At 72.5% G+C, this 229,406-nt stretch carries 191 protein-coding genes, 1 tRNA gene and 6 pseudogenes; 79 read left to right on the forward strand and 119 right to left on the reverse strand.

The features are described from left to right. The 5 genes and pseudogenes from IO36_RS44640 to IO36_RS18555 all read left to right on the forward strand — a co-directional run. A pseudogene (locus tag IO36_RS44640) lies at positions 1–178 on the forward strand (glucose-6-phosphate isomerase); the annotation flags it as partial. A gap of 10 nt (positions 179–188) precedes the next feature. After that, positions 189–1,067, forward strand: a complete 879-nt coding sequence (gnd, locus tag IO36_RS18545) for a phosphogluconate dehydrogenase (NAD(+)-dependent, decarboxylating) (RefSeq protein WP_037621256.1) — start codon at positions 189–191, stop codon at positions 1,065–1,067. A gap of 9 nt (positions 1,068–1,076) precedes the next feature. Beyond that, positions 1,077–1,688, forward strand: coding sequence for a histidine phosphatase family protein (locus IO36_RS18550; protein WP_037621259.1), 612 nt, complete (start codon positions 1,077–1,079; stop codon positions 1,686–1,688). Between the two features lie 84 nt (positions 1,689–1,772). Continuing rightward, positions 1,773–1,904 (forward strand): annotated as a pseudogene (locus tag IO36_RS46880) (Tellurite resistance TerB); the annotation flags it as partial. Positions 1,905–2,192: 288 nt separating this feature from the next. Continuing rightward, a complete protein-coding gene (locus IO36_RS18555; RefSeq protein ID WP_037621261.1) occupies positions 2,193–2,858 on the forward strand; it encodes a TetR/AcrR family transcriptional regulator in 666 nt (221 codons plus the stop codon). A 90-nt stretch (positions 2,859–2,948) separates the two neighbouring features. Here the strand turns inward: IO36_RS18555 and IO36_RS18560 are convergent, their stop codons facing one another. Next, a complete protein-coding gene (locus IO36_RS18560) occupies positions 2,949–3,398 on the reverse strand; it encodes a PPOX class F420-dependent oxidoreductase (protein ID WP_037621263.1) in 450 nt (149 codons plus the stop codon). A gap of 93 nt (positions 3,399–3,491) precedes the next feature. Between IO36_RS18560 and IO36_RS18565 the strand changes: the two genes are divergently transcribed. The 3 genes from IO36_RS18565 to IO36_RS18575 are packed head-to-tail and all read left to right on the forward strand — an operon-like array spanning position 3,492 to position 6,808. Beyond that, on the forward strand, positions 3,492–4,073 hold the full coding sequence (locus IO36_RS18565) for a TetR/AcrR family transcriptional regulator (RefSeq protein ID WP_037621264.1): 582 nt from the start codon (positions 3,492–3,494) through the stop codon (positions 4,071–4,073). Continuing rightward, positions 4,070–5,551 (forward strand): MFS transporter, encoded by a 1,482-nt coding sequence (locus IO36_RS18570; RefSeq protein ID WP_078943288.1) that lies wholly within the window; start codon positions 4,070–4,072, stop codon positions 5,549–5,551. The genes IO36_RS18565 and IO36_RS18570 overlap by 4 nt, the downstream gene beginning before the upstream one ends. 30 nt (positions 5,552–5,581) lie before the next feature. Continuing rightward, positions 5,582–6,808: a serine hydrolase domain-containing protein gene (locus IO36_RS18575; RefSeq protein ID WP_037621265.1), complete on the forward strand. Its 1,227-nt coding sequence runs from the start codon at positions 5,582–5,584 to the stop codon at positions 6,806–6,808. Here the strand turns inward: IO36_RS18575 and IO36_RS18580 are convergent, their stop codons facing one another. Further along, positions 6,809–8,047, reverse strand: coding sequence for an MFS transporter (locus IO36_RS18580; RefSeq protein ID WP_051900629.1), 1,239 nt, complete (start codon positions 8,045–8,047; stop codon positions 6,809–6,811). It abuts the gene before it with no gap. 179 nt (positions 8,048–8,226) lie between these two features. Next, complete coding sequence (gene ribA / locus IO36_RS18585) at positions 8,227–8,934, reverse strand: GTP cyclohydrolase II (RefSeq protein ID WP_078943289.1); 708 nt, start codon at positions 8,932–8,934, stop codon at positions 8,227–8,229. A 38-nt stretch (positions 8,935–8,972) separates the two neighbouring features. Here ribA and IO36_RS18590 point away from each other — a divergent pair, with 38 nt between their 5' ends. Further along, positions 8,973–9,737, forward strand: coding sequence for a creatininase family protein (locus IO36_RS18590; RefSeq protein WP_051900630.1), 765 nt, complete (start codon positions 8,973–8,975; stop codon positions 9,735–9,737). 137 nt (positions 9,738–9,874) lie between these two features. On the opposite strand, the pseudogene IO36_RS49190 reads toward IO36_RS18590, so the two are convergent. From IO36_RS49190 to IO36_RS18610, 5 genes and pseudogenes are all read right to left on the reverse strand, one after another. Further along, positions 9,875–10,690 (reverse strand): annotated as a pseudogene (locus IO36_RS49190) (lysylphosphatidylglycerol synthase transmembrane domain-containing protein); the annotation flags it as partial. A 188-nt stretch (positions 10,691–10,878) separates the two neighbouring features. Then, positions 10,879–11,880, reverse strand: coding sequence for a class I SAM-dependent methyltransferase (locus tag IO36_RS18595; protein ID WP_051900723.1), 1,002 nt, complete (start codon positions 11,878–11,880; stop codon positions 10,879–10,881). After that, complete coding sequence (locus IO36_RS18600) at positions 11,808–13,031, reverse strand: glycosyltransferase family 4 protein (protein ID WP_037621268.1); 1,224 nt, start codon at positions 13,029–13,031, stop codon at positions 11,808–11,810. Before IO36_RS18600 ends, IO36_RS18595 begins: the two co-directional genes overlap by 73 nt. Continuing rightward, complete coding sequence (locus IO36_RS18605) at positions 13,028–13,426, reverse strand: 6-pyruvoyl trahydropterin synthase family protein (RefSeq protein WP_037621270.1); 399 nt, start codon at positions 13,424–13,426, stop codon at positions 13,028–13,030. The genes IO36_RS18600 and IO36_RS18605 overlap by 4 nt, the downstream gene beginning before the upstream one ends. A 137-nt stretch (positions 13,427–13,563) precedes the next feature. After that, positions 13,564–14,544, reverse strand: coding sequence for a zinc-dependent alcohol dehydrogenase (locus IO36_RS18610; RefSeq protein ID WP_037621272.1), 981 nt, complete (start codon positions 14,542–14,544; stop codon positions 13,564–13,566). Positions 14,545–14,652: 108 nt separating this feature from the next. Between IO36_RS18610 and IO36_RS18615 the strand changes: the two genes are divergently transcribed. The 5 genes from IO36_RS18615 (at position 14,653) to IO36_RS18635 (ending at position 19,101) form a co-directional block, all read left to right on the forward strand. Beyond that, positions 14,653–15,459, forward strand: coding sequence for a CDP-alcohol phosphatidyltransferase family protein (locus IO36_RS18615; RefSeq protein ID WP_037621274.1), 807 nt, complete (start codon positions 14,653–14,655; stop codon positions 15,457–15,459). 103 nt (positions 15,460–15,562) lie between these two features. Beyond that, positions 15,563–16,453 (forward strand): DNA-3-methyladenine glycosylase family protein, encoded by an 891-nt coding sequence (locus IO36_RS18620; protein ID WP_051900631.1) that lies wholly within the window; start codon positions 15,563–15,565, stop codon positions 16,451–16,453. Between the two features lie 127 nt (positions 16,454–16,580). After that, positions 16,581–17,720: an ABC transporter ATP-binding protein gene (locus IO36_RS18625; protein WP_037621278.1), complete on the forward strand. Its 1,140-nt coding sequence runs from the start codon at positions 16,581–16,583 to the stop codon at positions 17,718–17,720. Then, on the forward strand, positions 17,717–18,430 hold the full coding sequence (locus IO36_RS18630) for an ABC transporter permease (protein WP_051900632.1): 714 nt from the start codon (positions 17,717–17,719) through the stop codon (positions 18,428–18,430). Before IO36_RS18625 ends, IO36_RS18630 begins: the two co-directional genes overlap by 4 nt. Further along, positions 18,427–19,101: an ABC transporter permease gene (locus IO36_RS18635; RefSeq protein ID WP_037621280.1), complete on the forward strand. Its 675-nt coding sequence runs from the start codon at positions 18,427–18,429 to the stop codon at positions 19,099–19,101. Before IO36_RS18630 ends, IO36_RS18635 begins: the two co-directional genes overlap by 4 nt. 61 nt (positions 19,102–19,162) lie before the next feature. Here the strand turns inward: IO36_RS18635 and IO36_RS18640 are convergent, their stop codons facing one another. From IO36_RS18640 to IO36_RS48215, 4 genes are read right to left on the reverse strand one after another with little or no spacing between them, the layout of a single operon-like run. Further along, the gene (locus IO36_RS18640) at positions 19,163–19,774 is read right to left on the reverse strand and encodes a GTP-binding protein (RefSeq protein ID WP_078943291.1); all 612 of its coding nucleotides are present in this window, start codon (positions 19,772–19,774) and stop codon (positions 19,163–19,165) included. Next, positions 19,725–20,156, reverse strand: a complete 432-nt coding sequence (locus IO36_RS18645; protein WP_037621884.1) for a DUF742 domain-containing protein — start codon at positions 20,154–20,156, stop codon at positions 19,725–19,727. The genes IO36_RS18640 and IO36_RS18645 overlap by 50 nt, the downstream gene beginning before the upstream one ends. Before the next feature lie 58 nt (positions 20,157–20,214). After that, complete coding sequence (locus tag IO36_RS18650; RefSeq protein ID WP_037621286.1) at positions 20,215–20,688, reverse strand: roadblock/LC7 domain-containing protein; 474 nt, start codon at positions 20,686–20,688, stop codon at positions 20,215–20,217. 2 nt (positions 20,689–20,690) lie between these two features. Continuing rightward, a complete protein-coding gene (locus tag IO36_RS48215; protein ID WP_051900633.1) occupies positions 20,691–23,960 on the reverse strand; it encodes an ATP-binding protein in 3,270 nt (1,089 codons plus the stop codon). 344 nt (positions 23,961–24,304) lie between these two features. On the opposite strand from IO36_RS48215, the gene IO36_RS18660 reads away from it, so the two are divergent. The 3 genes from IO36_RS18660 (at position 24,305) to IO36_RS48945 (ending at position 29,150) form a co-directional block, all read left to right on the forward strand. Next, positions 24,305–25,264: an ABC transporter substrate-binding protein gene (locus IO36_RS18660; protein ID WP_037621287.1), complete on the forward strand. Its 960-nt coding sequence runs from the start codon at positions 24,305–24,307 to the stop codon at positions 25,262–25,264. 268 nt (positions 25,265–25,532) lie between these two features. After that, the gene (locus IO36_RS18665) at positions 25,533–27,320 is read left to right on the forward strand and encodes an aromatic amino acid lyase (RefSeq protein WP_037621289.1); all 1,788 of its coding nucleotides are present in this window, start codon (positions 25,533–25,535) and stop codon (positions 27,318–27,320) included. An 87-nt stretch (positions 27,321–27,407) separates the two neighbouring features. Next, positions 27,408–29,150 (forward strand): serine/threonine-protein kinase, encoded by a 1,743-nt coding sequence (locus IO36_RS48945; RefSeq protein WP_107065744.1) that lies wholly within the window; start codon positions 27,408–27,410, stop codon positions 29,148–29,150. Between the two features lie 28 nt (positions 29,151–29,178). Here IO36_RS48945 and IO36_RS18675 read toward each other — a convergent pair whose 3' ends face one another. The 6 genes from IO36_RS18675 to IO36_RS18700 all read right to left on the reverse strand — a co-directional run bounded on the left by IO36_RS18675 (position 29,179) and on the right by IO36_RS18700 (position 36,710). After that, positions 29,179–29,565, reverse strand: coding sequence for a hypothetical protein (locus IO36_RS18675; protein WP_107065761.1), 387 nt, complete (start codon positions 29,563–29,565; stop codon positions 29,179–29,181). A gap of 67 nt (positions 29,566–29,632) precedes the next feature. Beyond that, positions 29,633–31,384 carry an oxalyl-CoA decarboxylase gene (gene oxc / locus IO36_RS18680; RefSeq protein ID WP_037621294.1) on the reverse strand — a complete coding sequence of 584 codons (1,752 nt, stop codon included), beginning with the start codon at positions 31,382–31,384 and terminating at the stop codon, positions 29,633–29,635. Next, on the reverse strand, positions 31,381–31,677 hold the full coding sequence (locus IO36_RS18685) for a formate dehydrogenase subunit delta (RefSeq protein WP_245173338.1): 297 nt from the start codon (positions 31,675–31,677) through the stop codon (positions 31,381–31,383). The genes oxc and IO36_RS18685 overlap by 4 nt, the downstream gene beginning before the upstream one ends. 1 nt (position 31,678) lies before the next feature. Further along, the gene (gene fdhF, locus IO36_RS18690; protein WP_245173339.1) at positions 31,679–34,618 is read right to left on the reverse strand and encodes a formate dehydrogenase subunit alpha; all 2,940 of its coding nucleotides are present in this window, start codon (positions 34,616–34,618) and stop codon (positions 31,679–31,681) included. Beyond that, entirely contained in the window at positions 34,615–36,234 is a 1,620-nt protein-coding gene (locus IO36_RS18695; protein WP_051900635.1) for a formate dehydrogenase beta subunit, read from the reverse strand. Before IO36_RS18695 ends, fdhF begins: the two co-directional genes overlap by 4 nt. Next, positions 36,231–36,710, reverse strand: a complete 480-nt coding sequence (locus IO36_RS18700; RefSeq protein WP_037621297.1) for an NAD(P)H-dependent oxidoreductase subunit E — start codon at positions 36,708–36,710, stop codon at positions 36,231–36,233. Before IO36_RS18700 ends, IO36_RS18695 begins: the two co-directional genes overlap by 4 nt. Positions 36,711–37,024: 314 nt before the next feature. On the opposite strand from IO36_RS18700, the gene IO36_RS18705 reads away from it, so the two are divergent. Then, the gene (locus IO36_RS18705) at positions 37,025–37,714 is read left to right on the forward strand and encodes a GntR family transcriptional regulator (RefSeq protein ID WP_037621300.1); all 690 of its coding nucleotides are present in this window, start codon (positions 37,025–37,027) and stop codon (positions 37,712–37,714) included. Between the two features lie 62 nt (positions 37,715–37,776). Here IO36_RS18705 and IO36_RS18710 read toward each other — a convergent pair whose 3' ends face one another. Together IO36_RS18710 and IO36_RS18715 are read right to left on the reverse strand one after the other, a co-directional pair. Beyond that, the gene (locus IO36_RS18710; RefSeq protein ID WP_063764881.1) at positions 37,777–38,571 is read right to left on the reverse strand and encodes an acyl-CoA dehydrogenase family protein; all 795 of its coding nucleotides are present in this window, start codon (positions 38,569–38,571) and stop codon (positions 37,777–37,779) included. Positions 38,572–38,789: 218 nt separating this feature from the next. Beyond that, positions 38,790–39,341 (reverse strand): beta-class carbonic anhydrase, encoded by a 552-nt coding sequence (locus tag IO36_RS18715; RefSeq protein ID WP_037621302.1) that lies wholly within the window; start codon positions 39,339–39,341, stop codon positions 38,790–38,792. A 527-nt stretch (positions 39,342–39,868) separates the two neighbouring features. Between IO36_RS18715 and IO36_RS18725 the strand changes: the two genes are divergently transcribed. Further along, positions 39,869–40,753 (forward strand): ABC transporter substrate-binding protein, encoded by an 885-nt coding sequence (locus tag IO36_RS18725; protein ID WP_037621308.1) that lies wholly within the window; start codon positions 39,869–39,871, stop codon positions 40,751–40,753. Between the two features lie 45 nt (positions 40,754–40,798). Here the strand turns inward: IO36_RS18725 and IO36_RS18730 are convergent, their stop codons facing one another. Together IO36_RS18730 and IO36_RS18735 are read right to left on the reverse strand one after the other, a co-directional pair. Continuing rightward, entirely contained in the window at positions 40,799–43,579 is a 2,781-nt protein-coding gene (locus IO36_RS18730) for a SpoIIE family protein phosphatase (RefSeq protein WP_078943293.1), read from the reverse strand. A gap of 132 nt (positions 43,580–43,711) precedes the next feature. After that, positions 43,712–44,458: an SGNH/GDSL hydrolase family protein gene (locus IO36_RS18735; protein WP_107065745.1), complete on the reverse strand. Its 747-nt coding sequence runs from the start codon at positions 44,456–44,458 to the stop codon at positions 43,712–43,714. A 450-nt stretch (positions 44,459–44,908) separates the two neighbouring features. On the opposite strand from IO36_RS18735, the gene IO36_RS18740 reads away from it, so the two are divergent. Beyond that, on the forward strand, positions 44,909–46,147 hold the full coding sequence (locus IO36_RS18740; RefSeq protein ID WP_209441228.1) for a L,D-transpeptidase: 1,239 nt from the start codon (positions 44,909–44,911) through the stop codon (positions 46,145–46,147). Positions 46,148–46,351: 204 nt separating this feature from the next. Here IO36_RS18740 and IO36_RS18745 read toward each other — a convergent pair whose 3' ends face one another. Together IO36_RS18745 and IO36_RS18750 are read right to left on the reverse strand one after the other, a co-directional pair. Beyond that, positions 46,352–46,888 (reverse strand): SMI1/KNR4 family protein, encoded by a 537-nt coding sequence (locus IO36_RS18745; protein WP_037621316.1) that lies wholly within the window; start codon positions 46,886–46,888, stop codon positions 46,352–46,354. A gap of 95 nt (positions 46,889–46,983) precedes the next feature. Next, a tRNA-Leu gene (locus IO36_RS18750) sits at positions 46,984–47,068 on the reverse strand. 79 nt (positions 47,069–47,147) lie between these two features. Between IO36_RS18750 and IO36_RS18755 the strand changes: the two genes are divergently transcribed. Further along, entirely contained in the window at positions 47,148–48,479 is a 1,332-nt protein-coding gene (locus IO36_RS18755; protein ID WP_107065746.1) for a DUF2254 domain-containing protein, read from the forward strand. A 195-nt stretch (positions 48,480–48,674) separates the two neighbouring features. Here IO36_RS18755 and IO36_RS18760 read toward each other — a convergent pair whose 3' ends face one another. The 3 genes from IO36_RS18760 to sucC form a co-directional block, all read right to left on the reverse strand. Beyond that, on the reverse strand, positions 48,675–50,258 hold the full coding sequence (locus IO36_RS18760) for an aldehyde dehydrogenase family protein (RefSeq protein ID WP_051900638.1): 1,584 nt from the start codon (positions 50,256–50,258) through the stop codon (positions 48,675–48,677). 356 nt (positions 50,259–50,614) lie between these two features. Next, positions 50,615–51,553 (reverse strand): succinate--CoA ligase subunit alpha, encoded by a 939-nt coding sequence (gene sucD / locus IO36_RS18765; RefSeq protein ID WP_037621319.1) that lies wholly within the window; start codon positions 51,551–51,553, stop codon positions 50,615–50,617. A gap of 11 nt (positions 51,554–51,564) precedes the next feature. Further along, on the reverse strand, positions 51,565–52,695 hold the full coding sequence (gene sucC / locus IO36_RS18770) for an ADP-forming succinate--CoA ligase subunit beta (protein WP_037621323.1): 1,131 nt from the start codon (positions 52,693–52,695) through the stop codon (positions 51,565–51,567). 166 nt (positions 52,696–52,861) lie between these two features. Here sucC and frc point away from each other — a divergent pair, with 166 nt between their 5' ends. From frc to IO36_RS18790, 4 genes are all read left to right on the forward strand, one after another. Continuing rightward, positions 52,862–54,094 carry a formyl-CoA transferase gene (gene frc / locus IO36_RS18775; RefSeq protein ID WP_037621325.1) on the forward strand — a complete coding sequence of 411 codons (1,233 nt, stop codon included), beginning with the start codon at positions 52,862–52,864 and terminating at the stop codon, positions 54,092–54,094. A gap of 1 nt (position 54,095) precedes the next feature. Next, a complete protein-coding gene (locus tag IO36_RS18780) occupies positions 54,096–56,243 on the forward strand; it encodes an acetate--CoA ligase family protein (RefSeq protein WP_037621328.1) in 2,148 nt (715 codons plus the stop codon). Between the two features lie 122 nt (positions 56,244–56,365). Further along, positions 56,366–57,757, forward strand: coding sequence for an OFA family MFS transporter (locus tag IO36_RS18785; RefSeq protein ID WP_037621330.1), 1,392 nt, complete (start codon positions 56,366–56,368; stop codon positions 57,755–57,757). Beyond that, positions 57,754–59,163 (forward strand): OFA family MFS transporter, encoded by a 1,410-nt coding sequence (locus tag IO36_RS18790; RefSeq protein ID WP_051900639.1) that lies wholly within the window; start codon positions 57,754–57,756, stop codon positions 59,161–59,163. The genes IO36_RS18785 and IO36_RS18790 overlap by 4 nt, the downstream gene beginning before the upstream one ends. A gap of 62 nt (positions 59,164–59,225) precedes the next feature. On the opposite strand, the gene IO36_RS18795 is transcribed toward IO36_RS18790, so the two are convergent. The 7 genes from IO36_RS18795 to IO36_RS18825 form a co-directional block, all read right to left on the reverse strand. Then, on the reverse strand, positions 59,226–59,972 hold the full coding sequence (locus IO36_RS18795; RefSeq protein WP_037621333.1) for a hypothetical protein: 747 nt from the start codon (positions 59,970–59,972) through the stop codon (positions 59,226–59,228). 127 nt (positions 59,973–60,099) lie between these two features. Next, positions 60,100–61,119, reverse strand: coding sequence for a sugar phosphate isomerase/epimerase family protein (locus IO36_RS18800; protein ID WP_037621336.1), 1,020 nt, complete (start codon positions 61,117–61,119; stop codon positions 60,100–60,102). 10 nt (positions 61,120–61,129) lie between these two features. Further along, positions 61,130–62,341: a Gfo/Idh/MocA family protein gene (locus IO36_RS18805; RefSeq protein ID WP_037621338.1), complete on the reverse strand. Its 1,212-nt coding sequence runs from the start codon at positions 62,339–62,341 to the stop codon at positions 61,130–61,132. 80 nt (positions 62,342–62,421) lie between these two features. After that, complete coding sequence (locus IO36_RS18810) at positions 62,422–63,468, reverse strand: substrate-binding domain-containing protein (RefSeq protein ID WP_037621340.1); 1,047 nt, start codon at positions 63,466–63,468, stop codon at positions 62,422–62,424. 21 nt (positions 63,469–63,489) lie between these two features. After that, the gene (locus tag IO36_RS18815; protein ID WP_037621344.1) at positions 63,490–64,509 is read right to left on the reverse strand and encodes an ABC transporter permease; all 1,020 of its coding nucleotides are present in this window, start codon (positions 64,507–64,509) and stop codon (positions 63,490–63,492) included. Beyond that, positions 64,506–66,044, reverse strand: coding sequence for a sugar ABC transporter ATP-binding protein (locus IO36_RS18820; RefSeq protein ID WP_037621346.1), 1,539 nt, complete (start codon positions 66,042–66,044; stop codon positions 64,506–64,508). The genes IO36_RS18815 and IO36_RS18820 overlap by 4 nt, the downstream gene beginning before the upstream one ends. Positions 66,045–66,466: 422 nt before the next feature. Continuing rightward, the gene (locus tag IO36_RS18825; protein WP_037621349.1) at positions 66,467–67,648 is read right to left on the reverse strand and encodes an ROK family transcriptional regulator; all 1,182 of its coding nucleotides are present in this window, start codon (positions 67,646–67,648) and stop codon (positions 66,467–66,469) included. A 241-nt stretch (positions 67,649–67,889) separates the two neighbouring features. On the opposite strand from IO36_RS18825, the gene IO36_RS18830 reads away from it, so the two are divergent. Further along, positions 67,890–69,236 (forward strand): low temperature requirement protein A, encoded by a 1,347-nt coding sequence (locus IO36_RS18830; RefSeq protein ID WP_107065748.1) that lies wholly within the window; start codon positions 67,890–67,892, stop codon positions 69,234–69,236. 17 nt (positions 69,237–69,253) lie between these two features. On the opposite strand, the gene IO36_RS18835 is transcribed toward IO36_RS18830, so the two are convergent. The 4 genes from IO36_RS18835 to IO36_RS18845 form a co-directional block, all read right to left on the reverse strand. Further along, the gene (locus IO36_RS18835) at positions 69,254–69,928 is read right to left on the reverse strand and encodes a GntR family transcriptional regulator (RefSeq protein WP_037621351.1); all 675 of its coding nucleotides are present in this window, start codon (positions 69,926–69,928) and stop codon (positions 69,254–69,256) included. 229 nt (positions 69,929–70,157) lie between these two features. Further along, positions 70,158–71,105, reverse strand: a complete 948-nt coding sequence (locus tag IO36_RS18840; RefSeq protein ID WP_037621354.1) for a beta-ketoacyl-ACP synthase III — start codon at positions 71,103–71,105, stop codon at positions 70,158–70,160. A 135-nt stretch (positions 71,106–71,240) separates the two neighbouring features. Beyond that, entirely contained in the window at positions 71,241–71,375 is a 135-nt protein-coding gene (locus tag IO36_RS48950) for an MFS transporter small subunit (protein ID WP_280923734.1), read from the reverse strand. Continuing rightward, positions 71,344–72,675 (reverse strand): OFA family MFS transporter, encoded by a 1,332-nt coding sequence (locus tag IO36_RS18845; RefSeq protein WP_037621361.1) that lies wholly within the window; start codon positions 72,673–72,675, stop codon positions 71,344–71,346. Before IO36_RS18845 ends, IO36_RS48950 begins: the two co-directional genes overlap by 32 nt. A 216-nt stretch (positions 72,676–72,891) precedes the next feature. Between IO36_RS18845 and IO36_RS18850 the strand changes: the two genes are divergently transcribed. Together IO36_RS18850 and fdhD are read left to right on the forward strand one after the other, a co-directional pair. After that, positions 72,892–73,863 carry a 2-dehydropantoate 2-reductase gene (locus tag IO36_RS18850; RefSeq protein WP_037621364.1) on the forward strand — a complete coding sequence of 324 codons (972 nt, stop codon included), beginning with the start codon at positions 72,892–72,894 and terminating at the stop codon, positions 73,861–73,863. Positions 73,864–74,076: 213 nt separating this feature from the next. Then, positions 74,077–74,940, forward strand: coding sequence for a formate dehydrogenase accessory sulfurtransferase FdhD (fdhD, locus tag IO36_RS18855; protein WP_037621366.1), 864 nt, complete (start codon positions 74,077–74,079; stop codon positions 74,938–74,940). Between the two features lie 221 nt (positions 74,941–75,161). On the opposite strand, the gene IO36_RS18860 is transcribed toward fdhD, so the two are convergent. After that, positions 75,162–75,704 (reverse strand): isochorismatase family protein, encoded by a 543-nt coding sequence (locus tag IO36_RS18860; RefSeq protein WP_037621369.1) that lies wholly within the window; start codon positions 75,702–75,704, stop codon positions 75,162–75,164. A gap of 234 nt (positions 75,705–75,938) precedes the next feature. Between IO36_RS18860 and IO36_RS18865 the strand changes: the two genes are divergently transcribed. Continuing rightward, entirely contained in the window at positions 75,939–77,810 is a 1,872-nt protein-coding gene (locus tag IO36_RS18865; protein ID WP_037621372.1) for a sialidase family protein, read from the forward strand. A gap of 73 nt (positions 77,811–77,883) precedes the next feature. Here IO36_RS18865 and IO36_RS18870 read toward each other — a convergent pair whose 3' ends face one another. Continuing rightward, entirely contained in the window at positions 77,884–79,026 is a 1,143-nt protein-coding gene (locus tag IO36_RS18870; protein ID WP_078943294.1) for a bile acid:sodium symporter family protein, read from the reverse strand. A 155-nt stretch (positions 79,027–79,181) separates the two neighbouring features. Here IO36_RS18870 and IO36_RS18875 point away from each other — a divergent pair, with 155 nt between their 5' ends. The 4 genes from IO36_RS18875 (at position 79,182) to IO36_RS18890 (ending at position 84,273) form a co-directional block, all read left to right on the forward strand. Then, positions 79,182–80,054, forward strand: coding sequence for a LysR substrate-binding domain-containing protein (locus IO36_RS18875; RefSeq protein ID WP_037621374.1), 873 nt, complete (start codon positions 79,182–79,184; stop codon positions 80,052–80,054). A 437-nt stretch (positions 80,055–80,491) separates the two neighbouring features. Beyond that, positions 80,492–82,318: an AMP-dependent synthetase/ligase gene (locus tag IO36_RS18880; RefSeq protein ID WP_037621377.1), complete on the forward strand. Its 1,827-nt coding sequence runs from the start codon at positions 80,492–80,494 to the stop codon at positions 82,316–82,318. A gap of 223 nt (positions 82,319–82,541) precedes the next feature. Further along, entirely contained in the window at positions 82,542–83,333 is a 792-nt protein-coding gene (locus IO36_RS18885; protein WP_051900727.1) for an aldo/keto reductase, read from the forward strand. A 247-nt stretch (positions 83,334–83,580) separates the two neighbouring features. Next, the gene (locus IO36_RS18890) at positions 83,581–84,273 is read left to right on the forward strand and encodes a glycoside hydrolase family 75 protein (RefSeq protein ID WP_037621381.1); all 693 of its coding nucleotides are present in this window, start codon (positions 83,581–83,583) and stop codon (positions 84,271–84,273) included. A 99-nt stretch (positions 84,274–84,372) separates the two neighbouring features. On the opposite strand, the gene IO36_RS18895 is transcribed toward IO36_RS18890, so the two are convergent. From IO36_RS18895 to IO36_RS18905, 3 genes are all read right to left on the reverse strand, one after another. Continuing rightward, on the reverse strand, positions 84,373–85,074 hold the full coding sequence (locus tag IO36_RS18895) for an SDR family oxidoreductase (RefSeq protein ID WP_037621907.1): 702 nt from the start codon (positions 85,072–85,074) through the stop codon (positions 84,373–84,375). A 129-nt stretch (positions 85,075–85,203) separates the two neighbouring features. Then, positions 85,204–86,181, reverse strand: coding sequence for a class I SAM-dependent methyltransferase (locus IO36_RS18900; RefSeq protein WP_063764882.1), 978 nt, complete (start codon positions 86,179–86,181; stop codon positions 85,204–85,206). Between the two features lie 286 nt (positions 86,182–86,467). Beyond that, a complete protein-coding gene (locus IO36_RS18905; protein WP_078943295.1) occupies positions 86,468–87,946 on the reverse strand; it encodes a cellulase family glycosylhydrolase in 1,479 nt (492 codons plus the stop codon). 255 nt (positions 87,947–88,201) lie between these two features. Here IO36_RS18905 and IO36_RS18910 point away from each other — a divergent pair, with 255 nt between their 5' ends. From IO36_RS18910 to IO36_RS18920, 3 genes are all read left to right on the forward strand, one after another. Continuing rightward, the gene (locus IO36_RS18910; protein ID WP_037621384.1) at positions 88,202–91,126 is read left to right on the forward strand and encodes a glycoside hydrolase family 48 protein; all 2,925 of its coding nucleotides are present in this window, start codon (positions 88,202–88,204) and stop codon (positions 91,124–91,126) included. Positions 91,127–91,302: 176 nt separating this feature from the next. Beyond that, positions 91,303–93,963: a cellulose binding domain-containing protein gene (locus IO36_RS18915; RefSeq protein WP_037621387.1), complete on the forward strand. Its 2,661-nt coding sequence runs from the start codon at positions 91,303–91,305 to the stop codon at positions 93,961–93,963. Between the two features lie 182 nt (positions 93,964–94,145). Then, positions 94,146–94,676: a hypothetical protein gene (locus tag IO36_RS18920; protein ID WP_037621389.1), complete on the forward strand. Its 531-nt coding sequence runs from the start codon at positions 94,146–94,148 to the stop codon at positions 94,674–94,676. A gap of 182 nt (positions 94,677–94,858) precedes the next feature. On the opposite strand, the gene IO36_RS18925 is transcribed toward IO36_RS18920, so the two are convergent. Both IO36_RS18925 and IO36_RS18930 read right to left on the reverse strand, forming a co-directional pair. Beyond that, positions 94,859–95,203 (reverse strand): hypothetical protein, encoded by a 345-nt coding sequence (locus IO36_RS18925; RefSeq protein WP_037621391.1) that lies wholly within the window; start codon positions 95,201–95,203, stop codon positions 94,859–94,861. A gap of 125 nt (positions 95,204–95,328) precedes the next feature. After that, entirely contained in the window at positions 95,329–96,273 is a 945-nt protein-coding gene (locus IO36_RS18930; RefSeq protein ID WP_037621394.1) for a helix-turn-helix transcriptional regulator, read from the reverse strand. 39 nt (positions 96,274–96,312) lie between these two features. Here IO36_RS18930 and IO36_RS18935 point away from each other — a divergent pair, with 39 nt between their 5' ends. Beyond that, complete coding sequence (locus IO36_RS18935; RefSeq protein ID WP_245173340.1) at positions 96,313–96,876, forward strand: hypothetical protein; 564 nt, start codon at positions 96,313–96,315, stop codon at positions 96,874–96,876. Further along, positions 96,873–97,376 (forward strand): hypothetical protein, encoded by a 504-nt coding sequence (locus IO36_RS18940; RefSeq protein ID WP_037621398.1) that lies wholly within the window; start codon positions 96,873–96,875, stop codon positions 97,374–97,376. Before IO36_RS18935 ends, IO36_RS18940 begins: the two co-directional genes overlap by 4 nt. Here IO36_RS18940 and IO36_RS18945 read toward each other — a convergent pair. Both IO36_RS18945 and IO36_RS18950 read right to left on the reverse strand, forming a co-directional pair. After that, positions 97,342–98,064, reverse strand: a complete 723-nt coding sequence (locus IO36_RS18945; protein ID WP_037621400.1) for a class I SAM-dependent methyltransferase — start codon at positions 98,062–98,064, stop codon at positions 97,342–97,344. The two genes, IO36_RS18940 and IO36_RS18945, sit on opposite strands and share 35 nt — an antisense overlap. A 5-nt stretch (positions 98,065–98,069) precedes the next feature. After that, positions 98,070–98,375, reverse strand: a complete 306-nt coding sequence (locus tag IO36_RS18950; protein WP_037621402.1) for a 4a-hydroxytetrahydrobiopterin dehydratase — start codon at positions 98,373–98,375, stop codon at positions 98,070–98,072. Between the two features lie 712 nt (positions 98,376–99,087). On the opposite strand from IO36_RS18950, the gene IO36_RS18960 reads away from it, so the two are divergent. Together IO36_RS18960 and IO36_RS18965 are read left to right on the forward strand one after the other, a co-directional pair. After that, positions 99,088–99,933, forward strand: coding sequence for a helix-turn-helix domain-containing protein (locus tag IO36_RS18960; RefSeq protein ID WP_037621407.1), 846 nt, complete (start codon positions 99,088–99,090; stop codon positions 99,931–99,933). A 171-nt stretch (positions 99,934–100,104) separates the two neighbouring features. Continuing rightward, positions 100,105–100,968, forward strand: a complete 864-nt coding sequence (locus IO36_RS18965) for a helix-turn-helix domain-containing protein (RefSeq protein ID WP_037621409.1) — start codon at positions 100,105–100,107, stop codon at positions 100,966–100,968. Here the strand turns inward: IO36_RS18965 and dnaK are convergent. The 6 genes from dnaK to IO36_RS18995 all read right to left on the reverse strand — a co-directional run bounded on the left by dnaK (position 100,962) and on the right by IO36_RS18995 (position 109,465). After that, the gene (gene dnaK / locus IO36_RS18970) at positions 100,962–102,863 is read right to left on the reverse strand and encodes a molecular chaperone DnaK (RefSeq protein WP_037621410.1); all 1,902 of its coding nucleotides are present in this window, start codon (positions 102,861–102,863) and stop codon (positions 100,962–100,964) included. The genes IO36_RS18965 and dnaK overlap by 7 nt on opposite strands. A 143-nt stretch (positions 102,864–103,006) precedes the next feature. Continuing rightward, on the reverse strand, positions 103,007–103,432 hold the full coding sequence (locus tag IO36_RS18975; RefSeq protein WP_037621412.1) for an OsmC family protein: 426 nt from the start codon (positions 103,430–103,432) through the stop codon (positions 103,007–103,009). 162 nt (positions 103,433–103,594) lie between these two features. Next, positions 103,595–105,331, reverse strand: coding sequence for a vWA domain-containing protein (locus IO36_RS18980; RefSeq protein WP_107065762.1), 1,737 nt, complete (start codon positions 105,329–105,331; stop codon positions 103,595–103,597). 71 nt (positions 105,332–105,402) lie between these two features. After that, positions 105,403–106,464, reverse strand: a complete 1,062-nt coding sequence (locus IO36_RS18985; protein WP_037621417.1) for an ATP-binding protein — start codon at positions 106,462–106,464, stop codon at positions 105,403–105,405. A gap of 189 nt (positions 106,465–106,653) precedes the next feature. Beyond that, a complete protein-coding gene (locus IO36_RS18990) occupies positions 106,654–108,672 on the reverse strand; it encodes an alkaline phosphatase family protein (protein ID WP_245173372.1) in 2,019 nt (672 codons plus the stop codon). Between the two features lie 313 nt (positions 108,673–108,985). Then, on the reverse strand, positions 108,986–109,465 hold the full coding sequence (locus IO36_RS18995; protein WP_245173341.1) for a recombinase family protein: 480 nt from the start codon (positions 109,463–109,465) through the stop codon (positions 108,986–108,988). 84 nt (positions 109,466–109,549) lie between these two features. On the opposite strand from IO36_RS18995, the gene IO36_RS19000 reads away from it, so the two are divergent. Continuing rightward, on the forward strand, positions 109,550–110,323 hold the full coding sequence (locus IO36_RS19000) for an MBL fold metallo-hydrolase (RefSeq protein WP_037621419.1): 774 nt from the start codon (positions 109,550–109,552) through the stop codon (positions 110,321–110,323). Beyond that, complete coding sequence (locus IO36_RS19005; RefSeq protein WP_078943296.1) at positions 110,323–111,063, forward strand: DedA family protein; 741 nt, start codon at positions 110,323–110,325, stop codon at positions 111,061–111,063. Before IO36_RS19000 ends, IO36_RS19005 begins: the two co-directional genes overlap by 1 nt. A 237-nt stretch (positions 111,064–111,300) precedes the next feature. Here IO36_RS19005 and IO36_RS19010 read toward each other — a convergent pair whose 3' ends face one another. The 7 genes from IO36_RS19010 to IO36_RS19045 form a co-directional block, all read right to left on the reverse strand. Then, positions 111,301–112,581, reverse strand: coding sequence for an MBL fold metallo-hydrolase (locus IO36_RS19010; protein WP_245173342.1), 1,281 nt, complete (start codon positions 112,579–112,581; stop codon positions 111,301–111,303). Beyond that, positions 112,578–113,825 (reverse strand): aminotransferase class I/II-fold pyridoxal phosphate-dependent enzyme, encoded by a 1,248-nt coding sequence (locus IO36_RS19015; RefSeq protein WP_037621421.1) that lies wholly within the window; start codon positions 113,823–113,825, stop codon positions 112,578–112,580. Before IO36_RS19015 ends, IO36_RS19010 begins: the two co-directional genes overlap by 4 nt. Before the next feature lie 227 nt (positions 113,826–114,052). Then, positions 114,053–115,123 carry a hypothetical protein gene (locus IO36_RS43170; protein WP_051900645.1) on the reverse strand — a complete coding sequence of 357 codons (1,071 nt, stop codon included), beginning with the start codon at positions 115,121–115,123 and terminating at the stop codon, positions 114,053–114,055. Between the two features lie 271 nt (positions 115,124–115,394). Then, on the reverse strand, positions 115,395–116,189 hold the full coding sequence (locus IO36_RS19030; protein WP_037621424.1) for an RNA polymerase sigma factor SigF: 795 nt from the start codon (positions 116,187–116,189) through the stop codon (positions 115,395–115,397). A gap of 309 nt (positions 116,190–116,498) precedes the next feature. Next, on the reverse strand, positions 116,499–117,077 hold the full coding sequence (locus tag IO36_RS19035) for a TIGR03086 family metal-binding protein (protein ID WP_037621426.1): 579 nt from the start codon (positions 117,075–117,077) through the stop codon (positions 116,499–116,501). Further along, positions 117,074–117,316, reverse strand: a complete 243-nt coding sequence (locus IO36_RS19040) for a DUF6158 family protein (RefSeq protein ID WP_037621429.1) — start codon at positions 117,314–117,316, stop codon at positions 117,074–117,076. The genes IO36_RS19035 and IO36_RS19040 overlap by 4 nt, the downstream gene beginning before the upstream one ends. 202 nt (positions 117,317–117,518) lie before the next feature. Beyond that, the gene (locus tag IO36_RS19045; RefSeq protein ID WP_037621431.1) at positions 117,519–119,138 is read right to left on the reverse strand and encodes an ABC-F family ATP-binding cassette domain-containing protein; all 1,620 of its coding nucleotides are present in this window, start codon (positions 119,136–119,138) and stop codon (positions 117,519–117,521) included. Between the two features lie 103 nt (positions 119,139–119,241). On the opposite strand from IO36_RS19045, the gene IO36_RS19050 reads away from it, so the two are divergent. From IO36_RS19050 to IO36_RS19060, 3 genes are all read left to right on the forward strand, one after another. Continuing rightward, positions 119,242–120,741, forward strand: a complete 1,500-nt coding sequence (locus tag IO36_RS19050; protein ID WP_037621432.1) for a bifunctional phosphatase PAP2/diacylglycerol kinase family protein — start codon at positions 119,242–119,244, stop codon at positions 120,739–120,741. 159 nt (positions 120,742–120,900) lie between these two features. Continuing rightward, the gene (locus IO36_RS19055; RefSeq protein WP_037621433.1) at positions 120,901–121,728 is read left to right on the forward strand and encodes a class I SAM-dependent methyltransferase; all 828 of its coding nucleotides are present in this window, start codon (positions 120,901–120,903) and stop codon (positions 121,726–121,728) included. Positions 121,729–121,771: 43 nt separating this feature from the next. Then, complete coding sequence (locus tag IO36_RS19060) at positions 121,772–121,942, forward strand: hypothetical protein (protein WP_037621435.1); 171 nt, start codon at positions 121,772–121,774, stop codon at positions 121,940–121,942. 72 nt (positions 121,943–122,014) lie between these two features. On the opposite strand, the gene IO36_RS19065 is transcribed toward IO36_RS19060, so the two are convergent. The 3 genes from IO36_RS19065 to IO36_RS19075 all read right to left on the reverse strand — a co-directional run bounded on the left by IO36_RS19065 (position 122,015) and on the right by IO36_RS19075 (position 125,522). Then, the gene (locus IO36_RS19065) at positions 122,015–122,827 is read right to left on the reverse strand and encodes a GvpL/GvpF family gas vesicle protein (RefSeq protein WP_051900647.1); all 813 of its coding nucleotides are present in this window, start codon (positions 122,825–122,827) and stop codon (positions 122,015–122,017) included. Between the two features lie 67 nt (positions 122,828–122,894). Next, positions 122,895–124,742: a transketolase gene (locus IO36_RS19070; protein WP_037621436.1), complete on the reverse strand. Its 1,848-nt coding sequence runs from the start codon at positions 124,740–124,742 to the stop codon at positions 122,895–122,897. Positions 124,743–125,021: 279 nt separating this feature from the next. After that, the gene (locus IO36_RS19075) at positions 125,022–125,522 is read right to left on the reverse strand and encodes a phage holin family protein (RefSeq protein WP_425535541.1); all 501 of its coding nucleotides are present in this window, start codon (positions 125,520–125,522) and stop codon (positions 125,022–125,024) included. 110 nt (positions 125,523–125,632) lie between these two features. On the opposite strand from IO36_RS19075, the gene IO36_RS19080 reads away from it, so the two are divergent. Next, positions 125,633–125,980 (forward strand): VOC family protein, encoded by a 348-nt coding sequence (locus IO36_RS19080; RefSeq protein WP_037621439.1) that lies wholly within the window; start codon positions 125,633–125,635, stop codon positions 125,978–125,980. 87 nt (positions 125,981–126,067) lie between these two features. Here IO36_RS19080 and IO36_RS19085 read toward each other — a convergent pair whose 3' ends face one another. The 10 genes from IO36_RS19085 to IO36_RS19130 form a co-directional block, all read right to left on the reverse strand. Further along, on the reverse strand, positions 126,068–128,044 hold the full coding sequence (locus tag IO36_RS19085) for a DUF5107 domain-containing protein (protein WP_037621441.1): 1,977 nt from the start codon (positions 128,042–128,044) through the stop codon (positions 126,068–126,070). A 165-nt stretch (positions 128,045–128,209) separates the two neighbouring features. After that, the gene (locus IO36_RS19090) at positions 128,210–128,758 is read right to left on the reverse strand and encodes a GNAT family N-acetyltransferase (RefSeq protein ID WP_037621442.1); all 549 of its coding nucleotides are present in this window, start codon (positions 128,756–128,758) and stop codon (positions 128,210–128,212) included. A 48-nt stretch (positions 128,759–128,806) separates the two neighbouring features. Continuing rightward, complete coding sequence (locus tag IO36_RS19095) at positions 128,807–129,733, reverse strand: S66 peptidase family protein (protein WP_037621935.1); 927 nt, start codon at positions 129,731–129,733, stop codon at positions 128,807–128,809. Between the two features lie 130 nt (positions 129,734–129,863). After that, the gene (locus IO36_RS19100) at positions 129,864–131,837 is read right to left on the reverse strand and encodes an LpqB family beta-propeller domain-containing protein (RefSeq protein ID WP_037621444.1); all 1,974 of its coding nucleotides are present in this window, start codon (positions 131,835–131,837) and stop codon (positions 129,864–129,866) included. A gap of 10 nt (positions 131,838–131,847) precedes the next feature. Continuing rightward, positions 131,848–133,152: a M20/M25/M40 family metallo-hydrolase gene (locus IO36_RS19105; RefSeq protein ID WP_037621445.1), complete on the reverse strand. Its 1,305-nt coding sequence runs from the start codon at positions 133,150–133,152 to the stop codon at positions 131,848–131,850. Then, a complete protein-coding gene (locus IO36_RS19110) occupies positions 133,145–133,978 on the reverse strand; it encodes a M55 family metallopeptidase (protein WP_037621447.1) in 834 nt (277 codons plus the stop codon). The genes IO36_RS19105 and IO36_RS19110 overlap by 8 nt, the downstream gene beginning before the upstream one ends. A gap of 74 nt (positions 133,979–134,052) precedes the next feature. Beyond that, positions 134,053–134,778 carry a class I SAM-dependent methyltransferase gene (locus IO36_RS19115; RefSeq protein ID WP_037621449.1) on the reverse strand — a complete coding sequence of 242 codons (726 nt, stop codon included), beginning with the start codon at positions 134,776–134,778 and terminating at the stop codon, positions 134,053–134,055. A gap of 170 nt (positions 134,779–134,948) precedes the next feature. Continuing rightward, entirely contained in the window at positions 134,949–137,405 is a 2,457-nt protein-coding gene (locus IO36_RS19120; RefSeq protein ID WP_037621451.1) for an ATP-binding SpoIIE family protein phosphatase, read from the reverse strand. Between the two features lie 194 nt (positions 137,406–137,599). Next, positions 137,600–139,990 carry an MFS transporter gene (locus IO36_RS19125; RefSeq protein ID WP_037621452.1) on the reverse strand — a complete coding sequence of 797 codons (2,391 nt, stop codon included), beginning with the start codon at positions 139,988–139,990 and terminating at the stop codon, positions 137,600–137,602. A 227-nt stretch (positions 139,991–140,217) separates the two neighbouring features. Next, complete coding sequence (locus tag IO36_RS19130; RefSeq protein ID WP_037621454.1) at positions 140,218–140,661, reverse strand: SRPBCC family protein; 444 nt, start codon at positions 140,659–140,661, stop codon at positions 140,218–140,220. A 279-nt stretch (positions 140,662–140,940) separates the two neighbouring features. Between IO36_RS19130 and IO36_RS19135 the strand changes: the two genes are divergently transcribed. The 3 genes from IO36_RS19135 to IO36_RS19145 all read left to right on the forward strand — a co-directional run bounded on the left by IO36_RS19135 (position 140,941) and on the right by IO36_RS19145 (position 144,462). Next, positions 140,941–141,981, forward strand: a complete 1,041-nt coding sequence (locus IO36_RS19135) for an Rv2578c family radical SAM protein (protein ID WP_037621456.1) — start codon at positions 140,941–140,943, stop codon at positions 141,979–141,981. Positions 141,982–142,257: 276 nt separating this feature from the next. Further along, complete coding sequence (locus IO36_RS19140) at positions 142,258–143,838, forward strand: alpha/beta hydrolase (protein ID WP_037621458.1); 1,581 nt, start codon at positions 142,258–142,260, stop codon at positions 143,836–143,838. A gap of 111 nt (positions 143,839–143,949) precedes the next feature. Further along, the gene (locus IO36_RS19145) at positions 143,950–144,462 is read left to right on the forward strand and encodes a GNAT family N-acetyltransferase (RefSeq protein ID WP_037621459.1); all 513 of its coding nucleotides are present in this window, start codon (positions 143,950–143,952) and stop codon (positions 144,460–144,462) included. A 10-nt stretch (positions 144,463–144,472) separates the two neighbouring features. Here the strand turns inward: IO36_RS19145 and IO36_RS19150 are convergent, their stop codons facing one another. Further along, positions 144,473–145,054 (reverse strand): adenylosuccinate lyase, encoded by a 582-nt coding sequence (locus tag IO36_RS19150; RefSeq protein WP_037621461.1) that lies wholly within the window; start codon positions 145,052–145,054, stop codon positions 144,473–144,475. A 534-nt stretch (positions 145,055–145,588) separates the two neighbouring features. Between IO36_RS19150 and IO36_RS19155 the strand changes: the two genes are divergently transcribed. The 9 genes from IO36_RS19155 (at position 145,589) to pssA (ending at position 156,503) form a co-directional block, all read left to right on the forward strand. Then, positions 145,589–147,394, forward strand: a complete 1,806-nt coding sequence (locus tag IO36_RS19155; protein ID WP_037621463.1) for a 3-hydroxyacyl-CoA dehydrogenase family protein — start codon at positions 145,589–145,591, stop codon at positions 147,392–147,394. A gap of 136 nt (positions 147,395–147,530) precedes the next feature. Then, positions 147,531–148,343, forward strand: a complete 813-nt coding sequence (locus IO36_RS19160; protein ID WP_037621937.1) for a TetR family transcriptional regulator — start codon at positions 147,531–147,533, stop codon at positions 148,341–148,343. 423 nt (positions 148,344–148,766) lie between these two features. After that, a complete protein-coding gene (gene ccrA / locus IO36_RS19165) occupies positions 148,767–150,104 on the forward strand; it encodes a crotonyl-CoA carboxylase/reductase (protein ID WP_037621465.1) in 1,338 nt (445 codons plus the stop codon). Between the two features lie 9 nt (positions 150,105–150,113). Further along, a complete protein-coding gene (locus IO36_RS19170; RefSeq protein ID WP_037621467.1) occupies positions 150,114–152,141 on the forward strand; it encodes a protein meaA in 2,028 nt (675 codons plus the stop codon). Beyond that, positions 152,138–153,103, forward strand: a complete 966-nt coding sequence (locus IO36_RS19175; protein ID WP_037621468.1) for an HpcH/HpaI aldolase/citrate lyase family protein — start codon at positions 152,138–152,140, stop codon at positions 153,101–153,103. The genes IO36_RS19170 and IO36_RS19175 overlap by 4 nt, the downstream gene beginning before the upstream one ends. 5 nt (positions 153,104–153,108) lie before the next feature. Further along, a complete protein-coding gene (locus IO36_RS19180; protein ID WP_037621470.1) occupies positions 153,109–153,636 on the forward strand; it encodes a MaoC family dehydratase in 528 nt (175 codons plus the stop codon). Between the two features lie 2 nt (positions 153,637–153,638). After that, positions 153,639–154,844 (forward strand): acyl-CoA dehydrogenase family protein, encoded by a 1,206-nt coding sequence (locus IO36_RS19185; protein WP_037621472.1) that lies wholly within the window; start codon positions 153,639–153,641, stop codon positions 154,842–154,844. 170 nt (positions 154,845–155,014) lie between these two features. Then, entirely contained in the window at positions 155,015–155,662 is a 648-nt protein-coding gene (locus IO36_RS19190) for a phosphatidylserine decarboxylase (protein WP_078943298.1), read from the forward strand. Between the two features lie 22 nt (positions 155,663–155,684). After that, positions 155,685–156,503 carry a CDP-diacylglycerol--serine O-phosphatidyltransferase gene (gene pssA, locus IO36_RS19195; RefSeq protein ID WP_037621939.1) on the forward strand — a complete coding sequence of 273 codons (819 nt, stop codon included), beginning with the start codon at positions 155,685–155,687 and terminating at the stop codon, positions 156,501–156,503. A gap of 132 nt (positions 156,504–156,635) precedes the next feature. On the opposite strand, the gene IO36_RS19200 is transcribed toward pssA, so the two are convergent. The 5 genes from IO36_RS19200 to IO36_RS19220 all read right to left on the reverse strand — a co-directional run bounded on the left by IO36_RS19200 (position 156,636) and on the right by IO36_RS19220 (position 161,775). Continuing rightward, positions 156,636–157,898: an ABC transporter substrate-binding protein gene (locus IO36_RS19200; protein ID WP_051900649.1), complete on the reverse strand. Its 1,263-nt coding sequence runs from the start codon at positions 157,896–157,898 to the stop codon at positions 156,636–156,638. Further along, positions 157,895–159,052, reverse strand: a complete 1,158-nt coding sequence (locus IO36_RS19205; RefSeq protein WP_051900652.1) for a branched-chain amino acid ABC transporter permease — start codon at positions 159,050–159,052, stop codon at positions 157,895–157,897. The genes IO36_RS19200 and IO36_RS19205 overlap by 4 nt, the downstream gene beginning before the upstream one ends. Further along, positions 159,045–159,935 carry a branched-chain amino acid ABC transporter permease gene (locus IO36_RS19210; protein WP_037621476.1) on the reverse strand — a complete coding sequence of 297 codons (891 nt, stop codon included), beginning with the start codon at positions 159,933–159,935 and terminating at the stop codon, positions 159,045–159,047. The genes IO36_RS19205 and IO36_RS19210 overlap by 8 nt, the downstream gene beginning before the upstream one ends. Next, on the reverse strand, positions 159,932–160,693 hold the full coding sequence (locus IO36_RS19215; RefSeq protein WP_037621948.1) for an ABC transporter ATP-binding protein: 762 nt from the start codon (positions 160,691–160,693) through the stop codon (positions 159,932–159,934). The genes IO36_RS19210 and IO36_RS19215 overlap by 4 nt, the downstream gene beginning before the upstream one ends. A 275-nt stretch (positions 160,694–160,968) precedes the next feature. Continuing rightward, entirely contained in the window at positions 160,969–161,775 is an 807-nt protein-coding gene (locus tag IO36_RS19220; protein ID WP_037621477.1) for an ABC transporter ATP-binding protein, read from the reverse strand. A 180-nt stretch (positions 161,776–161,955) separates the two neighbouring features. Between IO36_RS19220 and IO36_RS19225 the strand changes: the two genes are divergently transcribed. Continuing rightward, entirely contained in the window at positions 161,956–163,173 is a 1,218-nt protein-coding gene (locus tag IO36_RS19225) for a PucR family transcriptional regulator (RefSeq protein WP_037621479.1), read from the forward strand. Positions 163,174–163,260: 87 nt separating this feature from the next. Here the strand turns inward: IO36_RS19225 and IO36_RS19230 are convergent, their stop codons facing one another. Continuing rightward, on the reverse strand, positions 163,261–164,412 hold the full coding sequence (locus IO36_RS19230; RefSeq protein WP_245173343.1) for a glycerate kinase: 1,152 nt from the start codon (positions 164,410–164,412) through the stop codon (positions 163,261–163,263). Between the two features lie 233 nt (positions 164,413–164,645). Here IO36_RS19230 and IO36_RS19235 point away from each other — a divergent pair, with 233 nt between their 5' ends. Together IO36_RS19235 and IO36_RS19240 are read left to right on the forward strand one after the other, a co-directional pair. Next, positions 164,646–165,719, forward strand: a complete 1,074-nt coding sequence (locus IO36_RS19235; protein ID WP_037621483.1) for an ADP-ribosylglycohydrolase family protein — start codon at positions 164,646–164,648, stop codon at positions 165,717–165,719. A gap of 111 nt (positions 165,720–165,830) precedes the next feature. Next, a complete protein-coding gene (locus IO36_RS19240) occupies positions 165,831–166,322 on the forward strand; it encodes an NUDIX domain-containing protein (RefSeq protein ID WP_037621484.1) in 492 nt (163 codons plus the stop codon). A 243-nt stretch (positions 166,323–166,565) separates the two neighbouring features. On the opposite strand, the gene IO36_RS19245 is transcribed toward IO36_RS19240, so the two are convergent. Then, a complete protein-coding gene (locus IO36_RS19245; RefSeq protein WP_037621486.1) occupies positions 166,566–166,856 on the reverse strand; it encodes an SHOCT domain-containing protein in 291 nt (96 codons plus the stop codon). A gap of 252 nt (positions 166,857–167,108) precedes the next feature. On the opposite strand from IO36_RS19245, the gene IO36_RS19250 reads away from it, so the two are divergent. Continuing rightward, the gene (locus tag IO36_RS19250; protein WP_037621487.1) at positions 167,109–167,540 is read left to right on the forward strand and encodes a DUF7144 family membrane protein; all 432 of its coding nucleotides are present in this window, start codon (positions 167,109–167,111) and stop codon (positions 167,538–167,540) included. Positions 167,541–167,790: 250 nt separating this feature from the next. On the opposite strand, the gene IO36_RS19255 is transcribed toward IO36_RS19250, so the two are convergent. Both IO36_RS19255 and IO36_RS19260 read right to left on the reverse strand, forming a co-directional pair. Further along, complete coding sequence (locus IO36_RS19255; RefSeq protein WP_037621950.1) at positions 167,791–168,210, reverse strand: DUF6325 family protein; 420 nt, start codon at positions 168,208–168,210, stop codon at positions 167,791–167,793. A gap of 162 nt (positions 168,211–168,372) precedes the next feature. Further along, positions 168,373–169,017, reverse strand: coding sequence for a GAP family protein (locus IO36_RS19260; protein ID WP_037621488.1), 645 nt, complete (start codon positions 169,015–169,017; stop codon positions 168,373–168,375). A 385-nt stretch (positions 169,018–169,402) separates the two neighbouring features. Here IO36_RS19260 and IO36_RS19265 point away from each other — a divergent pair, with 385 nt between their 5' ends. Then, positions 169,403–170,821 carry a DUF2252 domain-containing protein gene (locus IO36_RS19265; RefSeq protein ID WP_037621490.1) on the forward strand — a complete coding sequence of 473 codons (1,419 nt, stop codon included), beginning with the start codon at positions 169,403–169,405 and terminating at the stop codon, positions 170,819–170,821. Between the two features lie 153 nt (positions 170,822–170,974). Then, positions 170,975–172,792 (forward strand): glycoside hydrolase family 15 protein, encoded by a 1,818-nt coding sequence (locus IO36_RS19270; RefSeq protein ID WP_037621491.1) that lies wholly within the window; start codon positions 170,975–170,977, stop codon positions 172,790–172,792. On the opposite strand, the gene IO36_RS19275 is transcribed toward IO36_RS19270, so the two are convergent. Further along, positions 172,743–174,047: a chloride channel protein gene (locus IO36_RS19275; protein WP_037621493.1), complete on the reverse strand. Its 1,305-nt coding sequence runs from the start codon at positions 174,045–174,047 to the stop codon at positions 172,743–172,745. The genes IO36_RS19270 and IO36_RS19275 overlap by 50 nt on opposite strands. 524 nt (positions 174,048–174,571) lie before the next feature. Here IO36_RS19275 and IO36_RS19280 point away from each other — a divergent pair. Next, positions 174,572–175,714, forward strand: a complete 1,143-nt coding sequence (locus IO36_RS19280; protein ID WP_037621495.1) for an MFS transporter — start codon at positions 174,572–174,574, stop codon at positions 175,712–175,714. A gap of 1 nt (position 175,715) precedes the next feature. On the opposite strand, the gene IO36_RS19285 is transcribed toward IO36_RS19280, so the two are convergent. Next, positions 175,716–176,396, reverse strand: coding sequence for a DUF4389 domain-containing protein (locus IO36_RS19285; protein ID WP_037621496.1), 681 nt, complete (start codon positions 176,394–176,396; stop codon positions 175,716–175,718). Positions 176,397–176,570: 174 nt separating this feature from the next. Further along, a complete protein-coding gene (locus IO36_RS19290) occupies positions 176,571–177,218 on the reverse strand; it encodes a hypothetical protein (protein WP_158997406.1) in 648 nt (215 codons plus the stop codon). A gap of 150 nt (positions 177,219–177,368) precedes the next feature. On the opposite strand from IO36_RS19290, the gene IO36_RS19295 reads away from it, so the two are divergent. Further along, positions 177,369–178,103, forward strand: a complete 735-nt coding sequence (locus tag IO36_RS19295) for an SIR2 family NAD-dependent protein deacylase (RefSeq protein WP_037621952.1) — start codon at positions 177,369–177,371, stop codon at positions 178,101–178,103. An 84-nt stretch (positions 178,104–178,187) separates the two neighbouring features. Further along, positions 178,188–179,615, forward strand: a complete 1,428-nt coding sequence (locus IO36_RS19300; RefSeq protein ID WP_037621500.1) for an alpha/beta hydrolase family protein — start codon at positions 178,188–178,190, stop codon at positions 179,613–179,615. A gap of 49 nt (positions 179,616–179,664) precedes the next feature. Here IO36_RS19300 and IO36_RS19305 read toward each other — a convergent pair whose 3' ends face one another. The 10 genes and pseudogenes from IO36_RS19305 to IO36_RS19350 form a co-directional block, all read right to left on the reverse strand. Continuing rightward, the gene (locus IO36_RS19305) at positions 179,665–180,903 is read right to left on the reverse strand and encodes a cytochrome P450 (protein WP_037621501.1); all 1,239 of its coding nucleotides are present in this window, start codon (positions 180,901–180,903) and stop codon (positions 179,665–179,667) included. Positions 180,904–180,934: 31 nt separating this feature from the next. Beyond that, entirely contained in the window at positions 180,935–182,326 is a 1,392-nt protein-coding gene (locus IO36_RS19310; RefSeq protein WP_037621503.1) for an NAD(P)/FAD-dependent oxidoreductase, read from the reverse strand. After that, positions 182,316–182,573: a ferredoxin gene (locus IO36_RS19315; RefSeq protein WP_037621504.1), complete on the reverse strand. Its 258-nt coding sequence runs from the start codon at positions 182,571–182,573 to the stop codon at positions 182,316–182,318. Before IO36_RS19315 ends, IO36_RS19310 begins: the two co-directional genes overlap by 11 nt. Positions 182,574–182,682: 109 nt before the next feature. After that, positions 182,683–183,315, reverse strand: a complete 633-nt coding sequence (locus IO36_RS19320) for a hypothetical protein (RefSeq protein WP_037621506.1) — start codon at positions 183,313–183,315, stop codon at positions 182,683–182,685. Positions 183,316–183,419: 104 nt separating this feature from the next. Beyond that, on the reverse strand, positions 183,420–184,418 hold the full coding sequence (locus IO36_RS19325) for a hypothetical protein (protein WP_342455122.1): 999 nt from the start codon (positions 184,416–184,418) through the stop codon (positions 183,420–183,422). Then, complete coding sequence (locus IO36_RS19330) at positions 184,415–185,677, reverse strand: glycosyltransferase family 4 protein (protein ID WP_037621507.1); 1,263 nt, start codon at positions 185,675–185,677, stop codon at positions 184,415–184,417. Before IO36_RS19330 ends, IO36_RS19325 begins: the two co-directional genes overlap by 4 nt. Positions 185,678–185,737: 60 nt before the next feature. Beyond that, positions 185,738–186,223, reverse strand: coding sequence for a methylated-DNA--[protein]-cysteine S-methyltransferase (locus IO36_RS19335; RefSeq protein ID WP_037621509.1), 486 nt, complete (start codon positions 186,221–186,223; stop codon positions 185,738–185,740). Between the two features lie 149 nt (positions 186,224–186,372). Next, a pseudogene (locus IO36_RS19340) lies at positions 186,373–187,863 on the reverse strand (DNA-3-methyladenine glycosylase 2 family protein); the annotation flags it as partial. 169 nt (positions 187,864–188,032) lie between these two features. Continuing rightward, positions 188,033–188,962: a M48 family metalloprotease gene (locus IO36_RS19345; RefSeq protein WP_037621510.1), complete on the reverse strand. Its 930-nt coding sequence runs from the start codon at positions 188,960–188,962 to the stop codon at positions 188,033–188,035. After that, complete coding sequence (locus IO36_RS19350; RefSeq protein WP_037621511.1) at positions 188,959–189,354, reverse strand: BlaI/MecI/CopY family transcriptional regulator; 396 nt, start codon at positions 189,352–189,354, stop codon at positions 188,959–188,961. The genes IO36_RS19345 and IO36_RS19350 overlap by 4 nt, the downstream gene beginning before the upstream one ends. Positions 189,355–189,468: 114 nt before the next feature. Here IO36_RS19350 and IO36_RS19355 point away from each other — a divergent pair, with 114 nt between their 5' ends. The 4 genes from IO36_RS19355 to IO36_RS19370 all read left to right on the forward strand — a co-directional run bounded on the left by IO36_RS19355 (position 189,469) and on the right by IO36_RS19370 (position 192,910). Beyond that, positions 189,469–190,143: a DedA family protein gene (locus IO36_RS19355; RefSeq protein WP_037621512.1), complete on the forward strand. Its 675-nt coding sequence runs from the start codon at positions 189,469–189,471 to the stop codon at positions 190,141–190,143. Then, positions 190,140–190,763 (forward strand): phosphatase PAP2 family protein, encoded by a 624-nt coding sequence (locus tag IO36_RS19360; RefSeq protein ID WP_037621514.1) that lies wholly within the window; start codon positions 190,140–190,142, stop codon positions 190,761–190,763. The genes IO36_RS19355 and IO36_RS19360 overlap by 4 nt, the downstream gene beginning before the upstream one ends. Positions 190,764–190,772: 9 nt before the next feature. Next, positions 190,773–191,435: a response regulator transcription factor gene (locus tag IO36_RS19365; protein ID WP_037621515.1), complete on the forward strand. Its 663-nt coding sequence runs from the start codon at positions 190,773–190,775 to the stop codon at positions 191,433–191,435. A 104-nt stretch (positions 191,436–191,539) separates the two neighbouring features. Further along, entirely contained in the window at positions 191,540–192,910 is a 1,371-nt protein-coding gene (locus IO36_RS19370; protein WP_037621516.1) for a sensor histidine kinase, read from the forward strand. 27 nt (positions 192,911–192,937) lie between these two features. Here the strand turns inward: IO36_RS19370 and IO36_RS48225 are convergent. The 3 genes and pseudogenes from IO36_RS48225 to IO36_RS19385 form a co-directional block, all read right to left on the reverse strand. After that, a pseudogene (locus IO36_RS48225) lies at positions 192,938–193,227 on the reverse strand (hypothetical protein); the annotation flags it as partial. A 161-nt stretch (positions 193,228–193,388) separates the two neighbouring features. Continuing rightward, a complete protein-coding gene (locus IO36_RS19380) occupies positions 193,389–194,294 on the reverse strand; it encodes a lysylphosphatidylglycerol synthase transmembrane domain-containing protein (protein ID WP_051900654.1) in 906 nt (301 codons plus the stop codon). A gap of 302 nt (positions 194,295–194,596) precedes the next feature. Beyond that, entirely contained in the window at positions 194,597–196,102 is a 1,506-nt protein-coding gene (locus tag IO36_RS19385; RefSeq protein ID WP_037621519.1) for a hypothetical protein, read from the reverse strand. 253 nt (positions 196,103–196,355) lie between these two features. On the opposite strand from IO36_RS19385, the gene IO36_RS19390 reads away from it, so the two are divergent. From IO36_RS19390 to IO36_RS19400, 3 genes are all read left to right on the forward strand, one after another. Then, entirely contained in the window at positions 196,356–196,739 is a 384-nt protein-coding gene (locus IO36_RS19390; RefSeq protein WP_037621521.1) for a BlaI/MecI/CopY family transcriptional regulator, read from the forward strand. Then, entirely contained in the window at positions 196,736–197,635 is a 900-nt protein-coding gene (locus tag IO36_RS19395; RefSeq protein ID WP_037621522.1) for a M56 family metallopeptidase, read from the forward strand. Before IO36_RS19390 ends, IO36_RS19395 begins: the two co-directional genes overlap by 4 nt. Before the next feature lie 213 nt (positions 197,636–197,848). Next, complete coding sequence (locus IO36_RS19400) at positions 197,849–198,811, forward strand: endonuclease/exonuclease/phosphatase family protein (RefSeq protein ID WP_051900657.1); 963 nt, start codon at positions 197,849–197,851, stop codon at positions 198,809–198,811. A 248-nt stretch (positions 198,812–199,059) separates the two neighbouring features. Here the strand turns inward: IO36_RS19400 and IO36_RS19405 are convergent, their stop codons facing one another. The 5 genes from IO36_RS19405 to IO36_RS46885 form a co-directional block, all read right to left on the reverse strand. Then, positions 199,060–199,569, reverse strand: a complete 510-nt coding sequence (locus tag IO36_RS19405; protein WP_037621526.1) for an O-acetyl-ADP-ribose deacetylase — start codon at positions 199,567–199,569, stop codon at positions 199,060–199,062. After that, complete coding sequence (locus tag IO36_RS19410; RefSeq protein WP_037621956.1) at positions 199,566–200,975, reverse strand: phytoene desaturase family protein; 1,410 nt, start codon at positions 200,973–200,975, stop codon at positions 199,566–199,568. The genes IO36_RS19405 and IO36_RS19410 overlap by 4 nt, the downstream gene beginning before the upstream one ends. A 255-nt stretch (positions 200,976–201,230) precedes the next feature. Next, positions 201,231–202,097 carry an inositol monophosphatase family protein gene (locus tag IO36_RS19415; protein WP_037621528.1) on the reverse strand — a complete coding sequence of 289 codons (867 nt, stop codon included), beginning with the start codon at positions 202,095–202,097 and terminating at the stop codon, positions 201,231–201,233. Positions 202,098–202,332: 235 nt separating this feature from the next. Then, positions 202,333–204,153: a gamma-glutamyltransferase family protein gene (locus tag IO36_RS19420; RefSeq protein ID WP_037621529.1), complete on the reverse strand. Its 1,821-nt coding sequence runs from the start codon at positions 204,151–204,153 to the stop codon at positions 202,333–202,335. Between the two features lie 211 nt (positions 204,154–204,364). After that, positions 204,365–205,102 carry a DUF4232 domain-containing protein gene (locus IO36_RS46885; protein WP_051900659.1) on the reverse strand — a complete coding sequence of 246 codons (738 nt, stop codon included), beginning with the start codon at positions 205,100–205,102 and terminating at the stop codon, positions 204,365–204,367. A gap of 394 nt (positions 205,103–205,496) precedes the next feature. Between IO36_RS46885 and IO36_RS19430 the strand changes: the two genes are divergently transcribed. Further along, complete coding sequence (locus IO36_RS19430; RefSeq protein WP_037621531.1) at positions 205,497–206,165, forward strand: hypothetical protein; 669 nt, start codon at positions 205,497–205,499, stop codon at positions 206,163–206,165. Between the two features lie 45 nt (positions 206,166–206,210). Here IO36_RS19430 and IO36_RS49195 read toward each other — a convergent pair whose 3' ends face one another. The 4 genes and pseudogenes from IO36_RS49195 to IO36_RS44660 form a co-directional block, all read right to left on the reverse strand. Continuing rightward, positions 206,211–206,756 carry a DUF389 domain-containing protein gene (locus IO36_RS49195; protein ID WP_342455123.1) on the reverse strand — a complete coding sequence of 182 codons (546 nt, stop codon included), beginning with the start codon at positions 206,754–206,756 and terminating at the stop codon, positions 206,211–206,213. Positions 206,757–206,852: 96 nt separating this feature from the next. Next, entirely contained in the window at positions 206,853–207,161 is a 309-nt protein-coding gene (locus tag IO36_RS49200; RefSeq protein WP_342455124.1) for a hypothetical protein, read from the reverse strand. A gap of 42 nt (positions 207,162–207,203) precedes the next feature. After that, a complete protein-coding gene (locus tag IO36_RS19440; RefSeq protein ID WP_037621532.1) occupies positions 207,204–208,784 on the reverse strand; it encodes a GMC oxidoreductase in 1,581 nt (526 codons plus the stop codon). Between the two features lie 205 nt (positions 208,785–208,989). Further along, positions 208,990–209,148: pseudogene (locus tag IO36_RS44660) on the reverse strand (cyclase family protein); the annotation flags it as partial. 271 nt (positions 209,149–209,419) lie between these two features. Here IO36_RS44660 and IO36_RS19445 point away from each other — a divergent pair. Next, entirely contained in the window at positions 209,420–210,322 is a 903-nt protein-coding gene (locus IO36_RS19445; RefSeq protein WP_037621534.1) for an aldose 1-epimerase family protein, read from the forward strand. A 46-nt stretch (positions 210,323–210,368) separates the two neighbouring features. Here IO36_RS19445 and IO36_RS19450 read toward each other — a convergent pair whose 3' ends face one another. From IO36_RS19450 to IO36_RS19495, 10 genes are all read right to left on the reverse strand, one after another. Further along, positions 210,369–211,892, reverse strand: a complete 1,524-nt coding sequence (locus tag IO36_RS19450; protein WP_037621536.1) for an NCS1 family nucleobase:cation symporter-1 — start codon at positions 211,890–211,892, stop codon at positions 210,369–210,371. 100 nt (positions 211,893–211,992) lie between these two features. Beyond that, entirely contained in the window at positions 211,993–213,015 is a 1,023-nt protein-coding gene (locus IO36_RS19455; protein WP_037621537.1) for a TIGR03842 family LLM class F420-dependent oxidoreductase, read from the reverse strand. An 18-nt stretch (positions 213,016–213,033) separates the two neighbouring features. Then, a complete protein-coding gene (gene hydA / locus IO36_RS19460; RefSeq protein WP_037621538.1) occupies positions 213,034–214,434 on the reverse strand; it encodes a dihydropyrimidinase in 1,401 nt (466 codons plus the stop codon). A 163-nt stretch (positions 214,435–214,597) separates the two neighbouring features. Then, positions 214,598–215,440 (reverse strand): nitrilase-related carbon-nitrogen hydrolase, encoded by an 843-nt coding sequence (locus tag IO36_RS19465; RefSeq protein ID WP_037621540.1) that lies wholly within the window; start codon positions 215,438–215,440, stop codon positions 214,598–214,600. A 192-nt stretch (positions 215,441–215,632) separates the two neighbouring features. Next, complete coding sequence (locus tag IO36_RS19470) at positions 215,633–217,222, reverse strand: PucR family transcriptional regulator (RefSeq protein WP_037621541.1); 1,590 nt, start codon at positions 217,220–217,222, stop codon at positions 215,633–215,635. Between the two features lie 149 nt (positions 217,223–217,371). After that, positions 217,372–218,655 (reverse strand): aspartate aminotransferase family protein, encoded by a 1,284-nt coding sequence (locus tag IO36_RS19475; protein ID WP_037621543.1) that lies wholly within the window; start codon positions 218,653–218,655, stop codon positions 217,372–217,374. Next, positions 218,652–219,494: a nitrilase-related carbon-nitrogen hydrolase gene (locus tag IO36_RS19480; RefSeq protein WP_037621544.1), complete on the reverse strand. Its 843-nt coding sequence runs from the start codon at positions 219,492–219,494 to the stop codon at positions 218,652–218,654. Before IO36_RS19480 ends, IO36_RS19475 begins: the two co-directional genes overlap by 4 nt. Positions 219,495–219,813: 319 nt before the next feature. Further along, positions 219,814–221,934 carry a hypothetical protein gene (locus IO36_RS19485; RefSeq protein ID WP_037621546.1) on the reverse strand — a complete coding sequence of 707 codons (2,121 nt, stop codon included), beginning with the start codon at positions 221,932–221,934 and terminating at the stop codon, positions 219,814–219,816. Positions 221,935–222,217: 283 nt separating this feature from the next. After that, positions 222,218–223,153, reverse strand: coding sequence for an HAD family hydrolase (locus tag IO36_RS19490; RefSeq protein WP_078943300.1), 936 nt, complete (start codon positions 223,151–223,153; stop codon positions 222,218–222,220). 428 nt (positions 223,154–223,581) lie between these two features. Continuing rightward, positions 223,582–223,836 (reverse strand): helix-turn-helix domain-containing protein, encoded by a 255-nt coding sequence (locus IO36_RS19495; protein ID WP_037621548.1) that lies wholly within the window; start codon positions 223,834–223,836, stop codon positions 223,582–223,584. A 32-nt stretch (positions 223,837–223,868) separates the two neighbouring features. Between IO36_RS19495 and map the strand changes: the two genes are divergently transcribed. Next, the gene (map, locus tag IO36_RS19500; protein WP_037621549.1) at positions 223,869–224,636 is read left to right on the forward strand and encodes a type I methionyl aminopeptidase; all 768 of its coding nucleotides are present in this window, start codon (positions 223,869–223,871) and stop codon (positions 224,634–224,636) included. Positions 224,637–224,732: 96 nt separating this feature from the next. On the opposite strand, the gene ggt is transcribed toward map, so the two are convergent. After that, complete coding sequence (gene ggt / locus IO36_RS19505; RefSeq protein ID WP_078943301.1) at positions 224,733–226,550, reverse strand: gamma-glutamyltransferase; 1,818 nt, start codon at positions 226,548–226,550, stop codon at positions 224,733–224,735. A gap of 103 nt (positions 226,551–226,653) precedes the next feature. Between ggt and IO36_RS19510 the strand changes: the two genes are divergently transcribed. Both IO36_RS19510 and IO36_RS19515 read left to right on the forward strand, forming a co-directional pair. After that, positions 226,654–227,478, forward strand: coding sequence for a hypothetical protein (locus tag IO36_RS19510; RefSeq protein WP_245173345.1), 825 nt, complete (start codon positions 226,654–226,656; stop codon positions 227,476–227,478). Between the two features lie 251 nt (positions 227,479–227,729). Next, entirely contained in the window at positions 227,730–229,295 is a 1,566-nt protein-coding gene (locus IO36_RS19515) for an alpha/beta fold hydrolase (RefSeq protein ID WP_037621550.1), read from the forward strand. Positions 229,296–229,406: the final 111 nt, after the last annotated feature.

Consider the following 229,406-nt stretch of genomic DNA (forward strand, 5'->3'; position numbering starts at 1 on the left):
CAAGGTGTTCGTCCAGGGCGCGGTCTGGAACATCGACTCCTTCGACCAGTGGGGCGTCGAACTCGGCAAGGTCCTCGCCAAGCGCGTCGAACCCGCCCTGACCGAAGGCGCCGACGTCCCCGGTCTCGATCCCTCCACGGCCGCGCTCGTGGCCGTTTACCGCACTCTCCGAAAGTAGTGAACTGACAATGCAGCTCGGACTCATCGGTCTCGGCAAGATGGGCGGCAACATGCGCGAGCGCATACGCCGCGCCGGCCACACCGTCGTCGGCTACGACCGTAATCCGGACCTGGCCGACGTGCACAGCCTCGCCGAACTCGTGGGCGCGCTCGAAGGCCCGCGCGTGGTCTGGGTGATGGTGCCGGCCGGCGCTCCCACCCAGACCGTCATCGACGAACTCGGTGACCTGCTGGAGGCCGGCGACACGGTCGTGGACGGCGGCAACTCCCGCTGGACGGACGACGAGAAGCACGCCGAGGAGCTGGCGGCCAAGGGCATCGGCTTCGTCGACGCCGGCGTCTCGGGCGGTGTGTGGGGCCTGGAGAACGGCTACGCGCTGATGGTCGGCGGCGACGCCGAGAACATCGAGAAGGTACGGCCGGTCTTCGACGCGCTCAAGCCCGAGGGCGACTTCGGCTTCGTGCACGCCGGCAAGGTGGGCGCGGGCCACTTCTCCAAGATGGTCCACAACGGCATCGAGTACGCCATGATGCAGGCGTACGCCGAGGGCTGGGAGCTCCTGGAGAAGGTCGACTCCGTCACCGACGTGCGCGAGGTGTTCCGCTCCTGGCAGGAGGGCACGGTCATCCGTTCCTGGCTGCTCGACCTCGCGGTCAACGCCCTGGACGACGACGAGCACCTGGACAAGCTGCGCGGCTACGCGGAGGACTCCGGCGAGGGCCGCTGGACCGTCGAGGCGGCCATCGACAACGCCGTGCCGCTGCCCGCCATCACGGCGTCCCTCTTCGCCCGGTTCGCCTCGCGGCAGGACGACTCGCCGCAGATGAAGATGATCGCCGCCCTGCGCAACCAGTTCGGCGGCCACGCCGTCGAGTCGGCGAAGTAGGGAAGGACCATGGGCGATCTCATCCTGGTCCGCCACGGGGAGACCGAGTGGACGCTGACGGGACAGCACACCAGCTGGACCGACCTTCCGCTCACCGGGCACGGCGAGGAACAGGCCAAGTCCCTCGCGCCGTTCTTCGCCGGGCGCTCCTTCGCCCAGGTCCTCACCAGTCCCCTCGGCCGCGCGGTCCGGACCGCCGAACTCGCGGGCCTCACCGGCCCGCGGATCGACCCGGATCTGCACGAGTGGGACTACGGCGGCTACGAGGGGGTCACCACGCGGGCCATCCACCGGGCCCGGCCCGGCTGGGTGCTGTGGAACGACGGGGTGCCGCCCGGCCCGGACGGCCACCCCGGCGAGTCCCCGCGCGAGGTGGGCGTTCGCGCCGACCGGGTGCTCTCCCGCGTGGACGCCGCTCTCTGCGATCACCCCGGTGACGTGGTGCTGGTGGCGCACGCGCACTTCCTGCGCGTGCTCACCGCCCGCAGGCTGGGGCTGCCGCCGGAGTCGGGGCGGCTGTTCCAGCTCTCGACGGGAACGGTCAGCCGGCTCTCCACCGAACACGGCGATCCCGTGATCGCCGCGTGGAATCAACCGGGAACTTCCGTCACGGTCCGCTAGTTTCCACACTGCTGCCGTAAACACCGAGGAGCACCGGTCCGCCCGCTCGGGCGGACCGGACTCCTTTCGACACATGGAGTTCTCATGGCCCTGTGGGACCGCATCAAGGAGTCCGCGTCGACGATGCAGACCCAGCTCGTGGCGAAGAAGAACGATCTCAAGAGCGGTGCCTTCCGCGACGCGAGCATGGCGATGTGCGCGCTCGTGGCCGCCGCGGCGTGCTTCACGCTCGACCTGCCCCCGCACGAGTTCGACCTGTAGGACGCCGAAGGACGGGTCCCGTCCGCGGACCGTGACGTCCTGGCGCTCCGGTCCGCCCGCGGTGCGGAGGCCGCGGGCGGCCGGTCCGGGCGGGTGCGGTGGAGCGGGCCGGTGTGGCGGCACGGGAATGCCTCGTGGAACCGGCGCCGGGACCGGGGCACGGAGGGACCTCCTCGCGATCTCCACCGGTCGGGTCCTGCTTCTACAATCGCGGACACCCGCCGTCTCGTCCGAAGGAAGCCGATGACCAGCGTCGAAGAACCGGCACGGTCCGGGGGGCGCGTCCGCGACGCCGCCCGCACCAGGACCGAGATCCTCGACGTGGCGACCCGCGAGTTCTCCCGTGCCGGTTTCGCGGGCGCCCGGGTAGACGAGATCGCCGCCCGCACCAGCACGACCAAGCGGATGATCTACTACTACTTCGGCGGCAAGGAGCAGCTCTTCACGGCGGTCCTGGAACGCGCCTACACGGCGATCCGGCAGGCCGAACAGGAACTGGACGTCGAGCACCTGGACCCGGTCGCGGCCATCCGCCGGCTCGCCGAGCTGACGTTCGACCATCACGAGGCGCACCCCGACTTCATCCGTCTGGTGAGCATCGAGAACATCCACGAGGCCGAGCACATCGCCGACTCCGAGGCGCTGGGCCGGATCGGCTCGCCCGCACTCGAGGTGATCGGCCGGATCCTGGCGACCGGAAGGGAGTCGGGGTTGTTCACCGCGGACGTCGACGCCGTGGACGTGCACGCGATGATCAGCGCCTTCTGCTTCTTCCGGGTCTCCAACCGTCACACGTTCGGCGCCCTGTTCGGCCGCGATCTGACCGCCCCCGGCCGGCGGGAGCACTATCGTGCGATGCTCGGCGACATGGTCATCGCCTATCTGACGGCGGACCGCGCCGCGGGCTGAGCCCGGGGCCACCAGGGCCGACCGCCCGCTCGGGGCCCGGGCCCGCCCGGACCCGCCTCACGCCTCCCGTCCCCGAGGGGACGGCCCGGCTCAGCGCGGAGGGATCCCGTACGCCCGCTCGACGCGCAGCCGCAGCACCAGCCGGCCGTCCCTGACCATGGCCGCGCGGTAGTCGTCCCAGTCGGGGTGTTCGCCGAGGGCGTCCCGGTAGAGCCGGACGAGTTCGTCCACGGTCGCGTCGTGCGGGTCCCCGGCGACGGGCGTCAGGTCGGCCGTGCCCTCGACAACCGTGTAGGCCCACCGGTCCGCGCTGGTCACGTGGTACGAGGCCCGGGGGTCCCGGCGCAGATTGCGAGTCTTGGCGCGGTCGTCGGTGAGCGAGACCCGGATGATCCCCTCGTCGGGGTAGTACACGTGGTTGACGTTCGAGAGCTGGGGCCGCCCGTCCTTCTTGAGGGTCACGAGCACTCCGCCCTTGTACTCGGAGAGCAGCCGGAGCAGTGCGTCCTGCGTCGCGTCGTGGGTCGCTTCGTCAGTCATACGAGTGTCAACGCTCCCCCTCGGCCACGTCATCCCGTCTCCCCGGATCCCCGTGTGTAGACAGTGTCTACGCGCACCTGGTAGACACTGTCCATGGACGAACCGGAAACCACCGGCCTGAAGGCCCGCCTGGTCGACGTCGGGGTCGATCTCGTGGCCGCGGAGGGCGCGCAGGCACTGACCCTGCGGGAGATCGCCCGCAGGGCGGGGGTCTCGCACGGCGCCCCCCGCCGCTATTTCCCCACCCATCTGGAGCTGCTGTCCGCCATCGCGCGCCGCGGCTTCGAGGATCTGGGGGCGCGCGTGGCGGGCGCGGCCGGCGACGAGCGCAGCGACCCCCGCGCCCGGATCGCCGCCCTGGCCCGGGTCCATCTGGACTTCGCGCTCTCCCGGCGCGGCATGTACGAGCTGATGTTCCGTCACGACCTGCTGGAAAGCGGCAGGTTGGGGCTCCGCGAGACCAGCCTGCCGCTGTTCGCGGTCCTGGTGGACCTCGTCGCCCGGGTACGCCCGGAGGCCGACGCCCGGATCGTCGCCGGCGCCCTCTGGGCGAACCTGCACGGCATCGCCCAGCTGTGGGGCTGGGGCAGCCTGGGGCTCGCCACGGGCACCGACGACCACGCCCCGCTGCTGGACGCGGCGCTGGACGCGCACCTCGGACCGGTGCAGCGATGAGCGTCCCCGGCTCCGGCGGCCCCGCGCCCGCTCCCGTCACGAAGGCCCGCCGCCCCCTGGCCGCGGGCACGGCGCACCGCGGGATCACCCTGGCGAGCAGCGTCGTCGGGGCCGTGATCGTCGCCCTCGACGGCACGGTCCTCACCGTCGCCCAGCCCACGCTGAAGTCCGACCTGGGCGCCTCGTTCGCGCAGGTCCAGTGGACCAGCACCGGCTATCTGATCGCGGTCGCGGGTCTGCTGGTGTTCGCGGGGCGCCTCGGGGACCGTCACGGGCACCGCCGTGTCTTCGCGCTCGGCATCCTCGGTTTCGGGGCGGCCTCCGCCGCGATCGGTCTCGCTCCCGGCATCGGCTGGGTGATCGCGCTGCGGGTCGCCCAGGGGGTCTTCGGCGCCCTGTTGCAGCCGGCCACGCTCGGCATGCTGCGCGCCGCGTACCCGCCGGACCGGCTCGCGACGCCCATCGCGCTGCGCGCGAGTGCCATCGGGATCGCCGCGGCCGCGGGCCCGCTGCTCGGCGGGGCTCTGGTCGACCACTTCGGCTGGCGCTCGGTGTTCTTCCTCAACGTGCCGCCTGCGCTGGCGATGGGCGTCGCGGCGCTCTGCGTGCGCCCGCCCGCCGAACGGGAGCATCGCGGGGCGGAACCGTCGGCGAGGGCCGGCCTCGACGTGCCGGGCGCCCTGTTGCTCACGGTCGCGCTGGTCGCCCTGGTGCACACGCTGGTCGCCGTGCCCGAGTCCGGCTGGACGGCGGCGAGCGGCGCCGGGACGGCCGTGGTGGCCGCCGCCGGCGTGGCGTTCGTCCACCGGCAGCGCCGGGCGGCGAGCCCCCTGGTGCCGCCCGAGATCTTCGGCTCGGCGGCCATCGGCGCGGCCCTCGGCATCCTCGTCGCCGTGTCCGCCGCCCTGCTCGGCACCCTGTTCGCCGCGAGCTGGTTCCTCCAGCGGACCCTGGGGCTCGACCCGCAGGAGACCGGCCTGTGGGCGCTGCCGGCGGGCGTGACGATGGTGCTCGGCGCTCCCCTGGCCGCCGTCCTCATGCGCCGGTTCGGTCCGCGCCGCACCGTCGTGGCGGGGGCGCTCGTCCTCACGTCCGGCATCCTTCAACTGGCCCGGCTCCAGCCGTCGTCCACCGCCCTGCCCGTCTCCTTCGGCTTCCTGCTGCTGGGCGCCGGATTCGTCACCGTGATGGTGACCACCACGGCGGTCGCGGTACGGCACGCCCCCGCCGCGGCGGCCGGTGTGGCGGGCGGGCTCCAGCAGACGGCGATGAACATCGGGCCCACGCTGGGGATCGCGGTCGCGGCCACCCTGATGGCGTCGGCTCACGGCTCCGGCGTCGCCGTCCCGCTCGGCGCGCTCGCGGTGTTCTCCGCGACGGCGGCCCTGCTGGCCCTCGGACTTCCGGGGCACAAGGACCCTGTGGGCGCCGCCGCACCGGGGTCGGCCGACGCCTCACCAGCCCGTTTGGGACGATGAGGAACACGAGCCGCAGTCCGAAGGAGAGCCATGGGACCTCTGCGACAGGAAGTCGAGCCGGGATCCGTCGGTCTGGACGCCGGGGCACTGGACCGGCTCGACCGCCACTTCGCCGCTCTGGTCGACGACGGCCGGCTCCCCGGCTTTCTCGTCGCCGTCGCCCGGCACGGGCGGGTCGCCCACCTCACGACGTACGGGACGCGCGACCGTGCGGCCGGACTCCCGGTGGAGCGCGACACGCTGTGGCGGATCTACTCCATGACCAAGCCGGTGACCTCGGTCGCGGCCCTGATGCTGATGGAGGAGGGCCGCCTCGGACTCGACGACCGGGTGGCCGACCACCTCCCGGCCTTCGCCGAACCGCGGGTGTACGTCGGCGGATCGGGGTCCGGCACGACCACCAGGCCGGCCGAACAGCCCATCCTGGTACGGCATCTGCTGACCCACACCGCGGGCCTGACCTTCGGCTTCTACCACCGGCATCCGGTCGACGCGCTCTACCGCGACGCGGGCGTGGAGTCCTCGGTGGCACCGGGCGCGGACCTGGCCGGGACCTGCGAGGTGTACGCCCGGCTGCCGCTCCAGTTCGAGCCCGGCACCCAGTGGAACTACTCCGTGGCCACCAACGTCCTCGGCCGGATCGTCGAGGTGGTCTCCGGACAGGACCTCGACGACTTCCTCCACCGGCGCGTCCTCGGACCGCTCGGGATGACGGACACCGGCTTCCAGGTCACGGACGAACAGGCCGCCCGACTGGCCGAGTTGTACGGCGAGGACGACGAGGGACGGCTCGTCCCGATCGCCGGTCTCCCGCTGCGCGGCCGGCCCCGCTTCCTGTCCGGCAGCGGCGGCCTGGTCTCCACCGCCCACGACTACCACCGCTTCATGGAGATGCTCCGGCGCCGCGGCGAACTCGAGGGAACCCGGCTGCTGCGCCCCGGGACCGTGGACCTGATGGCCGCCAACCAGCTGCCGGGCAACGCCGACCGGCGCTCCTTCGGCAGCCCGGCCCACCGCGAGGACGGCAACGCGGGCCTCGGCTTCGGTCTGGGCGTCTCCGTCGTGGTGGACCAGGAGGCCACCCGGTCCCCGTCCAGCGAGGGCGCGTTCGGCTGGAGCGGCGTGGCCACCACGACCTTCTGGGTCGACCCCCGGCGCGATCTGACCGTGCAGTTCCTGAGCCAACTGCGGCCGAAGGGCTCGCACTCGGTGTTCCCGGACCTCAAGCGCCTGCTGCACGAGGCGGTACGGAGCTGATCACTGCCGGGGCGCCCGGTTGACCCGGTGCACGTCCCGCACGCACAGGTTGAGCGCGGAGGCGGCCACGATCACGACCGCGCAGACCAGCAGCACCTGCCGCTCCGACCAGATGCCCGCGGCCAGTGCGGCGAGCAGATAGCCGAGCGGGATCGCACAGCGCTCCCCGACACTGTTGAACGCAGCCGCCCGGCCCAGTTCGCCCTCGGGGACGTGCAGTTGGAAGGCGGTGGTCCAGGTGACGATCGCGATGTCGAGCCCGACGCCCGCGATCAGCGACGCGGTCAGGACGACGGGCAGCGGCAGCGCGAGTCCCAGCGCCGTCAGGGGCAGGAAGAGCAGGGAACTGGTGGCCACGGCGACCGCGAGCAGCCGGTACGGCTTCCAGCGCAGACACACCAGCCCGCCCGCCAGCAGTCCGAGGGCGAACGCCCCCTGCACCAGGCCCCAGGAGCTCGCCCCGGAGTACTGCCGTGCCGCGAGGACGGGCCCGAGCATCTGGTAGCCGGCCAGCCAGGCGGCGACCACGACCGTCCCGGTGAGCGTGTAGGTCCACAGCCAGGTGCGGGAGCGGAACGCGGACCAGCCCGACCGCAGATCGCCGAGGACGCCGCCCGCGACGACGGGAGCGTCCAGGCGCAGCCCGTGCAGCAGCAGGGCGGCGGCGAGGAAGGTGAGCGCGTCGAAGGCCAGCGCCCAAGCCGGTCCGCAGAGAGCGACGACCAGCCCGCCGACCACGGGACCGAGCACCCGTACGGCGTTCGTCGGCAGTCTGACCAGCGTGTTGGCGAGCTGAAGCTGTCCGGGCTCCACCAATTGGTTCACCACGCCCTGACCGGCGGGCACGGTGAACGCCACGGCGACTCCCGACAGGAATCCACAGGCGGCGATGGAGCCGGTCGAGGCGGTGCCGGTGAGGACGACGACGGCGAGCGCTCCCTGGGCCGCCGCGGCGCCCAGATTGCCCAGCAGCAGGATCCGGCTGCGGGACATCCGGTCCGCGAGCACTCCGCCGACCAGCAGGAAGGCGATGGTCGGCACGGTGTTCACGGCGAGCACCAGGCCGAGCGAGCCGGCTCCGCCGCCCTCCCCGATCACCGCGTAGGCGAGCGCGAGCGGCGCCATCGCCGATCCGGTCGCCGAGATCAGTCCGGCCAGCGCGAACCGCCGGAAGCGGGCGCTTCGCCAGGGTGGCGCGGGGGTCTTCGGCACCGGCGCCGCCTGCTCGGCGGTCCTCATGGTCCCTCCTCCGGCACCGGGACGCGGGCCGGACCGGTCCCGTCGGGTGTCCCCGGGCGCCCGGCGATCGTACGGGCCCGGTCCGGGGCCGTCACGCTCGTCGCCCCGGGACCGGTCGCCCCGCTCCCCCGACTCCGGTAACCCCTCTTCCGCGGGGCCGGTGTCGTGATCCTCTTCCGTCATTCCTCGGTGACGACCGTCTTCGCCGACCCGGCGAAGATCGCCTTCGCCCACTCCTCGCCGTCGAGGTGGGGCAGGTAGTGGTCGAGGCGCTCCCGCTTGGTCAGCAGGTAGGTGAGGTTGTCCTCGCACGGGGGTATCAGGAGCGGCACCTGCTCGGCGACCTTGATGCCGTTGCGCAGCAGCGACTCGCGCTTTCGCGGGTTGTTCGACAGCAGCCGCACGGACCGTACGCCGAGGTCCTGGAGCATCCGGGCCGCCACCAGGTAGTCGCGGGCGTCCACCGGCAGTCCGAGGGCGACGTTCGCCTCGACGGTGTCGAGCCCCTCCGCCTGGAGCTTCATCGCCTTGAGCTTGGCGAGCAGACCGATGCCCCGGCCCTCGTGGCCCCGCAGATAGACGAGGACGCCACGGCCCTCGGCCGCGATCGCCTGGAGCGAGGCGGTGAGCTGGGGGCCGCACTCGCAGTGCTGCGAGCCGAAGGAATCACCGGTCAGGCATTCCGAGTGCAGCCGGGTCAGGACGTCGCCCTTTCCGAGGGTGTCCAAGTCGCCGTACACGAGGACGACTTGTTCCTCGCCGAGGTCGTGGTCCATATAACCGACCGCGTGGAAATCGCCGTACACGGTGGGCAGCGGGGCAATCACGACGCGTTCGACACCTGTGAGGGGGGCATTCCCGCCGAGTTCGCCAAAGTTATCTGTCATGATCTGGTTCCTAAGCAGAGTCGAAAGGGCCGTGAAAGATGAGTAGTTCGGGAACACGTGTGATGGTGTCGGGTGGTCTGCTGTCACTGGACACCACGGAGGATGTCCGCGAGCGGGGGTCCGGTGTCGCCCGCCAGGTCGCCGTCCTTCCCGTCGGGAGCCTCGAACAGCACGGCGCGTACCTTCCGCTGACGACCGACACCCTGGTGGCGTGCGCCATCGCGCGGGAGATCGCGGCCGCCTATCCGGTGCACCTGCTCCCTCCGGTGACGATCTCCTGCTCGCACGAGCACGCCGCCTGGCCGGGCACCGTCAGCATTTCCGCCGTCACGCTGTACGCCGTCGTCCGGGACATCGCCGCTTCGTTGCGGCGGTCGGGCGTCGACACTCTGGTCGTGGTCAACGGGCACGGCGGGAATTACGTGTTGGGCAATGTGGTCCAGGAATCCGCGGGCACCGGAACGCGTATGGCGCTTTTCCCGGCCGCGGAGGACTGGGAAGGCGCGTGCGAACGGGCCGGTGTGCAGACGTCGTTGCTCACCGACATGCACGCGGGAGAAATCGAGACGTCCATTCTCCTGCATGCCCATCCGGAATGCGTCGAAGACGGTTATGAGACCTCCGATTTCGTCGCCGACGACCGCCGGCATCTGCTCACCCTCGGCATGTCGGCCTACACCGAGTCCGGGGTCATCGGACGTCCCTCGAGGGCCGACGCCGAGAAGGGGAAGGAACTCCTCGCCGGGCTGACCGAGGCCTTCGGAGCGTATTTCTCGCTGCTGACGTCCGAGACGGTGCACTGATCGGGTCCTCCCGCGCTCTCCTCCCGGGGGCGCCGGAGCGCGGCACCCCACCGGACGACCAGGACCACGGCGCCCGGCAGGGCCGCCGCGAAGCTCAGCACGCCGTAGATCACCGCGACGGTCAGGCCCATGCCGGCGCCGAGCCCGGCGGCCCCGAACGCCCAGGCGGTGGCGCCCTCGCGGGGGCCCCATCCGCCGACGTTCAGCGGCAGCCCCATGGCCAGCAGGGCGAGCAGGGCCAGCGGCGTCAGGACCGCGACGGACGCGCCGGATCCGGCGGCCCGGGCGGCGAGCACGAACATCGCCAGATGCCCGGCGAGCACCAGGACCGAGGAGAGCAGCACGCCGGGCCAGCTGCGCCGGGCCAGCAGGGCGCCCCTGGCCTCCACGAGCGCGCCGCGCAGGGCCCCGAAGCGTCCGGAGCGGGAAGTGCCCCGCCGTCTGCGGACGACGACGAGCGCCACCGCCGCGGCCGTCACGACGACCGCGAGGACCAGGGCGGCCTCGCGGGCCTGCGCCAGCACCGGTGACGGCTGGGTGAGCAGCACCACCGCGCCGACGGCCAGCAGCGCGGCCTGTCCCGCGGTGCGTTCGAGCACCACCGAGCGCACGCCCCGGCCGAGGTCGCCGGCGCTCTGCCCGTGCCGCACGGCCCGGTGCACATCGCCCAGGACCCCGCCGGGCAGTGCCGCGTTGAGGAACAGCGCGCGGTAGTAGTCCGCGACGGCCGCGCCCAGCGGGAGTTCGATGCGCAGCTCCCGCGCGACCAGGCACCAGCGCCAGGCGCTGAACACCGTGGTGAGCAGCCCGATCGCGATCGCCACCGTCAGCGTGGTCCCGTCGATGCGGCGCAGCCCGTCCACGAAGACCCCGGTACCCAGGCGCCACAGCAGTACGCCCAGGATGAGGACGCCGGCGGCGGTGCCGACGTGCCTGCGGACGGCGCCGGACATCCGACGGGTCCGGGGGGTGCCGTCGGCCTCGCGGCTCTCGGTGTCACCGGCCGGGGCGGACCCCGGTCCGGCACCCGCGGGGTCCGGGACCCGCCCGACGGGCGCGCCGGACTCCGCGGGGTCCTTCAGGTGCGGGCCGTCGAGGTCCGGGGCCGGAGCGGCCGGGCCCAGTGTCTCCAGGCCCGCGCTCACGCCGCACCTCCGACGGGGTGGGGCAGCGCCAGCACGTCGCTGTGGTGGACGACGACGCGCAGCTCGCCCGCGGCGCACGTCTCCAGCCGGGACTTCAGATACGCCTCGGCGCGTTCCGCCAGCTCGGGGCGCTGTTCCACCGCCGCGCCGACCCAGCCGCGCAGCCACTCGGCGGTGAGCTCGGCCTCGTCGGGGCCGAGCCGCCAGGGGCTCGGGTGCACCCGGACGGTCGCGTCGTGGCGGGCGAACGCCTCGCAGGCGGCGGTGACGGCGTCCGGGCCGAGCAGGTCGCCGCGCCGCTGGTGGGCGTTGAACGCCTCGGTGATCTCGGCGTCCATCGGGTGGGCCGGGGTGAACTCCACCCGGCCGGCGACGGACAGCGTGAGCAGGGCGGGCACACCGGCGCCGGCGCAGGCCGCCGCGAGCCGGTCGATCTCCTCGGCCGTGAGCACGTCGAGCAGCGCCGAGGCGGTCACCAGCGAGGCACCGGCCAGGGCGTCCGCGGTCAGCCGCCCGATGTCACCGCGCTGGGTGGTGACGTCGATGTGGCTGCCGTCGGCCGCCGCCTTGGGTGCGCCGACGACGGCGAAGTGCAGCAGATAGGGGTCGCGGTCGTGCAGGATCCAGTGCTGGGCGCCGTCGAGCCGGGGTGCCAGCCACCGGCCCATGGAGCCGGTGCCGCACCCGAGGTCGTGGATGGCGAGTCCGCCGCGCGCGGGCCGGTTGGCCAGCCGGATGCGCAGCGGGTCGAGGAGGTCGGCCGCCCGGGCGGCGGCGTCGGCGGGCTCGCGCAGCTGGAGCCACTGGGGTGCGTAGCGGACCTCTTCGGTGTCAGGGTCCCCGACTCGCTGACCGGGCACGCCCGTCCTCACCTTCTCCTCGGGGAAGCCGGAGTCCGGCCCGCTCGCCGGTGTCGTCGCGGTGCTCACGCGGCCCTCCGGGGTTCCTGGGGCAGCCGGCCGAGCACTCCGGCCAGGCTCCGCGCGGTGGTCGCCCAGCCGTCGAGGGCGGCACGGCGTCCGCGGGCCGCGGCCTTGAGCCGGCGGCGCACGTCGGCCTCGCCGAACCAGCCGCGCAGCTCGCTCGCGAGCGCCGCCGGGTCCTCCGGGCGGACGAGGATGCCGGGGACTCCGCCGTCGGGGGCGCGTCCGACGGCCTCGGGCACTCCGCCGACGTCCGTGGCGAGCACGGGGATGCCGCGGGCCAGGGCCTCGGTGACCGCCATGCCGTAGGTCTCGGCGTAGGAGGTGAGGACCATCAGGTCGGCGGCGGCGTAGGTGGCGTCGAGTTCGGCACCGGCCTGGGGGCCGGCGAGGTGCAGCCGGTCGCCGAGGCCGTACTTGGCGATCAGGCCGCGCAGATGCTCGACGTAGGCCGGGTCCTGGTTGAGCCCGCCGACGCAGACGCAGCTCCAGGGCAGGTCGGTGACGGTGGCGAGGGCCTCGATGAGCCGGTGCTGGCCCTTGCGCGGCGTGACCGAGGCGACGCACAGCAGCCGGGAGACACCGTCGGTGCCGGAGGCGAGCGGGGCGATGTCGGCGCCGGGCGCGGCGGCGTGGACCCGGTCGGGAGCCAGGCCGTGGTGGGCGACGAGCCGGCGGACGGCCCATTCGCTGGTGGCGACGACGGCGGACACGGCCCGCAGGGTCGTACGTTCCAGGGCGTCCAGCTCGGCGGCCACGGCGGGCTCCAGGCCCGTCTCGTCGCCGAGCGGCAGGTGGACGAGGACCACGAGGCGCAGCCGGTCGGCCTCGGGGGCGACGATCTCGGGGACTCCGCAGGCGACGATCCCGTCGAGGAGGACGACGGTGCCGTCGGGCAGGTCGGCCAGGGTCCGGGCGAGTTCGGTGCGGGCGTTCGCGCCGGGGCGCGGCCATTCACCGTCGAGGACGTGGCGCTCGACCTGCCATCCGAAGCCGGGCAGGTCGAGGCAGAGCCGGCGGTCGTAGGCGTTGCCGCCGCTCGGCGTGGCCGGGTCGTCGACGCCGCCCGGCATGACGAAGTGCACGGTGCGCAGGGACATGGGGATGATCTCGGCGTTCTTGAGAGCCGCGTTCTGCACGGGCACGTAGTTCAGGGCACCGGGGCCGGCGGCCTGTGCGGCACGGCCGGACAGCGGGGACGCCTTGTCGAGGGTCACGTCGGTCACAGGTCACGCTCGTAACTCGCCCAGGCGATGTGCGACTCGTGCAGGGTGACGGTGATGCCCGCGAGGCCGTGGGCGCCCGCGCCGAGGGCTCCGGCGTGCACACGGTCGGCGAGCCGGTCGGCGATGACCTTCGCCAGGAACTCGGTCGAGGTGTTGGTGTCCTTGAAGTCCGGCTCGCTGTCGAGGTTGCGGTAGTTCAACTCGCTCACGACGGCGCCGAGCTCCTGCGTGGCCAGTCCGATGTCGACGACGATGTTGTCGTCGTCCAGCTCGGGGCGCCGGAAGGTGGCGTCCACCAGGAACGTCGCCCCGTGAAGGCGCTGCGCGGGTCCGAAGACCTCGCCACGGAAGCTGTGGGCGATCATCAGGTGATCGCGGACGGTGATGCTGAACAACGGACGACCCTCCAGGTGCGGTGCGTCTGATCCTCTGCCGGGATCACGTCGTGTAGTACGGCTGTCCGGTTCACCTTGTTCAGCCGCGTGTTGCCCTTTCTTCGGAGTCCGCAGAGGTCAGGCCGGTTCTCGTCGGCTCAAACCTCTTCGTAGGCGACCCGGTGACACAGGGCGGGTATCGATCCGGAGGCCAGTTTCCCCATCACGCCGGGGAGTTCGCCGAAGGAGCACTCGCCGGTGACCAGGGCGTCGAAGGCCGGGTCGGCGAGAAGGTCGAGGGCGAGCGCGAGACGGTCCGCGTACGTGCGTCCGGCCCGGGCGGAGGGGGAGACGGACCCCACCTGGCTGCTGCGCAGGGTCAGCCGGCGGGAATGGAACGCTTCCCCGAGCGGCAGGGCGACCCGGCGGTCCCCGTACCAGCTCAGCTCGATGACGGTGCCCTCGTGGGCGAGCAGGCCGAGCGCGAGGTTCAGTCCGGCCTCGGTGGCGCTCGCGTGCACGACCAGGTCCCGTTCGCCCCCGGCGTCCTCGGGGAGCGCGAAGTCGACGCCGAGCGCGCGGGCTGTCTCTGCGCGCGCCGGGTCGGCGTCGACGAGCTGGACCCGCACGCCGGGGAAACGGGCGAGCAGCGCCGCGACCGAGCAGCCGACCATGCCGCCGCCGACCACGGCGATCCGGTCGCCGACCAGCGGGGCCGCGTCCCACAGGGCGTTCACCGCGGTCTCGACCGTGCCGGCGAGGATCGCGCGGGAGGCGGGCACCGACTCGGGCACGAGGGTGACGGCGCTCGCCGGGACGACGTAGCGGGTCTGGTGCGGGTAGAGGCAGAAGACCGTCCGTCCGACGAGGTGCGCGGGTCCTTCCTCCACCTGGCCGACACTCAGATAGCCGTACTTCACCGGAGCGGGGAAGTCGCCCTCCTGGAACGGGGCGCGCATCGAGGCGTACTGGTTCTCCGGCACTCCCCCGCGGAACACGAGCGTCTCGGTGCCACGGCTGACCCCGGAGTAGAGCGCCCGGACCAGCACCTCGCCCTCCGCGGGCGCGTCGAGGGTGATGTCACGGATCTCGCCACGGCCCGGCGCGGCGAGCCAGAAGGCGCGAGCTGTGAGTTCCATGAGCGTCCCCCTGAACGATTCCGCAGATCTTCACGTACGGAGCAGTGACAAGTCGCGCACACGGTACGCGGCGATGATCGAATCTGTCATTCGGCCGGAGGATCTGCGGTGGCCCTGAACAACATGTACGGCGCAAGGCTCCCCCAGCAGGAGACCATGGTGGGAGCCGGCGTGCAGCTCCTGGTCCTGGCCCTGCTGGGGACGGCGATCGGGATGGGGCCCGCGGGCTGGCTGACCGGCCTGGTGTTCGCCTTCGCCACGTGGGCGGTGCTCACCCGTGCACTGCGGCGCACCCGGCCCCGCTCCTTCGGACCCGCCAACCGGGTCACGCTCGGCCGCGCCATCCTGGTCGGCGGTGTCACCGCGCTGGTCGCGGACTCCTTCGAGAGTTCGCCCCCGGTGAGCCTGCTGGTCGGTCTGACGGCGGTGGCCCTGATCCTGGACGGCGTCGACGGCAAGGTCGCCCGGCGCACCGGCACCTCCTCGGCGCTCGGCGCCCGCTTCGACATGGAGGTGGACGCGTTCCTGATCCTCGTGCTGAGCGTGTACGTCGGCATGTCGCTGGGTCCGTGGGTGCTGCTGATCGGCACCATGCGCTACGTCTTCGTCGCCGCCGCCCGGGTGCTCCCGTGGCTGAACGGCGAGCTGCCGCCGAGCATGGCGCGCAAGACGGTGGCGGCCCTCCAGGGCGTGATCCTGCTGGTCGCGGGCTCCGGACTGCTGCCGTACGACGTGGAGATGGCGGCCGTGCTGACGGCGCTCGGGCTGCTGGTGTGGTCGTTCGGCCGCGACATCCTGTGGCTGTGGCGGCAGGGCGGGCAGGAGCTCGCGCAGGCGGCCCCCGAGAGCCGTGAGCGTCACGAGCGCGTGCCGTCGCGGGAACTGGTCAGCGCGGTTTCCGCCGGCCGCTCGTAGATCTTCCGACGGCCGCCCGTAATAGCTGACAGAGACTGTCAGGTATCGCCTCCACAGTAGGGCTCGTCGACACGGAGAACGTGTCCCGAGCGGGAGGTCCGGTATGGCGCGGCACACGGCCGAGTTCGAGGTGACAGGTCCCTGGTCCCTGGAGAACAGCAGGGAGTTCTGGGAGGAGATGGCGCCCGTACCGCCCGCCGGGCCCCGGGACGGCGCGGGGGCGGCGCTGCGGACCGTCTTCCCCGCCGACACCGACTGGCGGCAGGTCACGGCCGAGGTGACCCAGCAGGGGTCCACCGCCCGCATCACGGTCACGGGTGACGGGGATCTGGACGCCGCCGCCGAGCAGGTGCGCCGCTTCCTCGCCCTGGACGTCGACGCCCGCGGCTGGCCCGGGGTCGGCGACCGCGACCCGGTGATCGGCCGGATCCAGGCACGCCGGCCGGGACTGCGGCCGTGCGGTTTCCACTCTCCGTACGAAGCCGCCTGCTGGGCGGTGCTGACCCAGCGCACCGGGATGCCCGCGGCCCGCCGCATGCGGGAGGACCTCATCTGCGAGTACGGCACCGGCGGCGCGTTCCCGGCACCCGCGGCCCTGCTCCGCCTGGACGCCGAACTGCCCTGGCGCAAGACCGAGTACCTGCACTCCGTGGCGCGGGCCGCGCTCGACGGCGTGCTCGACGGCGCCCGACTGCGCTCCCTGGAACCGCGGGAGGCGATGCACCAGGTCCGACAGGCCAAGGGGCTGGGCGCCTTCGCCGCCGAACTCGTCGTCGTCCGGGGCGCGAACCACCCGGACGTCCTGCCGACGCAGGAACCGAGGCTCGCCGCGGAGATCGCCGAACAGTACGGAACCGAGCGCGAGTTGACCGAGATCTCACAGGCGTGGCGACCGCTGCGCACCTGGGCCGCGCTCCATCTGCGGGTCCTGCGCGGCGACCGGCTCGCCACCGGAGGGGCCTCCGGGACCGGTCCTCGGCGCGCCCTGAAATAGCGGACGTACGCACGACATTCACGATCTGTCATGGCCGGGAACGAACAAGGACTGACTAGACTACGCACTTCTCGTGCACGTGATCGCGCCACGCGCGGGCAAGGCCGTTCCCGAAGGGTTTCGACGCTTGATAGCCATCGAAGATGTCAGCAAGCGATACGCCGACGGCACGGTGGCCGTCGATCGCCTGTCCCTCCAGATACCGGACCACTCCATCACCGTTCTCGTCGGACCTTCGGGCTGCGGCAAGACCACCACGCTCCGCATGATCAACCGTATGATCGAGCCGAGCGGCGGCACGATCCGCGTCGACGGCCAGGACATCCGCGACCGGCCGGTCAACACCCTGCGCCGTTCCATGGGTTACGTCATCCAGAACGCCGGTCTCTTCCAGCACCGGACGATCCTGGACAACATCGCCACCGTTCCCCGGCTGCTCGGCTGGTCCAAGCAGCGCGCCCGCGAGCGGGCCGCGGACCTCATGGAGCGGGTCGGCCTCGACCCGGCCATGGCCCGCCGCTATCCGTACCAGCTCTCCGGCGGTCAGCAGCAACGGGTCGGCGTCGCCCGGGCGTTGGCGGCGGACCCGCCGATCCTCCTCATGGACGAGCCGTTCTCCGCGGTCGACCCCGTGGTGCGCCGGGGCCTTCAGGAGGAACTGCTGCGCATCCAGAGCGAACTGGGCAAGGCGATCGTGTTCGTCACCCACGACATGGACGAGGCGATCACCATCGGCGACCGGATCGCCGTGCTGCGCACCGGCGGCAGGCTCGCACAGTTCGCTGCCCCCGACGAGATCCTTTCGGCCCCGGCCGATCCGTTCGTCGAGGAGTTCCTCGGCTCGGACCGGGGCATCCGCGGTCTGTCGTTCCTGTCCACCCGTGACCTGGAACTCGACAGCTCGCTCCTCCTCCCCCTCGGCTCCGACCGGCGGGAGACCGCCGAACGCCTGCCCGAGGGGACGTCCGTGCTGGTCACGGACACGGACGGCAAGCCGCTCGGCTGGACCGAACCCGACGACTGGGACGGGGACACGAAGACCCTCGAACCGGCCGGCCCGAGCTTCGAGGTGGGCCGCGACTCGCTGCGGGTCGCCCTGGACCGGGCCGTGCTGTCACCGACCGGACTCGCCGTCGGCGTGGACTCCTCCGGGAAGGTCCTCGGGGTCGTGGGGCAGGAACGGATCGCCGCGGCGATCCGGGCGGCCCGGCGCGGCCGGAAGGCGGACGCGCCGCAGGACGCGGCGGCGGTGAAGGCCGGGCGATGAACGGGTTCTTCCACATACCGAGCGCCATCCAGAACAGCTACGGAAGCCTGATCGTCCTTCATCTGGAGGAGGCACTCCTGCCCGTGCTGGCCGGGCTGCTGCTGGCCCTGCCGATCGGGCTGCTGTGCGTCCACTACGACTGGCTGTACGCGCCGGTGCTGTGGACCTCGACGGTGCTCTACGCGATCCCCTCGATCGCCTTCTTCGTGGTCCTCATCGACTACACCGGGCTGAGCCGGCTGACGGTGATGATCCCGCTGTGCCTGTACAGCCTCGTGGTGCTCGTCCCGGCGGTGGTCGACGGGGTCCGCTCGGTCCCCGAGGAGACGAACGCCGCCGCCTCGGCGATGGGCATCGGCCTCGTGCGCCGCTACTTCCAGGTCCAACTGCCCATCGCCGTACCGGCGATCCTGGCCGGGCTGCGGGTGGCCGTCGCCTCCAGCATCAGCCTGGTGAGCGTCGGCGCGCTGATCGGCAACCAGGGCGCGTTCGGCAACCTGCTGACCTACGCGCAGTTGTACCGGCTGCCGCGGCTCGCGGTGACGTCGGTGGTCACCACCGCCGTCCTCGCGATCGTGATCGACGCCCTGCTGGTCCTGCTCCGGCGGGTCCTCACCCCCTGGCAGCCGCCCTCCGGCCGCGCGGCCGCCGGGCGCTCCGGGGCCACGTCCGGCGACTCCCCCGCGCGCACCGCGGAGGGCGCCTCGTGAACGTACTGAACTTCATGCAGTCCTTCTTCAACGACGGATCCCACTGGCACGGCTACGACGGCATCCCGCAGCGCGTGTGGGAACACCTCCAGTACACGGCCGGGGCCCTCGGGATCGCAGCGGCCATCGGGCTGCCGGTCGGTCTGGTCACCGGGCACACCGGGCGGGGCGGCGACGTGCTCGCCTTCCTGTCCGCCGGGGCGCGCGCGCTGCCGACCTTCGGACTCCTGGTCCTGATGTTCGTCTGGCTGGGTCTGGGCATCGTGCCGGTGATGATCCCGCTCGTGGTGCTGGCGATCCCGCCCATTCTCATCACCACGTACGAGGCGATCCGTACCGTGGACCCCTCCCCCGTCGACGCCGCCCGGGGCATGGGCATGCCGGAGGCGCGGATCCTCTTCCAGGTGGAGGTCCCGGCCGCGCTCCCCCTGATCCTCAGCGGGCTGCGCTCGGCCACGATCCAGATCGTCTCGACGGCCACGATCGCGGCGTACGTGTCCCTGGGCGGGGTCGGCCGGTACATCCTGGACGGCCTCTACCAGCACAACTACGAGAAGGTGGCCGGCGGGGCCGCGCTCACGGCCCTGCTGGCGCTGCTGGTGCTGGTGCTGTTCTGGGCGGTGGGCCGGGTGGCGGTGTCCCCGGGCGTGCGCAGGCGCCGGGCGGCGTAGGGACCCGAGACTCGGGACTCGGGCGGGGACGGGGACGGCTTCCGGCCGTCCCCGTCCGCGCTCAGCCCTCGGCCCTGGCCAGGGCGTGTTCGAGGACGACGAGCAGGGCGTCCCGTACGGAACCCCGGTCGCGGGCGTCGAACACGGTGAGCGGCACGTGGTCGGCGACGTCCAGGGCCCATCGCACGTCGTCCAGATCGTGTTCGATCTTGCCGTCGAAGGCGTTGACGGCGACCGCGAAGGGGATCTCGCGGTGCTCGAAGTAGTCGACGGCCGCGTAGCAGTCGTCCAGGCGCCGGGTGTCGACGATGACGAGTCCGCCGAGCGCGCCCTCGACGAGGTCGTCCCACATGAACCCGAAGCGCTCCTGCCCGGGGGTGCCGAACAGATAGAGCTTCAGGGTCGGGTCGAGCGTGACGCAGCCGAAGTCCATGGCGACCGTCGTCGTCACCTTCTCCGGGGTGTGCGTGAGGTCGTCGACACCGGCGGCGACCGAGGTGATCGACGCCTCGGTGGTGAGCGGTTCGATCTCTGAGATGGCCCCCACCGTCGTGGTCTTGCCCACGCCGAAGCCGCCCGCGATCACCATCTTCACCGGCAGCGGCGGCTGGGGACGCCCGTCGTCATCCCTCACGGATCGCGCCCCGGGAGTCGGGGACAGCTCGGAGACCATCGATCACCCTTTTCAGAACGGAGACATCACGGTGGGAGCGGGCCTGCGGCGCGTACAGGGCCAGTTGACCGTCGGCGCGGAGATCGTCGGCGAGGACCCGGACCACGTTCAAGTGCATCCTCAGTCTCGCGGCGATCTCCGCGAGCGACTGCGGCTCGCGGCAGACCGTGATGATGTCGCGGTGCTGATCGAAGACGAAGCGGTCCAGTGTCGCCAGCCCCGCATCGGTGGCCACCACCTGCGTCTCGATCGGTATCGGCGGGACGAGGCTGTCCCCGCCGGCGATCCGTCCCGCTGTCAGCAGGAACGGCCGGACGACCGAGGCAGGGCGCTCCGTGCTCCACGCGCCCTCACCTCCGCCCCTTGCCTCGCCGGACGTCATCACGTCCTCCCCCTTCAGGTCGCGGCGCGTCACCGGTCATGTGACGCGCCGTCGGACATCAGCCGGCCGGGGCGATCCCCACGGTCCTCTTCAGCTCCATCACCAACTGCGGGCTGAGCACCGCGCCGGCCCGGTTGGCGAACAGGGTCATCTCGTAGGCGATGTTGCCGAGCTTCGCCTCCTTCGAGGCGACGACTCCGAGGACCGCTCCGGCGCCGAGCGAGGACACCAGGACGTGCCCTTCCTCCAGGTCGATGATGACCTTGTTGAGGCCCCCGAGGCCGTAGTTGCCGGAGGCCCCCATGGCGAGGCTGGTGATGCCGGAGACGATCGCCGCGAGCCGCTCGGAGTCGGCCTGGCCGCGCAGTTGGGAGACCGCGATGAGCAGTCCGTCGGAGGACACGCCGATCACGTCGACGACTCCGGCCGTCTCTGTGGCGAACCGGTTGAGCAGCCAGTTGAAGTCGGCAGCGGCGGTCCTCACGTCCGCCGTGGATTCCGCTGTGGGGGACTCGGGCCCGCCTGTCCACATGGTCACGTGCTCATGCCTTCCGGGGAAGAGGGTCTTCTGTTCTGGGGATCGGGACCGGCCGGGGCGCCGGGTCTGCCGCCCGGCCGGGTCACCGCGGTCGTGTGGTCCTCGGCCGCGCTCTCGCGTTCGGCCCGCAGGACGGCGGCCTCGAACTCGTCGATCTCGGAGCGGGCCGCCTCGGCGTCCGTGGGCTGCCAGGACGGGGGTCTGCGATGGGGCGGTGGTGCGGCGGGGCGGGGCAGCCGGCTCGACGCGGTGGCCGACTGCAGCGTCGCGCCGCGCACCCTGCGCCGCAACGGACCGGCCTCCCCGGGCCGCTCGGGGCCGGCGGGCGGCGTGGCCCCGTACCCGGCTCCGGTCCGGGACCCGCCGAACGGGGCGGCCTCCGGTCCTGCACCGGGGCGGGAGCCGGTGGGCACCGTGGTCCCGGGGCCGACACCGGGGCGGCGGCTCGTCAACGGCGCGCCTTCGGGGCCGGCGCCAGGGCGGGGGCCGGTGAACCGTGCGCCGCCCTCGGGTCCGGCGCCGGGACGGGCGTCGGGGAACCGCGCGGCCTCGGGACCGGCGCCGGGACGGGTGCCTGGGAAACGTGCACCCTCGCCACCGGCACCGGGGCGGGAGCCGGTGAACGGCGCGCCCTCCGCACCCGCGCCGGGCCGGGAACCGGTGAACGGATCGGCCTCGGCGCCGACAGCGGGCCGGGGGCCGGCGAAGGGATCAGCCTCAGGTCCGGAGCCGGGACGGGAGCCGGTGAACGAATCGGCGCCGACGCCGGACTGTGAGCCGGTGAACGGATCCTCTCCGGGGCCGACACCCGGGCGGGAGCCGGTGGGTACCGCGGTCCCGGGACCGGCGCCGGGACGGGAGCCGCTGAACGGATCGGCCTCGGCTCCGGAGCCGGGAAGGGGGCCGCTGAACGGCGCGGCCTCGGGACCGGCAGCAGGACCGGACCCGGCGAACGGCGCGCCCTCGGGTCCGGCGCCGGGGCGGGGACCGGTGGGCGCCGTGGTGCCAGGTGCGGCGCCGGGGCGAGGGCCGGTGGGTGCTGTGGACCCGGGTGCGGCGCCGGGGCGGAGGCCGCCGTGTGTCGTCGCCCGCTCCGCACCGCTGTCCGCCGTCTCCGAACGGCGGGCGTGGCCCGGGGACTCCCCGGTCCTGGACCAGGCGGGCACCCGGCGGGGCAGGCCCGCGGGTCCGGGCGGGGCCTCGACCTGCGCCCTGCGCGGCTCGGCCGGGCCGGAGCGGCGCGCGGGCGGCTCGATCCGCGGGGCCCGCACGGCGGCGGAGCCCGGGTCACCGGACACGAGATGGGTCGCGGGCACCGCGACGGTGGCGGTGACACCCCCGCCCGGGGTACGGGACAGCGCCACCTCGATGCCCCAGCGCCGGGACAGACCGCCGACCACGAACAGACCGAGGACCTCCGTCGGCGCCAGGTCGAGGCGTTCGCGCCGGATCAGCCGGGCGTTCTCCTGCTCCAGCCGCTCGGGGCTCATCCCGAGTCCGTGGTCGATGATCTCGACGAGGGCTCCGCCCCCTTGGTGGCGGGGCCGCAGGACGACCTCGACTCCGCTGGTCGCCGGGGAGAACATCACGGCGTTCTCCAGGAGTTCGGCGAGCATCAGCGTCAGATCGCCGACGATGTCGGGGACGACGGTGACATCGCCCTCGGCGTGCGGGGTGACGCGCTGGTAGCCCTCGATCTGGCCGAGCGAGGCGCGGACGATGTTGCTGAGCCGCATCGGCTCGGTGTTGAGACCGGTCTCGCTGATCCCGGCGAGCAGCATGAGGCTGTCGGCGTTGCGCTGGAGACGGACGGCGATGTGGTCGATGCGGTAGAGCCGGTCGAGCACCTCGGGGTCGGTCTCGCCACGCTCCACCGAGTCGATCAGGGCGAGTTGACGTGCGGTCAGATTGCTGACGCGGCGTCCGACGTTGCCGAACATCTCGGCGATGTTGCGCCGGCTGACGACCTGGCGTGCCAGCAGCGCGCCGGCGGTGACCTGGACCTGGTTGAACGCCTCGGCCAGTTCGCCGATCTCGTCGCGCACCGGGACCGGGACGGCCTCCAGTCGCGGCGGGCTCGCGTCGTCGGCGTCGTCGTCCGCGACGCGGGCCAGTTCGGTCTTGGCCGCGCCGGCCACGTGCTGGGCCGCGGCCGTGAGGGTGCGTACGGTCCGGACGACGGAGCGCCGGGTGAGTACGGAGAACATCAGCCAGGCGGCGAAGGCGGCCAGGCTGCCGGCGATCAGCCACAGGACCCGCCACCAGGCGGCGTTCGACGCGTCCTGGGCGCTCCCGGCGATCTCGCCGATCAGCGACTGGACGATCTTCAGCCGGTTCTCGGCCTGCCGCTCGTACGTGGGACCCGCGCGCAGTGCCTCGCCGAGCGCGGCCCGCAACTGGGTCGCGTTCTCGGCGACCAGCGCTCCGGGGTCGACCTGGAGCGCGGCCCAGTGCTGGGCGATGACGCTCTGGTAGGGGCTGTGCTCGATCTGGGCGAGATCGGTGCCCTGTTCCGGGCCGGCGAACCGGGTGAACCGGTCGGCCTGGTAGGTGTACTGCTCGTAGTCGCCGACGGCGGCGGTGAACTCGATCAGCGCGTTGGCATCGCGGGTGCGGGCGGCGAACACGCTGGTCTCGAAGGAGGCGTGGGCGGTGTCCGCGCGCAGCAGCGCGTCGAGCAGACCGCCCGCCGAGGAGGAGGACTCGCTGCCCGACCGGCCGAGACCGAGGCCGTCGATGAGCCCCTCGATCACCGATCCGTACGCCGGGTCGATGTTGTCGGCGGGGATCGGACCCTGCTCGACGGTCTGGCGGAGGCTGTCCAGGCCTTCGAGTTCCTTCAGTGCCTGCGCCTCGCCGTCCGGCAACCGGTCGCCGTAGACGGAGCGGACGGCGGCGATGCGGACGCTGACCTTGTCCTGCGCCGCCAGATAGGCGGCCGTGTCCGGCGCGCTCTTGCCCGAGCCGGCCGCCTCGTAGCGCAGGGAGACCAGCAGGGCCTGCCGGTGCTCGGTCTGCACGGCGTCGATGAGCTTCGTCACCTGCACACTGTCGCGCACCAGCCGGGCGGTGTCGGCGGCGGACCGGGCCCGCCCCATCTCGCCGGAGACGACGTAGGCGAGCATCACGGAGATGACGGCGAGCGGCACGATCACCAGGACGTTGAGCTTCCGGCGGAAGGGCCAGCGGTCCAGCAGGGACGGTGTCCGGCCGGTCCCGAGAGCCGTTGCCGGCGGCCCCGAGGCGGCTTTTCTGTGCGCGGGCACCCAACCTCCTTGACTTCATTCCCCGTTGGAAGCCCGAGAGCAGGGCCTGCGTGGATCAGTGGTCACGAGCGAACGCGATCGGGCCGACAAGTGGAAGGGGGCCCTCGACGCGGCCAACACTAGCGGCTGCCGTCAGAGTACGGCCATGATCAACCTAAAAGTGGCCCGTCAGGACGCCTGATTCGCTCCCGTATCGGTCACGTTGCGCCTACAGGCTGAAGCTGTACGGTCCCCATCAGTGATCTATTCGTGTCTTGACGGTAGTTGAGGCGGCTCGATTGGATCGTCAGGACCGTCACCCGCGCCCGACCAGCTTCCTCCGCCCCACCGATTGCCAAGTCTGGATGACCAACGTGACCATCGCCAGAAGCACTCGAACCACTGCAACTTCCGCTGTTTCCCTGCTGGTTGTGGCCGCCGCCGCGCTGACGGGCTGCGGCTCCTCCAACGACTCGGACGCCAAAGACCCGTTGAAGGGCGACACCGCCAAGGCCGGTACGGTCGTGGTCGGTTCCAACAACTTCCCCGAGAGCATCCTGCTCGCCGACATCTACGGCGAGGCGCTCAAGTCCAAGGGAATCAAGGTCAGTTACAAACTGAACATCGGCAGCCGCGAGACCACGTACGGCCTGATCAAGAACGGTACGATCACGGTCCTTCCCGAGTACAACGGCGCACTGCTCGCCTATCTCGACGCCAAGGCCGCGCCGAAGTCCGTCGACGAGACGAACCAGGCCATCTCCGCGAAGCTCGACCCGAAGCTCTCGCTGCTGGTCCCGTCCGAGGCACAGGACAAGGACGCCATCGCGGTGAACGAGGAGACGGCCAAGAAGTACAACCTCACGGCCAAGTCGAGCATCAGCGACCTCGCCGACGTGGCGAAGGACATGGTCGTCGGCGGCTCTCCCGAGTTCCAGACGCGGCAGCAGGGCCTGAAGGGCCTGAAGTCCCTCTACGGGCTGGACTTCAAGAGCTTCAAGGCGCTGGATGCGGGCGGCCCGCTCACGGTGACGGCCCTCCAGAAGAACAACATCCAGGCCGCCGACGTCTTCACCACCGACCCGGGCATCGGCAAGAACAAGTTCGTCGTGCTGCAGGACCCGAAGAACCTCTTCGGGTTCGAGAACGTGACGCCGCTGACCTTCCGGAGCGGTCTGCCGGCGGCGGGTGTCTCGGTCCTCAACGACGTCTCGTCGAAGCTCGACACCGACACCCTGGTCAAGCTCAACGGTGACGTGCAGAACGGCAACAAGGACCCGCTGGACGTGGCCAAGAACTGGCTGGCCTCGGCGGGCCTGAGCTGACGCCGGGACCCGCGGGGGGCTGACGGGTGGCCCCGGGCCGGGAGACCGAACTCCCGGCCGGGCCGCCCGCACCGCCACCCCGGACAGGCATCCCGGACAGGCATCCCGGACTGCCGTCCCCGTGAAGAGGACAGGCCCCCCGGTCCGGCCTCCCGGCAAGACGGCGCCGAACACAGCGCGCGGCGCACAGCACATGGCGCACAGCGCATGGCGTACAGCGCATGGCGTACAGCACATGGCACATGGCTCAGGAGAAAGAACGTCCGGCATGCTCGAGCGCACGGCCGACGCCGCCACCGGCGGCCCGGTCACCGAACACCCGGTCACGGAGAGCGCGCCGCCCGGCACTCCGATCGACGGCCGGGGACTCGACGCCGCCACGGTGGCCCGGGTCGCCGACGGAGCGGAGCCGCCCGCCCTGTCCCCGGTGGCGCTCGCGGCCATGGAACACACCCGGCGGGCGGCCGAACGGCTCGCGGCGGAGGGGGCCCGCGTCTACGGGCGCAGCACCGGTGTGGGGGCGCACCGGGGACTGCCGGTCGAGGAGCACGACGGCGCCGGCCACGACCTGCGGCTGCTGCTGAGCCACGCGGGCGGTGCGGGGGCCGCCCTGCCGGCCCGGCAGGTCCGCGCGATGATGGTGGTGCGCGCCAATCAACTCCTCGCGGCGGGCTCGGGGTTGGGCCCCGAGATACCCACGGCGCTCGCGGACGCCCTGCGGGCGGGAGTACATCCCCGGGTGCCCGAGTACGGGTCCGTGGGCACCGGTGACCTGACGGCGCTGGCCCGGCTCGGGCTCGCGATGTTCGGCCATGACACCTGGACGCGGGACCGCGCGGACTCCGCGGGCCGCTTCGTGGACGGCCTGTCGCCCGAGCGGCCCGTCCCCGAGAGCCTTCCGCTCCGACGGGGCGACGCGCTGGCGCTGTTGAGCAGCAACGCCCTCACCCTCGGGCAGGCCGCGCTCGCCTGGCACGACCTCGGCGTCCCCCTGCGCGCCGCCCACATCGTGGCGGCGCTCTCCCTGTGCGCGGTGGACGGCTCCCTGGAACCGTACGCACCCGAGGTCCACGCGGCCCACCCGCACCCGTCGACCGCCCGCGCGGCGGCCCGCGTCCGAGACGCGCTCGGCGCATCGACCGGAGGCGGAACGGCGCTGCTCGGCGGGATGCCCCAGCCCGAAGCGGCGTTGCTCGGCGGGACGACCGAACCTGGAACAGCCCTGCTCGGCGGGACGGTCCCGCCGGGTCGCGCGGGCCGGAGGCAGGACCGTGTGCCGGCCCCGGTGGAGAACCGCCTGCCGGCCGGGGTCGAGAACCGGGTGCAGGACCGGGTGGAGAAGACTCTGCCCGCCCGGGTGCAGGACCCCTTCGGATTCCGGTGCTTCCCGCAGGCCCACGGCCCCGCGATGGAGGCGTGGTCCGGCCTGGAGCGGGTGCTGTCGATCGACCTCAACTCCGCCACCGAGAACCCGCTCATCGGCTGGGACGACCGCACGGGCGCTCCCGTCGCCCTGCACCACGGCGGCTTCTTCACCGCACCGCTCACCCTCGCGCTCGACCAATTGGGCCTCGCCGTGCTCGGGACGGCCCGCCTCTCGGCGGCCCGGCTGTCCGCGCTCGGCCGCCCCGGACTGACGGGCCTGCGCTCCTACCTCGCCGACTCCTCCTCGGCCGGGTCCGGGATGATGATCCTGGAGTACAGCGCCGCCTCGGCCCTCGCCGAGATCCAGGCGTGCGCCACCCCGGCCGCGCTCGGACACGCGGTGCTGTCCCAGGGCATGGAGGAGGCGGCGACCTTCTCGACCCAGGCGGCCCGCAAGTCGCTGCGGGCAGCGGAGCCGTACCGGCTGGTCCTTGCCTGCGAACTCGTGGCCGCCGTCAGGGCGTTGCGACTGCGCGGCACGGCGCCCGCGCCCGGAACCACGGCGGGCCGCGCCTACCTCCGCGCGGCGGCGGCACTGGACCCGGACATGCGGGACCGCCCCCTCACCGACGACGTGACGACGGCCGCGGCCCTGCTCGACGGGTTCGCCGAACTCGACGGCGACGCGTGAGCGCGCGGGCGCCTGGGCTAGAGTCTGCGCGGTCCCCGGCCGGACGGTATGCCGTGGGCGGGCTGTGCGTTGGGGGATGACGGCACCATGCGGTACGAACACGTGGAACTGACCGGATACGAGATCCGGGAGGTCCTCGGCCGGGGCGGCTTCGCCACGGTCTACCGGGCACACCAGTTGGCGGTGGGCCGGGAGGTGGCGCTCAAGGTCGACAGCAGGACGCTGGTCTCGGACCGCGACCGGCAGCGTTTCCTGCGCGAGGTCACGGCGGCGGGCCGGCTGTCCGGGCACCCGCACGTGGTCCCGGTCCACGACGCGGGCGTCCTCGCCGACGGCCGCCCGTACATGGTGATGGAGCTCTGCCCCGGCGGCTCGCTCGGCGACCGGCTGCTCCGCCGTGGACCGCTCGCCGTCGAGGAGGCCCGGAACATCGGGCTCGGCATCGCCGACGCGCTGGCCGCGGCGCACTCCGCCGGGGTGCTGCACCGTGACATCAAGCCGGGCAACATCATGGTCAACCGGTACGGAGCCGCCGCCCTCACCGACTTCGGCCTGGCCGCCATGCCGAGGCCGGGCCAGGACCTGTCGGTGACCCGCGAGGCGCTGACCCCGGCCTACGCCCCGCCCGAGGCCTTCCACCTGGCGGAGCCCACCACGACGGGCGACGTCTACTCGCTCGCCGCGACGCTCTACGCCCTCCTGCGCGGCCGTCCGCCGCACCACCCCGACGACGGCACCCAGCTCAGCCTCGCGGAACTCATCGTGCGGCACACCTGGCCCTACGCCGACCTGCCCGGGGTGCCGAGCGCCCTCAACGACGTGCTCAGGCACGCCCTGGATACAGACCCCTCCTCCCGGCTGCCGGACGCGACGGCACTGCGGGACGCCCTGGCCGCCGTCGACCTCGACGGCGCGGTCCGGGGAGCGTTCGGACCGGCGTCCCGTACGGCTGCCACCGTCCCCGCCCACCGGGACACACCCCCCACGTCCTACACCCTCCCCCCACCGCCCACGGACCCCCGAATCCCGGGCCCGGACCCGGACCCGGACCCGGCAGGCGGAACGACAGGACCGCCCCCCGACGACGACCGAACCGAAAACGACCACGACCACGACCACGACCGGACGTCGGGCGGCGGTGTCCGAACCGAGGACACCCGCGACCGCACCTCGGGCGCCGGCGGCGGCACGACCACCGTCGCGGAGCCCGCGGGCCGCCGGTCCCGCCGATGGGGTCCGGGCCTGATCGGCGTGCTGGCGGCGGTGGTCACGGTGAGCGTCTCGGTCACCTGGGTGGTCCAGGAGTACGGGCCCGGGAACCACCCCGGCTCCTCCTCCACGCGTTCCCCGGCACCCGGCGCCTCGGGCAAGGTCACGCCGGACCCCGCCGCGGCCTTCGGCGGCACCCGGACCACCCGGCGGGGCTGTGCGGCCTCGGACGTCGAGGGTGTGGGCGGCCGCTGCGTCACGACCCCCGAGTGCTGGAGCGGCATCACCGACATCTCGGGGACGATCACGGTGAGCCGCGCCGACTGCCACGCGGCACACGTGTGGGAGACCTTCGCGATCGCCCCGCTGCCGAAGGACGGGATGACGTACAACGCACGGGATCTCGTCCGGCATCCCGACGTGAAGGCGCTCTGCTCCCAGCAGGTCCTGCGCAACTCCCTGACGTCCGCGAGCCGTTCGGACGGCACCCGCTGGGACGTGGACGTCCTCCCGCCGACCGCCCCGCAATGGGCGGAGGGACTGAGGGTGTTCCGCTGTGTCGCCGCGGCGTTCACGGACGACGGCGAGACCACGGGCAGCCACTTCGGCGTGAGCGGCTGAAGAGGACCGGCCCCGGCGCCCCGAAACGTCAGACCACGTTGCCCCACAGCCACCGCCAACGCCGCCGCTCCGTCACACAGGTGGCGGCGGCCAGCACGGTGACGGGGACCGCCGCCCAGGCGGGCCAGGCGAGCCACGAGAACACCACCGCCGAGACGAGCTGAAGCAGCACCAGCAGTACGGTCACCCAACCCGGCACCGGGACAAGGACGTTGGCCTTGTCCCCCGGGGTGGCGAAGACGGTCGGGGCACCGATGAGCAGCACGACGGAAGCCACGGCCAGCAACCACGAACGGTCGGACAAGGCCCAGGGGGTCGCCACCCAGGCCACGATCTCCGTCGTGAAGCGCAGGACGGACGGTATGCGGTCGTCGGGCCGCCCCGACGCGGTCGTTCCGGCGGCGATATCGGTCACCGCGAAACGATCCCACGCCGGGTTCCCGATCACCAGACCTGCGCGCCCCCGGGCGGGCGGTCCGCCCTCACCTCCCGCCCGACCCGATGTTCCCGCCAGTGATCCCCTTCGGGTTCAGATGGGCGATGTGGCCGCTCTCGGTGCCGGCCGAGGGGTCGATGGCGCAGTCGATGAGGGCCGGGCCGCCGGAGGCCAGGGCTTCGGTGAGGGCCGCGGTGACCTCGGCGGGTGTCGTCGAGCGGTAGCCCTTGCCGCCGAACGCCTCGATCATGCGGTCGTGGCGGGCCGTGAGCATGAGGGTGGTCGGGGAGGGCGCGTCGCCGAGCGGGTTGACGTCGTCCCCGCGGTAGACACCGCCGTTGTTCAGGACGACGGTGACGACGGGCAGCCCGTACCGGCAGATCGTCTCCAGTTCCATGCCGCTGAACCCGAAGGCGCTGTCGCCCTCCACGGCGACGACGGGGGCGCCGCTCTCGACGGCGGCGGCGATCGCGTAGCCCATGCCGATGCCCATGACGCCCCAGGTGCCGCTGTCGAGACGGTGCCTCGGTACGTGCATGTCGATGACGTTGCGCGCGATGTCCAGGGCGTTGGCGCCCTCGTTGACGATGTACGTCTCCGGGTGTTCGCGCACCACGTCGCGTACGGCCTTCAGGGCGCCCATGAACTGCATGGGGTGCGGGTCGGCCCTCAGCCGCTCCGCCATCTTCGCCACGTTCTGCGCCGACCGCGCGCCCAGTTCCGCGCGCCAGGCGGCGGGGGCCGAGATACGGCCGGGCTTGGCGCGCTCGGCGATCGCCTCCAGCACCGACTCGATGTCCCCGACGAGCGGGGCCGCGATGGGCTGGTTGCTGTCCATCTCCCGGGCCTCGATGTCGACGTGGACGAACGTGGCGTCCGGGTTCCACTGCGGTGCCTCGCCGTGGTTCAGCAGCCAGTTGAGGCGTGCGCCGACGAGCATGACGACATCGGCCCGCTTCAGGGCGAGCGAGCGGGCGGTGGCCGCCGACTGCGGATGGTCGTCGGGCAGCAGGCCCTTGGCCATCGACATCGGCACGAACGGGATGCCGGTGGACTCCACGAACTCGCGGACGCGGTCGTCGGCCCGCGCGTACGCGGCGCCCTTGCCGAGCACCAGCAGCGGCCGTTCGGCGCCCGCGAGCAGCTCGATCGCGCGGTCCACCGCCTCGGGCCCGGGGAACTGGCGCGGCGCCGGGTCGACGAGACGGCTCAGGGTCCGCGTGCCGGCCTCCGCGTCCATGACCGAGCCGAGCACCGCGGCGGGGATGTCCAGGTACACCCCGCCGGGGCGTCCGGAGACGGCGGTGCGCAGCGCGCGGGCGATGCCCCGGCCGATGTCCTCGACACGGCTCACCCGGTAGGCGGCCTTGCAGAACGGCTGCGCGGCGGCGAGCTGGTCCATCTCCTCGTAGTCGCCCTGTCGGAGGTCGACCAGATGGCGCTCGCTGGAGCCGGAGATCTGCACCATGGGGAAGCAGTTGGTGGTGGCGTTGGCCAGGGCGACCAGGCCGTTGAGGAACCCGGGCGCCGACACGGTCAGACAGATGCCCGGCTTCTTGGTGAGGAACCCGGCGGCCGCCGCCGCGTGGCCCGCGTTGCTCTCGTGCCGGAAGCCGATGTAGCGGATCCCGCGCGCCTGCGCGAGCCGGGCCAGGTCGGTGATCGGGATGCCGACCACCCCGTAGATCGTGTCGACGTCGTTCATCCTCAGCGCGTCGACGACCAGGTGGTAGCCGTCGGTGAGCTCGGTCCGGGTGTCGGCGTTCGCCGCGGTCTCCTGGGTCGAGGGGGCGGTCATGTCCGGGATCCTCCTTGGGCGGATGCTGTCGTCACGGTTGTTCCTCCGGCCGTCCGCGGCCCGTTCTCCCTCGTCCGGGAGGCCCTCAGGAGCCGTACGGCGGCGATCACCAGCGGGTGCAGCCCCTCGGGGTTCTCCTCGGCGTGGGCCAGGAGCCGGGAGCGCATGCGGGGGTCCCAGAAGCGGCCGATGTGTCCCGCCACGGCCTCGGCGGCCGACTCCCCGGGCAGATGACCGAGGTTCACGGCGATGTCGTTGGCCATCCGGCGCTCGGGCGGCCCGGTCGTCGTCATCTCAGTCCACCGCCGTGAGGACGTCGCCGGCGGCGGGCTCGGGCGGGCCGGCTGCGGGCTCAGCTGCGCCGACTGCCGGCCCCGACGCGCCGCCGGCCGGCTCCCGTGTCCCGTCCCCGGCCCGTTCCGCCGCGCCGTCCCCGGCCCGTCCCCCCATGCCGTCCCCGTCCCCGTGTCCGAGCGGACGCGCGAGGCCGACCTGGACGGCGGTCACCTTGTACTCGGGGCAGTTGGTCGCCCAGTCCGAGTTCTCGGTGGTCACCACGTTTGCGCCGGTCACGGGATGGTGGAACGTGGTGTAGACGACGCCGGCCGGCATCCGGTCGGAGATCTCCGCCCGCAGCGTCGTCCGCCCGACCCGGCTGGCCAGGGTCACCAGCGACCCGTCGGTGATGCCGCGGACCTCGGCGTCGTGCGGATGCAGTTCCAGGACGTCCTCGGGATGCCAGGCGACGTTGCCGGTGCGCCGGGTCTGCGCGCCGACGTTGTACTGGCTGAGGATGCGCCCGGTGGTGAGCACCAGCGGGAAGCGCCGGGTGCTGCGCTCGTTGGTCGGCACATAGGCGGTGACGACGAACCGGCCCTTGCCGCGCACGAATTCGTCGACGTGCATGACCGGGGTCCCCTCGGGGGCGGTGGCGTTGCACGGCCACTGCACGCTGCCCAGTTTGTCGAGCAGGCCGAAGGACACCCCGGTGAACGTCGGGGTCACCGCGGCGATCTCGTCCATGATCGCGGACGGGTGGTCGTACGCCATCGGGTAGCCCATGGCGGTGGCGATGTCGCAGACGATCTGCCACTCGTGGCGGCCCGTCCTCGGCTTCATCACCGCGCGCACCCGGTTGATCCGGCGTTCGGCGTTGGTGAAGGTGCCGTCCTTCTCCAGGAAGGAGGCGCCGGGCAGGAAGACGTGCGCGAACCTGGCGGTCTCGTTGAGGAACAGGTCCTGTACGACGACGAGTTCCATGGCTTCGAGCGCGGCGGTGACGTGCTGGAGGTTGGGGTCGGACTGCGCGATGTCCTCGCCGTGCACGAACAGGCCCCGGAACGTCCCGTCGATCGCGGCGTCGAACATGTTGGGGATGCGCAGACCGGGTTCGGCGAGCAGCGTGCCGCCCCACAGCCGCTCGAACACCTCGCGGACGGCGTCGTCGGACACGTGCCGGTAGCCGGGCAGTTCGTGCGGGAAGGAGCCCATGTCGCAGGAGCCCTGGACGTTGTTCTGCCCGCGCAGGGGGTTGACCCCGACGCCGTCGCGGCCGATGTTGCCGCAGGCCATCGCGAGGTTGGCCATGCCCATCACCATGGTCGAGCCCTGGCTGTGCTCGGTGACGCCGAGGCCGTAGTAGATGGCGCCGTTGGGCGCGGTCGCGTACAGCCGTGCGGCGGCCCGGAGTTCGGCGGCGGGGACCCCGCTGATCGGCTCGGTGGCCTCCGGGCTGTTCTCGGGCCGGGCGACGAACTCCGCCCAGTCGTCGAACCCTTCGCACCGGCCGTCCACGAAGGCCCGGTCGACCAGCCCCTCGCTGACGACCACATGGGCCATGGCGTTGACGACGGCGACATTGGTGCTGGGCCGCAGCTGGAGATGGTGCGCGGCCTCGATGTGCGGGGAGCGCACCAGGTCGATGCGGCGCGGGTCGACGACGATGAGCCTCGCGCCCTCGCGCAGCCGCCGCTTCATCCGGGAGGCGAACACCGGGTGCCCGTCGGTGGGGTTGGCGCCGATCACCATGATGACGTCGGCCTCGGCCACAGAGCGGAAGTCCTGGGTTCCGGCCGACTCGCCGAAGGTCTGCTTGAGTCCGTATCCCGTCGGCGAGTGGCAGACCCGGGCGCAGGTGTCCACGTTGTTGTTGCCGAACGCGGCGCGGACCATCTTCTGGACGACGTACACCTCTTCGTTGGTGCACCGCGACGAGGAGATCGCGCCGATCGCGTCCGGCCCGTGCCGGCGCTGGATGTCCCGCAGACGGCGGGCGACCGTGCCGATGGCCTCGTCCCAGCCGACCTCGCGCCAGGGGTCGGTGATCGCGTCGCGGACCATCGGCTTCAGCACCCGGTCGGGGTGGGAGGCGTAGCCGAAGGCGAAGCGGCCCTTCACGCACGAGTGGCCCTCGTTGGCGCCGCCGTCCTTGTACGGCACCATGCGGACGAGTTCGTCGCCGCGCAGCTCGGCCTTGAACGAGCAGCCGACCCCGCAGTAGGCGCAGGTGGTGACCACGGACCGGGTCGGCATGCCGAGTTGGACCACCGACTTCTCCTGGAGGGTGGAGGTCGGGCAGGCCTGGACGCAGGCCCCGCAGGAGACGCACTCGGAGTCCATGAACGTCTCCGCGGCGCCGGGCGAGACCTTGGAGTCGAAGCCGCGGCCCTCGATGGTGAGGGCGAAGGTGCCCTGGACCTCGCCGCAGGCGCGCACGCAGCGGGAGCAGGCGATGCACTTGGCGGGGTCGAAGTCGAAGTACGGGTTGGACGTGTCCTTCTCCGCGTCCAGGTGGTTCTCGCCCTCGTAGCCGTAGCGCACCTGGCGCAGGCCCACCACGCCGGCCATGTCCTGGAGTTCGCAGTCGCCGTTGGCGGGGCAGGTGAGGCAGTCGAGCGGGTGGTCGGAGATGTACAGCTCCATGACGCCCTGGCGGAGCTTCTCCACCTTCGGGGTCTGGGTCCGCACGGACATCCCGTCCGCCACCGGGGTGGTGCAGGAGGCCGGGGTGCCCCGCCGTCCGTCGATCTCCACGACGCACAGCCGGCAGGAGCCGAACGGCTCCAGGCTGTCGGTGGCGCACAGCTTGGGGATGTCGACGCCGGCGAGCGCGGCGGCGCGCATCACCGAGGTGCCCTCGGGGACGGTCACCGCCAGCCCGTCGACCTCCACCGAGACCGTGGCCTCGCCGGGGCGTTCCGGGGTTCCGAAGTCGGGTTCCTTGAGCAGTGTCATGCGGTGCCCTCCCCCCTCGCGCCGCCGGTCCGAAGGGCGTTCGCCCCGGTGTCGGAGCCGCGGTCGAGGAAGTCGTCAGGGAAGTGGGTGAGGGCGCTGCGCACGGGCATCGGGGTCAGCCCGCCCATCGCGCACAGCGAACCGTCGGTCATCAGGTCGCACAGGTCTTCCAGCAGCGCGAGGTTCTCGTCCCGGTCCCGGCCGGCCACGATCCTGTCGATGACCTCGACGCCGCGCACCGAACCGACCCTGCACGGCGTGCACTTGCCGCAGGACTCGGCCGCGCAGAACTCCATCGCGAAGCGGGCCTGGGCGGCCATGTCGACGGTCTCGTCGAAGACGACGACGCCTCCGTGGCCGACCATCGCTCCGGCCTCGGCGAAGGCCTCGTAGTCCATCGGCAGGTCGAACATGGACGGCGGGAGATAGGCGCCGAGCGGTCCGCCGACCTGTGCGGTGCGCACCGGGCGGCCGGAGAGCGTGCCGCCGCCGTAGTCCTCGACCAGTTCGCGCAGGGTCACCCCGAACGCGGTCTCGACGATGCCGCCGCGGGCGATGTTGCCGCCGAGCTGGAAGACCTGGGTGCCGCGCGAGCGACCCACCCCGAGGTCGGCGTACGCCTGCGCGCCGGACGCCAGCACGTAGGGGACCGTGGCGAGGGTGAGCACGTTGTTGACCACGGTGGGTCTGCCGAACAGGCCCTCGACGGCGGGGATCGGGGGTTTGGCGCGGACCGTGCCGCGCTTGCCCTCCAGGCTCTCCAGCATGGAGGTCTCCTCGCCGCAGATGTACGCGCCGCCGCCGACCCGGACGTGCAGGTCGAAGTCGAGCGAGGAGCCGAGGACGCCGTCGCCGAGCCAGCCGCGCTCGCGGGCGGCGGCGATCGCGGCCCTCATGGTGGCGACCGCGTCCGGGTACTCCGAGCGGATGTAGAGGTAGCCCTCGCTCGCGCCGACCGCGTGCGCGGCGATGGTCATGCCCTCGATGAGCAGGAACGGGTCGCCCTCCATGACCATGCGGTCGGCGAAGGTGCCGCTGTCGCCCTCGTCGGCGTTGCAGCAGACGAACTTCGGGCCGTCCGCGCAGTCCAGGACGGTCTTCCATTTGACGCCGGCCGGGAATCCGGCGCCGCCCCGGCCGCGCAGCCCGGACGCGGTGACCTCGGCGACGACGTCCGCGGGCGGCCGCTCCAGCGCGGCGCGCAGCCCGGCGAGTCCGCCGTGCGCCACGTAGTCGTCCGGGGACAGCGGGTCGGTGACGCCGACCCGGGCGAAGGTGACCCGGTTCTGCCGGGCGAGCCAGGGGATCCGGTCCACCACGCCGAGCCGCAGCGGATGGCCGGCGCCGTCGAGCATGCCGGAGGCGAGCAGGTCCTCGACGTCGGAGGGGGCCACGGGCCCGTATCCGACGCGTCCGTGCGGGGTCACCACCTCGACGAGGGGCTCGAGCCAGAGCAGGCCGCGCGATCCGTTGCGTACGACGTCGAGGCGGAAGTCCCCCTGTACGGCGGCCCGTCGCAGGGCGTCCGCGACCTCGTCCGCGCCGACGGACCGGGCCGCCGAGTCGCGGGGGACGTAGACGGTGACGGCGGGGGGTGCCGCGTCCTTGCCGCTCATGATGAGGTCCTCCCGTCGATGAGCGCGCCGAGCCGGGCCGGGTCGACGCGTCCGTACAGCCGTCCGCCCGCCTCCACCGAGGGGCCCAGGGCGCAGTTGCCGAGGCAGAAGACCTGCTCGACGGTGACGGCGCCGTCCGCGCGGGTCTCCCCGGGGGCCAGTCCGGCCTCGCGGGCACAGGCCACCAGCCGCTCGGCGCCGAGCGCCTGGCAGGCCTCGGCTCTGCAGATGCGAACGAGGGTGCGGCCCGCGGGCTCCCGGCGGAAGTCGTGGTAGAAGGTCACCACTCCATGGACGTCGGCCCGGGAGAGGTTGAACTCGTCGGCGAGCACGGCGATCGCCTCCTGCGGCACACAGCCCAACTCCGCCTGCACGCAGTGGAGTACGGGCAGAAGCGCACCGCGCTGATCCCGGTGGGCGGCCGCCGCCCGGCGCACCACGCCCTCGACACTCCCGTCGTCCACGCCGACCGTCATGATCGCTCCGCCTTCCCTGACGCGGGTCCCCGGCGTTGCTCGTAGAGACCGAGACTACCCCATACAGGCTTCTGTATACAGAACTCAATCCGAATCAACTCCCCTCGCCCGGAAGGGAATCGACCTCGGGTGCCCACCCCCGACAACCTGCGAGGGGGCGGCACACCCCGGCAGACCCCGGGATCACCTCCCGGCGGCCCGGTGTCCTGCATACGAAAACCTGTATCCTGACGCGGCCGTCGGCGACGCTCTCGGCGGTCACCTCTTGGCAGAGCCGCCGGCCCCGCGGGGACCGGTGGCGGAACGGGGCTCCCATGCGCGAGGCACTCACGGCCGCCGCGACCCGGCGCGTCACCCGCCCGGCGCCGCTGCGGCAGGCGGTGTACGACGCCCTGACCGAGCTGATCGTCAGCGGCACCCTCAAGCCCGGCCAGCACCTCGTCGAGGCCGAGCTCGCCGAGCACCTCGGGGTCAGCCGGCAGCCGGTGCGCGAGGCACTGCAACGGCTCCAGACCGACGGCTGGGTCGATCTGCGCCCCGCCCAGGGGGCCTTCGTCCACTCCCCCACCGAGGAGGAGGCCGGCCAACTCCTGGGCGTCCGCGCGGTCCTGGAGACCTACTCGGCCCAGCTCGCCGCGAAGAACGCGAAGCCCGAGGACGTCGAGAGGCTCTGGGAGCTGCACCAGGAGGGCGTCGACGCCCTCGCGGCGAGCGACAACGAGCGACTGGTCGCGGCGAACACCGCGCTGCACACCTTCATCACCTCCGTCGCCGCCAACGCCGTACTGGCCGAACTGATCGCGGGCGTCGGCCAGAAGGTGCGCTGGTACTACACGCCGATCGCGCGGCCCCGCGGCAAGGAGGCGTGGAACGAACACGCCCAGCTGATCAGGGCCATCGCCAAGGGCGACCCGGACCGCGCCGGCGAGGTCATGCGCAAGCACACCGAGCGCACCACCGGCTTCTACGCCAGGCAGCTCGCCTCCGGTGCGAACCAGGCCTGACCGAAGCACGGCCGGCCGGGAGGCTTCCCGCGGGGGACGGTTCCCGCGCGGGGTCAGCCCGGTCACGCGGCGGGGGCGGATCGCAGGAGACCGTCCCCCGGCCGGGGACCCTCGGCGCCGGGTCCGGGGGGTGCGCCACGCGCAGCCGTCCCCAGTTCCCGCAGCCAGGGGCGCACGAGGGCCGCCAGCAGGTCGCGCCCTCCGCCGTCCCGCCCGAGCATCACGTCGGCGGGAACGAGCACGGGATCCGCGCACAGGGTGGAGGTTCCGCTGCCTCTCGGCCCGCCCCCGGCCGCCCGGGCCGGGACCAGGAGTTCCGAGGCCTGCGCCGGCACGACCCACAGGGTGAGACCCTCCGCCCCGGCGAGCGTTCGCGAGGACCAGAGATAGCTGTCCGCCTCCCCCGCGGCGACCACCCGCCGCTTGCGGCCCCGCAGGGCGACCACGTCGGCGAAGCGGGTCGCGACCGAGCGTGACCTCTCGTACGCGTCCTCCTCCGCGCGCCCGGCGGGCACCTCCTCGTGGAGGGCGAGGCCGACGAGATGCCGTCCGGCGGCGATCTCCTCGCGCACCCAGGAACCACCGCAGGACTCGATGGCGGCGACCGCGGCGAAGTGGGACGTGAGCACGGCGGCGGTGGCCGGGCAGACGCGCGCGGTCCGCGCGACCACATCGGCGGCCTCGGGCAGTCCGAACCCGGCACCGCCGGCCTCGCGGGCGACGGTGAGCCCGAGCACGCCCGCGCGACCCAGTGCCGAAACGGACTCCCGGGGGAACCTGCCCTCCGCGGCGGCCCGTCGGGCGGCGGGCGCGACGGTCTCGGCCAGGACGGTGGAGAGAGCGGTGCGACAGGACACGGGGTGCCCCCCTCTTCGCGAACGGCTTTCCTGAAGACTGCATACAGTATGCAGCTCGCTCACGCAGTGCACCAGAGAGATGCCGAAACCGTTCCACGGAGACCGAGTTGACGGCACCGGCCCCCGCGGACCGCCTTCGCACCGTCGGCCCGCGGAGACCACCTTCGTGCCGCCGGGCAGGGGCTCGACCCGGCGGCGCGGGAACGGGACGGGACGCCTCAGGTCAGCGGGTCGATCTCCCGCAGCAGCCCGGTCGTGACGTCGAAGACGAAGCCGCGGACGTCGTCGGTGTGCGGCAGGAACGGGGAGGTACGCACCCGCTGCATCGACTGCCGCACGTCCTGGTCGACGTCACGGAACGCCTCGACCGCCCAGGCCGGCCGCTGCCCCACCTCCATCTCCAGCTCGTGCCGGAACTCCTCGGTGATGCTCTGCAGACCGCAGCCGGTGTGATGGATGAGTATGACGCTGCGCGTCCCCAGAGCGCGCTGACTGATCGTCAGGGAGCGGATGGTGTCGTCGGTGACGACACCGCCCGCGTTGCGCACGGTGTGACAGTCGCCCAACCGGAGCCCGAGCGCGGCATGGAGGTCGATCCGGGCGTCCATACAGGCGACGACGGCGACCCGCTGGACCGGCCGGGCGTCCCTACCGGTGTCCACGAACCCCGCCGCGTACGCGCGATTGGCCTCCACGAGCCGGTCTATGACGCTTCCCTCACCGGGAAGACGGTCGGCGGACGGGGCGGATCGGGGTGCTGACGTCGACATGGCGGGCTACCTCACTCCGGTCGGTATCGGAAGAACCGGTCAACAGGGTCACGGACGCGCGGGCGGGGCCACGGGAGCGACACCGCGGCCCCGGCCGCACCGATGAGCATGCCCGGACGGCGCCCCATCAGGCACGTCCCGCGGATCAGGGCGGACGCCCACGGCGCCGCGCCTCCGGACGGGGATGCATGAGCGCGCTAGTGCATACGGTATGGAGTCGTCGGTATTCTCGGGCCGGGGCCGCCGGCTGTCCAGGGCCCCGGCCCGGCGGTCGCGGTCGCAGCCGCACCGGACACCACTCAGCCGGCGACGCCGACAGCGGACGCCGACCGGGCGCGAGGGTGACCGGCACACGGCCGGGCGGGACGCACGCCCCGGCCGATCCTCGTACACCCGGAAGACCGGCACCGGCCCGGACCACGCACCCATCCGCCCAGATCACGGCGCTCCGCGCCCGTGGCTCCGGCAGTCGTACGGCTCGGGGTGTTTTATGGTGACTCAAGGAGTTTGCCCCTACCGGAGGTGCAATGATGCGCGCCGCGGCAGCGATGGCCTCTCTGGCTGCCTGCGTGGCGCTCATCGTCACGGCATCGGCTTGCGACCAGGGCGGGTCGAAGTCCCCGAAGGCCAACTACGGCGAGTGCCCGATCTCGGGACACCGCGGGGAGTTCCACCTGTCGCCCCTGACGGCGGGCGCCCTCACGGTCAAGACGACCCTGCCCGCACCCGGCTGGTGGAACGGCGGGGACACCCCCGCGTCCATCAAGAGCGGCTACGAGTACTGCATGGCCGCGAACATCGCGTACCGGTCGGGGCTCGACCGGGTGAAGGTGGAGAACGCACCCTTCCCGGAGGTGGTGTCCGGGAAGACCAAGGACTTCGACCTGGCCCTCGCGCAGATCACGATCACCCCGGAACGGAGCAAGGTCGCCGAGTTCTCCCCTCCGTACCTCTCCTCGACCCTCGGGGTGCTGATCAGGGACGGCGAGAAGATCGACGGAAGCAACATCCGCGACGTCCGGATCGGCGTGGCCGAGGGCACCACGGGCGAGGAGTTCGTGAAGAACCGCCTCAAACCGAACAAGCCCGTCACCTCCTACCCCAACGACCCGGATATGGTCACGGCCCTGGAGAAGGGCCGGATCGACGCCGTCGTCCACGACACGACGATCCTGCTGGCGTACCCCCAGAAGCGCGAGGGCAGGGTCCGCCTCGTGGGCCAGTACAGGACCGACCAGGGGTACGGCGCCCTGTACCCGAAGGGGTCGGCCAACAGGAAGGAGCTGGACCGGGTCATCAAGCAGCTGATCGACGACGGGACGCTCACCAAGCTGTCGGCGGTCTACCTCGGGGCCGCCTTCGGCCAGGATCCGGCCAAGATCCCGTACTTCACGGTCGAGCAGGGCTCCTGAGTCCGAGCGGGGCGCATACGTCCACCGGCGGCGGGCCGTCCCGCCTCACAGGTCAGCCATCAGCAGGGCGCCCAGGTCCCCGGCGGCCGAGCCGTCGAGCGCCTGCTCGGCCCAGATGATCTTGCCCCGGTCGGTGTACCGGGTCCCCCAGCGGCGGGACATCTGCGCCACGAGGAAGAGACCGCGGCCCCCCTCGTCGGTGAGGGTCGCGCGGCGCAGGTGCGGGGAGGTGCTGGTGCCGTCGGCGACCTCGCAGATCAGGCTGTCGCGGTCGCGCAGCAGCCGCAGACTGATGGGAGTCCCGCCGTACCGGATGGCGTTCGTGACCAGCTCGCTGAGGATCAGCTCGGTGGTGAAGGCGGTCTCGCCGAGCCCCCAGGCCTCCAGCCTGCGGGTGGCCTCGGCACGGATCCGGGGGACGGCCGCGGGGTCGTCGGGCACGTCCCACTCCGCGACCTGCTCCGGGTCGAGCAGCCGGGTACGGGCGACGAGCAGGGCGACGTCGTCGCTGGACCGGGTGCGCAGCATCGCGTCGAGCACCGTCCGGCAGGTGTCCTCCGGCGTGGCGCCCTCCGTGTGGGCGAGCGCGTCCTTCAGCATGCCGAGCCCGACGTCGATGTCCCGGCCGCGGGCCTCGACCAGGCCGTCGGTGTAGAGGACCAGCCGGCTGTCGGCGGGCAGCCGCAGTGAGACCGTCTCGACCGGCAGGCCGCCTCCCACGCCGAGCGGCGGGGCGACCGGGATGTCGGGGAAGGTCACGGAGCCGTCGGGCAGGACCAGTGCCGGTCCGGGATGACCGGCCCGGGCGAAGACGCACCACCCGGAGACCGGGTCGTAGACGGCGTACAGGCAGGTGGCGCCGGTGATGGCCTCGGTGTCGCCCTCGGCCGCCGCGTCCTGGTCGATCCGGGCGATCAGGTCGTCCAGGTGTGCGAGGAGCTCGTCCGGGGGCAGGTCGAGCGCGGCGAAGTTGTGCACCGCGGTCCTGAGGCGGCCCATCGTCGCGGCGGCGTGCAGACCGTGTCCGACGACGTCGCCGACCACCAGCGCCACCCGGGCACCGGGCAGCGGGATGACGTCGTACCAGTCGCCGCCCACCCCCGCCTGGGCGGGCAGATAGCGGTGGCCGACCTCCAGGGCCGACAGCTCGGGGAGCACGCCGGGCAGCAGGCTGCGCTGGAGGGTGACGGCGGTGGTGTGCTCGCGGGTGTAGCGGCGCGCGTTGTCGATGCACACGGCCGCCCGGGCCGCGAGCTCCTCGGCCGGGGACAGGTCGTCCGACTCGAAGGGGTCCTGGTCCGAACGCCAGAACTCCACGACCCCCAGCAGCTGTCCCCGGGCCTGGAGCGGCACCGAGATCATGGAGTGGATGCCGAACTCGATGACTTCCCGGGCCCGCTCCGGGTCCTGGGCCCGCCAGCCGTCCGCGTCGGCGAGGTGCTCCACCAGGACCGGCCGGCCGGTGGTCATGCCGATGGTCACGGGGTTGCCGGGCACGTAGCTCACCAGGGTCCCCGCGGGGTGGAGGGGCACGTCGTCCCGGATGCCCGCGGCGGCGATGCGGCGCATGTCCGTGGTGGCCCCGGTCGGTTCACCGCCGTGCAGGACGTGTTCCACCAGCTCGACGGTGGCGTAGTCGGCGAAGCGCGGGACGGCCACCTCGGTCAGCTCCTCGGCGGTGCGCTTCACGTCGAGGGTGGTGCCGATCCGGGTGCTGGCGTCGTAGAGCAGTCGCAGGCGCCCGCCGGCCACGTCCGCCCGGCCCGCGAGGGCGCGCAGCTCCGTGGTGTCGCGCAGGGTGGCGACGCTGCCCTCCTTCGGCCCGACCGGCCGCACGTTGACCGCGAGCAGGATGTCCCCGGCGAGGAACACCTGGTCCGTGGCCGCGCGGCCCGACACCAGCAGCGCGGCCAGGTCCGGGTTCAGCCCGAGTGCGGCGACCGGGCGGCCCTCGGCCTCCGGCGGCAGGGCGAGCAGCCGCCGTGCCTCGTCGTTGACCAGCAGCAGCCGTCCGTCGCCGTCCAGGATGAGCACGCCTTCGCGGACCGCGTGCAGCACCGCGTCGTGGTGCTCGTACATGCGGGTCATCTCTACGGGCCCGAGACCCCGGGTCTGGCGCCGTAGACGCCCGCTGACCAGGGCCGATCCCCCAGCGGCCAGGAGCAGCGCGGATCCGCCGGCGGCGAAGAGGACCGGCAGCTGGTGCTGCACCACGTTCGACACCTTGTCCACGGTGACCCCGACGGTGACGAGGCCGACGGCGTTCCCCTTGCTGTCGAAGACGGCCACCGTCGAGTCGACGGCCTTGCCCAGGCTGCTGTCGAAGGTGGTCTGGTGGGGTTCGCCGCCGAGCGCCTGGCCGTAGGAGTTGGAGACGTGCTTCCCGATCTGGTCCGGGTCGGGGTGGGTCCAGCGGAAGCCGTACGGGCTCAGAGCGACGACGTAGTCGACGTCGGTCTTCTTGCGCACCACCTCGGCGTGGGGCTGGAGGGCGGCCGTGGGGTCCTTGCTCTTCATCGCCGCCGCGGTGCCCGGGGCGTTCGCGAACGTCTCGGCCACCGTCAGCGACCGGTCGCCGGCCTCGTGGATGGCGCGGTTGCGGTCCTGGAACACGAGGACCACCAGAGCCGTGGCGATGAGTACGAGGATGACGACGAGCTGCAGCAGGAAGACCTGCCCGGCGACGCTGCGCGGCTTGAACGACGACAGCGCGCGCCGCACGGCCGAACGATGGCGTTCCTCCGGGCCGGCTCCCGGCGGCCCGGCCTTCGGCGGCACGCGGTCGCCCCGTCGGCTCACTGGGACGTTTCGTCCGAGTCTGCCCATTTTCTCAGTATCAGTGACCGGCCCGGAGGGCGCGGCTCAGAGCGGGCAGGTCCCGGGTCCCGGGTGACGTCGTCACCGTCCGGGCCCGGGGCCGGTCAGGGGGCGAGCCGGGTCGGCCCGCCCCGGCGGCGGTCAGCTGTTGGCGTTCAGGACGGGGTAGTAGCCACTGGAGTGGCCGGTGGCGGTGGGGTGGTAGGACTCCCAGCTCGGCGAGACCACCAGGGAGTGCAGCCAGCCGTCGCTGGAGCACAGCTCGTGTCCGCCGAACGCGCTGCGGACGTCACCGAAGACGAAGCCGTGGGCGGCGGCCCGTGCGGCGATGACACCATCGATGACGTCGGAGGCCTCGTCGATCTTGCTGTGCTTGGTGGCGCTCAGACCGACACAGAAGACGTTGAGCGTATACATGTGCGGGTAGCCGAGGACGACCACCTTGGCGTTGGGCGCCTTGGCGCGGATGGCGTCGTAGGTGGCGTCGAGGCGGGCGGGGAGCGTGTCGCGGGCGTAGGCCTCGGCCGTGTTCACGCGGTTGACGCAGGTGGTGTCCGAGCCGGTCACGCACGTCGTCATGACATCCGAGAAGCCGGCGTCGTTGCCGCCGATGGTGAGGGAGACGAGTCCGGTGGAGGAGTTCAGGGGGGCGAGCTGAGTGTTCGTCACGTCGGTGGTGACCGCGCCCGAGCAGGAGGTATCGGCGAACGAGGACGGTGCGTGGGCGTTCTTCCACAGATAGGGGTAGGCACTGAGGCTGCGGTGGCAGTCTCCGCTCGAACTGTCGTAGTTCCCGGCGCCATTACCGGCCGAGTACGAGTCTCCCAGTGCGACGTAGGCCGGGCCGGCGGCGCGCGCCGGGCCGGTCAGCACCAGGCCGGACATCATCGCGAGTCCGAAGGCGAGGAGGACGGATCTCCATCTGACGTGTCTCACAGGACCTCCCTGAGCGGGAAAGCTGGTCCTCATTTGGTACAACCGGCAATCACTTTACGGAAGTGTTCATGTCAACATTGTTTCCGTATTCAACATCACGTTTGACGTCGCGGAAACGTACTCGGGCATATGCGCACACGCTCGCCGGCACCCTCGCCGATGCCTACGCGCGCACGGGGGACGGCCGGTTCGATCACGGCGCCGCCGCCGTGGAGCGGAGCCCCGGCGGCACGGACGCATCACGTGAAACGCGCCACAACCCCCTCCATAAAATCGGACTAATGCGCAAAAATGCTTCCTTGTGGCTGATTGCCGCCCCTTTCGGCGATCAGTTCGGCGATGCACCGACCAGCGGTATGGGAGAAGCGTTTGATCACGGCACGCAAGCGACGCACTGGACTGATGGCGACGGCCGGCGCACTGGCGCTGACGGCGCTCGGCGGCACCAGCTACGCGGCGACCAACGACACCGCGACTCCTTCGGCGACGCAGACGCAGACCCCGGCACCGGCGCAGACGCAGACGCAGTCGGGTCAGGCCGCCACCCCGGAGGCGTCGGCCACCCCCGCGGCCTCCCAGGCCCGAATATCCTTCACGCCGGGGCAGGTGGTCCACGGCGTCGGGGTGAACGACCCCGTGGGTGTCACCGTCAGCGACGGCCGGCTCACCAAGGTGACCATGACCGCCGTCGCGACCGGCACCGAGATCCCGGGCACCCTGTCCGCGGACGGCACGTCCTGGCAGCCGAACGGTCCGCTCCAGCGCGCCACCAGGTACCAGATGACCGCGGAGGCCGAGGATGCGAAGGGCCGCGCGGCCACGGAGAACGCCACGATCTCCACAGTGTCCCCGGCCAACGACTTCCTCGGACACCTCGCCCCCGAGAACGGCTCGACCGTCGGCGTGGGCATGCCGGTGAGCTTCACCTTCGGCAGGACGGTCGCCGACAAGGCCGCGGTGGCGTCGAAGATCCAGGTCAGCTCCAGCAGCGGCCAGCAGGTCGTCGGCCACTGGCTCAACGGCAGCCGTCTGGACTTCCGGCCCGAGCACTACTGGAAGCCCGGCTCCACGGTCACCGTCAAGATGACCGTCGACGGCGTCCAGAAGACGGTCTCGTTCAAGATCGGCCGGAGCCAGATCAGCACCGTCGACGCCAAGACGAAGCAGATGACGGTCGTCCGGGACGGCAAGAAGATCAAGACCATCCCGATCTCGTCCGGCAGTGCCGAGCACCCGACGTACAACGGCCGGATGGTCATCTCCGAGAAGTTCCGGCACGTCCACATGAACGGCGCGACGGTCGGCCTCACGGAGAAGGACGGCAAGCCCTCGTACGACCTCAAGGCCGTGCCGCACGCGATGCGCCTGACCGACTCGGGCACGTTCATCCACGGCAACTACTGGGGCGCCGACTCGGTCTTCGGCAAGGTCAACACGAGTCACGGCTGCGTCGGCCTGAAGGACGTCCGGAACGCCGGCGACCCCACGCAGCCCGCAGCGTGGTTCTTCAACAACTCCATGATCGGCGACGTCGTGGTCGTCAAGAACTCGGCGGACAAGGCCACGGTGGCCGCGGACAACGGCCTGAGCGACTGGAACATGCCGTGGAGCAAGTGGGTCGCGAGCGGCACGTCCCACTGAGGCGGCGCCCCTCCTACCCGTGAGCGCGCATTCCCCCCGCCGGGCGGCGGCCGGTAGACCACCGGCCGCCGCCCGCGGCGCGAGAGGGGCGCCGACGGCCGGCACGCCCAAGGCACCCTTCGGCCGCGAACAGCCGCACCGAACAAAGAGGACCACGGCCGTCAGGCCGAGGTCCTCTTTGTGCATGTACGTGGCCTGAGCTCGTCACATCTCCCGAGCAGGGCGGAATTCATGCGCGGGCAGCGGAAGCCGGTCCCACAGAATCTCCGATCGGACCTCACCGGTGAGCACCGCGGTGAGGAACCGGGTCACGGTCATGTCGTAGCGCTCCCAGTCCTCTCCCGACTCACTGTTGATCAAGGTGGGCCGGGAGTCGGGGTTGTCGCCCGGCTGGACGAGCCAGTACAGGTACTCGCCGTTGTCGGTGGTCGCCCAGCAGATCAGGCGGTTGCCCCCGGATTCCATTTCCGTCGGCCTGTCCTCGAACTGCCACAGCGAGTCGTTCGCCTCTTCGCGTTCGGCGCTGATCTTGACCAGGTCGTAGACGTCATGGGGACAGCCTGGCTCCAGCAGGAGCAGGTACTCGTCCAGGAGTCCGCCGCCGAAGGCTTCGACGAGCTCCCGGTAGTCCGTCGGGAGCGTCGTGCCCAGCTCGGCTTCGACGGCCTCCCAGTCCCAGGAGCGCTCCAGCGCCGCGGGCCCGCACAGGAGCCCGGCGAGCCGACTCAGTTCCGGACTCATTCGGCTTCCCCTCCTCGGTCACGAAGACGCAGATGAGGGCCGCGACCATGTGGTCGCGGCCCTCATCTGCGGCTCGCTACAGCGAGTGTTTCGAGTGTCCGAGGGGGGACTTGAACCCCCACGCCCGATAAAGGGCACTAGCACCTCAAGCTAGCGCGTCTGCCATTCCGCCACCCGGACAAGGTGTCTGTCGACCTGCATATCCGGGCCCTCGGAGCGGGTCCGCGGAGCCTGGTGGGGGTGCGCCTACAGTCTCACCATGGGTGACTGGATGACTACCAGTGGTCTGCGGGAAGGGCGGCGGCCCCGGGCGCTGTCGCCGTGGCGGGAGCACCTGCGGGACACGTTCTGGTTCGCGCCCACCGCGGCCATGGTGCTGGTCTTCGTGGTGTGGGCGGTGGCGACAGGGATCGACACCGCGATCGTCGAGGCGCTGCACGACGCGCGCGACTTCGACACCCTCGACGACATGCTCCGGCTGGCCGACGACGCGAAGGCCGTCGTGACCGTCGTCAGCTCGGCGATGATGACCTTCATCGGCGTCGTCTTCAGCATCTCGCTGGTCGCCGTCCAGATGGCGAGCGGGCAGTTCAGTCCGCGCGTGGTGCGGATCTTCGTACGGAGCCGGATCACCAAGGCCACCTTCGCCGTCTTCCTCGCCACGTTCCTGCTGTCGCTGCTGGTCCTGACCTCGTACGAGGGACAGGCCGAGGCGCGGTACGTCACCTCGATCCCGCTGATCCAATCGGTCCTGACGCTCACGATGCTCGGGCTGAGCCTCCTTCTCTTCGTGCTGTACGTGAACCAGACCCTGCGGCTCATGCGCATCAGCCACGTCATCGACCGGATCACCCGGGAGGCGTTCAAGGTGATCGCGCGTATGCCCGTGGGCCGCTCGACCGGCGAGGAGGAGGCGCTCGGACCCGAGACCGCCCGGGTCGCCCACCACGGGCGGGCCGGTGTCCTGCGGGACGTGAACATCTCCCGGCTGGTGCGGGCGGCACGGCAGGAGGGCGTGGTGCTGCGGCTGATCCCTCGTATCGGGGACTTCGTCGTCCCGGGCACACCGCTGTTCGCCGTACACGGAGGCCCCGCACCGGCGGGGCGGTCGCTCAGCTACACCGTGTCCGTCGGGGTGGAGCGCACCTTCCACCAGGACTTCGCGTTCGGGCTGCGGCAGCTGGCCGACATCGGGCTGCGGGCGCTGTCGGCCGCGGTGAACGACCCGACCACGGCCGTGCAGGCGATCGACCGGATCGTGCAGTTCCTGGCCGCCGTCGCCGGCCGGCCCCTCGACACGGCGCTCCACCGCGACCGGAGCGGGACCGTACGGCTGGTGCAGCCCGTACCGGGGTGGACGGAGCTGGTGGACCTCGGGTTCGCCGAGATCCGCGGCTGCGCGGTGGGCACGCCACAGGTCACCCGGCGGCTCGTCGCGGGGCTCGACGACCTCGCCGAGATCGCGCCCGCCGACCGGCGCGAGCCGTTGCTCCGGCACCGGGCGCTGCTGGTCGAGGCGGTGGAACGCTCGGTACCCGAGCCCTCGGACCGCGCCTTCGCCCTCCGCCCGGACCGGCAGGGCATCGGCTGAAACGTGACCGGTGGACGCCATCGGGCGGCCGGTTCACCGCCTCGGGCCGGTTCACCGCCTCGGGCCGACGCTCGGCCTCGGCTCGGTTCACCGCCTCGGGCCGACCCAGGGCATCGGGACGGCGCACCGGCCAAGGCCGACCCACCACCATGGGCGACCCACGGCCCAGGACCCGGTTCACCGCCTCGCCCCACCTCACGGCATCAAGTGGTACTCCGGGAAGTTCCCCGGCAGCCGCTCCCCCGCCGGGCCCCGCGTCACCGCGCGCACCAGGAGCTCGCCGCCCACGAACGCCCCGCGCCACGAGGCTCCGAAGCCGCCGAAGAGTTCGTCGCGGTCACCCCGCGAGCGGGGCCTGCCGTGGCCGGTCTTGAACGCCCGGATCTGCGGGGCCAGCCGGGCGTACGTCTCCTCGTCGTCCGTGGAAAGCGTGGCGACCAGCGCGCCGTTCGAGGCGTTCATCGCGGCGAGCAGTTCGGCCTCGGTGTCGACCAGGACGACGGTGTCGACCGGTCCGAAGGGTTCGGCGTGGTGCAGCGGGGACGAGGGCGGCGGGTTGAGGAGGGTCACGGGCTGGACGTACGCCGTCGTGTCCTGGCCGGGCAGGAAGCGCGCGTCGGACGCCCTGCCGCGGTACAGCGGGACCGCGCCCCGGTCGACGGCCTCGGCCACCTGGTCGCGCAGGTCCTTGGCCTTGGCCGCGTTGATGACCGGCCCGAAGTCCAGCGACGGATAGGGGTCGCCGGGCCGCTCGACGGCGAGCGGATGCCCCGTGCGCAGGGTGCGGACGGACGGCAGGTACGCGGCGAGGAACTCGTCGAACAGGGCGCGCTGGACGACGAAGCGCGGGTAGGCGGTGCAGCGCTGCTTGCCGTAGTCGAACAGCTTGGGGACGACCGCCGTCAGCGCGTTCCAGTCCGTGAAGTTCCAGATCCCCCAGGTGTTGAGCCCCTCCTGTTCGAGGACATGGCGTTTGCCGAGGTCGGCGACCGCGGTGGCCACGGCGGCCCCGGTGTCCCGGCCGCCGACGAAGGAGACGCAGCCGATCTCGGGCGCGCGCACGAGCGCCTCCGAAAGCTCGCGCCCGCTGCCGCTGAGCAGGGTGAACGGGACGCCCTCGCGTACGGCGAGCGCGCAGGCCAGGGTGAGACAGGCGACCCCGCCGTCGGTCGGGGTCTTGGCGACGACCGCGTTGCCCGCGAGCGCCTGGACCAGCATCGCGTGGACGAGGACGCTCATCGGGTAGTTCCAGCTGGCGATGTCGGAGACCGGCCCGTCGAGCGGGGTCCGGCCGTCCAGCATGGGTTCGATGCCGTCGACGTACCAGCGCACGCCGTCGATCGCGCGGTCCACGTCGGCCAGGGCCGACCGCCACGGCTTGCCAATCTCCCAGACAAGGAGGAGGGCGAGCAGCTCCCGGTGTTCGGTCAGGGCGTCGAGGGTCGCGGCTACGCGGGCCCGGCGCTCGGGCAGGGGCACGTGACGCCAGGCCCGGTGCCGGTCGAGCGCGGCGCGGACGGCCGCCTTCGCGGTGGCGCCGTCGAGCCGTGGCGGTCCGGCGATCGGACGGCCGTCGACGGGGCTGGTCGCGGGCAGGACCCGGCCGTCCGCCCGCCAGCCGGAGTCCCAGAGGTTGAGCACCCGGTCGTCGCGGAACGCCTCGGGGGCGACGGCGAGGCAGCGCCGCCAGGCGTCGGTCCACGACGTGCCGGACTTGAGGACCAGGGGGCCCTGGCGAGACGAGGGAGCGCCAGGAGTGGGATCGGGGATCGTCGTCATGCGTGTCTCCGCTCTCGGTGCACGGTCGGGGGCGGGGAGCCCGGATCCTGCCGGGCGGCAGGCCGCTCGGTCCGGCGCGAACAGTCGTCACATGGACAAGCCGTCACGTCTACAAAGCGTCATGTGCAGTCGTGTGCCGTCATGCGCCGTCACGAGCGCACGGAACATCGGGGTACGCGCGGAGCATCGGTGTGCGTACAGAACATCGGCGTGCGCACACGGCGTTGAGGCACGTACAGACCATCGGCGTGCGCACACGGCGTTGAGGCACGTACAGACCATCGGCGTACACCAGGCGCATCGGCGTACGCCACCAGCATCGAAGGTACGACGGCGCCCTCCGGGAGCCACCCCTGTCACCGGCGGACGCCGTTCCGCGGGACCGTCCGTTCCGCCAGCCGTTCCAGGACCAGGCGCGCCGTCTCCGTCGGGGTCTCGCCAACCCGTACTCCCGCCTCCTCCAGGGCCTTCTTCTTGGCCCGGGCGGTGCCCGAGGAGCCGGAGACGATGGCTCCGGCGTGGCCCATCGTCCGGCCCTCGGGGGCGGTGAATCCCGCGACGTAGCCGACGACCGGCTTGGTGACGTGGTCGCGTACGTACGCCGCCGCCCGTTCCTCGGCGTCGCCGCCGATCTCCCCGATGAGGACGATCAGTTCGGTGTCGGGGTCCTGCTCGAAGGCGGCCAGGCAGTCGATGTGCGAGGTGCCGGCGACGGGGTCCCCGCCGATGCCCACGCAGGTCGAGAAGCCGATGTCCCGCAGTTCGTGCATGAGTTGATAGGTGAGGGTGCCGGACTTGGAGACCAGGCCGATGGGTCCGGGCCCGGTGATGTCGGCGGGGATGATGCCCGCGTTCGCCTGTCCCGGGGTGATGAGGCCGGGGCAGTTGGGGCCGATGACACGGGTACCGGTGGCGGCGGCGTGGGCGTTGAAGGCGACGGAGTCGTGGACGGGGATGCCCTCGGTGATGACGACGACGAGCGCGATCCCGGCGTCGGCGGCCTCCAGCACGGCCGCGCGGGCGAAGGCGGGCGGCACGAACACGACGCTGACGTCGGCGCCGGTCGCCTCGATCCCCTCGCGCACCGAACCGAAGACGGGGACGGTCCTCGGGATGCCGACCCGGCCCTCGGCACCGGGGACGTCGAACGCGACGGTCAGCCCAGCCTTGCGCGGATTGACGCCGCCGACGACGTCCGTGCCCGCGGCGAGCATGCGCCGGGTGTGCCGCATGCCCTCGGCTCCGGTCATGCCCTGGACGAGGACCTTGGACTGCTTGGTGAGAAAGACGGCCATGTCCCGCTCCTTCAGCTGAGGTGGGCCAGTCGGGCGGCGAGGCGGGCGGCCTCGTCCATGGTGGCGGCCTGGTGCACCAGGGGGTGCGCCCGCTCGCCGAGGACGGCGCGGCCCCGGGCCGCGTTGTTGCCGTCGAGGCGGACCACGATCGGCTTGGTCGGCCGTACGGCGTCCAGGGCGGCCACGATGCCGTCGGCGACCGCGTCGCAGGCGGTGATGCCGCCGAAGACGTTGACGAGGACGGAGGTGACGCCGGGGTCGGACAGGACGACGGACAGTCCGTCGGACATGACCCGGGCGGAGGCCCCACCGCCGATGTCGAGGAAGTTGGCGGGGCGGGCGCCACTGCCGGCGACCACGTCGAGCGTCGACATCACGAGGCCGGCGCCGTTGCCGATGACCCCGACCTCGCCGTCCAGCTTCACGTAGGTGAGGCCCTTGGCGGCGGCAGCGGCCTCCAGCGGGTCGTCGGGGGCGGTCTCCCGCTCCGCCCGACGCGCCTGGCGGAAGCGGGCGTTGTCGTCCAGCGTGACCTTGCCGTCCAGGGCGAGGATCTGTCCCTGGGCGGTGCGGACGAGGGGGTTCACCTCGACGAGGAGGGCGTCCTCGCGGGTGAGCACCTCCCAGAGCCGTACGAGGACGTCGGCGGTCCGCGGCGGCAGTCCGGCGGCCCGGACGATCTCGGTCGCCTTGCGGGGCGTGACGCCCTCCGCGGGATCGACGGGGACGCGTGTCACCGCCTCCGGCCGGGCCGCGGCCACCTCCTCGATCTCGGTGCCGCCCTCGGCGGAGGCGATCGCGAGGAAGCGGCCGGCCGCGCGGTCGAGGACGTAGGAGACGTAGAACTCGGCCTCGATGTCGACGGGTCGGGCGAGCATGACGGAGCGGACCGGGTGGCCCTTGATGGTCATGGCGAGCATCTCGCGGGCCGCCCGTTCGGCGGCGGCGGGGTTCTCGGCGAGCCGTACTCCGCCCGCCTTGCCGCGGCCGCCGGTCTTGACCTGGGCCTTGACGACGGCCCGGCCGCCGAGTTCGCGGGCGATCCCGCGGGCCCGGCCGGGAGAGTCGGTGACCGCGGCGCGCGGCACCAAGATGCCGTGTTCTTCGAAGAGTTGCCGTGCCTGGTGTTCGTACAGGTCCACGATTCGGCTCCTGTCCTGAAAGTGGTGCACGACCCCTGGACATCACCCAACGGATGCGGGATAACAATCTTCATACAGTATTCGTCGACTGTATGCAATGTGCCGAACCTGGCCCACCGCCGGCTCCACCGGGGCGGCTCAAGGCAACGGACAAGTGAGGTGACCTGTGACGACCAAGGCTCTCGAAGGCATCCGGGTCCTGGACATGACGCACGTTCAGTCCGGTCCCTCGGCGACCCAGTTGATGGCATGGCTCGGCGCCGACGTGGTCAAACTCGAGGCGCCGACCGGCGACATCACCCGCACCCAGCTGCGGGACATCCCGGACGCCGATTCGCTCTACTTCACGATGCTCAACAGCAACAAGCGCAGCATCACCCTCAACACCAAGACCGAGCGCGGGAAACAGCTCCTGACCGAACTGATCCGCCGCTCCGACGTCATGGTGGAGAACTTCGGCCCCGGCGCTGTCGACCGCATGGGCTTCACCTGGGACCGCATCCGCGAGATCAACCCGCGGATCGTGTACGCCTCCATCAAGGGATTCGGGGACGGCCCCTACACCGACTTCAAGGCGTACGAGGTGGTCGCCCAGGCCATGGGCGGCTCCATGGCCACCACCGGATTCGAGGAGGGGCCGCCGCTGGCCACCGGCGCGCAGATCGGCGACTCGGGCACCGGTGTCCACACCGTCGCCGCCGTCCTCGCGGCGCTGCTCCAGCGCACCCGCACCGGGCGCGGCCAGCGCGTCAACGTGGCCATGCAGCACGCCGTCCTGAACCTGTGCCGGGTCAAACTGCGCGACCAGCAGCGACTGGCCCACGGTCCGCTCGCCGAGTACCCCAACGAGGACTTCGGCGACGAGGTCCCGCGCTCCGGCAACGCCTCGGGCGGCGGCCAGCCCGGCTGGGCCGTCAAGTGCGCGCCCGGCGGCCCCAACGACTACGTCTACGTCATCGTCCAGCCCGCCGGCTGGAAGCCGCTCACCCGGCTGATCGGCCGGCCCGAACTGGCCGACGACCCCGGCTGGTCCACACCGGGGGCCCGGCTGCCGAGGCTCGCCAAGATGTTCCAGCTCATCGAGGAATGGACCAGCGGTCTGCCCAAGTGGCAGGTGCTGGAGCAGCTCAACGCGGAGAACATCCCCTGCGGGCCGATCCTGTCCACCAAGGAGATCATCGAGGACGCCTCACTCGTGGCCAACGAGATGGTCGTCGAGGTCGCCCACCCCGAACGCGGCTCCTACGTCACCGTGGGCAGCCCGCTCAAACTCTCCGACTCCCCCGTGGACATCACCGCCTCCCCACTGCTCGGCGAGCACAACGAGGAGATCTACATCGGTGAACTCGGCCTCGGGGACGAGGAATTGCAGCTTCTCAAGCAGGGCGGGGTGATCTGAGGTGGCGGCACAGGACCGGGTGGCCCGGGTGAGGGCACTGCTGGACGGCGTCCGGCGCCAGGGACGCTCCGCGCTGACAGCGCCGGAGGGCAAGGAGATCGCCGACGCCTACGGGATCGCCGTACCCGGCGAGGAACTGGCCCGTGACGAGGACGAGGCGGTGGCCCACGCGGAACGCTTCGGCAAGCCCGTGGTGATGAAGATCGTCTCCCCCGACATCCTCCACAAGACCGACGCGGGCGGGGTGCTGGTCGGCGTCGAGGGGGAGGCGGACGTCCGGGCGGCCTTCCGGACGATCGTGGGCAACGCCCGCGCCTACGACGCGCGGGCCCGGATCGAGGGCGTCCAGGTGCAGGAGCTGGTCCCGCCGGGACAGGAGGTGATCGTCGGCGCGGTGACGGACCCGACCTTCGGGAAGGTCGTCGCGTTCGGACTCGGCGGTGTGCTGGTCGAGGTGCTCAAGGACGTCACCTTCCGGCTGGCGCCGGTCGGCGCGGACGAGGCGGAGTCGATGCTCGACTCGATCCGCGCCGCGCAGGTCCTGCGCGGGGTGCGCGGCGCTCCCCCGGTGGACCGGGCGGCCGTGGCCGAACAGATCCGCCGGGTCTCCGAACTGGTCACGGACTTCCCCGAGATCGCCGAGGTGGACCTCAACCCGGTGATCGCGGGCCCGCGGGGCGCGATCGCGGCGGACATCCGCGTGATCCTCGGAGCGCCCCCGGCGGCCGGGCGGCGCCGGTACACCCGGGACGAGATCCTCGCCTCCATGGACCGGCTCATGCGGCCGCGGTCGATCGCCGTGATCGGCGCCTCCGACGTCCCGGGGAAGATCGGGCACGCGGTGCTGCGCAACCTGCTCGACGGGGGCTTCGCGGGCGAGATCCATCCGGTCAACCCCCGGGCGGACGACATCCAGGGCCGCAAGGCGTACGCACGCCTCGCCGACATCCCCGGCGAGGTGGACGTCGCGGTGTTCGCCGTCCCCGCCCGGGCGGTGCCGGGGGTCCTGGAGGAGGCCGGCCGCAAGAACATCCCGAACGCCGTGCTGATCCCGTCCGGCTTCGCCGAGACCGGGGAGCAGGAGCTCCAGGACGAGATCACGGCCATCGGCGAGCGGTACGGCATCCGGCTGCTCGGCCCGAACATCTACGGCTACTACTCGACCTGGCAGGACGTGTGCGCCACGTTCTGCACCCCCTACGACGTGAAGGGCGGGGTCGCGCTGTCCTCGCAGTCCGGCGGGATCGGCATGGCCGTCCTGGGGTTCGCGCGGACCACGAACACGGGGGTGTCGGCGATCGTCGGGCTCGGCAACAAGGCCGACCTGGACGAGGACGACCTGCTGACCTGGTTCGGCGAGGACCCGCACACCCGGTGCGTCGCGATGCACCTGGAGGACCTGAAGGACGGCCGTGCCTTCGTGGAGGCGGCGCGCGCCACCGTCCCGAAGAAGCCCGTCGTCGTCCTGAAGGCCGGCCGGACCGCCGCCGGAGCACGGGCCGCTGGCTCGCACACCGGGGCCCTCGCGGGCGACGACGCCGTGTACGACGACATCCTCCGGCAGGCCGGTGTCATCCGGGCCCCCGGGCTGAACGACATGCTGGAGTACGCGCGTGCCCTGCCGGTGCTGCCCGCTCCCCGGGGCGACAACGTCGTGATCATCACCGGCGCGGGCGGCAGCGGTGTGCTGCTGTCCGACGCGGTGACCGACAACGGGCTGTCCCTGATGGAGATCCCGCCGGACCTCGACGCCTCCTTCCGGGAGTTCATCCCGCCGTTCGGGGCCGCGGGCAACCCGGTCGACATCACCGGCGGGGAGCCGCCGTCGACGTACGAGGCGACGATCCGGCTCGGTCTCGAGGACCCGCGCGTCCACGCGCTCGTCCTCGGCTACTGGCACACGATCGTCACTCCTCCGATGGTCTTCGCCGAGCTCACCGCGCGCGTGGTGGCCGAGTTCCGGGAACGGGGCATCGAGAAGCCCGTGGTGGCCTCGCTCGCGGGCGACGTCGAGGTCGAGGAGGCCTGCCGCCACCTGTACGAGCGGGGGGTCGTGGCCTACCCGTACACCACCGAGCTGCCGGTCGCCGTCCTCGGCGCGAAGTACCGCTGGGCGCGCGCGGCCGGACTGTTGGGAGGCCGTCCATGACCTGAGGACGCGCGGGGCCGGCCGACGGTGCGCGTCGGCCGGCCCGGGATTCACGGACGCACGAAAGGCATGTGGCAGGGGGCGCTGACTCGTTCTTTCGACGCAAGGGGATCTCGATCGACATGACAACCACCGGATACTCGACACCGGTGCCCCATCGCGAGGTGAGGGACCGGCACGGACGCGTGTACCGCGTCGGTGAGACCGACATCGACATCATGGGCCGCGGACGCGCCTGGATGGTCGTCCTGCCCTGGGCGGGCATGCTGGGCATCAGCTCCGCCGAGTACGCGTTCACCTCGGCGGAGGACACGCTCCACGAGGCCCATCTGTGGAGCAGCGGGCACATCTTCTGGCTGATGGGCGTCTGGGTGTTCTTCCAGGCGGCCGTGGCCTTCCCGGCCGGGCAGCTGCGCGAGAGCGGCAGGCTCCCGGCGCGTACGGCGATGCTGCTGGGCGCGCTCGGCACCCTGCTCGGCTATGTGGCCCTGGCGTTCGCGCCGCACGTGACGGTCGCCTATCTCGGCTTCGGCATGTGCAGCGGCATCGGCGCCGGACGCGTCTACGCGACCTGCGTGAACATGGTCGGCAAGTGGTACCCGGAGCGCAAGGGCGGCAAGACGGGCTTCGTCAACGGCGGTTTCGCCTACGGGTCCGTGCCCTTCGTCTTCCTGTTCACCTCGTACATGGACCTGGGCAACTACCGGGGCGTCCTGGTGGGCGTCGGCCTGTTCTGCTGCGCGCTGGTCGCGGCGGCCGGCTGGTTCTTCAAGGACCCGCCCAAGGGCTGGTGGCCGCCGGACGTGGACCCGCTGAAGGTGCCGGACGACCCGAAGGTCCGGCGGGCGCTGGAGAAGAACCCGCCGGCGGTCAAGCAGTACACCCCCAGGGAGGCCGCGCGTACCCCCGTTCTGTGGATGATGTGGTTCTGTCTGCTGTGCACGGCCGGCATCAACATCTTCGGCATCGCCTTCCAGGTCCCGTTCGGCAAGGACATGGGCTTCGCGGGCGGGATCGTGGCGACGGCGATGTCGCTGAAGGCGATCGTCAACGGCACCGGGCGCGGGGTGATCGGCTGGATCTCCGACCGTGTCGGCCGGCGCCACACGCTGATCATCGTGTGTCTGGTGCTGGGTTCGGCCCAGTTCGGCGTGCTGGTCTCGGGCCAGATGGGCAGCATGCCGTTCTTCCTGTTCTGCTCCATGGTCTCCGGGTTCGGCGGCGGCGCGATCTTCCCGCTGTTCGCGGCCATGACGGCGGACTACTTCGGTGAGAACAACAACGCGTCCAACTACGGGCTGGTCTACAGCTCGAAGCTGATCTCGGGCCTCGTGGGCTCGGGCATGGGCGCGGTCGTCGTGGGCGCGTGGGACTACCACGGTGCCTTCGTCCTCGCCGGGTCCGTCGGTCTGGCCTCCGCCGTGCTGGCCCTGTTCCTCAAGGCCCCGGGGCGGCCCAGGGCCCGCGGCATCGTTCCCAACCCCCACCCGCTCGGCGAGGAGATGGCGTCATGACGGCGGAACCCATCGCGGCGAAGGACTCGCCGGACGAAGGCCAGGGCGCCTCCGGGCGCGCCTACCGGGAGATCACGGACGCCCGGGGACGGGTCTACCGGGTCGGGGAGACGGACCGGGACATCCTCGGCCACTCGCGCAACCTCATGGTGTACCTGCCCTGGGTCGCCATGATGGCGATCAGCGTCTTCGAGTACGCGTACGGCTCGGCCGAGGACACCCTGTCGCACGCCCACGGCTGGACGCAGAGCAACACCTTCTGGATCCTGAGCATCTGGGTGTTCTTCCAGGCCGGTATCGCCTTCCCGGCGGGCTGGCTGCGCGAGCGCGGGCTCCTGACGGCCCGGGGGGCCATGCTCACCGGGTCGGTCATGTGCGCGGCCGGTTTCCTCGCGCTGTCGCACCTGAGCAATGTGGCGCTGGCGATCCTGGGGTTCGGTGTCGTCGGCGGTCTCGGGTCCGGTCTGGTGTACGCGACCTGTATCAACATGGTCGGCAAGTGGTTCCCAGAACGCCGGGGCGCGCGGACGGGGTTCGTCAACGGCGGCTTCGCCTACGGCTCCCTGCCGTTCATCTTCATCTTCAACTACGCCTTCGACACGGCGAACTACCACCGGGTGCTGGACCTCATCGGCGCCTATGTGATGGTCGTGGTGCTGACCGCCGCGTTCTTCTTCAAGGACCCGCCGAAGAACTGGTGGCCCGCGGACGTCGACCCGCTGACCCACGCGGGGTCCGGCAAGGGGGCCGCGGGCCTGTCGAAGAACCCTCCGGCCGTGAAGCAGTACACGCCCAAGGAGGCCATCAGGACCGGTGTGCTCCCGCTGATGTGGGTCGCGCTGGTGATGACCGCCGGTGTGTCGATCTTCGGTATCTCCTTCCAGGTCGACTTCGCCAAGGACGTGGGCTTCGGACCGCTGGTGGCGGCCTCGTCGATGGGTGTGATGGCCGTCATCAACGGGGTGGGCCGGGGCGTGGTGGGCTGGCTGTCCGACACCTGGGGACGCAAGCAGACCCTGGTGTTCGTCATCGTGGTCCTCGGACTCGCGCAGTTCGGCGTGATCTGGGCCGGTGACATCCACAGCGAGGCGCTGTTCCTGTTCTTCGCCTTCCTCTCCGGGTTCGGCGGCGGGGCCTTCTACCCGATGTTCGCCGCCCTGACCCCGGACTACTTCGGCGAGAACTACAACGCCACCAACTACGGCCTGGTGTACAGCGGAAAGCTGATCAGCGGCCTGTTCGGCGGCGGCCTCGGCTCGATGGTGGTCGCCGCCTGGGGCTACGACGGCGCGTACGCCCTGGCCGGCGGAATCTCCATGGTGGCGGCCGCGATCGCCCTGCTGCTGCGCCAGCCGGGACGCAGCACGGCGACGACGTCGGCCCCGGCACCCCCGCCGGTCGGCTGACCGCCGACGGGCCGCGGGCCGCCCCTTCCGGGTGCGGCCCGCGGCCCGTGCGCGGGTGAAAGCTACTTCACGACGACGGCATCGGCGGCGGAGGTGGCCGCGCCGGTGGTGTTGGTGCCGGCGAAGACCCAGCGCCAGGAACCCGAGGCGAGCGCGGGGACGGTGGCCTTCAGGGCGCCGTCCGTGCCGGAGGTGACCGTCTTGACGGTCGTGTAGGCACCGGCGTTGCTGTCACGGAACTGGAGCTGGACCTGCTGGTTGATGTTGCCCTGGTACTGGCCGGTCTCCCAGTTGGCACGGGTCAGCCGGCCGGTGACCGTGATGGTACCGCCGTACTTCGCCGGCTCGGGCGAGGCGTCGGTGGTCAGCTTGGCGGCGCGGACGACGTTGAAGGCGAACGGCAGGACCTTCTCCGCGTTCGCGTTGCCCACCGCGGAGGCGTACACACCCCAAGTGCCCGCGTCCGCGTTCTTCTTGACGGTCTTCAGGGCGGTGAAGGTGAAGTTCATCGTGCAGGTGTAGTCGCCGGTACGGCCCGCGCACTCCTTGGCGGGGTTCACATACGCGTCGGTGGCCTCGGGCCAACCACCGTGGTACAGCGTCGCGCCGGCGCCATGGGTGGCGACGGACACCGCCATGGAGACGGGCACGGACACCGAACCGCTGACGCCGAGCGCGACCGGCTTGCCGCCGTTGACGACGATGTTCTTGACGTCGGTGTACTTGGTCACCGCGTCGGCCCCCGGAACCCCGAGCGCGGCCAGAGCCAGCACCCCCGAGAGCACGCCTACGACAGCGCGAGTTCGCATGTGTATGACTTCCCAACAGTCGATCCCGCCCGAGCTCGCGGGCGGGTCCCCAACAGTGAAATGATCATAGACATGTGGTGGAGAAACTGTGAAGACGATGATCGAGGCGACGCGCGTCGAGGCGGGTTCAGTTCGTTCCGGCCTGGTCGTTGCCGGTGAAGGCTGCGTCGAAGGAGGCTGACGGGGGATCGAAGTCGTAGGTCTTGAGGTGGGTCAGGGCCTCGGGTGCGCCCTGGAGGCGGTCCATGCCGGCGTCCTCCCACTCGACCGAGATCGGTCCGGTGTAGCCGATGGAGCGGAGCATGCGGAAGACGTCCTCCCAGGGGACGTCGCCGTGGCCGGCGGAGACGAAGTCCCAGCCGCGGCGCGGGTCTCCCCAGGGCAGGTGGGAGCCGAGCCGTCCGTTACGGCCGTCGAGGCGTTTGCGGGCCTCCTTGCAGTCGACGTGGTAGATGCGGTCGCGGAAGTCGTGGAGGAACCCGACCGGGTCGAGGTCCTGCCAGACGAAATGGGAGGGGTCGAAGTTGAGGCCGAAGGCCGGACGCCGGCCGATCGCCTCCAGGGCCCTGTGGGTGGTCCAGTAGTCGTAGGCGATCTCGCTCGGGTGGACCTCGTGCGCGAACCGGACGCCCTCCGCGTCGAAGACGTCCAGGACGGGGTTCCAGCGGGCGGCGAAGTCCTCGTAGCCGCGCTCGATCATCGCCTCGGGGACGGGCGGGAACATGGCGACCAGGTGCCAGATCGCCGAGCCGGTGAAGCCGACCACGGTGTCGACGCCGAGGGCCGCCGCCGCGCGCGCCGTGTCGGCCATCTCCGCCGCCGCCCGCCGGCGCACCCCCTCCGCCTCTCCGTCGCCCCAGATACGGGCGGGCAGGATCGCGCGGTGGCGTTCGTCGATGATGGCGTCGCAGACGGCCTGGCCGACCAGGTGGTTGGAGACGGCCCGGCACATGAGGCCGTACTTGTCGAGGAGCGCGCGCCGGGACTCCACGTAGGAGGGGTCGGCGAGTGCCTTGTCGACCTCGAAGTGGTCGCCCCAGCAGGCGAGTTCGAGTCCGTCGAAGCCGAAGTCGCGGGCCAGCCGGCAGACCTCCTCGAGGGGCAGGTCGGCCCACTGGCCGGTGAAGAGTGTGAAGTCGCGTGGCATTCCGTCCTCCTCAGACCGCGACGGGGGTGTACGTGGAGTTCTTCGCGGCGCTCTCCTCGACGGCGGCGAGGACGCGCTGGACCTGGAGTCCGTCGGCGAACGAGGGCTCCGGGGGCCGGCCGCCCGCGACGGCGAGCACCAGGTCGCGGGCCTGGTGCACGAAGGTGTGCTCGTAGCCGAGTCCGTGTCCCGGCGGCCACCAGGCGTCGAGGTAGGGGTGGTCGGGTTCGGTGACCTGGATGCGCCGGAAGCCGGCGTGGGCGGCGGGTTCGGTGTGGTCGTGGAACGCGAGTTCGTTGAGCCGCTCCAGGTCGAAGGCCAGCGAACCGCGCTCGCCGTTGAGTTCGATGCGCAGGGAGTTCTTGCGTCCGGCGGCGAAGCGGGAGGCCTCGAAGGAGGCGAGTGCGCCGGAGGCGAAGCGGGCGGTGAACAGGGCCGCGTCGTCCACGGTCACCGCGCCCGAACGGGAGTTGGCCGCGGGCCCGGTCGCGGACAGCCCGCCGGACTCCCTCCCGGGCAGGGGCCGTCGGCGCACGAACGTCTCGGTGAGCGCGGAGACCCCGTCGAGCGGCTCCCCCGCCAGGTACTGGGCGAGGTCGACGATATGGGCGCCCAGGTCGCCGAGCGCGCCCGAGCCGGCCCGCTCCCTGCGGAGCCGCCAGGTCAGCGGGAACCGCGGGTCGGTCAGCCAGTCCTGGAGGTACGTCACCCGGACGTGCCGCAGCCGGCCGAGGCGGCCCTCGGCGACCAGGGAACGGGCGAGGGCCGTCGCGGGCAACCGGCGGTAGTTGAAGCCCACCATGGACATCCGGCCTCGCCCGGCGGCCTCGGCCGCGGCCGCCGTCATCGCCTCGGCCTCCGCCACGGTGTTCGCCAGCGGCTTCTCGCACAGCACATGCTTGCCCGCGGCCAGCGCGGCGACGGCGATCTCGGCGTGGCTGTCGCCCGGTGTGCAGATGTCGACGAGGTCGACGTCGTCCCGGGCGATCAGCGCACGCCAGTCGGTCTCGGCGGCTCCCCAGCCGTGCCGGTCGGCCATCGCCCGCACGGCGCCGGCGTCCCGGCCGCACACCGCGGCGAGAACCGGCCGCAGGGGCAGGTCGAAGACCCGGCCCACGGTGCGCCAGCCCTGCGAGTGGGCGGCGCCCATGAACGCGTAGCCGACCATGCCCACGCCCAGGGGCGGAGTCGTCGCCTCGTCGCCCTGGTCCGGCTGTCCCATGCGGGGTCCTTCCTCGTCGTCGTGGCTCGGTGGGGTGGGCCCCGCCGTGCGGGGGCGGGGCCCGGTCGCGGCGGCGCCCGTCACTTGAAACCGGTGGCCATGTACTGCTGGACGTTGTCCTTGTCGACGACGGCCGAGTAGAGGGTGAGCGAGGCGGGGATCTCGAACTCGGCGAGGCCGCCGACGCCCTTGCCCTGGCCGAGCGCGCGGGCGAGGTCGATCGCGGACGCGGCCATGGTCGGCGGATACAGGACGGTGGCCTTCAGGACGCTGTCGCCGGCGTCGATGGCCTGGAAGGCGGAGAGCGCCCCGGCCCCGCCGACCATGAGGAAGTCGTCGCGGCCGGCCTGCTTGATGGCCCGCAGCGCGCCCACGCCCTGGTCGTCGTCGTGGTTCCACAGCGCGTCGAAGCCCGGCTGGGCCTGGAGGAGCTGGGACATCTTGGCCTGGCCGGACTCGACGGTGAACTCGGCAGCCTGGCGGGCCACCTTCGTGATGTTCGGGTAGTTCTTCAGGGCCGCGTCGAAGCCCTCGGTGCGCTGCTTGGTGAGTTCCAGGTTGTCGAGCCCCGCGAGCTCGACGACCTTGGCGTTCTTCCTGCCCTTGAGCTTCTCGCCGATGTAGTGACCGGCGCTGAGCCCCATGCCGTAGTTGTCGCCGCCGATCCAGCACCGGTACGCCTGGGGCGAGTTGAAGATGCGGTCGAGGTTGACGACCGGGATGCCGGCGCGCATGGCCTTGAGGCCGACCTGGGTCAGGGCCTTGCCGTCGGCCGGCAGCACGACCAGGACGTCGACCTTCTTGTTGATCAGGGTCTCGATCTGGCCGATCTGCGCCGCCGTGTCGTTGGAGCCCTCGGTGATCTCCAGACTCACGTCCTTGTACGTGCCCGCCCTGCTCTTGGCGTTGTCGTTGATGGCGTTGAGCCAGCCGTGGTCCGCCTGGGGGCCGGCGAAGCCGATCGTGACGTGCTTGCCGGGCTTGCCGTCGGCGGCGGGCCCGGAGTTCGCGGCGGGGCCGTCCTTGGTGTCGTTGCTGGTGCAGCCGGTGAGGAGGGCGCCCGCCGAGACGGCGGCGGTCCCGAGGAGCAGTCCTCTGCGGCTGGTCGGGCTCATGGGTGCTGGCATGGCGGTGGACCCTTCCGTGTGTCAGGCCGTGCTTGCGGTGCGCCGCTGGACCAGGACCGCGGCGACGATGATCGCGCCCTTGGCGATCTGCTGGACGTCGCTCTGGAGGTTGTTCAGCGCGAAGATGTCGGTGATCGTCGTGAAGATCAGTACGCCGAGCACCGAGCCGGTGATGGTGCCGCGGCCCCCGCTGAGCAGGGTGCCGCCGATGATCGCCGCCGCGATGGCGTCGAGTTCGTAGAGGTTGCCGTTGGTGTTCTGGCCGGACCCGGACAGGACGACCAGGAGGAAGGCGGCGATGCCGCAGCACAGCCCGGAGAGCAGATAGAGGTACAGCCGCTGCCGCCGTACGTCGATGCCGGCCAGCCGTGCCGCCTCCGCGTTGCCGCCGACGGCGACCGTGCGCCGGCCGAAGGTGGTGCGGTTCAGCAGCAGCCAGCCGATGACGGTGACGACGGCGAAGACCAGGACGAGCGGCGGCACCCCGAGCACGTAGGAGTCGCGTTCGCCCAGTTTCAGGACGCCGTCCACGGTGACGATCTGGGTCCGGCCCCCGGTGATCTGCAGGGCGAGACCGCGGGCCGAGGCGAGCATGGCGAGGGTCGCGATGAACGGGACCATCCGGCCGTACGCGACGAGGACTCCGTTGACCAGTCCGCAGCCGAGCCCGACGAGCACCGCGGTGAAGAGGATGCCGGAGAACCCGTACTCCTGGGTGGCGACCGTGGTGGCCCAGACCGAGGCGAGCGCGACGATCGCGCCGACCGACAGATCGATGCCGCCCGAGGTGATGACGAAGGTCATGCCGACGGTGACGACGCCGATCACCGAGGCCTGGGTGAGGACGAGTTGGAGGTTGCGGGTGTCGAGGAACTCCTCGGGCCTGGTGACGCCGCCGATGACGACCAGTGCGGCGAGGACCCCGAGGAGCGAGAGGGTGCGGACGTCGGCTCGGGCCAACGCCGTCCGCCACGCGGGAGGTTCACCGGTGGAGAGCGTCTTCCCGGTTCCGTCGCGGGGCGCGGACACGTGCTGCGTCATGATGTCGGGCTCCCTTCGGCGGCCACGGGGCCTCCTTCCAGCACGAGGTCGAGTACACGGTGTTCGTCGAGGTCACGGGCCGGCGCCGTGTGCACGACCCGTCCCTCCCGCAGTACCAGGACCCGGTCGGCGAGCCCGAGCACCTCGGGGATCTCGCTGGAGACCAGCAGCACGGCGAGCCCCTCGTCGGCGAGACGGCGGATCACGGCGTACAGCTCGGCGCGCGCTCCGACGTCGACACCGCGGGTGGGTTCGTCGAGGAGCAGGACGCGGCAGCCGCGCAGCAGCCAGCGTGCGAGGACGGCCTTCTGCTGGTTGCCGCCGGACAGGGTGCCGACGGGGACCGCCGGATCGTCGGGACGCAGGGACAGCTCGCGGGTGGCCGCCCGCGCCGCCGCGCGCTCGGCCCGCCGGTCGATCCAACCCCCGTACGCGTAGCGGGACATGGAGGAGACGGAGACGTTGCGGGTGACCGACTCCAGCATCAGCAGGGCCTGGGCCTTGCGTTCCTCGGGGGCGAGACCGAGCCCGGCCCGCACGGCGGCGCGGACGCTGCCCGTGCGCAGGGGCCTCCCGTCCACGGTGATCCGGCCGGTCGCCGGTCGGCGCGCCCCGTAGACCGTCTCCAGGATCTCGGAGCGGCCGGAGCCGACGAGACCGGCCAGTCCGACGATCTCGCCGGGGCGCACGTCGAGGTCGAACGGGGCGAACTCCCCCTGCCGGGAGAGGTCACGGACGGTGAGGACGGGCTCGCCCGGGGGCCGGGACCGGGGCCGGTCCGGGAACACGTACTCGACGGTGCGGCCCGTCATCAGCGCCACGATCTCGCGCGTCGGGGTCGATCTGGCGGGCAGGCCGCCCGCCACCGCGCGCCCGTCCTTCAGGACGGTGACCCGGTCGCCGATGCGGCGGATCTCCTCCAGTCGGTGCGAGATGTAGACGACGGCGACGCCCGTCGCGGTCAGGCCGGCGACGATCCGGAACAGGTTGCCGACCTCGTCGGGGTCGAGGGCGGCGGACGGCTCGTCCATGACGATGAGCCGTACCTCGTGCGAGAGCGCCCGGGCCATGGAGACGATCTGCCGCTGGGCGGCGGAGAGTTCGGCGACGAGCCGGGCCGGGTCGATCTCCGGGTGCCCGAGCCGTTCGAGCAGCCGGGCGGTCGCCGTCCTGGCCTCCCGGCCCCGCACTACGCAGCCCGCGGTGGTGGGTTCACGGCCGAGATGGACGTTCTCGGCGACCGACAGGCCGTCCACCAGGTCGAGTTCCTGGTAGATGGTGGCGATGCCGAGGCGCATGGCGGCGATCGGGGACTTGAGGGTGACGGGCGCGCCGCGCCAGGCGATGGTGCCGTCGTCGGGCTGGTGGGCGCCGGACAGGACCTTGATGAGCGTGGACTTCCCGGCCCCGTTCTGGCCGAGCAGGCAGTGCACCTCGCCGGCCTGGACGTCGAGGTCGACGCCGTCGAGGGCCCGGACTCCGGGGAACGACTTGGTGATGCCGGACATGGTGAGCAGGGGTGGTTCCGGTGCCATGGCGGTTCCCTCGGGCAGGCGTACGGGCCGGGTGCCGGGCTGTGCCCGGACGGTGCTCGGGCATTGCTCGGACGTTGCCCGGGCGCGCCCGGGCGGGAGGAAGCGGCGTGCGCGAATGGGGACGTGGCTCGCGGGGGGGGCGAGGACAGGTGGCTTGCGCGGGCGGGACGGTGTGGCTTGCGCGGGTCGGGACGTGGCTCGCGGAGGCGAGGGCAGGCGGCTTGCGCGGGTGCGGAGGTGGCTCGCAGGAGGCGAGGACACGTGGCTTGCGCGGTGGTGGGACGCGGCTCGCAGAGGCGAGGACAGGTGGCTTGCGCGGGTCGGGACGTGACCCGCAGGGGGCGAGGACAGGTGGTTGCGCGGGTGAGGACGTGGCTCGCGGAGGGCGAGGACAGGCGGCTTGCGCGGTGGGACGACGTGCCTTACGCGGGTGAGAACAGGTGGTCGCTGATCAGCCGGGCCCCGCCGATGACTCCGGCGGCCGGGCCCAGTTCCCCGAGGACGATGGGCAGGTTGCCGGTCGCGAGCGGGAGCGACTGGCGGTAGACCTGGGTGCGGATCGCGGCGAGCAGGGTGTGGCCGAGCCCGGTCACCCCGCCGCCGATCACCACCAGGGCGGGATTGAAGAAGCTGACGAGCGCCGCGATGACCTGTCCGGTGCGGTCGCCGCCCTCCCGGATCAGATCGAGCGCGGTCGCGTCGCCCGCGGCCGCCGCGGCGGCGACGTCGACGGCGGTCAGCCCGCCGTTCGCCGCGAGCCGTGAGGCGAGTTCGGCCGACTGCCCCTGCCGGGCCGCCTCCACCGCGTCCCGCGCGAGCGCGGCACCGCTGAAGTGGGCCTCCAGGCAGCCCCGGTTGCCGCAGGCGCACGGCCGTCCGTCGGGCACGGCCTGGATGTGCCCGATGTCGCCGGCGCTGCCCGTCGCACCGCGGTGGACCTCTCCGCCGACGACGATGCCGCAGCCGATACCGGTGCCGATCTTGACGCAGAGGAAGTCGCCCACGGAGCGTGCCACGCCCGCGTGCTGCTCCCCCATGGCCATGAGGTTCACGTCGTTGTCGACCATGACCGGGCAGCCGAGTTCCTGGCCGAGTGCCTCGCGCACCGGGAAGCCGTCCCAGCCGGGCATGATCGGCGGGGCGACCGGGACCCCCTCGGGGAAGCGGACGGGGCCGGGGACGCCGATCCCCGCTCCGTCGAACCCCTCGGCGACTCCCGACGACCTCAACTTGGCCGCCATGGCGAGCACTTGCTCGGACACCGCGACCGGGCCCTCGCGTACGTCCATGGGCTGGGTGATGTGCCCGAGGACCTCAAGCTCGGCGTTGGTGACCGCCACGTCGACCGAGGTGGCGCCGATGTCCACGCCGAGGAAGCGCAGGTTCGGCGCGAGCCGGATGTTGTGGGAGCGGCGGCCGCCGCGCGAGGCGGCGAGTCCGTCGGCCACCACGAGGCCGGTGTCCAGCAGCCGGTCCACCTCGACGGCCAGTTTCGACCGCGAGAGGTCGACGCGATCACCCAGCTGAGCACGGGAGTTGGGACCGCCGTCGCGCAACAGCCGCAGCAGTCGGGCCTGATGGGCGTTCGCAGGTCGCGCCGTCATGCGTCTCACGAACCCCTCCCGCCTCGGCCGGCACCCGCGCGGGGCGGGTTCCGGCCACCGTCACCGGTGGTGCTTCGAAGGGGAACGTAGCAGCGGATTCCGGGAGTTGGAAGAAGTCGTGCAGTGATTGCAGCAGACTTTCCCCACTCCGAGGACAAAGTCGCGTCGGCGGCCGAACGGACGTACGCGCGGTACGAGGTCCGCATACGATCTCCGGGGACCATCTGTCACGGGGGGACGCATGAGCGGGGCCGGGGACGAGCCGGGGCACACGTCGGTGGACGAACCGCCACGGCAGGCGGGGCACGGGACACCGGCTCCGGCGGCGGACGGGGCCGGGCGGCACACCGGACCGGGGGACGGTGGCCCGGAGGTGCCGCCGGACGGTGAGGGACCCGGGCGGCGCGTCAGCACGCTGGAGCTGTTCTTCGACCTGGTCTTCGTCTTCACCCTCACACAGCTCACCGTGCTGTTCGCCTCCGACCTGTCGCTCGCGACGGCCGCCCGCGTCGCGCTCATCTTCGCGGTCCTGTTCTGGATGTACGGCGCGTACGCGTACCTCACCAACCAGGTGCCGCCCGACCGGCCGTCCCGGCGGATCCTGCTGATGCTGGGCATGGGCGCGTTCCTGGTGTGCGCGCTGGCCGTCCCCCGTGCCTTCGACGACTCGGGCGTGGTCTTCGGGCTCGGCTTCCTGGCCGTCGTCCTCGTGCACAGCGCGCTCTACACCCGCAGCCACGGCCGCGACGTCATCTGGTACGCGGTGCCGAACTCGCTGGCCGCGCTGTCCGTCACCGCGGCGGGTCTGTTCGACGGGCTCCGCGCCGACGGACTGTGGCTGCTGGCGCTGGTCCTGCAGTTCGTGACGCCGTTCTTCGCCGAGCACGGTCCTCGGCGCCGGGGCGGACGCGACGCCGCGGTGCTGCGCTCGCAGCTCGGCGCGCTCGACCCGGCCCACTTCGTCGAGCGGCACGGGCTGCTGCTCATCGTCGCGTTCGGCGAGTCCGTCATCGCGATCGGCATCGGGATCGGGAGCCGGCCGCTCACCGTGGACCTGTTCGCCGGCGCCTTCCTCGCGCTCGCGCTGGCCGGAACCCTGTGGTGGACCTACTTCGTGCGCGACGAGCACGCGGCGGAGGAGACGTTCACGGCGACTCCGCCGGACCGCCGCTGGCGGCTGGCCATGAACGCGTACTACTACGCCTTCCTGCCCATGCTGCTGGGCATCGCCTACTGCGCGACCGGGGTGAAGAAGTCGCTCGGCCATCTCGGCGAGCACTCGGGGACGGGCCCCGCGCTCGCGCTGGCGGGCGGGGTCGCGCTGTTCCTGGCCGGGGACGTGGCGTTCCGGTGGGTGCTGCGGCTGGGCCCGGTGACGTTCCGCGCGGCCGCGGTGCCCGTCGCGGCGGCCACCGCGCTGCTGGGCGTCGGGGTGGCCGCGGTCGCCGAACTGCTGTCGCTGGTGGCGGTGTTGGTGGCGATGCTCGGGGCCGAGGCCCGCTTCGCGCACCACGGGGAGGGGACGCCCTCGCACCCCGTCCCCGGGGCGAGAACGGAGACCGGGGCGGAGGCGGAGCCCGTCGGCTGACCGCCCGCGCCGGCCGGCTACTTCTCGCGGTCGTGGTACATCTGCCGTGTGTGCTCGGTGTGGGCCCGCATGACCGCGGTGGCCCGCTGCTCGTCACCCTCCGCTATCGCGGCGATGAGTTCGCGGTGCTCGATCCAGGACTGCCGGCCGCGCTGCCGGGCCACCGGGGTGTAGTACCAGCGGACCCGGCGGTCGACCTGGGCGGCGAGTTCGGCGAGGACCGTGTTGCCCGCGAGTTCCATGATCTTGGCGTGCAGCCGCGCGTTCATGGCGACCGCGGCGTCGACGTCGTCGGCGGCGACCGCCCGCTCGCCCTCGGCGCACAGGTCCTCCAGCGCGCCGATGGCGGCGGTGCCCGCGTTCGCCGCGGCGAGCCGGGCCGCCTCGGCCTCCAGCAGCGTACGGACCGTGAGCAGCTGGTCGGCCTCCGCCTCGGTCGGCTCGTGCACGAACGCGCCCTGGGCGGGCCGCAGATCGACCCAGCCCTCGGTGCTCAGCCGCTGGAGGGCCTCCCGCACCGGCTGCCGGGACACCCCGAGATGACCGGCGAGTTCGCTCTCGACGAGGTGCTGTCCCGGCTGGAGGGCCCGGGTGGTGATGAGTTCGAGCAGCGCCTCGTAGACGCGGTCACGCAGCGGACCGGGCCGCTCCAGCTTGGGTACCGCTCCCTGAGGCAGGCCTGTCGACAACATCACGGTCCTCCCTGGGCAGCGCTCCGGCCGCGATAGGAAAGTCGATGGTCCATTGTCTTTCGCCTACAGTCTACGGCGCACAAACGCGCCGCAGACACGGGAGTTGGGCTTGTCACACCCCGGTGGCGGGTCCGGGCGAACAGTTCGGGCCACCTCACCGACAGCGGGCCGCCTCACGGGCAGCGGGTGACCTCACGGACAGCAGCCGCCTCACCGACAGCAGGCCACCTCACGGGCAGCGGACGACCTGCCCGGCGTAGGAGAGGTTGCCGCCGAAGCCGAACAGCAGCACGGGGTCGCCCGCGGAGATCTCCCCGCGCTCGACGAGCTTGGAGAAGGCGAGCGGGATGCTGGCGGCGGAGGTGTTCCCGGAGTCGACGACATCACGGGCGACGACGGCGTTCACCGCGCCGATCTTCAGGGCCAGCGGCTCGATGATGCGCAGGTTGGCCTGGTGCAGCACGACTCCGGCGAGGTCCTCGGGCACGAGCCCGGCACGCTCGCAGGCCTTGCGGGCGATCGGCGGGAGCTGGGTGGTGGCCCAGCGGTAGACGCTCTGGCCCTCCTGGGCGAACCGCGAGGGGGTGCCCTCGATGCGCACCGCGTTGCCCATCTCGGGCACCGAGCCCCACAGCACCGGGCCGATGCCGGCCTCCTCGCCTGCGGGAGCCGCCTCGACCACGGCGGCCCCGGCACCGTCCCCGACGAGGACGCAGGTGGTGCGGTCGGTCCAGTCCGTCACGTCGGTCATCTTGTCGGCGCCGATGACCAGCGCCCGGGTCGCCGCGCCCGCCCGCACGGCGTGGTCGGCGGTGGCGAGGGCGTGGGTGAACCCGGCGCAGACGACGTTGACGTCCATCGCGGCCGGCGAGGGGATGCCGAGGCGGGCGGCGACCCGGGCGGCCATGTTCGGGGAGCGGTCGACGGCCGTGGAGGTGGCCACGAGCACCAGGTCGATGTCGCCGGGTGCCAGACCGGCCGAGGCGAGTGCCTTGGCGGCGGCGTGCGCGGCCAGCTCGTCGACCGGTTCGTCGGGTCCTGCGACGTGGCGGGTCCGGATGCCCACACGGCTCCGGATCCACTCGTCACTGGTGTCGACCAGGCCCGCCAGGTCCTCGTTGGTGAGTACCTTGGCGGGCTGGTAGTGACCGACGGCGGCGATCCGTGAGCCGTTCATGAGTGGTCCCCCTCGTGCTCGGGTAGCGGGATCCACCAGTCTGATCAATGACTCACCAGTACGGCGGCAGGTGATGCCACAGGATTGCGACGCCAGGCTTGTCGGCTTCTGTCAGACCTTGGGACGTCCGAACAACTACCCCGAGAACAGTTGAGTGGCCTTCTGTACGAGCTCGTAGACGCCGTAGCACAGCGGCGCGCCCACCCACAGCCAGGCGAGGACGATCAGCGCGCGCCGGTCAGGCGGACTCTGGCTGCTGTCGTGCGACATCGGCGGCCTCCCTCGGCGCGGGGATGTGATGGCGGGCGTGCACGGGGCGTACGAACTCGTTCGCGGCGAAGCCGACGGCGAGCAGCCCGATCATGATCAGGAACGACAGTCCGTACAGGGACGAGCCGTGCTTGCCTGCCGCCTCCTGGTGGTCGGCGATCCTGTTGACGATCAGCGGCCCGAGGACTCCGGCGGTGGACCAGGCGGTGAGCAGCCGGCCGTGGATGGCGCCGACCTGGTACGTGCCGAAGAGGTCCTTCAGATACGCGGGGATCGTGGCGAAGCCTCCGCCGTAGAAGGAGAGGATCACCAGCGCGCACAGGACGAAGAGGGGTTTGGAGGAATCTCCGAACCACGCGATCAGCGCGTACATGAGGGCTCCGGCCCCGAGATAGACCCGGTACACGTTCTTGCGCCCGATCAGGTCGGAGGCGGAGGACCAGCCGATGCGGCCGGCCATGTTGGCGGCGGAGAGCAGGGCGACGAATCCGGCGGCCGCGGAGGCGGTGACCGGGGTGGAACCGTCCGCGAAGAAGTCCGTGATCATCGGGGCGGCCTTCTCCAGGATGCCGATGCCGGCCGTGACGTTCATGCACAGGACGAGCCACAGGCACCAGAACTGCGGGGTGCGGACGGCGCTGCGGGCGGAGACCTGGACCCCGTCGAGCGCGCTCGGCCCGGAGACGGCGGGCTTCCCCCCGCGCGGCACCCGCACCAGCAGTACACCGAGGGTCATGAACACGGCGTACGTCAGTCCGTGCACGAGGAAGGCGAGCGCGATCCCGGAGGAGTCGGAGCCGAAGGACTTCAGCATCTGGGCGGACCAGGGCGAGGCGATCAGGGCGCCGCCGCCGAAGCCCATGATCGCGATGCCGGTGGCCATGCCGGGCCGGTCCGGGAACCACTTGATCAGGGTGGAGACCGGGGATATGTAGCCGATGCCGAGGCCGGTGCCGCCGATGAAGCCGTAGCCGAGGACGATCAGCCAGTACTGCTCGGTGGCCGCCCCGAGCGCGGAGACGAGGAAGCCGGAGGAGAAGCAGACGAGGGCGACGGTCATGGCCCAGCGGGGACCGTTGCGCTCGACGAGGGTGCCGCCGAACGCGGCCGACAGTCCGAGCATCACGATCGCGAGCTGGAAGGGCAGCGCGCTCTGGGTCCCGCTCAGGCCGAGCGCGGATTCCAGCGGGGGCTTGAAGACGCTCCAGGCGTAGGCCTGGCCGATGGACAGGTGGACCGACAGGGCGGCCGGCGGGACGAGCCAGCGGCTCCAACCGGGCGGTGCGACGGGAGGGCTCATGATCGGGACGATAGGAAGGGGCCGTCCGGCTGGGAAGCGCCGTGACACGAACCGTAGACCGTATGCGGTGAGCGGTATGCCTGGCGCGACGAACGGTCGTGGACCGGGTCCCGTCCGTCCTCTTGTCGACCCTCATTCCATCCTGTAGACAATATTTCGTCGACAGAGTTCGGCAGTTCGTTCCTCGGTACCCTCGACCGAACGGAGCGCCACACAGTGAGAGTCGCAGTTCTCGGCGCCGGTGCGATCGGCGCGTACGTCGGCGCCGCGCTGCACCGCGCGGGCGCCGACGTGCATCTGATCGCCCGTGGACCGCACCTCGCGGCCATGAGGCGGCACGGCGTCCAGGTGATCAGTCCCCGCGGGGACTTCACGGCGAAGGCCCACGCCACCGACGACCCGGCCGAGATCGGCCCGGTCGACTTCGTCTTCCTGGGTCTGAAGGCCAACTCGTACGCGGCGTGCGGGCCGCTGATCGAGCCCCTGCTGCACGACACCACGGCGGTGGTCGCCGCCCAGAACGGCATTCCGTGGTGGTACTTCCACCGCCACGGCGGACCCTACGACGGTCACCGGGTGGAGAGCGTGGACCCGGGCGGCGCGGTCGGCGCGGTGCTGGCGCCGGAGCGGGCGATCGGCTGCGTCGTGTACGCGGCGACCGAGCTGGAGGGACCGGGCGTCGTCCGTCACCTCGAAGGCACCCGGTTCTCGATCGGGGAACCGGACCGCTCCGTCTCGGCGCGCTGCCGGGCGTTCAGCGACGCCATGCGGGACGGCGGGCTGAAGTGCCCGGTCGAACCGGAGCTGCGCAACGACATCTGGCTCAAGCTGCTCGGCAACATCTCCTTCAACCCGATCAGCGCGCTGGCCCGCGCCACGATGCGGCAGATGTGCCGGCACGGCGGGACGCGCCGGGTCATCGAGATCATGATGACCGAGACGCTGGCCGTCGCCGAGGCCCTCGGCTGCGAGGTGGGGGTGTCCATAGAGCGGCGTCTCGCGGGCGCCGAGCGCGTCGGCGACCACCGCACGTCCACGCTCCAGGACCTGGAACGCGGCAAACCGCTGGAACTCGACGTGCTGCTCGCGGCCGTCGTGGAACTGGCGGAGATCACCGGGGTGCCGGTCCCGACCCTGCGCACCGTGTACGCGCTCTCGGATCTGCTCGCGCTGCGGGCGGCGGCGTGAGCGGGGTGCGGGCTCCCGGCCTCGGCCACGGGCGGGCCCCGTGCCCGCGCCGCGGCCCGCCGGGAGAGGCCGCACGCGGCCCGCCCCGCGTGTGCAGGACAATGAGAACGTGACGGTCGCCTCCGCGCCACGCCCCGGGTGACCCGATCGTCAACCGCGATCGCCTGGGCCGATCCGGCCGGCCGCACGTACGGGAACGGGACTGATCAGGACATGGGACGAGTCACGGAACGACGCAAGGTGATCCGCATCCGGGACGGGGCCGTGAGCACCCGCCCGGACACGCTCGTCGCGGAGGAACCACTGGAGATCCGGCTCAACGGCAAGCCGCTGGCGATCACCATGCGCACCCCGGGCGACGACTTCGCGCTGGCCGCGGGCTTCCTGGTGAGCGAGGGGGTGCTGGGCCGGGCCGACGAGCTGCAGAACATCGTGTACTGCGCCGGGGCCACGGTGGACGGCTCCAACACGTACAACGTCGTCGACGTCCGTACGGCGCCCGGGGTCCCGATCCCCGACATCACGCTCGAACGCAACGTGTACACGACGTCCTCGTGCGGTCTGTGCGGCAAGGCGAGTCTGGACGCGGTCCGCACGACGGCCCGCTGGACCGTCGACGACACGGAGGGCGGCAGCGCTCCCCCGGTGCGGCTGGAACCCGGCCTGCTCGCGAGCCTCCCCGACCGGCTGCGCGCGGCGCAGCGGGTCTTCGACCGGACCGGGGGCCTGCACGCGGCGGCGCTGTTCACCGAGGACGGCGAGCTGGTCGACATACGGGAGGACGTGGGCCGGCACAACGCGGTGGACAAGCTGGTCGGCCGGGCGCTGCAGAACGGCACGCTCCCGCTCTCGCGGACGGTCCTGCTGGTCTCCGGCCGGGCGTCCTTCGAGCTGGCGCAGAAGGCGGTGATGGCGGGCATCCCGGTGCTCGCGGCCGTCTCCGCGCCCTCGTCCCTGGCCGTCGACCTGGCGGCGGAGACCGGTCTGACCCTGGTCGGCTTCCTGCGCGGCGCCAACATGAACGTGTACGCGGGCGAGCACCGCATCGCCCTGCGGGCCACGGCCGCCCACGGCTGAGCCCGGCTCCCCGCGGCACGGCGGCGGGGCCCCGGACGGCGGGGAGCGCCCCCTGCGCCGGAGGGGCCCCGCCTCGGCCGGCGTGCGTCTCGGCTCGCACGCGTCTCGGCTCGCACGCGTCTCGGCTCGTACGCGTCTCGTCGCCGCCTCGGCCGGGGCATGGCTCACCTGGCCGCGCTGCCGGGGCATGCCTCACCGCTCCGCGCCGCCGGGCCGGGGGCTCACCCCGCCGAGAAGCGCACCTCGCCCGCGGTCACGACCGTGCCGAGCCGGGGGAAGTCCAGGCGTACGGAGGCGTCGTGCTCGGCCGAGGTGAACGCGGCCATCGCGTCCTTGACGAAGACGAGGTCGTAGCCGAGGTCCCCGGCGGCGCGCGCGGTCGACTCGACCCCCAGGTTGGTGGCGATTCCGCCGAACACCAGGGTGGAGACGCCGTGTTCGCGCAGCCGCTCGTCCAGGCCGGTGCCCTGGAAGGCACCGATGGTCCGCTTCACGATCTCCAGGTCACCCTCCGCGACGAGTCCGGCGACCAGCCCGCTGCCGGGCGGCTGCTCCAGGACTCCGGACCGCTCGACCCGGACGAGCACGACGAGCGCGCCCGCCTTCCGGAAGGCTGACGCCAACTCCTCGGCGGTGGCGAGTACTTCGGTGCCCTTGTGCGGTTCCAGGGGCAACGCCACGATGCGCTCCATCAGATCGACGAGCACGAGGGCGGTGCGCGCCGGGTCGAGGGCGAGGCGGGGTTCGGCTTCGGGTGCGGTCATGACGGAACGTTAGCCCGCATCAGCCGTCCGTACCGGAAATCCGGATCAACGAGCCCGTGAACGGCTCCTCGCCGGGCGGCCGCGGAGCCCGAAATCTGGCGTGAACACGACCGGTCCTTGCTCCTTGTGGGGTGACTGAGGGTCCAAGTAGCCTCTGCGGCGCGAACGTTGGACGTGGGATGTCCATAGAATCCGGATTGCCCGATCGCCGTCGCACGAAGGGCAGGTCGCTCCATGCCGTCACGCCTCCCCACCCGCCTGAGATCCCTCCTCGCCGTCCTGGCCGGCATCGCCGCGCTGCTCGTGCTCCCGGGCACGGCGCGGGCCGAACCGGCCGCCACCGTCGGCACGTTCGAGCAACAGGTGCTGTTCAAGGCCTCGCAGGACCCTGGCTACGCCTGCTTCCGCATTCCGTCGGTCGTACGGACGACGAAGGGGACGCTGCTGGCGTTCGCCGAGGGGCGTGTCCTCAACTGCGGTGACGCCGCCGACATCGACGTCGTCGTGAAGCGCTCCACCGACGGCGGGCGCACCTGGGGCCCGCTCCAGGTCGTCAACGAGGGGAACGGGGACACCCACGGCAATCCGACGCCGGTCGTGGACCGCGGGACCGGCCGGATCGTGCTGGCGGAGACCTACAACACCGGCCGTACCGACAGCGCGAGCTGCCAGGTGCCGTGCGACCGCACCCCGCATCTCCAGTACAGCGACGACGACGGCCTGAACTGGTCGCCGCCGCGCGACCTGAGCGGCGAGATCCTGCCCGCGGACTGGAACTCCTGGTACGCCACCGGACCGGTGCACGGCATCCAGCTCAGCCGCGGCCGGCACGCGGGGCGGCTCGTCTTCGCCGTCAACACCGAGACCTGGGACGGCAGCCGGGTGACCGCCAACAACGCCGCCCTGATCACCAGCGACGACGGCGGCGACCACTGGGACGTCGGGGCCACGGACTCCTGGCCGATCGCGGCCGACGGCACCTTCCGGCAGAAGCCGTCGGAGATGACGCTCACCGAGCGCGCCGACGGGGCGGTCCTGGTCAGCGGCCGGGAGCAGGACGGCACGGACCTCGGTCACCGTACCCAGGCGGTCAGCGCGGACGGCGGCGACAGCTTCCTGTCCCCCTTCCGTGACGTCCCGGACCTGTACGCGCCGCAGGTGCAGGGCTCGACGCTGCGGGTCGGCGACCGGATCCTGCTGTCCTGCCCCGGCGACCCGGACCGCCGCCGGACCATGATGATCCGCTCCTCCTACGACGGCGGACGCACCTGGGACAGCGTGGACCGCGGGACCGTCGTCACCACCGACTGGTCCGGCTACTCCGACCTGGTCCGCGTCGACGGCGACACCGTGGGCCTGCTGTACGAGGGCGGCGCGGTCGACGCGCGCGACGAGATCCGCTTCGCCCGCTTCACCGAGGACTGGCTCCAGCCGCGCCGGGGCCCCGACCCGACGACGGCCGACCTCGCCCCGCTCGCCCGGCGGGCGGCGGTCCTCGGCGGTGCGCGGGAGACCGCCGGCGTCCTTAGCGGCGCCCTGGAGTTCGACGGCACCGACGACGCCGTACGGCTTCCGTACCAGGACCGGCTGCCGCTGGGGACGAAGGACTTCACGGCGTCCCTGTGGTTCCGCTACACGGCCACCGCCGGTGAGCAGCCGCTGCTGTGGATGGGCGGGATCGGCACGAGCCAGCCGCAGGTGTGGCTGCGCGCGGAGCCCGCGTCGAACCGGATCACCGGTCTCATCACCACAAGGAACGGCGCGTCGCCCCCGGCCACGGCGTACGCGCGCACCACGAGCGCCTTCAACGACGGCCAGTGGCACCATCTGGCGCTGCGCCGCGGCGGCGGCCGGCTCACCCTGTTCGTCGACGGGACGACGGTCACCACGGCGGACGTGCCGGGATCGGTGAGCCGGAACTCGCCGTTCGGTGTGCACGTGGGCCAGCGGATGGACAGCCGGGCCTACTTCACCGGGGCGGTCGACGAGGTGCGGGTCTACGACCGCGCGCTGAGCGACGAGGAACTGTCGGCGCCGCCGTCTCGGAAGGTCACTCCGGACACGGTGCTGTGGCTCCCGTTCGACCGGGTGAGCGACAAGCGTTAGCCGGGTCCGCCGGTGACGGCGGCCGGCACCCCGGCGAGCGCGGGCGCGCCGTCGGGTGAGCCGCCGGGGACGGTCAGCGGCCCGCCGTCCGGCCGGCCGTCGCCACCGCCGGGGCGACCCGGATTCCGGTGGAGCGGGCGGGGCCACCGGCCCGGTCCGCTCCCCCGGTCGTTCCGGCGCCGCCGCCCGCTCCCGTCGCGCCCCCGGTGCCGGCCCGCCCGTCCGGGCCGCCGGGCAGGCCGGTCGCCTCGGGATCGCGGGCCCGGCGCCGCGCGATCACCGCGCACACCATGAGCTGCATCTGGTGGAAGAGCATCAGCGGCAGCACGGCCAGCGAGGCGTGGCTCCCGAACAGGACGCCGGCCATGGGCAGCCCCGAGGCGAGCGACTTCTTGGACCCGGCGAACTGGATGGCGATCCGGTCCGCCCGCCCGAAGCGCAGGGCCTTCGTGCCGTACCAGGTCAGTACGAGCATCACGGTGAGCAGCACCGCCTCGACGACCAGCAGTCCCGCCAGCCGGACGGCGCTGACCTGGCTCCAGATGCCCTGCACCATGCCCTCGCTGAAGGCGGTGTAGACGACGAGCAGGATCGAGCCGCGGTCGACGTAGCCGAGGACCTTCTTGTGGCGGGCGATGAACGCGCCGATCCAGGGGCGCAGCAGCTGTCCGGCCAGGAACGGCACCAGCAGCTGGAGCACGATCTTGACGAGCGAGTCCGTGGAGAAGCCGCCGCCGCTGCTGCCCAGGAGGAGCGCGGCGAGCAGCGGGGTGACGACGATGCCGGCGAGGGAGGAGAAGGAGCCCGCGCAGATGGCGGCGGGCACGTTGCCGCGGGCGATCGAGGTGAAGGCGATCGACGACTGGATGGTCGAGGGGACGAGCGTGAGGAAGAGCAGGCCCGTGTAGAGGTCGTGCGTCAGGAACACCGGTTCGAGGCCCCGGGCGGCGAGGCCGAGCAGCGGGAACGCGACGAAGGTGCAGATCAGGACCGTACCGTGCAGGCGCCAGTGCTTGAGGCCGTCCACCGCCTCACGGGTGGACAGGCGGGCGCCGTACAGGAAGAAGAGGAAGGCGATGGCTGCCGTGGACGCGCCCGAGGCGACGTCCGCCGCCGCGCCGCTCGCGGGGAGGAGGGCGGCGAGGCCCACCGTCCCGAGCAGCAGCAGGATGTAGGGGTCGACCGGCATCCAGCTCGGCCACTGCAGGCGTTTCACGGTGCTCCACTGCTCGGTCGTTCGGTTCGGTGCGTCGTGTTCGTCGGGGTCGGGGCGGGGCGGATCGTGCCCTCTCCATCGTCCTCTCCGGGGTCGCGATCGGGAATCCTTCATACCGTTCTGACTGTCATCACGGATCGCGATAGCCTGGAGCCGTGTACGACCCGTCCCAGCTGCGTACGTTCCTGGCGGTGGCCCAGACACTGAGCTTCACCCAGGCCGCCCGGCGGCTCGGGGTGCGCCAGTCCACGGTCAGCCAGCACGTGCGGCGGCTTGAGGACGCGGCGGGACGGCAGCTCTTCTCCCGTGACACCCACTCCGTCGAGCTCACCGAGGACGGTGAGGCGATGCTCGGGTTCGCGCGGCGGATCCTTGAGGTGCAGGAGCAGGCGACGGCGTTCTTCACCGGGACCCGGCTGCGGGGGCGGCTGCGTTTCGGCGCGTCGGAGGACTTCGTGCTGACCCGGCTGCCGGAGATCCTGGAGGGGTTCCGCACGGACCACCCCGAGGTGGACCTGGAGCTGACGGTCGAGCTGTCCGGCACGCTGCACGAACAGCTCGCCGCCGGGCAACTCGATCTGGTGCTGGCGAAGCGGCGGCCCGAGGACCCGCGGGGCGAGCTCGTCTGGCACGACCGTCTCGTGTGGATCGGCGCGGAGCGGCTGCGGCTCGATCCGGACCGCCCGGTCCCGCTGATCGTGTATCCGCCCCCCGGCATCACCAGGGCGCTCGCCCTGGAAGCGCTGGAGCGGCAGGGCCGGCCGTGGCGCATCGCCTGCACCAGCGGCAGCCTGAACGGCCTGCTCGCGGCGGCCCGCGCGGGTCTCGGGGTGATGGCGCACTCCCGGGGGCTGGTGCCGCCGGGCCTGGTGCGGGTGCCGGAGCGTGCGGGGCTCCCGGAGCTCGGCGAGGTCGACTTCGTGCTGGTGCACGGCAGGCGGCGGCCCTCCGCGCAGGGTGCCGCGGACGCCCTCGCGGCGGCGATCCTCGCGGGCGGGGACCGACTGCACCGGAGGCGACGGAGCTGAGCCGCCGGCGCGCGTGACCAGGCGTGGCGGAGCAGCCCCGTCCACGGCCGGGGGCCGCTGCACCGGGGACGACGGAGCCGACCCGTCTCCGGGCGGGGCCGCTGCACCCGGGAGGCGGCGGACCTGTCCCCGTCCCACCCGCCCCGCGGTGGCCGGAACGCCCCGCTCAGGGCGGCCCCTATGCCCGGAATGATGGATTCCGGATCGATCTCCCGATACCGCCGGAACCCCCTCGCCGGGTCGTAGCGATTCCGTGGAGATTAGGGAATCGAAACCTACGGAACCGTAAGGGATTCTGTCCGACCCTTCCCCTTGTGCGGCATTTCCGTGGCTGACCTGTGCGGACGCCGTGCCCCTCGGCGATTCGAGCCCCCTCCCGTCCGCTCGCGTGGTGGGGTAGCTTTCACGGCGCTGTGCGGAGGCCACGAGGAGCGGGATTGCGCGAGTTCACCAACCCCCCGTCGGCGTCGGCGCCGCCGGTGGGCGGCCTGGCCGATGCCGTCTTCCAGTATGCCCACGAGGACCCCCTCCACGTCGCTCTCGGCCGCAAGGACGAGCAGGGCCAGTGGCGCGATGTCACCTCCGCCGAGTTCCGGGACGAGGTGCTGGCGCTCGCCAAGGGCATGCTCGCCCAGGGCATCCGCTTCGGCGACCGGGTCGCCATCATGTCCCGCACCCGCTACGAGTGGACCCTCTTCGACTTCGCCCTGTGGACGATCGGCGCCCAGGTCGTACCCATCTACCCCACGTCCTCCGCCGAGCAGGTCTTCTGGATGCTGCACGACGCGCAGGTGTCGGCGGTCATGGTGGAGCACGAGGACCACGCCATGACCGTCGCCACGGTCGTCGACCGGCTGCCCCAGCTGCACAAACTGTGGCAGCTCGACGTGGGCGCGGTGCACGAGCTGTACGAGGCGGGCGCGCACATCGACGACGAGGTGGTGCACCGGCACCGCCGCGCGGTCACCGCCGAGTCCACCGCGACGATCATCTACACCTCGGGCACGACGGGGCGCCCCAAGGGCTGTGTCATCTCGCACGCGAACTTCATGTTCGAGGCGGACACCGTCATCGAGCGCTGGGAACCCGTCTTCCACTCCAAGCGCGGCGACGAGGCGAGCACCCTGCTGTTCCTGCCGCTCGCGCACGTCTTCGGACGGATGGTGCAGATCGCCGCGTTCCGCGGGAGGGTCAAGTTCGGGCACCAGCCCCAGCTGAACGCGTCCGCGCTGCTGCCGGACCTCGCCGCCTTCCGCCCCACGTTCTTCCTGGCCGTTCCGTACATCTTCGAGAAGGTCTTCAACTCCGCGCGCCGCAAGGCCGAACGGGAGGGCAAGGCCGGCCCCTTCGAGAAGGCCGTGGACGTCGCCGTGCGCTACGCGGACGCCGTCGAGGCCAAGGCCTGGGGCACCGGACCGGGCCCCTCGGCGAGCCTGCGCATGCAGCACCAGGTGCTCGACAAGCTCGTCTACTCCAAGGTGCGGGCCGCGATGGGCGGCCGGGTCCGGCACGCCATGTCGGGCGGTTCGGCGATGGACCGCCGGCTCGGGCTGTTCTTCGCGGGCGCGGGCATCATCATCTACGAGGGGTACGGGCTCACCGAGTCCACGGCCGCCGCCACCGCGAACCCGCCCGAGCGCACCCGGTTCGGCACCGTCGGCCAGGCGATCCCCGGCACCACGGTGCACATCGCCGACGACGGCGAGATCTGGCTGAACGGCGGCAACGTCTTCCAGGGCTACCTGAACAACGACAAGGCCACCGACGCCACCCTGCACGACGGCTGGCTGGCCACCGGGGACCTCGGCTCCCTGGACGAGGACGGCTACCTCACGATCACCGGGCGCAAGAAGGAGATCCTGGTGACCTCCGGCGGCAAGAGCGTCTCGCCGGCCGCGCTGGAGGAGCGGGTGCGGGACCATCCGCTGGTCGCGCAGTGCATAGTGGTCGGCAACGACCGGCCGTACATCGCGGCCCTGGTCACCCTCGACTCCGAGGCCGTGGAGCACTGGCTGGCGATGCGGGGCAAGCCGACGCTGGCCGCCGGCGAGCTGGTGCGCGACCCCGATCTGGAGACCGAGGTGCGGCGCGCCGTGGTCGCCGCGAACACCCTGGTCTCGCAGGCAGAGTCGATCCGTACGTTCCGGATCCTGGCGAACCAGTTCACCGAGGAGCACGGTCTGCTCACCCCGTCGCTGAAGCTGAAGCGCCGGGCGATCGAGAAGGCGTACGCGACGGAGGTCGAGGCGCTCTACCGGACGTGACGTCGGGCGACGGCCGCGCGGGAACCCTTGTCGGTCCCGGGCGCAAGTTTCGGCATGATTGATCGGACTATTTCGGCCAATCTTCGATTCCGCGCGCCCGGAGCCCGGTCAGGAATGCATCACGGCCCGTGATCGTTGACCATGACGAGTACCACCCGACGACTTTAAGGATCGAGAGCTCGTGAGCAAGGTCCCCCCGATCATCCTGAACAACGGCGTCGAGATGCCACAACTGGGCTTCGGCGTCTGGCAGGTGCCGGACGACGAGGCGGAGCGAGCGGTCACCACCGCGCTGGAGTCCGGGTACCGCAGCATCGACACGGCGGCGATCTACGGCAACGAAGAGGGCACCGGCAAGGCCGTGAACGCCTCCGGCATCGCCCGCGAGGAGCTCTTCGTCACCACCAAGCTCTGGAACAGCGACCAGGGTCACGACTCCGCGCTGCGCGCCTTCGACACCTCGCTGGACAAGCTCGGCCTGGACTACGTCGACCTGTATCTGATCCACTGGCCGACCCCGTCCCGGGACCGGTACGTGGACACGTTCAAGGCGATGGAGAAGATCCTCGCCGACGGCCGCGCCAAGGCCATCGGCACCTCGAACTTCCTGCCGGAGCACCTGGAGCGGCTGATCGAGGAGACGTCCGTCATCCCGGCCGTCAACCAGATCGAGCTGCACCCGCACCTCCAGCAGCGCGCGGCCCGTGAGTTCCACGCCGAGCAGGGCATCGCGACCGAGGCCTGGTCGCCGCTGGGCCAGGGCAAGGGGCTCCTCGAGGTCCCGGCGATCGTCGCCATCGCCCAGAAGCACGGCCGCACCACGGCCCAGATCGTCCTGCGCTGGCACCTCCAGCTGGGCAACATCGTGATCCCCAAGTCCGTGACGCCGTCGCGGATCAAGGAGAACATCGACGTCTTCGACTTCTCGCTGGACACCGAGGACATCGCCGCGATCTCGGCCCTGAACGAGGACCGCCGGATCGGACCCGACCCGGCCGTGTTCGACGTCGGCTGAGAAGCCCGTCCGGCCCCGGGCCGGGGCGCCCGCCGCCCCTGGTCACGGGCCACGCCTGCCCGGAAACGGCGCCGGCCCGCCCGCCCCGCTCGAAGCCGCCGCCCGGATGCGCACCGCATCCGGGCGGCGGCCTTTTCACCTCTTGGACCGGACCAATCCGGCCCCAAGTCTTGACGCGGTCATGCAACAGGGCCACCTTGTAGGCGAACCCGGTAAGGAAAGTTTCCTAACAGAAGGGTCCCCCACAGTGCGCACTCGAACACTGACCCTGTCCGCGGTCGCCGGAGCGGCGCTGCTCGCCGTCACCGCGCTCCCGGCCGGCGCCACCGGCGCCGCGCCCCGCTCGGCGCAGGAGGGCTCGGTCACCGCGGCCGCCCTCCTCGCCAAGGTCACGTCCTGTTCCCAGATCTCGAACGGCAAGTACAGGACGGACGAGGAGACCTCGGCCACGATCCCCGTCTGCGGCAAGAACGGCGCCGTGTTCTGGAAGGCCGACATGGACGTCGACTGCGACGGCCAGGTCACCTCCAAGTGCAACTCCGGCACCGATCCCTGGTTCCAGGACGACACCGCCTTCCACCAGTCCGACGGCAGGCCGCTGCGTGCCGACTCGCTCCCCTACGTCGTCGTGCCGAGCTCCAGCAGCATCTGGAAGTACACGAGTTCGGGCATCAAGGGCGGCGGTGTGGTCGCCGTGGTCTACAACGGCAAGGTCGAGTACGCGGTGGTCGGTGACACCGGACCGACGAAGATCATCGGCGAGGCGTCCTACGCCACCGCGAACGCGCTCGGCATCGACCCCGACCCGGAGACCGGCGGGGCCGACAGTGGCGTGACGTACATACTCTTCAAGAACTCGCAGGTCTCGCCCATCGAGAGCCACGGCGCGGCCGTGTCGCTCGGGGACTCGCTGGCCAGGCAGTTCCTCGCGAACAACTGAGCACCGCGGGGGCGGGAACGGCCCGGGGGCGGGACGCCCGGGGCGGGGCTCCGGGGGGGCGGGCGTCCGTCCTCCCCGGAGCCCCACCCCGGAGCGGGGTCAGACGGGCTGGCCGATCGGGCGGACGACGACCGTGTTCACGTCGACGCCCTTCGGCTGCCCGATCGCCCAGACGACCGAGTCGGCGATCTGGTCCGCCGTCAGGAGGTGCCCCGGCGGGAGGCTGCCGTAGCTGTCCCAGAACGGGGTCTCCACCCGGCCGGGCGACACCAGGGTCACGCCCACGCCGAACTCGGTGACCTGGCGCCGGGTGTTCTCGGCGAGCCCGGTCACCGCCCACTTCGTCGCCCCGTAGAGGTTGCCGGGCGTGTTCACGTGCCCGGCGACGCTGCCGATCAGGACGATACGGCCGCGCGACTCCTTCAGCGCGTCGATGGAAGCGCGGACGAGCAGCGCGGGACCCAGGACATTGGTCAGCACCATCTCGGACCAGCCGGCCGGGTCCCCGTCCGCCACCGTGTCGTGGGTGGCGAAACCGGCGTTGGCGAGGACGGTGTCGATCCGCCCGAAGCTCTTGAGCGTCGTCTCGACCGCGGCGCTCACCTGGTCGTACTCCGCCGCGTGCCCGACGATCGTCAACAGCCCCTCGGGGCGCCCCAGTTCCTCGGCGAACGCGTCGAGACGCTCCTCACCGCGACCCGTGACGGCCACCCGCTGCCCTGCGTCGAGCAGCCGGCGGGCGACCGCGGCTCCGATGCCGCTTCCGCCGCCGGTGATCAGCGCGACAGGAGAATCGGTCATGGTGAACCCCCAGGAGTGTCCGGCCCGCACGGGCCAACTGTCCGTCGAACTCCGGGAGTTCATCACTTGGAGCACACTCGATGTCAAGGCCGGTGAGCCCCGCGCACCGGGCGGGCGGCGGCCTTTGGACTACTCGGGCTTCACCCCGACGTACACCGTCATCGCGGTCAGGACGAACACGTCCGGGCGGTGGTGCACGCTCGCCTTGTCGTCCGGGTCGAGGAGCCGGTCGAGCGTGGCGACGTCCTCGGCGGTCAGCCCTTCGGCGAGCCCCTCCCGCCTGCGGGTCAGCTGGCTGACGACGAAGGCGCGGGCCTCGTCCGAGACCGGTGCGGGCAGGTCGAGCAGGAAGGTGCGGGTCGCCGTGTGGCGCAGCCCGACGGAGGTGAGCAGGGCGGGCCAGTCCTCGGTCTCGGCCACCGATCCCGGCAGCTCGGTCCGCATCCGGGTGAACCACTCGTCGTGCACGGCGTCGATGCGGGCCTCCAGACCGGGCCGGCCGATGCCGGTGTCGCGCGGGAGGAAACGCGTGGGCAGGCCGCCCTCCAGCAGGGCGAGGGTGCCGCCGGGGGCGAGGCTCCGGACGAAACCGGTGAGCGCGGCCCGCTGGTCGCCGACGTGGTGCAGCGACCGGCTCGCCCACAGCAGGTCCGCCGGGTACTCCAGGTCGCCGACACCGCCCGAGAGTTCGGCCTCGACGGTGCTGAAGCGGTCGGCGAAGCCGAGTCGCCCGGCACGGGCCCGGGCCTCCGTGAGCAGCGCCTCGGCGCCGTCCACGGCGACGATCCGGGCGGCGGGGAACGTCTTGGCGAACAGACCGGAGATCACGCCCGGGCCGCTGCCCGCGTCCACGATCAGCCCCGGATCGGCCCGCAGCTCCCGCAGCCACTCGGCAGCCTGGACGTAGGCCGGGGTGAACAGCTCCGCCTCCTGGATCAGCAGGGGCAGCATCTGGGAGAAGTCCATGTGGGTGTCGCCGTGCGGATCGCCGTGCCCGTGGCCCTGGGCGGCGCCGTGCCGGTGGCCGTGGTCGTGCGCCCCGCCCTGCGCGGGTGCCGGTGCCGTGCCGTGGCCGCCGCAGTGCTCGTGGTCGTGGTCCTGTGCCATGGGACAAGCCTCTCTCTCGGGATGAGGACAGCGTGCGCCGCCTCTCCCGGAATCGGCCAGTCGTGTTGCTCGAACGGCAAAATGGGGCGCCGCCGGAAACCCGGACGGGCCCATGGCGGACACAGGGCGCGCGCGGGCGGTGGTTCGCGGTCCGCCGGGGCCGGGGAAGGGATGAGGACCCCGGCGGACCGCGCGCGGTCACCCGGTCACAGGGCCGGGTAGGCGTTCTGGATCTTGCGGTCTGCCCCGCTGATCACTGTTCTTGCGCGGCTCATGTCGGGGTTCCTTATCCGTTGAGGGCGCGCAGGTGGTCGCGCAGCCCGATGCCGTAGGAGGTCGGGGTTCCGTCGTAGTTCGAGATCAGAGACGGGCCCGAGGAGCAGTCCCAGGTGTTCCAGGTCCAGCCGAGGTACGAGAGCCCCCGGTCGTCGAACCACTTCATGACGGTGTCGACGAAGGAGTGGGAGCAGGTGTTCTCCCCGATCTCCCCGGCGACCAGCGGGACCTGGGCGGCGACGGGGGCCAGGGTCGAGTTCCAGCAGCTCTCGCTCGCGCAGGTGTTGAAGTTGTAGACGTGGTACGCGGCGACGAGATTGCCGGTGGGGTCACTGGGTTTGTACGTCAGCCACTGGCTCAGGTCGTTCGAGTACGCGAGCCCGCCGGCCATGATCACGTTCTTGGCGCCGGTGGCGCGCACCGCGTCGACCAGGGACTGCATGCCGGCGACCTGGTAGGAGATGCCGGGGCAGGTGCCTCCGTCGCGCCAGCAGGTCCACGCCTGGGCGGTCGTGGAGGTCGCGCGGTCCGGGTAGGGCTCGTTGAACAGGTCGAAGGCGACCGCCTGGTCGTCCTTGAAGGTGCTCGCGACGGAGGACCAGAAGGATGGCGTGTACTGCGCGTCAGGCATCGGCTTCTGGCAGGTGGCGTGCACGTCGGAGCAGCCCGCCGAGTTGCCGGTGTACTGGCCGTAGGTCCAGTGCAGTTCGACGATCGGCGTCATGCCGTGCGCCTCGACCTTGGCCACCAGGTCCTTGACCGCGGCGATGTAGTTGGCGCCGGCGTACTCCGGTTTGACGTTGGAAAGCCCCAGCCAGCACTCCTCGTTGAGCGGGATGCGGACGGTGTTGGCCTTCCAGTCGGCGATCGCCTTGACCGAGGCGTCGTCGACGGGACCGTCGAAGAAGCCGTAGCCCTGGACGCACATGAACTCGCCGCCGGAGCGGTTGACGCCGAGCATCCTGCGGGTGGCTCCCGCGGAGTCGACCAGTTTGTTGCCCGAGACGTGCAGTTTCGGCGCCTCGCCGCCGGACGGCGGCGGATCGGTGGGGGTGGGGGTGGGCGTCGGCTGGGTGTCCACGTTGCAGGTGGTGCCGTTGAGCTTGAAAGCCGTCGGCAGCGCGTTGCCGCCCGACCAGGAGGCGAGGAACCCGGCGCTGACACTCGCGCCGCTCGCGAGCGAGCCGTTCCAGCTCTCGTTCGCGGCGGTGACCGTCGTACCGGACTGGGACCACTTGGCGTTCCAGCCCTGGGTGACCTTCTGCCCGCTCGGGAAGTCGAAGCCGAGGCTCCAACCGCTCAGCGCGGCCATGTTGTTGGTGATCTTCACCGAGCCCTGGAAGCCGGTGTCCCACTGGCCGGTGACCGAGTACTCCACCGTGCACGCGGGAGTTGCTCCCGAGGCCGTGACGACCGGCGCGACGGCCGTGCCCACGAGGGCGACGGCGGCGCCGATCACCAAGAGAGACAAACGCGGGGGGTGACGCATGAAGCGACTCCTTGCAGCTCTGCCGCGCCGTGACGGACGCGTCGACTGATGGAACCGCTCCCACTGGTGCGGATGAAGCTAGCGCCAAGTGCCCGCGTTGCCCAGAGGAGTCACGCAGTTGATCTGTCGAATCATTTCGACTCTTCAAGCACCTTGACCGCCCACACCCCTCTCTCCAATATGGGAGCGCTCCCACTGGTTCAAGGCTTGTTGCTCCTCCCCCCAATCTCCGAGCCGCAAGGAGGAACCAGCACCATGGATCCCAGCCCTCGATGGAGACGTCGCAGCAGGTCACGGCGCCTGTGGACCGCCGTAGTGGCGGCCCTGGCCCTCCCGCTCACGACTCTGGCGACCGGTACGACTCCCGCACACGCGGCCACGGTCCAATGCAGTGTCGACTACAAGACCAACGACTGGGGCTCCGGCTTCACGGCGGATCTGACCATCACCAACCGGGGCACCGACGCCATCAACGGCTGGACCCTGACGTACGCCTACACCGGCAACCAGACGCTCACCAACGGCTGGAACGGCACCTGGTCGCAGTCCGGCAAGAACGTCACGGTGAACAACGCCGCCTGGAACGGGACGATCGCCGCCGGCACCGCCGTCACCACCGGCGCGCAGTTCACCTACAGCGGCACCAACACCGCCCCCGCGTCCTACGCCGTCAACGGCACCGCCTGCACCGGCGCGCACCAGCCGCCGATCACGGTGCTGACCAGCCCGGCGGCGGGCGCCGTCTACACCCAGGGCGACGCCGTCCCGCTGGCCGCGACCGCGGCGGCGGCCGACGGGGCGACCGTCTCCAAGGTCGAGTTCTACGACGACACGACCCTGCTCGGCACCGACACCAGCTCCCCGTACACGCTGTCGGCGTCGGGCCTCTCCGTCGGCGCCCACTCCATCGTCGCGAAGGCCTACGACAGTCTCGGCGCGTCGGCGGCCTCCACCCCCGTCGGCATCACGGTCGCCGCCGGGCCGGCGATCGTCGCCTCCCCGACCCAACTCGGCGTCCAGCAGAGCAAGTCGGGGACCTTCACGGTCAAGCTCTCGACCCAGCCGAGCACCAATGTGACGGTGGCGGTGGCCCGTACGGACGGCAACACCGGGCTGTCCGTGACCGGCGGGTCGAGTCTGACCTTCACTCCGTCGAACTGGAACACCGCGCAGACGGTGACGATCACCGCCGATGCCTCGGGCACCGGCTCCGCGACCTTCACGGCCTCGGCGACCGGTCAGGCCAAGGCGACGGTCACCGTGACGGAGCTGGCGGCGACCAAGGCGTACGACGCGCGCTTCCTGGACCTCTACGGCAAGATCACCAACCCGGCGAACGGCTACTTCTCCCCCGAGGGCATCCCGTACCACTCGGTGGAGACGCTGATCGTCGAGGCGCCGGACCAGGGCCACGAGACCACGTCCGAGGCGTACAGCTATCTGATCTGGCTCCAGGCGATGTACGGGAAGGTCACCGGCGACTGGTCGAAGTTCAACGCCGCGTGGTCGACCATGGAGACGTACATGATCCCCACCCACGCCGACCAGCCGACCAACTCCTTCTACAACGCGTCCAAGCCGGCCACCTACGCGCCCGAGCTGGACACCCCGAACGAGTACCCGGCCAAGCTCGACACCGGGGTCTCGGTCGGTTCGGACCCGATCGCGGGCGAGCTGAAGAGCGCGTACGGCACGGACGACGTCTACGGCATGCACTGGCTGCAGGACGTGGACAACACCTACGGCTACGGCAACGAGCCCGGCAAGTGCGAGGCGGGTCCGACCGCCACCGGTCCGTCGTACATCAACACCTTCCAGCGCGGCGCGCAGGAGTCGGTGTGGGAGACGGTGCCGCAGCCGACCTGCGACGCCTTCAAGTACGGCGGCAAGAACGGGTACCTGGACCTGTTCACCGGCGACTCCTCGTACGCCAAGCAGTGGAAGTACACGGACGCCCCGGACGCCGACGCGCGTGCGGTGCAGGCCGCGTACTGGGCCGACGTGTGGGCCAAGGCCCAGGGCAAGAGCGCCGACGTGTCGGCGACCGTCGGCAAGGCCGCGAAGATGGGCGACTATCTGCGCTACGCCATGTACGACAAGTACTTCAAGAAGATCGGCAACTGTGTCGGCCCGACGACCTGTGCCGCGGGCACCGGCAAGGACGCCTCGGACTACCTCATCTCCTGGTACTACGCCTGGGGCGGGGCGACCGACACCTCGGCGGGCTGGGCCTGGCGCATCGGCTCCAGCCACGTCCACGGCGGCTACCAGAACCCGCTGGCCGCGTACGCGCTCAGCACCAACGCCGATCTGAAGCCCAAGTCGGCGACCGGGGCGTCGGACTGGTCCACCTCGCTGACCCGGCAGCTGGAGTTCTACCGCTGGCTCCAGTCGAGCGAGGGCGCGATCGCGGGCGGCGCGACCAACAGCTGGGCGGGCCGTTACGCGACGCCGCCCACCGGCACGCCGACCTTCTACGGCATGTACTACGACCAGCAGCCGGTGTACCACGACCCGCCGTCCAACCAGTGGTTCGGCTTCCAGGCGTGGTCCATGGAGCGGGTCGCCGAGTACTACCAGCAGACGGGGAACGCGAGCGCCAAGGCGGTCCTCGACAAGTGGGTGGCGTGGGCGCTGTCCAAGACCACGATCAACCCGGACGGCACCTACCAGATCCCCTCCACCCTCCAGTGGTCCGGCGCCCCGGACACCTGGAACGCGTCGAGTCCCGGCTCCAACAGCGGACTCCACGTGACCGTCGCCGACTACACGAACGACGTGGGCGTGGCCGCCGCCTACGCCAAGACGCTGTCGTACTACGCCGCCAAGTCCGGCAACACCCAGGCGAAGACGACGGCCAAGGCGCTCCTGGACGGCATGTGGAACAACTACCAGGACGCCCTCGGCATCGCGGTCCCGGAGACCCGCGCCGACTACAACCGCTTCAACGACAGCGTGTACGTGCCGAGCGGCTGGACCGGCACGATGCCGAACGGCGACGCGATCAACTCCTCCTCGACCTTCTCCTCGTTGCGGTCCTTCTACAAGAACGACCCGGCCTGGTCGAAGATCCAGGCGTATCTGGCGGGCGGCGCCGCGCCCTCCTTCACGTACCACCGGTTCTGGGCGCAGGCGGACATCGCCCTCGCCATGGGTTCGTACGCGGAGCTTCTCGAATAGTCCCCGCTGTGGCTCCGGGTACGCGGTCCTGTCCCTGACGGCAGGACCACCGGCCGGGCGGTCCTCACCCCGCTGAGGACCGCCCGGCCATCACTTTTCCCGCCGTTTCCCGACGTTCGTCCGGCGTTCCGCCGCTCCCCCTCTTTCCCCCCGCCCCCTTCGGAGAGGACCCCACCGTGCGAAGAACCCGCATCCTGACGGCCGTACTCGCGCTCGCCGCCGGATTACTGGCCGGCACCCCGCCCGCGCTGGCCGCGAGCACCCCGAAGGCGACGGTCGCGGCGGACACGTACACCTGGAAGAACGCGCGCGTGGACGGCGGCGGCTTCGTGCCCGGCATCGTCTTCAACCGCTCCGAGAAGAACCTCGCCTACGCCCGCACCGACATCGGCGGCGCCTACCGCTGGGTCCAGGCGACGAAGAGCTGGACCCCGCTGCTGGACTCGGTCGGCTGGAACGAGTGGGGCCACACCGGGGTCGTCAGCCTCGCCTCCGACTCCGTCGACCCGGACAAGGTGTACGCGGCCGTCGGCACGTACACCAACAGCTGGGACCCGACGAACGGGGCCGTCCTGCGCTCCTCGGACCGCGGGGCGAGCTGGCAGAAGGCCGATCTGCCGTTCAAGCTGGGCGGCAACATGCCCGGACGGGGCATGGGCGAGCGGCTGGCCGTCGACCCCAACAAGAACAGCGTGCTCTACCTCGGGGCGCCCAGCGGCAAGGGCCTGTGGCGCTCCACGGACTCCGGGGCGAGCTGGTCGCAGGTCACGGCGTTCCCCGACGTGGGCAACTACGTCCAGGACGCCACCGACACCAGCGGCTACGCCTCCGACAACCAGGGCGTCGTCTGGGTCACCTTCGACGAGTCGACCGGCACCCGGGGAAGCGCCACGCAGACGGTGTACGTGGGGGTGGCCGACAAGGACAACGCGGTCTACCGCTCGACGGACGGAGGCACCACCTGGTCCCGGCTCGCGGGGCAGCCGACCGGCTACCTCGCGCACAAGGGCGTCCTCGACGCGGTCAACGGCTATCTGTACGTCGCCTACAGCGACAAGGGCGGCCCGTACGACGGCGGCAAGGGCCGGCTGTGGCGGTACGCGACGAAGACCGGTACCTGGACGGACATCAGCCCGGTTGCCGAGGCCGACACCTACTACGGCTTCAGCGGGCTGACCGTGGACCGGCAGCACCCGGGGACCGTGATGGCGACGGCCTACAGCTCCTGGTGGCCGGACACCCAGATCTTCCGGTCCACCGACAGCGGCGGCACCTGGACGAAGGCGTGGGACTACACCTCCTACCCGAACCGTTCGAACCGCTACACGATCGACGTCTCGTCCGTGCCCTGGCTGACCTTCGGCGCGAACCCGTCGCCGCCCGAACAGACCCCCAAACTCGGCTGGATGACCGAGGGCCTGGAGATCGACCCGTTCGACTCGGCCCGGATGATGTACGGGACGGGCGCCACGGTCTACGGCACCGAGAACCTCACCAACTGGGACAGCGGTACGCAGTTCACCGTCAAGCCCATGGTCCAGGGCCTGGAGGAGACGGCCGTCAACGACCTCGCCTCTCCCCCGTCGGGCGCTCCCCTGCTGAGCGCGCTCGGTGACATCGGCGGATTCCGGCACACGGATCTGACCAAGGTCCCCGCGATGATGTACACCTCGCCGAACCTCACCACCACGACCAGCCTCGACTACGCCGAGTCGAACCCGAACACGGTGGTGCGCGTCGGAAACCTCGACTCCGGTCCGCACATCGGGTTCTCGACGGACAACGGCGCCAACTGGTTCGCGGGCACCGACCCTTCGGGCGTCACCGGCGGCGGTACGGTCGCCGCCGCCTCGGACGGCAGCCGCTTCGTGTGGAGCCCGGCGGGCACCGGCGTGCAGTACACCACCGGGTTCGGGACGTCGTGGTCCGCGTCGAGCGGCATCCCCGCCGGCGCGGTCGTCGAGTCGGACCGGGTCGACCCCAAGACCTTCTACGGCTTCAAGTCGGGCAAGTTCTACGTCAGTTCGGACGGCGGGGCGACGTTCACGGCGTCCGCGGCCGCGAACCTGCCGGCCGGGGACAGCGCCCGCTTCAAGGCGCTGCCCGGCACGAAGGGCGATGTGTGGCTGGCGGGCGGGGCGAGCGACGGCGCGTACGGGCTGTGGCACTCGACGGACTCGGGCGCGACCTTCACCAAGCTGTCGAACGTCGAGCAGGCCGACACGATCGGCTTCGGCAAGGCGGCGACCGGATCCTCGTACCAGACGCTCTACACCAGCGCGAAGATCGGCGGGGTCCGCGGGATCTTCCGGTCGACGGACAAGGGCGCGAGCTGGACCCGTATCAACGACGACGCCCACCAGTGGGGCTGGACCGGCGGGGCCATCACCGGGGACCCGCGGGTGTACGGACGGGTGTACGTCGCGACCAACGGCCGCGGGATCGTCTACGGCGACACCTCGGACACCGGGGGCGGCGACGGGGGCGGCGGTACGGACCCGACGCCTCCGCCGAGCGGGGCCTGCTCGGTGACGTACCGGATCACCAACCAGTGGCAGGGCGGCTTCCAGGCCGACGTGTCACTGGCCAACACGGGCACCGCCGCCTGGACCGGCTGGACCCTGGGCTGGTCCTTCGCCGACGGCCAGAAGGTCACGCAGCTCTGGAACGCCGACTACACCCAGTCGGGTTCGGCGGTGAGTGCCAGGAACGTCGGCTGGAACGCGAACGTGGCGGCGGGCTCGACGGTCGCCTTCGGCTTCACGGGAAGCTGGACGGGGGCGAACACGAAACCGACGGTCTTCAAGCTGGGGGATCGGACCTGTGCGGTGAGTTGAGCGGCGCCGCAGCACCAGAGCCGGTGTCCGCCGGGGGGTCGCCCGACGGACACCGGCCCGTGCCTCCCAGCGGGCGGGACCCCGAGCTGATCACAACTCCGTCACCTTGTTCATCTTTCACTCACATGTCCTTCACATGCCTCGATATCGTCACCCCACAACGAGCCATCCCTGGGGGGACCATGTCGTACAGCCAGCCACCGCCGGGATTCGGGCCGGGGCCCGGGCCGGCGCCTCAGCCGAGCCGGCCCCGTTGGGCCCGCAAGCGCTATGTGCTGCCGTCGATCGCCTTCGCTTTTCTCGTCGGCGTCGGCGCCGGCGGCAGTGACAGCGGCGACGGCGCGCAGAAGGCCAACACCACCAAGGCTGCCGCCGAGAAGGTACGGCCTGCCCCCACGGTCACCGTCACGACGACCGCCACGGCGACGGCGACCGCCAAGCCGAAGCCCGCGCCGACGGTGACCGCGACGAAGACCGTCAAGGTGAAGGTCACGGTCACCGCGCGGGCCGCCTCCGACAGCGGCTCCGGTGGCAGCGGCGGGGGCGGCGGAAGCGCCGTCGGCACCTGCTCGATCACCTCGAACGCCGGGAACTGCTACTCGGCGGGTCAGTACTGCCGCAACGTGGACCACGGCGCGAGCACGACCACCGCGGGCGGCACCCGGATCACCTGCGCGTACCGGTCCGGCGGATGGCGCTGGACGTACAGCTGACGGTCCCCGGAACACGGGCGCGGCGACGCCCGACAGCAGCGAGCCCCGCCCCGGTGCATCACGCCGGGACGGGGCTTCAGCAGCATCCCCGACTTGTTCGTCGTTGAATGCCTGATGGAAATCAGCGTAGCGAGGGCCACTGACAACGCCCCCGCGGAACGGGCCCCGGCGCCCTGTGCCCGTCAGGGTGAGCTCAGGGGCCAGGCCTCGCAATGGGGATCCGCGACACACGCGTCCACGGACCTGCGGTCCCGCGTGGCACGCTGCAGCTCGGCCTCCGAGAACATCTTCAGCTGGTCCGGCAGCCGGTCGCAGACGCCGGGACGGGAGTCGGCGCTCTCCCCACGGTCGTAGTCGTCCGCGGACATGACCCCGACCCAGGCGTCCACGCACGCCTGATGGGCCCGTGCGGCGGCCGCCACGGAGGGATGCGTCCATGCGGTGGGCCCGCTGTCGCCCGCGAGTCCGGAACAGCCGGCGAGAGCGAGCCCGGCAGTGGCGAGCAGGGCGGTGGCGGAGCTGCGCATGGTTCCCCCCGGGTGACGCGGTGTCGGGGTCCGGACGCTAGCGGCGGCGCGTCGGCCCGGGCCGCGGATCGGCCGGGTGTCACCCGGCCGTGTGTCACCCGAACGTGGAGGGTCCCCCGCTGCCTCTACGCGTACCTGCGGGCCAGTTCGGCGACGGTCCCGGCGATACGGGCCCGCAGCTCCGGCGGTTCCAGGACCTCGACCGCCGTCCCGAGCCGCAGGAACTCGTCATGGGCGTGGGCCGGCGACTCCACGGGGACGGTGGCCCGGACCAGACCGTCCCCGTCCGGGGCGCCGTCGACCGTCACGGCACGGCCCTCGAATGCGTTCGCGAGGGTGGTGGGCGCGATCCGCACGACCGCCTCGCCCGGGTGCAGCCGCTCGTGGAAGTCGCGCTGGTACGCGGTCCAGTACGCGGCCAGATCGAAGTCGCCGGGGCGGGTGAACTCCTCGTCGGAGACGGTCAGTCCGAGGATCTGGTCCACCCGGAAGGTACGCGGTCCCGGTCCGGCGACGACGTACCAGCGGCCCGCCTTCAGGACGAGACCGTACGGCTCCAGCCGGCGCTCCACGTCGGTGGGTTCGCGCCAGCGGCGGTAGCGGACGTCGAGCACCCGGCCGTTCCACACGGCGTCCGCGACCGCGGTCAGGTACGGGGTCTCCTCGGCGCGTGCGTACCAGCCCGGCGCGTCCAGGTGGAAGCGGCCGCTCACCCGGTCCGCGTGCTCGCGCAGTTCTCCCGGCAGGGCGGCCCGCACCTTGAGCTGGGCCGCGGCGAGCGTCGAACCGAGTCCGAGTTCGGCGGCGGGTCCGGGGACACCGGCGAGGAACAGCGCCTCGGCCTCGCCGGCGGTCAGGCCGGTGAGGCGGGTGCGGTAGCCGTCCAGCAGTCGGTAGCCGCCCGCGTGTCCCGCGTCGCCGTACAGCGGCACGCCCGCAGCGCCGAGCGCCTCGACGTCCCGGTACACGGTCCGGACCGAGACCTCGAGCTCCTCGGCGAGCTGGGCGGCGGTGAGTCTCCCGCGGGTCTGGAGCAGCAGCAGGATGGAGACGAGACGGCTGGACTTCACTGACACAGGATGTCAGTGAAGCGGCTCTAACGTCCGGTCATGGCTTCAACCCGCTCCACATCGCGTTTCCCGGCCCCCGTGGCGGCGCCCGCTCCGGCGCCCTCCGGGGTGCCCCGGGCCCCCACCGGCTTCAGGGAGAAGTTCCTGACCGTGCCGCCGCCGATCGAGGTGGCCGGACGGCGGATCAAGCGCTACCACGTGACGGCGGACCCGGCCGGCATCGAGCCGGAGATCGTCCGGGCCGCGTACGCGACGCTGCCGCGGCTGCTCCCCGAGCCGGACGGCACCCCGCCCGCCACGTTCGTCGTCCTGCACCGCGGCGGCGACGACAGCACCTACCTCTGCGCGTACAGCTGGGTCTGGGACAACGTCCTGCACTTCCGGGCCGCCGCCGCGGGGCAACCGGTCCTCGGCTGCCCCGACCGGGACCCGGCGCACTTCACCGTCACCCAACTCCCGTGGATCGGCTGCGTCTGGGAGCTGCCGCCGATCCTGCACGAGCGGGATGCCTGGGTCCGGCACCTGCTCGCCCCCGAAGTACCCGACCTGGACGCCTACATGACCGATGCGCTGCCCGAGGGCACCACAGGAGACCGCACATGAACGACGCCCCGCACGACACTTCGGCCGCCCGCGACTTCGCCTTCCTTCTTGGGGACTGGGACGTCGTCAACCGCCGTCGCACGGACTACCTCGACCCGCAGAGCGACTGGGAGGAGTTCCCGGCGGCCAGCCACTGCCGGAGCCTGTTCGGCGGCGCGGCGAACCTCGACGAGATCGACGTACCGAGCCAGGGGTGGACGGGGCTGACGCTGCGCCTCTTCGACGTGGAGACCGGGCTGTGGTCGCTGAACTGGTCGTCCAGCCGCAGCGGACGGCTGTTCCCGCCGGTGTTCGGCCGCTTCGGGGCGGACGGTCGCGGCGAGTTCCTCGGCGACGACACCTACGCCGGGAAGGACGTACGGGCGCGGTTCGTGTGGTCGGGGATCTCGGAGACCACGGCGCACTGGGAGCAGGCGTTCTCCGTGGACGGGGAGAAGACCTGGCTGACCAACTGGACGATGGAGTTCACGCGCCGGGTGCCCGGTACGCCCGCAGGGTGAAGTCCGGTTCACGGCGCGGGACATCAGGTCCCGGCAGGGTCTCGACGCGTTCGGCCAGTCTGGGGCCGCCGGCCGCGTAGAGGTCCCCGCTGCGGATGTACTGGGCCACGCGGCGCGGGGTGCGGCCCTGGCCGTGGCCGCGGAAGAGGGCCGTGCCGCTCGGGACCAGGCCGTGCTCGGCGGCGTACCGCGTGAGGCGTTCGGAGCCGTCCTCGGCGGGCTCGGCGCGGCAGTGCGCGGTCAGCGCGTCGATGTCGCTGCCGACGTGGTGGGACGCGGCCTTGTCGACGGTGGTGACGAACACACCGCCGGGGCGCAGGACGCGTACGGCCTCGGCGACGACGGGGCGCGCGTCGTCGAGCAGATGGAGCAGCCAGACGGCGCACACGGCGTCGAACGAGCGGTCCGGGAAGGGGAGCCGGCGGGCGTCGGCGCGGACGACGGCTCCGGGGAGGCGCTCGGCAGCCCGGCGTGCCATGCCGTGGGCCGCGTCCGCTCCCGTCACCCGCAGTCCCGGCCGCGCGGCGGCGAGCCTGCTCGTCACGATGCCGGTGCCGCAGGCGAGGTCGAGCAGGTCACGGGCGGCGTCGGGGACGAGCGCGAGGACGGCGGCGGCAGCGGCGACGGCCCTCGGCTCGCCGCCCCGGGTCGCGTCGTACCGGCCCGCCTCCTTGTCGTAGTCCAGCACGGGGGTCAGCTCGCCCCGTGGGCCGGCGCGAGCTCCTCCACCCTGCGGGCGAGGTCGAAGTCGAGCGTGGTGACGGCGCCGCCGACGCTGTGGGTGTTCACGGTGAGGGAGATCGTGTTGTAGCCGAGGGTGAGGTCGGAGTGGTGGTCGAGCTCCTCCTGCACCTGGGCGATGTGCACGACCATCGCGGTCGCCGCGAAGTGGGTGCCGAGCCGGTACTTCCGGGCGAGCCGGTCGCCTTCCAGCGACCAGCCGGGCAGCTCCGCCAGCCGCTGCTCGATCTGCTCGGGCTCCAGCGCTTCGACGGCCATGGACGTGATCCCTTCGTACGGCGGGCGGGGCGGGGGTCCGCGCGGGACGGGATGCCGGACCGGCGGCGAAGGGCGACCGGAGCAGCCCCCGCCCAGCGTGCCACAGTCGGCATCCCCCGGCAGGGCACACACGTCGGGCAACCCGACCTGCGACGCCCGGACGGGGGGCACCGGCCGGGCGTCACAGGTCGGCCGGCCCCGGCCGGGCGTCGCACGTCGGGCGGCCCCGGCCGGGCGTCGCACGTCGGGCGGCCACCGGCCGGGCGTCGCACGTCGGGCGGCCACCGGCCGGGCGTCACAGGTCGGGCGGCCACCGGCCAGGGGCCACCGGACACCGCCCCGGATGCGCCACCGGTGTCGTCCCCACCCACTCACGCCTCCCAGCCGGGGAGGAGCCGGGAGCGCCGGCCGGGGACAGGCCACTGGCTCTGCCGGGAGCCGGCCGCCGCCTCCAGCCGGGAGCGGGCCGTCGCCTCCGCCCGGGAGCGGGCCGTCGCCTCGGGCCCGTGCCGCTTCGTGGCGACCGGGGCAGCCGGGCTCCCGGCGGCCTCCCGCAGGGGCCCGCACCGCATCCCGGGCGACAAGCGGCCGGCCGCCCGCGCGCGGAAGCCGGCCGACGGACCGGCGGACCGGCGGACCGGCGGACCGGCGGACCGGCGGACCGGTGATCGTGGGGCGGGCGTGCGCCCGTTTCCTCGGCTACGGTCGTCGCATGAGCATCGACCCGTCCGGTCCCGTCGCCGTCCCAACTGCCGCCGCGGGCACCGGTGTCGGGCCGTTGCTGCGCGGCTGGCGGGAGCAGCGGCGGGTGAGCCAGCTGGAGCTGGCGCTGCGGGCGAACTCCTCGGCGCGGCACATCAGTTTCGTGGAGACGGGCCGCTCGCGCCCCAGTGAGGAGATGGTGCTGCGGCTCGCCGAGCACCTCGACGTCCCGGTCCGGGAGCGCAACGCGCTGCTTCTCGCGGCCGGTTACGCCCCCCACTATCCCGAGACCCCGCTCGACGACCCGTCGATGGACGCGCTGCGCGAGGGCCTGGAGCGGCTGATCCAGGGCTACGAGCCGTATCCGGCGCTGGTGGTCGACGCCACGTACGACGTCCTCGTCGCGAACCGGGGCATCACGATGCTGCTGGACGGTGTGCCGGACCGGCTGCTCGTGCCGCCGCTGAACGCGATGCGGCTGACCCTGCACCCGGAGGGCCTCGCGCCGCGCATCCGCAATCTGCGGGCGTGGCGGAACCATCTGCTCGCCCAGATGGACCGGCAGATCGCGCTCCGCCGTTCGGAGCCGCTGCGCGCGCTGTACGAGGAGGTGGCCGCGTACCCGATGCCGGACCGGGACGCGGAGACGGACACCGCCGACGGTGAACCGTCCGGTCCCGTCCATCACTTCGCGCTCCCGATGGTGATCGAGCACGAGGGCCGGGTGCTGTCCTTCCTGTCGTCCATCTCGACGTTCAACACCCCGATGGACGTGACGGTCGCCGAGCTGGCGGTGGAGACGTTCCTCCCCGCCGACCCGGCCACGGCCAAATACCTTCACGGCATGGGAGCATGACGGACGGTCACCGGCGCCGGATGGCCGGACGCGCGCTGGTGCGACGGACCCGCGCGCGGGCGTACGGTTCCCCAAACCGCCCTGAACGCAGATGTGTTGGGGTCGATCGATGATGGTTCCGCACGGGCATGGCACACTGCACGCAGACTTCGGCGCGTGGGGAGGCGTGGCGTGAGTGAGCGGCGGCCGGCACCCACGGTGGGGCAGGTGGTGCTGGGGCGACGGCTCCAGGAGCTGCGCGAGGCCGCCGGCCTGAAACGGGAAGAGGCGGCGCGTGTCCTGCGGGTCGCGCCGGCGACCGTGCGACGCATGGAGACGGCCGAGGTCGCCCTCAAGATCCCGTACGTCCAGGTCCTGCTGACCACCTACGGGGTCGCCGAGAGCGAGGCGGAGACCTTCGTCGCGCTGGCCGAGGAGGCGAACGAGCCAGGCTGGTGGCAGCGGTACCACGACGTGCTGCCGGACTGGTTCAGCATGCACGTCAGCCTGGAGGGCGCGGCCCGGATGATCCGCAGCTACGAGCCGCATTTCGTGCCGGGGCTGCTGCAGACGGAGGACTACGCCCGGGCCGTGCTGGAGGCCGGGACGGTCGGCCAGACGGGTACCGACGCCATCGACCGGCACGTGGCCCTGCGCATGAAGCGGCAGGCGCTGCTCACCCGCGAGAACCCTCCCCACCTCTGGGTGATCATGGACGAGACGGCGCTGCTGCGTCCGGTGAGCATCCGGGGCGAGGTGATGCGCGACCAGATGGACCGGCTCCTGGAATGGGTCGAGCTCGACCATGTCACGCTGCAGGTGGCCGAGTACGCGTCCGGCCCGCACCCGGGGACGTACACGTCGTTCGCGCTGTTCCGCTTCGCCGAGCGGGAGCTGCCCGACATCGTCTACAGCGAGTACGTGACCGGCGCGCTGTATCTCGACGCGCGGGAGGAGGTGGCCCTGCACCTGGAGGTGCTGGACCACATGTCCGCCCACGCCGCCTCCGCCGAGCGTACGAAGGACATCCTGCGGGAGTGCCGCGACCGCTACTGAGCGCTGCCCGGGGTCCCTCGTCCGTCGCCGCCCTCGCGTTCCTCGTCCACGATCTCCGCGTCCACCACGGCGTCGTCCTCCGCGGCCGTCCGCCCGGCCGGCCCCTCGGTGGGCGGCCGGTCCTCGGGGCCGGAACCCTGCTGGGCCTGTGCGTACATGGCCTGCCCCATCTGCTGGCTGACCCCGGCCAGTTTCTCGATGGCGCCGCGCAGCGCGGCGGTGTCGGTGGAGGAGTCCTCCAGGAGCTGCTTCAGGTCGGCGGCGGCCGCGGCGACCCGGGTCCTGGTGTCGGCGGGGATGCGGTCCTCGTTGTCGCGGACGAACTTCTCGGTCTGGTAGACGAGTTGCTCGCCCTGGTTGCGGGTCTCGGCGGCCTCCCGGTTGCGCCGGTCCTCCTCGGCGTACTGCTCGGCCTCGCGCACCATGCGGTCGATGTCGTTCTTGGGCAGGGCGGAGCCGCCGGTCACGGTCATCTTCTGCTCGCGCCCGGTGGCCAGGTCCTTCGCGGAGACATGGGTGATCCCGTTGGCGTCGATGTCGAAGGCGACCTCGATCTGCGGGACCCCGCGGGGCGCGGGCGGCAGTCCGGTGAGGTCGAAGACTCCGAGCTTCTTGTTGTACGCGGCGATCTCGCGCTCGCCCTGGTAGACCTGGATGCCGACCGAGGGCTGGTTGTCGGCGGCCGTGGTGAAGATCTCCGAACGCCGGGTGGGGATCGTGGTGTTGCGCTCGATGAGCGTGGTCATGATGCCGCCCTTGGTCTCGATGCCGAGGGACAGCGGGGTGACGTCGAGCAGGAGCACGTCCTTCACGTCGCCCCGGATGACTCCGGCCTGGAGTCCGGCGCCGAGGGCCACGACCTCGTCGGGGTTGACGCCCTTGTGCGGGTCCTTGCCGGTGAGTTCCCTGACCAGGTCGGAGACGGCGGGCATCCGGGTGGATCCGCCGACCAGGATGACGTGGTCGACGGCCGAGAGCTTCACCCCGGCGTCCTTGACGGCCTGGTGGAAGGGGGTCTTGCAGCGGTCCAGCAGGTCGGCGGTCAGCTCCTGGAACTGGGCCCGGGTCAGCTTCTCGTCGAGATGGAGGGGGCCCTGGGCGGTGGCGGTGATGTAGGGCAGGTTGACGGTGGTCTCGGTGGACGAGGAGAGCTCGATCTTGGCCTTCTCCGCGCCCTCGCGCAGCCGTTGCAGGGCCATCTTGTCGCGGCCCAGGTCGATGCCGTGCGCGGCCTTGAAGCGCTGGGCGAGGTGCTCGACGACCCGCTGGTCCCAGTCGTCCCCGCCGAGCCGGGTGTCCCCGTTGGTGGCCTTGACCTCGATGACCCCGTCGCCGATCTCCAGGAGCGAGACGTCGAAGGTGCCGCCGCCCAGGTCGAAGACGAGGACGGTCTGTTCCTCCCCGCGGTCGAGTCCGTAGGCCAGGGCGGCGGCGGTCGGCTCGTTGATGATCCGTAAGACCTTCAGGCCCGCGATCTCGCCGGCCTCCTTGGTGGCCTGGCGCTGCGCGTCGTCGAAGTAGGCGGGGACGGTGATGACGGCGTCCGTGACGTCCTGACCGAGGTAGGCCTCCGCGTCCCGCTTCAGCTTCTGCAGCACGCGGGCGGAGAGTTCCTGGGCGCGGTAGCGGGTGCCGTCGACACTGCCCTTCTCGGGGAAGTGCCAGTTCACATCGCCCATGTACCGCTTCACGGACCGCGCGGTGCGCTCCACGTTGGTCACGGCCTGCCGTTTGGCGACCTCGCCGACCAGCACCTCTCCGTTCTTGGCGAAGGCCACCACCGAGGGCGTGGTGCGCGCTCCCTCGGCGTTGGCGACGACGGTCGCCTCACCGCCCTCCAGGACGGCCACCACCGAGTTCGTCGTCCCGAGATCGATCCCGACCGCACGTGCCATGTCCGTCCCCTTCCGCCCACGGCTCTGCCCGCCCTCAAGCACAAAACCTGTGTTCTCGCTTGTCAATGGCGCGGACGGCCACGTGGGGCGGACACGACGATGCCGCGCCCCCGCGGAGGGGACGCGGCATCCGGTGACGGCCGTCAGGCGAGCTTCGCCGACAGGGTGATCGTCGTTCCGGTCAGGGCCTGGCTGACCGGGCAGTTCTTCTTGGCGTCCTCGGCCGCCGCGGCGAAGCCGTCCTCGTCGAGACCCGGCACCGTGCCCTCGACCGTGAGGTGGATGCCGGTGATGCCCTCGCCGGGCTGGAACGTCACATCGGCGTTCGTGACGAGCTTGGTGGGCGGTGTCCCGGCACCCGCGAGGGCGTGCGAGAGGGCCATGGAGAAGCAGCTGGAGTGGGCGGCCGCGATCAGCTCCTCGGGGCTGGTCTTGCCGTTGGCGTCCTGGGCCCGCGACGCCCACGTCACCGGCTGCTGGCCGATGCCGGAGGAGTCGAAGGTGACGACGCCGTTGCCCTCGAGCAGGTTGCCTTCCCACACGGTGTGGGCGGTGCGCGTGGTTGCCACGGTGAGTCCTTTCGGGTGTGGTCCCGTTGCCGGGGTCCGTGACTCCATCCGATCACACCCGGGGCCGGTGCACCCGGCGGTTCGGGCGGCGACCTGCCGGTGCGTGTCCGGGATTTCGTCGCCGCGGGGCCCGTCCGGGCCGGGCGGGAGACCGCGGGAGGCTCAGGTCACCCGGAAGACGGGCCCGCGGGCGGTGAACGGGAGCCGCGCGCCGGACGGCACCAGATAGGCGTGCTCACGGCGCACCCGCAGCACGTCGCAGTATCCGTCCGTGATCACCAGGACGGGCGCGCCGGGCGGGAAGTCCTCGGCGCGGTGCAGCAGGTCGACGCCGGGCTGCAGCACGGTGCCGCCGCGCCCGTGCACCCGTACGCGTCCTGCGATCTCCGCGACGGGCAGATAGCCGGCGTCGTGCGGGGCGGTGTCGCAGAACACCACGCGCGCGGCCGGTACGTCGCGGGCCTCGGCGTACGAGGCGATGGCGCCCAGCGCCTTGCCGAGCAGGGTGCGGTCCATGGAGGCGGAGGTGTCGAGGACGACGCCGAAGGTGCAGCGGGCGACCTCCTCGGGCGGGTACCAGCGGCCCGCGCGCGGGATGTCCGGGGTGGACGCCTGCCGGCGGGCGGGGCGCGCGTACGACCGCAGCGGCTCGGGCCGGGGCACGAACTCGTCGAACCAGCGGGCGAGCCGGGCGTCCCAGGGCAGCGGCGGGTGGCTGAGCGCGCGGATCTCCTCGACCAGACCGCCGGGCAGGAAGCCGCGCTCGTGCCGCTGGTGCAGGTCCAGGCCCCGGGCCAGGCCGCGGCGGTAGAACTCGTCCAGGTCGACGTAGTCGCGGGGAGCGCCGAGCGGTCCGCCGAGGATGTCGCCGGCCCCCTTGCCGCGCAGGGTCGCGAGGCGGCGCATGCGGCGCAGGTCGCCCGCGAGCCGGTCGTACACCTCCTCGGCCGAGAGGTCCTTCAGGTCCGGGTCGTGCAGAAGTCCCTCGGGCATCCTGCCGACCTGCATCTCGCACAGCCAGCCGTTGATCACGTAGTCGGCGGCGACGTTGAAGAGGTACGGGTCCCGGGTGCCGCAGCGGTCGCCGTGGCGCAGGGCGGCGTGCAGCATCTCGTGGGCGAGGACGAACCGCCATTCCTCGTCGTCGAAGCGGCACAGCGGATTGATGTAGATCTCGGCCGCCCCGGTGTCCACGGCGGCGACGGAGATGCCGTGGGCGCGGGCGAGTTCGGCGTCGGCGACGAGGGTGATGCCCGCGGCGAGGCCGCCCAGCAGCGGATAGGAGGACACGAACCAGCTCAGTGCGCGCTCCCAGGGCCGGAGCGGGACGGGCTTCTCGCCCATGGACGTGCGTCTGCCGCCCGCCACGTCCATCGCGGCGGACATGGTGCGGGTCAGCCCGTGCGCGAAGGCCACCTGCCAGTCGGCCGGGGCGGCGCCGTTCCAGGCGTTCCAGGAGACGAGGACCTGGTCCGGTTCGGCGCCCGCGGTGCCGCAGCGCTCGTACCGGGCCGGGATCCCGTCACGGCGCCAGAGGGCGGCGAGCCGGTCCTCGTCGCCGTCGGGGTAGGCGGCCGGGAGGTGCTCGGGGCCCGGGCCCGGCGAGAAGCCGAGGAGGAAGCGGTTGACCACCACGCAGCGGGCGGCGAGGTCGTACCGGTCGGGCTGCTCGCGCGTCCCGGCCGCGGCCGGGACGTGGCCGAAGCCCAGGTGGATGACGGCGTGCGCAACGGCCCAGGCCCAGGCGGCCGGTTCGGCGCGGCGGAACGGGTTGACGTGCAGGGTTCCGTTGGAGTCGACGGTCACCAGTCCGTCCCGGGGAGCCCTGGGGCAGTTCTCCTCCCGGCAGACCCGGAAGCCGACGGCGTCCAGCGCCGGGTTGGCCATGGCCAGCCGCATCCCCTCGGCGAAGGCCTCGGCGGCGGGATCCGGCTTGTCCTTGGCCTTGGCCTTCGCCTTGCGGGAACGGCTCACCGGCGCGCCTCCACCAGACGCGGCATGTCCCGGGCGGCCTCGACCAGGAACCAGGCCGGCAGGACGGGGTTGCCGTCCGCGTCGGAGGCGATGACGCTCTGGGCGACCTCGACGGATATCTCGGCGAGCTGGACGAGCAGGGACTTCGCCCGGTACGCGGTCCGGCGGGAGTTCGCCGAGATGTGGTCGCGCCCGGCCGGGAGTTCCTTGACGAGCCGGCCGCGGAAGGACTCGGCGAGGTAGTAGAGGAGGTCGCGGTCCTCCATGCGGGAGGGCCAGCCGGCGTCGCCCTTGAGGATGGCGTCGATGCCGAAACGGCTGCGCACGATCTTGACGTAGCCGCAGAACGCGACCGCGTGCGCGGGCGTCAGCGTGCCGTGGGCGACGACCTTCAGGGTCTCCTCGTCGATCGCGGGCCCGAAGGAGCCCAGCGCGTCGGAGAGCATGTGCCAGGACCGCGGGGTGGAGAAGGGCTCCTCCGTCTTCGGCGGCTTGGACCACAGGTGGTCGGGGCGGTCGGTGAGGTGGTCGAGCACCCAGGGGTGGATGTCGTTGGCGGCGGCCCAGGCCAGCCAGTCCTTCGGGGAGGCCTCCAGGTGGACGTGGGTGAGCCGGTTGACCAGCGCGGAGGCGATCGGACGGGCCAGCGCGTTGTCCGTGGCGCGGTTGCCCGCGCCGATGACGATGGAGCCCTTCGGCAGCTCGTAGTCGCCGATGCGGCGGTCCAGGATCAGCGAGTAGAAGGCCTTCTGCACATCGGGGGTGGCCGCGTTCAGTTCGTCCAGGAACAGACAGTACGGCTCGTCGCGGGCGATGGCCTGCGGCGGACAGAAGACGGACCGGCCGTCGCGGATCTGCGGCACGCCGATGAGGTCCTCGGGCGCGAGCTGCGTACCCAGCAGGCTCACGCACTCCAGCCCGAGCGATTCGGCGAACTCCCTGACCAGGGAGGACTTTCCGATGCCGGGGGCACCCCAGAGGAAGACCGGCCGCACGGTGGCGAGGCCGAGCAGCAGCTCCGGGACACGGGAGGGAGTGACGGTGACGGCAGCCTGCACAGGCGAACTCCTGGGAACGGTGGGAGAGATGGCGGAAGGGGCGCGAAGGTCACGCGCGCGAGGGCGCGGTGTGCGCCGCCCCCAAGTGTGGGCGCCGCCCCCGTCCCCCGCCTCTCATTTTCCGGCGGGCACCGCCTCACCGGAGGCCTCGCCGAAGGCCCGCTCCCGCGCCCGTGGCCGAGCCGGCGCTCAGGCGGCCTGTTCGTCCGGGCGATCCGCCGGCAGCGGTATCTGGGGGCCGTCGCACTCGCCCAGCCAGCGCCGCAGCACCTCGTGCACCCGCTCCGCGCCGACCAGTTCGCCGTCCGCGCCCGCGGTTCCCGGGTCCGTGCCGGCCGGCGCGGACAGTGTCAGCGGGGAGAGCAGGAAGGGGTACCCCTGGGCACCGCCGAGCCCGCCGTGCGAGCCGATCTGCTCCTCGAAGGCGAGGACTTCGCCCTCGACGGGGTCGTACGCGGAGTTGACCATGATGTCGGCGGTGTGCGGGAAGGTGTGCGTGCGCCGCACCGCCGCGGCGGCGCCGGGTCCGAAGTCGGCCAGCGGGCCCGGATGGCCGTCGTGGAGCCGGTCCACCGGGATCTCGGCTCCGTGCGCGCCGAGCACGAGCCCGCCGTGCTCCTCGCTGCGCACCAGCAGGAAGCCGACGCCGGGGTGGTTGGCGAGCGTGGACAGCAGCGCGGGGTGACGCCGGTCGATCTCCTCCCGGCTCATGCGGTGCGCGACGTCCGGGAAGGAGACCAGTCCGAGGTTGCCGGAGGCCAGGACCAGGGGTTCGGAGCGGCGCCCCGCCGGCCGCCGCTCCTCGCGCTCCTCGACCGGTCTGCGCAGCGCGGCCCGGACGGCGGTCCTGGCCTCGGCGCCGCTGTGGGTACGGCGGACCCTGCGGGGCACGGGCAGCCCGCAGCCCGCCCGGACCAGGTCGCCGAGGCTCAGTCCGAACCGGGTCTGGAAGGTCTCGCCCGGGCTCTGGCCGTGGTCGGAGAGCACCACGATCCGATACGGCCGCGGGGCGTGCTCGGCGACCTTCTCGATCAGCGCGAGCGACCGGTCGAGCCGCTCCAGGATCCGTTCCGCGTCCCTGCCGCGCGGCCCGGAGTGGTGCGCCACCTCGTCGTAGGCCACCAGGTCCGCGTAGACCGCGTTGCGCCCGGCGAGCATGTCGCCGATGACCGCGGCGACCACGACGTCCCGTTCGACGACGGTCGCGAACGCCCGGACGAACGGGTACAGCCCGCCCCGCTTGACCCGGGGCCGGCGCCGCTCGACGCGGGCCCGGGTGGACTGCCCGATCTCCCGGAAGACCTCGGCGACGAACGACATCGCCGTGCGGACGGCGTTCGCCGGGTCGGAGAAGTAGGCGAAGTACCCCGCCCGTGAGCGGTTGTCGCGTCCCCGGCGCGCGGCCACGGACAGCACGAGGGCGAGTTCCTCGGCGCCGCCGCCGAAGAGGTTGCCGCGGCTCGCTCCGCCGAGGGCGAGCAGGCCCCCGTCGCCGGTGCGCTCCACGGCCCGCCGCTGGAGTTCGGCGGCGCTGGTCGGCCGGTTGCAGACCATCACCTCCTGGGTGTCCTTCTCGTACCACCGGAACGCGGGCACGTCGTGGTTGCTGCCGTGCAGGATGCCGAGCTGGCTGGCTCCGGTCTGGCTGGACCAGTCGGTTCTCCAGCGGGTGAGCCGGTGACTGGGACGGGCCCCGCCGAGCCATCGGGCGGCGGTCGGCATCAGGTCCCGGCCGATCGCCTCGCGCAGCACGTCGTGCCCGACACCGTCGAGCTGGAGGAAGACCACACCGGGTGTCGAGGGTCCGGGCTCACCGGCCGCGCGTCTGCGGCGCCGGTCGGCGAGGCGGTAGAGCCGGCGGCGGTACGCGTCGTCGTCCCGCACGGCGAGGGCCGCGCCGGTGGCGGAGGCGACGGCCGACATCACGGCGGCCACGACCACGGCGGTCTCCGGGGCGGCCTCTCCGCGCCCGGAGGGGTTGAGGCGCAGGGCGATCAGCAGCAGCGAGCCGTTCAGGAAGAAGACGAGCAGTCCCAGCACGAGCGCGGGGACGAGCAGCAGGGTCCGTACGAGCAGCGGCCACACCAGTGCCGACAGGAGACCGAAGACGCCCGCGCCGGCCGCCGCGGTGACGGCGATCCGGGTCGCGCTGTCCCCGCTCGGCGACTGGAGCCGGAAGTCGGGCAGCGCACCGGCGAGGACGAGCATCGTCACCGTGGACGCGGCCCACACCGTGATGCTGCGTCCGGCCGCGCCGGCGAGGCGCCGCCACCGTCCCTTGTCCACGCCCAGCCCACCTCACGTCCCGGCCCGCCCGGTCCGCGCGGACTCCTCCCACCCTGTCACAACGGCCGGAGGTCCCCAGAAGTCCCCAAAAGCCGCACGAAGTACCCGACGGAGTCCGCCGGGGAGCGCGCGGGTACGGGGAGAGGGAGGCGGGTGCTGGAGGCGGGTGCGGGTGTCGGGAGGCGGGTGTCGGGAGGCGGGTGTCGGGAGGCGGGTGCCGGAGGCGGGTGCCGGATCAGCGGCCGTCGTACCCGGCCGTCGGCATCGACAGACGGCGGTGGACGCTGGCCTTCATCTGGGCGTCGTACGAGGGCTCGGCGGTGCCCACCGTCTCCACGCGCACACCCCGGCGCGCGCACTCGGCGGTGAACTCCTCCACGGAGGCGAGGGCGCGCTCCAGCACCCGTCGGCTGGGCGCGACGAACAGGTCCACGAGACCGGCCTCGACGTCGGCCCACAGACTGCGGTGGTCGGGACGCAGTCCCCGTACCAGCAGCTCCCGCGTGACGACGTAGCCCTGCTCGGCTGCCCAGCGGGCGCACATCGCGTGCTGGCTGCGGGAGTCGACGAGGAAGGGGTCCTCGTCGAGCTCCTCCAGGGGCGTCAGGCTCGCGATCGCGGTGACACGGAGCGCCGGCGGCCGCGGAGCGGGGACGCTCCGCTCGTACGGGCGCGTGCGGGCGTGCGTGCCGGAGGCACCGGGTGCGTCTCTCATGGTGTCCCCCTCACCTCCTGGTTTCGCCGCAGACCCTACTCCTGCCCGTAGGCTCGGGGGGAGTCGTGCGAAGGAGGCAAAGAGGTGCCGGTGGAGATCACCTGGTGGGGGCACGCCACCTGCACGCTGGAGGACTCCGGGACACGCGTGCTCACCGATCCCCTCTTCGCGCGCCGGCTCGCGCACCTGCGGCGCAGGCGCGGGGCGCCGCCCCCTCCCCCGGCCGCGGTCGCGGACGTCGCGCTCGTCTCCCATCTGCACGCCGACCATCTGCATCTGCCCTCGTTGGCGCGGCTGGCCCCGGGCACCCGGCTGCTCGTGCCGCGCGGGGCCCCGCGTGCGGTCCCGGGACTGCGCAAGCTGGACCATCTGCGGCTCACCGAGGTCGCGCCCGGCGACCGCGTACAGGTCGGTGACCTGGCCGTACGCACCGTTCCGGCGCGGCACGACGGGCGCCGGCTGCCGATCGGCCCGCACCGCTCCCCGGCCGTGGGGTACGTGATCGAGGGCGAGGCGCGGACGTACTTCGCCGGGGACACCGGGCTGTTCGCGTCGATGGCCGAGGAGGTCGGGCCCGTCGACGTGGCCCTGCTGCCGGTGGGCGGCTGGGGTCCCTACCTCGGCGAGGGACATCTCGACGCGGGGCGCGCGGCGGAGGCGCTCGCGGCCCTGCGTCCGCGCAGCGCTGTGCCGGTGCACTACGGCACGTTCTGGCCCATCGGGATGGATGCCGTGCGCCCCCATGAATTCCATGCGCCGGGTGAGGAGTTCGTGCGCCTGGCCGCCGAGCGTGCGCCCCAGGTGGCGGTGCATCTGCTGCGGCAGGGCGAGAGCGTTCGTCCGGAGGCCGCTCGGTGATGTCCTGGTCCGCCGCCGGCGCGGTGGTTCCCCCGCTCCTCCAGTCGCTCAGGAGCACGGTCCACTGGTCGGCGGGGAGCATCGAGTGGCTGTCGGTCCGGGGCACCGCCCCCGTCGCGCTCCTGTCCGACACGGCCCCGGTCGTGCCGCCGGAGTCGACCCAGCAGGCGATCGGCTATCCGTCGCTGTTCCTCCTGATTCTCATCGGCGCCCTGGTTCCGGTGGTGCCGACGGGCGCGCTGGTGAGTTCGGCGGCGGTCGTGGCCTTCCACCAGACCTCGCCCTTCGCGCTGATGGCGGTGTTCGTGGTGTCCTCGGTCGCCGCGTTCCTCGGCGACATCTCGCTCTACTGGCTCGGCCGGCGCGGCATGGGCTCGAAGAACGGGTCCCGCTGGCTGGAGGCGATCCGGCAGCGCGCCCCCGAGGACCGGCTCGCCCAGGCGCAGCGGAAGCTCGCCGACCACGGCATCGCGGTCCTCGTCCTGTCCCGCCTCGTGCCGGCGGGCCGCATCCCGGTGATGCTGGCGTGTCTGCTGGCGCGGATGCCGCTGCGCGTCTTCGCCCGCGGGGACGTCCCGGCCTGCCTCGCCTGGGCGGCCACCTATCAGATCATCGGCATTCTCGGCGGCTCTCTGTTCCCCGAGCCGTGGGAGGGCGTGGTGGCGGCGGTGGCCCTGACGATCGCGATCAGCCTGGCACCGGGTCTGTGGCGCAGGTTCCGGGGGCGGACACCTTCGTAGGAATGCGGGGGCCGCGCCGTCTCGTACGGGGGGGAACGCGGCCGCAGTCGTGAGGCCGCGGCCGCAGGCCCGTACGAGGGGGACGGCCGCCGCCGCCGGTCCGGAGGTCGCGGAGAGCGCAGAGACCGCGGAGGCCACAGAGGTCGCGGAGAGCGCGGAGAGCGCAGAGACCGCGGAGGCCACAGAGGCCGCGGAGACTGGTGACTTCAGCGGAGGCTCGTCACTCCAGCGGATGGGTCATTCCAGCACCCGGGAGCCCCCCACCGCCAGGTCCCACAGGTTCTCCCGGGCCAGGCCCGCCCGCTCCCACGCGGCCCGCACCCGCCGCAGGGGCTCCAGCACCGGTTCGGCGGAGAGCACGAACGTGCCCCAGTGCATCGGGGCCATGCGCCGGGCGCGCAGGTCGACGGCCGCCTGCACGGCCTCCTCGGGGTCGCAGTGCACGTCGCGCAGCCACCAGCGGGGGTCGTACGCGCCGATGGGCAGGAGGGCCAGGTCGATGCCCGGGTGGCGCTGTCCGATGCGGGTGAACCAGTGGCCGTAGCCGGTGTCGCCCGCGAAGTACACCCGGGTGCCCTCGGGTGCCGTGAGCACCCAGCCGCCCCACAGGGAGCGGCAGGTGTCGGTCAGGGTCCGCTTGGACCAGTGGTGGGCGGGGACGAAGTCGAAGCGCACACCGTCGAGTTGGGCCGCCTCCCACCAGTCGAGCTCGGTGACCCGGCTGAACCGCCGTCTCCTGAACCAGCGTCCCAGGCCGGCCGGCACGAACAACGGTGTGTCGCGCGGGAGTTGGCGCAGCGTCGGCGCGTCCAGGTGGTCGTAGTGGTTGTGGCTGATGACGACCGCGTCGACCCGGGGCAGCGCGCTCCAGGCCACGCCGACCGGGGTGATCCGGGCGGGCGTTCCCATGATCCGGCGGGACCAGACCGGGTCGGTCAGGACGGTGAGCCCGCCGATCCGGATCACCCAACTCGCGTGCCCCGCCCAGGAGACGGCAACCGTCCGCGCGTCCACCCGTGGCAGCGGCCCCGGTTCGAAGGGCAGCAAGGGGATGTCGGCGAGTCCGTCGGCACGCGGCCTGATGGCGCCCTCGCGGGCGAGCCGGGCGAAGGCCCGCAGTCCCGGCAGCGGCGCGGTCAGCCGGTCCACGAAGGACCGGGGCCAGATCCGCCGCTCGCCCGGCGGACGGGGCTCGGCCGGTGGACGGGGTTCCGCGAGCGGATGCGGGTGCGGGTCGGCCGGCGGATGCGGGTCCGTGGGCGGGAGCGGGCCCGTGACGGCGTGAAGGTCGGTGATGGCGTGCGGGTGCGTCACGGTGTGAAGGTCGCCGCCGGCGTGCGGGTGGGTGACGGGGTGAAGGCCGCTGACGGCGTGCGACGCGGCGAGGGGGTGCGGGTCGGTGAGCGGGGAGGAGGGAAGGAGGTCGGGGCGTCCCGGCGCGGGGGCCGCCGGGGGCGCGGGATCGCCGGTCTCCTCGGCCGTGGTGCTCGTGGTGGTCGACTCGGACTGCTGCGTCATCGCGGGGACTCCCGTCGCTGAGCGTCGTCGCGGAGATCGTCGAAGGCCGATTCCAAGAGGGTCAACGCGCGGTGCACATGCGGCAGTTCCAGTGGCGAGGGGGACGTGAGCGACTCCTCGCGTTCCTCGTCGGTGGAGCCGAGCAGCGGCCCGGTGCCGAGACGGACCCGGAGCGCCGCGAGATCGTCGCCGAAGCGGTGTCCGCCCGGCGCGGGCATGCCGAGCCGGTCGGAGAGGAAGTCCTCCAGGTCCTGCGCGTCCCCGACGCCGTGCGCGCCGAGGGCGGAGCGGAGCGGGCCGAGGTCGATGTAGAGGTGCCGCCCGGCCTGCGGGGGGCGAGCGACGGCCCCCGCCGTGGCGAGCACACGGTGGGCGGCCTCGGCCACGCGCGCGTGCAGACGGACGGCGGCGGTGAGCCGTTCGGTGACGGCGGCGGGCTCGCCGAGCGCGTACGCGGCCGCGGCGGCGACCGGCCGGGCGACGCGCGCGCCCAGCACGGTGAGCACATCGAGGACCCGCGAACGCAGCGCCGCGCCCGCGTCGTTGTCGGGGAAACGGGCGACGGCGGCCGGCCAGCCCTGCGGCAGGAAGGCCCCCGCGAGGTCGGTGATCACGGTGACGCCGTCGGGGAGCATCTCGGCGGGGCTGAGCAGCACGGTGTCCTGCGGCCGGTGCAGGCTGTCCCGCCAGGTCTCGTCGCTGACGATGTGCAGTCCCTCGCCCGCCGCGGCCTCGACGGCCTCGTGCACCACCTCCGGGGGTGCGACGGTGGCGGTCGGGTCGTCGGCGACGGAGAGCAGGAGCAGTCGTGGGTCGCCGCCCTCGGCGCGCACCCTGCGGACGGTCTCCAGGAGGGCGTAGGGGTCGGGGACGCCGCCGCACTCCGCGGGCGTGGCGACATGGAACACGGACCGGCCCAGCAGACGGGCCTGCGGGGCCCACCACGCGGCGCACGGACGGGGCACGAGGATGTCGCCGCCGAGCGCTCCGGTCAGTGCCAGCAGTAGCGCGGGGGCTCCGGGGGCGGCCGCGACCCGGCCGGGGGCGGCGCGCAGTCCGCGCCGGGTCCAGTAGCCGCCGGCGGCGTCGAGGAGCACGGGCCCGCCGCCGAACGGCTCGGCGCCGGCGTGGTCCGCGGCGGCGGCGAGCACCGAGCGGAGTTCCGGCGGCACGGGCAGGCCCTGGCCGGGCAGGGGCGGACCGTACCGGACCGGTCCGTGGCCTTCCGGGTCCGTCCGCCGCATACCTGCCTCCGCACCGTGGATGCCGCCGTTCCCCGTTCCGGACCCTGCCCGCCCGGACGGTTCCGGCTGTCTTCGTCCCCTCGTACAGCTCACCGGGGGCCGCCCGCCGCCCCGTGCCGTGAGCCGGTCAGCTTCCAGGGGCATGCCGTCCCGTACGCGCTCTCGTGTACGAGGCCGTCGCCTCGCCGGCCGCCGTGCCGTCCAGGGTCATCGTGCCGTCCTCTCCGTCAGAACCGTCGCCGCCGCATCCGGTGCAGCCGGTGCGCGGCCGCGCCCACCGCGCCGGCGATCAGGACGCCGCCGGTGACCAGGGCCGGCACCGAGTCGGTGAACACACCGCCCTCACCGGCGTGCACGCCGCGCTGGACGGTGGGCGGGCGCTCGGCCGCGCCGGTGTCGGAGCCGGTCCCGGTGTCGGGACCGTGCGTCGACGTGACCCCGCGGTCGACGGCGTACGAGGCGGTCCACTGCTTCCCGTGACCACCCGGGGGCGCGGGGCAGACGCCGCCGACGTTCCACCGCCCGTCGGCGCCCCCGGTCTCGGGGACGCCGGTGCCGGGGTCCGTCCGGTCCGGGTCCGCCGTGCCGGGACTGTCGCTGTCGCTGTCGGGGATCAGGGCGTCCGGGCCCACGGTGTCGGGGACCCCGGGGTCGGGGACCGTGTCGGGGCCCAGCGAGTCGGGTCCCAGGTCGTAGGGACCGGTCGTGTCCTGACCGGCCGGGTCGGGGCCCACGGCGCCGGAGGCCGCCGGGTCGGTGACCAGGGGGTCGCCGGCACCGGGAGCGGCGGCCTGGGCGTCCGGCACCAGGGAGTTCGGCGCCCCGGCGGCAGGGCTCACCGCGTCGGCCGTTCCCTCGCCCGCCCGGGCGCCGCCGGGGTTCTTCGCGTCGGAGGTGACAGAGATGTCGGAGCCCGTTCCCGTGCCCGGACCGGCCGCGTCGGAGTCGCCCCCCGCCCCGGAGCCGCCCGCGCGGGTGTCCGCGCCCTGGCCGGGCTCGCCGGAGGCGATGTGGGCGGTGCCGCTGTAGGAGGCGGGGCCCGCGGCACCGGGGTCGGCGCCGTCGACGCGGTGGAGCTGGACCTTGCCCTCCTGGAACCCCTGCGACTGGGCGTCGATGGAGTCCGGCAAGGTCCCCCCGACCGCTTCGCAGCTGACGGTGACGGTGACGGTGCCGCCGGGTTCGACGGAGCCCGGACTGACCTGCGCGTCCGGATCCGCGGCCGCGCCCGACGCGGCGGCGCCGAGGGCGGCACCGGCCAGGGCGGTGGCGTACAGGACACGGGCGGTGCGGCGCATGAGCGGGGCTCCTTCGGCGGGCTGCGGTCCGAGGGCCACGGCCGTCGTGTCCCTCGGAGCCATCAGAGCCCCCCGCACCGCCGCGCGCGAACGGCCGGACCCCATTCGCGCGAAACCGGGGGCCCGACCGGGTGACGTCCCGGCGGGGCCGACACCCGTTCCCGCATACGGACTCCGGCCCCTGACCACACCTCGCCCAGGACCGGACGATGCCCGAACCTCGCCGGACGCCCCGAGCGCGTACGGCATCCAGCCGGCGCCGAAGGGGTTCTCAGGCCGCGTCGCGCATGATCTGGTCGCGGAGGCGGGTGCAGCAGCGGCTGATGAGGCGGGAGACGTGCATCTGGGAGATGCCCAGTTCGTCGGCGATGCTGCTCTGGGTCATGTCGCCGAAGAACCGCATGTAGAGGATGGTGCGTTCGCGCTCGGGGAGGGCCTGGAGCCGGGGTTTCACCGCCTCGCGGTCGATGACCGTGTCGAGGGCCGGATCGGGTGAACCGAGGGCGTCGCCGAGCGAGTATCCGTCGTCGCCGCCGGGGAGTTCGGCGTCCAGGGAGAGCGCGGTGAAGCTCTCCAGCGCCTCCAGACCCGTGCGGACGTCGTCCTCGCTCATGCTCGCGTGCTCGGCGATCTCGGCGACCGTGGGCCGGCGGCCCGGGATGGTCTGCGACAGGTCCTGTCCGGCGAACCGGACGCGGTTGCGAAGCTCCTGGACCCGCCGCGGCACGTGCAGGGTCCACATGTGGTCGCGGAAGTGGCGCTTGATCTCGCCGGTGATCGTCGGCACCGCGTAGCTCTCGAAGGCGTTGCCGAGCTCGGGGTCGTAGCGGTCGACGGCCTTGACCAGTCCGAGCGACGCGACCTGGCGCAGGTCCTCGTAGCTCTCGCCGCGGCTGCGGAAGCGGCCCGCGAGCCGTTCGGCCATCGGCAGCCAGGACTCGACGATCTCCGCGCGGAGCACGTCGCGCTCCGCTCCCGCCGGGAGCGCCGCGAGCCTGCGGAATGCCTCACCGGTGTCGGGGGCGTCGTCGTGCGGATGGTGCGTCGCGCTCGCTCGAGTTCGCATGGTGCGTCGCAACTCCCTTGATGGTGCCAGGTGATGGACAGTCATCGTGGGAACGCACCCGTGCTCCGGACGAGTACACCCATGGCGCGGATAGCCGCTCCCACGGACGTGCCTCCTGTCCGAAGCACTGCAACTGCGTCTGCCCCGCGGCATGCGGGGCAAACACACTCCTATTCTCCCCCGCGGCCGGCCGCCGGCTATCGCGGGGTCGGGGCCCGGCGTTTCCGCCGTCCGGCGGGCTGTCCCGGCAGGCCTCCCGAAGGCAGCGGGCCTCCCGAGGGCTTTCCCGGCGGGGCGCCCGGCGTCGGGTCAGGGCCGGCGCCCGACCAGGCAGAGCAGTTTCGTCTGGACGTCGGCGCCGGGCGGCGGCTCCTCCGGGGCCGCGAAGAGCCCGCTCTTCTCCAGTTCCGCCGCGTGCGGGGTCACCTCGCGGACCGCGAAGGAGAGCAGGTCCCCGGGAAGCTCCTCGTCGGCGCCGATGGCACGCGACAGATCCCAGGCGTGCACCGTCAGATCGGTGACCAGCTGCGCGCAGTAGTCACCCGCCGGCATGTCCCCGAAGGAGAGGTGGACCGTGCGGTCGAGCGCGCCCGGTTCGGCGAACACGCTGCGGGAGGCCTCGGCCACGGCCTCCCAGGCGGCGACCGGGTCGGCGCCCAGCAGGTCGCCGTCGAGGCTGTCGCCGACCGCGTCGACGGTGGCACCGTCCCGGACCAGTGCCGGCACCCATGCCTGCTCGGAGACGAGATGGCCCACCAGGTCGCGCACGCTCCAGTCGCTGCACGGCGTGGGGGCCTCCCACTGGTCGTCGTGGATCGCGTGGACCCGGCGGCCGAAGAGCTCCAGGGCCTCCGCCTGCCGGTCGAGGATCGGTTCCGGGACGCTCATGCCGGCGGCACCCCCGCGGGTCCGCGCTCCCGGGCGCCGTCGCGGGTGCGGCCCGCCGCGACGGGCCGCCGCGGGTGACGGCGCAGGTACTCGCCCTCCAGCTGGGCCATGCGCACGTTGTGGGTGTGCAGCGCGTCGTTCGAGCCGTGCAACAGCGTGTCGTGGCGGGTGCGGTGGATGGCCTCCAGCTCTTTCATCAGCTGCTGGTCGTCCAGCCGGCCCGGGTCGACTCCGGTCATGGTGCTACCCCGCTCGTCGTGGCCGTCGGTGCGGTCCGGACGACCGGGCCGGGCAGGCACTGCCCCGAGCGGCGTCCGGGAGGGAGCCATGGATCGAGACCCACTCCCTCCACTCTACGAACATCCGGGGTGCCGGGCCTCCCCGGGACGAGTCCGACGGCCCGAGGGTCCCCGGGACCGGCCCGCCGGCCCGAGGGCCCGCCTACCGCGCCCGCTCGACGCGGCGCTCGTCCCACACCGGCTCCGAGGTCTCCCGCACCCGGCCGTCCGAGCCGAAGACCAGGTAGCGGTCGAAGGAGCGGGCGAACCAGCGGTCGTGGGTGACGGACAGGACCGTCCCCTCGTACGCCTCCAGGCCCTCCTGGAGGGCCTCCGCGGACTCCAGGTCGAGGTTGTCGGTCGGCTCGTCGAGCAGCAGGGCCGTCGAGCCCTCCAGCTCCAGGAGCAGGATCTGGAAACGTGCCTGCTGGCCGCCCGACAGCCTGTCGAAGCGCTGCTCGGCCTGGGCGGTCAGCTCGTAGCGGCGCAGCCGGGACATCGCCGCCCCGCGGTCCTGGGAGTGCTCGGTCCACAGGATGTCCAGGAGCGTACGGCCCTCCAGTTCCGGGTGGGCGTGCGTCTGCGCGAAGTGGCCGGCGACCACGCGGGCCCCGAGCTTCCACTCGCCGGTGTGGGCGACGTCCCCACCGGCGAGCAGCCGCAGGAAGTGCGACTTGCCCGAGCCGTTGGAGCCGAGGACCGCGACGCGCTCGCCGTAGAAGATCTCCAGGTCGAAGGGCTTCATCAGCCCGGTGAGCTCGAGTCCCTTGCAGGTCACGGCCCGCACGCCGGTCCGTCCGCCGTGCAGCCGCATCGTGATGTCCTGCTCGCGCGGCGGCTCAGGCGGCGGTCCGGCCTCCTCGAACTTGCGCAGCCGGGTCTGCGCCGCCGCGTAGCGGGACGCCATCTCGTGGCTGACGGAGGCGGCCTGACGAAGGTTCAGTACGAGCTTCTTGAGCTGGGCGTGCTTCTCGTCCCAGCGCCGGCGCAGCTCCTCGAAGCGGGCGAACCGCTCCCGTCTGGCCTCGTGATAGGTCGCGAAACCGGCGCCGTGCACCCAGGCGTCCGCGCCGGCCGGACTCGGCTCGACGCTGATGATCTTCTGGGCGGCGCGGGCGAGGAGTTCGCGGTCGTGCGAGACGAACAGCACGGTCTTGCGCGTCTCCCCCAGCCGCTCCTCCAGCCAGCGCTTTCCGGGCACGTCGAGATAGTTGTCCGGCTCGTCGAGGAGCAGCACCTCGTCGGTGCCGCGCAGCAGGGCCTCGAGCACCAGGCGCTTCTGCTCGCCGCCGGACAGGGTCCGCACCAGCCGCCACTGCGCCTTCTCGTAGGGGACGCCGAGGGCGGCCGTGGTGCAGATGTCCCAGAGGGTCTCGGCCTCGTACCCCTGGACCTCGGCCCAGTCGGACAGGGCCTGCGCGTACTGGAGCTGCGACGCCTCGTCGTCGACGGTCATCATGGCGTGCTCGGCGGCGTCCACGGCCTTCGCGGCCTCGCGGATACGGGGCGGGGCCACGGACACGAGCAGCTCGCGCACGGTCGTCTCGTCACGCACGGACCCCACGAACTGGCGCATCACGCCGAGGCCGCCGCTCACGTTGACGGCCCCGCCGTGGGGCTTGATCTCCCCGGAGATCAGCCGCAGCAGCGTCGTCTTCCCGGCGCCGTTCGGTCCCACCAGGGCCACGACGGCCCCTTCCCCCACCCGAAACGACACATCGCCGAGCAGCGCCCTCCCGTCGGGAAGGTAGTACTCAAGATGTGCGGCTTCGAGATGTCCCATGGGCAGGCATTCTCCGGGGAGCGGGCGTACTGGGCAAACGCGTATTCGGCGGAGGCCACGGAGGCCGGGCGACAAGCGCCCGATCCGGGGTAGACGGAGCCGCATGACCACGACCCCCGATGTCGACCTGACCGCCCTCGTACCGGGCCGCCACGCCCTTCGGGACCGCCTGCTCGGCCTGGACAGCCGGATCTTCGAGGCCGTCGCGGCGCGGCACTGGCCGGGCGGCGACCCCGTGCTGCCGCGGCTGAGCCGGAGCGCGAACCACGGTCTCCTGTGGTTCGCCACGGCCGCCGCGGTGGCGGCGAGCCGCACCCCCCGGGCCCGCCGGGCCGCCGTCCGGGGCGTCGCCTCGCTCGCCCTGGCCTCGGCCACGATCAACACCGTCGGCAAGCGCTCGGTGCGCCGCACCCGCCCCGGCCTCGGCCCGGTGCCGGCCGTCCGGCAGCTCAAACGGCAGCCGGTCACCACGTCGTTCCCGTCGGGGCACTCGGCGTCCGCCGCGGCCTTCGCCGCGGGGGTGGCGCTGGAGTCCCGCGGCTGGGGCGCCGCCGTGGCGCCGCTCGCCGCGGCGGTGGCGCTGTCCCGCGTCTACACCGGGGTCCACTTCCCGAGCGATGTCGTGGCCGGTGCGGCGCTGGGCGTCGGCGCCGCTTATGCGGTACGGGCGCTGGTGCCGACGCGGGACCAGGTGACCCCGCCGGGCCGCCCGCGCGCGGACGCCCCGGCGCTGGCCGAGGGTGAGGGCCTGGTCATGGTCGCCAACCGGGGCTCGGGCTCCGCGGAGCGGGCCGGCGCGCTGGCCGCCGCGCTGCCGGGGGCGGAGATCGTGGAGTGCGAGGCCGCCGACGTGCGGGAGGAGCTGGAGAAGGCTGCGGCCCGCGCCCGGGTGCTGGGCGTGTGCGGCGGCGACGGCACGGTGAACACCGCGGCCGGGGTCGCCCTGCGCCACGGGATCCCCCTCGCCGTCCTGCCGGGCGGCACGCTCAACCACTTCGCCCACGACCTCGGTGTGGAGGGTGAACGCGACCTGGCCCGCGCGGTCCAGGAGGGCGAGGCGGTCCAGGTGGACGTGGGCCGGTTCGCCTCCGGCGGCACGGAGGGCATCTTCCTCAACACATGCAGTCTGGGCGTCTATCCGGAGCTGGTGCGCGAGCGGGAGAACTGGTCCCGGGTGCTCGGCAGCTGGCCCGCGGGCGTGCTCGGCGCGCTGCGCGTCCTGCGCGCCGACCGCCATCCGCTGCGGGCCGAACTGGGCGGGCGCAGCCACCCGTTGTGGCTGCTGTTCGCCGGGAACGGCACCTACCACCGGATGGGCCTGGCACCGGCTCGCCGCTTCGATCTCGCGGACGGCCGCCTCGACGTACGGGTCGTGCACGGTGGCCGTCATCCCGCGGTGCGTCTGCTGGCCGCCGCGTTCGCGGGGCCCCTCACCCGCTCCCCCGCGCACGCGGCCGTGCGCGTGGGCAGGCTGCGCCTGACGGGCGTGGCGCCCGGGACGCTGCTGGCCTACGACGGCGAGGTCACCGAGGTGAGCGGCGAGGTGATCCTGCGCAAGAGCCCCGAGGCGCTGACGGTGTACCGCCCCGCGACCCCGCGCTGACCACGGGCCCGGCCACGAACGAGCCTTGTCCATATATCAAGACACGGATCTCACAATGCGGCAGGAGCGCGTACGGTGATGACGTCGCCTCAGGGAGTGCGTGCACTCCGGGAGTGCGTGCCTCCGGGCGAGTCCCGTACGACGAGAAGGGGATCGGTCATGTCGCAGTCGAAGCCGCAGGAGACCGCCGTCTACACGCACGGCCACCACGAGTCGGTGCTCCGCTCGCACACCTGGCGCACCGCCGCCAACTCGGCGGCCTACCTGCTCGGTTCGCTGAAGCCGCACATGCAGATCCTCGACATCGGCTGCGGACCGGGCACCATCACCGCGGACCTGGCCGAACTGGTCCCGGACGGCCGGGTCACCGCCGTCGACCACGCCCCCGGCATCCTGGACCAGGCACGCCGGACGACCGCCGAACGCGGCCTGGACAACGTCGAGTTCGCGGTCGCCGACGTCCACGCGCTGGACTACCCCGACGACACGTTCTGCGTGGTCCACGCCCACCAGGTGCTCCAGCACGTGGGCGATCCGGTGCAGGCGCTGCGCGAGATGCACCGGGTCACCAAGCCCGGCGGGTTCATCGCCGTCCGCGACGCGGACTACTCGTCCATGTGCTGGTATCCGGCCACACCGGGCCTGGACGAGTGGCTGGACCTGTACCTGCGCGTCGCTCGCGCCAACGGGGGCGAGCCCGACGCCGGCCGCCGTCTCAAGTCATGGGCACGGGCGGCCGGAATCCGGGACATCACGGCCACGTCGGCCACCTGGACCTTCTCCACCGAGGACGAACGGGCGTGGTGGAGCGGTCTGTGGGCCGACCGCACGGTGGCCTCCGCGTACGCGGAGCGGGCCACGGAGGGGGGCCACGCGACCCCGGAGGAGCTGCGGGCGGTGTCGGACGCCTGGCGGCGGTGGGGGCAGGAGGAGGACGGCTGGTTCTCCGTGCTGCACGGAGAAATTCTCTGTCGAAAGGAAGCGTGATTCCGCGATATCGGGCAACCAGGAATGCAGGAGGTTACACACTATGGTTCCCATTCTGCTGGTTCTGTTGCTCGCGCTGCTTCTCTTCGGCGCCGGATTCGCACTGAAGATTCTCTGGTGGATAGCGCTGGTGGTCATCGTCCTGTGGCTGCTCGGATTCCTGGTGCGTGGCACGAACGCTTCCGGCGGCCGGGGCCGCTGGTACAGGTGGTAGCCCTTCCTCCTCGGTGAGCTCTTCTCCTCGATGAGGTCGGGGGGATTCCGGGGAGAAACGGCTGGGACGGGTTCAGCTCGTGCAGCTGGTGAGGCCGGTGAACCCGGTGAGGCCCGTGGACCGCGTGAAGGAGTACGCGGCCCACGGGCCCGTCAGCTCCACGTGCACCCCCGACGGCTCCTCCCCCGCCTTTCCGTTCAGCCGTTCCACGAATTCCCCAGAGTCCGCGCGCGGCACCAGATAGGCCGCGTCGAAGATTTTCTCACCCTCTCGCCCGGGAGAAGCCTCCCGGGAAGCATCACGAGAAGCGCCCCGTGAAGCATCCCGCGAAGTAGTGTCCCGTAGGGATTCCGGATTCCGCGGGGTCAGCAGCCGGTTCTCCTCGGCGCACTCGGAGAGGGTGTCGTGCAGCCGGCGCGTGAATTCGTCCACCGAATTCCCCGGGCGCCCGGATTCTCCCGGTTCCCCCGGATCCCCCGGATCCCCCGCGCTCTCGGCGTACACGCTCACGTCCCATTCCACTCGCCCGTCGAGCCGGTCGAGGGTCCGCAGGAAATCGTCCCTGCGTTCCTCCATCATCACGCGCACGCCGCTGTCGTCCCTCAGGACGGTCGCGAGCCGGAGCGGCAGCGGGCTGGTGACGGCGGTGAGCGCGTCGATGACGCCCTGGTGGGCCCGGGCCGTCGTCTCCAGCCAGTGCACGTCCTCCAGCCTGCGGCGCAGCGGCTCCGCGGCGAACTCCCGCTCCGGGACCGAGCCGACCACGGCGATCAGGTCGCCGTGGCGCAGCAGTCTGGGCGGGATGCCGGCGACCCCGGTCAGCTCGGCCGACAGAGCCGCCGAGAAGGGGCGGCAGATCGCGTAGACGTAGCGCAGAGCGCTCATGAAGTCTCCTCCCGCGCTTCCACTCGCCCCCCGCGGCGTACTGACCATGGTGCCCTCCGGGGGCCGGTCAGCGCACCACGGCCGTCTCGACCAGCAGCCGGGCCGCCGCCGCGATCGACTCGGCGTCGATGCCGGCGGCGTGCAGCTGCTCGGCCGGGGTGGCGGAACCGGGCATCGTACGGACGGCGAGACGGACCAGGCGGGGCACGGGACGGCCGTCGGTGAAGGCGTCGAGCACCGCGTCCCCGAGGCCGCCCTCCTCACGGTGGTCCTCCACCGTGACCAGGCAGCCGGTCTCCTCGGCGGCCTCGCGCAGGGTCCGGCGGTCCACGGGCTTGACCGAGTAGAGGTCGATCACCCGGGCCTGCACGCCCTCGCGGCCGAGTGCCTCGGCCGCCGCCAGCGCCTCGTGGACGGTGACCCCGGCGGCGACGAGCGTGAGCCGGTCGTCGCCGGAGGCGCGCAGCACCTTGCTGCCGCCGACCGGGAACTCCTCGGTGGCGCTGTAGATCACCGGGCTCTCGCCGCGCGAGGTGCGCAGATAGCGGATGCCCTCCAGTCCGGCCATGGTGGCGACGAGCTTCGCTGTCTGGTTGGCGTCGCACGGGTAGAGCACGGTCGAGTCGTACACGGACCGGAACATCGCCAGGTCCTCCAGGCCCATCTGGGAGGGCCCGTCCTGGCCGATGGACACGCCCGCGTGGGAGCCGACGAGGTTGATGTCCGCGCCGCTGACGGACGCCATGCGGATGAAGTCGTGGGCCCTGGTGAGGAAGGCGGCGAACGTCGAGGCGTACGGGACCCAGCCGCGCGAGGCCATGCCGACGGCGGTGGCCACCAGCTGCTGCTCGGCGATGTAGCACTCGAAGTAGCGCTCGGGGTGTTCCTTGGCGAAGAGCTCGGCGCGGGTGGAGTCGCCGACCTCGCCGTCCAGGACCACGACGTCACCACGGGCGCCGCCGAGCGCGGCGAGCGCCTTGCCGAAGGCGTCGCGGGTGGCGACCTCGTCCCCGGTCTCGTAGCGCGGCAGGTCGAGGTGTCCGGAGCGCACGGCGTGCAGCATCCGGGCGGCGGGCGGCGGCTGGACCTCCACCCGGTGGTCGTGGACTCCGCCGAGTTCGGCGACCGCCTCCTCGGCGTCGGGCAGGGGCTTGCCGTGCAGTCCCTCACGGTCCTGGACCGAGGCCACGCCCTTGCCCTTGAGGGTCCGGGCGAGGATCACGGTGGGCTGTCCGCCGGTGGAGTCCGCCTCCAGGAAGGCCTGGTCGATCGCCTCCACGTCGTGGCCGTCGACCTCGACGGTGTGCCAGCCGAACGCGGCGAACCTGCGGGCGTAGGCGTCCAGGTCGTGTCCGTGGCGGGTCGGCCCGCGCTGGCCCAGCCGGTTGACGTCGACGATCGCGGTGAGGTTGTCGAGGTGTTCGTAGCCCGCGTGCTCGGCGGCCTCCCACACGGAGCCCTCGGCGAGTTCGCTGTCGCCGCAGAGCACGCGGACGCGGTATCCGGTGTGGTCGAGCCGCTTTCCGGCGAGCGCGATGCCGACCCCGACGGGCAGTCCCTGGCCGAGCGATCCGGTGGCGGTCTCGACCCACGGGAGCCGCCGGGGCGTGGGGTGGCCCTCCAGCCTGCTGCCCGCCTTGCGGAAGGTGAGCAGCTCGGCCTCGTTCAGTGCGCCGGCCGCCTTGAAGGCGGAGTACAGGAGCGGCGAGGCGTGGCCCTTGGAGAGGACGAAGCGGTCGTTGCCGGGATGCTGGGGGCGTTCGAAGTCGTACCGCGTGTGGTTGGCCAGCATGACCGCCATCAGGTCGGCGGCGGACATGGACGACGTGGGGTGTCCCGAGCCCGCGGCGTCGGCGGCCCGGACGCTGTCGACGCGCAGTTGCTGGGCCAGGTCGATGAGCCGGCGAGTGTTCATGGTGCTCCTTCCGGGCATCCGGCGGAATCTGGACAGCTCGGTGCTCCGGCCTCTTCCGCCCGCGCGAGAGGGGCCGGCTCCCGTCCGCCGTACGGGCCTTCCGCGTCCCCACGACCAGGGGGCCCAAACACGCGGGAAGCCCGGACACGCAGGAAACCCGAAGACGGCGGCCCAGGCACGGGGGCCGGCACGAGGGGGCGGACGTACGGAGGCCCGGGACGCCGGTGCATCGGCGTCCCGGGCCCTGTCGGTGGTCCGGGTCGGGGGTTCCGGAGCGTGTCACCGCGCCCGGTGCAGCCAGACCTCGGGGTCGTCGGAGGGACCCGTACCCGTACCGGCGTCGACGGCGTCGGGCGCCGCGGACGGGATCGGCGGGTAGGGCAGGCCCATGCCGCTCGGCGGGGAGGGCGGCGCGTGGGCGCCGATGACCCGGCCGGGCGGGGTGAGCGCGTCCGGGTCCGTGGTCGCCGGCCGGGGCGCGGCGGGACGGGCCATGCCCCGCAGCACGTACGCGGCGGCCCCGAGCACCGCCGCGGCGATCAGCGCCGCGGCCCAGCCGGGCAGCGCGGAGGCGAGGCCCAGGCCGAGGGCGAGGACCAGGGCTGCGCCCGCGTACAGCGCGGCGGCGCCCGAGGCGGCGTACAGCGTCGCCGTCCGGCGCTTGGCGCGGCCCTGCGTGCGCAGTTCGTCCCGCACCGTCTCGCGGGCCACCAGGGCGAGTTCGTCGGCGAGTTCTCTGTCCAGGTGCTCCAGATGTTCCAGGTGCTCGATGCGCTTCATCGTCTGCGGGTACCCGGCGAACCGGTGCCGTAACGGGCCGGGCCCCGGCCCGGGAGACGATCGTCCGAATCGATCTCCCCCGCCGTGCGCGCCCAACTAGGCTCGTCCTCATGGAGATTCTGGGAGCCACGCTGCGCGTCTGCGTCGACGACCTGGAGACCGCGGTCCCCTTCTACGAACGACTGGCGGGCGGCCCGGCGCTCCGCTTCGAGCGCGGCGGGGTGTCGGTCGCCGCGGTCGGCTGCTTCCTGCTGATGAGCGGGCCGGCGTCCGAACTCGACGTGCTGCGCAAGGTCGCGGCGACGATCGCGGTCGAGGACGTCGAGGAGACCGCCCGGGTCCTCACCGGCCTCGGAGCCCGGGTGGTCGCCGGGCCCGTGGAGACCCCCGGCGGCCGCAACCTCATCGCCGTGCACCCCGACGGCTCGGTGTACGAGTACGCGGACCGCAACGGCTGAGGCGGCACCCGGCCCGGACCGCGACCGGTCCCGGCGCCGGGCGGGGCATCGCGACCGGTCCCGGTGCCCCGCCCGGCGGCGGACGGTTCAGGGCGTGGAAGGCGGCCGCATGCGGAAGTCGTAGCGTGCCGGAAGCGGGTCGTCGCCGAGCCGGGACCAGAGCCGGTCGACGCTCTCCGCCCCCTCGCGCAGGTCGGCGACCTCGAAGCCCGCGTCGAAGACGGCCCGCGCGTCCTCTCGGCGGCCCTCGGCGAGCAGCAGTTCGGCCTCGACTAGACGGAACCGGCCGCGCTCCCGGGTCGCCGGGTGCAGCCGCTCCCACACCGAACGCGCCTGCGCGGGACGCCGGACCCGCAGCAGCGCCTCGACGGCCTCGCGGCCGAGCGCGGCGCTCGCCGCGGTCCACCGCTGTCCGTCGTCGCGCCGCTCCCGGCACAGGTCGTCGAAGGCCTCGGCGTAGCGGTCCGCGGCGCGCTCGTCGTTGCCGGTCTCCTGGTCGGCGACGGCGAGGCAGCGCAGCAACGGCCAGAGGGACGGGGCCAGTCCGAGCGCCCGCTCCCAGCTCCGCACGGCCTGGGCCACGTCCCCGGCGTGCCACTGGGCGACGCCGAGGTGGTACTCGGTGACGGGGGACGCGGGCGCGGTCTCCAGCATGTCGCGCCAGTGCGGGGCCACCAGTGTCTCCCCGGGCGGGCTGACCCGCCGGGGCTCGGGGAACGCGCCGGAGCGCAGCAGTTCCCGCCAGGGTTCCTGCTCGTCGCCGAGCGTGCTCTCGTCGAAGGGCGTGCCGGGCAGTTTGTGCGCGGCGCGCAGCACCTCGAGCGCTCCCCAGCCGGATCCTGCGGCGAGGACCTCGCCGGGCGCGGTGTCGGCGTGCGGCAGCCAGGCGGCGTACGCGGCGTCGACCGTGTCCCGGGAGAGGACGCTCTCCAGCCGCGCCTCGGTCTCCGCCCGCGCGGCCTCCCAGTCGCTCCCGTGCGCGCGGTCCGCGCTCACGGTCAGCGGCCCGTACGCCTCCAGCCAGGAGACCTCGCTCTCGGCCTCCAGCGGTACGTGTTCGAGCTGGGTGCGGGCGAGCCCGGCCTGGATCTCGCAGTACCCGCCGGTCCCGGGCTCGGTGAGCCATTCCTGCCAGCGCCGTCCGCCGGGTCCCGAGCCCCAGACGAACAGCTTGCGCCCGCGCAGGGCGTCGGTGGACGTCTGGACCAGGCCCTCCCCCGTGTCGTCGACGGCGGCGATCCAGCGGCGCCGCCCGTCCTCGACCTCGTAGAAGTAGTCGGCGGGGAAGGTGTTGTTCAGCGGGTACGTCCGGTCGGTCCCGTCGTACGCCGGCACGGGCACCCGGCGCAGCCGCCGCTCGTAGCCGAAGTGCCAGGCCTCCTCGGCCGGGGCGATCACCCTGCGCTCCTCGGGGACCGCGATGTTGGACCACCAGTACAGCGGGGCGGGCCGCTCGTGCGGGTTGCGGACGCGGACGCCGACGTACAGGAAGTCGGAGCCGTCGGGCAGCCACAGGTCGACCTGGAAGGGGAGGTCGCGCAGGCGCTCCCACTCCCACAGGCGCAGCATCTCGCCGCCGTCCGGGGCGGGGACGCGGGCGGCGTGGACGGGGGCGCACGACAGGGTGGTGTGCCCGGTGGCGCCGATGTTCCACTCGATGCCGCCGGAGAACCAGGCGCCGTTGAGGGCGAAGCAGGCCGGCTGGAGCACCGGGTTGGTGTAGAGCAGTTCCCGCGCGGTGGGCTTGTGGAAGAGGGAGACGACACGGCCGCCGTAGCCGGGCAGCACGGTGGCGCGGAGCCGGTCGTTCTCGATCACTATCGTGTCGAGTTCACGCGGCGCGCGTTCTCGGCCGTACCCGTCCCGTATGCGCTCCGGCAGCACGCTGCGCAGCGGCTCGTACCCGATCTGCCGGGCCATGTCGCCCGGCAGACCGACGCGGTCGCGGTCGTCGATACGGTGCATCTCGTCGAGGGTCCGCAGGGGAGGCAGCGGGTTGCTCGGGCCCAGTTCCGCCGTGGGAAGGGCCAGTACGTCACGTCGGATCGTCGTCACGATGACCATGGAACATGGTCATCGGCGTGCTGACCAGGGTGTCCGCCCGACAGAATCGGGTCAGGATTGCGCAAAGGCCTTCCCGCCCTCCCCCCGGGACGCACGGGCCCCTTACGCGGGACGGACGTCCCCTCCCCGCAGGACGCACGGGCCCCTCCAGCACCCCGCCCCGCGTCAGCCGGACGCGACCATCTCCGAGGTGATCGCCCACCGTTCGTGGTCCCGCCAGGCACCGTCGATGTGGATGAAGGCCGGCGAGAAGCCCTCCAGCCGGAAGCCGCACTTGCGCGCCAGCGCGATGGACCCCGTGTTGCCGGGCTGCGCGTTGATTTCCAGCCGGTGCAGGCCCAACTCCCCGAAGGCGTACCGCACGACGAGGCCGAGCCCCTCGGTCATCAGGCCGCGCCCCGCCGCGTGCGCGAAGGCGCCGTAGCCGAGGGCACCGCACAGGAAGCCGCCCATGACGATGTTGTTGATGTTGATGAAACCGGCGATCCCGCCGCCCTCGCGCTCACAGACGAGGAACCCGGCCTTGGTCGGGTCCTCGATGAGCCGCCCGGCGTAGGCGGCGTACGCGGCGAGGTCGGCGGGCGGGAAGAGCCAGGGCCGGTGCAGGCTCCGGCTCTCCCTCGCGCGAGCGGTGAACTCCGGGCCGTCCTCGAGGGTGAACCGGCGGATTCCCACGCGGGGGCCTTCGGCGAGCAGGTCGATCTTCTCGGGCACCCGGTCACCCTACGCGAGCACGGACCGCCCCGGCGTCCTCCCGAGGGGTCACAGCAGCGCGGGCTCCTCCAGGGTCAGGGTCCCCGCGTCGGCGTCGAGTTCGGCGCGGACACCGAACGGCATCGTCAGCGACCCCTCGGCGTGGCCGAATCCGAAGTGCTCGACGACCGGAACGCCGAGCGGGCCGAGCCGGTCGGCGAACACCGAGCGCAGCCGCTCGTAGGGTCCGCAGTCCACCCACGAGCCGAGCGCGATGCCGGCGACACCGTCGAGCCAGCCGCTGCGCAGCAGTTGCGTCAGGATGCGGTCCAGCCGGTAGGCCTCCTCACCGATGTCCTCGATCAGCAGCAGTCCGCCCCGGGCGCCGGCGCGGGCACCCGGTGTGCCGAGTTCGGCGGCCAGCAGGCTGGCGCAGCCGCCGAGCGTGACCCCGGTGGCCTTCCCGGGCACGAGCGCGACGGCCTCGCCGGAGGCTATGGTCCGCACCGACTCGGGTTCGAGGAGGGTGGCCCGCAGATGCTCCTGGGACCGCTCGTTCTTCAGGAAGTCGACCGCCGCGACCATCGGGCCGTGCAGGGTCGCCAGGCCCATCCGCGTGGCGAACGCCTCGTGCAGTGCGGTGATGTCGCTGAAGCCGACGAAGACCTTGGGGCCGGCCGCCCGGACGGCGTCCCAGTCGAGCAGGTCGATCATGCGCTGGGCGCCGTAACCGCCGCGGGCGCACAGCACCGCGGACACGTCCGGGTCGCACCAGGCCGCCTGGAAGTCGGCGGCCCGGTCCGCGTCCGTCCCCGCCAGGTAGTCGAACTCGCCGTGCCGGTCCAGGACGTGGGGCGCCACGACCGGGTCGAGGCCCCAGCCGCGCAGGATGTCGAGGCCGGCCTGGAGCCGTTCCTCGGGGACGGGCCCGCTGGGCGCGACGACCGCGACCCTGGCCCCGGCGGCGAGTCGCGCGGGCCTGGTCAGTGCGGGGATCGGTGCGGTCGTACGGGTCACTCGTGGTGCTCCAGTCGTCGGTGGTTCGGGGTCGGACGGTGCCGCCGGGATGCCGGGTGGTTCGGAGGCCGGCGGCCCGGGGCGCGGGGGCACCGGGCGGCCGGCCGCCTCACTTGGACAGCTCCAGCGTCGGGACACCGGGTGGGTTCAGTCCGAAGACCTGCGCGTACAGCGAGAGTTCGGACTCCAGGGCGCGCTCCATCGTCTCGGCGCGGCGGAAGCCGTGCCCTTCTCCCTCGAAGGCGATGTAGGCGTGCGGGACCCGGCGGCCCTGCTCCTCGATGCGGGCCAGGAAGCGTTCGCACTGAGCGGGCGGGCAGACGGCGTCGTCGAGCCCCTGGAGCAGCAGGAACGGCGCGGTGATCCGGTCGGCGTGCGTGGACGGCGACCGCTGGGTGTACCGGGCCGGTACCTCGGCGATCGGGCCGACGAGCGACTCCAGGTACTGCGACTCGAAGTCGTGCGTCTCGCCCGTCGCCCATTCGGTGAGGTCGATCACCGGATAGAGGATCGTGCCGCAGGCGTAGACGTCGGTCGTGGCCAGGGAGGCGGCCGTGGTCCAGCCTCCCGCGCTGCCGCCCCGGATGGCGAGCCGGCGCCGGTCGGCGGTGCCCTCGTCGGCGAGCGCGAGCGCGACGGCGGCACAGTCCTCGACGTCGACGACACCCCACTGTTCGCGCAGGAGGTTGCGGTACTCCCGTCCGTGACCGGTCGAACCGCCGTAGTTGACCTCGGCCACCCCGATGCCCCGGGAGGTGAAGTAGGCGATCTCCAGGTCGAGTACGAGGGGTGACCTGCTGGTGGGGCCGCCGTGGACCCATAGGACGTAGGGCGGCGGTTCGTCGGCGGGGCCGACGTGGCCGGGATGGTGCGGCGGGTAGATGTGCGCGTGGACCTCGCGTCCGGCGGGTCCCTCGAACGTACGGATCTGGGGTTCCGGGTAGTACGCGGGGTCGACCGGGTCGTCGTGCGCGGCGCCGATCACCCGGGCGCGCCCGGTGCGGGCGTCCAGTTCGACGACCTCGTGGGCGCTGCGGGGGCTGGCCCCGACGCCCACGACCCGGCTGCCGTGCGCGGCGAGGGTCGCCGCGAACTCGGTCCAGGGGCCGGCCGTGTCGACGACCTCACCGGTCTCCGGGTCCAGGATGCCGAGCGCGGTGGAGCCCCGTCCGTGCACGACGGCGACCAGGCCGCTCTCCAGCGGGGCGAACCAGCGGAGTCCGACCTTCCAGAGCGGGCCGCCGAACTCCTCCTCACGCGGACACAGGGCGATCGCCTCGCCGTCGCCGCCGAGGCGGTGGAGGTTCCACCAGCCGTCGCGGTCGCTGACGTGGAGCAGGGTGCCGTCGGCGGCCCAGTCGGCCTGGGCCACGGACTCCTCCGGGCCGCCCGCGACCGTCCGCGGAGCGGTGAGCGCGCCGTCGGCGGTGACGTCCGCGAGGATCACCTCGGTGCCGTCCCACGGCATCCTCGGGTGGTCCCAGGCGAGCCAGGCCGCCTGCCGTCCGTCGGGCGAGATCCGGGGCCCGGTGACGAACCGGTGCCGTCCGTCGGACAGTTCGCGCACGGCGTCCCGGTCCCCCGCCGCCGATCCGTCCAGCGGCACCGCGACGAGCGCCCGGCGCAGGTCGGTGGGCCCGTCCCCGGTGAACTCCTCCATGACGCACCAGACCTCACCGCGCTCCGGCCGGATCTGCGGGTCCACCCAGCGCAGCCCGCCGCCGACCTCCGAGCGGGGGGTCAAGGGGCTCGGTTCGCCTCCGGGTTCCCAGCGGTACAGCCGCTGGTCGGCGAAGTCGACGAAGACGACCAGCGGTCCCTCGGGGCGCATGATCCCCGCCCAGGGGCTGCCGCCGTACTCCATGACACGGCTGCGGACGTTCCAAGGGGCCGGGAGCACCGGTTCCTCGGTGCCGTCCGCGGTGCGCCGCACCAGGGTGCGGCGCCCTCCCTCGGCGGGCCGGGGCTCGGTCCACCAGGCCTCGTCGCCGACGAAGCCGACGAACTCGGGGCTGCCGTCGTGCGCGGCGGCGAGCCTCGCGCCGATCGGCGAGGGCCATGAGCCGTATGGCGTGGTCTGCATCTCGTCCCCCCTAGGCCGTGCGCAGAAAGCGGTCGAGAACATGGACGCCGAAGTGGAGCGCCTCGACGGGCACGCGTTCGTCGACTCCGTGGAACATCGCCTGGTAGTCGAATCCCTCCGGGAGTCTGAGCGGGGTGAAGCCGTACCCGGTGATGCCGAGGCGGGAGAACTGCTTGGCGTCCGTGCCGCCCGACATGCAGTACGGGACGACATGGCCCTCGGGAGCGAACTCCTCGACGGCCGCCCGCATCCGCGCGTAGGTCGGCGAGTCCAGCGGGGCCTGAAGGGCCACCTCCCGGTGGTGGAACTCCCACTGCACGTCCGGCCCGGTGAGCTCGTCCATCGTCGCCCGGAACTCGTCCTCGCCGCCGGGCAGATACCGGCCGTCCACGAAGGCGACGGCCTCGCCCGGAATCACGTTGACCTTGTAACCGGCGCTCAGCATCGTCGGGTTGGCACTGTTGCGGACGGTCGACTCGACGAGGGCGGCGGCCGGGCCGAGCTTGTCGAGCAGGGCGTCCACGTCGTCGAGATCGCCGTCCACGCCGTACAGGGCGGCGAGTTCGGTGAGGGCGGCCCGCACGGTCGGGGTGAGGCGCAACGGCCACTCATGGGCGCCGATGCGGGTGACCGCGGCGGCGAGGCGGGTCACCGCGTTGCTGCGGTTCACCTTGGAGCCGTGGCCCGCCCGTCCCCGCGCGGTGAGCTTGAGCCAGCCGGTGCCGCGCTCGCCCGCCGCGATGGGGTAGATCTGCCGCCCGGCGCCGTCGTGGAAGGTGAACGCCCCCGACTCGCTGACGCCCTCCGTGCAGCCCTCGAAGAGCCCGGGGTGCTTGTCGGCCAGGAAGCCCGAGCCGTCCTCGGCGCTCGCCTCCTCGTCGGCGGTGAAGGCGATGACCAGGTCGCGCCGGGGCCGCACGCCCTCGCGGGCCCAGGAGCGGACGACGGAGAGGATCATCGCGTCCATGTTCTTCATGTCCACGGCGCCGCGTCCCCAGACGACCCCGTCGCGGACCTCCCCGGAGAACGGGTGGACGCTCCAGTCCTCCGCCTGGGCGGGCACCACGTCCAGATGACCGTGGACGAGGAGCGCGTCGGCGGACGGGTCCGTGCCCGCCAGCCGGGCCACGACGTTCGTGCGCCCCTTGGTGCGCTCCAGGAGCAGGGGCTCCAGACCCGCCTCGGTGAGCCGCTCGGCGGCGTACTCGGCGGCGGGACGCTCCCGGCAGTCCCCGCCGCCCCGGTTGGTCGTGTCGATCCGGATGAGGTCGGAGGTGAACCGGACGACCTCGTCGAGTGCCCGTTCGTCAGCCATACTGCTCCTCCACCGCGGCCGAGGCGATCGTGGTGACCGCCTTGAAGGTCCGAATCCCCTCGTACATCGTGTCGCTGGTGTACACGATCTTGCGCTCACCGGCACGGTCGACCCCCGGCACGACCGTGGCGGCCATGGCCAGGTGCTCGGCGTCGAACTCCACCGCGATGGTGAACGGGCCGCCGGCGACCGGCTCGTGCCGCACCGCCAGCGCGGCCGCCTCCTTGGCCGCGGCCCGGATGTCCGCGGCGGTCCTGGCCGGGGTGCGGCACACCGCGGCGTACCGCGAGACATGGTCCTTGACGGCGACCTTCAGCGCCTCGGGCGCGTACCCGAGGGCGTCCTCGCAGGCCACGTCGTCCCCCGTGACCAGCACGACCGGCACACCGTACTCGGCGACGACGTGGGCGTTGAGCAGTCCTTCGCTGGCCCGCGCGTCGTTGATCCACACGCCGGTGACGGAGTTCGCCAGATAGGTGTGTGCGAGGACGCCCTCCATGCCCGCCCCGGCGTGATACCCGACGAACGCGATGCCGTCCACGTCCCCGTGCTGGACGCCCTCGACCATGGACAGCGACTTGTGCCGCCCGGTGAGCATCTCCGCTCTCTCGTCGAGCCGCTCCAGCAGCAGGTTCCGCATGCTCCAGTGGGCTTCGTTGATCAGCACCTCGTCGGCACCACCGTCGAAGAAGCCGAGCACCGCGGCGTTCACGTCCGAGGTGAACAACGCGCGGCACCGCTCCCACTGGGGAGTCCCCGGCAACACGTCGGCCGGCCAGGTCACACCCGTGGCGCCTTCCATGTCGGCGCTGATGAGGATCTTCATGCCGAAACCGTACGCGCTTCGGCCCGGACCCGGCAGAGCCTGTGGACAACTCCGGCGGGTCCGGACCACCTGTGTCAGCCGGGGCGCCCGGCAACCAGCCACCGCGACGGGAGTTCGATGAGGGTGCCGTCGGGTGTGTGCTCGGTCGTGTGGAGCGGGAGCTCACCGCTCGCGAGGACCGTGAGGCCGGCCCGGCGCAGATGCTCGGGGACGGCCGCGTCCGCGACCTCGCCGGGGGCGATGCCGTGCCGGAACACGGGCGCCAGTTTGGCCGGCGGGCCGTCCGGGTCCTGGGCCAGCGCGCGCAGGACCGGACCGGCGGCCTCGGCGAGCTCGACCAGCAGGACCCGGCCCCGGTCGCCCGCCAGGGTGGCCAGGCCGTCCGCCAGCGGCTGCCGGTCGTCCGGCTCCGACTGGTGGAGGACGCCCCGCATGTAGACGTTGGCGTCGCCGAGCTCGGCGTGCAGGGCCTCGGTCTCGGCCTTGTCCGCCGCGTCGAGCAGCCGGTACCGGGCCCGGCCCGCCGGATCGGCGGTGCGGGCGTGGTCCAGCGCCGCCGGCGCGAGGTCGGTGCCCACCACCCGCGGGAAGCGGTCGGCCAGGAAGCGGGTCTGGGTGCCGTTGCCGCAGCCGAGGTCCACCAGGGGCAGGTCGGGGGCCGTGAGATGCGGCTCGAAGTGGGCGAGATGGACCGCGGCGGTGAGCGCGGGATCCGCGTCCCACAGGACTGCGCCCTGCCCGCCGGGTGCCTCGCGCCAGAAGCCCTCCCAGGCTCCCCTGTACCGACTGCTCACGCTCATGCCCGCTCCCCGGGTCGCGACCGTGCCCGCCGGGTGTCGGCGGGCCTGATCGGTCTACCGCTCCGGGGGTACGGCGACAAGCCGCCGGCGCATTCCTTCACCGCTCATTCGAACCGTGTACGCCCGCGTCCGCGGGAGCCGCCCCGCCGTGCGAACTCCGGGCGAACGGATCACCCGCGCGGAAGCGTCAGTTCGAACCACACCGTCTTGCCCGCGCCGGTGCGGCTGGCCCCCCATTCGCGGGACAAGGCGCTGACGAGCCGCAGCCCGCGCCCGAACTCGGCGCCGGGACCCGCGCTGAGCAGGACGGGGAGCGTGGGGTCCTCGTCGTCCACCTCGCACAGCAGCGTGTCGCCGCGCACCAGCCGCAGCTCCATCCGGCTGCCGTGGGCATGCCGTACGGCGTTGGTGACCAGCTCGCCGACCATCAGCTCGGCGTTGTCGGCGACGGCCGTCAGCCCCCACGCCCGCAGCTGCTCACGGACCACGGCGCGGGCCCGGCCCGCCTCGGCCGGGTCGAGCGCGAGGCTCCGGACGGCGACGTCCTCGGGCGCGATGCCGTTGAGCCGGGCCATCAGCAGGGCGACGTCGTCCTTGCGCCCGCCGCGGGTGTTGAGCGCGCGGATGATCGTGTCGCAGGCGTGGTCCATGGAGGCGGCCGGGTGGGCGGCGGACTCGCAGAGGGTGGCGAGGCCGACACCGATGTCCTCGCCGCGCACCTCGACCAGCCCGTCGGTGCACATCACCAGCCGGTCGCCCGGCTCCACCCGTACGCGGACCGCCTCGAAGGGCACACCGCCGACCCCGATGGGCGCCCCGGTCGGCAGGTCGAGCAGTTCGCTGCGGCCGTCCCGGGCCCGGACCAGGACCGGCGGGATGTGGCCCGCGTTGGCGAGGTGCAGCAGACCGGCGATCGGGTCGTAGACGGCGTAGAGACAGGTGGCGAGATAGCTGTCGCCGAGGCGCTGGGCGAGGTCGTCGAGGTTGCGCAGCAGCTGGGCGGGCGGCAGGTCGAGCGCGGCCATGGTCTGGACGGCGGTGCGCAACTGGCCCATCATCGCGGCCGAGTTCAGGCCGTGACCCATGACGTCCCCGACGACCAGGGCGGTGCGCGAGCCGGGCAGCTTCACCGAGTCGAACCAGTCGCCGCCGACGCGCCCGAGGAGCGTGCCCGGCAGATAGCGGGTGGCGATGTCGCAGCCGGCCATACGGGGCGCGATGGTCGGCAGCATGCTGTCCTGGAGGGTCTCGGCGACGCTCTCCTGGTAGGTGTACATGCGCGCGTTGTCCAGCACCAGGCCCGCGCGGGCGGCCAGTTCGGCACCGGTGACCCGGTCCATGTCGTTGAACTCGACCCGCTCGGGATGACGCAGCAGGATCATGAACCCGAGCACCACGTTCCGGGCCTTGAGGGGCACGACGAGCATGGAGCGGCCGGTGATCAGGGGCCTGATGTCGCGCTTCTCGAACTGCGCGGCGATCATGTGCCCCATCTGCTCGCTGATGCGCGGCACGAGGACGGGGTCGCCGGTGGTCATGCACTGGAAGAACGGGGTGTGCGCGGGGAAGGGCATGGCCTCGCCCACCGGCACGACGTCGTCCCAGCGGCCCGGCTCGTCCGTGTGCTCCACGGCGACCCGGTGCCACAGCGTGGTCGTGTCGGGCACGCCGTCGGGGAAGCCCTCGCCGGCGACGACCTGCTCGCGCAGATAGGTGCCCGCCACGTCCGTGAAGCGGGGCACCACGGCCCGGCTGACCTCCTCGATGGTGCGCGCCAGGTCGAGGGAGGTCCCGATGCGCCCGCTGACCTCGTTCAGGAACTCCAGGCGTTCCCGTACGGCCACGTACTCGAGGTCCTCGCCCTCGTCGTCCGGGAGGTCCTGCGGAACGGGCAGACCGGCCTCCGCCGCCAGGGCCGCCCGCTCGCGGCGCGCCCTGCGCTCCGCGCGCCGGGGCACGCCCCAGTCGGGGGTGACGGGCACCCGGTCGTTCTGGCTGAACTCCAGGACGGGATAGCCCAGTTCCAGGACCTGCGCGACGATGCGGGCGCTCTCGCCGACGCTCATGCTGGGCAGGATGTCGGGGAGCCGGCGGGCCAGCTCCTCGGCGCCGGGGAAGTCGGTGTGCAGGGCGAACCCGGGCGCGATGCGCTCGAAGGAGACGTCGTCGTCCTCGTGCCGCATCGCGGCCGCGTCGGCGGCGAGGACGAGCAGCCGTTCCGGGCCGGGGCCGACCAGTGGGTAGGCCCACCACAGAACGTCGATCCGTCCGGGGCCGTCCGCGGTCAGCCGGGCGCGTCCGGCGGCCGGGTAGGAGAGCCGCCCGTCCAGGGAGGACTCCAGGCCCGGCCCGAGTCCGTCGTACGTGGCGCGGCTTCCGAAGGGGACCGCGTCCGCGGCCTCGGGGAGCGCGCCGGAGACGGGGAGCAGGTCCACCGCGTGGCGGCCGAGTGCCTCGTCCTTGGAGGCGCCGAACAGGCGCCGTGCGCCGCTGCTCCAGTGCGAGACGAGGCCGTCCCGGTCGACGACCACCACGGCCAGCGGGATGCGGCCGACGTCGGCGTGCTCCGCCCCGCCGTTCCCGGCTCCGGGGCTGGGAGCCGCGCCCGATGCGGTGCCACGGTCCATGGCCCAGGCCCTCTCTCCCCACGGCTCCTGAAGATCTGTGCCGCCCCCACTACCGTACGGGGGCGGAGCGTCGCGATGTGTGGCAACGCGGGAATTGAACGCGAGGGGGGCGGCTCCGGCGCGCGCCGCGCCTCTCGACGCGCCGGCACGGCCCCCCGTTCCGGACGTGAGCGCGCTTCCAACCGCGCCTCGCCTCAGTCCTCGTGTCCCACCTGGAGGTCGCGTTCCGTGCGGCCTCCCCCGGCGACCTGGAGCACGGTGGCCACCGGCGGGTAGCCCGCCGCGATGACCGTGTACTCGCCGGACGACAGGTCGATGAAGCGGAAGGTCCCGTCCGGTCCGGTGGTGAGCGTGTCGACCACGTTGCCCGCGGCGTCCAGCAGCGTCACGCGCGCGTCCTCCACGGGCCGCCCGTCGCCCGCCCGGACGGTGCCGCGCAGCACGGCACCGCCGGCGAGTTCGACGTCCTGGCGGGTCTCCCGGGCCGCCAGGACGCTCACCGGGAGCGCGGCGGGACGGAACGCGGGGGCGCCGGCGGCGAGGGTGTACTCGCCCGCCACCAGGTCCGTGAAGACGTAGCCGCCCTCGTGTCCGCTGCGGGTGGTGGCCACGACCTCGCCGTGCGCGTTGGCGAGGGTGACGGTGGCCTCGCGCACGGGGGTGCCGTCCGCGGTCAGCACGCTTCCGGCGAGCCGGCCCGCCCCGCCGAGCACGACGTCGAGCTCGACGGGCCGTTCGCCGACCGTCACCGAGACGGCCTGCGGCTGGTGGCCCCCGGCGGCGGCGATCAGCACGTACGAGCCCGATCCCGGCGTGGACAGGGCGTACCGGCCGTCCTCCGCGCTGGCGCTACGCCCGATCTGCTGTCCCCCGATGTCGATGAGGGTGAGCGCGGCGCTCGCCACGGCGGTGCCGTCGGGGTGCTGCACCGTGCCGCAGACGGGGATCCCGGCGCCGTGTCCCGAGCGGGCCCCCGGGACCCGTTCGGCGTGCCGCTCCGCTTCGCTGCCGGCGGTGGATGCGTGGTGGGACACCAGCGGTTTCTCCTTGAGGAAGAGGGCGATGAGCAGGCCGAGGACGAGGACCGGCACGAGGTAGAGGAAGATCCGCGGCATGGCCTCCGCGTAGGCGCCGATGTACCCCTCGCGCTGTGCCGCGGGCATCGCGTGGACGAGGTGCGGGGTGAGGGACTCGGGGTCCGGGGCGGCTCCGCCGGCCCCCGGTGGGACGCGGTGGGCGAGCGCGTCGGCCAGCCGGTGGGCGAAGAGGGTGCCGAAGACGGCGGCGCCGACGGATCCGCCGATCTGCCGGAAGAAGGTGTTGGCGCTGGTCGCGGTGCCGAGGTCGGCCGGCGGCACGGAGTTCTGCACGGCGACCACCAGGACGGGCATGACCATGCCGATGCCGATGCCGAGGACCGCCATCCAGACGCTGTAGTGCAGCCGGGGGGTGTCGGCGTCGAGGCGGGAGAGCAGCCACATGCCGACGGCCGCGAGGGCGCAGCCGAGGACCGGGAGGACCCGGTGGCGGCCGGTGCGGCTGACGAGCTGCCCGGAGAGGACGGAGGCGACGACGATGCCGCCCATCATGGGGAGCATCAGGAGCCCGGACTCCGTGGCCCCGGCGCCGTCCGCCATCTGCAGAAAGGTGGGGAGGTAGCCGGCGGCTCCGAAGAGCGCGGCGCCGACGACCAGGCCGACGAGCGCGGTGACGTTGAAGACGCGGTCCCTGAACAGCCGCAGCGGGAGGAGGGGTTCGACCGCGAAGCGCTCGACGACGAGGAACAGCGCCGTCGCGGCGAGCGCTCCCGCTCCGAGGGCGAGGACGGCCCGCGAGTTCCAGGCGTACTCGGTGCCGCCCCAGCTGGTCAGCAGGACCAGACAGGTGGACGCGGTGGCGAGGAGCAGCACTCCGAGGACGTCGAGCCGCCCCCGGACGGCGGGCTCGGGCAGTTTCAGGACGACGGAGACGACGGCCAGCGTGAGCAGTCCGAAGGGCACGTTGACGTAGAAGCACCACCGCCAGGACAGATGGTCGGTGAAATAGCCGCCCAGCAGGGGTCCCGCGACGGAGGCGAGCCCGAAGGCGGCTCCGATCAGTCCCATGAACCGGCCGCGCCTGGCCGGCGGGACGATGTCCGCGATGATCGCCTGGACGCCGGTCATGAGGCCGCCGGCGCCGATGCCCTGGACCGCGCGGAAGGCGATCAGCTGGTCCATGGTCCGCGCCCGTCCGGCGAGCGCCGAGCCGACGACGAAGACGGCGATGGCGAACTGGAAGACGCCCTTGCGGCCGTAGAGGTCTCCCAGCTTGCCGTAGACGGGGAGGGCGACCGTGGAGGTGAGGAGGTAGGCGGTGATCGCCCAGGACATCCGGTCGAGGCCGTGCAGCTCGCCGACGATCTTCGGCAGCGCGGTGGCCACGATCATCTGCTCGAGCGCGGCGAGGAGCAGGGCCGGGATCAGTCCGCAGAAGATCAGCCGTACCTGACGCGGGGTGGGTCCGGCGGGCGGGGCGGCCGGCGGGTCGGGGTCGGACGCGGGCGCGAGGACCGGCTCGTCCTGCACCAGAGTGATCCCGCCCATGCGCCCGCTCCCCTCGCCACACCTGCCGCGCAATTGCCGCCTGTCGCGACAACTCCCGGCAAGCGTGACGAGTTACGGCACAGCACCGCATACATGGAACATCCACCCGAAACGGTGAGGGCACAACAGGCCCTCGGACACGGCCCCTTGGCGGCGTCGGCCGCCAAGTCGCCGTCCGGCGGGCTTCACTGGATCTCCGGGAGGCACGCGCCGTCCCGGAGAGGTGGTCACTTCTCGGTCTGCGCCGCGAGGTTGGCGAGCAGGGTGTCGTAGATGCGGCCGAGGCCCTTGGGCGCGAAGGTGCGCTCGAAGAAGCCGCCGATGCCGCCCGCGCCGTTCCAGACACTGGTGACCACGACGCGGGACTTCCCCTCACCGGCCGGGGTGACGCGCCAGGTGGTGACCATGGAGGAGTTGCGGTCCTTCTCGACGAGCTCGCCGTCGGTGGGCTCGCTCACCTCGAGCAGGCAGTCGCGGACGCGCTTGCTGGTGGCCTGGAGCTTCCAGTGGACGAGGGTGCCGGTGCCGTCGCCGCCCTCGCGCACCTCGTACTCGCTGAAGTGCTCGGACAGCAGCTTGGGCCGCGTGCCGCTGTAGTCCGCCAGGGCGTCGAACACCGTTTCCGCGTCCGCCGCGATGACCCGCTCCGTCGTGGCCTCGACCTGCGCCATGGCACTCCTCCAGCATGTGGTTTCTCGGGATGTACGGCCAGCCAACCACCCGCCGCCCCGCCCCCCAAATCGGGGTCCCCGTGGACGCGGGTGGCAGCGCCGACGCGAAGGAGAGTCCCCCGGTCGCGGGCGGCACCGCCGGCTCGACACAGGGTCCCGCCCGGCACGGGGCAGGGCCCCCGACCCCGAGCACCACCGCCGACGCGACACGCGAAAGGGGGTGGCACGATCAAGGGAACATGTGTTCTATTCTCTCTCCAGTGCTACCTAGGAGGCGCCATGCGCTGGGAGAACCTGACAGCGGATACGGCCGAAGGCCCCGCCCGCGACGCCGCCCTCTTCGGCGCGGACGCGGTCACCACACGGACGTTCGACACTCCCGAGTTCCGGGGGATCACCTTCCACGAGATCCGGGCGCGGTCGATCGTGAACCGGGTGCCGGGGGCCTCCCGCATGCCGTTCGAGTGGACGGTCAACCCCTATCGCGGCTGCTCGCACGCATGCGTTTACTGCTTCGCCCGCAAGACGCACAGTTATCTGGATCTCGACACCGGACTCGGCTTCGACTCGCAGATCGTGGTGAAGGTCAACGCCCCGGATCTGCTGCGCCGCCAGCTCGCCTCGCGCCGCTGGCACGGCGAGCACATCGCGATGGGCACCAACGTCGACTGCTACCAGCGCGCCGAGGGCCGGTACCGACTGATGCCGGGCATCATCGCGGCCCTGCGCGACCACGCGAACCCCTTCTCGATCCTGACGAAGGGCACGCTGATCCTGCGCGACCTCGACCTGCTGAAGCAGGCCTCCGAAGTCACCGACGTCGGGATCTCGGTGTCGGTGGGCTTCACCGACACCGGGCTGTGGCGCACGGTGGAGCCGGGCACCCCCGCCCCCGAGCGCCGCCTGGACGTCGTCCGCACCCTGACGGACCACGGCATGGACTGCGGGGTCCTGATGGCCCCCGTGATCCCGTTCCTCGGCGACCACCCCGCCCAGCTGCGCGCCACCGTCCGCGCCATAGCCGCGTCCGGGGCCACCTCGGTGACCCCCCTGGTCCTGCATCTGCGGCCCGGCGCCCGCGAGTGGTTCATGGCCTGGCTCGAGCACCACCACCCCCACCTCGTACGGCGCTACGAGCGGCTGTACGCGGAGGGCGCCTACGCCCCGAAGTGGTACCAGCGCCGGATCACCCGTCAGGTCCACGAACTGGCACAGGAGTACGGGATCGGCCCCAAGCGCGCCGGAATGCCCCGCCGCGTCACCGAACCCGAACCCGTGCCCGCCGCCGCGCCCGGACCGACGCAGCTGACCCTGCTCTGAGCACCCGGCGGCCTCGCGTCCGGCGGCCCGAGGACCGGCACCCCCAAGCCCGGTGACGGACCGTCACGGCCACCCGTCGCCCGCCCGGCCGGAACCACCGGCCCCCGCGCACGCGTTCGGGGCCGCGCGGAGCCGCTCGAGGCGGCATCCGAGCGCATCGGACCATCCAATCGGGTCGAGTCTCACCGGAACACGTTCTTCCAGGACCCCCGTTCGGCACGATACGGCGAAGGCCGTGGCGTGCACGGCTCAGATTCCTCCGTCCTGGGAGGCCTTGTGAAGAAACACGCAGCCGCTGTGTGCGGGGCGGCCGTCGTGCTGGCCGGGATGATCACGTCGATCCCCGCCGACGCGAGCACCGGCCCCGCCGCGCCGCCCACCGCCCTGGCCGCGAAACCGGCCTGGAAGAAGTGCGGCACCAGCGATTATCCGACGCTCCAGTGCGCGTCCATCAAGGTGCCGCTGGACCACTCGAACCCGTACAGCGAGCGGATCACCATCGCTCTGTCCCGGGTCCCGCACACCGCGAAGCGGTTCCAGGGCCCCCTGCTGGTGAACCCGGGCGGCCCCGGCGGCAGCGGGCTCAAACTGGCCGGCTTCGTCGCCTCCGCGCTGCCCAAGGCCGTGGCCGCGCAGTACGACGTGATCGGCTTCGACCCGCGCGGAGTCGGCTCGAGCAAGCCCGCCCTCGACTGCAAGCCGGGGCACTTCAAGCCCGTCCGTCCCGACACCGTGCCGAGCACCCGGGCCGTCGAGCGGGCCAACCTCGCGCGCGCCAGGGCCTTCGCCGAGGCGTGCGGCACGAAGTACGCGAAGCTGCTGCCGTACCTCGACACGGTCAGCACGGTCCGCGACATGGACGCGATCCGCGCCGCGCTCGGCGCCAAGAAGATCAACTACTTCGGCTACTCGTACGGCACCTACCTGGGGGCCGTGTACGGCAAGCTCTACCCGCAGCGGGTCCGCCGGCTGGTCCTCGACTCCATCGTCGACCCCACCGGTGTGTGGTACGACGACAACATCAGCCAGGACTACGCCTTCAACGACCGCCACCTGGCGTTCCTGGCCTGGGTCGCGAAGCACGACGCGGCCTACAAGCTCGGCACGGACCCGGCCGTGGTCGAGGCCAAGTGGTACGCGATGCGCGCGGCCCTGGCCGAGAACCCGGCGCAGAAGAAGGTCGGCGCCTCCGAGCTGGAGGACACCTTCATCCCGGGCGGCTACTACAACGGGTACTGGCCCTACCTCGCCGAGGCGTTCGCGTCCTACGTGAACGACAAGAAGTCGGACGCGCTCGTCGAGGCGTACGAGAACTTCGGCGCGGTCGACGCCTCGGGGGACAACGGCTACAGCGTGTACACGGCGGTCCAGTGCCGTGACGCGGCCTGGCCGCGTGACTGGCGCCAGTGGCGCCGGGACAGCTGGGCCGTGTACGACAAGGCGCCCTTCATGGCCTGGAACAACGCCTGGTACAACGCACCGTGCGCGTTCTGGCCCACGGACTCGCTCCGGCCGGTGGACATCTCCAACCGCCGGCTGCCCCCCGCGCTGCTGTTCCAGGCGACGGACGACGCGGCCACTCCCTACGAGGGCGGGGTGACCGTCCATCACCAGCTGCGCGGCTCCAGCCTGGTGGTCGAGCAGGGCGGCGGCAACCACGGCATCACGCTGAGCGGCAACGCCTGCCTGGACAAGTACCTGGCGGCCTATCTGACCGACGGCAGAGTGCCGCGCGGCGGCGGCGAGGCCGACGCGGTGTGCAAGACGCTGCCCGACCCCGAGCCGCTGACGACGAAGGCCGCGTCCTCCTCGTCCCGTGGCTCGACGCTGCACGGTCTGCTCGGTTCCCGCGGCTGAACCTCCTCCGCCCGTGAGCCCGTCGGGGGCGGTGTCGGACCCGTGGTCCACGATGGACCCGTGAATGAGCCGACGAACGCCCCCGCCCCCGGCGGGCCGCGGGTACGTGAGATGACCCTGGACGACTGTGCGCGGGTGGCCGAGATCCGGGTGCGCGGCTGGCAGCGCGCGTACGAGGGCCTGATCCCGCGGGCGTACCTGGACGGGCTCAGCGTGGCCGAGGACACCGAGCGCCGGCGCCGTACGCTGCGGGAGGGCGACGGCAGCGTCGTGAACCTGGTCGCCGAGCACGCCGGGTCCGTCGTCGGCTGGGCCTGCCACGGACCGCACCGGGACGACGAAGTCCGCTCCGGGGACGTCGAGTTGTACGCCATCTACGTCCACCCCGACCGGCTGGGCCGAGGGGTCGGGCAGGCCCTGCTGCGGGAGTCGCTGGGGCGCTGCGCGGCGGAGGGTCGCGAGCGCATGCTGCTGTGGGTTCTCAAGGAGAACGCCCCGGCACGCCGTTTCTACGAGCGGGCCGGCTTCCGCCCCGACGGCGCCGAGGAGCCCTTCGAGGCGGGCGGGGCCTCGGTGCCCGAGGTCCGCTACGCGCGCGTGCTGAGCGGTACGGCCCGGAGCTGACCGGGCGCGCCTACTCCTGCCCGGGCAGCCGGGCCAGTGCGCGGACGGCCGTCTCCGCGAGCGCCGGGTGGGCCAGGGCCTCGTTCAGTACGCGTCTGGCCCGGCCGTCGCCCAGCACGCCCAGACCCTCCGCGCACGCGAGGGCGACCTTGCGGTAGGGATCGTGCGGGCGCAGCCTGCGCTCCAGGGTGGTGATCAGCGCGGGCACGGCCTCCGGCGCGCGCAGCTCGACCAGGAGCCTGACCGGCTGGAGCGCGTAGGCGACCCGCAGTTCGTTGGTGGCGAGCGCCGCGGCGGCGCGGGCGGTGCGGGGGTCTCCGAGCCGGGCCAGGGCCCGGGCGGCGGACGCGCAGCGCTGCGGATCACGGTGGTTCAGCAGCAGGACGAGCGCCTCGAAGGAACGCCGGTCCCCGGCCGTACCGAGCCGGAAGGCGACCAACTCCCGCGCCCAGAGCGGCTGTCCGGGCTCGGTCAGCGCGGCGGCCAGCACCTCGGGATCCTCCGTCCCCGCCAGACGCTCGAAGGCCGTCGAAGCCCCCGCCCCCGCCTCGGCCCGCAGACGCTCCGTGAGCGATCGCAACGCTTCGTCCATGGGCCGAGCTTAAGGGCTGTCCCGTAATCCCCGGCGGGCGCACGACGACAGCTACGGCACCTCGCCGCGTTGTCGGATCGCCCGAATACGCCCAGTATGAGGACGACCCTCCGCCTTGCGATGCACCGCATCTGACGCCGCGCGCTGATCCACCGGGGATTACGGGACAGCCCTTGGGCAAGCCCGTGAGGTGCGGGGACGTACATCACAAAGTCGGGGGCTGGCGCGCTCGTTACCGACGGGTTAAGCTCAGACGAGCGAGTTACCCACTCGTGTCTCACCTCTCGGTGGCCTGGTGACGCAGCCATCGTGAGAGCAGTCGGTTCGGTACTTCAGGTACCTCAGTACGACATGGCTCCGGGACAGGGCCGGTCGGCTTTCACCGCCCATGGGCGCCCGTTTCTCCGGCGCCCGGGGACGGCACCGGGCGTGTGCGCTCGTCAGCCCGGAAACACCCGCAACCTCCGCACGCCGTGCGCCTGTCGGCGTACCCGCGTGCGCTCCTCAGTCGTCACCACCTTCTGGAGTCCCGCGATGGCCACTCCCCTGTCCGACACCTCTCTGTCCCCGCTGAAGACCGTCGCCGTCGTCGGCCTCGGCACCATGGGCACCGGCATCGCCGAGGTCCTGGTCCGCGCCGGCCGTGACGTGATCGGCATCGACATCAGCGAAGCCGCGGCCGCCCAGGCCGTGGCCACCCTCGAAGCCTCCACCGCCCGCGCCGTGCGACGCGAGCACCTGAGCGACGCGGAGCGCACCGACGCCCTCGCCCGCTTCCGTACCTTCACCGACCTCGCGGCCGCCGCCGACGCCGACCTCGTCATCGAGGTGACCCCGGAGTCGTACGACGTCAAGCAGCAGGTCTTCCGGGCGCTCGACGGCATCGTGCGCCCCGAGGCGATCCTCGCGACGGGCACCAACGCCCTGTCCGTGACGCGCCTGGCGGCCGACTCGGCCCGCCCCGAGCGCGTGCTCGGCCTGCACTTCTTCAACCCGGCTCCCGCGATGAAGCTCGTCGAGGTCGTCTCCTCGGTGCTGACCGCGCCGGCCGCCGTGAGCGCGGTGACCGACCTGGCGGTGGAGCTGGGCAAGGAGCCCGTCGCGGTGGGCGACCGCCCCGGTTTCGTCGCCGACGGCCTGCTCTTCGGCTACCTCAACCAGGCCGCCGCGATGTACGAGGCGAAGTACGCCTCCCGCGAGGACATCGACGCGGCCATGAAGCTCGGCTGCGGACTGCCCATGGGCCCGCTCGCCCTGCTCGACCTGATCGGCGTGGACACCGCGCGGACGGTCCTGGAGGCCATGTACGCCGAGTCGCACGACCGGCTGCACGCCCCCGCGCCGATCCTCAAGCAGCTCAGCGAGGCGGGTCTGACCGGGCGCAAGTCCGGCCGCGGCTTCTACTCCTACGAGGCCCCGGGCAGCGACGCCGTCGTGCGGGACGCGCTGACGCCGCTGGAGGGCGCCGTCCTCGCCGAGGGCCGTGAGATCCGCTCGGTGGGCGTCGCCGGCTCCGGCACGATGGCCTCCGGCATCGCCGAGGTCTTCGCCAAGGCCGGGTACGAGGTGGTCCTCGCCGCCCGTACGGAGGAGAAGGCGGAGGCCGCCAAGGCCCGCATCGGCAAGTCGCTGTCCCGGTCCGTCGACCGGGGCCGGATGACGGCCGAGGCGGCGGCACGGACCCTGGAGCTGATCACGCCGACCGGCAGCTACGACGACTTCGCCGACGTGGACCTCGCCCTGGAGGCGGTCGCCGAGGACCTGGAGATCAAGCAGCAGCTGTTCGGCACGTTCGACAAGGTCTGCAAGCCCGGCGCGATCCTGGCCACCACCACCTCCTCGCTGCCCGTCGTCGCCTGCGCCCGCGCCACCTCGCGCCCGCAGGACGTCATCGGCATGCACTTCTTCAACCCGGCCCCGGCGATGAAGCTCGTCGAGGTCGTGCGGACCGTGCTGACCGGGGACGACGTGCACGCCACCGTGCGCGAGGTCTGCGCGAAGATCCGCAAGCACCCGGTGGACTGCGGCGACCGGGCCGGCTTCATCGTGAACGCGCTGCTGTTCCCGTACCTGAACAACGCGATCAAGATGGTGCAGGAGCACTACGCCACGCTGGACGACATCGACGCGGCCATGAAGCTGGGCGGCGGCTACCCGATGGGGCCCTTCGAGCTGCTCGACGTGGTCGGGCTCGACGTCTCGCTGGCCATCGAGAAGGTCCTGCACCGCGAGTTCCGGGACCCGGGACTCGCCCCCGCGCCGCTCCTGGAGCACCTGGTGGCCGCGGGCTGCCTCGGCCGCAAGACGGGCCGCGGCTTCCGCGAATATGCCCGCCGCTGACGGCCGGGGCGACTGGTTCGCGGACGACGCCGACTGGGGCGGACTGCTGGGCCCCGCCGGACACCCCCCGCCCTTCCCGGGCGGGGGGTTCCCCGGACATGCGCGCTCTCCTGCGCAGATGCAGTACGTTCGGGGCATGTCCCAGCCCGCCAGGTCCTCACGTCAGTCAGCCACGCCCGACGCTCCGGAGAGCGCCGCGGGCAGTCGCGCGGCGGCCCAACGCCTCAAGATGCGCCGGGAACTGGCGGCCGCGGCCATGGAGCTGTTCGCCGCCAAGGGGTACGAGGCGACCACCGTCGACGAGATCGCGGCCCAGGCCGGGGTGGCCCGCCGTACGTTCTTCCGCCACTTCCGGTCCAAGGAAGAGGCGATCTTCCCCGATCACGACGACACCCTGATCCGGGCCGAGGCGGTGCTCAACGCGGCCCCCGCGCACGAGCATCCCCTCGACACCGTGTGCCGCGGCATCAAGGAAGTCATGCGGATGTACGCGGCCCAGCCGGAGATCTCCGTCTCGCGCTACAAGCTGACGCGCGAGGTGCCGACGCTGCGGGAGGCCGAGATCGCCTCGGTGGCCCGCTACGAGCGTCTGTTCACCCGCTACCTGCTCGGCCACTTCGACGAGCACGCGCACGACGACGACGCCAACGACGACCCCCTGCTCGCCGAGGTCGCCGCGTCGGCCGTGGTCACCGCCCACAACCACGTCCTGCGGCGGTGGCTGCGGGCCGGCGGCCAGGGCGACGTCGAGTCGCAGCTGGACCACGCCTTCGCCATCGTCCGCAAGACCTTCGGCACCGGGATCGGCGCGGGACGGGAGACCGCGCCGCGGCCGGCGCCCGCCTCCTCCTTCACCGAGGGGGACGTGCTGGTGACCGTCGCCCGGGTCGACGCCCCGCTGGACCAGGTGATGCGCACCATCGAGCAGGCGCTCAAGGAACGCGCCTAGGACTCCGCTCCCCCGATCGGCAAAACCAACCCTCGCCGGACTCGCTCTCATCGAGCGCGTCCGGCGTTTTTTGTGCCCCGGTTTGACTCATTTGCGGGCCGACCTGATCGATCATCGCTCACGTGTTGCGTAAAGATTTCACCTGAGCGCAACTTCTGGCACTCCGTGCCTTGTCAGGTGACACGGCGTGCCATACGTTGAAGGAGTCCGGGCGGCCGGCGTGCAGAGACCATGCGTACGCCGGCTGTCCCCGCAAGCCCCATGGGCCTGCGCGCCCGGACGCCTGCGTCACAGGCAACCTCCCGCGCCAACCACAGCGCTGCCAAGCACCACCTCCGCCGGACCGACGGCACACCCCTCAGCAGCAGCACCGACGTACCCCTCAGCGTTCTCCCTCGGACGCGCATCGCCGGAGGCAACACCGTGAAGGAAATCCTGGACGCGATTCAGTCGCAGACGGCCACGTCCGCCGACTTCGCCGCTCTTCCGCTCCCCGACTCCTACCGCGCGATCACCGTGCACAAGGACGAGGCGGAGATCTTTGCCGGGCTCGCCAGCCGCGACAAGGACCCCCGCAAGTCGATCCACCTGGACGACGTGCCGGTGCCGGAGCTGGGACCGGGCGAGGCCCTGGTCGCCGTGATGGCGTCCTCCGTGAACTACAACTCGGTCTGGACGTCGATCTTCGAGCCGGTGTCGACCTTCAACTTCCTGGAGCGCTACGGGCGGCTGAGCGACCTCAGCAAGCGCCACGACCTGCCGTACCACATCATCGGTTCGGACCTCGCGGGCGTCGTCCTGCGCACCGGCCCGGGGGTCAACTCCTGGAAGCCCGGCGACGAGGTCGTCGCGCACTGTCTGTCCGTCGAGCTGGAGTCCAGCGACGGCCACAACGACACGATGCTCGACCCCGAGCAGCGCATCTGGGGCTTCGAGACCAACTTCGGCGGCCTCGCCGAGATCGCGCTCGTCAAGTCCAACCAGCTGATGCCGAAGCCGGACCACCTGAGCTGGGAGGAGGCCGCCGCCCCCGGTCTGGTGAACTCCACCGCCTACCGGCAGCTGGTCTCCCGCAACGGCGCCGGCATGAAGCAGGGCGACAACGTCCTGATCTGGGGCGCGAGCGGCGGACTCGGCTCGTACGCCACGCAGTTCGCGCTCGCCGGCGGCGCCAACCCGATCTGTGTCGTCTCCAGCGAGCAGAAGGCGGACATCTGCCGCTCGATGGGCGCCGAGGCGATCATCGACCGCAGCGCCGAGGGGTACAAGTTCTGGAAGGACGAGAACACCCAGGACCCGAAGGAGTGGAAGCGCTTCGGCAAGCGCATCCGCGAGTTCACCGGCGGCGAGGACATCGACATCGTCTTCGAGCACCCGGGCCGCGAGACCTTCGGCGCCTCCGTGTACGTCACCCGCAAGGGCGGCACCATCACCACCTGCGCCTCGACCTCGGGCTACATGCACGAGTACGACAACCGCTACCTGTGGATGTCGCTGAAGCGGATCATCGGCTCGCACTTCGCGAACTACCGCGAGGCCTGGGAGGCCAACCGCCTCATCGCCAAGGGCAAGATCCACCCGACGCTCTCCAAGGTCTACTCCCTGGAGGAGACCGGGCAGGCCGCCTACGACGTGCACCGCAACCTCCACCAGGGCAAGGTCGGCGTCCTCGCGCTGGCGCCCGAGGAGGGCCTGGGAGTCCGCGACCACGAGAAGCGCGCCCAGCACATCGACGCCATCAACCGCTTCCGGAACGTCTGAGGTCCATCCATGACAGAGCGCCAGAAGGACCGGCCGTGGCTCATGCGCACCTACGCCGGCCACTCCACGGCCGAGGCGTCCAACGAGTTGTACCGGCGCAACCTCGCCAAGGGGCAGACAGGGCTCTCCGTGGCCTTCGACCTGCCGACGCAGACGGGCTACGACCCCGACCACATCCTCGCCCGCGGCGAGGTCGGCCGGGTCGGCGTGCCGGTCTCGCACCTCGGTGACATGCGCCGGCTGTTCCAGGACATCCCCCTGGAGCAGATGAACACCTCGATGACGATCAACGCCACCGCCATGTGGCTGCTGGCGCTCTATCAGGTCGTCGCCGAGGAGCAGGGTGCGGACATCACCAAGCTCCAGGGCACGACCCAGAACGACATCGTGAAGGAGTACCTCTCGCGGGGGACGCACGTCTTCCCGCCGGTGCCCTCGCTCCGTCTCACGACGGACATGATCACGTACACGGTCAACCACATCCCCAAGTGGAACCCGATCAACATCTGCAGCTACCACCTGCAGGAGGCGGGCGCCACGCCGGTCCAGGAGATCGCGTACGCGATGTCCACCGCGATCGCCGTCCTGGACGCGGTGTTCGCGTCCGGGCAGATCGCCGAGGACCGCAAGGGCGATGTGGTGGCCCGCATCTCCTTCTTCGTGAACGCGGGTGTCCGCTTCATCGAGGAGATGTGCAAGATGCGGGCGTTCGGGCGGATCTGGGACAAGATCACCCGCGAGCGGTACGGCATCGAGGACCCCAAGCAGCGGCGTTTCCGGTACGGCGTCCAGGTCAACTCCCTCGGTCTGACCGAGGCGCAGCCGGAGAACAACGTCCAGCGGATCGTGCTGGAGATGCTGGCCGTCACGCTGTCCAAGGACGCCCGTGCCCGTGCCGTCCAGCTGCCCGCCTGGAACGAGGCGCTGGGCCTGCCCCGCCCGTGGGACCAGCAGTGGTCGCTGCGCATCCAGCAGGTCCTGGCGCACGAGAGCGACCTGCTGGAGTACGAGGACATCTTCGAGGGCTCGCACGTGATCGAGGCCAAGGTGAGCGCCCTCGTCGAGGAGTCGCTGGCCGAGATCGCGCGGATCGAGGAGATGGGCGGCGCGATGGCCGCCGTCGAGTCGGGCTACCTCAAGTCGCAGCTCGTCTCCTCGCACGCCGAGCGCCGGGCCCGCATCGAGGGCGGCAAGGACAAGATCGTCGGCGTCAACGTCTTCGAGTCCACCGAGCCGAACCCGCTCACGGCCGACCTCGACGCGGCGATCCAGACCGTCGACCCCGCGGTCGAGGCCCGGGTGATCTCGGCGCTCGGGACCTGGCGCGACACGCGGTACCAGCCTCCCTTCAACCACCCGCGTCCGTGCAAGGCGCTGGAGAAGCTGAAGGAGGCCGCCAAGGGCACCGCCAACCTCATGGAGGCCACCCTGGAGTGCGCCCGCGCCGGTGTCACCACCGGCGAGTGGGCCGGGGCCCTGCGCGAGGTGTTCGGCGAGTTCCGCGCCCCGACCGGCGTCTCCTCGGCGCCCGTCGCGGTCACCGCCGAGGAGGGCACGGCGCTCGCGCTGGTGCGCCGCAAGGTGGAGCTGACCGCGAAGGACCTCGGCGCCGGCAACCTCCGGTTCCTGGTCGGCAAGCCGGGCCTGGACGGGCACTCCAACGGCGCCGAGCAGATCGCCGTGCGGGCCCGCGACGCCGGCTTCGAGGTGGTCTACCAGGGCATCCGGCTCACCCCGGAGCAGATCGTGGACGCGGCCGTGGCCGAGGACGTGCACGCCGTGGGCCTGTCGATCCTCTCCGGCTCGCACGCCCAGCTCGTCCCCGACGTCCTGGAGAAGCTGCGCGCGGCCGGCGCAGCCGACATACCGGTGATCGCCGGCGGGATCATCCCGAACGCCGACGCCGAACAGCTGCGGGCCGCGGGAGTGGCCGCGGTCTTCACCCCGAAGGACTTCGACATCACCGGAATCATCGGCCGTATCGTCGACGAGATCCGGAAAGCGAACAAGCTCGACCCCCTGGAGGTCCCCGCATGAGCACGCCCGTGAACCGTCTGCGTCCCAGGCGCTCCTGTCTGGCCGTGCCGGGCAGCAACCCCCGCTTCCTGGAGAAGGCCCAGGGGCTCCCCGCGGACCAGGTCTTCCTCGACCTGGAGGACGCGTGCGCGCCGCTGGCCAAGCCCGACGCCCGGCACACCATCGTCAAGTTCCTCAACGAGGGTGACTGGACCGGCAAGACGCGGGTCGTGCGCGTCAACGACTGGACCACCGAGTGGACGTACCGCGACGTCGTGACCGTCGTCGAGGGCGCGGGGCAGAACCTCGACTGCATCATGCTGCCGAAGGTGCAGACCGCCCAGCAGGTCGTCGCCCTCGACCTCCTGCTGACGCAGATCGAGAAGACCATGGGCTTCGAGGTCGGCAAGATCGGCATCGAGGCGCAGATCGAGAACGCCCAGGGCCTGAACAACGTCAACGAGATCGCCACCGCCTCGCAGCGCGTGGAGACCATCATCTTCGGCCCGGCCGACTTCATGGCGTCGATCAACATGAAGTCGCTGGTCGTGGGCGAGCAGCCGCCCGGCTACCCGGCGGACGCCTACCACTACATCCTGATGAAGATCCTGATGGCCGCCCGCGCCAACAACCTCCAGGCCATCGACGGCCCCTACCTGCAGATCCGCAACATCGACGGCTACCGCGCGGTCGCCCAGCGGGCCGCCGCGCTCGGCTTCGACGGCAAGTGGGTGCTGCACCCGGGCCAGGTGGAGGCCTCGAACGAGATCTTCTCCCCCTCGCAGGAGGACTTCGACCACGCCGAGCTGATCCTGGACGCGTACGACTACTACACGTCCGAGGCCGGCGGCAAGAAGGGCTCCGCGATGCTCGGCGACGAGATGATCGACGAGGCCAGCCGCAAGATGGCGCTCGTCATCTCGGGCAAGGGCCGGGCCGCCGGCATGCAGCGCACCACCTCGTTCGAAGCCCCGGAGGCCTGAGCACCATGCAGTTCGGACGCACCTACGAAGAGTTCGAGGTCGGGGCGGTCTACAAGCACTGGCCCGGAAAGACGGTCACGGAGTACGACGACCATCTCTTCTGCCTGCTGACCATGAACCACCACCCGCTCCACATGGACAGCAACTATGCGGAGAAGACGACCGATTTCGGCAAGAACGTCGTCGTCGGGAACTACATCTACTCGCTGCTGCTCGGCATGTCCGTCCCGGACGTCTCCGGCAAGGCGATCGCGAACCTGGAGATCGAGTCGCTGAAGCACGTGGCGCCGACCTTCCACGGCGACACGATCTACGGCGAGACCACGGTCCTCGACAAGACGCCCTCCCGGTCCAAGTCGGACCGCGGGATCGTCTACGTGGAGACCAAGGGCTACAAGCAGGACGGCACGCTGGTCTGTGTGTTCCGCCGCAAGGTGATGGTCCCCACCGAGACGTACATCAAGGAGCGCGGCGGCGAGCAGCCCGGCCGGCCCGAACTCACCGCCCCGGCGGAGAAGAAGACGGAGAAGTAGTCATGGCGCGACTCGCCCAGACCGCCGGTCTGACCGACGTCCAGCAGGAGATCCTCTCCACGGTCCGCGATTTCGTGGACAAGGAGATCATCCCGGTCGCCACCGAGCTGGAGCACCGCGACGAGTACCCGCAAGCGATCGTCGACGGGCTCAAGGAGCTGGGTCTGTTCGGTCTGATGATCCCCGAGGAGTACGGGGGTCTGGGCGAGTCGCTCCTCACCTACGCGCTGTGCGTCGAGGAGATCGCCCGCGGCTGGATGTCGGTCTCCGGCATCATCAACACGCACTTCATCGTGGCGTACATGCTCAAGCAGCACGGGACCCAGGAGCAGAAGGACCACTTCCTGCCCCGTATGGCGCTCGGCGAGGTGCGCGGCGCCTTCTCGATGTCGGAGCCGGGGCTCGGCTCCGATGTGTCGGCGATCACATCCAAGGCGGTCAAGGACGGCGACGAGTACGTCCTGAACGGCCAGAAGATGTGGCTGACGAACGGCGGATCCTCGACTCTGGTGGCCGTTCTCGTCAGAAGTGACGAAGGACACCCCGAGGGCACGGCGCCCCACAAGTCGATGACGACCTTCCTCGTGGAGAAGGAGCCCGGCTTCGGAGAGGTCCGTCCCGGTCTGACCATCCCCGGCAAGATCGACAAGATGGGTTACAAGGGGGTCGACACCACCGAACTCATCATGGACGGACTGCGCATTCCGGCCAATCGGGTTCTCGGCGGCACCACCGGCCGAGGGTTTTACCAAATGATGGACGGAGTCGAGGTCGGCCGCGTCAACGTGGCGGCCCGTGGCTGCGGTGTCGCGCAGCGTGCGTTCGAGCTGGGCGTCTCATATGCCCAGCAACGTCACACTTTCGGCAAGGCGATCGCCCAGCATCAGGCCATCCAGTTCAAGTTGGCCGAGATGGCTACCAAGGTCGAGGCCGCCCATGCAATGATGGTGAACGCAGCTCGCAAAAAGGACTCCGGGGAACGAAACGACCTCGAGGCAGGGATGGCGAAGTACCTCGCCTCCGAGTACTGCAAGGAGGTCGTGGAAGATGCGTTCCGGATCCACGGCGGCTACGGCTTCTCGAAGGAGTACGAGATCGAGCGCCTCTACCGTGAGGCTCCGATGCTGCTGATCGGCGAAGGTACCGCCGAAATCCAGAAAATGATCATCGGGCGCCGACTGCTCGAAGAGTATCGACTCCAGGGCTAGATGTCCGGGTTCGGGGTGTTTTCTTCGCGAAGAAGATCACACCCCGTCAGCTCTCTTCAGCCGTCGACTCCGCATCTTGGCTTGCCCAGTTGCGGTCTGCGCCCGGTACGATCGCGTGAAAGCCGCCGTCCCCCGTTCGAGCGCGGCATCATCCGCTACGAAGGTCATCCATGCCCCACAGCCAAACCTCTGCACCTCGCGGCCGGGTCCGCCTCGCGCGCGGAGCATCGCCGTGGCTTCTCCCGACCGTTGCCACCGCAGCACTCAGCCTGGCCCGTTCGCGCCGTTCCGGCGCGGCCAAGGCCGTGGCCGTACCCGCCACCGCGCTCGCGGCCGGGATGCTGTGGTTCTTCCGCGACCCCGAGCGTGAGATCACGCAGGGCCGGGTCATCTCGCCCGCCGACGGTGTGGTGCAGAGCATCATGCCGTGGAAGGACGGGCGCACCCGCGTCGCGATCTTCATGAGCCCGCTCAACGTCCACGTCAACCGCGCGCCCCTCTCCGGCACGGTGACCTCGGTCGAGCACATCCCCGGTGGGTTCGTCCCGGCGTTCAACAAGGAGAGCGAGAACAACGAGCGCGTCGTCTGGCACTTCGACACCGAGCTCGGTGACATCGAGATGATCCAGATCGCCGGCGCCGTCGCCCGCCGCATCGTGCCCTACATCCCGCAGGGGACGAAGGTCGAGCAGGGCGACCGGATCGGTCTGATCCGCTTCGGCTCGCGCGTGGACATCTACCTCCCCGAGGGTGTCGAGGTCGACGTGGAGGTCGGTCAGAAGACCGTGGCTGGGGTGACTCGAATTGACCGTGATTGATCCCGACACACAGGCCGGCTGGGTGCCTGAGGCCGACGAGGTGGACGACGAGGAGGAGATGCCTCTCTCGCTCCGCCTCTCGATAGCGGACACGCTGACCCTCGGCAACGCCACGTGCGGCTTCATGGCGGTGTACTTCACCACCACCGGCATCCTGATCCCGCACCTCACGGGCAGCGACGAGTCGGGCATGGCCCGTCACTCCGCCGCGACGGCCGTGATCCTCATGCTCTGCGCCGCGGTCTTCGACCTCTTCGACGGCCTGGTCGCGCGCAAGCTGCGGTCCTCCCCGATGGGCGCCGAGCTGGACAACCTGTCCGACCTGATCAGCTTCGGTCTCGCGCCGGCGTACTTCGTGCTCGTGTACGGCATGGTCGCGGACGACGCCTATCAGAAGGTCGCGGCGGTCGGAGCGATCGTGGTGCTGCTCGCCGTGGTCCTGAGGCTCGCGAGATTCTCCTGTGTCACGGTGAAGGACGGCACGTTCCAGGGCATGCCGAGCCCGTTCGGCGCGCTGACGGTCGTCTCGATCATCCTGCTGGAGCTGCCCTTCGTCGCCACGCTCATGGCGATCATGGGCACCGCCTGGCTGATGGTGAGCCGGGTCGAGTACCCGAAGCCCCGGGGCCGCCTCGCGGTCGCGATGCTCTCGTGGATCGTGCTCTCCATGGGTCTGCTCGCCGCGTGGGCGTTCGACGCCCCCGGCGGCCAGCTGCTCCTGCAGACCGGCTGCGCGCTGCAGCTGGTCATGGGCGCGGTGATCCCGCTGTTCGCCACGGCCCGCCGGGTGAACAACTTCCGGGGCAACCGCCGCGAGGCACGCGCCGCGCAGCTCCCGTAACACCCCGTACGACGCGAAAGGGCCCCGAACCACTCGGTTCGGGGCCCTTTCGCTGTTCCGTACCGGGGGCATGGTCCCGTGCACCCCTCGCACGCCGGGCGCACGGGATCATGCGCCCGGCGTGCGCCGGGGTCAGGCGCCGGGGGTGTATCCCTGTGCCACGGAAGACGCCTCCGCCTCGCGGACGACCTTCATCCCTCCCACGGCATTCTTGTCCGGCCGCAGGATGACGCTCTCCTTCGAGGACGCCGCCTTCGGGTCGGAGAAGTCCTGGGTGGTGCCGAACCCCGGGTCGAACGCGTCGACGGTCAGCAGGGCCTTGTCGACGCCCTCACGGGTGAGGTCCTTGGCCGCGCAGGCCTTCTTCAGCGCCTCCCCGAACGCCGACGCGGCCGTCCAGCCGGCCACCACGCCGTTGTCCAGCGAGTCCTTCGGATAGGCGGCCTTGTAGTCCGCGACCAGCTTCTTCGCCTTCGGGGTGTCCGCGCCGATCGGCAGCGAGGGGCTGGCCACGTAGTAGTTCGCCTCCAGGGCCGGGGCTGCCGCGGTGGCGAGGAGCTGCGGGGCGAAGGCGGAGTTGTTGCCGATCACCGGCACACCGAACTTCAGGGCCGCCGCGACCCCCACGAGCGAGGCCGCCTGCCGCGGGCCGGCGCTGATCACGACGGCCTTCACGCCGGCCTTCTTCAGCGCGACGACCTGGCCGGTCATGTCGTTGTCGGTCGGCTTGATCTTCTGCTCGACGACCTTGAGCCCCGCCTGCTTCGCCATGTACCGGGAGCCCGTCAGGGCGTTCTCGCCGTAGTCGCCCTCGAAGTACACATGGCCGATGCTGTCGCCCTTCTTCAGGCCCTTCTCCTTCATCAGGAAGTCGATCGCGTTGATCGTCTCGATGTCGTAGGTGGAGCCGATGGGCCGGATGTACGGGCTGCCCAGCAGGGTGGCCGACCAGGCCTGCGGCAGGACCAGCGCCTTGTCCCGGCCGTCGATGCGCTGCTTGACGGCCGCGACGAACGGCGAGCCGATGAACTGGGTGAAGCCCAGCACCTTCGGCGCCAGCTCCGTGTAGCCCGAGACGGCCTTCTGCGGGTCGTAGCCGTGGTCGCGGACGGTCAGGGCCAGCTTGTAGCCGCAGACGCCGCCGGCGGCGTTGGTCTGCTTCACATAGAGCTGCTGGGCCTGGGTGACGCTCTTGCCGAGGGTCGCGTACACCCCGCTCATGTCCGTGAGCACGCCGAGGCTGATCGTCTTCCCGGAGATCCCCTCCCCGGTCTTCACCCCGCCCGCCGACCCCTTGTCGCCGCCGCCGTCCTTGGCCTTGGAGCTGCATCCGGCCAGGACCAGCAGGGCGGCCAGCGCCCCGGCGGCCAGCCGCGCGGTGTGTGTCGTTCTCATCGTTCCTCCCCTTCGACGGCCCCGGGACGGGGCGTGACGCGGGCCCCGGGACGGGGCTTGACGCGCAGCCGGGCGGCCAGCCTGACCAGGCCGCCCGGAAGAAAGAGCACCACCGCCACGACGGCGGCGCCGTACAGGTACCGGGCCGCCTCGCCGGGTGCGATCCCGCCCATGCCCGGTTCGGAGACCAGGGGCAGGGCGTCGCTGTAGCGGGTGAGCAGCTGGGGCAGCAGCGAGACGAACGCGGCCCCGGCGACCGCCCCGGCGACCGAGCCGAGACCGCCGATGACGATCATGGCGAGGTAGTCCAGCGAGAGCGTGATCCCGAAGTAGTCGGGCACCGTGCGCTGGAAGACCAGGGCGAGGAGCACCCCGGCGAGTCCCGCGTACATCGAGGACAGGACGAAGACGCCGGCCCGGTAGCGGGCGACGGGCACGCCGATCACCCCGGCCGCGATCCGGTGGTCGCGGATCGCGTTCATGGCCCGGCCGGGCCGGCCGCGCAGCACCCCGCGGGCGAAGAGGGCGCCGCCCAGGAGCAGCAGCAGACCCACGTACCAGAGCTTCTCGGCCGAGCCGAAGGGCACGTCCGCGACGACCAGCTCCCGGTCGTCGAAGGTGAGGCCGAACAGGCTCAGCGGCGGTACGTCGCGGCCGTTGAAGCCGCCCGTCAGGTCCCTGGCGTTGAACAGGACGTGCTGCCCGATGAAGATCAGCGCGAGGGTGGCGATACCGAGGTAGGCGCCCCGCAGCCGTCCCGCGATCGGGCTGAACAGACCCCCGGCGATCCCGGAGACGGCCACGGCGAGCACGGCGGCGAGCCAGGCGGGCAGTCCGAGTCCCACCGGTCCGTCGCTCCCGTCGGCGGCGAACACGCAGTAGCCGTACGCGCCGACCGCGAGGAAGAAGGCGTGTCCCATGGAGAGCTGCCCGGTCGCGCCGGTCAGCAGGTTCAGGCCGATCGCGCCGATCGCGGCGGCCATCGCGAACAGTCCGGCCTCCAGCCAGAAGCGGTCGACGTAGAAGGGCAGCGCGAGCAGCACGACGGCGCAGACGCCACCGGCGGCGGCCCGGGGCGCGGGCGACCGGAGCCGGCGCCGGCGGACGGGCCGGACGGCTCCCCCGGTCTCGTCGCGGGTGAGGACCTCAGACACGGGCGAGCTCCTTCGTGCCGAACAGCCCGGCGGGCCGGATGAGCAGGATCGCGACCATGACGACGTAGGGCGCGAGGTCGCCGAGGCCGCGCCCGAGGAAGGTGAGGTCGCTCTGGTAGCCGGTGGCCAGGGACTCGGTGACACCGACGAGGAGTCCGCCGACCAGCGCGCCGGTCGTCGAGTCGAGGCCACCGAGGATCGCCGCGGGGAACGCCTTGAGCGCGGCGAGGGAGGTGGCGCGCTCCAGCCCGGGGGTCGGGAAGACGGTCAGGAACAGCGCGGCCACGGCCGCGAGGCCGCCGGCGACCGCCCAGGCCCCGAGCGACACCCGGCCGAGCCGGACGCCCATCAGGGCGGCGGTCTCCGGGCTCTCGGCCGCGGCCCGCATCGCGACGCCCCAGGACGTGAAGCGGAAGGCCAGCAGGAAGACCGTGATCAGCAGGGACGCCGTGACGAAGGCGGCGATCCGGGTGTGGGCGATGGAGACGGGGCCCACGGTCAGGACGGCGTCGCCCCAGGGGTCGCCCAGCGCCAGGACGTCCGTGCCGATCCGGCGGGTCAGTTCCGTGGTGAGCAGGATGTCGACGCCGATGGTGACGATCGCGAGGACGCTCTGGTCGGAGCCCCGGTAGCGGCGCATCACCAGGAACTCGACCGCGGCGCCCACCAGGGCGGCGCCCGCGACCCCGGCGAGCAGGGCGGGCCAGAAGCCGATGTCGTCGTGGAGGGTCGCGGTGACGTAGCCGCCCGCCAGCAGCAGGGAGGCGTGCGCGAAGTTGACGACCTCGGTGGCGCGGAAGATGACGACGAAGCCGAGCGCGACGAGGGCGTAGACGGAGCCCAACGACAGTCCGTTGAGCAGGAGTTCGGCGAAGGTGCTCATGAAGCGGTCTCCTCGGGGCCGGCCTGTCCGCCCAGGTAGGCGCGTACGACCGCCGGATCGTTCTGTACGTCCGTGGGGGCGCCGTCGGCGATCCGGCGCCCGAAGTCGAGTACGGTCACCGCGTCCGCGAGCCGCATCACCACCCCCATGTCGTGTTCCACCAGCACGATCGAGATGCCGAGGCTGTCGCGGACCCCCGCGACGACCGCGGCGGTACGGCGCCGTTCGTCGGCGGTCATGCCGGCGACGGGTTCGTCCAGGAGCAGGACCCGGGGCTCCATGCACAGGGCCCGGGCCAGCTCGGCGAGCTTCTGCTGCCCGTACGGGAGCGAGCCGGCGGGCTTGTCGAGCTGGCGCTCCAGGCCCACGAACGCGGCGATCTCGCGGACGCGTTCACGGTGACGCCGGTCCTCGCGGGCGGCGGAGGGCAGCCGCAGCCCGGCGGCGAGGAATCCGGCGCGGGTGAGCCGGTGCCGGCCGAGCAGCAGGCAGTCCTCGACGGTGGCGTGCGGGGGCAGGGCGAGGTTCTGGAAGATCCGGGCCACGCCGAGCCCGGCGATCCGGTGCGGGGGCAGGCCGGTGAGCTCCTGCCCGCCCAGCCGGACGCTTCCGGCGGCGGGCCGGCACACACCGGACAGCACGTTGAAGCAGGTCGACTTCCCGGCGCCGTTGGGGCCGATGAGGGCGTGCACGGTACCCGGCCGCACGCTGAAGCTCACCCCGTCGAGCGCGGTCAGCCCGGCGAAGCGGACGGTCACGTCGCGGACGTCGAGCGGGGGGACGTCGGAGGGCGGTGCGGTGGCCCCGGTGGGGGGCGCTGCGTTGGGCGCTGCGTTGGGCGCTGCGTTGGGCGCTGCGGCCTGAACGTCCGGGCGGGCCGCGGAGGTTCGGGTATCGGCAGGGCGGGCCGTCCTCGCCGCAGCAGGGTCGGCCGGGCGGGCCGTCCCCGTCGCGGGCTCGGCCGGGCGGGCCGCCGCGTCGGTCGGTGCGGGCGTGCGGGACGCCGTGTCGTCGCGTTCTTCCACGGGTGGGGTCACCCCTTCCATCGGGACAGGGACGGAAGTCCGTCGGAGGGGGCCGCGCCGTCGGCCGCCGCGTCCTCGTCGACCACGCCGAGGTAGCGACGGCGCACCTCGTCGGAGGCGGCGAGTTCGTCCGCGGGGCCGGACAGGGTGACCTCGCCGACCTCCAGGACGTACGCGCGGGACGCGAGCCGCAGGGCGAGGGCCGCGTTCTGTTCGACGAGCAGCACCGAGGTGCCCTGCTCGTTGATCTCCCGCACGGTGTCGGCGATCCGCGCGGCCATCAGCGGTGCGAGCCCGAGGGAGGGCTCGTCGAGCAGCAGCACCTCGGGGGCGCCCATGAGGGCCCGGCCGACCGCGAGCATCTGCTGCTCGCCGCCGGACAGCAGCCCGGCCCGCTGGCCCGCGCGGTCGGCGAGGACGGGGAACAGCTCGTGCACCCGCCGCAGGGCGCGCGCCCGGCCGGCGCGTCCGCCGGTGCCGCCGAGGGCACCGGCGCGCAGGTTGTCCGCGACCGTCATCCGGCCGAACACCCGCCGCCCTTCCGGGACCTGGCACACGCCGGCGGCCACCACCCGGTCCGGCGGCAACCGGTCCAGCGGGCGTCCGCCCAGGGTGACCGTGCCGCCGGTGACCGCTCCGCCGTGGAAGGAGAGGGTCCGGCACACCGCCCGCAGCAGCGTCGACTTGCCCGCGCCATTGCCTCCCAGAACCGTCACCACGGCGCCCTCGGGCACCTCCAACGACACGTGTCGCAGTGCGCGTACGGGGCCGTACCCGGCCGACAGATCCCGCACGAGCAGAGCGGAACCGCCCATGACATCTCCCTTGTCCTCGCTCGGTGTGGCGCTCACCTCAGCACCGGCGGACACCCCCGTCCACGGGCTGCGGCACAAACGCGGCGGGAGCCCACCCCCGGCGCCCGCCCGTTGTGCACGCGCACAACACCGCGTGTCAGGGGCCTGTGCGACCCCGGGTCCCGGTGGCATCCTCCGGCCATGGGAGGGCGCAGACCGCGGACCGGTCATGACTGGAAGCTGCTCGCGGAGTCGTGTGCGGCTCTGCTGGAACGGCTGCCCGAGCTCGTCGACGAGCACGTCGGGCAGCTCACCGAGTACTCCCCCGTCTACGGACAGGTGCTGCCGTACGACCAGCAGTGGCGGGAGGCAGAGACCGCGATGCGCATCGGGATCAAGGCGATCTCCGCGCCCCGGGACTCACCGCGCCGCGATCTGGCGCACGCCGAGGAGGCGGGCCGTCGTCGGGCCCACCAGGGGCTGCCGCTCGAACTCCTCGTGCACGCCTACCGTGCCGCGGGCTATCTGGTCTGGGACGCGCTGATGGAGAGCGCGGCGGGCCGGGAACCCGAGCGGCTCGCGGTGCTCATGCGCTGCGCCACGATGGTGTGGGCCGCGGTGGACGCGCAGGCGGCGACCGCCTCGGAGTCCTACCTCGCCACGGAGCGGGAGTTGCGGCGGCGCACCGACGAGCAGTTGCAGGCCCTGCTCGACGCGCTCCTCGAGGGCCAGGACGCTCCGGGGCTCGCGGCGCGGGCGGCGGCCGGACTCGATCTGCCCGAGCACGGGCCGTACGCCGTCGTCGTGCTGCGGACGGAGCGCCACGACGGACGGGACGTCTGCGTCCGGCCGGTACTGGGTGCCGGGCTGCGGTTCATCTGGCGGATGCGGGCCGACTGCGAGATCGCGGTGGTGGCGCTGGACGCCGGACAGGGCCTGGACGGGGTGGCCCAGCTGCTCGACGGACGGCGTTCGGGTCCGGGCGGCATCAGTCCCGTGGTCTCGGGGCTCGGCGAGCTGGGGCGGGCCCGGCGGTGGGCCGAACTGGCGCTGCGCACCTGTCCGCCGGACGCGACCGGGGTCGTACGCCTCGATCAGCGGATGCCGACGGCGCTCGTCGTGAGCCAGCCGGAGCTGGCGGGCCGGCTGGTGTCGGACGTGTTCGGCACGCTGCTGGAGCTCGAACCCGGTGACCGGGCCGTGCTGATCGAGACGCTGGACATGTGGCTGGCCTGCGAGGGCTCGGCGGGCCGGGCGGCGGGCCGGCTGTACTGCCACCGGAACACGGTGTTCAACCGCCTGCGCCGCCTGGAACAGCTCACCGCACGCTCCCTGGCCCGCCCCCGCGACCTCATAGAGATGACCCTGGCCCTCGACGCCTACCGCTTGACGGGCACCCCGCCGGGCCCTGGTCGCTGAGAACCCTGGCCCCCTGAGCCTTGGCCCTACGCAGGCCGGGGCCCGGGCCGGTGGGAACGGTCCCGGCCCCGGCCGGAGGCCCTTGCCTCAGGTCAGGAAGTCGTGGCCGATGTTCTCCGCCACTCGTTCCAGGATCGGGCCGGCCTCGGCGATGCACCTGGCGATGTCGGGCTCGGCCTCGGTGAGCGGGTATGCGCGTCGGATGCCCGCCCTGCCGAGCTCCTCGGGCGGGAGCGCGAGGCGGCCGCACACCGCGACGACCTCCTTGCCCCCGGCCCGGGCGGCCGCCGCGACCCCGGCGGGCGCCTTGCCGTGCAGGGTCTGCTCGTCGAGCGACCCCTCACCGGTGATCACCAGCGTGGCGCGCTCCAGCGCGGGCGCGAAGCCCAGCACGTCGAGCATCACCTCGATCCCGGGCCGGAAGCGCGCACCCAGGACCAGGGCCCCGTAGCCGACCCCTCCCGCGGCACCGGCGCCGGGCGCGGTGGCGTACCCGGCGGCCTTCGGCCCGATCTCCTTCTCCAGCACCCCGGCGAAGTGGGCGAGGGCGCCGTCCAGCAGGGCCACGTCGTCGGGGCCGGCGCCCTTCTGGGGGCCGTAGACGGCGGGCGCCCCCGTGGGGCCGGTCAGCGGGTTGTCCACGTCGCTGGCGAGCACGAGGTCCACGGCGGCGAGCCGGCCGTCGAGGCCGGACAGATCGGCGCTCGCCACGTCGGCCAGCCCGGCGCCTCCGGGCGCCACCGGCTCGCCCTCCGCGTCGAGGAACCGCGCGCCGAGCGCGGAGAGCATGCCCGCCCCGCCGTCGGTCGTCGCACTGCCGCCCACGCCGAAGACGATGGTGCGGGCACCGGCGTCCAGCGCGGCGCGCAGCAGTTCCCCGGTGCCGTACGTCGAGGACGACAGCGGCGCGAAGACGCCGCTGGGCAGCCGCTGGAGCCCGCTCGCCTCGGCCATCTCCACGACCGCGGTCGGCCCCCGCAGCGCGAACGAGGCGCTCACCTCGTGGCCCAGCGGTCCGGCGACGCGCACCTCGCGGCGCTCGAAGCCGGCCGCGACCGCCGCGTCGACGGTGCCGTCGCCGCCGTCGGCCACGGGCAGCGACTCGATCTCGGCGTGCGGTGCGGCACGGCGCAGTCCGGCCGTCACCCGCTCCGCGACCTGCACGGCCGTCAGCGATCCCTTGAACTTGTCCGCCGCGATGAGCACACGCGGGGTCCGGTCCACAGCAGCGTCCGCCACTTGCATTCCCCTTGCTTCCGGGCCTTGCACACGTCAAGGCAGTCGCGCCGCTGCGACCATAACCGGAGCGGACCCCCTTCGTCATGCCCCTGCCCAGCCCTCGGGACCGGCCCCGGATACGGGCCGACGCCGGTCCGCGGGTACCGGCGCCCGCCGCCTCCCCGGCTCCCGGAGCCCCCGATTCCGCCCCGCTCCGGCGAGCACCTGCGCCCGGAATTGGGTAGACCGGAGCCATGACCCCTGTGGGCACCGACATCGACGACCGCGTCCTCGGCGGCTGGCTGGGCCGGATCGCGGGCAACATGCTCGGCAAGCCGGTCGAGCAGGGCGACCACTGGACGCGGGACCGCATCGACCGCTATCTGCGGCAGGCGGCGGCACTGCCGCTGACCGACTACCTCCCCGCACCGGCCGACGACGGCGCCGGGGGCGAGTTCGAGCTGCGGCCCGAGTGGCGCAGCTGCGTGCGCGGCCGCATCCACGGCAGCTGCCGGGACGACGACGTGGACTACGCGATCCTCGGGCTCGACCTGCTGGAGACGCACGGCTTCTCGTTCAGCACCGAGCAGGTCGGTGATCTCTGGCTGGCGCGGCTGCCGTACCTCCAGACGTTCACGGCGGAGCGCGCCGCCTACCGCAATCTGGCCCGGGGTCTGAAGCCGCCGGTGACGGCGACGTACGAGAATCCGTACCAGGAGTGGATCGGCGCCCTGATCCGCGCCGACGTCTACGGCTGGACGTCCCCGGGGCTGCCGGGGCGCGCGGCCTCGCTGGCCCGTCGTGACGCCGTGCTGTCCCACACCGGCAACGGCGTCTACGGCGCGATGTGGGCGGCGGCGCTGGTCTCCGCGGCCTTCACCGCCCCGTCCGTACGGGACGCGCTGGAGACGGCGCTCGGCGTCATCCCCGCGAGCAGCCGTCTCTCGCGCACCGTCCGCCGGGTGATCGCACTCCAGGAGACCGGGATGACCTGGGAGGACACCCTCACCACCGTGTCCGAGGAGACCTCCGGGATGGGGTGGATCCACACGGTCCCGAACGCGGCGGTGCTGACGGCCGGACTGCTGTACGGCGACGGCGACTTCACCCGCACCATCACGCTGACGGTCCGCGGCGGTCTGGACACCGACTCCAACGGCGCGACCGCGGGCTCCGTCGCGGGCGTCCTGTGCGGGGCGGAGGCGATTCCCCCGCAGTGGAAGGACCCGCTGGAGGACACCGTCCGCAGCGCGGTGTTCGGCTTCGACGGGGTACGGATCACCGAACTCGCGTCCCGCACGGTCGCGCTCGCGGGCGCCGGGGCCTGACTCCGGGGGCTGGCCGGGCGGGCCCCCGGAGTCAGGCAGCCCGGAGCCCGGGCGGGCCGCCGGTGGCGCCGAGCAGGGAGAACGCGCGGGTCCTCTCGTAGGCTTTCCGATGTGACCACTTCGGACTTCGCCGCATATATCGCCGGTCTGCCCCGTGTCCTCGCCGGGGCCGCCACCCTCTTCCGGGACACCGACGGGCGGGTGCTGCTCGTCGAACCGAACTACCGCCCCGGCTGGACGCTTCCGGGCGGAACGGTGGAGTCGGACGACGGGGAGAGCCCGCGGCAGGGAGCGCGCCGCGAGACGGCCGAGGAGATCGGCCTCGACGTGGAGCTCGGCCGGCTGCTGGCCGTCGACTGGGTCCTCGGACCGGATCGACCGCCGCTGGTGGCCTACCTGTACGACGGCGGGGTCCTGGGCGAGGAGGAGCTGAAGGCGATCCGGCTCCAGGAGGAGGAACTGCTGTCCTGGCGCCTGGTGCCACGCGAGGAGGTCGCCGCCCATCTCCCGGGTGCCTCGGGCCGTCGGGTCCTCACGGCGCTCGACGTCCTGGCGGACGACTCGGGCCCGGCGGAGCTGGAGAACGGCCACCGGGTGGGCTGACCCGCGCCTTCCGCCCACACCAGGTGGGCCGACCTGGGCCTCCGCCCACACGGGGGGGGCTGACCTTTGCCTTCCACCCGCACCGGGCGGGCCGGCCTGCGCCTTCCACCCGCACCGGGCGGGCCGGCCTGGCCTCCGCCCACACCTCGGCGGCCGGGGGCGTGCCCCCGGCCGCCGGACCGGTGTTCGCGGTGTACGCCCCGCCGAGGTTCGTCAGGTGTCCTCGACGGGGATCCTGTGCGGTCAGCCGAGGATCCGGGCCTTCTGCGCCTCGAACTCGGCTTCGGTGAGCACGCCCTGGGCCTTGAGGTCCCCGAGCTGCTTCAACTGGTCGATCTTGCTGGTCATCTCGTCGGCCGGTGCGGCGGCCGGAGGAGGCGGCGGCGGGGGCTGCTGCTCCTGGTACTGGTACTGCTGCTGCGCTTCCTGCTGGGCCCATCGTCCCTGCTGACGACGCGACACCCGGTTCGATACGGCGGTGGCCGTACCGGCCACCACGGCGGTGCGGGCGACCCCACGGAGGAGACCTGGCACGGTGGTTTCCTTTCCGGCACGAGGCAATTCGGAACGCGCCCGAAAGGGATTCGATCCCCTGTGCGCGCCGAATTCCGCTCGGCGCACCGGGCAGCACCATTGGAACACCGAACCCCTTTTCCCGCACGTCGATCTCGCCGCCACCTGCGCAATTCCCGACGATCTGCCGGTCCGTCATTCCCGTGGCAAGCTGAAATGTGGCCACCGACCGTCGACCGGTCGGTGGCGAGGTCTACGCAGGAGGAGCTCGCAATGGCTACGACGGGTATGCACCACCGGCAGGAATCCGCCGGCGGTTCGGGGGCGTGGGTGTCCGGCTGGACCGCCTTCGCCGGAGTCATGATGATCTTCGGAGGCGCGATGGCGATATTCCAGGGCATCGCCGCCATCGCCAAGGACGACGTATTCGTCACCACCCGCAACTACGTCTACACGTTCAACCTCACGAGCTGGGGCTGGATCCACCTCACCCTCGGCGTCCTGATCGTCCTCGCCGGCATCGCCGTGTTCCGCGGCATGCTGTGGGCCCGGATCGTCGGCATCACCCTGGCCGGGCTGGCCATGGTCGCCAACTTCATGTGGCTGCCGTACTCCCCGGTGTGGGCCAGCGTCCTGATCGCCATCGACGCCTTCGTCATCTGGGCGCTGTGCGTCGGATCCGGCCGGGACGCCCGCACCGCGTAGCCCACCGCCCTCCCAGCGGTCTCCGCACCACGAACGGCCCCGCACTGCCAGTGCGGGGCCGTCGCACGTCCCCGCGAAAGCCGTTCCTCCCAGGGCGATCCCCCAGGGAGGGCGCCATCGGGTGGCCCGGGCAGCGCCGCACGGCACGATCACGGCCGTGCCCCCGACTCCCCGTCGGGCGGGGCGTCGGGGGCACGGCCGGCCGTCGCCGGAACGCCCCGGCGAGGGAGCGTCCGGCGCCCGGGCCGGCCTACCCCGCGTCCGTGTCCTCGAGCGCCGCCAGCACCGCCGGCACCGGAATGCGCCCGGAGGCGACCATCTGGGCACCGCCGCGTCGCAGCGCGGCGGCGAAGGGCGCCGCCCACACGTTCTCGTAGACGAGGATCCCGGCGGAGTTGCCGGGCTCCAGCGCCTTGCCGGCCTCCGCGATGTCGTCCTCGCCCAGCAGCCCCGAGGACGCCCCCTCGAACACGGCGAGGTCGAGGGCTCCGTCTCCGTCGAAGTCGGCGATCTCCATGCCGGCCACGGACCCGTCCTCGTCCTTTCTGACGAACAACAGGTCGAGAATCCGGATGAGGCCGCGGTCCACCAGATCGACGAGGATCGGAAGCCCCTCCCCCGTCATTCGGTTACCGGGAAACTCCACGACGATATAGTCGATCGGTCCCATCTCGACGATGTCATCTTCGCTCACGGCTTCACCCCTGCATGGTCATGGTTTTCCCCTGCCCCAGGTCCATGCCATTGCAGCACCGCTCGGAAGCCGCCGCATTTCGGTGCGAGGCCGCCTCCGACCCCCGGGAACACCCCCGTCCGGGGCCGTTCGGGTGGTTCACGCGGTCAGCTGGTAGATGCTCTTCCCGACCAGCCACAGCCCCAGGAAGAGGAACAGCGACACCAGCGCCTTGTCCTGGTGCCGCTCCATCCAGGCGCGCAGCTTCCCGAGCCGTACATGGGCCGTCCGCGGGGCGAAGGTCGCGTAGAGCTCCATCGTCAGCAGACTGGAACTGGCCAGCAGCACGTAGCCCATCAGGGCGGCGTACGAGGCCGCGTGCCCGAGGTCCGCGCTCACGACGGTGGAGGCGCCGGCCGCGATCATCCCCCAGGGCTGGAGCAGCAGCGCCAGCCCGGCCGCGGTCCAGGGCGAGATCCGCTCGATCTTGGACATGAAGCCGGAGGACTTCGCCTCCTTGCCGAGGTTGCGCCGTCTGCGTTCCGCGTAGAGGACGAGTCCGACGCCGATGGCGAGTTTGCCGGCCAGCGCGGCCGTGGACGGGGCGGACCTCGGGGGCGGGGGCTCGCCGCCGGTCATCAGCAGCACGCCGGCGATGATCGCGACGAAGCTGGCCAGCCAGGTCAGGATGAAGGCGAGGCCCTTCCAGATCCCCTTGTCCGTCGAGAGCACCAGCACGAATCCGGTGATCGGCAGCGGGTCCAGGGCGATCGCCAGAGCGATCAGCAGGAGGTCAAGGACCATCGTCGCCCCCGCGTGCCCTCGCGCCGCTCGACGCCGCGGTGTCGCGCATGACCTCATCGTCACCTCCGCCGACCACGTCCACAAATCCGGTCTCGCGCCCCGTGCGCCGGGGCCCGCCCGGTCCGACTCGCCGGACAAATGACCCGGGGCTACCTTGGTGATCGGGCCGGACCCCTCCCGCCACGACCGGTATGCCGCCGACCGCCCCCAACCGCGTGCACCGCCCGTACGTCACCTGCCGCCCCCGAGGCCGACGCACCGCACGCCGCCGGCCTCCGGCACGTCCCATGCGGGAGCCTCCCCCGAGCCTCGGCGCGGTGATTCCCTCGCCGACCGCCCTCGCCGGCGCCCCGCGCGCCGGCGACCACATCGCGGAGCGTCTGCCATGACCCCCAAGCACCCGGCCGGCGGCCGGCACCCGCACCACACCCCGGCGGAGCGCGCCGCGCTCGGCAAGGCCGCCCGCTCCGCCGTGCCGCGCTCCAGCCACGCAGAGTTCACCCCCGCGGCGAAGCGGCCCGACCCGGTGGACATCGTGGAGGGGCAGTCCGCGACCCGGGTGCCCGAGCTCGTACCGATCCGCTACGGCCGGATGACCGAGTCGCCGTTCCGCTTCTATCGCGGTGCCGCCGCCATCATGGCCTCGGACCTCGCCGGCACGCCCCGGTCCGGGATCAGGGCACAACTGTGCGGTGACGCGCACATGTTGAACTTCCGGCTGCTCGCCTCGCCGGAGCGCCGCATGATGTTCGACATCAACGACTTCGACGAGACGCTGCCCGGCCCCTGGGAGTGGGACGTCAAGCGGCTGTCCGCCAGCCTCGTCATCGCGGCCCGGGCGAACGGCTTCAGCGGCAAGGAGCGCACCGACATCGTCCGCACCACGGTGCGGTCGTACCGCGAGTGGATGAGACGCTTCGCCGGGATGGGCAACCTCCCCGTCTGGTACACGCATTTCGACGAGGACTGGGTACGGACCCATATCGCCGGGGAAGTGGGCTCGCGGGCACGCGACCGCTGGAAGAAGTCGACCGCCAAGGCGCGCAGCCGGGACAGCCTCCAGGCCTTCAACAAGCTCACGCACATGGTCGACGGCCAGGCCCTGATCGCCGCGGACCCCCCGCTCGTCGTTCCGCTGCAGGATCTGCTCCCCGACATGGAACGCGGCGCCCTGGAGAAGCAGCTCCGCAAGCTGATCGGGAGTTACGGCCGGAGCCTGGCCACGGACCGGCGGTTCCTGCTGGAGCAGTACCGGTTCGCCGACGTGGCCCGCAAGGTGGTCGGCGTCGGCAGCGTGGGCACCCGTTGCTGGATCATCCTCATGCTCGGCCGGGACGGCTCGGATCCGCTGCTCCTGCAGGCCAAGGAGGCGGACGAGTCGGTGCTGGCGCCGTACGTCGGCGCGAGCGAGTACCGGACCCAGGGCGAGCGTGTGGTCGCCGGGCAGCGGCTCATGCAGGCCACCAGCGACATCTTCCTGGGCTGGGAGCGGGCCGAGGGCATCGACGGCCGCCGACGGGACTTCTACGTACGGCAGTTGCGGGACTGGAAGGGCATCGCGGAGCCCGAGCTCATGGTGCCGGCGGACATGCGGGCCTTCGGCGAGCTGTGCGGGGCCACGCTGGCCCGCGCGCACGCCAGGTCGGGCGACCGCATCGCCATCGCCTCCTATCTGGGCGGGGGCGACGTCTTCGACCGGGCCCTGGTCCCGTTCGCGGAGGCCTACGCGGACCAGAACGAGAAGGACCACCAGGCACTCGTGAACGCCGTCCGCTCGGGACGCGTCAAGGCCGAGGCCGCCTGACCGGCAGCCGTACGCCAGAAACAGCCCGACCGAAGGCAGCACGACCGAGGACCGTCCGAACCGAAGACCCTCCGACCGAAGGCGGTCCGGCCTGAGGCAGCCCGACCGAAGCCGTTCGGCACACGGCACAAGCCGCCCGACATGGAGGCCCGCATGGACCGCTATCCGCCCATCGCCGACCACGGCCTGGTCGGGGACCTGCAGACCGCGGCCCTGGTGACGTCCCAGGGCGTGGTCGACTGGTTCGCCGCGCCCCGCTTCGACTCCCCCAGCGTGTTCGCCGCGCTGCTGGACCACGACCGCGGCGGCTATTTCCGGCTGGCGCCCGACCACCCCGAGGGGACCTGGCGACAGCTCTACTACCCGGACACGGCCGTGGTGGTGACCCGCTTCATGTCCCCGGACGGCGTGGGCGAGGTCATCGACCACATGCCGGTGCTCACGGGCTCGACGCCCAGCGACCGGCACAGCCTGGTGCGCGTCGTCCGCTCGGTGCGCGGCACCGTGCACTTCGGTCTGGAGTGCCGGCCCCGGTTCGACTACGCGCGGGCCGACCACGAGCTCGAACTGGTCACCGGCCAGGCCGTGTTCAGGTCCCCGGGAACCACCGCGTACCTTCAGGGCAACATCCCGCTGGAACGGGACGGCCAGGACGTCCGGGGCGGCATCACCCTGGAGAACGGCGAGCAGGCGGCCGTCGTGTTCACGGTGTGCGGGCCCGACGGCGAGGCGCCGCCGCCTCCCACCGTGGACAGCCTCACCGAGGAACTGTGGAACAACGTCGACTTCTGGCAGAAGTGGGTCCGCACCTCCAACTACCGGGGCCGCTGGACGGAGATGGTGCACCGCTCCGCGATCACCCTCAAGCTCCTGACCTACGCCCCGACCGGAGCGCCGGTCGCCGCCGCGACGATGGGGCTGCCCGAGCAGATCGGCGGCGAACGCAACTGGGACTACCGCTACACCTGGGTGCGGGACGGCTCGCTGTCGGTGCGGGCGCTGCTCGACCTCGGCTTCGTGGAGGAGGCGACCCACTTCACCCGCTGGCTGGGCGACCGGCTGCGCGAGCGCGAAGGGCCGGAGGGCGAACCCCTCCAGATCATGTACCGGGTGGACGGCACGCCCCTGGGGAGCGAGGAGATCCTGGAGCACTTCGAGGGCTACCGCGGCTCGTACCCGGTGCGCGCCGGCAACGCCGCCTCCGACCAGCTCCAGCTCGACATCTACGGCGAGGCCCTGTACGCGCTGGCGGAGGGCCGCGCGGTGAGCGAGCAGGGCGGCTACCACGGCTGGAAGGCGCTGGCCGGGATCCTGGACTGGCTCGCGGACTCCTGGGACCGCCCCGACGAGGGCATCTGGGAGACCCGGGGCGGCCGCAAGGACTTCACCTACAGCCGGATCATGTGCTGGGCCGCGTTCGACCGGGGCCTGAAGCTGGCCGCGGAGTACAGCAGACCGGCCGACACCGTCCGCTGGACGAAGGCCCGGGACGCCATCCTCGAACAGGTCATGGCGCGCGGCTGGAACGAGAAGCAGCAGGCGATCGTCCAGCACTACGACAGCGACGTGCTGGACGCCTCCCTGCTGCTGGCCCCGCGCGTCGGCTTCGTCTCCGCGCGCAGCCCCGGCTGGCTGAGCACCCTGGACGCCATGGAGCGCGTCCTCGTCTCCGACAGCCTGGTCTACCGCTACGACCCCGAGGCCTCCCCCGACGGACTGCGCGGCTCCGAGGGCACGTTCAGCCTCTGCACGTTCCTGTACGTCGACGCGCTCGCCCGGGCGGGACGGCTCCCCCAGGCCCGCTACACGTTCGAGAAGATGCAGACGTACGCCAACCATGTCGGGCTGTTCGCCGAGGAGATCGGCCCGAGCGGAGAGCAACTGGGCAACTTCCCGCAGGCGTTCACCCATCTCTCCCTCATCATGGCCGCGACGACGCTGGACGAGGCGCTCGACGGGCTGCGTCCCTGAACGGCGGGATGTCCGGGCCCTGGGGCAGCAGTTCCACGGTCACGAAGGAGACAACGGCGGCGAGCACGATCACCGGCACCGTTCCCGAGTTGCCCACCAGGAGCACGACCAGCACGACACAGCTGACCGGGAGCCTGAGCGCGGCGGCGGACGCGGCGGCCATGCCCGCCGCCATGGCCGGTACGACACCGAAGCCCGGGAGCGGTGCCAGCAGGGCGCCCATCGCGCCGCCGAGGAACAGCGAGGGGAACACCGGGCCGCCTCTGAGGCTGCCCAGGCACAGCGCGTACGCGATCGACTTGAACAGCACCACGGCCACCAGGCTGCCGACCGACCAGGCGTGCGGGTGGGCGGCGAGCTGGGAGAGGGTGGTCTGGCCGGACAGGGCCACCTCGGCCGGCGAACGGCCGGTCAGGACGGCGTAGAGCGCCGCGCAACCGCCCGCGCCGAGCGCGCACAGCACCGTGGCCCGCAGGGTGTGCGCGGACACGGCGCGGGCCGCGTGCCGGCCGCCCACGATCACATAGTGGACGCCGAAGCCGATCACGACCGCCATGAGCACCGACCAGACGACGTCCCCGGTGTCGAGGGTCGAGGGCGCGGGCAGTCCGATCCTGAGGCTGCCGGTCTGGAGTCCGGTCCAGTCGCCGAAGCCGGTGAACACGATGGCGCCGACCCCGCTGGCGAGCAGCGCGGGCAGCATGACCGCGAACAGCTGGGGCCCGCCCACACCGGCGACCTCCATCAGCAGCACGGCGGCGACCAAGGGGCTGCCGAAGATCGCCGAGATGGCCGCGGCGGCGCCGGCGGCACCGAGGAGCGCCGTGCCCTGCGGGGTCGCCGGGGCCCGTACGAGATCCCGGAAGAGCAGGGCGAGACCGCCGCCGAGCGCGATCAGAGGTGACTCGGGGCCGAGCACGGCGCCCAGGGGAAGGCTGGCCAGGGCGGCGAGCGCGACGCCGGGCAGCGCGGAGGTCGACACCCCGCCGGCGTGCAGGCCCGAGGCCGGGATGTGTCCGCCCCGGCCCGGAAGCCGCGCCACGATCAGGCCCACCAGCACGCCCGCCAGCAGCAGCGCGGGAAGCGGCCACCACCAGGGCGGGTCCGACCAGCCGAGATCGTGCGGCCACTGGTCCCACAGCAGATGTTCCAGCTCGTGCAGGAGCACCAGGAACCAGAACGCGACGAGGGAGACGGGGACACCCATCACGGCGGAGAACACCAGCGCCTTGCGGTACGCGGGCTGGAGCAGCATGGCCCTCAGCTGCTCGGCCTCCGTGGGCTGGCCGCCCGGAGCCGCCTGCGCGGCACCGGCTCCGTCGCTCGGAACGGCCCCGGACTCCTTGGACCCCTTGGGCTCCCCGGGCTCCTCGGACTTCGGCTCGGTGATGGCTCTTCTCCTACGTCCGCTCGGAGGAATGCTGCCGTGTGCTGCCGTGTGCTGCCGTGTGCTGCCGCGGAACCGTCCTGGACCGCCTGCCCCGGACTGCCCTGGTCTGCCGGCCCCTGTCCCTTGTCTTCCGTCGAACGGCCACGGAACTGCCACGGAACTCCCGTCGGGGCGCGAGCGTACCCACGGCACCGCGCCGCACCCGCGCGGCCCGCGCGCGGGGTCCCGAAAACCCTCCGGGTGGACGCGCCGTCCGCTCCCGCGCGGCCGGGGGCGGGTGTCCCGGCCGGAGGGTCCTCGCGCCCCGCCGCCGGACGTAGCCTCACTCCATGACCGGTGAACCCCTCACCCCTCGCGCGCCCGTACCCCGAGCGGCCCCGGCGCGCCGGATGTGGCCGTTGTACGCGGCCGGGTTCACCACCGCGTTCGGCGCCCACGGCATCGCCGCGAACCTCGGCGGCCAGGGTGACGCGGTCAGCTCGCTGATGGTGCTCGGCGGTCTGCTCGCCCTGTACGACGGTGCCGAGGTGCTGCTCAAGCCGTTCTTCGGCACGCTCGCGGACCGTGTCGGGGCGCGCCCGGTCCTGCTCGGCGGGCTCGTCGCGTTCGCCGCCGCCTCCGCGGTGTACGCGCTGGCGGACAGCCCCGGTCTGCTGTGGGCGGCACGGCTCGGCCAGGGCGCCGCCGCGTCCGCCTTCTCCCCCTCGGCCTCCGCGCTGGTCGCCCGCCTGAACCCGGCGGCGAAGCACGGCAGGGCCTTCGGCAGTTACGGCTTCTACAAGTCCGTCGGCTACACCCTCGGCCCGCTGCTCGGTGGCGTGCTCGTGTGGGCCGGCGGGCTCCGGCTGCTGTTCACGGTCCTCGCGGTGCTCGGCACGGCCGTCGCGGTGTGGGCGGCGCTCGCCGTACCCGCCGTGCCGCCGCTGCCGAAGGCCCGTCAAACGGTGCTGGACCTGGCCCGGCGGCTGGTCCGCCCGGACTTCCTCCGCCCGACGGCGGCGCTGGCCGCGGCGACCGCCGCCCTGTCCGTCGGCGTGGGCTTCCTGCCCGTCTCCGGCCGCGCGGCGGGCCTGGACCCGGTCGCGACCGGCGCCGCCGTGTCCGTCCTCGCCGCCTGCGCCGCCGTGGTGCAGCCCCGGGCCGGACGCGCCCTGGACGCCGGGCGCCTCACCGCACGCGGCGGCATCCTGGCCGGGCTGGCGCTCACCGCCGCCGGTCTGGGCTGCGCGATGCTGCCGGGGGTGCCGGGCGTGCTGTCCGGCGCGGCCCTCATCGGCACCGGGACCGGCCTCATCACCCCGCTCGGCTTCGCCGCCCTGGCCGCCTCGACGCCGGCCGAACGGCTCGGCCAGACCATGGGCACAGCCGAACTCGGACGCGAACTGGGCGACGCGGGCGGCCCGTTGCTCGTAGCCGCCGTCGCCACACCGACCACCCTCGACCACGGCTACGCAACCCTGGCCCTACTCCTGGCCATCCCCCCGACAACAGCCCTGCTCCGCCGGGCCGCAAAGGGCCGCGGCGCCAACTGACCTATACGCCGGAGCCCGTCGTCGGGAACTTCGTGAGGGGTGTTGACTCCTGTCCGCCCATGTCGAGGCGGAACGGTGGGTACTCGTCGGTCATCAGCGCGGCGTAGGCGGCTACCCGCGCGGCCCAGCGGGCCAGGCCGAGCAGCAGGTCGAAGAGGTGCATCGGGTACCGGGCCGTGAACAGCAGGACGACCACGGCGACCAGCGAGAGGAAGGGGATCAGGCCGACGCCACGCCAGTTGTCGTTCCAGCCCCACCCGCCGAAGAAGATCCCGACCACGATGTACTGCGGGATCGCCAGCAGCCACCACTTCACCAGGACCAGGCCACGGGAGAGACGCTCGGGGTAGGCGACGTCGAAGCGCGCCGGGTAGCTGGGCACGTCCGCGAGGGTGAAGGGCGGGTACTGATCGGTGCCGAGCGCGGTGTGGGCGTAGTAGGCGACACGCCAGTTCCAGCGCAGCACGCCGACGCTGAAGTCGAAGAGGGACCGGGGGTAGCGGCCGGTGAACAGGATGGCGAAGAACGCCACGATGGTGACGAAGACGAACGCGATCCACAGGAAGAACAGAACGATGTAGTGCGGGATGGCGATGAACCACTTCACCAGCCACATCCATCGGGAGAGCCGGGGATCGAGGAACGCCTCGACCCGCACAGGTGAGGCGGTGCGAGGAATCATGGGGCCGAACTCCTTTCGAGCGTCCCCGCCCGGCGGCCGGCCACGGCTGCCCTCACGCGAACAGGCAAGCGGAAAGGCGATCGCCTGATCATGAATTCAGGCTCGCACGCGAGATGGAGCCCCGCGACTCGACCGACCCCCGCCGGCCTTGAGGAACGAGCCCGTTCGGTTTCGTCAGTACCAGCGGACCTGGCCCGCCGCCCCCTGGCCCGTGCGGGCGGCGTGGGCGAGGACGCGGCGGGGGCCGTCGAGGAGTTCGTCCGCGTCGTGCGACGGATCGTCGCCCAGTCCGGTCATCCACGCGTGGATCCGCTCGATCGCGTCACGACGCGCGCTTCCCTCCAGGGCGAGGGTCTCCTCGACGGCGGGCAGTACGGCGCGGACCTGCCCGGCGTCGAGCAGGAAGTCCCCGAACGGGCCCGGCAGTCGTAGCGTCGCGTCGGGCCCCAGGGCATAGGCCAGGGCGGAGAACGGGCTCGCCTTGCGGGCCGTGGCCGCGAACAGGCCCGCCCCTAGGTCAGCGGGAAACAGTTCCATGACCTCGTCCCGCAGGTGCTCCACGTGGTCGGAGTCGTCCTGGCAGGCGTCCAGGATCGCCCTCAGCCGGATGGCGTCCTCGTCGGCGGTCCAGGAGCCCGGAGAACGTGTCGACGGATCGAACAGGGACGCCCGCCCCGTGCTCCGCCACCAGGCCGGCTCCCCGGACAGGTCGCGGTACGGGTCCACGGGTGCCGCCGGGAAGTCCGGAGCCGTACTGCCGCGCAGGGCCCGGACCGTTCGGTCGGGCACGACGCCGACGATCCACACTCCGGTGACGCTCAACTCCGCCTCCCGCTGCTCCGCCGCCCGAACCCGCACGCGCTCCGGCCCGGCCGGCATCATGCCCTCCCGGTGGAGCGACGCGGACGGCCGGGTCGCCGGGGCCCGGATAACCGGTCGCCGTGGCCGGGTCGGAACCGTACCTTCATGGCCATGAACAGGCCACTCGTCGCCATCCTCAGTGGGGCAGGCATCTCCACCGACTCCGGGATCCCGGACTATCGCGGTCCCAACGGGCTGTGGCGCAAGGATCCCGAGGCCGAGAAGCTCGTGACGTACGAGTACTACATGGCGGATCCGGAGATCAGGCGGCGGGCCTGGCTGATGCGGCGGGACGCCGGGGCGCTGGGGGCCGAGCCCAACGCCGCGCACCGGGCCGTGGCCGACCTGGAGCGGTCCGGAGTGCCGGTACGGGTCCTCACCCAGAACGTCGACGGACTCCATCAGGAGGCCGGCATGCCCGCCCGCAAGGTGCTCGAACTCCACGGCACCGCACGGGTGGTGGTCTGTACGGAGTGTCACGCGAGGACGCCGATGGACGACGCGCTCGCCCGGGTCGACGCGGGCGAGGCGGACCCCGCCTGCGTCACGTGCGGCGGGATCCTCAAGCCCGCGACGGTGATGTTCGGCGAGCACCTCGACCCGGTCGTCCTCGGCGAGGCCGCCGCCATCGCGAAGGCCTGCCAGGTGTTCATCGCCGTCGGCACCACCCTCCAGGTCCACCCGGCGGCCGGCCTCGCGGGCGTCGCCGCCGACCACGGCGCCCGGCTCGTCGTCGTCAACGCCGAGCCGACCCCGTACGACGAACGCGCCGAGGAGGTCGTGCGCGAACCCATCGGCACCGCCCTGCCCGAGCTGCTGCGGCGGATCGGCGCGGCGGCAGGATAGCCACGAGCTCCCAGGGGTCCGTTCGAAGTACCGTCGGGAGCGGCGGGCCGGTGGGTGGCGAGGCCTGCTCCTACGTTCGCTCTCATGACGAACGCGTACACAGACCATGCGCAGGCGCTCACTCGACGGGGCACGCTCGCCGGGCTCGCGGCAGCGGCGGGTACGGTCGCGCTGTCCGCGGCGCCGGCCGCCTCGGCGAGCCCGGCCCCGGCGCTCGCGGCAGAGCGTGACGCCCGCCCTTCGGCCCCGGCTCCCGCACGCGACGCGTCGCCGACACCCGGTGCCATGCAGTTGTTCACGGACCCGGGGCTCAATTTCAACGCGCTGCTCGCGCTCGGGGGCGCCGGGTTCGGTGCGTCCGAGGTCGGCGAGGTGCTCACCGCCGTCAACGCCATCAACGCCGCCGGGGCGAACGAGCAGACCTACACCGCGGAGTTCCGCCGCTGGGGCGACCGGCTGACGGCCACCGCCTCGCCCCACCGGCAGACGCACCGCGCCCACTCGCTGCGCGCCGCCCAGTACTACGGGCAGGCGCTGTTCTTCGTGCTCGGCTCGCAGACCCCGGGTGACGAGAAGAAGCTCTATCTGGCGGGGCGCCGGTCGTGGGACGCCTTCGCGCGGCTGTGCACACCGGCGGCGATCACCGAACAGGTCCCCTACCAGGGCAGGACCTCGATTCCGGTCTGGTTCTTCCGCCCGGACGACTCGGGAAGACCCCGGCCGACCGTCATTCTCACGAACGGCAGCGACGGCCCGAACGTCGACATGTGGACCTACGGGGTCTCCGCCGCGCTCGCCCGCGGCTGGAACGCGCTCGTGTACGACGGCCCGGGCCAGGGCCAGTTGCTCTTCGTCGACCAGCTCGTGTTCAGCCCGCGCTGGGAGCAGGTGGTCTCGCCGCTCGTGGACTGGCTGGAGCGCCGCGGGGACGTCGACGCCCGTCGGATCGCCCTGACCGGTCTCTCCATGGGCGGTGACCTCGCACCGCGGGCCGCGGCCTTCGAGCACCGGATCGCCGCTCTGGCCGCGCTGCCGGGCTGCCTCTCCCCGTGGCTGGGCTTCCCGGAGGGGCTGCGGGACATCGTGACGCCGGACAAGGCGGAGACCAACCGGATCTGGAACGAGGAGGTCGCCCCCGCGCTGACGCCGTCCGAGCAGTTCGTCCTCAAGAAGCGGATCGAGCCCTTCTCGATCCCGGCGATGCTCGAAGCCCGGCGGGGCCGGCTCTTCACCGACTTCTGGACCCCGGCCCAGCGGATCATGGCACTCGACATTACCCGGATCGTGGGCCGCATCAAGTGCCCCACGCTGGTCCTCGACTACGACGACGAGACCTTCTACCCGGGTCAGCCGCGCGCGTTCTTCGACCTGCTGCGTACCCGGAAGGAGTTCCGGCTGATGCGGGCGGCCACCGGTGCCCAGCTGCACTGCTCGCCGATGGCCCCGCAACAGCACTGCGAGGTGGTCTTCGACTGGCTGGAGGACACCCTGGGCCGGGGCGCCCGCGGTTAGGGCGTGTTGCGCCCTAGCCGGCACCGGATCGGGCTTCCCGCGGTGCCTTCTAGGGGCGGATTCCGTCACAGGCGATGTGCAGGTGACGGGGTCCGCGCAGGACGGCGTTCTGGCGGTAGGGGGGCGGGTCGTCCAGGAGGCGGGGGTTCTCCAGCCTCCTGGCCAGCTCCGCCAGCGCGAACTGGGTCTCCAGCCGGGCCAGCGGCGCGCCGAAGCAGCTGTGGATGCCGCTGCCCAGGCCGAGGTGCTGGATGTCGGGGCGGTCCGGGTCGAAGCGGTCCGGGTCCTCGAAGCGCTGGGGGTCGCGGTTGCCCGACGCCAGAACGAGCCACAGGGTGGAGCCCTTGGGGATGGTGACGCCGCGGAGCTCGATGTCGGCCAGGGTGGTGCGCTGGGGCACCAGCTGCACCGGCGGCTCGTAGCGCAGCAGTTCCTCGACGATGGGCACCGCCAGCCGCGGCTCGGCGCGCAGCCGCTGGAGGACGTCGGGATGGCGCAGCAGCGTCAGCATGCCGTTGGTGATCAGGTTGACCGTGGTCTCGTGGCCCGCGATGAGCAGCAGCGCGGCGGTGCTGAGCAGTTCCATCGTGGTCATCGGACCGTCGTCGCCCTGGGCCGTCGCCAGCTGGGAGAGCATGTCGTCCCCGGGGTTCTTGCGGCGCTCCTCGATCAGACCCGCGAGGTACATGCCCAACTGCATTCGGGCGTCCTGCGCCTCCTTGCCCCTGCCGACGGTGTCGGCGTCCGGGTCGGGGTCCAGGCTCGCGGCCAGGGTGTCCGCCCAGACGTGGAAGCGCGCCTCGTCCTCACGGGGGATGCCGAGCAGCCGGCAGATCACCGTCACCGGGAAGGGATACGAGAACTGCTCCACCAGGTCGATGCGTTCCGGGTCGCCGATGCCGTCGATGAGGCCGGTGACGATGTCTCGGAGCTCTCCGCGCATCCCGTCGACGCGGTGGGGGGAGTGCGGCGGGCCGAAGGGCCGGTTCGTCATGCGCCGCAGCCGGTCGTGCTCCGGCGGGTCGAGCTTCAGGAAGCCCGGCGGGAGGGTGCTCTCCTGCGCGGGCGCCTCCGAGGCCAGCGGATCGGCCGCGTTCGAGGCCAGGTTGCGGGCGTCGGAACTGACCCGGGGATCGTGCAGCAGGCCGCGGATCTCGTAGTACGTGCTGACCACGTACGGCCCGTCGGCCTCGTGGTGGACCGGGGTCTTCCTCAGCTCCTTGTAGAGCGGGTACGGATCGGCCCGGTTGGCGTAGTCCAGGATCTGGTGCAGCAGCGTTTGCGTCATGGCGAGTCCTAGGCTCCTCGTGGCCGTGCGGTCAGTGCGCCGGGGTGAACGTCATCCGGCGGTCGGCCGGCGAGTATCCGCTGAGGGTCACGGTGGGGCCGTGGGTGGGGACGGAGGGGTCGGGGAAGTCCGCGTCGAGCGGGCGCTGTCCCTCGGGGCGCCGGTCGACGGTGGCGAACGTCGGCGGGAACGGCGCGGTGGACTCGATCAGCTCCTGGTAGAACGGCAGCCACCGGCCGTGGTCGAAGGCGACGGCGCCGATGACGCGCCCCTGGTATCCGTAGACGCCGAGGAACCGGTGGTCCGTCAGTGAGCCCTGGGCGATGAGGATCTCCGTCCCCATCGACGGGATCCCGACCGACTTGATGTTGACGCCGAACTGCGAGGACCAGAAGGACGGCACCTCCATGTGGGGCAGCCGGTCGGTGCTCTCGCTGAGCATGTTGTGCGCCGCGATCCGGGCCTGGGAGACGGCGTTGCCCCAGTGCTCCAGGGACAGGAACTGGTAGCCGAACAGGGGGTGGGGGCAGCGGGCGACGTCACCGGCCGCGTACACGTCGTCGGTGACGATGCCCCGGATGTCGAAGGCGCGGCATCCCGCGTCGCAGGCGATGCCGCGGGGACCTGCGCCGAGTCCGGACCCGGCGAGCCATTCGGTGTTGCGCAGGGCGCCGAGCGAGACGACCACGACGTCGGCCTCCACGCTGGTGCCGTCGGAGAGCTGCGCGGCGCGCACCCGTCCCGAGGCGTCGCCCTCCAGGGCGGTCACCATGACCCCGGTGCGCAGGTCCACCCCGTGCTCGCGCTGCATCTCGGCGGCGACCGCTCCGACCACCCCGCCGAGCGCGCCGACCAGGGGCGCGGCGCCGCGTTCGGTGACGGTGACGGGGAGGTCGCGTTCGCGGCAGGCGGAGGCGATCTCGGAGCCGGTGAATCCGCCCCCGATGACCAGGACCCGCTTCGGGCCCGCGTCGAGCCGCCGTGCGAGGGCGGCGCTGTCGTCGCGGGTGCGCAGCGAGAAGACGCCGTCGAGTTCCGCCTCGGCCTCGTTGGGCCAGCGCCGCGCCCGTACACCGGTGGCGATCAGCAGACGGTCGTACGGGACCTCGTCGCCGTCGGCGAGCCGGACCCGCCGGGCGGCCATGTCCAGGCCGGTGGCCGGGGAGCCGAGCCGCCAGGTCGCGTCGACGGAGCGGAGCCTGGGCAGCGCGGTGCGGTCGGCGCTCGCCCGGCCCAGCAGCACCTGCTTGGACAGCGGGGGCCGGTCGTAGGGCTCGCAGGGTTCGTCGCCGATCATGGTCAGTGATCCCGCGAAGCCCTTCTCCCGGAGGGTCTCGGCGGCCCGCAGACCGGCCAGCGAGGCGCCGACGACGACGATGCGGCCCTCACGCTTGAGCTGTTCCAGGGAACCGTCACCGGGCACGGGACACCCCCTCGGCCGGCGCGTCCGCGGCGCCGGGCTCCAGGCCGCCGGGTTCCACCGCGTCGACGAGGATGGCCTGGACCGGGCAGGCCGCGGCGGCCCGGTCGAGCTTCTCGCGCGGCGCGTCGTCGGCCTCGGGGTCGTACAGCAGCGCCTCGTCGCCGTGCATGGCGAAGATCTCCGGAGCGAGGAACGCGCATTGCGCGTACCCCTGACAGCGGTTCAGATCGACGGCAATCCTGACCACGGGATCGGTCCTCTCCAAGGGCCCGGTCAACCCTCCTGCGACCACTCTCGGCGGCCGGGCGGGAAGCGGCGACGAGGAGCGGACCGTTCGAGTGAGCGGCGCGGCCCGGTCAGGCCGGGGCGGCGGGCGGTGCCCCGGCGGGATGCCGGCCCCACAGGATGTTCAGGCTCAGCAGCAGCGCCCAGGCCGGGAAGACCAGCTCGGACCAGGGCAGGCCCGTTCCGGCCACGAGCAGGGTCAGGCCCGCCAGATAGCCGATCACGACGAGCGGGCGCGGGAGGATGCCGCGCCGGCGCCCGATGGTCGAGGTCGCGATGATGAACACGGCCGCCATCCGCATCGCGTACGTGGTCAGCAGCGCGTAGGCGAAGTGGCTGCCGAAGGAGGGGCCCTGCTGGCTCTCGCCGAGGACGGTCCCGGCGGCCGCGGCGGCGCCGAACAGCGTGGCGACGAAGACGAGGCCGCTGCCGAGGAACACGGTGGCGACGAACCGGTCCTCGGCGCGGGCCGCCTGTTCGCGCAGGGCGCCCATGAACCACAGGAACGCGATCCCGGAGAACGGCACCAGTTCCAGTGCGGTACGGATGCCGTTGCGCTGTCCGGCGTCAAGGGTCACGCCGTCCCCGCCGTCGGGCAGGGCGAGACGGACGAGCACGATCGCCGCGGCCGTCAGGACCGCGAACACCACCCCGGCCACCCCGGCGGCCCGGGGTGTCGCGAGGTGCTTGAACTTCAGCTCCATGGTCTCCCGCTCTCTGCCTGGGTTCCCTTCGTCCAGACACCAGCGGTCGCGGGGATCACGCCACCGGGGTCACCCGGGAGGAAGAGTGCGGTACCCCGTACAGGTCACGGCCGCCGCTTCACCTCGACGGAGAGGTCGTTGTCGACGGTGTAGTAGGGGCGCAGGACGGCGCCTTCGAGACCGGCCGTGGGGTAGACGACGATGTTCTTGCGGTCGGCCAGGTCGTCGAGGAGCCGGCCGACGCGGATCCGGGGCGCCTTCGCCGCCGGGTGGAGAAAGACGTCCCAGACGCCCGTGCCCGGCGGGGTCGCGGCGGCCAGCTCGGCGTAGTCGACGGTGAAGGAGAAGGCCCGGCCGCCGTCCTCCGCACTGGGCTCCACCGTGCGGACGGTGTCGCCGCCCCGCAGCCGCAGGTGCACGGCCGCCCCGTCCCCGAGCGACGCCCCGTGCAGCCGGGCGCCGACCGTCATCGAACGGCCGGTGACGTCGATGCCCTCGGCCTCGGCGTGGGCGGTGCGCAGCCAGGCGCGCACCGCGAGGTGGCCGTCCTTGGTGACGTAGGGGATCCGGACGGCCAGCGGGGAGGACCGCCGGCGAAGGTGTCCGCCGACGAGGGCCCGCACGTCTCGCAGTCCGGCGCGCGGACGCCGGCGCCCGGACCCCGGTTCCTCGAGGAGGTACACGTCCCAGCGGCCTTCCGCGAGGACGGGGTCCGCGTCCAGGACGGCGTACCGGCGGTCGCCCTCGGACGCGATGCCGAGGACGTGGACGGTCTTCTCGGGCTGCCCCTTCTTCGGTCGCAGCCGCAGCAGGAGCTGTCCCTCGGGCGGCCCGGGCGGCAGGTCGAAGGTGATCCGGCCGTCCGTGTCGATCGCGCAGCCGACATGGGGGCGCGTCGTGTCGTCGCCGCTCAGCGAGCCCGTGGCCTCGTCGCCGCTCAGCGAGCCCGTCGACTCCTCACCGCTCAGCGAGCCCGTCCACTCCTCACCGCTCAGCGAGCCCGTCCACTCCTCACCGCTCGGCGAGCCCGTCCACTCCTCACCGCTCGGCGAGCCCGTCGTGTCCTCACCGTTCACCGGGCGCGTCGCCCCGTCGCCGCTCATGCCCGCCCCCGCAGGGTGCGCAGCACGCGGTCGCTCGCGCCGTGCGCGGCGTCGCGCAGGGCGAAGCCCCGGCCCGCCAGGGCCCGGCGGACACCGGTGCGTTCCCGCAGGACCGGCCGGCCCGCCCTTCTCGCCGACACGGCCTCGGCGAAGAGGCGTTCGGCCCGGGTGACGACGGGGCCGGGGGCGTAGCGCTGTGCGTTGGCGCGGGCCGCGCGGCCCGCGCGCAGGCGCCACTCCTCGTCGCGGACCAGTTCGCGCAGGGCCGCGCCGAGCGCGTCGCGGTCCCCGGCAGGCACGAGCCGGCCGTCGACGCCGTCCTGGATGATCTCGCCCGGTCCGTGCGGGCAGTCGGTGCTCACCACGGGCAGGCCGCAGCTCATCGCCTCGATGATGGTCATGCCGAACGCCTCGTAGTCGGAGGCCGTCACCGCGATCGAGCCCTTGACCCACTCCGCTTCCATGGGGGTCGCCGTGCCCATGAGGAGGACGCTGTCGTACAGGCCGAGGTCCGCGACGAGCCGGCGGAGCCGGTCGTGCTCGTCGCCCTTGCCGTAGATGCGCAGCTTCCAGTCGGGGTGCTCCGCGGCGACCTGGGCGAAGGCCTCGATGAGCAGGTCGTACCGCTTGACGGGGACCAGACGGCCGGCCGCGACGATCACCTTGGCGCTGCCGTCGGCGGGCGGGATCAGGGACTCGGGCACGCTGTTGGGGAGTGCCTCGACGCGGACTCCGGGCAGCGGCATCGTGCGCCGGTAGGCGCCGGCGTCCGCCTCGGTGACGGTCGTGAGCGTGTCCAGCCGGCGGTAGGCCCGGCGCAGGGCGGAACGCAGCCGGGGCGGATGGCCGTCAAGAGTGAGGTGCTCCTGGCCGACGCGCGCGAGGTGCCGCGGGGCCTGGAGGGCGAGCTGCACGTTGAGCCCGGGCCGGGTCCCGACCACCACGTCGGCGTCCGTCGCCGCGAGGTGGTCGCCGATCCTCCGGTCGGTCAACTCGCTGTATTGCCGGTACCGGTACTCGGCGCGGGGGAATACCCGCGCCGGTATCCGGTGCGACGGATGCTCCTCTTCCTGCCTCAGATCCACCAGCGACCGTAAGGCGACTCCGGGATCCAGTGACAGGGTCGGATGCTCGCGGTGGCGCAGGACGGAGACGATCTCCACCTCGTGGCGCGCGGTGAGCGCGCGGGCCAGGTTGAAGGTGGTGCTGATCGTGCCCCCGATCCCGTAGGCGTTGTGGAGCAGAAAGGAGATCTTCATAGCGGTTCAGACCGCCGCGGCCCGGCAAGGGTTGCCGTCCGTTACCAAGACGTTTCGAGGTCAGAAGAGCGCGGATCCGCTCTCGAAGTCCAGGAGTTGACGCTTGCGGTCGAGGCCGCCGCCGTAGCCGGTGAGGCTTCCGCTCGCGCCGATCACCCGGTGGCAGGGCACGATGATCCCGACCGGGTTCTTGCCGTTGGCGAGGCCGACGGCGCGGGAGGCGCCCATGTTGCCGAGGGCTTCGGCGAGTTCGCCGTACGAACGGGTCTCGCCGTAGGGGATCCGCCGGAGCTGGTCCCAGACGCTGCGCTGGAACGGTGTTCCGTGCAGGCGCAGTTCGACGGTGAACTCCTTCAACTCGCCCGCGAAGTAGGCGTCGAGCTGTTCCGTCACCTCGTCGAAAAGGGTGTCGTCGCGCTCGCCGAAGGTCTCCTCGGGCGGGCGGTGGCGCTGGCCGACCATGTGGAGGCCGCACAGGACACCGTCGTCGTCGGCGACGAGCGTCAGGGGGTCGTAGGGGCTGTCGATGACCGTGTGCCGTTTCACTGGGCGTCCTCGGTGCGTGCGGTGCGGGGGGTACGTGGGGTGCGGGCGGCGGCCGGAGTGCGCGCGGCGCGCGGGGGACGGGTCCCGGGCGTCGCCGCCGGGGAGCCGGACGTCGCGGGGCGCGCGGGCCCGGGGCCGCCGGTCTGCGTCGGCAGGAAGTTGATGGGGTGGGTGTCCGTGGCCCACAGGTACTGGACGGCGTAGGCCCGCCAGGGTCGCCAGGAAGCGGCCCGGGCCGTGAGCGCGGCGGGGGTGGACGGGAGCCCCAGGTTCTGCGCGGCGCGCCGGACCCCGAGGTCGGTGGGCAGGAAGGCGTCGGGGTCGCCGAGGGCGCGCATCGCGATCACGTCGGCGGTCCAGGGGCCGAACCCGGGGAGCGCGAGAAGCCGCTCCCTGGCCTGCTCCCAGTCGCTCTCCACTCCCAGGTGCAGGGTTCCGTCGGCGAGTTGGCCCACCAGCGTGGTGAAGGTGGCGCGCCGTGTGCGCGGCATCGCGAGCGACTCGGGGTCGAGGGCCGCGAGCGCCGCCGGCGCGGGGAACAGATGGGTGAGGCCGCCTTCCGGGTCGTCGACCGGATAGCCGTGGGCGGTGACCAGGCGGGCGGCGTGGGTGCGCGCGGCGGCGGTGGAGACCTGCTGTCCGAGCACCGCCCGTACGGCGAACTCGGCCTCGTCGACCGTGCGCGGCACCCGGCGCCCGGGGGCCTTGTCGACGAGCGGGGCCAGCAGCGGGTCCGTGCGCAGCTGGTCGTCGACCGCCACCGGGTCGGCGTCCAGGTCCAGCAGGCGGCGGCAGCGGCTGATCGCGACGGACAGGTCGCGCAGGTCGCTGAGGGTCAGCCGGCAGGCGATGTGGTCCGGCATCGGTGTCAGAGCGGCGACGCCGTGCCCGTACGGCAGCCGCAGGGTCCGCCGGTAGGCACCGTCGCGCCACTCCTCCACCCCGGGTACGGCGGTCGCCGCGAGGTGTCCGAAGAGGTTGTCGGGGTTGAGCGGGGCGCGGAAGGGGAGCCGGAGGTTCAGCACGCCGGGCAGGCCCGGGGCCGCCGTGGCTCCGGCCCGGTGGCGGGGCAGGCGGGCGCGCAGCTCGCTCGGGGACAGCGCGAAGACCTCGCGGACCGTGTCGTTGAAGGTGCGGATGGAGGAGAAGCCGGAGGCGAAGGCGATCTCGGCCATGGGCAGCGGTGTCGTCTCGATGAGCAGCCGGGCCGTCTGGGCGCGCTGGGCGCGGGCGAGCGCCAGGGGTCCCGCGCCGAGTTCGGCGAGGAGCTGCCGCTCGATCTGGCGGGTGCTGTAGCCGAGCCGGGCGGCGAGGCCGGGCACTCCGTCGCGGTCGACGACTCCGTCGCCGATCAGCCGCATCGCGCGGGCCACCAGATCGGCGCGGTGGTTCCATTCGGGCGAGCCGGGGCTGGTGTCGGGGCGGCACCGCTTGCAGGCCCGGAAGCCGGCCTGCTGGCAGGCGGCGGCGCTGGGGTAGAAGGTCATGTTCTGGGGCTTCGGCGGTACGACCGGGCAGCTGGGCCGGCAGTAGATCCTCGTCGTCGTCACCGCGGTGAAGAACCATCCGTCGAAACGCGCGTCCTTCGACTGGACGGCACGCACGCAGCGCTCCGTGTCCGTGTGCATCCCGTTCTGCATGCCTCAAGCATCCGGCACTGCGGAGGGCGGGGGCTGGCGAGAATCCGACATCAACCTTTCCCGCCCGGCGGCCGTCCGGCGAAGTGTCCGGCGGCCTGCGCGGCGACCTGCGAGGGGCGGCTCCCCCGCACCGGACCGGCGGCCCGCGGCGTGACGGCGGCTTCTCGGCTCAGCGGGCCTCCTCGCCCTGGGCGACCTCCACCTCGTGGTGGAAGGCGATGACTCCGGCCCCCGAGGCACCAGCCGAGACGGCGGCGCAGGCGGCCAGCAGGAGGGCGATCAGGGCGGCCGCGCGGGGACGGCGGCGGGGCGTGGCGAGAAGGGCGGCGACCCGCTGGGGGACGGGGCCCGTGGTGGCCGCGGCGGCGAAGTCGGGGCGCCGGGTGCGGGCCCCGTCGGCGGCCAGGGCGGCACGGGCGATGGCCCGGGCGGTCAGTCTGCGGTCCCCGACGGCGAGTGCCGCGGCCTCGTCCGCGGCGCGCTCCGCCGCGAGCGCGACGCTCGCGCGGACGCCGCGCAGTCCCGGGTGGCAATGGGCCGCGAGCTCGGCCACGACGAGGAAGCGGTGGTGGCCGCCCGCGTTGTGGGCCCGCTCGTGGGCGAAGAGGGCCTCGCGCTCGTCCGCGCCGAGGCTGCGCAGCATCGCGGTGGTGACCACGATGCGGTGCGGCCGGCCCGGGAGCGCGTAGGCGTCGGGGTGCGGAGACTCGATGACGCACAGGTCGCCCGCGGCGGGACGGCGGTCGGCCTGGTGGCGCGCGCTGCGGAAGGCGCGCAGCTGGCGCAGGGCCGAGCGGACGACGGTCCAGGCGCCCACGGTGAGCACCCCGGTCGCGGCGGCGGCCGCGGGCAGGACGACGAGGTCCGAGGCGGTGCGCAGCGGGTGGACGAGGTCGCCGAGGCCGGCGAACAGCGGCACCTTGAGCAGTCCCGTCAGGACCAGCGCGCCCAGCGAGGCGACGGAGGCCCCGGCCAGCACGACGAGCGCGAGGGTCACCGACCAGAGGGCGGCCACGGGGGTGAGCCGGTCCAGGCAGCGGCGGGCCACCGGCCCCAGCGCGAAGGGGACCAGCAGGGGGACCATCAGGAGAAGGATCATCCTTCCCCCGGTTCCGGACGCACGTCGAGGTCCGGCTCCAGCAGGTCCCGCAGGAGGCGCTCGTCGTCGGGGCTGAGCTGGGCGACGAAGCGGGCGAGCGCGGTCCCGCGGTCGTCGTCGCGGTCGAGTTCGGTGTGCATGCGGCGCGCGGTGAGGCCGTGCGGGTCCTGGACGGGGAAGTAGGCGTAGCCGCGGCCCAGCCGCTCGCGGCCGACGATGCCCTTCTCGTGGAGCCGGGAGAGGATCGTCGTCACCGTCGTGCGGGCCAGGCCCGAGTCCAGCTCGCTCTGCACGCGTCCCGGCGTGAGCGGCACGCCCGCGGCCCAGAGGGCCGCCATCACGCTGGCCTCCAGCTCGCCGGCCGGCCGGCGTTCGTCCTTGTCACTGCCCATGGGAACGTTCCTCACCCCGCCATCGTCTACAGTTCAGTAGACCGTCTACAGAATTGTAGTCAGTCGGGCGTCTCGACCGTGCCCGCCCCTTCCAGTATGAGAGGGACCGCGACGATGGCCGCACCATTGTTCACAGCGTCCGACCTCGCCGTGAATATTCTCAGCGCGCAGTCCCTGCTCGCCGCCTTCGGTGTGCTGGGCGTGGGCGTGGTGATGTTCGCGGAGACCGGCCTGCTGATCGGCTTCTTCCTGCCCGGCGACTCGCTGCTGTTCACGGCGGGGCTGCTCTGCACCGGGTCCGGGCAGCACGGCCTGAAGCTGTCCCTGCCCCCGCTGCTGATCGCCGCGGCCGTGGGTGCGCTCGTCGGCGCCCAGACGGGTTATCTGATCGGCCGGAAGGCGGGCGGCGCCCTGCTCGCCCGCGGTTCCTCCCCCCGGCTGACGGCGGGCGCGCACCGCGCCGAGGAACTCCTCGGGCGGTACGGCCACGCCAAGGCGATCGTGCTGGCCCGCTTCGTCCCCGTCGTGCGTACGGTGCTGAACCCGATGGCGGGTGCCCTGGGCGTGCCGGTGCGGACCTTTACCGTGTGGCAGGTGGCCGGCGGCCTGGTCTGGAGCCTCGGCCTGACCCTCGCCGGGTACGCGCTGGGCTCCTCGATCCCGAACGTCGACCGCTATCTGCTCCCGATCGTCGCCGTCATCGTGCTGGTGTCCCTGGCCCCTCTCGCCGCCGAGCTGTACCGCTCGCGCCGGCGGGGCGCCACGAACGAGGAGGAGGTCCGGGGATGATCCTGGCATTCGACGGATCCGCGATCGACGGATCCTCCTACCGGTACGTCACCGGTCTCGCGCAGGAGTCCCCCTCCTGGTTCGACGGCCTCGTGTCCTTCTGGTCGTCCTACGGGCTCGGCCTGTTCGCCGTGCTGATGGTGCTGGCGTGGTGGCGGGCCCGGCGGCAAAGCCCCCGGGCCGCGCTGGCGGCGCTGGCCGTGCCGGTCGTCGTGGTCGTGGCGTACCTGGCCGACCTCGGCGTGAAGTCGCTGGTGCGCGAGGACCGGCCGTGCCAGAGCCTGAAGGTGGCGACGCTGGAGGCCTGTCCCGCCCACGGCGACTGGTCGTTCCCGAGCAACCACGCGGCGATCGCGGCCGCTGCGGCCGTCGCGCTGTTCTACATCTCCCGGCGCCTGGGCACCGTGGCCCTCGTGGCCGCCGGCGCGATGGCCGCCTCGCGGGTCTGGGTGGGGGTGCACTATCCGCACGACGTGGCGGCGGGTGTGCTCGTCGGCACCCTGGTCGCGATGGCCCTGGCGGCGTTCCTGCCGCGGCTGCCCGACCTCTCCGGACACCCGCTGGCGGCCTCGCGGCTCGGAGCCCTGCTCCTGGCCCCCCGGCTCGCGAAGAGCGGGTGAGCGGGCCGTATGCGCCGGCGGATCCTGGTCGTCGAGGACGACCACGCGCTGCGTGACGTCCTGCGGCGCGGGCTGCGGGACGAGGGCTTCGACACCGTGCCGGCCCAGGACGGCGCGACCGCGCTGCGGCTGGCCGGGGACGGCATCGACGCGGCCGTCCTGGACGTCGGCCTGCCCGACGCCGACGGACGGGACGTGTGCCAGGCGATCCGGGCCAACGGCTTCCTCTCCCCCGTGATCTTCCTGACGGCCCACGACCACCTCACCGACCGGCTGGCCGGCTTCGCGGCCGGGGGCGACGACTATCTGCCCAAGCCGTTCCATCTGACCGAGCTGGCGGCCCGGCTGCGGGCGGCCCTCAAGCGCGCCGGACCGGGGCCGTCGGGCACCGCCGGCGACCTGGTCCTCGACCCGGTCGCGCACACCCTGACCGTGCGGGGGCACCAGGTCGCGCTGACCCCGACGGAGTTCCGTCTGCTGGCCGCGCTCGTCGCCGCGTCCGGGGCGATCGTCGGCCGGCGGGAGCTGACCCGGGCCGGCTGGCCGGAGGGAGCGCAGGTCAGCGACAACACGCTGGACCAGTATCTGACCCGGCTGCGCCGCAAGCTCCGCGACGGCGGCAGCGAGCTGACGGTCACCACCGCCCGGGGCATCGGACACCGGCTGTCATGAGCCGGGACCACTCCCCCGCGCGGCTTCGGTCCGCGCCGGGTTCCGGGGCCGTGTCCCCGGCCGCCTCCGGAAACGGGCTCCCCGCGGTTTCCGGGGCGCGGGCCGTGTCCTGTGGCGAACGTGTCCTGCGGCGGCGGCCGGGGACCCTGCGGGGCCGGCTCTCGCTGGTCGCGCTGACGACGGCCACCCTGCTGATGGTGATCCTCACGGTGGCGTTCAACACGGTCGTGCGCCAGCGGCTCCAGCACCAGGCGGACGACGAACTGCGCACCCGGGGCACCGCCGTCGCCGCGACCGTCGACACCAGCGGCCCCCGGGTCCGCCTCCTGGAGACCCCGGGCGAGGAACTGCTCGACGCGAACGTGTGGATCTACGCGGGCGGCCGGCTCCTGGAACGGCCCCCGTCGGCCTCGGCCACGGGCCGGCTCACCCGCGCGGCCGGCGCACTCGCCGCCCGGGGCGGGACGGGCTGCGTCACCTCCGGCGGGCACGGCCCGGTCCGGCTGTGCGCGCGGCCGGTGCCGGGGGAAGGGACGGGGGCGACCGTCGTCACCGCGCTCGACCTGTCCCCCTACCGCGCTTCGGCCGACACCCTGCTCTTCGCCTCGCTCGCCCTGGACGCCGTCATGCTCGCCTGCACGTACGCGCTCACCCGGCTCGCGGTGGGGCGCGCCCTGCGTCCCGTGCGCACCATGACCGACCAGGCGACCCGGTGGAGCGCCGTGGCCTCCGAGGAACGCTTCGGGAGCGTCGCCCGGCCCGACGAACTCGCCCGGCTGGGCGGATCGCTGGACGCGCTGCTCGACCGCATCCGGGCCCTGCTGCGCCATGAGCGCCAGCTCACCCGGGAGCTGTCGCACGAACTGCGCAACCCACTCGCCCGGATCATCGCCGAGCTCGACTGGTTGCGGTCGCGGCCGCGGTCGGCCGAGGAGACCCGGGCGGCGCACGAGGCGGTGGCGGACGCGGCCCTTTCCATGCGCACGATCTGCGACACGCTGCTGGACGACGCCCGCGACAGCGCCGCCGCCGTACCGGGCACCGGCGAGGTGGTGCCCGTGCTGCGCCGGCTCGCGGACCGGGCCGCGGCGGCCCCGCCGGAGGTGGAGATCGCCGTCGAGGGTCCGGACGCGGGGCTGGTGGCCGGGGTGCCGGACGCCCTGCTGGAGCGGATCGTCAGCCCGCTGCTCGACAACGCGCTGCGGCACGCCCGCTCCCGGGTCGTGATCCGGGCCGCGGCGCGCCCCGGCGGCGTCCGGGTGGAGGTCGGCGACGACGGACCGGGCGTCCCGGCGTCGTTCGCGCCGTACCTCTTCCTGCCGGGGCGGCGCGCCGATCCCGGGGACGGACACGGCGGAGCGGGCCTCGGGCTGCCGCTGGCGCGGCGCCTGGCCCGGTCCGCGGGCGGCGAGGTCCACCACGAGGAGGCGGGCACCCCGGGCGCGACCTTCGTGGTCGGGCTCCCGGCGGGGTGAGGGCGGCCCGACGGGAGCGGCCCGCGCTCAGTTCGCCCGGAGGGCGGACCGGTCGGCGGCGGACACGTCCCGCCGGGCGATCGCGAGGAAGACCACCAGCCCGAGGATCACGGTCAGGAACAGCACACGGGTGACGACGGTGCCCAGGCCCAGACCGCCGCCGTCTCCGGTCGGCTGCGCGAGGTGGTCGCCGACCGACGCGCCCAGCGGCCGGGTCAGGACGTACGCGGTCAGGTGCTGAGCACGGCGTTCAGGCCGAGGGCGAAGTGCGCCACGGCGACCGCGCCGATCGCGAGGGCGAACAGCACGGCGGAGACCCGGTGCGGGGCGCCGCGGCCGGGCGCCTCGGGAGTCCCTGAGGCTCCGTCGTCTCGTAGCTCATCGGTTCGAGGCTGTCGGCGGGCGCTCATGGGTTCGAGGCTGTCAGCGGGCGCCTGAACGGTTCCTGACCGTCGTACGCCCGTGCCCCCCGGGGGGTTCACAGCACGCGGCGGCGGATCAGCACGCCCAGCGCGACCAGCCCCGGGATCAGCGGGAGCCATACGGTGAGCAGCCGGTATCCGAGCACGGTGGAAGCCGCCGCGTCGCCCGGCGCGCCCGCGAGTGTCAGGGCGAGCGCGAGGGCGGCGTCCAGGGAGCCGAGGCCGCCCGGAGTCGGCAGCAGCACGGCGGCGCTGCTCGCGGCGAGGTAGACGAGGGCCACCCGGGCCGGGGACAGCGGCAGTCCGACGGCCTGCCCGACGGCGATCACCACGGTGGCGTGCAGCGCCGCGAAGGCGAGCGAGCCGCCCCACAGCGCGGCGGCCCGTGCGGGGAGTTCGTGCACGGCGCGGACGTCGCGGAGCACACAGCGCACCGCCCGCCGCAGTGGCCTCGCCAGCAGGGCCGCGGCGACGGCCACGGCCACGGCGGCGGCCGCCCAGCTGGCCACGGTCCAGGCGCTCGCCGCCGGCCTGGGCGGTCGCAGCGCCCCGGGGCAGGCCAGGGCGAGGCCGCCGATCAGTAGGGCACGGACCACGGTTCCCGCGCAGGCCTTGACGGCGAGGGCGGTCGCGGAACGGGTGAGGGGCAGTCCGCAGCGGGTCAGGAACCGCAGGTTCACGGCGCCCGCGCCGAGCCCCGAGGGCAGTACGTGGTTGGCGGAGGCGGCCGCGAACTGCACCGCCACCAGCCGTCCGGCGGGCAGCGGTTCCGGCACCGCGCCCTGCTGGGCGAGGGCCGAGCACGCCCAGGTCGCCAGGGTGGCGGCGGTCGCGACCAGCAACCAGCCCCGGTCGGCGTGGGTGAGCCGGGCGGCCCCCGCCGCGATCACCGGCCAGTGCCGGTGGGCGAGGAACGCGGCGCACAGCAGCACGAGCAGCGAGAGCAGCGCGTGCCAGCCCATCCGCCGGTCCCGCCCGGACGGCCGCCTGCCGGTGGCACTCCCATCGCACTCGACCGCGGGCGACGACGGCGCGCCCGGGCCGGGGAGGGGTCCGGGCGGTAACGGCCCGGGGCCGCCGGACGACGGGCCGGGGACCGCGTCGGCCTGGTCGACACCGCCGGCCGGCCCGCTCCCGGCCGTGATGCCGGCCGGGGTGGCCCCGGGCCCACCGCCCGGGACCCGGGCGGTGCCGGCGGCCCGGCCACGGCGGGCCGCCCGTACCCGGTCCGTGGGCGCGTCCGTGGGTGTTCTCGACGGAAGTCTCACGGTGTCCGGTTCCCCGCTCCCGGCGACACGTAGACGTCGACGTCACCGGCCCGGTGGGGTGCCCAGGCGCGGGCGTATCCGGGCGGCTCGGCTCCCGGCGCGGTGACGACGGCGACCGGCATGTGCCGGGCGGAGCGCGTGATGCCCGCCGCGGTGGCGTTGGCGTTGTGGCCGCCGGTCGCGACGGAGGAGCAGCCCGCGTAGAAGGCGATGGGCACGGACTGGTTGCCGGTCAGCGCGCAGGGCGGCCGCACGCCGAGCCGGTGCAGCGTCGCCGCCGTGACCGCCCAGCCGTGGTGGCTGTCGGTGGTGCGCCGCACGGTGGCCTGGAGCACCGCGAACTGGACCGCCAGATGCCCGGCGAGACCGGCGGCCACCAGCGTCACGAGCACCGGCCGCCACCGGCCGCCGCGGGCGGTCACCAGATGGACGAGGGCGTCGGCGACGGGGATCGCGGCGAGGGCGTAGAGCGGCAGCAGGAAGCGCGGGGCCGCGTACCCGATCATGAAGAGGTAGGGGATCCCGGCCGTCGTGGCGCAGGCCAGAAGGAGCAGGGTGGGTGCCGGACGGCGGGCCCTGAAAGCGATCACCAGGCCGAGGGCGGCGATCAGCGGCAGGACGAACCACCACGTCATCACCACGGGGTTCGGCATCCCGCCGTTGCAGGGACGGCACAGCACGCGTCCGCCCAGGCTGCGCATCTGGTCGCCGACGGCGATGTTCCAGCCGAGGCCGCCCTGGATGCGAGAACCGTCGGAGAGCCGTTGCCCCAGGCCGCCGTAGGACACGTACGCCTCGACGATCCACTCGGCCGCCCCGGCCAGCAGGCCGCCGACCAGGGCGAGCAGCGGCCGGGCCCGGCGCCACCGGGGGGCCGCCACGGCGAGGACGAGCAGGGGCAGCGTCACCCAGACCGCGTCCGGGGGCCGCATCCACGCCATCAGCGCGGCGCCGAGTCCGGTCCCCCACAGCGCCGCGCGGTCGCGGCCCCCCGCCTGCGCGCGCAGGAAACAGCCGACGCAGACCAGGGCGCCGATCGCGACCCAGTAGTTGGGCATGGCCTGCGGCCCGTAGAAGAGGGTCACCCACAGCGTCGCGAAGAGGGCGCCCGCCAGGGCGACGACCCGGACCGGGAACAGTCCGCGCCAGACGCGCAGGGCCACGAAGAGGCCGAGTCCGGAGAGCAGGGCGAGGTAGATCCGCAGCAGCGGGGTGGAGGACGACCAGGCGGCGACGGGTGCGACGAGCAGGGGGACCCCGCGGGCCCGGGGCGCGCTGAAGAAGGCGGCGGGGGCGTGCGGGGAGACCTGGCTGACGTACACGGTCTCGTCCCAGCCGAGACCCATCCCGGGGCGCACGAGAACCAGCTGGGCCAGGACGAAGGCGGCCGCGACCAGGGCGAGCGGGCCCAGGCCACCGGGGTGCCGGAGCGCTCGGACCGTCCCGTCCGGCGACCGGGGGCGCCGGGTGCCGATGAGCGGGACGTTCAGGGTCTTGGCCATCGTCCACCCTTCAGCCCTACACGCTGTAGGGTTTTTTCACCCTACAAGACGTAGGGTGAAGCGGTGACCCAGGGAATCACGGACAAACTACCGCCCACCGGAACAAGATGCCGCACACGACGGGCATCCGGGGGACGTGCGCCTGCGGCGGGCGTGCCCGAACGGAGCGCGACACGGGCCCCGTCACGGGTCGCGGCACCGGCCCCGGACCGGCGCCGTTCCGGCCTTGACTACGCGCTGTAAGGTGACGGGCATGGCTGGCACAGGTCCCCACGGAAGGGCGGAACGGCGCAGCGCGGGCGAGCTGGAGAGCGAGGTCCTCGCCACCCTGTGGGCCACCGACGACGCCCTGACGCCCGCCGAGATCCAGACCGAGATCGGCGGCGGACTCGCCTACAACACGGTGCACACCATCCTCAAACGTCTGTACGACAAGGGTCTGGTGCTGCGGGACGTTGACGGCCGCCGCGGCGCCTACCGCCCCGCGAAGAACGCGGCGCAGCTGACCGCCGAGGCCATGCACGAGGCGCTCGACCGCGGACCCGACCCGATCGCGGCCCTGCAGCAGTTCGTCACCGGCCTCAGCCGCCAGGAGGAGGAAGCCCTGCGCGACCTCCTGGGAGGGACCGGGCCGTGAGGATCGACGTGTACGTCCCGCTCGTGCTGGCGCTGCTCCTCGCCTCGGTCGCCCCGGCGGTCGGCCGGCGGGTGTCGCCGGGCCTCGCGGCCCGCGTCCTCGTCACGGCCGCCGCGCTGACCGCGGCCGCCTCCACCTGGGCGCTGCTGCTGCTCGGCGCCACCCTGGTCGACCAGGCGCCCGCGGTGATCGCCGAGGCGGGCGAGGAGGGCCGGATCCTGCCCGAGCCCGTTCCTGAGACCGTCGCCGTCCTGGCGGTGGCCGCGCTCGCCGTGGTCGGACACCGCGTCCGTCGTGTGGTGCGCGCACACCTCGCAACCCGCCGGGTGCTGCACCGACTGTGCGAGGGACACCCCCCGGACAGCGAACTCGTCGTTGCTGCCTCGCCGAGCCCGCAAGCCTTCGCGATCCCCGGCAGACCGGGCCGGATCCTGGTCACGGCCGCGATGCTCAGTGCGCTGGAACCCGCCGAGCGACGGGTCCTGCTCGCGCACGAGCGCGCCCATCTGACGCACCGGCACGCGGTGCTCTCGACCGCCGTGGCCCTGGCCGCGGCGGCGAACCCGCTGCTCACCCCCGTCCGTGACACTGTCGCCTTCCTGCTGGAGCGCTGGGCCGACGAGGAGGCGGCGTCCGCCGTCGGCGACCGGAACACGACGGCCCGCGCCCTGGCGCGTGCCGCGCTCGTCTCCCAGCGGGCCCGCCCGGGATGCGCCCTGCACTTCTCCGAGCACGCCGTCACCCGCCGGATCGCGGCCCTGCGGACGGCTCCGCCGCCGGTCATGAGGTCCGTCGGCGCGGCGGTCCTCGCACTCGGAGCCCTGCCGGCACTGGGCGCGGCCGACGCGACGGGAGACCTGGTCCAGCTGCTGGCCGGAACCCTGCCGGGTTGGTGAGCGACACCCTGCCGGGCCGGTGCGCGGGGCGAGCACCGTGGCGGGCCGGTGAGCGGGGTGAGCACCCTGCCGGGCTTGAGCGGGGCGAGAACTCTGCCGGGTCGATGAGCCGGGCGAACACCTTGCGGGGCTGGTGAGCCGGGCCGCGACGGGCCCCGCGCCGCACACCAGCTTTCAGGGCGTGGTGTGCGGGGGCGCGCTACGGTCGCGGTCATGACACCTTCCGAGACGGGTCGCCCCGGCCTCGCGCGCTCCGGGCGGGTGCGGTTCGCGACGTTCAACGTGCTGCACGGCCGGACGCTGGTGGACGGCAGCCCCGTCTCCGTGCGGGCGGCCGACGGCCCCGCCGGACCGCTCGCTCGCGCCGTCGCGTCGCTGGACGCCGACGTGGTGGCCCTGCAGGAGGTGGACCGGCTGCAGGAGCGGTCGGGCGGGGTGGACCAGGCGTTCGCCGCGGCCATGGGGGCCGGCGCACCCCACTGGCGCTACGCGTCCGCGTTCCACGGCATGGCGCGGCCGGGCGGTGGCTGGGTCCCGGAGCCGTCCGAGCCCGGCCTGCGCGTGTACGGTCCGCGCGAGGCCGAGGCGGGCGAGGGGGCGCCCTCGCACGGTGTCGCCCTGCTGTCCCGGCTGCCCGTACTCCACTGGAGGGCGCGGCGGCTGGCCCCGGCGCCGGTCCCCATGCCGCTGCGGACGCCCGGCCGCCGCGGGCTCACGGTGTCGCGGGACCAGCCCCGGGCCGCACTCGCCGCGGTGCTCGAGGGAAGCCGCGGTCCGTTCACCGTGGTGGCACTGCACCTGTCGTTCGTGCCCGGCTGGAACGTCCGCCAGTTGCTCGCGGTCCGCTCCTGGACCGCCGATCTGCCCGGCCCCCGGGTGCTGCTCGGCGACTTCAACCTGCCCGGCGCGCTTCCCCGCACCGTCCTCGGCCCGGCGGGGCCGTTGGGCGGCGGCCGGTCCGGCCCCGGAGGCGGGCGTCCCGGCCGGCCCGGTGTCGGCGCGCGGCGCGGCTGGCGGGATCTGGCCCGCACGCCCACGTATCCGGCGCACCGGCCCCTGGTCCAGCTCGACCACGTCCTGGCCACCGGGATCGACCCGGGCGCGGTCACCGGCGCGCACGCGCCGAGCACTCCGGTCTCGGATCACCGGCCGCTGGTGGTCGACCTGCTCCTGTGATCGGGCCCGCCTCCACACGGCCGGGCCCCGCGGGCGACCGGCGGACACGCGACTCGGGCCCGACACGCGACTCGGGCCCGACACGCGACTCGGGCCCGACACGGAACCCAAGGCCGGCACGGAACCCGAGGTCGGCACAGACCCTGGCATGCCCCGGGCCGCCCTGGGCCGCGCCGGCGGATCCGAGCCGCCTCGGCTGAACCAAGACCCCGCGTCCGGTCAGCGGTCGGCGGCCCGCGTCCGGCCCGTCACCCCAACTGCCCGGCGAACGCGTCGTACGCCGGTTCGTCGAAGAGCACGAAGCGAACCTCCTCGACGTCGGTCTCGGCGGCCCGGACGGTCTCCACCGCGATGCGGGCGGCGTCGTCCATCGGCCAGCCGTAGATGCCGGCGGAGACCGCGGGGAACGCGACCGTGCGGGCGCCGAGCTCGTCGGCGACGCGCAGCGACTCCCGGTAGCAGGACACGAGGAGCTCGGAGCGGTCGTCCTCCCGGGCGTAGCGGGGACCGACGGTGTGGATCACCCACTGGGCGTCGAGGTCGCCCGCGGTCGTGGCGACCGCCCGGCCGGTGGGCAGACCCTTGCCGTAATGCCCGGCGCGCAGCTTCCGGCAGTCGGCGAGGATGGCCGGGCCGCCGCGGCGGTGAATGGCTCCGTCGACCCCTCCGCCGCCGAGCAGCGAGGAGTTCGCCGCGTTGACGACGGCGTCGACGCTCTGCCGGGTGATGTCCCCCTGCACCAGCGTGATCGTGGTCATGACTGTCTCAGCCTCCTCCAGACGGCCTTCGCCGCGTTGTGCCCGGACATCCCGTGTACCCCGGGACCCGGCGGGGTCGCCGAGGAGCACAGGAAGACGGCGGGGTGCGGGGTGCGGTACGGGGAGAGCGACAGCTTGGGACGGAGCATGAGCTGGAGCCCGGAGGCGGCGCCGCAGGCGATGTCGCCGCCCACGTAGTTGGCGTTGCGGGCCGCGAGGACGGGCGGTCCGGCGGTCGCGCGGGCCAGCACGCGGTCGCGGAAGCCCGGCGCGAACCGCTCCAGCTGGCGCTCGATCGCGTCGGTGAGGTCTCCGGTCCAGCCGTTCGGGACGTGGCCGTAGGCCCAGAAGACGTGCTTGCCCTCGGGTGCCCGGGACGGGTCCACGACGCTCGGCTGCACCGTGATCAGGAACGGCGCGTCGGGCGCCCGGCCCTCGCGCGAGGCCGCCCTCAGCGCGGTGGCGATCTCCGCCCGGCTCGCCCCGACCTGGACCGTCCCGGCGGCGCGGGCCTCCTCGGCGGTCCAGGGCACGGGCCCGTCCAGCGCGTAGTCGATCTTGAAGACGCCGGCTCCGTACCGGTAGCCCTCGTAGTACCGCCCGAAGCCCGCGATGCGGGCCAGCGCCCGGGGCGAGGTGTCGAAGACGTAGGCCCGCGCGGGGGGCAGGTCGTCCAGACGCTTCACCTCGTAGTCCGTGTGGACGGTGCCGCCGAGGTCCTTCAGATAGGCGGTCAGCGCGTCCGCGATGGACTGGGAGCCGCCGCGGGCCACGGGCCAGCCCCTGGCGTGCGCGGCCAGGGCGAAGACCAGGCCGACGGCGCCCGTGGCGACGCCCTCCAGCGGCGCGATGACGTGCGCCACGAGCCCCGAGAACAGGGCTCTGGCCCGCTCGTCGCGGAAGCGGCGCATCAGCCAGGTCGACGGCGGCAGCCCGGCCAGACCGAACCGGGCGAGGGTGACGGGGTCGCGGGGCAGCGCGGTCAGCGGCAGCGACATGAAGTCGTGCGCCAGGGTGTCCCACTTGCTCAGGTACGGCGCGACGAGCCTGCGGTACGCGCCCGCGTCGCGCGGGCCGAAGGAGGCCGCCGTCTCGGCCACGGACCGGGCGAGCACCGCCGCCGAGCCGTCCGGGAAAGGGTGGGCCATGGGCAGGTCCGCGTGCAGCCACTCCAGGCCGTACCGGTCCAGGGGCATCGACCGGAAGGCCGGCGAGTTGATGCCGAGCGGGTGTGCCGCCGCGCAGGGGTCGTGCCGGAATCCGGGGAGGGTCAGCTCCTCGGTGCGCGATCCCCCGCCCACCGTGTCACGGGCCTCGAACACGGCCACCGAGAAGCCCCGGCGGGCCAGCTCCACGGCAGCCGTCAGTCCGTTCGGCCCCGCACCCACCACGACCGCATCGAGCATCGACGGCACCTTCGGACTCCTTTGTCAGCCGACGGCCACTGGGGATCAGGATATGCCGGGGGACCGACACCCTTGACGGCACGGGGCGTTGGACCGGAACAGCCCGAGCCTTGGACAAGGAGCAGCCCGAGCCTCGGACCGCGACGGGCCGAGCGCCGCTGCCGGGCGTCGGACCGCGACGGGCCGAGCGTCGCCCCCGCCCGCCCCGCAGCCCCGCCCCGCCCCGCAGCGGCGCCCCGCCCATGGAGCCCGCGCTCAGGCGCCGGCCGCCGCCCGCCGCGAGGGTGCCGCCAGCAGGTCGATCACCCGGCGGGCCGTGGCCTCGTCCCGGGCGGCCGTGAACGGCAGGGCGTTGCCGCCGGTGACGCGGAACGGCTCGCCGTCGAGCGTCAGATGGGCGCCGCCGGCCTCCTCGACCAGCAGCAGCCCCGCCGCGTGATCCCAGCTGGCCTCCCAGGAGAAGGCGGTCGCGTCCAGCTCGCCGCGGGCTATGGCCAGATACTCCAGGCCGGCCGAACCGCACGGGCGCGGCCGGACGCCCTCGACGCGCAGTCCGAGGAGCGCGTGCTTCTGCTCCTGCGTGGTGTAGTCCGGGTGGGAGGTCGCGACCTCGAGGTCGCGGCCGTCCGCGGGCGACCCGGAGCGCAGCGGCACTCCGTCGAGCACGGCCCCGCCTCCCCGGATCGCGGTGGCGAACTGCTCACGGGCGGGCGCGTACGTCCACGAGGCCCGCACCACGCCGTCCAGCACGAGCGCGACCAGCGTGCAGAACCCGGGATCGCCGTTCACGAACTGCCGGGTGCCGTCGACGGGGTCGACGATCCAGACGGGCGCGGTGCCCTGTATCTCCTCGTAGACGGCCGGGTCGGCGTGCACCGCCTCCTCGCCGACGACGACCGAGCCGGGCAGCAGCGCGAGAAGGGCCTCGGTGAGGTGCTTCTCGGCCAGGCGGTCGGCGTCCGTCACGAGGTCGTGCGGGCCGGACTTCTGGTCGATCTCGTCGGCGGACAGCTGCCGGAACCGGGGCATGATCTCGGCGGCGGCGGCCTTGCGGATGGCGCGTTCCACGTCGGACGCGCGGTGTGCGAGAAACTCGTCGATGGTTTCGATGTCTTCGATCATGGCTCCATGACAGCACGCGCCACTGACAATCCCCACCCCTCCGGGGTACCTGGGGTGGAATCCCCATGAATTCCCGGCGTCGGTGATCTCCGCAGGCCGGACGGGCCGAAGGTGATCTCCGCAGGCCGGAAGGGCGTGCCGCGAGTGATCTCCGCGGGCCGCACGGACGGGCCGAGAGTGATCGCCGAGGGCCGCACGGACGGGCCCGGAGCGATCGCCGCGGCCCTGACGGGCCTCAGCGTCCGACCGCGTACCCCTGCATCCCCCGCGGATTGGCCGCCGCCGACAGGACGCCGGTCCCGGGATCACGGGCCACCGCGCACAGCCGTCCCTCGGACCATGCCTCGGCGACCGTGACGTCGTGGCCCCGGCGGCGCAGTTCCTCCACGACCTCCGGGTCCGTGCGGGACTCGACGGTGAGACTGCCCGGACGCATGCCGCGCGGATAGAAGGAGCTCGGAAAGCCGTCGTTGTGCCAGTTCGGGGCGTCGATCGCGCCCTGGAGGTCCAGTCCGCCGCGCACCCGGGGGCGCAGTGCCACGGACAGGAAGAAGTGCGTCTGCCACTGGTCCTGCTGGTCACCGCCCGGGGTGCCGAACGCCATGACCGGCACTCCGTCGCGCAGTGCGACGGAGGGGGTCAGCGTGGTGCGGGGCCGACGGCCAGGGGTCAGGGAGTTGGGCAGCCCCTCCTCCAGCCAGGCCATCTGGAGCCGGGTGCCGAGGGGGAAGCCGAGCTCGGGGACGACCGGGTTGGACTGGAGCCAGCCGCCGCTCGGGGTGGCGGCGACCATGTTGCCCCAGCGGTCGACGACGTCCAGGTGGCAGGTGTCGCCGCGGGTGACTCCGTCGGGCGTCACCTCGGGTTCCGCGGCCGCGCGGGCCATCGTGGGCTCACCGGCGCCCGGCACCGCGAGCGCGTCGAAGCCGGGCTCCCCGGCGGCCGCCACGCGCGCGTGCCCGCTCAGCCGGGGCTCCCGGCCGCCGGGGGCACCGGGGCGCAGTTCGTACGACGCCTTGTCCCCGACGAGCGGGCGCCGGGCGGCGTTGTAGGACTCCGACAGCAGCTCGCCGAGCGGTACCTCGGCCGCGTCGCCGTACCAGGCCTCCCGGTCGGCCATGGCGAGCTTGCAGCCCTCGACGAGCAGATGGACGTAGTCGGCCGATCCGTACCGGGGCAGTTCCTCGGGGAGCAGGGCCAGCTGCTGGAGGAGGGCGGGGCCCTGGCTCCAGGGGCCGGCCTTGCACAGGGTCCAGCCCCGCCAGTCGTAGGTCGCCGGGGCCTCGTACGTCGCCGACCAGCCGGCCAGGTCGGCGGCCGTCAGGGTGCCGGTGCGGCGTTCGCCGCTGCTGTCCAGGGTGGGCCGCGCGGCCTGCCGGACCAGGGCCTCGGCGATGAATCCGCGGCGCCAGACCTCCCGCGCCGCGTCGATCTCGGCGGCCCGGTCCCCCGCACCGGAGACCTCGTCGAGCAGCCTTCGCCAGGTGGCGGCGAGGGCCGGGTTGCGGAACAGCTCGCCGGGGCGCGGCGCCCTGCCGCCCGGCAGGTAGACCTGGGCCGAGGAGGTCCACTCGGTCTCGAAGAGCTCGCGGACGGAGTCCACCGTCTCGCCGACGCGCTCCACGGGCGCGTGCCCGTCCTCGGCGTATCCGATCGCGTACTTCAGGACGTCGGCGAGCGACTTCGTGCCGTGGTCGCGCAACAGCAGCATCCAGGCGTCGAACGCGCCGGGCACGGCGGCGGCGAGCGGGCCCGTCCCGGGGACGAGTTCCAGGCCGAGTCCCCGGTAGTGGGCGATCGTGGCCCCGGCGGGCGCGACGCCCTGCCCGCACAGCACCCGTACGGGGCCGTCCGCGGGGGCCAGGATGATCGGGACCTCGCCGGCGGGGCCGTTGAGGTGGGGTTCCACGACGTGCAGGACGAACCCGGCCGCCACGGCGGCGTCGTAGGCGTTGCCGCCGTCCTCCAGGACCGCCATCGCGGACTGCGAGGCGAGCCAGTGCGTGGAGGACACCATGCCGAAGGTGCCCTGGAGGGTGGGTCGGGTCGTGAACATGCCTGCCACCTCGACGGTAGGGAGCGGTCGGCCTCGGCCCCGACTATGGCATCCGCCCGGGTCAGTACGGCAGGGCGGGCGAAGAGCCCGGGCCCCTGAGGCAGGGCGGGCGAGGACCCCACGCCCACGGTTCGCGGCACGGGTGCCGTCGTTGCCAGGGCCCGCGCGGGCCCGTACGGCAGGCCGGGCGAAAGGCCTGGCGCCCGCTGGTTCAGGGCGCGGGCTCCCAGGCCGTCGTTCCGAGGATGTTCTCGGGGCCGATGTCCAGGGGGTCCGTCAGCTTCAGGGTGACGGCCCGCTGTCCCCTCTGCGGGGCCAGCCGCAGATACACGCCGTCCTGGGCCGCCATCCTCCAGTACAGGGCCGCCCGAGCGCTCTGGCCCGGGTGAAGGGTGAAGGGCTTGGGACCCGGGTCGGCGGGAGCCATGGGCACCTTGTCCGTCCCGGTCACTCCGCGCACGCCCGTGATCGGGGCGCCGCCGTCGTCGAGCACGTCCAGGACGGCCGGGTAGCCGTTCACCCTGTAGGGCCGCTCGCCGCAGTCGGTGAGGGTCAGCGTCATGCCGCGGAGCCCCATGGCCGCGTCGACCGGCCCCGTGTCCAGGCGCAGACCGGACGCCGGGCAGTGCCCGTCCTGCGTCTTCGGCGCGGTCATCGACGGCACGGGCACCTCGATGACGAGGGAACCGTCGTCGGACGTTTCCGAGGGCGCCGGGACGGCGGTCCGGCCGGGGTCGCGCTCACGGTCGATCTCCGCGGACAGGCCGCATCCTCCGGCGGCCGTCGCGAGCAGGCACAGCAGCAGGACCTGACGCGTCCACGCACTCCGGCGGACGGCGGCGCGGGACCGAGCACCCTGCGCAGGTAAGGAGACGGTGGGGACTTCGGACCGGGCCACGGGTCCGGCGGTGCCCGTCGTCCCGGCCCGCCGCCGCTTAGTCGCGATCATTCCCCGATCATGGCACGACGGCTCCGTGGAGGGCATCGAACCGCCGGCGGCCCATCACGTTTCCGGCTGTCGACTCGCTTGCGCACAGGGCGAGTTGGGATCCCAGGGAGCCGCACCCGCGGAACCGTCGCACGATCGGGGCACACCGGCCGACACCCCCGGATCGCGGCATGGACGGAGCGCGAAGCGACCCGATCCCTACATTGCGGTGATCTTCAGGACGAACAAAACAGACATCTTGCCTCAGCTTCAGTCAATCGACGCCAAGGTGAGTCACCGTCATCACACGGGCATGACGCCGGGCGACCCTTCCGCACCACGTCGACTCATGTGACACTGGCGTCCCGTCCGCAGTGCGGACTTCCTCCGCACCATCCCCCACGAGAAGTGCGCTTTGGGTTCTCTTCCTCTGCCGCTCGCGCTCGCCGCGCGCCTGCTGCCGGTCGCTCTGCTCGCCTCCGCGGGCTGGGCCCTGGCGACGGGCCCGTCCGAAGCGACCCCCAACGCCGAGGACAAATCGACGCAAAAACAGACATCCGACTCTCCGTCGGCTCCTTCGGCCTCCGCGGCCGTGAAGACGTTCACCGCGTCACCCGCCCCGTGCGGCGGCATCCAGGTCGCGACGATCAAGTCCCTGGTCCCCGGCGCCAAGACGGCCGGCCAGGAGATCGCGTCGACCGACAAGGCCGTGCGCCGCACCTGCTCGTGGAACGCGCTGAAGGAGTTCGACTACCGCTGGCTGGACGTCTCGTACGAGATCAAGGACTCGGACGCGGCGGCGGAGAAGGCCTACAAGGACCGGGTCGCCGACAAGAGCGGCGGCGGAGCGGTACCGGGTCTCGGCGACGCGGCCTACTCCGTGGTCAACCTCAGCACCGAGGACAAGCAGGAGACCCGGGAGGGCGTGGTGATCGTCCGGGCGTCCAACGCGCTGGTGGTCGTCACCTACAACGGCAGCGACTTCGAGACCAAGAAGGCGCCCGGTACCGACGAGATCAACAAGGGCGCCATCAAGGCGGCCAAGGACGCGACGGCGGCGCTCAAGGGCGGCGCGAAGAGCTGACGGACCGCCCGGCAGCCTGGGCCGCGGGGCGGGGAGCGTCCCCGCTCAGCCTTCCCCGGCCTCGGCCCGGTGCCCGGCCCGCTGCCAGAAGCGCCGCTGGAGTCGCAGGGTGAGCACGCCGACGATCACGAGGACGAGCACGTTCAGCAGCAGCTGGAACAGCGATCCCCTGGCCTCGTGCCAGTCGGCGAAGGCCACCGAGACGGCGATGTCCGAGGCGGCGGGGATCGTGGTCACGGAGATGAAGACGCCGAGCAGCGCGCTCGCCCGCGCCTCGGTGAGCGAGACGATGCCGACGACCCCGGCGAGCGCGGCCACGACCACGGAGAACAGGTCGGGCGTGTCGATGAGCTGGGACACGGGCCGCAGCCCCTGCTCGAAGTCGTCGGACTCCAGCCCGAGCGCCCGCGACAGCGCGGAGAAGCCCAGCGTCACGGCGATGGCCAGGGAGAACCCGATCGCCAGGGCGCGCGTGCCCTCCCGGACCCGGCGGCGGTTGCCCCGGTCGATCCCCAGGGCGATGCTGACGATCGCGTCGTACTCGGGGCCGACGACCATGGCGGCCACGATGAGGATCTGGGAGTTCGACATGATCCCGACCGACCCGATGATCCCGGCGATGACCAGGAGCAGGTAGAAGGACGGCAGATAGGTCCCCTCCGCCCGGATGTGGGCCTCGACGGCGGCCTACAGCGGGGTGTGCACGAGCGTGCTGGGCTGGTCGGCCTCGATCCGCTCCGCGTGCCGCGAGAACATGATCTCGACGTCGTCGACGGCGATGGACCCGGCACGGTCGATCCCGAGCCGGCGCAGACCGCCGAGCACCTCGTTCGCGGCGCCCTTGACGACATCGCACTCGATCACGTCGCCGTCCGGCGCGCTCGCCACCGACCGCAGGACCACGAGGTTGAGGACACGACCGTCCGCGGCCAGCAGGTCGACAGCGCCCGGGGTGAGTGAAGTCGGCGTCACCATCCGGAAGTGGATCAGGTCCATCGCAGCCTTCCGAATCCGCCGGGCGGTCTCCCCGGCGTCCTGTCAGCCCAGCCGGGCGGTGAGATGGTCGCCCACCCGAAGGGCGTTGGCGATGGCGGTCAGCGACGGGTTCACGGCACCGATGCTGGGGAAGAAGCTCGTGTCCACCACGTAGAGGTTGTCCAGGTCGTGGGCGCGGCAATGGACGTCGAGGACGGAGGTCTTCGGGTCGGTGCCGAAGCGGAGGGTTCCCGCCTGGTGGGCGGTGGCGCCGATCGGCATGCCCTTGTGCAGATAGATGCTGTGCGGGAGCAGATGGTGCTCGTGCATCCCGAGCCGGCCCAGCATGCCCTGGAGCTTGTGGCGCAGCCGGTCGAGTCCGGCGATGTTGTTCTTCTCGTCCAGTGCGAGGTGGACGCCGCCGTCGGCGTCGAGGGTCACCCGGTTCTCCGGGTCCGGCAGGTCCTCGCCGCACAGCCAGAAGTCGACGGCGTGGTGGGCGATCACCTCGAAGGGCATGTCGGGCGAGACGGCGCCGGCCCAGCGCGGTGCCTCGCCGTGGATCTGGTCGGCGTCGGACTTGCCGAGCATCTGGATGCCGCCGAGCGGGTAGTCCCAGTCGTCCGCGCCGAGATACCAGTCGTGCAGGGCGAGCGTCTTCTGGAACCGGGTGGGGTTCGGTTCCTTCGACACCGCCATCAGGGCGAGGTTGTTGTGCCGCATGTAGTGGCGGCCGACCATCCCGGAACTGTTCGCGAGTCCGTCCGGGTGCCGGTCTCCTGCCGATCTCAGCAGCAGGACAGCCGAGTTGACGGCTCCGCAGGCGACCACCACGACGTCCGCGGCGAAGGTCGCGGTGGTGCCGTCGCCGAGTTCGGCGACCACTTTGGTGACGGTGCGGCCGGTGGGGTCGGTCTCGAGCCGGCGTACGTCGGCACGGGTGATCATCGTGACGTTGTCGTGCCGCAGGGCCGGATCGACGCAGATCACCTGCGCGTCGGACTTGGCGCCCAGCAGACAGGGAAAGCCGTCGACCCGGTCGCAGCGGATGCAGGCGCTGCCGTGGACCGCCCGCCCCTCGTCGTCCTGGGTCAGATCGACGCCGATCGGCAGGTGGAACGGATGCAGTCCGTGCTTCTCCAGGTCGTCGCTGAGCTGCTGGATCCGCGGCTCGTGCGCGACGGGCGGGAAGGGGTACGGGGCGCTCGCCGGGCCTGCGGTCGGGTCCTCGCCGTGCCGGCCGTGCACCCGGTAGAGCTGTTCCGCCTCGGAGTAGTAGGGCTCCAGGTCGGTGTAGTCGATGGGCCAGGCGGGTGAGATCCCGCCGTGGTGGCGCAGTTCGCCGAAGTCCTCGGGGCGCAGCCGGAACAGGGCGGCGCCGTAGAACTTGGTGTTCCCGCCGACGTAGTAGTTGACCTCGGGCGGGAAGGCGTTGCCATGCTTGTCGTACCAGTACTCGGGCGCGCGGTACTTGCCCTTGACGAAGACCGCGGTGGAGTCCCAGTTGTCCCGCTCGCGGGGGAGGTAGTCGCCGCGTTCGAGGATGAGGACGCGCTTGCCGGTCGGCGCCAGCCGGTGGGCGAGGGTCCCGCCGCCCGCGCCGGTGCCGATGATGATGACGTCGTACGTCTGATCGCCTGCCACGAGGGGTCCGATCTGGAGTCGTTGCCTGCCCTGCAGCGCCTGCCCTGCAGCGCCCGCCCGCGCGGTCAGGGGCGGCGGGGCGGCAGGGCCGCGACACCGCCCCTGCGGGTCCGGTTCCGTCCTTCGCAAGCTACAGCGGGCCGGGCGGGGCGGCACCTCAGGAGGGCCGCCCGCGGGCGGTCCCGTGCGGCTCCTCGCGGGGCGGTCACAGGACGGCGATCGGGTTCACCGGGGAGCCGGTGGCGCCCGGCAGCCTCAGCGGTGCGACGACGCACAGGAAGGACCAGCGGCCCTCGCGCCGGCAGAGCGGCACCAGGTCCTCGAACCTCAGGTAGTCCAGCAGATGGACGCCCATCGCGTGGACCTCGTCGGTCTGCCCCGCTCGGGGCGGGGCTGAGGGGAACGCGCTCGGGGGACGGCTCGTGCAGCGCGGCGTTCCGACCCAAGCACCTCGCGCGGCCCGGGCACGGACCCGGCGCGCCGGACGGGCGCCGTTGGCCCGGCTGCGTCACCGGGACGGACGAAGCTTCCTCGGCGTCCGGCCGCCGGACGGGGTTCCGGGGGGTGACGGCCGGCGGTTCCCCCGTGTCCCGCTTGCGCCGCGGCGCGACGGCTCGCACCCTCGACGCGTGCACATGACCGGACGTCAGCTGACGCTGCGACACGGCGGCCACGCCGCGGACGTGGTGGAACTCGGAGCGGCCCTGCGCTCCTACACCTTCGAAGGCCGCGAGGTGGTCCACGGGTTCGGCCCGGACGACCTCATCACCGGCGGGCACGGCCAGATCCTCGCACCGTGGCCGAACCGGGTGGGCGCGGGGCGCTACCGGTGGCGCGGGGAGGACCAGCGGCTGCCGCTGTCCGAACCCGACAGCGGGAACGCCATTCACGGGCTGCTGCGCTGGAACGCCTGGCAGGTGACCGGATCCGACGCCGCCGTTGCCGAGCTGGAGACCGGTCTGTGGCCGCAGCCCGGCTATCCCTTCCGGCTGCGGGTCCGGGCCCGGTACGCGCTGGACGACGCGGGCCTCGAGGTCACCCTGACCGCCTGGAACGAGGGCGATGAGACCGCTCCGTACGGGGTCGGCCAGCACCCCTATCTCACCGTCGGCACGGACGCCGTCGACGACGCCACGCTCACCGTTCCGGCGGGGACCTGGCTGCGCACCGACGAGAAGGGACTCCCGGTCGCGGAGGAGCCGGTCACCGGCACCCCGTACGACTTCCGCGAGCCGCGGGCCATCGGGGCGGACCGGCTGGACACCCCGTTCGGTTCGCTCGTGCGGGACGCCGACGGGAGGGCCGTGGTCCGGCTGGCCCACCCCTCGGACGGACACGGCGTGGACCTGTGGCTGGCGGAGGGCACGGAGTACCTCCAGATCTACACCGGTGACACGCTCGCGGAGCCGGAGCGGCGCCGGGCCGTCGCGGTCGAGCCGATGTCCTGCCCGCCGAACGCCTTCGCCGACGGGGTCGCGGTCGTCGCCCTGGAGCCCGGCGATCACCACACGCTGCGCTGGGGCATCACCCCCTGGTGAACCCGACCCGTCGCGGGGCCCCGGTCAACCGGGGCCCCGCCTGCCGTCAGGCCGCTCGACGGCGGGCGTCGAGGCTGAACACGGTGTAGAGGGTGAGGGAGGAGGCGAGGCCGACGGCCCAGCCGTAGTCGGCCAGCGGCTTGAGGAAGGGGATCAGTCCGTCCGCCGGGAACGGGCCGCCGTAGGAGCCGCCGACACCGAGGAGACCGCCGACCACGAAGGCCGTGACAGCCCGCCAGTTCCAGCCGTGCGCGTACCAGTAGGCGCCGTGCGGGCGGTAGAGCTCGGCGAGGTCCAGGTGCGTGCGGCGGACGATCCAGTAGTCGGCGATGAGGATGCCGGCCACGGTGCCGAGCAGACCGCCGACGACGCCGAGCCAGGTGAAGATGTAGATCTGCGGGTCGGAGATCAGCTTCCACGGGAAGATGACGATGCCGACCACTCCGGTGATCATCGCGCCGGTGCGGAAGGTGACGAACCGGGGGACGAGGTTGGAGAGGTCGTAGGCGGGTGACACGACGTTGGCCGCGATGTTCACGGACAGCGTGGCGATCATGACGGTGAGCAGGGCGAACAGGATGCCGACCGTCGAGTCCATCTTCGCGGCCAGCGCGATCGGGTCCCAGATCGGGGCGCCGTAGACCGCCTGGGAGCCGGAGGTCACCAGCACCGACAGCAGCGCGAAGAGCGTCATGGTGGTCGGCAGTCCGAGGGCCTGGCCGCGGATCTGCGCCTTCTGCGAGCCGCCGAAGCGGGTGAAGTCCGGGATGTTCAGGGACAGCGTCGACCAGAAGCCGATCATGCCCATCAGAGCGGGGAAGAAGACCTTCCAGAAGTCGCTCCCCCAGCCCAGCTTCGAGGGCTGGTCCAGCAGCGGCCCGAAGCCTCCCGCCTTCACGCTCATCCACACCAGCAGGGCCAGCGCGCCGACGATGACGAACGGCGCCGCCCAGTTCTCGAAGCGGCGCAGCGTCTCCATGCCCCGGGCGATGATCGCCATCTCGATCAGCCAGAAGATCAGGAACGACAGCCACTGCGTCCACGGGTAGCCGCCGACGTGCGAGGCGTTCTGCCAGCCGGAGCCCAGCAGCTTCCCGGCCAGCAGGAAGATCCCCTCGCCGCCGATCCAGGTCTGGATGCCGAACCAGGCGCAGGCCACCACGGCCCGGACCATCGCCGGCAGGTTCGCGCCGCGCAGCCCGAACGAGGCGCGGGCGAACACCGGGAACGGGATCCCGTACTTGGTGCCCGCGTGGCCGGTGAGGACCATCGGCACCAGCACGATCACGTTCGCCAGGGCGATCGTGAGGACCGCCTGCTTCCAGTCCATGCCGAGCGCGACCAGGCCGGAGGCCAGGGTCCAGGACGGGATGTTGTGGGCCATGCCGACCCACAGGCTCAGATAGTTGTAGACCCCCCAGGTCCGTCTCTCGATCGGGACGGGCGCGAGGTCGTCGTTGACGAAGCGGGAGTCGTCCAGGACGACTCCCTCGGCGAGGGCGACCCTGCCGTCGGGGCAGGTCTGCTGGGTCGTGGACGGTCCGGGTATTGAGGGGGCGTCTGAGGACATGGGGACCACCTCGGGTCGCGGGAACTGGGCGGGTGCGGGGAAGCACCCCGATCCCCTTCCCGGGACGGCGGGAAGGGGAGACAGAGGGGACGGCCTTCGGTCAGCGCCCGCTCACGGCGGGGATGACCCGCGCTCCGTAGGCGTCGATGGTGGCCTCCTGGGCGTCGTGCATGTCGTACACCGCGAACTGGTCGACGCCCAGCTCGCGCAGCGCCTTCAGCTTCTCGATGTGCCGTTCGGGCGTGCCGATCAGGCAGAAGCGGTCGACGATCTCGTCGGGCACGAACGCGGTGTCGGGGTTGTCGGCGCGTCCGTGGTGGGAGTAGTCGTAGCCCTCGCGGGCCTTGATGTAGTCGGTGAGTTCGTCGGGTACGGCGCCGGAGTGCTCGCCGTACTTGGACACGAGGTCGGCCACGTGGTTGCCGACCATGCCGCCGAACCAGCGGCACTGCTCGCGCGCGTGGGCGAGCGCCTCGGGCGAGTCGTCCTTGGTGACGTACGCGGGCGCGGCCACGCAGATCGTCACCTCGGCGGGGTCGCGTCCGGCCGCGGCCGCCGCCTCCTTCACGGCCTTGACCATGTACTCGGTGAGGTAGAGGTCGGCGAGCTGGAGGATGAAGCCGTCGGCCTCCTCGCCGGTCATCTTCAGCGCCTTCGGGCCGTACGCGGCCATCCAGACCGGCAGTTCGGCCCCGGGCCGTACCCAGGGGAACTTGACGACCGTCCCGCCGAGGTCGGCCTCCTCGCCCCGGCCCAGCGCTCGGATGACCTTCATCGCACCGCTGATCCGGGCCAGGGTGTTGGGCTTGCGTCCGGCGACGCGCATCGCGGAGTCGCCGCGCCCGATGCCGCACACCGTGCGGTTGCCGTACATGTCGTTGAGCGTGGCGAAGGTGGAGGCGGTGACCTCCCAGGTGCGGGTGCCCGGGTTGGTGACCATCGGGCCGACCGTCAGCTTCTCGGTGTTGGCGAGGATCTGACTGTAGATCACGAAGGGTTCCTGCCAGAGCACGGCGGAGTCGAAGGTCCAGCCGTACGTGAAGCCGTTGGCCTCGGCGCGCTTCATCAGGTCGATGACACGGGAGGCCGGGGGGTCTGTCTGCAGGACGAGTCCGAAGTCCATGGCGCCACTCCTGGTCGCTCAGAGAAGGTACTGACAGGTGGAACGGGGGGTGTAGACGCCGTGGCCCGCGCGTCCGGTGAACTCCCGGTCGGTGATGACGGCCTCGCCGCGGGAGAGGACGGTCTCGACCCGTCCGGTCACGCGCCTGCCCTCGTACGCCGAGTAGTCGACGTTCATGTGGTGGGTCTCGGCGGAGAGGGTCTGCTCGGCGCCCGGGTCGTAGATGACGACGTCGGCGTCGGCGCCGGGGGCGATGGTCCCCTTCTTCGGGTACAGGCCGAACATCCGGGCCGGTGTGGCGCAGGCGATCTCGATCCAGCGGCGGCGCGAGATGTGTCCGTCGACGACGGCCTGGTGGAGCAGGTCCATGCGGTTCTCGACGCCGGGAAGCCCGTTGGGGATCTTGGAGAAGTCGCCGCGGCCCAGTTCCTTCTGGCCGACGAAGCAGAACGGGCAGTGGTCCGTGGAGACGACCTGGAGGTCGTTGGTGCGCAGCCCGCGCCACAGGGCCGCCTGGTGCTCCTTGGGCCGCAGCGGCGTGCTGCACACGTACTTGGCGCCCTCGAAGTCCGGTTCGGCGAGGTTGTCGGTCGACAGGAACAGGTACTGGGGGCAGGTCTCGCCGAAGACGTTCAGCCCCTCGTCGCGCGCCCGGGTGAGTTCGGCGACGGCCTCGGCCGCGGAGACGTGCACGACGTAGAGCGGGGCGCCCGCGACCTGGGCCAGCCTGATGGCGCGGTGGGTGGCCTCGGCCTCGAGAAGCGCCTTGCGCACCTCGCCGTGGTAGCGCGGGTCGGTCTCGCCGCGGGCCAGCGCCTGTTCGACCAGGACGTCGATCGCGATGCCGTTCTCGGCGTGCATCATGATGAGCCCGCCGTTCTCGGCGGAGCGCTGCATGGCGCGCAGGATCTGGCCGTCGTCGCTGTAGAAGACGCCCGGGTAGGCCATGAACTGCTTGAAGGAGGTGACCCCTTCCTCGACGAGCAGGTCCATCTCCTTGAGCGTGTCCTGGTTCACGTCGGAGACGATCATGTGGAAGCCGTAGTCGATGGCGCAGTTGCCGTCGGCCTTGGCGTTCCAGGCGTCGAGGCCCTCGCGCAGGGAACGGCCGACGCTCTGGACGGCGAAGTCCACGATGGTGGTGGTGCCGCCCCAGGCGGCGGCCCGGGTGCCGGTCTCGAAGGTGTCGGAGGCGAAGGTGCCGCCGAAGGGCAGCTCCATGTGGGTGTGGGCGTCTACACCGCCCGGGATCACGTACTTGCCGGTGGCGTCTATGGCGCGGTCGGCCGTCCACGACTCGGCCGCGGGCGTGCCCGACGCGGCGAGGGCGGCGATCCGGCCGTCCTCGATCAGGACGTCGGCGTGGATCTCGTCGGACGCGGTGATGACGAGACCACCCCGGATGACGGTACGGCTCATGCTCCCTCTCCTTCCGGTCGTGCGTGCGCTTCGGTCGTGGTGGGGCTGTCGGGGGCGTGGGAGCGGCCGGCCGCGCCCACGGCCGGGGCGGGGCCGGCCGCCCGGACGGTCGGGGCGCGGGCAGCGGCCGGGACGGTCAGGACGCGGGCAGCGGCCCGGGCGGTCAGGGTGCGGTCAGCGGCCCGTAGGCGCCCGGGGCGCGGTCGCGGTAGAACTGCCAGCGGTCGCGGACCTCGCGGAGCCTGGCCATGTCCAGGTCGCGGACGACGAGTTCGCTCTCCTTGTCGCTCGCCACCTCGCCGACGAACTGGGCCTCGGGGTCCACGAAGTACGAGGTCCCGTAGAAGTCGTTGTCGCCGTACTCCTCCTGGCCGACCCGGTTGATCGCACCGACGAAGTACTCGTTGGCGACGGCCGCGGCCGGCTGCTCCAGCTGCCAGAGGTAGCCGGACAGACCGCGTGAGGTGGCCGAGGGGTTGAAGACGATCTCGGCGCCCGCGAGTCCGAGGGCCCGCCAGCCCTCCGGGAAGTGCCGGTCGTAGCAGATGTAGACGCCGATCCGGCCGACGGCCGTGTCGAAGACGGGCCAGCCGGAGTTGCCGGGCCGGAAGTAGAACTTCTCCCAGAATCCCGGCACTTGGGGAATGTGGGTCTTGCGGTACTTGCCCAGGTAGGAGCCGTCGGCGTCGATCACGGCCGCCGTGTTGTACAGGACGCCGGGCTGTTCCTCCTCGTACATCGGCAGCACCAGGACGAGGCCCAGTTCCTTCGCCAGCGCCTGGAAGCGCCGGACGATCGGCCCCTCGGGGATCTGCTCGGCGTACGCGTAGAACTCCTTGTCCTGGACCTGGCAGAAGTAGGGTCCGTAGAACAGCTCCTGGAAGCACAGGACTTGAGCACCCTGCGCGGCCGCGTCGCGGGCCGCCTGCTCGTGGACCTGGATCATCGATTCCTTGTCGCCGGTCCATGCGGTCTGGAAGACGGCGGCGCGGATCACTCTGCTCATCGGGACCTCCGGTCGCTCGGTGTCCGAGGAGACTAGAAAGACCGGGCCGCTTCTTTGAGTTGCACCGTGTCACGTCCGAAGTGCTGTGCCGTTCCACGGTGTCACCTCCGTGTCGCGCCGTGTTGCGTCCGAGTGGTCCTGTGTTTCACCGCTGTTGCCCGCCGGGCCGCGCCGCTGTCGCGGGCCCTCGTGTCACCGTCGCTGCGCGTCGTGCGCGAGCAAGGCGATGTGGACGGAGGCGGCCTGTTCGAAGTCGTCGAGGTCGACGCCGAGGCGGGCCTGTATGGCCTCCAGGCGCCGGTAGAGCGCGGGCCGGCTGACGTGGTGGAGCTGGGCGGTGCGCGACTTGTTGCGGCCGGTGGCGAGATAGGTCCGCAGGACGGGCAGCAGCCGCGGGTCCTCCCGGGGTCCGCAGAGCAGCCCGTCGAGTTCACGCTCCGCGAAGGACTGGACGTGCGGGTCGTCCCGGAGCAGCCGGACCAGACCGCGCAGATGGACGTCCCGCAGCCGGACCAGCACGGGCCGGTCCTCGTCCGCGGGGGTGTCGGCGGCGGCCTCGGCGACATGGAGGGCCTCCCGCAGCCCGGAGGGCACGTCGTCCCAGGCGGTACGGGCCGCTGCCGCGGCCACGGTGGCGGGTTCCCCGGTCTCGTGCCGCAGCCGGGTGGCGAAGTGCCCGGCCAGCGCCTCCGCGTCCTGGTCGCGCGGGAGGCTGAGCAGGAGGGCGGTGGCGCCGTCGGCCAGTTCCGCGACGAGTCCCGGCAGCCCCAGCAGCCGCAGCACCCGGTCGAGCTGGGCGGGATCGCCGCCCCGTACGACCAGCGGCACGAACGTACGGCGGTTCACCGGGAGTCCGGCGGCCCGGGCCCGGGGCAGGAGCTGGCGGGCCGGTACGACCCCGCTGACCAGGTCGGTCAGCAGGCCTTGCGCGGACTCCTCCTCCCAGGAGTGGGCGGGACCGCCGAGCATGCGGTGCAGGACCAGGGCCTCGGCGGCGCGGTCGGCGAGCAGCCGTCCGGTCGCCGCGTCGCCCCGGTGCCCGCAGAGCAGGATCCGGCCCCAGCGCTCCCCGCGTCCGCCCAGTTCGGCGCGGATCCATCCGTCGCCCTCGCTGCCTCCCCCCGTGCCTGAAGGGCCCGGGTGGTACCCCCGTGCCTGCCGGGCGATGCGGTCCCAGTCGCGCAGGACGTCGTCGACGGCGGAGCGCTCGCCGGCGGTGGCGAGGACCCGGTGGGCGAGGTTGGTGACGACGACGGGACAGGCCGCGTGCACGGCGATCTCGTCGAGCAGGCGCTGGAGCGGGGCGCCGGTGGTGATCAGGGCGGTGAGCGCCGTGCGCACGGCCTCGGAGAGGCTCACGGCCGCGAACTTGTGCCGCACCAGGCGGGACTGGACCTCCTCCGTCAGCTCGGCGAAGGGGAACGGCCGGTGCAGCACCACCATCGGCAGTCCGCAGCGTTCGGCGGCCCGGCGCATCACCTCCGGGGGCGCCGGGAAGGCCCGGCCGAGACCGAGGACGACGGCCGCGGCCTCGGCGCGGTGCAGCGAACGGATGTACTCGGCCTGGGCGTCGGGGTCGCCCGCGAGCAGCACCCCGGTGGTGAGGACCATCTCGCCGCCGCTGAGCATGACGCCCACGTCGGCGGCCTCGGCGACGTGCACCCAGCGCACGGACCTGTCGAGGTGGCCGGCGCCGGCCACCACCTCGGGCTCTCCGGCGAGCACCCGGTCCAGGGCGAGCACCTGGCGTACCGAGAGGGCGGGTTCCAAGGCGGTGGTCATGGCGGCGTTCCCCTTCGTCCGTGGCGCGGTTCGCCTGCGGAGCGCTGCGGCCGGTCCCGGGGACCCGGCGCGTGCCCGGACCTCCGGACCCTCGCGCGCCGGGTTCCCGGCACCGCCGCCGCCGCGGCTCACCCGCCCCTGCTCGTGCGTTACTGCGCCCGCCGCAGGGCGCGTTCCAGGATCGACGCGCCCTCCTCGGCCTCCGCGACGGTGAGCGAGAGCGGCGGGGCGATCCGCAGCACGCTCGTGTCGTGGCCGCCGCCCTTGCCGATCAGCAGGCCTTCCTCGCGGGCCGCCTCGAGGACCGCCGCGGCTCCCTCGGGGTGCGCCCGGTCCGTTCCCGGCTTCACCAGTTCGATGCCGATCATCAGTCCGCGGCCGCGCACCTCGCGCACACCGCCGAACTGCGCGGCGACCGCGCGGAGCCGTTCGATGAGCAGGCCGCCGACGCGCCGGGCGTTGCCCTGGAGGTCGTGTTCGAGGAGGTAGCCGAGGTTCGCGAGCCCCGCCGCCATCGTGACCGGTGAACCGCCGAAGGTCGAGATGGAGTTGGAGTCGAGGCTGTTCATGATCTCGGCGCGGGCGACGACCCCGCCGATCGACATGCCGTTGCCGATGCCCTTGGCGAAGGTCAGCATGTCGGGCGGCCCGGAGGCGGCGTGGGCCCCCCAGCCCCAGAAGTGCTCGCCGGTGCGGCCCCAGCCGGTCTGCACCTCGTCGGAGATCCACAGGATGCCGTGCTCCTGAAGGACTTCGCGGAAGGCGGCGTACAGGCCGTCGGGCGGCGCGGTGAAGCCGCCGACGCCCTGGATCGGCTCGGCGATCAGCGCGGCGGGCGGACGGACGTGGCCGAGCAGGTCCCTCAGGTCCTGGACGCAGGCCTCGATGAAGGCGGCGTCGTCGAGACCGGCGTAGGGGCCGCGGGTGCGGACGCCGCCGTGCACGTACAGCGTCTGGAGCGGGGAGAGGGAGGTGGGCGACCAGCCCTTGTTGCCGGTGATCCCGACCGCGCTGAACGACCGCCCGTGGTAGCTGTTGCGCATGGCGAGGATCTGGTTGCTGCGCCGGTACGCCGTGGCGAGCAGCAGGGCCGTGTCGTTGGCCTCGGTCCCGGAGGTGGTGAAGAAGACGCGGGCGTCGGGGATGCCCGACAACTGGGCGACGCGCTCGGCGAGTTCGACCATCGGCCGGTTGAGGTAGAGCGTCGAGGAGTGGATGATCCGGCCGGCCTGCTCGCTGACGGCCTTGGTGACCTCGGGCAGGGCGTGCGCGGTCATCGTGGTGAGGATGCCGCCGAAGAAGTCGAGGTACTTGTTGCCCTTGGCGTCCCAGACGTGCCGGCCCTCGCCGTGGGTGATCTCGATCGGGTCCTCGTAGTAGAGGGCCAGCCAGTCCGGCAGGACGGCCTGGTGCCGGGTGTACAGATCGGTCATGGCTGCACCAGCCCTTCGTAGGCGTCGGGGCGGCGGTCGCGGTAGAATGCCCACTGCTGGCGTACTTCCTCGATGAGGCCGAAGTCCAGGTCGCGGACGACGAGTTCCTCGGTCTTGTCGTTCGCCGTCGCGCCGACGAACTGACCGCGCGGGTCCACGAAGTACGAGGTTCCGTAGAAGTCGTTCTCGCCGTACTCCTCCTGCCCGACCCGGTTGATCGCGGCGATGAAGTACTCGTTGGCGACGGCCGCCGCGGGCTGTTCCAGCTGCCAGAGGTAGGCGGAGAGCCCTCGGGAGGTGGCGGAGGGGTTGTACACGAGCTGGGCGCCGTTCAGACCGAGCTGGCGCCAGCCCTCGGGGAAGTGCCGGTCGTAGCAGATGTAGACGCCGATCCGGCCGACGGCCGTGTCGAAGACGGGCCAGCCGAGGTTTCCGGGCTTGAAGTAGTACTTCTCCCAGAAGCCCTTCACCTGCGGGATGTGGTGCTTGCGGTACTTGCCGAGGTAGGTGCCGTCGGCGTCGATCACGGCCGCGGTGTTGTAGTAGAAGCCGGACTGCTCGACCTCGAACACGGGGACGACGATCACCATGCCGGTCTCGCGCGCGAGCTCCTGCATGCGCGTGACGGTGGGCCCGTCGGGGACCGGCTCCGCCCAGGCGTAGTGCTCCGGCTCCTGGACCTGGCAGAAGTAGGGGGCGTTGAAGACTTCCTGGAACCCGATGACCTTGGCACCCTGCCGGGCGGCCTCACGGGCGTGTTCCTCGTGTTTGGCGACCATGGATGCGGTGTCGCCGGTCCAGGTGGCCTGAACCAGGGCGGCACGTACGACGTTGCCCATGAGCTGCTCCTTCGACGGGACGTCAGAGAGCCTCTACGCCCGTAGACAAAGGCTGTAGAGGCTCGAAAGTAAGCCCCCCGGACAGCCTTGCCAAGACCATCGTCGTTAACCCGCTGAGTCGATCACGTTTCTGACCCTCACGGGTGAGTGACGTGGCCGCCGGAACCGGAGGTACGGCCGATCGGGGGACGCCCGGACGGAGGCCTCGGCCTGTGGACGGAGGCCTCCGCGCGCGGACGGGGCGTGCGGATCCGCGCCGGCGGACGGGGCGTTCGGATCCGCGCCGGGCGACGGGGCAGGCCCCCCCGCCCGGCGCGGATCACGCCGTGAATCCGGCGACGCGGAGCGCGTGGACCAGGTCCCACTGGCAGGCGTCGGACACTCCGCGGGCGGCCCGCAGGAGCAGCGGCACCAGGCGCTCCGGGTCCGCCTCCGCGCTGCGGGCGGCCTCCTCCGGGGTGCGGACACGGACGTACGCGTCGAGGAGAGCGGTGATCTCCCGTCCGCGGCCCTCCTCCGCGAGGCTCAGCACCGCGGCCCCTATCTCCGGCGCGGGCCGGGTGACGCCCTGGCGGAGCATCTGCCGGGCGTCGGCGGCGCGGCCGGCCGCGGCGAGCGCGTCGGCTGCGGCGACCAGCCGGCCGGCGGGCAGCGAGGCCGCCTCCCAGAGCAGGGTGGCCCAGTCGGCGTCGAGACCGGCCCGGTGCAGTTCGGCGGCGAGCAGCGGGAGGTGCGCCGGGGGCCAGTACGCCGCTTCGGCGAGCAGGACGTGCGCCTCGCCGCTCCGGCCCTCGCCCCGGAGGCGGACGAGCGCAGCGACCGTGTCCGCCGTGAGCTGCCGGGCCCGCTCGCCCAGGGGCTCCGGCTCCGGTGCGGTGCGCGGGTGCACGGGTTCCTCCGCGGCACCCGCGAACCGCGCGCCGCGGGGCGTACGTCCGCCGCGCACGGGCGGGGCGGGCAGTACGGGCCCCGTCTCCGGTACGACCGGGAGCACCGCGTCCGACTCCTCCATCCCGGCGAACCGGGCGCTGCCCCTGCGGCGCCGCTTGGAGCGCTTCGCCGGGGAGGGATCGGCGCCGGGCCGGTGCTCGGGGGGCGTGGCGGAGGGGTGGGCGTCGGGCCGGTGCTCGGTGAGCGGGGAGAAGGGGTGCGCGTCGGGCTCCGGGGCCCGAGCGGCGGGGCGTGCCGCGGGGGCTCCGTCGTGGCCCGGCGTACGGGCCGCGAACGGGGAGCCGGGTTCCGCGCCGCCGCCGGGCCCGGGACCCGTGGGCCGGCCGCGGGGCTCCCCGTGTCCGCCGGGGGCCGTGGAGGCGGCGGGACCGCCGTGGGCCTCGTACGCGCCCGGCCAGGAGCCGCTCCGCGCGCCGGGCGTGCCCGTCTCCGGTCGGCGCGGGACGCCTCCCGCTCCGGGTGGGTCCCCGGCGGGCGGGACGTCGTCGAGACGGCCGGCTGTCCAGGGAGGCTGATCGGACGGGTGCGTGCCCGCGAGGCCCGCCGGATCCGACGGCCGCTGCGACCATGTGCCCTCACCGGCGCCCTGAGTGGGGAAACCGGGGTCGGCCCCGGCGCTCGGAGCCGGGAGACCTGGGCCGGACCCGGCACCCTGAGCCGGAAAGCCCGAACCGGATCCCGGGCCCGGAGCCGGGAAGCCTGCGCCGGGCCCGGTGCCCGGAGCGCCGGTCCCGATGCCCGGAGCCGGGAAGCCCGGGCCCGACCCGGCCCCCCGGGCAGGGAACCCTGAGCCGGTCCCCCTACCCGGAGCGGAAGGGCCCGGGCCCGACCCGGCACCCTGAGCCGGAAAGCCTGGCCCTGACCCGATATTCGGAGTCGGGAAGCCCGAACCCGACCCGGCAGCTTGAGTCGGGAACCTCGGACCAGGCCCGGCGCCCTGAGCCGGAAAGCCGGGCGTGCCCGGCGCACGGGCGCGCAGGGCCTGGTCGTCCACGGTGGTCATGCGGTGGCGCAGTTCGGCGCAGCGGGCCGTGGCCCGTTCGTGGTCGTCCTCGGCCCAGGCGAGGTCCAGACGGATCGCCTCGGCCTGTTCCCGCGACCGCGCCGACGGAAGCAGTTCGCCCAGTTCGACCCGGCGTTCCGCCGCGTAGCGCTGTTCCCGGAGCATGACGTCCAGCCGGTCGCCCAAGGCGTCCCTGCCGCCCGGCCGGGCGTCGTACGCAGCCAGCGCGTCCGCGTGCAGCGCGCGGGCCCGTACCGTCTCCCGATCGGCCGCACGCTCTCCGTACCGCGCGAAGACGTCCTGGAGGAGCGCCTCCACGACGTCCCAGGGCGGCACCTCCCTGCCTTCGAGGCACGCCTGGATGCCGTCCGGGTCGCGTCGCCGGAAAACCTCGTACCAGCCGCCGCTCCGGTCGAGCCGCCCCACCAGCCCGTTGAGGTACCGAGCGAACTCCAGTACCTGTTCCGGGAGTTGTCCTACATTCATCAACCAACTCCCCGCCCGACGTGAGCACTTCGACCCGACAGGTAACACCAGTCGTGTTACGTATCGACTACGGGGAGTTTTCGGCGGGGACGCGGAGGGCTCGGCGAGGGGCGCACGGGTGCGCCCCGCCCGGGCACACATCCGGGCGTGCGCATCGCTGTGCGCCCCTCAGATGCCCCGGGCGTGCGCCGGTCCGCAACCGGGCGCTCGTCCTCGGTCATCCCGACCGGGGCAGCCCGGGGGACCCGGCCCGCCCGGGACGGAGGCACGAGCCCGCACGTCCTCAGATTCGGCAGGCCTCCACCGCCGCCACGCGAGGCAGCACGAGCCGGATGAGGGCGGCCACGCCTTCGTCGTCGTTGCTGGGCAGCACGATGTCGGCGGCCCGCAGGGCGTCCTCGTGGGCGTTGGCGACCGCGGCGGCGAGCCCGGCCGCGCGCAGCATCGGGATGTCGTTGGGCATGTCGCCGACGGCGGCCGTGTGCTCCAGCGGAACCCCCCGCCCCTCGGCGAGCGAGCGCAACGCCTCCCCCTTGTCGACGCCGGGGGCGGACAGTTCGAGGAAGTCCCCGGTGGACCGCGTGATCACCGCCCGGTCGCCGAGGACCGAGGCGATCATGGCCGCCAGTTCGTCCACGAGCAGCATCGGATGGGCGGCGAGGATCTTGACCACCGGGTCGGTGTCCACCGGTGCGGACACCCCGTCCGCGACCACGTGCCGCCAGGTGTTCGGCACCCGGCGCACGAAGGCCGTCTCCAGGCGGAGCCCCGACACGGAGTCGACCCCGAGCGTGACGCCGGGCACCGCGTCCCGGACCGCGCGCAGGATGCTGGCCGTGTCACCGGGACCGAACCCCCGGCAGTCGAGCAGCCGCCCCGTCGCGGCGTCCACCGTCACCGCGCCGTTGCTGCACACCACGGGCCCGGTGAGTCCGTAGCGACGGGCCAGGTCCAGGGTGTCGCGGACGGGCCGTCCGGTCACGCCGACCACGGCGACCTCGGCCCGCCCGGCCTCGGCGAGCGTGCTCAGGGTGCGTTCGCGGATCGCACCCGTCGAGTCGAGGAGGGTGCCGTCGAGATCGGTGCAGACGAGCCGCACGATCCTGCGCGCCCGGCGTCCGCGCCGGGCCGCGGGCTCAGGGGAGGAGGAAGGCCGTGCCTGACCGGGCACGGGCCGCTGCGAAGTCGCCACGCCGGAGCGGGCGTTGGTGTTCGACATGGCCGGAGGGTAGTGACTACGCGCGTAGACGACAAGGGAACGGGAAGCGAATTCAACAATTTCTCAGAACCGGCACGTGGGCCGCGGGGCGTACCCGGAGGGACCTGGGCATACCCGGACCGGCCGGGGTCGGCCTGGCCGCCTCGCCACAGCGGGCCGGGTGCGGCCGGGCCGACACAGCGGGGCCGCGTGCGGCCGAGCCGGCACCACGGGGCCGGGTACAGCCGAGCAACACAACGGGGCCGCGTGCGGCCGGGCCGGCGCCACGGGCCGGGTGCAGCCGAGCCGGGACCACGGGGCCGAGGACGGCCGAGCCGACACCGCGGGCCGAGGACGGCCGAGCCCAGCAGGGGCAGCCACACCGCATCAGCCGGGGCGAGCCGAGTCGGCCACACCGACTCAGCCCGACCCGCCCGCCTGCCCGCCCGTCAAGCCACCGGCACCAGAGCGCACCGGATGACGAGTTCGTCCATCGAGAGGCCGAGGGCCCGCGCCAGCGCGGCCACCGTGAAGAAGGCCGGCGTGGGCGCGCGGCCGGTCTCGATCTTGCGCAGGGTCTCCGCGGAGATCCCCGCCACCCCCGCGATGTCCGCCATGCTGCGGTCGCCGCGGGCATCGCGCAGCAGCTGCCCGAGCCGCTCGCCGCGCTCGCGCTCTTCCGGGGTCAGGGGGGTTCGCACCATGACACCATTCTAATACCGGTATAGTAATTGGCATGGTGGAACTGAAGACCGACACATCGATCGACGAGATGTACGCGGCCGGCCAGGTCGTGGGCAGGGCGCTCACGGCGGTGCGCGAGGCCGCTGACGTGGGCGTCTCCCTGCTGGAGCTGGACGAGGTGGCGCATCAGGTCCTGCGCGACGCGGGGGCCACGTCCCCCTTCCTCGGCTATCACCCCTCCTTCGCGCCCACGCCCTTCCCCGCGGTCGTCTGCGCCTCCGTGAACGAGGCGATCGTGCACGGCATCCCGACGGGGTACCGGCTGCGCGACGGCGACCTGGTCTCCATCGACTTCGGCGCCGAACTCGGCGGCTGGGTGGGCGACTCGGCGATCAGCTTCCTCGTGGGCACGCCGCGCGCCGCCGACCTGCGGCTCGTGGAGACCGCGGAGCGGGCACTGGCCGCGGGCATCGAGGCGGCCGTCGTCGGCAACCGCATCGGGGACATCGCGCACGCCATCGGCACGGTGTGCCGGACGGCCGGTTACGGGATCCCGGACGGCTTCGGCGGCCACGGCATCGGGCGCCGGATGCACGAGGACCCGGGCGTCCCGAACGAGGGCCGCCCCGGCCGCGGGATGCCCCTGCGGCACGGCATGGTCCTCGCCATCGAGCCGATGCTCATCGGCGGCGGCACGGACGGCTACCACGCGGCCCCCGACGGCTGGACCCTGCGCACGAACGACGGCTCCCGGGCCGCGCACGCCGAGCACACGGTGGCCATCACGGACGCGGGCCCGCGCATCCTGACGGCGCGCTGACCCGAGGGTCGACGACCGCGGGGCGGCGGCACGCCACCGCCCCGCGGCTTCACGGCCGGGCGAGCCCTGAGGCCTGTCCGACCATGCGCGCCCGCCCTACGACGCGGGCCGCACGACCATGGCCGAGCCCCCGCCCCGGCGGACCTTCTCCGCCGCGGCCAGCCATCTGCCGTCCGCGAGACGCTGGACGCCCGTGGCCGCCCCGATCTCCGGGTTCAGCTTGAAGGAATGACCGATGGCCTCGAGCCCGGCCCGCAACGGGCTGTCGTACAGGCCCGGTTCGAGTTCCGTCTGGGCGGCGTTGCGCTGGCTGGCGCGCGGCGCGGCGATCGCGTCCACCAGCGGGAGACCTCGGTCCACGAACTCGGTCAGGGTCTGCAGGACGGTCGTGATGATGCTCGCGCCGCCCGGCGAACCGAGCGCCACGACGGGCCTGTCGTGCCGGTCGAGGACGATGGTCGGCGAGATCGACGAGCGCGGGCGCTTCCCGGGACCCGGCAGGTTGGGGTCGTGCACGGCCGGGTTGGCCGGGGCGAAGGAGAAGTCGGTCAGCTCGTTGTTGAGGAGGAACCCGCGGCCGGGCACGGTGATCCCGCTGCCACCGGTCTGCTCGATGGTCAGCGTGTAGGCGACGACGTTGCCCCACTTGTCGGCCACCGTCAGATGGGTCGTGTTCTCCCCCTCGTACGTCGTCGGGGCGGCCGTACCGGTGGCGCCGCAGGCGGCGGGGTGGTCCGGGTCGCCCGGAGCGAGCGGGCTCGTCAGCACCGCGTCGTCCTTGATCAGGCAGGCCCGGCCGTCCGCGTACCTCTGCGAGAGCAGACCTTTGATCGGCACGTCCTCGAACGCCGGGTCGCCCACCCAGCGGCCCCGGTCCGCGAACGCGATGCGGCTCGCCTCGATGTAGTGGTGCAGGTACTGCGTCTCGCTCGCCTTCGAGAGGTCCGTCTTCTCCAGGATGTTGAGCGCTTCGCCGACGGTGGTGCCGCCGGAGGAGGAGGGGGCGATGGAGTAGACGCCGAGACCGCGGTACGACGTCCTGGTGGGCGCCTGCCGCTTCGCCCGGTAGGCCGCGAGATCCCTCAGGGACAGTTTGCCGGGGCGGGCGTTGTAGCCGGAGGCCGGGTCCACGGGCGGTTTGTCGGCGGTGGCGACGATCTCCCGGCCGAGATCGCCGGTGTAGAGCGTCCCGGCGCCCTTCCTGCCCAGTTCCTCGTACGTGCGCGCCAGGTCGGGGTTCTTGAAGGTCGACCCGACGACCGGCAGGGCGCCGCCGGGCAGGAACAGCTTCGCGGTGTCGGGGAAGTTCGCGAACCGGGCCTGGTTCAGCTCGGTCTGCGAGCGGAACGTGCTGTCGACCGTGAACCCGGAGCGGGCGATGCGCTCGGCGGGCTTCAGGACGGTCCCGAGCCTCCTGCTCCCCCACGCGTCCAGGGCGGTCTGCCAGGTGGCGGGCGTGCCGGGCGTGCCCACGCTCAGCCCGCTGGTGACGGCGTCCGCGAAGGCGAGCGGCTTGCCGTTCTCCAGGAACAGCCCGGAGTCCGCGGTCAGCGGCGCCGTCTCCCGGCCGTCGATCGTGTGCACCGTACGGGACTTGGCGTCGTAGTAGACGAAGTAGCCGCCCCCGCCGATGCCGGACGAGTAGGGCTCGGTGACGCCGAGGGCCGCCGCCGTGGCGACGGCCGCGTCGACGGCGTTGCCTCCGTTCCTCAGCACCTCGATGCCCGCGGCGGAGGCGTCCGCGTCGACGCTCGCGACGGCGCCTCCGTACCCGACCGCGACGGGCACCTTCGCCACGGGCGTTCTCGCGGCCGTTCCCGCCGCCGGTGACCCGGGCGGCGCCGCCGCGCCCACTAATGCCGTCGCGGCCGAAACCACCAGGACCGTCAGATTCCGCGCAAGAGGACGTCGCATCAATACCTCCAGTCAACAGCAGTCCGCGCAGCGTAACTTCACCTTCGTCACCGCTCCAGGCCCCCTCGAACACGGCTTCGTGGGCCCGCTAGCATGCGCGCACATGAATGACGACGTGCGCAACATCGTCCTCGGCGTCCTCGCCGCCGGCCTCAGTGCCGCGCTCGGCTGGATCGCCCGCACCTACCTGTGGAGACGCAAGCTCCGTCGCAAGCAGGCGTTCTTCGGGCTGCCCGACAACTCCGAGTCACTCCTTGTGGTGAACCGCGAGGCGGGCGGCCCCGAGCTCACGGTGATGCGCCACGACGTGTTCGCGCTCCTCGAACTGTCCGCGCTGATCAAGGACTGCGGCGCGCACGCCCAGGTCATCGCGCACGACGCCACCCAGCAGGGCTTCGGCGAGCGCACCGAGTTCTGTGTCGGCGGACCGGCGTCCAACCGCCGCATGGCCGCTCATCTCCAGTCCCTGCTGCCGGGTGTCCAGGTCAACGTCGACTCCGGACGCGGGCCCGATCGGGGCGCCTTCCAGATAGGCGGCGAGCGCTACCGCCTGGAGTCGGGGCAGGCCGAGTACGTGATCCTCGCCCGGCTCACCGCGGGCCAGAGCCGTGACGTGCGGCCGGTGTTCCTCTTCTGCGGCCAGCGCGCGATCACCAACCAGGCGGCGACCCGCTACCTGGCCCGCAACCACGCGCGTCTGGCCCGCAAGCACGGCGGCAACAGCTTCGTCCTGCTCCTGAAGGTCGTGAACTCCCAGGCGTACGGCCCCGATGTCGTCGAGCTCGTCGCGGACGTGACCCGCGCCGCCCAGGCCCCGCTGCCGACGCCGCCCGCACTGGAACCGGCGCCCGACGCGGCGTCCGAGCCCGGCCAGGACGGGGAGTCCGCGCCGAAGCCGGCCGCGCCCCGGTCACGCCGGCGCACCTGACGCCCGGCGCAGCCGGCGGCGGGCCCGCCCTGCGCCCTGCGCCCGCCGGGCCGGCCGGCTTCGGAGGCGGCCCCCGCTCGGGGAACCGCCGCTTTCCGGCCGACACGCGGTGCGCCCTGGCGTGATCCGGTGGATGGCAATGAACACTTCAACAATCGTTACTCGCACGTAACTTACCGACGGGTTACTTCGAGTAAGCCACCCCGGTTACCGTCGGGTCACCTTGCACTGACCAAGTGAGGAGTGACCCGTTGGGAAACGGTCGCAACCCCCTGCGCACATCCGCCGTCGGCGCCCTCTCGGCCACCCTGATCGCCGCCGCGGGACTGGGCCTGGCACCTTCCGCCCAAGCCGCCGAAGGCGTCCGCTTCGTCGACATCTCCGGTGACGGCGGCACGATCCTCAAGGCCAACGTCGTCACCCCAGAGGGGGCGGACGGCAGCCGCTCCTATCCGCTCATCGTGCTGCCCACGAGCTGGGGGCTGCCCCAGGTCGAGTACCTCGCACAGGCCCAGAAGCTCGCGGACTCCGGCTATGTGGTGGTCAGTTACAACGTCCGCGGGTTCTGGCAGTCGGGCGGCGAGATCGACGTCGCCGGGCCGAAGGACACCGCCGACGTGTCCAAGGTGATCGACTGGGCGCTCGCCAACACCCCTGCCGACGCCCGGAAGGTGGGCGTGGCGGGCGTCTCGTACGGGGCCGGGATCAGCCTGCTGGCCGCCGAGCACGACCAGCGCATCAAGGCGGTGGCCGCGCTGAGCGGGTGGGCCGACCTGACCGACTCGATCTACTCCGGCCGCACCGAGCACGTCCAGGCGTCCGCCCTGCTGGACGGCGTCGGGAACATCGTGGGTCACCCCAGCGCCGAGACCCGGCAGGTGTTCAAGGACTTCTTCTCCGGGGACCTGTCGAAGGAACAGGGCCTGCTCGACTGGGGGAAGAAACGTTCACCCGGGACGTACGCCGACCGGCTCGACAAGAACCGCCCCGCCGTCTTCATGGCGAACACCTGGGGCGACACGATCTTCTCGGCGAACCAGTACGCCAAGTTCTACGAGGGATTGAGCGGCCCCAAGCGGCTGGAGTTCCGCCCCGGCGACCACGCCACCGCCGAGATCACCGGGCTGTTCGGGCTCCCCAACGACGTCTGGACCGACACCCGCCGCTGGTTCGACCACTATCTGCGGGGCCAGGACAACGGCATCGACCGTGAGCAGCCGGTGCAGCTGAAGTCCCGCTCCACGGGCGGCTACGAGGGCTACCCGAACTGGAAGTCGGTCGGCGCGACCTCGCGGAAGATCGCCCTCGGGGGCACCACCCGGATCCACACCAACGTCGACTCGGGCGCGGACGGCGGGGTCATCTTCCTGTCCAGCATCCTCGACCAGCTCACGCGGATCCCTCCGATGGCCTCGATCCCGCTGCTGCCCCGCTACTGGACCGCGGTGTGGCAGTCGGAGAAGTCGACCGACGTGCAGCGGGTCCGCGGCACCGTCAAACTGCACACCACCGTCACCGGGACCAGGGAGAGCGGCACGTTCATCGCCTATCTCTACGACGTGGGCCCGCTCGGGATCGGCAAACTCGTCAGCAACGCGCCGTACACGTTCCACGGGCAGACGCCGGGTGAGCCGTTCGGCGTGGACCTGGACCTGTTCTCCACGGCCTACGACGTCCCGGCCGGGCACCGCCTCGCGGTGGTCGTCGACACGGTCGACCCGCTCTACATGGAGCACAACCCGTCCGGCGCGCAGCTGACCTTCTCCTCGCCGGAGCACGACCCGTCCTACGTGTCGGTACCCCTGCGCGAGCAGTGATCTCCGGCTGGCGCCGGTCGGGCCTGGCCCTGTGAGCTGCTGCACCCCTACAGCGTCGGGGCTGTGTGGGGTTCCCCACCCGGCAGCAGCGTCCCTGGTTCGGCCGGAGCC

The organism is Streptomyces aureus, assembly GCF_000725495.1.
Taxonomy (GTDB): domain Bacteria; phylum Actinomycetota; class Actinomycetes; order Streptomycetales; family Streptomycetaceae; genus Streptomyces; species Streptomyces aureus_B.

Bases quoted from the DNA above. Each gene is read 5' to 3' on its own strand.
- gnd (WP_037621256.1), top strand. From the start codon at position 189: ATGCAGCTCGGACTCATCGGTCTCGGCAAGATGGGCGGCAACATGCGC.
- IO36_RS18550 (WP_037621259.1), top strand. From the start codon at position 1,077: ATGGGCGATCTCATCCTGGTCCGCCACGGGGAGACCGAGTGGACGCTG.
- IO36_RS18555 (WP_037621261.1), top strand. From the start codon at position 2,193: ATGACCAGCGTCGAAGAACCGGCACGGTCCGGGGGGCGCGTCCGCGAC.
- IO36_RS18560 (WP_037621263.1), bottom strand. From the start codon at position 3,398: ATGACTGACGAAGCGACCCACGACGCGACGCAGGACGCACTGCTCCGG.
- IO36_RS18565 (WP_037621264.1), top strand. From the start codon at position 3,492: ATGGACGAACCGGAAACCACCGGCCTGAAGGCCCGCCTGGTCGACGTC.
- IO36_RS18570 (WP_078943288.1), top strand. From the start codon at position 4,070: ATGAGCGTCCCCGGCTCCGGCGGCCCCGCGCCCGCTCCCGTCACGAAG.
- IO36_RS18575 (WP_037621265.1), top strand. From the start codon at position 5,582: ATGGGACCTCTGCGACAGGAAGTCGAGCCGGGATCCGTCGGTCTGGAC.
- IO36_RS18580 (WP_051900629.1), bottom strand. From the start codon at position 8,047: ATGAGGACCGCCGAGCAGGCGGCGCCGGTGCCGAAGACCCCCGCGCCA.
- ribA (WP_078943289.1), bottom strand. From the start codon at position 8,934: ATGACAGATAACTTTGGCGAACTCGGCGGGAATGCCCCCCTCACAGGT.
- IO36_RS18590 (WP_051900630.1), top strand. From the start codon at position 8,973: ATGAGTAGTTCGGGAACACGTGTGATGGTGTCGGGTGGTCTGCTGTCA.
- IO36_RS18610 (WP_037621272.1), bottom strand. From the start codon at position 14,544: ATGGAACTCACAGCTCGCGCCTTCTGGCTCGCCGCGCCGGGCCGTGGC.
- IO36_RS18620 (WP_051900631.1), top strand. From the start codon at position 15,563: ATGGCGCGGCACACGGCCGAGTTCGAGGTGACAGGTCCCTGGTCCCTG.
- IO36_RS18630 (WP_051900632.1), top strand. From the start codon at position 17,717: ATGAACGGGTTCTTCCACATACCGAGCGCCATCCAGAACAGCTACGGA.
- IO36_RS18640 (WP_078943291.1), bottom strand. From the start codon at position 19,774: ATGGTCTCCGAGCTGTCCCCGACTCCCGGGGCGCGATCCGTGAGGGAT.
- IO36_RS18645 (WP_037621884.1), bottom strand. From the start codon at position 20,156: ATGACGTCCGGCGAGGCAAGGGGCGGAGGTGAGGGCGCGTGGAGCACG.
- IO36_RS18650 (WP_037621286.1), bottom strand. From the start codon at position 20,688: ATGTGGACAGGCGGGCCCGAGTCCCCCACAGCGGAATCCACGGCGGAC.
- IO36_RS18660 (WP_037621287.1), top strand. From the start codon at position 24,305: ATGACCAACGTGACCATCGCCAGAAGCACTCGAACCACTGCAACTTCC.
- IO36_RS18665 (WP_037621289.1), top strand. From the start codon at position 25,533: ATGCTCGAGCGCACGGCCGACGCCGCCACCGGCGGCCCGGTCACCGAA.
- IO36_RS48945 (WP_107065744.1), top strand. From the start codon at position 27,408: ATGCGGTACGAACACGTGGAACTGACCGGATACGAGATCCGGGAGGTC.
- oxc (WP_037621294.1), bottom strand. From the start codon at position 31,384: ATGACCGCCCCCTCGACCCAGGAGACCGCGGCGAACGCCGACACCCGG.
- IO36_RS18685 (WP_245173338.1), bottom strand. From the start codon at position 31,677: ATGACGACGACCGGGCCGCCCGAGCGCCGGATGGCCAACGACATCGCC.
- fdhF (WP_245173339.1), bottom strand. From the start codon at position 34,618: ATGACACTGCTCAAGGAACCCGACTTCGGAACCCCGGAACGCCCCGGC.
- IO36_RS18695 (WP_051900635.1), bottom strand. From the start codon at position 36,234: ATGAGCGGCAAGGACGCGGCACCCCCCGCCGTCACCGTCTACGTCCCC.
- IO36_RS18700 (WP_037621297.1), bottom strand. From the start codon at position 36,710: ATGACGGTCGGCGTGGACGACGGGAGTGTCGAGGGCGTGGTGCGCCGG.
- IO36_RS18705 (WP_037621300.1), top strand. From the start codon at position 37,025: ATGCGCGAGGCACTCACGGCCGCCGCGACCCGGCGCGTCACCCGCCCG.
- IO36_RS18715 (WP_037621302.1), bottom strand. From the start codon at position 39,341: ATGTCGACGTCAGCACCCCGATCCGCCCCGTCCGCCGACCGTCTTCCC.
- IO36_RS18725 (WP_037621308.1), top strand. From the start codon at position 39,869: ATGATGCGCGCCGCGGCAGCGATGGCCTCTCTGGCTGCCTGCGTGGCG.
- IO36_RS18730 (WP_078943293.1), bottom strand. From the start codon at position 43,579: ATGGGCAGACTCGGACGAAACGTCCCAGTGAGCCGACGGGGCGACCGC.
- IO36_RS18735 (WP_107065745.1), bottom strand. From the start codon at position 44,458: ATGATGTCCGGCCTGGTGCTGACCGGCCCGGCGCGCGCCGCCGGCCCG.
- IO36_RS18740 (WP_209441228.1), top strand. From the start codon at position 44,909: ATGGCGACGGCCGGCGCACTGGCGCTGACGGCGCTCGGCGGCACCAGC.
- IO36_RS18745 (WP_037621316.1), bottom strand. From the start codon at position 46,888: ATGAGTCCGGAACTGAGTCGGCTCGCCGGGCTCCTGTGCGGGCCCGCG.
- IO36_RS18755 (WP_107065746.1), top strand. From the start codon at position 47,148: ATGGGTGACTGGATGACTACCAGTGGTCTGCGGGAAGGGCGGCGGCCC.
- IO36_RS18760 (WP_051900638.1), bottom strand. From the start codon at position 50,258: ATGACGACGATCCCCGATCCCACTCCTGGCGCTCCCTCGTCTCGCCAG.
- sucD (WP_037621319.1), bottom strand. From the start codon at position 51,553: ATGGCCGTCTTTCTCACCAAGCAGTCCAAGGTCCTCGTCCAGGGCATG.
- IO36_RS18785 (WP_037621330.1), top strand. From the start codon at position 56,366: ATGACAACCACCGGATACTCGACACCGGTGCCCCATCGCGAGGTGAGG.
- IO36_RS18790 (WP_051900639.1), top strand. From the start codon at position 57,754: ATGACGGCGGAACCCATCGCGGCGAAGGACTCGCCGGACGAAGGCCAG.
- IO36_RS18795 (WP_037621333.1), bottom strand. From the start codon at position 59,972: ATGCGAACTCGCGCTGTCGTAGGCGTGCTCTCGGGGGTGCTGGCTCTG.
- IO36_RS18800 (WP_037621336.1), bottom strand. From the start codon at position 61,119: ATGCCACGCGACTTCACACTCTTCACCGGCCAGTGGGCCGACCTGCCC.
- IO36_RS18805 (WP_037621338.1), bottom strand. From the start codon at position 62,341: ATGGGACAGCCGGACCAGGGCGACGAGGCGACGACTCCGCCCCTGGGC.
- IO36_RS18810 (WP_037621340.1), bottom strand. From the start codon at position 63,468: ATGCCAGCACCCATGAGCCCGACCAGCCGCAGAGGACTGCTCCTCGGG.
- IO36_RS18815 (WP_037621344.1), bottom strand. From the start codon at position 64,509: ATGACGCAGCACGTGTCCGCGCCCCGCGACGGAACCGGGAAGACGCTC.
- IO36_RS18820 (WP_037621346.1), bottom strand. From the start codon at position 66,044: ATGGCACCGGAACCACCCCTGCTCACCATGTCCGGCATCACCAAGTCG.
- IO36_RS18825 (WP_037621349.1), bottom strand. From the start codon at position 67,648: ATGACGGCGCGACCTGCGAACGCCCATCAGGCCCGACTGCTGCGGCTG.
- IO36_RS18830 (WP_107065748.1), top strand. From the start codon at position 67,890: ATGAGCGGGGCCGGGGACGAGCCGGGGCACACGTCGGTGGACGAACCG.
- IO36_RS18835 (WP_037621351.1), bottom strand. From the start codon at position 69,928: ATGTTGTCGACAGGCCTGCCTCAGGGAGCGGTACCCAAGCTGGAGCGG.
- IO36_RS18840 (WP_037621354.1), bottom strand. From the start codon at position 71,105: ATGAACGGCTCACGGATCGCCGCCGTCGGTCACTACCAGCCCGCCAAG.
- IO36_RS48950 (WP_280923734.1), bottom strand. From the start codon at position 71,375: ATGTCGCACGACAGCAGCCAGAGTCCGCCTGACCGGCGCGCGCTGATC.
- IO36_RS18845 (WP_037621361.1), bottom strand. From the start codon at position 72,675: ATGAGCCCTCCCGTCGCACCGCCCGGTTGGAGCCGCTGGCTCGTCCCG.
- fdhD (WP_037621366.1), top strand. From the start codon at position 74,077: ATGGGACGAGTCACGGAACGACGCAAGGTGATCCGCATCCGGGACGGG.
- IO36_RS18860 (WP_037621369.1), bottom strand. From the start codon at position 75,704: ATGACCGCACCCGAAGCCGAACCCCGCCTCGCCCTCGACCCGGCGCGC.
- IO36_RS18865 (WP_037621372.1), top strand. From the start codon at position 75,939: ATGCCGTCACGCCTCCCCACCCGCCTGAGATCCCTCCTCGCCGTCCTG.
- IO36_RS18885 (WP_051900727.1), top strand. From the start codon at position 82,542: ATGCCACAACTGGGCTTCGGCGTCTGGCAGGTGCCGGACGACGAGGCG.
- IO36_RS18895 (WP_037621907.1), bottom strand. From the start codon at position 85,074: ATGACCGATTCTCCTGTCGCGCTGATCACCGGCGGCGGAAGCGGCATC.
- IO36_RS18900 (WP_063764882.1), bottom strand. From the start codon at position 86,181: ATGGCACAGGACCACGACCACGAGCACTGCGGCGGCCACGGCACGGCA.
- IO36_RS18905 (WP_078943295.1), bottom strand. From the start codon at position 87,946: ATGCGTCACCCCCCGCGTTTGTCTCTCTTGGTGATCGGCGCCGCCGTC.
- IO36_RS18910 (WP_037621384.1), top strand. From the start codon at position 88,202: ATGGATCCCAGCCCTCGATGGAGACGTCGCAGCAGGTCACGGCGCCTG.
- IO36_RS18920 (WP_037621389.1), top strand. From the start codon at position 94,146: ATGTCGTACAGCCAGCCACCGCCGGGATTCGGGCCGGGGCCCGGGCCG.
- IO36_RS18925 (WP_037621391.1), bottom strand. From the start codon at position 95,203: ATGCGCAGCTCCGCCACCGCCCTGCTCGCCACTGCCGGGCTCGCTCTC.
- IO36_RS18935 (WP_245173340.1), top strand. From the start codon at position 96,313: ATGGCTTCAACCCGCTCCACATCGCGTTTCCCGGCCCCCGTGGCGGCG.
- IO36_RS18940 (WP_037621398.1), top strand. From the start codon at position 96,873: ATGAACGACGCCCCGCACGACACTTCGGCCGCCCGCGACTTCGCCTTC.
- IO36_RS18950 (WP_037621402.1), bottom strand. From the start codon at position 98,375: ATGGCCGTCGAAGCGCTGGAGCCCGAGCAGATCGAGCAGCGGCTGGCG.
- IO36_RS18960 (WP_037621407.1), top strand. From the start codon at position 99,088: ATGAGCATCGACCCGTCCGGTCCCGTCGCCGTCCCAACTGCCGCCGCG.
- dnaK (WP_037621410.1), bottom strand. From the start codon at position 102,863: ATGGCACGTGCGGTCGGGATCGATCTCGGGACGACGAACTCGGTGGTG.
- IO36_RS18980 (WP_107065762.1), bottom strand. From the start codon at position 105,331: ATGCGGCTGGCCATGGCCAACCCGGCGCTGGACGCCGTCGGCTTCCGG.
- IO36_RS18990 (WP_245173372.1), bottom strand. From the start codon at position 108,672: ATGCTCGTCCTCGCCGGTGCGCTGCCCGACTTCCGGCTCCAGTCGCCG.
- IO36_RS18995 (WP_245173341.1), bottom strand. From the start codon at position 109,465: ATGAGAGACGCACCCGGTGCCTCCGGCACGCACGCCCGCACGCGCCCG.
- IO36_RS19005 (WP_078943296.1), top strand. From the start codon at position 110,323: ATGTCCTGGTCCGCCGCCGGCGCGGTGGTTCCCCCGCTCCTCCAGTCG.
- IO36_RS19010 (WP_245173342.1), bottom strand. From the start codon at position 112,581: ATGACGCAGCAGTCCGAGTCGACCACCACGAGCACCACGGCCGAGGAG.
- IO36_RS19015 (WP_037621421.1), bottom strand. From the start codon at position 113,825: ATGCGGCGGACGGACCCGGAAGGCCACGGACCGGTCCGGTACGGTCCG.
- IO36_RS43170 (WP_051900645.1), bottom strand. From the start codon at position 115,123: ATGCGCCGCACCGCCCGTGTCCTGTACGCCACCGCCCTGGCCGGTGCC.
- IO36_RS19030 (WP_037621424.1), bottom strand. From the start codon at position 116,189: ATGCGAACTCGAGCGAGCGCGACGCACCATCCGCACGACGACGCCCCC.
- IO36_RS19035 (WP_037621426.1), bottom strand. From the start codon at position 117,077: ATGAGCGTCCCGGAACCGATCCTCGACCGGCAGGCGGAGGCCCTGGAG.
- IO36_RS19040 (WP_037621429.1), bottom strand. From the start codon at position 117,316: ATGACCGGAGTCGACCCGGGCCGGCTGGACGACCAGCAGCTGATGAAA.
- IO36_RS19045 (WP_037621431.1), bottom strand. From the start codon at position 119,138: ATGGGACATCTCGAAGCCGCACATCTTGAGTACTACCTTCCCGACGGG.
- IO36_RS19050 (WP_037621432.1), top strand. From the start codon at position 119,242: ATGACCACGACCCCCGATGTCGACCTGACCGCCCTCGTACCGGGCCGC.
- IO36_RS19055 (WP_037621433.1), top strand. From the start codon at position 120,901: ATGTCGCAGTCGAAGCCGCAGGAGACCGCCGTCTACACGCACGGCCAC.
- IO36_RS19060 (WP_037621435.1), top strand. From the start codon at position 121,772: ATGGTTCCCATTCTGCTGGTTCTGTTGCTCGCGCTGCTTCTCTTCGGC.
- IO36_RS19065 (WP_051900647.1), bottom strand. From the start codon at position 122,827: ATGAGCGCTCTGCGCTACGTCTACGCGATCTGCCGCCCCTTCTCGGCG.
- IO36_RS19070 (WP_037621436.1), bottom strand. From the start codon at position 124,742: ATGAACACTCGCCGGCTCATCGACCTGGCCCAGCAACTGCGCGTCGAC.
- IO36_RS19075 (WP_425535541.1), bottom strand. From the start codon at position 125,522: ATGAAGCGCATCGAGCACCTGGAACATCTGGAGCACCTGGACAGAGAA.
- IO36_RS19080 (WP_037621439.1), top strand. From the start codon at position 125,633: ATGGAGATTCTGGGAGCCACGCTGCGCGTCTGCGTCGACGACCTGGAG.
- IO36_RS19085 (WP_037621441.1), bottom strand. From the start codon at position 128,044: ATGGTCATCGTGACGACGATCCGACGTGACGTACTGGCCCTTCCCACG.
- IO36_RS19100 (WP_037621444.1), bottom strand. From the start codon at position 131,837: ATGCAGACCACGCCATACGGCTCATGGCCCTCGCCGATCGGCGCGAGG.
- IO36_RS19105 (WP_037621445.1), bottom strand. From the start codon at position 133,152: ATGGCTGACGAACGGGCACTCGACGAGGTCGTCCGGTTCACCTCCGAC.
- IO36_RS19110 (WP_037621447.1), bottom strand. From the start codon at position 133,978: ATGAAGATCCTCATCAGCGCCGACATGGAAGGCGCCACGGGTGTGACC.
- IO36_RS19115 (WP_037621449.1), bottom strand. From the start codon at position 134,778: ATGAGCGTGAGCAGTCGGTACAGGGGAGCCTGGGAGGGCTTCTGGCGC.
- IO36_RS19120 (WP_037621451.1), bottom strand. From the start codon at position 137,405: ATGGACCGTGGCACCGCATCGGGCGCGGCTCCCAGCCCCGGAGCCGGG.
- IO36_RS19125 (WP_037621452.1), bottom strand. From the start codon at position 139,990: ATGGGCGGGATCACTCTGGTGCAGGACGAGCCGGTCCTCGCGCCCGCG.
- IO36_RS19130 (WP_037621454.1), bottom strand. From the start codon at position 140,661: ATGGCGCAGGTCGAGGCCACGACGGAGCGGGTCATCGCGGCGGACGCG.
- IO36_RS19135 (WP_037621456.1), top strand. From the start codon at position 140,941: ATGCGCTGGGAGAACCTGACAGCGGATACGGCCGAAGGCCCCGCCCGC.
- IO36_RS19145 (WP_037621459.1), top strand. From the start codon at position 143,950: ATGACCCTGGACGACTGTGCGCGGGTGGCCGAGATCCGGGTGCGCGGC.
- IO36_RS19150 (WP_037621461.1), bottom strand. From the start codon at position 145,054: ATGGACGAAGCGTTGCGATCGCTCACGGAGCGTCTGCGGGCCGAGGCG.
- IO36_RS19155 (WP_037621463.1), top strand. From the start codon at position 145,589: ATGGCCACTCCCCTGTCCGACACCTCTCTGTCCCCGCTGAAGACCGTC.
- IO36_RS19160 (WP_037621937.1), top strand. From the start codon at position 147,531: ATGTCCCAGCCCGCCAGGTCCTCACGTCAGTCAGCCACGCCCGACGCT.
- IO36_RS19170 (WP_037621467.1), top strand. From the start codon at position 150,114: ATGACAGAGCGCCAGAAGGACCGGCCGTGGCTCATGCGCACCTACGCC.
- IO36_RS19175 (WP_037621468.1), top strand. From the start codon at position 152,138: ATGAGCACGCCCGTGAACCGTCTGCGTCCCAGGCGCTCCTGTCTGGCC.
- IO36_RS19180 (WP_037621470.1), top strand. From the start codon at position 153,109: ATGCAGTTCGGACGCACCTACGAAGAGTTCGAGGTCGGGGCGGTCTAC.
- IO36_RS19185 (WP_037621472.1), top strand. From the start codon at position 153,639: ATGGCGCGACTCGCCCAGACCGCCGGTCTGACCGACGTCCAGCAGGAG.
- IO36_RS19190 (WP_078943298.1), top strand. From the start codon at position 155,015: ATGCCCCACAGCCAAACCTCTGCACCTCGCGGCCGGGTCCGCCTCGCG.
- IO36_RS19200 (WP_051900649.1), bottom strand. From the start codon at position 157,898: ATGAGAACGACACACACCGCGCGGCTGGCCGCCGGGGCGCTGGCCGCC.
- IO36_RS19210 (WP_037621476.1), bottom strand. From the start codon at position 159,935: ATGAGCACCTTCGCCGAACTCCTGCTCAACGGACTGTCGTTGGGCTCC.
- IO36_RS19220 (WP_037621477.1), bottom strand. From the start codon at position 161,775: ATGGGCGGTTCCGCTCTGCTCGTGCGGGATCTGTCGGCCGGGTACGGC.
- IO36_RS19225 (WP_037621479.1), top strand. From the start codon at position 161,956: ATGGGAGGGCGCAGACCGCGGACCGGTCATGACTGGAAGCTGCTCGCG.
- IO36_RS19235 (WP_037621483.1), top strand. From the start codon at position 164,646: ATGACCCCTGTGGGCACCGACATCGACGACCGCGTCCTCGGCGGCTGG.
- IO36_RS19250 (WP_037621487.1), top strand. From the start codon at position 167,109: ATGGCTACGACGGGTATGCACCACCGGCAGGAATCCGCCGGCGGTTCG.
- IO36_RS19255 (WP_037621950.1), bottom strand. From the start codon at position 168,210: ATGGGACCGATCGACTATATCGTCGTGGAGTTTCCCGGTAACCGAATG.
- IO36_RS19260 (WP_037621488.1), bottom strand. From the start codon at position 169,017: ATGGTCCTTGACCTCCTGCTGATCGCTCTGGCGATCGCCCTGGACCCG.
- IO36_RS19265 (WP_037621490.1), top strand. From the start codon at position 169,403: ATGACCCCCAAGCACCCGGCCGGCGGCCGGCACCCGCACCACACCCCG.
- IO36_RS19270 (WP_037621491.1), top strand. From the start codon at position 170,975: ATGGACCGCTATCCGCCCATCGCCGACCACGGCCTGGTCGGGGACCTG.
- IO36_RS19275 (WP_037621493.1), bottom strand. From the start codon at position 174,047: ATGCTGCTCCAGCCCGCGTACCGCAAGGCGCTGGTGTTCTCCGCCGTG.
- IO36_RS19280 (WP_037621495.1), top strand. From the start codon at position 174,572: ATGTGGCCGTTGTACGCGGCCGGGTTCACCACCGCGTTCGGCGCCCAC.
- IO36_RS19285 (WP_037621496.1), bottom strand. From the start codon at position 176,396: ATGATTCCTCGCACCGCCTCACCTGTGCGGGTCGAGGCGTTCCTCGAT.
- IO36_RS19295 (WP_037621952.1), top strand. From the start codon at position 177,369: ATGAACAGGCCACTCGTCGCCATCCTCAGTGGGGCAGGCATCTCCACC.
- IO36_RS19300 (WP_037621500.1), top strand. From the start codon at position 178,188: ATGACGAACGCGTACACAGACCATGCGCAGGCGCTCACTCGACGGGGC.
- IO36_RS19305 (WP_037621501.1), bottom strand. From the start codon at position 180,903: ATGACGCAAACGCTGCTGCACCAGATCCTGGACTACGCCAACCGGGCC.
- IO36_RS19320 (WP_037621506.1), bottom strand. From the start codon at position 183,315: ATGGAGCTGAAGTTCAAGCACCTCGCGACACCCCGGGCCGCCGGGGTG.
- IO36_RS19325 (WP_342455122.1), bottom strand. From the start codon at position 184,418: ATGAGCGGCGACGGGGCGACGCGCCCGGTGAACGGTGAGGACACGACG.
- IO36_RS19330 (WP_037621507.1), bottom strand. From the start codon at position 185,677: ATGAAGATCTCCTTTCTGCTCCACAACGCCTACGGGATCGGGGGCACG.
- IO36_RS19345 (WP_037621510.1), bottom strand. From the start codon at position 188,962: ATGATCCTTCTCCTGATGGTCCCCCTGCTGGTCCCCTTCGCGCTGGGG.
- IO36_RS19350 (WP_037621511.1), bottom strand. From the start codon at position 189,354: ATGGGCAGTGACAAGGACGAACGCCGGCCGGCCGGCGAGCTGGAGGCC.
- IO36_RS19355 (WP_037621512.1), top strand. From the start codon at position 189,469: ATGGCCGCACCATTGTTCACAGCGTCCGACCTCGCCGTGAATATTCTC.
- IO36_RS19360 (WP_037621514.1), top strand. From the start codon at position 190,140: ATGATCCTGGCATTCGACGGATCCGCGATCGACGGATCCTCCTACCGG.
- IO36_RS19365 (WP_037621515.1), top strand. From the start codon at position 190,773: ATGCGCCGGCGGATCCTGGTCGTCGAGGACGACCACGCGCTGCGTGAC.
- IO36_RS19380 (WP_051900654.1), bottom strand. From the start codon at position 194,294: ATGGGCTGGCACGCGCTGCTCTCGCTGCTCGTGCTGCTGTGCGCCGCG.
- IO36_RS19385 (WP_037621519.1), bottom strand. From the start codon at position 196,102: ATGGCCAAGACCCTGAACGTCCCGCTCATCGGCACCCGGCGCCCCCGG.
- IO36_RS19390 (WP_037621521.1), top strand. From the start codon at position 196,356: ATGGCTGGCACAGGTCCCCACGGAAGGGCGGAACGGCGCAGCGCGGGC.
- IO36_RS19400 (WP_051900657.1), top strand. From the start codon at position 197,849: ATGACACCTTCCGAGACGGGTCGCCCCGGCCTCGCGCGCTCCGGGCGG.
- IO36_RS19405 (WP_037621526.1), bottom strand. From the start codon at position 199,569: ATGACCACGATCACGCTGGTGCAGGGGGACATCACCCGGCAGAGCGTC.
- IO36_RS19410 (WP_037621956.1), bottom strand. From the start codon at position 200,975: ATGCTCGATGCGGTCGTGGTGGGTGCGGGGCCGAACGGACTGACGGCT.
- IO36_RS19415 (WP_037621528.1), bottom strand. From the start codon at position 202,097: ATGATCGAAGACATCGAAACCATCGACGAGTTTCTCGCACACCGCGCG.
- IO36_RS19420 (WP_037621529.1), bottom strand. From the start codon at position 204,153: ATGTTCACGACCCGACCCACCCTCCAGGGCACCTTCGGCATGGTGTCC.
- IO36_RS46885 (WP_051900659.1), bottom strand. From the start codon at position 205,102: ATGATCGCGACTAAGCGGCGGCGGGCCGGGACGACGGGCACCGCCGGA.
- IO36_RS49195 (WP_342455123.1), bottom strand. From the start codon at position 206,756: ATGTCGAACTCCCAGATCCTCATCGTGGCCGCCATGGTCGTCGGCCCC.
- IO36_RS49200 (WP_342455124.1), bottom strand. From the start codon at position 207,161: ATGGACCTGATCCACTTCCGGATGGTGACGCCGACTTCACTCACCCCG.
- IO36_RS19445 (WP_037621534.1), top strand. From the start codon at position 209,420: ATGACCGGACGTCAGCTGACGCTGCGACACGGCGGCCACGCCGCGGAC.
- IO36_RS19450 (WP_037621536.1), bottom strand. From the start codon at position 211,892: ATGTCCTCAGACGCCCCCTCAATACCCGGACCGTCCACGACCCAGCAG.
- IO36_RS19455 (WP_037621537.1), bottom strand. From the start codon at position 213,015: ATGGACTTCGGACTCGTCCTGCAGACAGACCCCCCGGCCTCCCGTGTC.
- hydA (WP_037621538.1), bottom strand. From the start codon at position 214,434: ATGAGCCGTACCGTCATCCGGGGTGGTCTCGTCATCACCGCGTCCGAC.
- IO36_RS19465 (WP_037621540.1), bottom strand. From the start codon at position 215,440: ATGAGCAGAGTGATCCGCGCCGCCGTCTTCCAGACCGCATGGACCGGC.
- IO36_RS19470 (WP_037621541.1), bottom strand. From the start codon at position 217,222: ATGACCACCGCCTTGGAACCCGCCCTCTCGGTACGCCAGGTGCTCGCC.
- IO36_RS19475 (WP_037621543.1), bottom strand. From the start codon at position 218,655: ATGACCGATCTGTACACCCGGCACCAGGCCGTCCTGCCGGACTGGCTG.
- IO36_RS19480 (WP_037621544.1), bottom strand. From the start codon at position 219,494: ATGGGCAACGTCGTACGTGCCGCCCTGGTTCAGGCCACCTGGACCGGC.
- IO36_RS19485 (WP_037621546.1), bottom strand. From the start codon at position 221,934: ATGAATGTAGGACAACTCCCGGAACAGGTACTGGAGTTCGCTCGGTAC.
- IO36_RS19490 (WP_078943300.1), bottom strand. From the start codon at position 223,153: ATGTCGAACACCAACGCCCGCTCCGGCGTGGCGACTTCGCAGCGGCCC.
- IO36_RS19495 (WP_037621548.1), bottom strand. From the start codon at position 223,836: ATGGTGCGAACCCCCCTGACCCCGGAAGAGCGCGAGCGCGGCGAGCGG.
- map (WP_037621549.1), top strand. From the start codon at position 223,869: ATGGTGGAACTGAAGACCGACACATCGATCGACGAGATGTACGCGGCC.
- ggt (WP_078943301.1), bottom strand. From the start codon at position 226,550: ATGCGACGTCCTCTTGCGCGGAATCTGACGGTCCTGGTGGTTTCGGCC.
- IO36_RS19510 (WP_245173345.1), top strand. From the start codon at position 226,654: ATGAATGACGACGTGCGCAACATCGTCCTCGGCGTCCTCGCCGCCGGC.